We start from the raw sequence: 230,686 nt of genomic DNA on the forward strand, positions 1-230,686 counted from the left end.
GCTTTTCTGCTGCATTAAAAAATGAAGATGGCAGTTATATGGCAATGGCTGATAACGGTTTTGGTACTCAAGATAATTCAGCAGACTTTTTACTTCGTATTTATAAGTTAAAACCTGACTTCAAAACTAAAACCAAAGGTACAGGTCAAGTGACTGTACAAAGCTTTATTCAATTGCGTGATCCAAATAAATTAGTCCCATTTAATATTGTAAATGGTAATACCCCTGAGCGGTTACTAACGGGTGCTGATTTTGACCCCGAATCGATGCAACGTACTAGTGATGGCACTTATTGGATTGGGGATGAGTTTGGACCTTATTTACTTCATTTTTCAGCGAATGGCGTGTTATTAGATGCACCCATTCCTCTACCAAATCCATTAAATCCGACGCAAGAATTACGTTCTCCACAAAATCAGTTTAATAAAGCACAAATTAATTTTGTAGAACCTCTGGTTCAGCAAAGTGGTGGCTTTGAAGGAATGGCAATTTCGCCAGATGGGCAATATCTTTACACTCTTATAGAAAAGCCGATTAAATCCATTCGAGAAACGGAAAGACAGTTGCTGATTTCGCAATTCGATATTAAGAAAAAAGCCTATACAGGAAAATATTATTGGTTCCAGTTAGACAGCAAGGCAACCAATATTGGTGATTTCCAACTCTTTAATGATAAAGAAGGCATTATTATTGAGCGTGATGCGACTCAGAATAATTTAGGTGGATATAAAAAATTAATCCGTATTAAGCTGAATGAGTCAGGACAGCTAGTAAGCCGTGAAGATCTAGTCGACTTAAACAAAATTGCTAACCCAAATATGCTGTATGGCACAGCACGTGCAGGGGATATTGGTACAGGACAGGTTTTTGCTTTCCCATTTGAAACGATTGAAGATGTGATTATTGAAAATGGCACAACGCTCACGGTACTAAATGACAATAACTTCCCAGGCTCTTCAGGGCGTAATGCAAAACTGGCTGATGATAACGAGATTATTCAAATTCGTTTACCAAAAGCTTTGTTCTAATACCTATAAATAACTTGTGTTAAAACTACGGCGGATTTTATTTCGCCGTATTTATTCTGAGAATAAAAATATTGAATAAACTTTAATCAAATTAATTTTTATATTATTGTTTTCGTATGTTTTATAAACAAGGAAAATGAATGAAATTCATGTTAAAATGATCGGCTTTCATCTTTAGATGTCTCTCCTTCATCTGCTAGCCGAGATTCGCAAGCCATGTCTACCGCTTATACCATGCAAACTGCGCCAAAAGCGCTGTTTGATTACGACAAATATTGGGCGTCGTGTTTTGAACCAGCGCCATTTTTGCCGATGTCACGAGAAGAAATGGACCAACTCGGCTGGGATGCATGTGACTTTATTTTAGTCTGTGGCGATGCTTATATTGACCACCCATCATTTGTTTCGGGTGTGATTGGCCGTGTACTTGAAGCACAAGGTTTCCGTGTCGGTATTATTGCGCAGCCAGACTGGACCAATGTTGAAAGCTTCCGCGTTTTAGGTAAGCCAACGATTGCTTGGGGTGTGACCGCAGGTAATATGGACTCGATGATTAATCGTTACACGGCAGATCGTAAAATCCGTTCGGATGATGCATATTCTCCAAACAATGAACCAAACAAACGTCCTGACCGTGCAGCAACCGTATATTGCCAACGTTGTCGTGAAGCGTTCCCTGATGTACCAGTGTTATTAGGTGGTATTGAAGGTAGTTTACGTCGTATTGCGCACTATGATTATTGGTCAGATAAAGTCCGTCGTTCGATTTTGATGGACTCAAAAGCCGATTTGCTCATGTATGGTAATGGTGAGCGTGCCATTATTGATGTGATGCATCGTTTGGCTAAAGGTGAAAAAATCTACGAGATTACTGATGTTCGTGGTACAGCATTTATTATTAATAAACATAACAAAGCATCAAAAGCGAAGTTTGTTGAAGTTGCGAGTAATGATGTAGATACAGTTGGGCGTGTTGATCCAATTATTAACCCATATGTCATGACAGAAGATATTGATGGCTGTGAGGTTGAAAAAGAAAAAGGTAACTCTTTAGCTCAGTATCAAAACTTCCAAAAAGAGATTGTTGCCAATCCAATTGTGCATGAAGGCGATAAGCTAGACGACGACACTCAAATCGTACAATTAAAGCCAGCGCCATCAAAAGCAATTAAACACAAATTACCACCACGAGAGTTGGCAGTCATTCGCTTGCCTTCTTTTGAAGAAGTGGCGAATGACCAAGTGCTTTACGCGCATGCAAACCGTATTTTGCACCTTGAAACCAACCCTGGTAATGCCCGTGCTTTGGTGCAACGTCATGGTGAGCGTGATGTTTGGATTAACCCACCTCCAATTCCTCTAACGACTGAGGAAATGGATTATGTGTTTGATTTACCTTATGCACGTTTGCCACATCCTACTTATGGAGACGCTCGTTTCCCAGCATTTGATATGATCAAATTCTCGGTCAATATTATGCGTGGATGTTTTGGTGGCTGTACATTCTGTTCTATTACAGAACATGAAGGGCGTATTATTCAAAACCGTTCGGAAGATTCGATCTTACGTGAGATTGAAAAAATTCGTGATACGGCACCAAACTTCACCGGCATTATTTCAGATTTAGGTGGTCCAACGGCAAACATGTACCGTTTGCACTGTAAAGATCCAGAAATTGAAAAGAACTGTCGTAAACCTTCTTGTGTATATCCGGGCGTTTGTCAAAACTTACATACCGATCATGCGCCGTTAGTGCAGCTTTATCGTAAAGCACGTGCGATTAAAGGTGTGAAGAAGATTCTGATTGGTTCAGGTTTACGTTATGACCTTGCTGTACTCAACCCTGAATATGTCAAAGAACTGGTACAACACCACGTTGGTGGTTATTTAAAAATTGCGCCAGAGCATACAGAACAAGGCCCGTTATCTAAGATGATGAAACCGGGTATTGGTACGTATGATCGTTTCAAACAAATGTTTGATCGTTTCAGTAAAGAAGCTGGAAAAGAGCAATATTTAATTCCTTACTTTATTGCTGCACATCCGGGTACTTCAGATTATGACATGATGCACCTTGCAATTTGGTTGAAAAAGAATGGCTTCCGTGCCGATCAGGTACAGACTTTCTATCCTTCACCTATGGCAACGGCAACGACCATGTATTATTCGGGTAAAAACCCACTTGCTAAAGTCGCTCGCTATACTGAAAAAGTTGATATTGTAAAAGGTGAAAAACGTCGTCGTCTGCATAAAGCATTCTTGCGTTACCATGATCCAAACAACTGGCCATTACTTCGTGAAGCCCTAAAAGAAATGGGCCGCGCTGATTTAATTGGTAATTCAAAGCAGCATTTAATTCCGACGTATCAACCTAAAGGTACTGAAGGGGAATATAAATCTGCGCGTAAGAAAAACTCGTCTACGGCAGGTGATTCGGTTAAACGGAATAGCCAACAAACGAATAATCATTCAAATCAGAAACGTCCACAAAAGGGACAGGTTCTAACCCAACATACAGGTTTGCCTCCTCGTGAAACTGGCGAAAAAAGGCCGTTTAGTGGGAAAAGTAAACCAAAATCAAAAGCTCGTGGATAATGATAAAAAAGGCTCTTAAACAGAGCCTTTTTTGTTTCTGAAGAGCATGCTTAAAATCGTATAGTGAGATTTTTGGAATTTTTAACCTAAAAAATGTAATGAAAAATGATAAATTCTAAAAATCTGACGAGTTGCACTTGATTGTTGTTGATTCTATGATTATAAATAATGTGAGTATGGCTAAATTTAAGCCAAGCTTGATAACTACAAGTGAAATTACTAAGTGAACCTTTTAAAAAACGGCTGTGTCGTTATCAATTAAAACAAAGCGTGCTCTAGCAAAATCATTATAAAAAACTTAAAGGATTGGACCCATGTACTATTTAATTACGATTTTATTACTCTTTTTGACTGTCGTTATGGCGGCAAAAAGTCTCTCAAGAAAGCACCAACAAGACAGTGCTTTAAAACGCCGTGCTGTGTTAAGTAGTCATGAACAGGTGACATTAACTCGTTTACAAACAGTATTGCCAAAATTTACTGTATTAGCTCATGTTTCTTTTGATGCTTTATTAACAACTAAATATGCCCATACTCGCCGTAAATATCAAAATATGACGGCTGACTTTGTTGTGCTTGATCAAAATTATCAAGTTTTTGTTGTGGTTATGCTTGAGGAAAATGGTTTACGCCGTGCACATCAACAGTATGAACGTCGTTTACTCCAGTTAGCAGGCTACCGTGTATTACGCTATAGCAGCGTGCCTGACTATCATGATTTAAGAAGAGATTTATTGACACCTGAATCAGAGATGGCAACTTTGCACGCCACGCCTCAACTAGAAAGAATCTCGAATGCTTTTGTGAAGTCTTAGACGTTATAAGTAGATATTATCGCAATTTAATTTTTAGGACTCATTAAAGAAGATTTGAAAAAAATGCTGATATCAGAAATTTTTAAAGTATGAAAAAAGAGCAATATCGCTATAAATATTGCTCTTTTTTTGATTAAACTTAATAAGAATTAAGGAAGTACCGCAACAACGGTCATTTCTACAAGCACCTCAGGTGCATAAAGTTTAGATTCGACACAAGTACGAGCAGGTGGGTTGTCTTTACTAATCCATGCATCCCATACAGCATTCATGGCTGCATAGTCCGTTTCAATATCTTTTAGAAAAATCATTACAGAAAGAATATGACTTTTATCCGTGCCCGCTTCAGCAAGTAAACGATCAATATTATCTAAAGTCTGTTGAGTCTGTGCTGTAATGTCGACACTGGTATCATCAGCGAGTTGTCCTGCTAAATGCACCAAGTTACCTGAAATCGCAACTTCACAATATCTTGAAGTCACGTGTAAGCGTTTTACCGTCATAAAAATGCTCTAAAGTTCTTTATTGAATAGGTAAGATTTTATGAAGAGTTAATAGGTAGGCGCAAGCAAGCGTCAAAGAATTTCAGTAGTTTATTGTTGTGTTGTTAAGAATGGACATAGGCCCATGTACTGTAGGTGCCCTGTAATATTCGGATTTGGTCGTCACGCCAATCACAGGACGATATGCCGAAAGTAAAGGTTGCTTTGGCATGTTGCAAATACATGGGTAATGGATATGCGCTGATTAGATTACTTCAAACTTTGATCAAAAGGGAATTGTTTTTGTTTAAAACTTGTTCTTTTGAATAAAAAAGCATCAACTACAATAGAGTCAGCTGAAAGTCATCAGCTTTAGTCTGTAATTGGTAAACGCCAATACCAATAAGACGAAATTGAAAGTTGTCGGGAATATGCATCTCATTCAAAAGTAAGAATAAAACTTGAATCAGGTCTTGTTGAGAATGAATCGGATTTTTAAAACTTTTACTGTGCTGTAGAGTTTGAAAATTCTTGAGTTTGAGCTTAATACTTACACCACGCGCATTAAGTTGTTTTTTTTCTAGGATTTGCCAGACTTTTTCAACTAAACCATGCCAGTACGGCTGACATTGTGCCAATGTAAAATCACTATCAAAGGTGGTTTCTTTAGAAATTTGTTGACGAGCGCGTTCAGCTTGTACGGGGCGGTTATCGATACCTTGTGCATATAGATAAAGCTGTTGTCCATATTTACCAAAATGATGAACTAAAACAGCTTCTTCAATTTTTTGTAAATCACCTAGCGTATGTAATTCAAGTTGTTGCAGTTTTTCTTGGGTAACTTTGCCCACACCCGGAATTTTTTTTAAGGGTAAGTCTTGAATAAAACTAGCTACCTGAGAAGGTTTTATCACAAACAAGCCATTTGGCTTGTTCCAGTCAGAAGCAACTTTAGCCAAGAATTTATTTGGAGCTACACCGGCTGATGCAGTCAGCCCTGTTAGCCTAAAAATATCTTCCCGAATATGCATGGCAACTTCAGTCGCACTTGCGATTTGCTTTAAATTTTCAGTGACATCTAAGTAGGCTTCGTCTAAAGATAAAGGTTCAATAAGCAACGTATATTGCTGAAAAATACTATGAATCTGGGCTGAAACTGTACGATATTTTTCAAAGTTAGGTTCGATAATAACAACTTGAGGGCATAGTTTTCTTGCTTGGCTCATAGACATGGCAGAGCGTAAACCGAACTCCCGAGCAGGATAAGAAGCTGCTGCGATAACGGCCCGCGGATGATGTGATGAGATAACGACAGGAAGATGTTTTAAGTCAGGCCGCTCTCGTAATTCGACCGATGCATAAAAGGCATCCATATCGATATGAATGATTTTGCGCATATTATTGTGCTTTCACGATGCCTTGCTGCTGTAAAAATTGATGCCATTCTTTGACTGAACCCTCATAAACATTTAAGTCTACCGGCTTTGTCATGCCTTCAATTTTACCTTGATTACTATGTTGCCAAAAGAGCCATTTTCTCTTGTCTTTGAGTTCAGGTTTTCCTTCGTAGTCTCTGACCCACAGAGGTGTATTTGGGAAATTACCGATTAAGACAATGTGGTAAAAAGTTTTAGAAATATAAAAGATGGGTTGTTTGCCATAATGCTGTTTTAGGCGGTCATGCATGATACCTATTTCTTTAATTAATTGTTCCTTGGTATGGGTGTTAATGCAGCTACTGTCATATTCAAGATCGATTACAGGGGGAAGGGCATCGGTTTTATTTGGAACGGTTGCAATAAAATTTTCGGCTTGTGTTTTACCATCACGACATAAACGATAAAAATGATAAGCACCCACATGAAAACCACGCTCGCGTGCTTTGAGCCAATTTTCCTGAAATTTCTGGTCTCTAAAATCCCCACCTTCCGTTGCTTTTAAATAAACAAACTGAAACTTTTCAGGAGAGATTTTTTTCCAGTTAATATCGTCTTGATGATGAGATATATCAAAACCTTGAACTGGATAATCTTGAGCAAGTGCTTTTTGTTGATAGAACAGACCAAAGTAAGAGAGAACCCCCATAACACAAGCTAAAACAAGCCCGATTAGGGTGTTGTAGCGTGGTGCAGAAAAGGTTTTTGCCAGCTTGGTCATGCAAAACTCATTGTAAATATCATGTTTACATCATAGCGTGATTCAGGAGCGAGAAACCATGCTAAAAATGCAACAGCTTATACAGGCGTATTTTTTGGAATTTGCCAAAAAATAAGCGCAGTAATGACATTGATAGAGCCTAAACAGATTAAAGTAATATGGAAGGCGGTTGTGACATGAGCTGTGCCGTAATAATTGGTAAATACATTAATAAGTGTACCTGCTAGCGCAACCCCAATACTCATTGAAAGCATCATAATCATTGATAAAAAGCTGTTGCCGCTACTCGCATCTTGCTGGGGTAAATCTTTTAAGGTGAGTGTATTCATCCCTACAAACTGTAATGAGTTTAAGATGCCAAATAAGAAAAAGTGCAATGCTCTAAGCCAGCTTGGGGTATCCGCAGTCATCATTGCAAAAGATGCAATACATAGCCCGACCAATATGGTGTTAATTAAAAGAAAACGTCGATAACCCAGTCTCTGAATAATAGGTCTAACAATCGGTTTAGAAAAAAGTGACCCTAATACCAATGGAATCATCATTAAACCCGCAATAAAGGGTTCGAAACCAAAAGCGACTTGCAACATGAGTGGTAGAACAAAAGGTAAGGCATTCCCCCCAAAGCGGGCGAAGAAATTACCTAAAATACCAATCGCAAAAATTTTATTTTTAAACAATCGGCTACGGAATAATGCATTTTGATGAGTATGTGAATGATAAGCATACCAAAGTGTCGCGATTACGCCGATGACTAACAATGAAATGCTGAACCATTTTGAATATTGAGGTGATGCTAAATGTTCAATGCCTAAAGACCAACCAATCATGGCAACGACTAAGAGTACGAAACCAATCAAGTCAAATGTTTTAACGGTAGGTTCTTTTACATTTGGCATAACCTTTAAGGTCATTAAAATACCCAATATACCCATCGGGATATTAATAAGGAAAATCCAGTGCCAAGTTGCAACCTCGACTAACCAACCACCGAGTGTTGGGCCAGCCAAAGGCCCAAGTAGACCTGCCAGACTCATTAAGCTCATGGCAGCTAAAAATTGAGTACGGGGAATAATTTTTAAAAGTGATAAACGGCCAACGGGAAGTAGTAATGCGCCGCCAACACCCTGAATCACCCTGAAAAACAAAAGCTCATTAAGGCTTTGAGAGAGGCCACAACCTAAGGATGCAAGCGTAAAAATAATAATAGCTGACAAAAACGTATTTCTAACACCAAAACGATCGGCCAACCATCCACTTAAAGGAATACAAGTAGCTACAGATAAAACATAAGCGACCACTACACTATGCATATGTAGTGGATCTTCATTTAAATGATGTGCCATTGCAGGAATAGCAGTATTTACAATCGTTGTATCTAATGCCTGCATAAAAAAGCCAATGGAAACCAAAAGAACCAGTAGGCGATATTCAGGTTGTAAGGCTTGATGAGTCGGCGTGGCATTCATAACATTTGAAAATTAACGTTTTGGCCTAGTGTAAAACAAATTGCATTTAAAAAAAGTAAGACAATGTTGAGTACCCCTTTACTAAATCTAATTACTTTTGAAGGCAATGGTGAAAATAGTTAAAACAAAAAAAGCGGAAGAACCGCTTTTTAGGAGATTAAAGAGATTACACAACAAATCTTTTTGGCATTTTTAAGTTTTTAATGACGTTATAAATCTGATCAATTTCTTCACATACAATTAATTTAGCTCGGTGCTGAAGAGGAAGGAAGCCTTCTTGCACAGCATGGTCTAACTGAGCAATTAATGCATTATAAAAACCATTTACGTTATATAAAATCATAGGTTTCTGGTGCTGGTTGAGTTGTCCCCAAGTCGCAATTTCCAAAATTTCTTCGAATGTTCCTAAACCGCCAGGTAGTGCGATAAAGGCACTCGCGCGTTCTGCCATCATGGCTTTACGTTCATGCATCGTTTCTACGACATGTAACTCGGTAAGTCCTGCATGTGCCACTTCATAATCAAGCATAAATTCAGGAATGACACCTACAGCTTCTCCACCATTGGCAAGTACGCTTTCTGCAACTTGACCCATTAAACCAATGCTAGCACCGCCATAGACGAGGCCAAAACCTTGTTCAGCAATTCCGCTTGCTAGCTCAATTGCTTTTTCGCGATAAATCGGTTTATTTCCTGCTCGTGAACCACAATATAATGCAATAAGAGGTTGTGTTGTTTTTACAGCTGTTACTGGTGAATCATTTACTGCCATTGTTAATACGCTATTCATTGTTTTATTTTCACCTTATCACGTTCATATTTCTTGTCTACACTAAGCAAAAAATATGACAACTTTATAAGCAGTTTTATATGAAAGATTCATGTTTTGTATGGGTTTGGTGAATACCGATCATGAGTAAATAAAAATGATGAATTTATGTTAAATCTTGCCTATACTGAAAATTCGTTTAACAACATATGAACAAATATGGGTAGTGGTTGTAGTCGCTCCGTTTTAATTTCTTGTCTTAAAAAAACATTATTCCCCCTTTGTCTAGGCATGCCTGTTGCGTTGCCCAATAAAGATAAAACTCACCCAGCACAGGAGCAGGATCAATGATCTTTGAATGGATGTCTGATCCCTCTGCTTGGGTAGGCTTAGCTACATTAATTGTTCTTGAAATCGTACTGGGGATCGACAACCTCGTCTTTATTGCGATTTTGGCTGAAAAGTTGCCGCCAGAACAACGTACTAAGGCACGTATAGTGGGTTTAATACTCGCTTTGGGAATGCGTCTTATCCTCTTGGCTTCAATTGCTTGGGTCGTGACACTCACCCAACCACTTTTCCATATTTTTAGCCATCCATTTTCTGGTCGTGATTTGATTTTACTGTTCGGTGGTGTGTTCCTGTTATTTAAAGGCACTATGGAATTGCATGAGCGAATGGAAGGTAAACAGCTTCATAAAGAAGATAACCCCGTCCATGCTGCTTTCTGGATGGTAATTGTCCAGATTGTTGTGCTTGATGCCGTATTCTCACTAGACAGCGTGATTACTGCTGTGGGTATGGTCAAAGAACTGTCAATCATGATGGTTGCTGTTGTGATTGCTGTGGGTATCATGTTGTGGGCTTCAAGACCCCTCATGGACTTTGTGAATAAGCATCCAACCGTTGTTATTCTGTGTCTTGGCTTCTTAATGATGATTGGTTTCTCTTTGGTTGTGGAAGGTTTTGGTTTCCATATTCCGAAGGGTTATTTATACGCTGCGATTGGTTTCTCAATTTTAGTAGAAATGATCAATCAAACCATGCGTCACAATCAAGAAAAGTTAGTGACCACCACCGATTTACGTTATCGCACAGCATCTGCAGTTTTACGTATGTTAGGGAGTAAGAACAGTAGTTCTACTTCGGACTCTCAAGCGGCTGATAAAGAAGACGTTTTGGCAACCCAAGCTTTTGCTGACGAAGTTTTCGATGAAGAAAATGGTGCTTACCATAGTGTGCTTGTACAAGGCGTACTTGGATTATCTGAGCGTCCAGTAAAGTCGGTGATGACACCAAGACCTGAACTTGAATGGATTGACTTGGATGATGAACCGGAAGTATTAAAAGAACGTTTAATGTCGATGACACATTCACGTTTAATCGTTGCTCGTGGTGAGCTTGATAATATTGAAGGTATCGCGCTTACGCATAAAGTTTTAAATAACTTTATTGAAACGGGTGTTGTCGATTTTCAAAAGCACTTACGTGAACCAGTTATTGTGCATGAAAATGCTCAAGTGCTTATGGTGATGGAGCAGTTACGTCAGGCTCCTTTACAAATGGCGATTGTTTTAAATGAATATGGTTCAATCGAAGGTATTGCAACGCCAATTGATATTTTAGAAGCAATTGCGGGCGAGTTCCCTGATGAAGATGAACTTGATGCAGCAGCTGAAAGTTTAGAAGATGGCTCTTTAATACTTGAAGGTTCAACGGACATTCGCCATGTTTCGCTTTTACTTGGTCGTGATTTAGTTGATGAAAGTGAGCAATATTCTACTTTATCGGGTTATTTGTTATTCCATTTAGGACGTTTACCTGAAAATGGTGAAGCGGTTGAAGCTGATGGTTACCGCTTTGAAGTCGTGACGATGGAAGGGCATAAAATCGAGAAAGTTCATATTGTTTCTATCGAACAAGATGAATCGAAAGATTAAATTGCGTTCTAAGTTTAGAAACACCATAAAATAGCTCAACTTTGAGCTATTTTTTTATTTGAGAAATACTGAATGACACAACAAACCTGCCCATGTGGAAAGGGAAACTATGTAGATTGCTGTGAGCCTTTACATTTAGGCACAGTGAAGGCTCTATCTGCAGAACAGCTTATGCGCTCGCGTTATAGTGCTTTCGCATTGCAGCACATTGATTATATTGTTCAAACGACTGCTTTAGGTCAGCAAGCTGCGCTTGATAAAGAGGCAATTCGTGACTGGAGCAAACAAAATCAATGGCTCGGTTTAGAAGTTATACAAGCCAAAGAAAAGTTAGATAAGACCCATGCACAAGTGGAGTTTAAGGCTCATTATCATGATGGAAAAAGTGCTCAAATCCATCATGAAGTTTCACATTTTGTATATCACCAACAACAATGGTTTTTCCTTGATCCGACGGTCGATATGCAGGTCACGATGAAACAGCCTTGTATCTGCGGTTCAGGAAAAAAATTTAAACAATGCTGTGCACAATTCCTATAACTTTATCTTAAAATACGCGCACCGTTTGGCCTGAAGGAAAGGGCAATGTTACTCACCGTTATTTATATTATTGCGATTACTGCCGAAGCTATGACAGGGGCATTGTCTGCTGGGCGACGGAGTATGGACTGGTTTGGTGTGGTATTAATTGCCTGTGTGACAGCTTTGGGTGGTGGTTCAGTACGTGATGTATTGCTTGGGCACTATCCTTTAACTTGGGTAAAACATCCTGAATATTTGGTTTTAACGTGTTGTGCTGCCTTTGTTACCATCATCATTGCTAAATGGATGCGCCATTTACATAACATTTTCTTGGTGCTAGATGCTTTAGGTCTGATTGGATTTACCATTATTGGTTGTCAGATTGCCTTACAAATGGGCCATGGTTTTGTGGTCTCGGCTGTCGCTGGGGTTTTGACTGGAGTGTCTGGAGGAATTTTGCGTGACATTTTATGTAACGATGTCCCGTTTGTGTTCCGCCGTGAGCTTTACGCGAGTATTTCTTTTGTTGCGGTCATTTGTTATTGGGTCTGTCTGGACTTAGGGTTAAGTTTAGAACTTACCGTTATTTCAACCTTGGTATTTGGTTTTACGCTTCGTTTAATCGCCATTTATTTTGGTTTGGAAATGCCTAAATTTATATATAAAGATGATGACGCTGAATCGGCTTCTTCAACCGATGAACATTAAACATGCCGAACTTCATGTGGGCATGATATAACAATTAAATATTATATTGCTCACTTATTCTTTCCAGTAGAGTTACTCCTATGGATCTGGTTTCACGTATACAAAATCTTCCAATTGGCAAATTCCACTACACACTTTTGTGGGTAGTTGGATTAGGCTGGATGTTTGATGCGATGGATACCGGCATTATTGCTTTTATTATGACGACCCTTGTTAAAGACTGGTCATTAACACCCGTTGAAAGTGGCTGGATTGTCAGTATTGGTTTTGTGGGGATGGCAATCGGGGCAGTTTGTTCGGGCGCTCTAGCAGACCGTTTTGGCCGAAAAACTGTATTTGCGATGACGATGGCCATTTATAGTATTGCAACTGCTTTGTGTGCCTTTGCTCCAGATCTGAAGTGGCTATTAATTTTTCGGTTTATTGTTGGGCTGGGACTAGGTGGTCAACTACCTGTAGCGGTCACACTGGTCAGTGAATATGTACCTGCCCATGTACGTGGTCGTTTTATTGTACTGCTAGAAAGTTTTTGGGGGTTAGGCTGGTTAGTTGCTGCGCTCATTTCTTATTTTATTATTCCTAAGTTTGGTTGGCATATTGCCTTTTTAATGGGTGGTTTACCCCTAATTTATATTTTAGTCATTTGGAAAAAAATCCCTGAGTCAGTACCGTATTTGATTAACCGTGGTCGTATTGAAGAAGCACATGCATTAGTACAAAAACTTGAAGCTGAAGCTTGTGTTCAAATTGTTCAGCACATTGAAGTCGTGCCTGTGTCGATACGACAAAAAGTTTCATTTAAACAGCTTTGGAGTGGGCAGTTTGCACGCCGAAGTTTAATGCTCTGGCTTATCTGGTTCGGAATTGTCTATTCCTATTATGGTATTTTTACTTGGTTGCCAAGTTTATTAGTCAAACAAGGCTATGATGTTGTCAAATCATTTGAATATGTATTGCTTATGATTTTGGCACAGCTACCGGGCTATTTGGCAGCAGCATGGTTTGTTGAGCGTTTAGGCCGAAAAATTACACTTGCTGCATTTATCGGTTTTTGTGCCTTGTCTGCATATTTCTTTGGACAAGCCCACAGTGTAAATAGCATTATGTTTTGGGGTTGTCTCATGTCATTCTTTAATTTGGGTGCATGGGGCGTGTTATATACTTATACGCCGGAACAATATCCAGCCAATATTCGTGCCTTTGGTTCGGGCTGGGCATCGGCAATGGGGCGTATCGGTGGAATTGTTGCCCCAATGGTTGTGACACATATGATGGTCGCCAAAAATGGGTTTAATCACGTTTTTATGATGTTTACTGTTGTTTTACTTGCCGTGGCTTTAGTAATTTTGATATTAGGTGAAGAGACTCAAGGTAAAAGACTAGAGTCGATCGGGCTATAGTTTCTGCCTAACTTTATAGCAAGTGACTAAAAATATAGAGAGATAAGACATAATTTGACGCTCAGGTGACATAGTCCCTCTTGTGTCTGTACCATAGCCCACTTAGCATAATACACTCAAAATAACGACTGATTTGGAAGATAAGCTGACTATGACCAGCCTTGCGCATCATGCGACAGAAAACCGCTCTGTAGCCGAATTTACTGAACAGGCTTACTTGAATTATGCCATGTACGTCATTATGGATCGTGCATTGCCGCATATCAGTGATGGCTTAAAGCCTGTACAGCGCCGTATTGTCTATGCCATGAGTGAGTTAGGGCTAAAAAATAGTGGTAAGCCAAAAAAATCAGCGCGTACAGTGGGTGATGTACTCGGTAAATACCATCCACATGGTGACTCGGCGTGTTATGAAGCAATGGTATTAATGGCTCAGCCATTTAGTTACCGTTATCCTTTAATTGAAGGTCAAGGTAACTGGGGTTCACCTGACGATCCTAAGTCGTTTGCGGCGATGCGTTATACCGAAGCCAAACTGTCTGCTTATAGTGAATTATTGCTGAGTGAATTGGGTCAGGGCACTAGTGAATGGCAAGATAACTTTGATGGTTCGTTAAAAGAACCGATCACTTTGCCCGCGCGTGTACCTAATATTCTACTCAACGGCACAACCGGTATTGCGGTTGGTATGGCGACCGATATTCCACCGCATAATTTGCGTGAAGTTGTGAAGGGGACAATTGCTTTAATTCGTAACCCACAAACTTCAGATGAGAAATTAGCTGAATATATTCCGGCTCCGGATTTGCCAACCAAAGCTGAAATTATTACTCCACCAGAAGAGTTGTTGAAAATCCAGACTACTGGTCGTGGTAGTTACCGCATGCGAGCGGTGTATGCCGTTGAAAAACATGAAATCGTAATTACTGAGCTGCCATATCAGGTATCTGGTTCTAAAGTGATTACTCAAATTGCTGACCAAATGCAGGCTAAAAAGCTGCCTTTGGTGGTGGATATTCGTGATGAGTCAGATCATGAAAATCCAACACGACTCGTGATTGTACTGCGCTCTAACCGTATTGATGCGGAAGCGGTGATGAGTCACTTATTTGCGACCACCGATTTAGAATCAAGCTATCGTGTCAATTTAAATATGATTGGCGAAGATGGTCGCCCTCAAGTTAAATCGATTCGACGTATTTTGCTCGAATGGATCGAGATCCGTAAAAAAACGGTAACTCGCCGTTTACAGTACCATTTAAATCGTATTGAAAAGCGCTTGCATATTTTGGCAGGTCTTTTAATTGCTTATCTTGATATTGATACTGTCATTCGTATTATTCGTGAAGAAGATCAGCCTAAACCAGTGTTGATGGAACATTTCAATATTGATGAGATTCAAGCAGAAGCAATTTTAGAGCTTAAATTACGTCACTTAGCAAAACTTGAAGAAATGGAAATCCGTCATGAACAAGATGAGCTTGCTGCGAAAGCTGCCATTATTCGTGAACAATTGGAAAATCCCGAGTCTTTGAAAAATCTGATTATTGGTGAACTAAAAGAAGATGCCAAGAAGTTTGGTGATGAACGTCGTTCTCCAATCGTCGCACGTGCTGAAGCTGTTCAAATTAGAGAACAAGATTTAATGCCAGCTGAAACGGTGACCGTTGTGTTATCGGAAGCAGGTTGGATTCGTGCAGCAAAAGGTGCGGATGTTGATGCTGAGAACCTCAACTATAGAGCAGGGGATCAATATTTAAGTCATGCCGTAGGTAAAACCAATCAGCGAGTTTATTTCCTTGATGAAACAGGGCGTAGTTATGCCTTGCCAATCAGCAGTCTACCTTCAGCAAGAGGTTTGGGCGATCCACTCAGCTCTAAACTAGCTCCGGCAAGCGGTGTAGCGTTTATTCAGGTTTATTTAGATGATGATGAATCTGAACTGATTGCTGCAAGTACATCGGGTTATGGTTTTAAAACTCAAGTCAAACAACTAGATACCAATGCTAAAGCAGGTAAAACGTTCTTAACGGTGCCTGATAAGGCAAAAGCTTTACCACTCATCTCTGCAAAAAATATGACACATTTGGCTGTACTCAGCTCAGCAGGGCGTTTGTTAATTTTAGATTTGGCAGAACTACCGAATTTAAATAAAGGTAAAGGTAATAAGTTGATACAACTTGAGGCCAAAGAGCAAATTTTATCCATGACAACCCTGAACTTAGATGAAATAATTCAGGTGGTTGCAGGTCAACAGCATCTAAAACTAAAAGGTGATGATCTACAAAAATATATGGGTAAACGCGCTTCAAAAGGTCAGCTCTTACCACGTGGATATCAAAAAGCAAATAAACTGTTGATTCAGAGATAAAGCTAGCGTCTGGCAACATAAATACGCTATATATGGCAACATGTTCAAGCAATGAACGGAACTTGTTGGTATTGAATAATGATTAAAAGGGCAGCAATTTGGAGTACGTAATTTGTACTCCATACAAAAAATTTGGCAGGGTCAAATTGTCAAAACTTCTGTCTCATAATCTTGTTCGAAAGTGTCATGAATGTGCCAATAAGTTTTAAATATGTTCTGGCACCAAGAAGCTAAAGAATAGCTGGGGCATTGAATAACAGTTATTACTAAGGATTACGAATCGGAGATAATGGCATTATGGAAAAGATTTGGTTTGCAGAATACCAAAAGACAGGGATTCCAGAAACAGTAGCATTGCCTGCAGAAAATACCTCACTTGTTGATATTTTTGAGCGTAATTTCCAGAAATTTGGTTCTCGTGATGCCTTTATCTTTATGGATAAAGCCATGTCTTTTAACGAGTTAGAACTTGCAAGCCGTAAGTTCGCGACCTATTTGCAAAATTTGGGGTTAGCAAAAGGTACTCGCGTTGCAGTAATGATGCCAAACGTATTGCAATATCCTGTCGTGGCATTGGCAGTTTTCCGTGCAGGCTTGGTTTTAGTGAATGTTAACCCGCTATACACTGCGCGTGAGCTTGAGCATCAGTTAAATGACTCAGGTGCCGAAGTCCTCGTGATTATCGAGAACTTTGCGAGTGTTTATCAAAGCATTTTAGGTAAAACTCCAGTGAAACATGTGGTGGTTGCCTCTGTCGGAGATATGCTCGGTACACTTAAAGGTACTCTAGTAAACTTTGTTTTACGTAAAGTGCGTAAACAAATTCCGGCTTGGAATATTCCTGGGCACGTTAAATTTAACAGTGCTTTAAATAAAGAAAATCCAAGTAACTACAAACGTCCGTCTTTAACGTTAAGTGATACTGCTGTACTTCAATATACCGGCGGTACAACGGGTGTTTCAAAAGGTGCTGAGCTAACGCATCGTAATTTGGTAGCCAACCTTTTACAGTGTGATGGTATTTTCCAAAGCAAATTCGGTGCAAACGATGGTGCAAAAGGCGATCGTATCGTTTGTGCATTACCGCTTTACCATATTTTTGCGTTCATGGTTTGTGCGATGTACGGTATGTACAAAGGGCAAGCAAATATCTTGATTCCTAACCCACGTGATTTACCGGCCGTGATTAAGGAATTACGTAAATATCAACCTTCGTTCTTCCCGGCAGTAAATACATTATTTAATGCTTTAGTGAATAACGAAGAGTTTAGACAACTCGACCATAGCAATTTAAAAATGGCGATGGGCGGTGGTATGGCAGTTCTGCCTTCTACAGCAGAAGCTTGGAAGAAAATTACGGGCACAACCATTATTGAAGGTTATGGTCTATCGGAAACTTCTCCGGTAGCGACTGCTAACCCTCCAGCTTCTACTGAATTTAGTGGCACGATTGGTATTCCGTTACCTTTAACAGAAGTTGCTATTTTAGATGATGACGGTAAAGAAGTACCTTTAGGTGAGCAAGGTGAAATCTCAATTCGTGGTCCTCAGGTCATGAAAGGTTATTGGAACCGTCCAGATGAGACCGCTAAAGTGATGACAGCCGATGGCTTCTTCCGTACAGGTGACATTGGTGTAATGGATAGCCGTGGATATACAAAAATTGTAGACCGTAAAAAAGATATGATTTTGGTTTCTGGCTTTAATGTTTACCCAAGTGAAATCGAAGAAGTTATTGCTAAACATCCAAAAGTATTGGAAGTTGCTGCAATTGGTGTTCCAGATGAAAAATCAGGTGAAGTGCCAAAACTCTTTATTGTGAAAAAAGACCCAAGTCTAACGACTGAAGAAGTTTTGAGCTATGCTAAAGAGAACTTAACAGGCTATAAACGTCCTCGTTATGTTGAGTTTATGGATGAGTTACCAAAATCAAATGTAGGTAAAATTTTACGTAAAGACTTACGTAAACCTGCTTAATCATTGATGATAAAAAAGCGCCGTAGGGCGCTTTTTTATTTTACTGCTTTTTTAATAACCAGCGATCTACATAAGGGCGGCCAATACCGACCATACCAACGAACACTAACATTGTGCTGAGTTGAAGACGTAAGTGAGTTAAATCAAGCTGACCGTAACTGAGATAATTATCTGCAAGGCAATATAGGGTAATCACAATTAACCAGTGCCATAACGGCAATCTTTTGACACCAACAGCAATAAAGGCAATTGTTAAAATGATAAAGGTGCCAAGTGTAGATTGCCAATTTAAATTGGCACAAATTACACTCAGTAAAAAAGCGACGATGGGTAATACAATTTTAAATATAAGGTCTACCTGAAGCTGGTTCTTCTTTTGCTTTTCTAAGACCTCGAACAATTCTTTTTGATCAGGTTGTTGCATACATAGCCCTATAAATCAGTGGTGATTGCGATTGCATAAAATTTCAGGTAAAAACGATCAGTTATGATAGCATGATCAACAGTATTTTCAGTGATGGATGGCACTATGCACGGCATCAGCAGCATTATCTATATTATTTTAGTGGCATGTTTGCTGCCATACGCATTTACCGTAATTGCAAAATTTAAAGGTGGATTTCAGCCTGCCGATAATCAAAACCCTAGAGCTTTTTTTGCCGGACTCACTGGCATAGCTGCTCGCGCTAATGCTGTACAACAAAATAGCTTTGAAAGCCTACCTTTATTTTTAACAGCTATTTTAATGGCTGAATATATGGTGGTTCCTGAATACTTTATTTTAAGATTGGGCTGGGCCTATATTATTTTGCGCGTGATTTATGGCATTTGTTATTTAAGTAACTGGGCAACTTTACGCTCGATTGTCTGGTTTTTATCATTGTTATGCCCAATATTCTTATTGATCGTGACAATTAAGCTGACTTGAGTGTCATTCTGTCATCATTCATATCAACTTTCGCGTGTGCGCATTGTATAATCGGCATCATTTTGATGATATCCACGTTATAATCGAGTGGATTTTACATCTGACTTCATAACGAAAGAGTACTGATATGAGTTACAGCAATATCCCAGCAGGTAAAGATGCACCAAATGACATCTATGTCATCATTGAAATTCCTGCAAACGCAGCGCCAATTAAATATGAAATTGACAAAGATTCTGATGCATTGTTTGTAGACCGTTTCATGGGTACAGCAATGTTCTATCCAGCAAACTATGGTTATGTACCAAATACTTTGTCTGAAGATGGCGACCCATTAGACGTACTTGTTGTAACTCCATATCCTGTTGCTGCTGGTTCTGTAATTCGTTGCCGTCCAGTTGGTAAATTAAATATGGAAGATGACGGTGGTATCGACGCGAAATTAATCGCAGTTCCACACGAAAAATTATCTCCACTTTACAAAGACGTTAAGGAATATACAGATCTTCCTCAATTGTTAATTAGCCAAGTTGAGCATTTCTTTAAACACTATAAAGATTTAGAACCAGGAAAATGGGTAAAAATCAGCGGTTGGGAAGGTGCGGATGTTGCTAAAGCTGAAGTAGTAAAAGCAATCGAAGCTGCTAAAAAATAAGTTTTGATTTATAGGCCTAGAGTGTCTCAACTAGATATTCTAGGCTCAATAAAAAACCTACCTGTGTTACCAGAGGTAGGTTTTTTTATGCTTGATAGATTTGTGAATTAGAATAATTTCACAGGGATATCAAGGAAGATACGCCATTCGTTTGTGTCACCGATGTACGCATTAGATTGATACGCATCGCTTGCACGGTAGTAAGAGTTACGAATACGAAGGCTTGCATCTTTAGCAAAACCACTTTGAACCGTGTATTTTACTTGGTTGAAGAATTCGCGCTCTTGAGCATTGTCAGTTACATCACGAACTTTGATGTCCCAACCGTATACAAATGCAGTTGTCCAGTTCAAACCAGGTAATACACCTAACTTACCGAAATCAACGTTGTATTGAATTTGTGCAGATTTCTCGTGGTTACCGATGAAATCAGACATATAAGAGTTCGGTAAATAAATACTTTGGAAACCGTCAGCATTTTGACCATAGTCATAACCAACATTACCAGTGTTTTGTTGGTAAGCAACCATAACACTATGTGGGCCAGTGTTATAAGTTGTAGAAATTGCCCAAATATTATTGGTCTTTTCTTCGCCAGCGACACCAGTCTTACCATAGTTTGGTGCTACTGCTCCAGTTGCTGAGTAAGTAATAGCATCTTTATCAAACTTAGTGTGGTAGCCACTGAAGTCATAAGTTAATGAACTGTCATTTGTTAAAGGCTGTTTAAAGTTCACATTAGCATAATGACGTTCAAGTGTATTTTTGCTGTCTAAGCCATAGTAAGAGGCATTTAAGTTATCATCAAACTTATATTTACCGCCCCAAACGATTGCACGATCAAGACCTCTGCCGTTTACATCAGCATCGGTATTAATTTGGTTAGACATTTGGTCTTTCGTGAATTTACCAGCAACTAATTCAAGATTCTTGATTTCATGGCTTGTTAATAAAGTACCTGTAAAGTATTCAGGAACCATACGGCCAGTGTTACTTGCTAAAACTGGTAAATCGAGTACTTGAGTACCATAGCGTACAGTGGTATTTGAGAAACGAGCCTTAACGCTACCGCCACCACGACCCCAATGGTCATAAGCAGAACCATCATTGTGCTGAGGAATCATTTGGTTTCCGGCATTTTTATTTTCACCGATTTTAAATGAACCATCACCAACAACGCCTACACCGAAACCAATAATACCAGGGGTAAAGCCAGATTCAAGATTTACAATTGCCGATTGAGCAACTGAGCTAGTATCTTTCGCGCCTTGTTTTTTGTCGCGAGTTAGATAACCTGTACGGAAGAGAATAGAACCGTTCGCATCTTCAACAAATCCCTTTGCCTCACTTTGCTCGCTTGCCTGAGCTGAGGAAATTATTGCCGCAGAAATGAGAACTGCTAATGTAAGTTTTTGTGCATTTAGCATATTTAAAGAACCTCATAAAAACGATAAATCCTGTGCCTTGTTATAGTTCAGGGCCTAGAATTTCCATCAATTGTATAAGTAATCTATAAAAAAGATATATTTTTGTTCATTTTATTTTATATATGCTATGCAGGATTTGATTAATGTGCTAGGGATGTTTAGTCAAATTTATTTATAATAATTTATAGTTAATTTATTGTTTAAAATAAAAAAAGTAATTTATTTTTTAGTTGAATTTTCTCATTTTTTTTAGTGCTAAAAGCAAAAAATTAGTTGATTCTTGTGTTCATTTTTTACTCTTTTTTGTTTGATATGTTTACTTTTTAATCTCATTTTAAGCTGCTTTATTGAACGGTTTTGAATAAATTCATTATATATTGTTATCTTATAACATTTGTGCAACCAATGAATATTCAAAGAAAACCAACATGGTTTGATAAAAAGCACTAAATCTTACCGATCTATCTTAGTGCGACAAACTGCATGAATTTTGTGCAAATTAATTTTAAGTTCTATACAAGTCGGAAAAAGACCCAAAATAGTTCATAAATCAGAAACCAGGATAAATAATAAAAACTTATTAAAAGAAACGTTTTCTAATCTGCTCTTAAGACGCCTTGAGCGAACAAATTTACGAATTTTTTATCTCTTTACATAATCATGAAATAGAAACTTTATGTCCTGTTAACCAATACTACCGACCTCGGCTAACTTATTTCCGATAAGGTGTTGTTCATGTTTTTTATACGCTTGGTGTTGAAAATTTTATTTTTATTTGATTGTTTTTTATAAAAATTTATTTGTAAGAGATATTAATTTTTTTCATTGTAAAAATCTTTTTATTTCAAAATAAATGCACAGCCACGTTATGAGAGTGTGAATTGGCACAGCAATTGCTAAAGCTTAAATGACAAGATTTGTTTAATTCATATAAATCGTGCGTTCATTGTGGGGGAGATCAAAATGATGAAATTTGCACTTAAAGCAGCAACATTCGGTGTACTCGCGGCAGGTTCAACCATGGTTATGGCTGAAAATGCTCCATCTTTTTATGGAATCACGACAACGGGTAGTGTCGCTGCAACCACAGACTATCGCTTCCGCGGGGTTACACAATCTTCAAATAACCCCGCTATTCAAGGGGGTTTTACTTTTTCTCATAAGTCGGGTGCTTATTTATCACTTTGGGGTTCAAGTGTTGATTTTGGCGTAACAGGCAATTCAACAGAAACTGATGTCGCTTTGGGTTATACCAATACCCTAAAGTTATCCGATAAGCTTGCACCCACTTATGATGTAGGTGTAATTCATTATGGTTACATTGGTTCAGGCCATAGTTTTGACCGTAATGGTATTGGTTATGAGGGCAAAAACGGATTAGATTTTAATGAGGTTTACGGTAAGTTAACATTTGCTGATTCTTTATTTAAAGGCGACGCACTGAGTGTAGGTGTCAACTATTCAAATGACTACTGGGCTCACTCTAAACAGTTTTGGTATTTTAATGTCGGTTATTCGGCACCAATTGCAAATACCGGATTTACTGGTCTTGCATCAGTTGGCTATAACAAATTCAAAAACAAAGAGGCTTTAGCAGTAGTTGCTGGTGGCCCGGGTACAGATGACAGTTATATCGATTATAAAGTTGGTGTAAACCGTAGCATTTTGGGGGTTGTGGCTGAGCTAGATGTGGTCGGTACGGATGTGAGTACTTCTGGTATGACTGACGCTCAGAAAAAACCTTATGATGCTGGCTTAGTGTTTAGTTTAACTAAAACATTCTAAGTTTATGCTGTAAAAAAGCGGGCTATTTACCCGCTTTTTTAATTAGTTTTCTATTTTACAAAGCAGCTGTTTTAACTGATTAAGCTCAATATCCGTGGCTTTAGACAAAGGCTTACGCGGTAAACCAGCAGAAATACCTTGTAGCTGTAAACCTGCTTTAATGGTTTTTGGTAAACCACCATTTACGATAAAGCGTAGTAAAGGAAGTTGTTTATAAAATGACTTTTGTGCTTGGCTTAAATCAGCATTTTTCACATATTGAAATAGTTGTTGAGGTTGTAGGCCTAACAAGTTTGGTGCTGCTGTACACCAACCGCTAGCTCCTGCACATAAAGCTTCTAAAGCGAGTGGATTACAACCGTTATAAAACGGAAGTTCACCTTTTGATAGCTCATAAATTTTATGCATGCGTTGAATATCGCCGCTACTTTCTTTCACCATCGTGATATTTGCAATGTTGTTAAACATACGCACAATCAACTCTGGAGACATATCAACACCGCTGGTTGCAGGGTTGTTATACACCATAATTGGTAAAGTCGTCTCTTGAGCAATTGCTTGATAATATTCAAAAACCTCTTGGTCTGTGAGCTTCCAGTAAGATACAGGAATCACCATAAGTGCATCTGCACCATAGTTTTGCGCGATTTTCGCCTTTTTAATGGCTTGATCAGTGGTGAGTTCTGAAATTCCAATAATAACGGGCAAACGTTTATTAATACTTTCAATTGAAGTTTTAGCGACTAAACACCATTCATCCCACTCAAGATAAGCACTTTCGCCGGTACTGCCTAAAGGTGCAATCGCATCGCAGCCATTTTCAATAAGCAAATCGAGCATTTGTTTTAGAACAGGAAGGTTAATAGTGTTGTCATCAGAAAATGGCGTAACAGGGTAGCCAATAATGCCGTTTAGTTTCATGGTTGAAGTCTCTTTTTAAATACAGTCAGTGTGTTTTTTCAAAGCTTTACGCGCGTAATAAGCAAAATTCACTTTGTTGCGTTTATCGGTAGATACCCAATCATGAGCTTCAGTTGCTAAATCGTGGGGGATTGGTTGAATCTGTCCGGCAGACATGGCCAGTAGTTGCAGTTGAGCGGCACGTTCAATTAAAAGAGCTAAGTTGCACGCTTCTTCAATCGTTTTTCCTGTGACCAGTTGACCATGGTGAGACAACAAAACAGCGCGGTTTTTACCCAGAGCAGAGGAAATCAAAATACCTTCTTCATTACCTACCGGAACACCCGGCCAATGACCTACAAAAGAGCAGTCTTCATAGAGTGCACAGATATCCATTTGAGAAATCATGAGTGGAATTTGAAGCATGGAGAGAGCCGCTACATGGGTTGGATGCGTATGGATAATGCAGTTTACTTCCGGGTGTTCTTTATAAATCCACGTGTGAAAACGGTTGGCTGGGTTTGCCATTCCTTCTTGATGGATGGGTTCTAAATCTTGGTTCACTTCAAGTAAGTTTGAGGCCGTAATTTCATCGAACCCTAAACCGAAACGTTGGGTAATGAATGAATCTTTATTTGGGCTGCGGCAAGTAATTTGACCTGCTAAACCAGCATCATGGCCATGATCAAATAAAATACGGCAAGTCAGTGCAAGCTTTTGGCGGTCAGTTAAATCTGAGTCGCTAATCCACTTTTGCATGTCGTGCTGTGCGTGTTGCATGAGGTCTTGTTTGTTTACAGAAGCAGTCTTCATCTCTTCTCCAGTCCAGTTGACCAAATTAAGTAGGTGAAGGCAGAATAGAAAATAACTGGATGAATCAATATACCCAGTTTTTACAAGTTATATGGTCCAGATGGGGCGAATATGCTAAGACCTTGGCAAGTACATTTTCGTATCGATGAAAGAGAAGAAAAAACGGTTTTTTTAAAACTGACAAACTTGATTAGTCAGGAAATTTTAAGTGGACGTTTGGCACAAGGGACGATGTTGCCGGGGTCTCGTAGTCTGTCAAAAGAACTAGGCATTAATAGAAAAACAGTACAAGCAGTCTATGAAGAATTAGAAGCACAAGGATGGCTGGTAACTCATCCTAGAAAAGGAACATTTGTCGCTGATATTTTGCCTGAAAGTCCAATTGAGATAGAGCCAGCCTTTGAGCAAATAGAACAAGAGAAATCTCTTATTCAAAACACTGCTGTCTATCCACATAACGATGGTGTACCAGATCCAAGACTGATTCCCTATGAATTATTTTCAAGGGCTTATCGGCATGCATTGATTAAAATTACTCAAAACCAATATATGGGATATGGTGACCCGCGAGGTATGGTTGAGCTAAGACAAGCTTTACAACAAATGCTGTCGATGGAAAGGTTTATGAACGTTGCCGAAGATGAAATTTGTATTGTCCGAGGGAGCCAGATGGGAATTTTTCTAGCCTCTCGTGCATTACCAAATCGGCAAGGCGTGATTGTTGTTGAAGAGCTTTATTATCCATCTGCTTTTAAAGCATTTCAGTCAAATGGCTTTCAGGTGGTTTCTGTCAAATTAGATGAGCAAGGTATTGTTATTGAGGATCTTGAGCGAATTTTACAAGAACACTCGGTTGCTGCAATCTATACAACCCCACACCATCAATATCCTACAACTGTCACCATGACCATGTCTCGTCGTCTTCAACTTTTAGAACTTTCGAAGCAATGGGGTTTTTATATTATTGAAGATGACTATGACCATGAGTTTCACTATGACAGCCGACCTATGCCGCCCTTAGCAAGTTTGCCTCATTCTGAGTTGGTTATTCATGTTGGCTCATTATCAAAGGTCTTTGCACCCGGTATTCGCTTGGGGTACATCGTGGCATCTTCACCAATCATTCAGTCTATTACGGAAGATATTTTATTGATTGATCGGCAAGGCAATACTATTACTGAACTTGCTTTAGCAGATTTAATGCAACGTGGGGAAATTAAACGGCATATCCGTAAAATGAAAAAAATATATCAGCTACGCCGTGACCATGCCTTAGCTGAGTTTCACCGAATTTTTGCAGAGAGTGTTCAGATAAAACCGCCTGCGGGTGGAATGGCTTTATGGGTAAAATTCCAGAAATCATTTACTCCAGATCAGCTTATACAGTTAAAAGAATTGAACATTGATACAGAGCATAAGTTTAAACAGGGAGAGGGTACTAATCTTGGTATTCGTTTTGGTTTTGCAGCTTTATCAGAGAAAGAAATTACGGCTTTAATCGAGAAGCTAAATGAGATTCTTAATAAAGGAACAGTGGACGCATAATCCACTGTTTTATTTTAAGAAAGTTCACTCTAATTGATCGTGATACTTTTGAATTTCTGAGACAAAGCTAAGCAGAAAAGGTGTAACTTGTGACTTATATTCTTCAGTGTGTAGCATTTCAAAAATTTGTTCTGGAGATTTGCTAAGAAGAGAGAAGCGTAAGAATAAATCTTCAAAAAAATTGCTGCTCACTGTCGAAAGTACTCTTCTTAACGAAATTAGCATATCGTCACCACGGCTGGATGCATGAACTAGCACAATAGGCTTGTCTATGATTTCAGTGCGCGAAACCATCCAGTCAATTGCATTTTTAAGACCGCCGGGAATACAACGGACATATTCGGGACTTGAGATAATAATGCCATCTGAGACAGAAACAGATTTGATGAATGCTTCTACTACAGCAGGCGTTTTTTCTCCCTCATTATCTGGAGAAAAGATAGGCAGGCTATTAACTTGATCGAAAACTGAAAATTCAATGCTGGACGGTGCTATATCTTTCATCGCGTGTAATAGCGCTGTATTTGTAGATGCTTTTCTTGCACTACCTGAGATAGCCAAAATTTTCATAGCGTCCTCTTTGCCTTTTTATATAGGCAGTATCAATTTTTTAATTAACAACTTACATCAATATTAAAAAACAGCGGACTCACGATCCGCTGTTTTACCTTAAGAATGATTACCTCGATAGGAGAGAGCTTCTGTAAGGTGAGGACTTTGAATGACCTCACTTTGAGCTAAATCGGCAATAGTCCGTGCTACTCGTAAAACACGGTGATAAGCACGAGCAGATAGATTTAAACGTTGCTGAGCCATTTCGATCATTCGCTGTGACGTCTCATCTAGAACCGCAAATTGTTCTAATTGTTTCGGTGAAAGGGCTTGATTTAAACAATCTTGTCTTTGCATTTGCTGTTCATAAGCAGAAATCACGCGCTTTCGTACAGCCGTAGAATCTTCTGCTGGGGTTGGGTCTTGTAGTTCCTGAGCTTTTAAAGGAGGTACTTCAATATGTAAATCGATACGGTCAAGTAATGGCCCCGATATACGGTTTTGGTAGCGCTTAATACTCTCTGGTGAACACTGACAACGGCTGTCTTGATTAAACGCATAACCACATGGACAGGGGTTCATTGCAGCAATAAGTTGGAAGTTGGCAGGATAGGTAATTTGCCGTGCTGCACGAGAAATAATGATTTCTTTTGACTCAAGCGGCTGGCGTAAAACTTCTAATACTTTGCGATCAAACTCTGGCAGTTCATCTAAAAACAGTACACCTAAGTGAGATAAGGTAATTTCACCCGGTTTAGGATGAGAACCGCCCCCAACGAGTGCAATTGCTGATGCTGTATGATGAGGCGCACGAAATGGACGCTGTCCGAAAGTATGTGGCGTATTTGAAATAGAATAAATACTAGCAACTTCAAGAGTTTCTTGATTAGAAAGAGGTGGTAAAATTGAAGGAAGACGTGAAGCGAGTAAAGTCTTACCTGTACCCGGTGGTCCTTTAAAGAGCAGGGAATGCCCTCCAGCGGCAGCTATTTCTAGTGCGCGACGCGGGCGTAGCTGACCTTTAACATCTGCAAGGTCAAATTTATAAGGTATTTCATTTAAACGGGAATCTGGTTGTACATGAGCGAGCTTATGTGTACCTAAAAAGTGCTCGCAAACTTCCTTTAAATGACTCACCGGATAACACTCAAGATGTGGTAACTGGCTAATATCCTGACTATTATCACGTGGTAAAACGATTTTATGCTGAGCTTGCTGACAGGCCATTGCTAAAGTTAATGCACCTGAAATAGGCCTTACGTGTCCATCAAGTGCTAACTCCCCAATAAATTCAAAACCTTCTGTACAGTTTTCTGGAAGTTGACCTGAGGCAATTAATATTCCCAGAGCAATGGGTAAATCAAGACGTGAACCATCTTTGGGCAAATCTGCGGGTGCAAGATTGATGGTCAGCCGCTTCGTCGGAAACTGAAATCCACTATTAATAATGGCAGAGCGAACCCTGTCTTTACTTTCTTTTACAGCTGTTTCAGCTAGCCCTACAATGGTCAGAGAGGGTAAGCCTTGACTCACATGCACCTCTACTTCTATGAGAGGCGCATGTAAACCTAAAAGTCCCCGAGTATAAATTTTAGAAAAAGACATCTTATTGTTCCATTATGGTGCTTCATTTTTAATCGTTGTAAAGTATAAGTGCGCTACGTTGGTGCTTATTTTTTATTCTTTAAAGTTTCTTCTAATAGACTTACTTGTTTTTGTAGCTCTTCTAAACGTTGGTTGGCTAACTGAAGAGCTGTTTTTTGTCTTTCAATTTCTTGTTTAGAAACGAGATCTAATTTCTCGACAGTTTCATTTAATAATGCACGTAAATTTTTTTCTAAATCTTTTTTAGGCTCGTCAATTTGTTCCAAAATTGCCTGTAACAGAGTTTCTAGCATGAGATATCCAAAGTGTTGTATTAGCTTTACTTGTCATTTTAACACCGCTTGAACTTGGGATATAGGCTTGTTGGCTTTTACATATTGCATAACGATAAATTGAAATAAAAACAGGACTGCAAATTCATTTTATTTTTAGTAGCTCATCTACATCTTGATAACTAAATAGGTTATAAAGAAAGCTCATGCAAAAGATTCATCTCCTCCAACCTTTGAAATATTGGCATGAAAATTGAACATAAAACCTTACTGGTGAAAAGAAGCCGAAGGAAACAAACATGAAGCTTGTAACTGCAATTGTAAAACCGTTTAAATTGGATGATGTGCGTGAAGCACTCTCTGACATTGGTGTACAAGGGATTACCGTAACTGAAGTTAAAGGTTTTGGTCGTCAAAAAGGACACACAGAACTTTACCGCGGCGCGGAGTATGTAGTTGATTTCTTACCTAAAGTAAAAATCGAAATTGCGATTAGCGACGAAATGGTTGACGCAGTAATTGAGTCAATTACACGTGTGGCAAGCACAGGAAAAATCGGCGACGGTAAGATTTTTGTGACTAATCTGGAACAAGTCATCCGTATCCGTACGGGTGAAACAGGACCAGATGCTGTCTAAATTGGCACAAAGCTTGCTGAGCAATAAATAGCTCGCAAATGAGGTTGGGGGACACGAATGAAAAAAATGCTTATGGCGCTGAGTCTAACAGGCGCACTTTTGGGTGGTACTGCCGCTTGGGCAGAAGAGACTGTAACAACACCTGCATCTGCGGTTACAGCAACATCAACGACTGCAGCTCCTGCAACTGCAGCAGCACCAGCCGCCGCAGTAACTCCGGCAGCTCCGACACCAACACCAAAACTCGATACCGGCGATACGTCTTGGATTTTAGTTTCAACAGCTTTGGTTCTGTTGATGACGATTCCTGGCTTGGCATTGTTCTACGGCGGTATGGTCCGTAAGAAAAACGTCTTAAGTACCATGATGTTCAGCCTTTCTGCTGCAATTTTGGTAAGTTTAATTTGGGTGATTGCTGGTTATTCACTCGCGTTCTCTGGCACAGGTGCATACTTTGGTGACTTGTCTAAAGCAATGCTCAATGGCGTAGGCTTTAATGCACTAAGTGGAACAATCCCTGAAAGCTTATTTGTTATTTTCCAAATGACTTTTGCCATCATTACTGTCGCAATTTTGAGTGGTTCAATTGCTGACCGTATGAAATATTCAGCTTTTATGGCATTTATCACGATTTGGGTACTTGTCGTTTACGCACCAATTACTCACTGGGTGTGGGCAACAGATGGCTGGTTATTTAAAGCAGGTGCATTAGATTTTGCTGGTGGTACTGTTGTACATATCAACTCTGGTGTTGCAGGTTTAGTCGCAGCTTACATGCTTGGTAAACGTATTGGCCTTGGCCGTGAATCGATGGCACCGCATAACTTAACTTTAACTGTAATCGGTGCAAGCTTACTCTGGGTGGGTTGGTTCGGCTTTAACGGTGGTAGTGCTTTAGGCGCTGGTGCTCGTGCAAGTATGGCTATTTTAGTGACACAAGTTGCTGCCGCTGCTGCTGCGTTCTCTTGGTTAGTGGTAGAACGTATGATTCGTGGTAAAGCTTCGGTATTGGGCGGTGCATCTGGTGCTGTTGCCGGTTTGGTTGTGATTACTCCAGCTGCTGGTTTCGTCGGTGTAGGCGGAGCTTTAGTGATGGGCCTCATCGGTGGTGTAGTGTGTTTTTGGGGTATTACAGCACTTAAACGTTTACTTAAAGCAGATGATGCATTGGATGCGTTTGGTTTACATGCGGTAGGCGGTATTGTCGGCGCAATTTTAACTGGCGTGTTTTACAGCGATGAAATCATTAAGGCAGCCAGCGTAACTTTAGCACCAACATTTGCAGGCCAATTGTGGGTACAAGTTGAAGGTGTACTTGCAACTATGGTTTACAGTGGTATTGCAACCTTCATTATTCTTAAAGTGATTGATGTTGTGATTGGTCTGCGTGTTAATGCAGATGATGAACGCATGGGTCTGGATTTAAGCCAACATGGCGAACGTATTGAATAATTCGTAATATATCTACTGTATTAAAAACAGTCTTGCGCTGTGATCAAAGTGATGCTTTGATCTGGCTCAGGACTGTTTTTTTGTCTCATAGAATGCTGGTTCAGTAAGTGTAGAAATTTTGCTACACTAGGTCAAAGTAATTGATCCTATTAAGTCCGCTATGCATTGTCCATTTTGCAACGCCGCAGATAGTAAAGTCATCGATTCGCGCTTAGCTGCAGAAGGCTGTCAGATTCGTCGACGTCGTGAGTGTGTAAGTTGCGGTGAACGTTTTACCACTTTTGAAAGCTATGAAGTGGTGATGCCCCGTGTGATCAAATCGAATGGAAAGAATGAACCATTTGATGAGGCAAAACTGCGTCGTTCGCTCATGCATGCCTTACAAAAGCGTCCAGTCACCCAAGAGCAGATCGAGACGGTACTAAGCGATATCCAATTACAGATTCGCCGTTTAGGTGAGCGTGATGTCAAATCCAGAACAATTGGCGAAATTGTTATGCAATCTTTATTTGCACTTGACCATGTCGCTTATGTTCGTTTTGCTTCGGTTTATCAAGACTTTCAGGATGTTGAAGCATTTCGTCGTCAAATTGAGCAAATGCAACAACGTGAGCACTAAATATTTGAGATTTATATGTCTGAGTTGAAACAAGATCAGTATTGGATGCAGCAAGCCATTGAACTTGCCAAACGAGGACTCTATTCGACAAAACCAAATCCGAATGTCGGTTGTGTCATTGTCAAAGATAATCAAATTATTGGTAAAGGTTTTCACCCTAAAGCTGGTCAACCTCATGCTGAGGTTTTTGCCTTACGCGAGGCAGGTGAACAAGCACAAGGTGCAACAGCTTATGTCACGCTTGAACCATGTGCCCATTATGGCCGAACCCCTCCTTGTGCTGAGGCACTTGTAGCGGCACAGGTTAAAAAAGTTGTGGTGGCGTGTCCCGACCCAAATCCGCTCGTTGCTGGTAAAGGCGTTCAGATTTTAAAAAATGCGGGTATTGAAGTAGACATTGGTATTTGTGAAGATTTAGCAGCCAAACTTAATCAAGGCTTTTTAAAAGCAATGTCTACAGGCATGCCTTATGTACGGTTAAAAGTCGCTTCAAGTTTAGATGGGCGTACTGCCATGGCATCGGGTGAGTCTAAATGGATTACAGGTGCTGCTGCCCGTCAAGATGTACAACATTGGCGTGCGATTTCAGGCGCTGTGATTACAGGCATTGATACTGTGATTGCGGATGATTGCCAGCTTAATGTACGTTCACTCCATAATATTGATATTGAGACAGTCGCGCAGCCAAAACGAGTGATTCTCGATCGTCAGGGGCGTTTGCCACTTAACGCTAAAATTTTAGAAAATCCTGAAACGGTGATGGTCATGGGACCGTATCGTCAAGAACTTGCTGACTTAGGCGTGGTACAATTAGAAATTCAGCCTTTAAAAACGTTATTACAGTCCTTATCTAAGCAATACCAAATTTATGATGTGCTGATTGAGGCTGGTGCAACATTATCGAGCGCTTTTTTACAAGAAGGCTTGGTCGATGAAATGATCAGTTATGTCGCTCCGACTTTATTGGGGCAAAGTGCAAGAGCCATGTTCAACGCAGATTTTGAATATATGGCTCAGCAACTCCGTTTTAAACTTCTTGATGTAACGCAACTTGATCAAGATATACGCTTAAGGTTAATCCCTACGCAAGAGAAAGTATGAATTCAGAGCCATCGGTTTACCACAAACGTCGTCATGCAGCCCGTACGACAGACGAATATCTTTTCCACCAGCTTGTGCCGTATTTGGGTAACAAGCGCCGATTGCTCCATCTAATTTTAGAAGCCCTTGAAATTACAGGGACACTTAATAGCAAGAAAAAGAATCCACCAATTTTTGCCGATTTCTTTGCAGGCAGTGGCGTCGTATCTCGCTTAGCACGTCAAAATGGTTATCGTGTCATTGCGAATGACTGGGAACCTTATAGCCATGCTCTAAATCATGCGATTTTAGCTTGTGTGGATGCACCTGCTTTTAAAGAACTGGGTGGTTATCAAAAAGCCATTGATTATTTAAACAGGTTGCCTGAGGTTAAAGGTTGGGTAACACATAATCTTTGCCCACGTAATGATGATATCTACGACCCAACCCGTGACCGGTTGTTCTTTAAACGCCGTAATGGTATGCGTATCGATGCGATTCGCCAGCAAATCGCAACATGGCAGGCACAAGGTGCAATTAATGATGTAGAGATGAGTGCTTTACTTGCACCATTGCTCTATTCAGCTAGCTTTGTGAGCAATACAAGTGGCGTATTTAAAAGCTTTCACCAAGGGTGGGGCGGACGTACACAAACGGCTTTAGAGCGTATTGAATCATTACTTTGGTTAACACCGAGCCGTTTCTGTGAGATTGGTGATCGTAAACGTCCAGCCGCTGAAATGTGGTGTGTAGATTCACAGCATTTAGCAAATCAGATGAGTGGTTTTGAAGTAGATGTTGCCTATCTTGACCCACCATATAACCAGCATGCTTACAGTAGTAACTATCACGTTTTAAATGCATTAACTTTATGGGATCAGGTTGATTTACCTTCACCAGATACCAAAGGTTATAAGAGCGGTATTGATCGTGCGTGGCGTAAAGAGCGTCCAAGTCCATATAACTCTTCTAAACATGCAAAAGATGCGTATGAAAAATTACTTTCAACCATCAATGCGCGTTATATTCTGACCAGTTATTCGACCGACGGTAACATTGAGCCAAAAGACTTGCTCATGGCCAATCTGGAGCGAGGTAAGGTCACTTTACTCACTCAGGATGTTCCGCGTTATCGCGTAAGCAAACAACGTCAGTCAGAGCGCGCACGAGTGCTTGAGTTTATTGTGATTACAGATACTCATGCCAAACCGGGGCCGCCGTTACGTCAATTGTTAGGCCAGCTTTACCACTTTGCCGAGCTAGGTGGTGTAGATACTTCAGGTAATAGTACGCAGCTCGCACTTTGGTAAGCGCTGCAATTTTAGCAGTGTAAAAGATTTGGAGATTGAGCCATGTTTACAGGCATTATTGAAAGTTTAGGTAAAGTAGAAAGCCTGCAAAGTGTAGGCGGCGATGTACGTTTGCGTATTCAAACCGATTTGGATATGTCGGATGTACATTTGGGTGACTCAATTGCAACGAACGGGATTTGTCTCACTGTCATTGAGTGGGGGGATAACTGGTATGCAGCTGATGTTTCTCGTGAAAGTTTAAACCGCACGACTTTGGGCAACTGGAAAGTTGGTCAACGTGTTAATGTGGAAAAAGCCATGCTGCCGACAACGCGCTTTGGTGGGCACATTGTAAGTGGACACGTTGATGGCGTCGGCGAAATTACCGTAGTGCGTGAAGATGCTCGCTCAATCTATTACGAAGTTACAGCACCTGTAGAACTTGCTAAATATTTAGCTGAAAAAGGCTCTGTGACTGTAGATGGTATTAGTTTAACGCTTAACCATTTGCGCGGTAATATTTTAAGTTTGAACTTAATTCCTCACACAGCGGAACGTACCAATATTGGGACATGGCAAGTAGGCAGTAAGGTCAACCTTGAAGTTGATGTATTGGCGCGTTATATCGAACGTTTATTGCTAGGCGATAAAGCTGCCGAACAAAAAACCGAGTCAAATATCAGTATGGCTTTTTTAGCTGAAAATGGCTTTTTAAAATAAAATTTTGAAGTATTAAAATAAAAAAACCGGACAGATGTTCCGGTTTTTTTATTTTTTGAAAAATTAATGTTTGGTGAGCGTAACCGAATGTGTGCCGACCCAAGCTTTATGATGTTGGGTACGAGTAATCGTAAAGTCACCTTGTTCTGATGCTCGTGTAAGCAAGATCGAGAGTGAATTAAAGTCGTTATGACTCATATAAAGTTCTTGTGCTGAAAATGTCCATTGCTCGCCTTGATTAAGCTGCTTAATTTGCGTTGAAATCTGATGCGGAATGTCCATTTTTTAACCTCATTAATTTTCATAAATAATTATGCGCTATTCTAATAATTGTTTGAACTACAAGAATATTATGCATGACCATTTTGTGACAATTAAATGTCAATTTTATGACAGAGGAGGTTTTGAAAACTTTACTTTTCTATTTTTTCATCAGAAAACTTAGAATTCTTTAAAATGTATTCAATTTCTTCTTGAGCTGCCGAATTGAGCTTAGCTCGGAAAGCCGTTACAGACTGTTCAATTAAACTCTCAGCTTCAAGTTCTAAGCGAATACGTAAACTTTCAAGCTCAGATAAGATTTGATCATCGCTAATACTAAGTTTTACGCCAGAAGAGTAATTGACTGCTGGTGTCTCAGGATTTTTCTGATAACGCGCAGTTTGTTCAGCAACTTCTTGTTCTAATTGACTGCGGAAAGATTGTAGAGCTTCGGTCTGTTCACCAAACTTACGAACCTCGTCTGCTTGTAATTCAGCAGCATAGGCTGCTTCAACTGCGCGCTTATCGGCAAGAGATTTTTCTAAAGCAAGCTGACGGCGAATACGTGCTTGTTCGATTAGCTCTGCTTTTAAGTCAGCATAAGCCTGCTCAATGTTTTGTTGTGATTCTAACTGTGCTTTTTCGTCATTGAGCACCCAAAGTTGTATGGGTGTCTGAGGCTGTAATAAATCACAAATGCGTGCCAAATCCTGTTGATAGGCATGACGGACAGCTTCAGGCGCATTTAACCATCTTTTTTTAAAATCTTGCCCGACATTTAATGCCACCACAGTTCTCCTTTGCTCAACAGTGTCTACATTTTAGCGCGTTATAATTTAAAGGTTCGAGGTTCTATACCTAAACGACGATACATTTTAAATTTTTCTCGTCCAATTTGCTTGGCTGCTTCATTATTTTCAACAATTTCTATAATGTGGCTAAAATGATCGATTTGTTCAAGTGCATGATTGTTAAAATTAAATACTAACCAGCCTTGTTCAGAGGGTTGTCTAGCCGAAATACATACGGCTGCATCTGCCTGATCAATGCCATGCGTAATGAAACTGATTGGATCAAAGCTCCACAATTTTTCATCAAGTGTTTGTTGTAGCTGCACATCTGGGCAATACCACCAGATTTGTGGATGCTTTAACAAAATTTTTCGACATAAACGGCAAGCACTATCGACTTGCCGTTCTTCGCTGGTTTCAAACAGATAAAAGCTAACTTTAGCCATTCGCATTTACACGATTTGCCAAGAATTGCATAAGTAGCGGTACTGGACGACCAGTTGCGCCTTTTGCTGTGCCTGATAACCAAGCTGTGCCCGCAACGTCTAAGTGGGCCCAACGATAGTCACGTGTAAAACGCTCAAGGAAGCAAGCTGCTGTAATTGCGCCACCGTGCGGACCACCAATGTTTGCAATATCTGCAAATGGTGAATCAAGTAATTCTTGATAGTCATCAATGACTGGCATGCGCCATACACGGTCAAATGACTGCTCGCCTGCTTGTTGAAGTTCAGTTGCCAAAGCATCGTCAGGAGAGAATAAGCCACTAAGTACTTTACCCAATGCCACTACGCAAGCACCGGTGAGCGTTGCAATATCAATAACAACAGCCGGATTGAAGCGCTTGATATAAGTTAAAGTATCGCAAAGAACCAAACGGCCTTCGGCATCTGTATTTAAAATTTCAACAGTTTGTCCGCTCATGGTTGTAACAATATCACCCGGGCGTGTTGCTTTACCTGAAGGCATATTTTCTGCTGCTGCAATTGCACCCACTACATGGATTGGAAGTCGTGCTTCACATAGTGCGCGGATTGTTCCGAGTACAGATGCTGCACCGCACATATCGAACTTCATTTCATCCATACCAAGACCCGGTTTTAAAGAAATGCCGCCGGTATCAAACGTTACACCTTTACCTACAAGTACAACAGGTGCCTGTTCAAGCTTTGCTTGGTATTCGAGCGTAACAATACGACCCGGACGCTCAGATCCTTTGCTCACTGCAAGGAACGCATACATGCCTAAATCAGCCATTTGCTGTTCATCTAGGACTGTGACTTTAAGTAAGTCCGGGAATTCTGCAGCGAGAGCTAAGGCCTGTTCTGCCAAATATTCAGGGAAACAGATGTTACCTGGACGGTTGCCTAAGTCACGAGCAAAAGACTGGCCAGATTGTACAGCATGTATTAAAGCGAGTTGATTTTCATCAAGGCTGGTTTGTGAGCTAATTAAATCAACTTGTTGTAACACAAATTCATTTTTTTTCGATTTAAACTCATCATAACCATAAGCAGCTTGAGTTAAGCTTAGTGCAAATAAATAATGGTATTCGACAGGTAATGCAGCAATATCAATTGAGATATGCTTAAATTTATTTTGTGTCGATTTGATAATGGTTTGTGCCAATTTTGCTAACTTAACTGCTTGAAGTTCAGCTGCTTTTCCTAAACCAAGGACTTGGCTATGAGGTTGGATGTTAAGCTGACCAAATAATGGCAGTGTTTCATTGAAGTTCGCTTTAAATTGAGTTGCTGTAAGAATGTTTTCTAGGTTATTGATTTGATATGTATTGAGGTTGCTTTGAAGCTGTTCTGAATCAACTAAAATCCACAAAGATTCATTAGATGTTTGTTCAGGAAAAGTTGTATAAGTTTTAAATTTCATGGCTGCCGTGATTGCCTATAGAAAGTTATGATGGATTAAAACATTGAAACACTTTCAAGCATAGCGTTGCAATGTGCGGTTTTATATTTTTAACATTCGGGTAAACTAGCATTCGTCCCGATTAGCCTTTTGGAAGTATTAATTTGATTATTCGGCGTTATCTCGTCAAGCAAGTGGTCTCTACCTCAATGGTGGTCATTGCATTATTGACCTTAATCATGATGGGTGGTCGTCTGATCAAATACTTTGGTGTGGCGGCGCAGGGGCGCTTAGATGTCAGTATTTTATTTAGCATCGTTGGATACCGCTTACCTGAATTTTTAACTCTCATTTTACCACTAGGTCTTTTCATTGGTTTAATGTTGGTGTTCGGTCGTTTATATGTTGATCATGAAATGGCTGTATTAAATGGTAGTGGTGTAAGCCGTCATCAATTAGCACGCTTACTCATTCCCATGACGCTGGTTTATATGGTTTGTCAGTCTGTGCTTATGCTCTGGATGACACCATGGGGTCTTCGTGAATTTGAAAAATTAACGACCACCCAAGCAGTACGTACAGGTTTTGACTTGGTTCGACCACGAGAGTTTATTTCATCAGGGCCTTATACAATTTACGCAGGCTCACTTTCAGAAGACCGAAAAAACCTCAAAGATATTTTCTTTTATCAGCGGTCTACTAAAGAAGGTAAGCCGGATGTGATGATTTTGGCAAAAGAAGCGACACGTGTTGAAGTTGCAAATGATACCGCCAATGTGGTCGATCTGGTTCAAGGTCGTCGTTATGAAATTTATCCGGGGCAACCTAAATATACACAAGCAGAATTTCAGTCTTACCGTTTAAGACTTGAGAATGATAAAGACGTTAAGTTTGAAAGTAGTGAGGTAGAAGCACTTCCAACTTCAAAACTGTTGTCTAAAACAGATGATCCGATCATAAGAAGTGAACTAGGTTGGCGTTTATTTGGTCCGTTTACCATTATTGTTGCGCTAATGATGTCGGTTGCATTGTCTGAGGTGAGCCCACGACAAGGTCGTTATTATCGTCTTATTCCATCTATTTTTATTTTCGCGAGCCTGATTGTACTTATGATTGCGATTAAGACTCGTATTAGTAAAGGTGAACTGGATATTTGGGCTTATCCAGTGGCTTTATTGGTTTATGCAATTGCAGCTGCCTTATTTTCACGTAAACAGAAATTAGGGCCGAAAATCAAGAAACAGATCAAGCGAGTGAAATTATAATGTTAGCACGTCGAATAGTCGCCAAATATGTGACGAAAACCACTGCGCTCGCAATGTTTGGTACCACCATTGTTTTATCTGTTTTACAAATACTGTTTACCTATCTGGGTGAGTTAGGCCAGCTGAAACCTGACTATAGTGCATGGCAAGCTTTTATCTATGTGCTATGGGGTGCCCCTCGCTATCTGTATGAAATTTTACCTATCTCTGCCCTTATTGGCGCCGTGATTGGGTTAGGGGCTTTAGCCTCTAATAGTGAACTGATCGTGATGCGTTCAGTTGGTATTAGTTTGTGGCGTATTGTCGGCTGGGTTATGCGTTCAGCTTTGCTACTTATTGTTTTATCTTTTGCTTTAAGTGAGTGGGTTGTTCCTTATACAAATGAGCAAGCGCAAAGTATTAAAAGCCATCGCTCGGTTGCAGCTTTAGGTGAAGTTAAAGGCTATTGGTCACGAGAAGGCCAACGCTTTATCTATATTGACTACGCGAACTCGCAAGGGAGTTTAAAAGATATTCAGGTGGTAGATTTTGATAAAGACTACCATTTGCAGTCTTTAATTAATGCAGAGCAAGGGAAGTTTATCCAAAATGGTCAGTGGTCTTTACAAAAAGCCAGCCAGATGGACATTCTCACAGATGGTAACTCGATACAAAACAATCATGATCAACAATCTTTAGGATTGGCTTTACAACCTAAATATGTGCACATGGTGACTTTAGACCCTGAAGACTTGTCTCCAAGTCAGCTGATTAGTTTTATGCGTTATATGGATGAATATAGCCAAGTTCCTAAAACTTACCAGTTAGCTTTCTGGCAAAAAGTTGCTTCTCCATTTTCACTGATTACGCTTGTGTTGGTGGCATGTTCTTTTATTTTTGGTCCACTACGTCAACAGTCAATGGGTTTCAGATTGGTGATCGCACTCTTTATTGGTCTCGGGTTTTATTACTTGCAGGACTTCTTGGGTTACGCAAGTTTGGTATATGCACCTTCACCTGCTTGGTTTGTACTTGTACCTATTGGTTTAATGTTTGTTGCCGGAAGTTATTTACTTTACCGCGCTCGCTAGTTCAAAAGAATGAATGGCTTTCTCAATAATGGGTATTGGTGAAAGCCATAGGAAAAATTAGAGTCTTCACCGAAAATTCGGTAAGATATTGCGATGAAATTGTAGACAAAAGAGAAATTGATTATGACGGATGCAACTGCTGGCAAGATCCCTCACGTTCTGGTCATTATGGATGGTGTTGGACACCGTGAAGCAATTGAAGATAATGCTTTTCTTGCAGCAAAAACCCCGAATTTAACTGCAATGAAAGCAAAGCATCCAAATAGTCTCATTTCTGGTTCTGGTGAAGATGTAGGATTACCTGATGGACAAATGGGTAACTCTGAAGTTGGTCATATGAACCTCGGCGCTGGCCGTGTGTTATATCAAGATTTTACCCGTATTACTAAAGACATTCGTACTGGCGACTTTTTCAAACATGAAGTATTAATTGATGCTGTAGAAAAAGCCAAAGCTGCTGGTGGTGCAGTTCATATTATGGGCTTGCTCTCAGAAGGTGGTGTTCACTCACACGAAGACCACATTGTGGCGATGTGTGAGCTTGCATTAAAACGTGGTGCAAAAGTTTACCTTCATGCATTCCTTGATGGTCGTGATACTCCTCCACGTAGTGCTCAACGTTCATTAGAAAAATTAGATACTTTATTTGCCAAATATGAAGGCAAAGGCCGTATCGCAACGATGATTGGTCGCTATTTTGCAATGGACCGTGATAATCGTTGGGATCGTGTTGAGCAAGCTTACCGTTTATTAACTGAAGGTGAGGCTGCTCGCACTGCAAATACTGCTGTTGAAGGCTTAGAGCTTGCTTATGCAGCCAATGAAAATGATGAGTTTGTAAAAGCAACTCGTATTGGTGATATCGCTAAAGTTCAAGATGGCGATAGTGTTGTTTTCATGAACTTCCGTGCTGACCGTGCTCGTGAAATTACTCGTGCATTCGTTGAAAAAGACTTTGCTGGTTTTGAGCGTAAAGTTGTACCGAACCTGTCTAAATTTGTCATGTTAACGCGTTATCAGGCAAGTATTGATGCACCTGTGGCATATATGCCTGAAGAGCTTAAAAACTCGCTTGGGGAATATTTATCTTCTCTTGGTAAAACGCAATTACGTATTGCTGAAACTGAAAAGTATGCCCATGTGACTTTCTTCTTTAGTGGCGGCCGTGAAGATGAATACCCAGGTGAGAAGCGAATTCTAATTCCATCTCCAAATGTTGCGACATATGACTTAAAACCTGAAATGAGTGCTTATGAAGTAACTGATGAGTTAGTCAATGCAATTAACTCAGGCGAGTATGATTTACTTGTTGTGAACTATGCCAATGGTGATATGGTAGGCCATACAGGCGTGTTTGATGCTGCGGTTAAAGCAGTTGAAGCAGTAGATACGTGTTTAGGTCGTGTATACGAAGCAGTGATGGCGAAAAAAGGTCATATGCTCATTACTGCCGACCATGGTAACGTTGAGCAAATGCAGGACTACGAAAGTGGTCAAGTACATACTCAGCACACAACAGAGCTTGTGCCATTTATTTATATTGGCCCAACACAAGCGACAATTGCAGAAGGGGGCGTGCTTGCTGATGTTGCACCGACCATCCTTAACTTAATGCAGATTCCTGTACCTGCTGAAATGCAAGGTCGTAATCTGATTACATTATCTGCATAAGCGATAGGTGACTAAATGCTGCAACACAATATATATAAGGCTTTTTTTGTTAGCATATTGATGTGTTGCAGCCAGTTTGCTCTTGCTGCTCCTGTTGTAAAAGAAAAATTATCGCCTCTGCATCCTGATTCGCCAGAATCTGAGGAAAGTTATGCAGAAGTCCCGATTGAGTCTATTCAACAGTTTGTACAAATCTATGGAATCGTTCGCGATAACTATGTTGATGAAAAGCCAGACGATGCTTTATTTTTGCAGGCAATCAAAGGCTTGGTGAGTGGCCTTGATCGTTATTCACGTTATTTGTCAGCTGAAGAATACCGTCAACTCATTCAATATACCGAAGGTGATCTTGCTTCGGTTGATTTTGCCTTAAGTCCTGAAGCACATATTCATAAATGGATGATTCGTGATCTTAAAACAGGTTCAGACTCATATAAGTTAGGCTTAAGAAATGGGCAGACTGTTTTAAAGATTGATAATCAGGAACTTAAAAACCTAACCCAAGATCAAATATTTGGTTTGCTTTATGGGTCGATAGGATCAACGCTTCAAGTACAGACAGAAGAATCAAATAGTCCAATCAGTTTAGTGCGTAATAAAAAGATTGAAACCGATATCGAACCTGTCATGTTACATAATCAGGTGTTGGTATTAAAAATTCGAGTATTTCAGCAAGATACTGCCAATGAGATTAAACGTTTAATTGAAGAAAATAGTTCTTCACGTTTAAAAGCAGTATTAATTGATTTACGAAATAATCCCGGTGGATTGTTATCTGCTGCTGTTGAGTCAGCCGATTTATTTTTAAATCATGGCATTATTGTTTCTACAAAAAGTCGTTCAGAAGGCAACCAACAATTTCAGGCTTTACCCGGTAATGATTTTCAAAATATAAAAGTCGGTATTTTAATTAATCACAGATCTGCATCGGCAGCAGAAGTTTTTACTGCAGCAATGAAAGAGCATCAACGTGCATGGGTCATTGGTGAAAAAAGTTATGGAAAGGGTGTGGTACAGAAGCTTTTCCCTTTACCAAGTGGCGCGGCTCTACAAATGACGGTTTCACATTACTACACACCAAACGGCAATATGATTGAAGGGCAGGGTATTCAGCCTAACCAGACCTATCCCTTACCCCCAGAAATGAAAGAAGAAGTTTATTTAGATCGGGTTGCCGATCTACTTCTAAAAAAGAAATAAATTTTATACTTCCTGTTCGGTTTCAGTATCTAACCCAAATTTCTTCAAACGGTAGCGTAAAGAACGGAAAGTCATTCCTAGTTTTTTAGCTGCTAAGGTTCGATTCCAGTGGGTCATGTTGAGTGCATTGAGCAAAATATCTTTTTCAATATTCTCTAAATAGCGTTCTAGCCCTTCAGTTGGTAATTTTTTTACAGCCTGAGGCGCAGTTACAGCGTTTGGTATAGTTTCACATACCGATGATATGGAGTTAGAGATATTGGCTCTTAGCGGAGCTGGATGTAAATGAGGTATATCAATCTTGGCATCATCACTTAAGGTAATTGCCCGCTCAATCATATTTCTTAATTCGCGAACATTGCCCGGAAAGTGTTGCTGTAGCAGGTACGTTTCAGCTGCATCGGTTAATTGTTTGGGCGGCGTTGCCCATTCCATACAAATTTTTTGGATGAAGTGGTTTGCAAGTAAAAGAACATCTTCACCACGTTCGCGTAAAGGTGGCAATATCAGATCCATTACATGGATACGGAAGAATAGATCCTGACGGAATTTGCCTTGCCGAACCAGTAAATCCAAGTCTTGATGACTGGCACTGATCACACGAAAATCAACATCTATCTCTTGGTCAGAACCGACAGGACGAATCTTTTTTTCCTGTACTGCACGGAGCAGTTTGACTTGCATGCTCAAAGGTAATTCGGCAATTTCATCTAAAAATAAACTACCGCCGTGTGCGGATAAAATTAGGCCTTGTTTATCTTGAGTCGCGCCAGTAAAGCTTCCTTTTTTATGCCCAAACAATTCGCTTTCCATCAGTTCAGTTGGAATAGCACCACAGTTAATCGCGATAAAAGGTCCTTCACTACGATTACTAAGGCGATGAACCAGATTGGCAACGACTTCTTTACCAGTTCCGGATTCACCAGTAACAAATACCGGTGCTTGAGAGCGGGCAATTTTTTTAATCGCGATACGTAACTGTTGGATAGGCAGAGAACGACCAATTAATAATTTATTTTCTAATGCAGTTTCTACAAAATCATGATCGGTTTTTTGCCGATTGAGTGCCTTTTGCAGTAATTGATCTAAATGAACTTGATTGACGGGTTTATTTACAAAATCAAAAGCACCTGCTTTTAATGCTGCAATTGCAATATCCATATTGCCGTATGCAGTTAAAACTGCAATTGGGGTATTAGTGTAATTTTGAGAGACATGTTTGACTAAGTCTAATCCACTCCCATCGGGAAGGTTTAAATCGGTTAAGCATGCATCGTAATGAAACTGAGTAAAGAGTTGTTTGGCCTGTTCAACCCGATAAGCAAGATGTGTTTTAATCCCCATTCGTGCAAGTGTCATTTGCATTAAAAGGCACAAATCCTCTTCATCGTCTACAAGCAAAACCAGTGGTTGCTGTTCTGCCATTTCCCCAAAAACCTAATAAAAAAATCAATATATTATTGGGCATTCTATTCTGAAGCATGCCCCTTGTTTTTGCTCTACATAAGTGAGCTTTGCATGGTTTGCCTCACAGAAACTATGAGACAAATATAATCCTAAACCAGTTCCATTAATTTCGGTACTAAAAAATGGTTTAAATAATTGAGATATATCACGTTTTGAAACACCTTCACCGTAATCGATCACATCAATATAAATTTTATTTGTTTGTGAATGAATATTGATCATGACATCGGGTGAATCAGGTGCATTATGTCTTAAAGCATTTCGAACCAGATTGATCATGACTTGTCGTAATTGTTTTTCGTCAAATAAAAGTTTTAAAGAGTCATTAGAAATTTTGAGTTCGATACAATGTTTAACGTCAGATAAATCTTCTTCGAATAAGCTATTTATGAATTCACTTAATTCAATTTGGATGGGATGAGTTCTTTCGCTGCGGGCAAGTCCTAGAGTATCTTGAACAATACTATCGATACGCTTGGTTTGTTTACCAATCATATGGCGTAAAGTGTTTTGTTGCTCTTGATCGCTATCTTTAAGTAACTCATTTGCTTGTACAATTGCAGCAAGAGGATTACGAATTTCGTGAGCAATGCTTGCTGAGAGTTGTCCTAAGGCGGCAAGTTTGAGCTGCTGTGCTTGCTGATTAATTTGCTGGGCATCTTGTAAAATGAGCAGTGTTAATGCGTGTTGGGGCACCAATAGGTGTTGTACTTTAATATTGATAGAGTAGGCTGAAAGCTGAGATTCAAAAATAAATCGGTCACCTTCTTGTAAGTCACCCAACTTAAGAATTTCAAATAAATCTGCATGCCATTTAGCTAAAGGATATTTTTCATTGGCAAATTGCGGAGGAATACCAAGCAATGAACAGGCTGCCGGATTGCTTACCACAATGTCATAATTTTCATCTAAAACTAAATAGCCTTCTTCGATTTGTTCTAAAATATAACGATTGATATTTTGAAGTTGATAAAGTTCGATCGACTGATGGAAAGTGAGTGCTTCGAGTAGTTTAAAGCGCTGAACTGCAATTTGACCAATACCATGCACTACAAAAAATAAGAAGGCCAATAGGGCACTATTACCAATCGTATTGAGGTTGTTGTAGTCAAAAAAGCTACCAACAAATCGTTGGTAAATCACAGCAATCACAGCAAGTAATGTAATGAGCAAAGACATTCTTGCACTGAGCAAAATTGCCGAAGTAAAGATTGCAATTACATAAAGCAGGCTGATTTGTAAATTTGGTTCACCGACAGAAAAAGTTAGTAAACTCAAACAAATAATGTCGACAATAAAAAATAAAATAAGCTGCCGTGTCGCTTGAGTCGCAATAAATTTAAAGCATAGCAACTGAAGAAGGCTTAAGATTGAATAGCCGAGTAGAGTATAAAAATATAAAGAAGGTTGCTGCAAACTGTTATCGGTTTGAGCATTGGTTAAAACCAAAATAATATTCAGGCTAACCGCAATAATCAGACGATATAAACCATACCAGTTGCCCAAACGAAAAATCGTATGGGACAAGGATGAGTTTAAGGGAAATTGCATGTAAGTCTGATTACGGCTTGATCAGACCATAACGAATCGCAAGATGTGTTAGTTTTACATCACTATCAATACCTAACTTTTCAAAAATACGATAACGGTAAGTATTTACAGTTTTCACACTTACAAAAAGTTTATCGGCAATTTCTTGTGCGCTAATACAATTTACGACCATCATCGCAACTTGCATTTCCCGTTCCGATAAAGAATCAAAAGGGGACTGTTGAGTGTCAGATAAATAAGAGCTTGCCAGTTGCTCTGCAATATCAGCACTAAAATATTTACCACCTTGCATGACTTTATTAATTGCACGAACCATCTCGGCAATTGGTGCACCCTTGGTGATATAGCCTTTTGCTCCAGCTTTTAACAATAAAGACGGATAAGGCTCTTCTGCAAGGCCGCTCACAGCAATCACTTTAGTCTCTGGAGCTGTTTGTAGTAAACGACGAGTTGTTTCTACTCCACCGATGCCCGGCATATTGACATCAAGTAGTACGACTTGCGGATGTTGCTGGCGAACGATAGCAATTGCTTCCTCCCCAGATTCGGCTTGTCCAATTACCTCAACATCTGCATGATCTTCTAACATACGGCATATACCCGTACGTACCAGTTCATGGTCATCGACAACTAAAACTGTAATCAAGAAGACCTCCTTTCTTTCAAAAAACAAGTTTTTTGTTACATAAAGCAAAATAAGCTTGCAATGGAATGACAAAATTAGCAATCCTATTCTTCTATAGTGAGCGAATAGTTGTGCACAATTGTGCTGGTAAAGCTTTATACCTTATATCTCAAATGTAAGGCATAATGATAGTAAGCGCAAATGTGTGTCACCCTGAGTCGAGTATTGTGCCGTGAAAAATTCTAAAAAGTCTTTAATGCATGTGCTAAGCATGTCTATTTTGCTTAGTTTGAGTTCAACAAGCTTTGCAGAACTCGTCAATAACCCGTCTTCAGGGAGTACTGGTACTGCAAGTTTAAATTGGTCCGCAGCGGACGCTAGTCAGCTTTTAAATGATGAAGATGATGAGCCAACGCCGCAAGGTTCAACTTCTGTAACTACAACTTTGCGTGGCGGTAATGCGCCGAAAGTGATTACCTCTACACCTAGAGTTGCTCCAATCCGTGACACCGTGGGTTATAACGCCCAGCCAAATGTCAGTGCACGTGCTGCACTTGTGATGGATGCACAAACAGGTGAGGTTCTTTATAGTAAAAATACCAACGCATCGGTACCGATTGCGTCTATTACCAAATTGATGACAGCAGTTGTAACGGCAGATGCACGTTTAAACATGTCAGAAGAAATTACACTTGAGCAAATTGATTTTGCTGGTGCAAATGGTAAAAATTCAAGCTCAACCTTACGTGTTGGCGACAAGATGAACCGTGCAGAAGTTCTTCTGTTTGCTCTCATGAAGTCAGAAAATCCAGCAGCAGCAGCTTTGGCGCGTACCTATCCGGGTGGTCGTCCTGCATTCGTAGCAGCGATGAATGCTAAAGCACGCTCTTTGGGTATGAGTGCTACTCATTATTACGAATCAACTGGTTTAGACCCGCGTAATGTCTCTTCTGCGCGTGATTTAGGGATTTTGGCAAGTACTGCATCTCAATATGGTCTGATTCGTCAATTCTCAACTACACCGACTTATGACTTTAATTTAGGTTACCGTGTACTCAAGTCAAACAATACGAATGCTTTAGTGCGTAATGGTGGTTGGAATATCAACTTGTCTAAGACGGGTTATATTAATGAAGCGGGTCGCTGTGTTGTGATGCATACCACTGTAAATTCACGTCCAGCAGTCATTGTGTTGCTTGGGGAGCCAAGTACGCAGGCACGTAATAACGATGCGACGAATTTACTGGGTTGGTTAAGTAATTTACCAAAACGTATTTAATTTAAATATTCTAAAAAAGCGCTTCTATATAGGAAGCGTTTTTTATGGTCTTAAAAAAATACATAAAAAAACGGCTGTGTTACCACAGCCGTTTTTAGAAATTTAGATTTTACATATTAGATAAAATCGAATCTTTTACTTGGCTCATTGTTGCATCAATCGACAACATCACTGCATCAGCACATTGTTTGATTGCAGTATCAGGATCTTTCAAGCCATTACCAGTTACTGTACATACAATGACAGAACCTTCGGCAATCTTACCTGCTTTAATGTCACGGATTGCACCGCCAATAGAAGCAGCAGATGCTGGCTCAACAAATACACCTTCATACATAGAAAGTAAGCGTTGAGCTTCTAAAATTTCACTGTCTTGAAGTTCATCAAACCAGCCTTTAGAGTCACGTACTACTGCTTTTGCATGGTTCCAACTTTGTGGGTTACCAATACGGATTGCAGTTGCAACTGTTTCAGGGCTTTCAACTGGAGCACCACGTAAGAATGGAGCTGCGCCAGATGCTTGGTAACCTACCATTGTTGGTAAGCCTTCTGGTTTAGGGCCAGTGAATTGATCAGTAGAAGCATCGTATACAACTTGTTCAAACTGGTCAGCAGGTTGGTTTGCTACAGCTTCTGTATAACCCATCCAGTGAGCTGTGATGTTACCTGCGTTACCTACTGGCAAGCAGTGGTAGTCAGGTGCACGGCCTAAAGCTTCAACGATTTCATAAGCAATTGTCTTTTGACCTTGCAAACGGTAAGGGTTGATTGAGTTTACAATCGTTACAGGTGCTTGATCAGCTACTTCTTTTACAAGACGCATACCATCATCGAAGTTACCGCGGATTTGCATAGTGATCGCACCATACATCATGGCCTGAGCCATTTTACCCATCGCAATTTTGCCTTCTGGAATCAAAACAAATGCTTTGATACCAGCGCGAGCAGCGTATGCGGCAGCAGCAGCAGACGTGTTACCCGTAGATGCACAGATAATCGCTTTAGAGCCTTCTTCAACCGCTTTGGTTACAGCCATGGTCATACCACGGTCTTTAAATGAACCAGTCGGGTTTAAGCCCTCATATTTCACATAAATTTCTACATCTTTGCCAATAATACGTGGAATATTCTCAAGTTTAATGAGAGGGGTGTTGCCTTCACCCAAAGAGATAGCACGAGTAGTTGCCGAAACTGGCAAACGGTCACGATAACGATCTACAAGACCAGTATAACGATTGGCATTAGACATGATGGTGTTCCAATTATGAGGTGAAGCGGGAGAGGGAATCTTTCCCTCAACCTGATTAACTATCGAGCGATTCTAAACGAATTCTTACGATTTCGCCACGAATAGCAGGTAATGCTTGAATTTGCGCAAGAGCATCATCCATCTTTGATTCAACGATTGGATCGGTCAAAATCACGATTGGAATGAGATCTTTTAAGCGTGATTGTTGCATGATGGCATCAATACTGATTCCGGCACGGCTTAAGATGGTCGTCACATCTGCAAGTACACCAGTTTGATCTTCAGCATTTAAGCGGATGTAATAACCTGTGGTCATTTCTTCACGGCTTAAAATAGGTACATTTGTTAATGCTTCAAAAGCCAGTTGAGGAATAGTACCTGCGCCATCTTCTGTATAAGAGATGTCACGAACAATATCAATCACATCGGCAACAACTGCAGAAGCTGTTGGACCAGCACCAGCACCAGCACCATAATACAGCGTTGGACCTACTGCATTTGCCTGAACTAAGACAGCATTTTTAACGCCGTTTACATTGGCAATAAGCTGCTCATCTGGAATAAGGGTTGGATGAACACGTAGCTCAATACCTTTCTCAGCGCGACGGGCAATGCCTAAATGTTTAATACGGAAACCAAGTTCCTCAGCATATTTCACATCTTGTGCAGTAATTTTGCTGATACCTTCGGTATAGACTTTATCGAATTGCAAAGGAATACCAAAAGCACAAGACGCTAAAATTGTAAGCTTGTGTGCAGCATCAATACCTTCAACGTCAAACGTTGGATCTGCTTCTGCGTAACCGAGTTCTTGAGCTTCTTTTAATACATCATCAAATGCACGACCTTTCTCACGCATTTCAGTCAGAATAAAGTTACCTGTACCGTTAATAATACCTGCAAGCCATTCAATGTGGTTTGCTGCAAGGCCTTCACGAATCACTTTAATAATAGGAATACCGCCAGCTACTGCTGCTTCATAGGCAATTTGTACAGCATTATCTTCTGCTGCCTTAAATAACTCATTACCATGTTCAGCAAGTAAAGCTTTGTTTGCAGTAACGACTTGTTTACCGTGTTTGATCGCTTCCATAATGACTTCGTAAGCAGGGTGAATACCACCCATCACTTCAACAACCACATCAACATCGGGTTGGCAAACGATATCAAGTAAATCTGCGCTTTGTTTAATCCCTTCTAATTCGAGATCTGGACGAGGGCGACGTGTTCCAACGTGGGTAATTTGAATTTCTCGACCGGTGCGACGTTTAATTTCAGCGGCATTTTCTTGTAGTAGTTTAAGGGCTCCTCCACCTACGGTACCTAGACCGAGTATTGCCAGGCGAACTGGTTTCACGTCACACTCCATATCATCATTGAATCATTTAATTGAAGCTAGATCATAGCTAAAAAAAACGCCAGACTCTAGCGCTTTTAGTGCCTGTTCAATCAATTAGAGTGCGATGTTTGGAAAAGCAGAGTAGATCAGTCTTTAAACACTGGTGTGTAAATAACAATTTATTGAAAAAACAAAGCGCTGCAATAAGAGCAGCGCTTTGTTTATTAGATAACTGATGAACTATTCGTCAAAATTGAGAATATTATTTATCCAGACGTTTAACCAATTCATCCGGTGTTAAGTAACCACCAAGATATTCACCATCTACATTATAAATGGCAGGTGTACCATTCACACCCATGTTTAAACCAAGTTGGTATTGTTCACGCACTGGGTTTTTACATTGTGCAGGCGCAATAGCAATGCCTTGTACAGCTTGGTTAAATGCAGCTTTACGGTCCGCACTACACCAAACGGCTTCCATTGTTGGCATAAATTGCTCGCCACGTGGCCAAGCAATGTAACGAACCTCAATGCCTTTTTCATTAATCTCGGCTAAATGCTCATGTAATTTATGGCAATAAGGACAGCTTGCATCGGTAAACACATAAATCACATGTTTAGCTTTACCGCCTTTAGCTGGGTAAACAATCAGATCTTCATTTTTTAACGCAGCAAGGTGCTTTTTATTCTCAGAGGCTTGAAGATTATCACCGATATTGTGAAGCTCTTTGCCGCCTAAACGGATGACATCGCCTTGAATGAGATATTTACCATCACTGGTCGTATAAACCGAGGTCATACCTTCAAGGTTTACCCAATAAAGATTAGGAACTTCAGTTGGCTTAATATCTAAAATTTTGACATTGATGTTTGCATTCTTAAATTGTTTCTGCAAAGTTTCAATTAAACGCTGTTTAGCATTGCGTTCAATAATGGTTGAAGCTTCCCCTGTAGCAGGTGCGGTCGCCGTGAGCGCATCTTCTTTTTGTGGTTTGTTTTCTTTAGAACAAGCACTGAACAGCAGGCTGGAAGCCAAAGCACAGGCAAGAAAAATTTGAGATCGGGTAAAGGACATAGATAACCCTTATTTCATCAGTATTTATAGTCAGAAGCTGCTAAGCATAACAAAAAATCTAGCATGTATTGTTAAAACTTTCTTAACCTTTGTGAACGAAATCAAGTGATTGTTCGGTGTGTTTTAAATAATTCGTTTAAAAATTTTTAACCTCTAGGGTGATGTTTTTCATGTAATTGTTGCATTCTGACTTGTGCCACATGTGTATAGATTTGGGTCGTTGATAAGTCGCTATGTCCCAGTAACATTTGTACTACGCGTAAGTCTGCACCGTGATTGAGTAGATGAGTTGCAAAAGCATGGCGTAAGGTATGCGGTGAAAGTTCAGCCTGAATATTGGCCTGTAGAGCGTAACGTTTAATCGCATACCAAAAGTTTTGACGGCTCATAATTCCACCCTGTTGGGTTAAAAATAGATAATCAGTTGAACTTTTATAAAGCTGAGGACGTGCCTCATTTAAGTAACGCTCTACCCAGTCACAGGCATATTGACCTAAGGGAACTAAACGTTCTTTATTGCCTTTACCTGTAATACGTAAATAGCCTTGTTTTAAATTGATCAGTTCCAGGCGTAAGTTAATTAATTCAGAAACACGTAAACCGCAGGCATAAAGCACCTCAAACATTGCTCGGTCACGTAAGCCCAAGGCTGTTGTAATGTCCGGTGCTTGAATGAGTGCTTCTACATCTTCTTCGGATAAATCTTTGGGTAAGGCTCTACCAATTTTCGGTGAATGATGGGTCGCTACCGGGTTGTCGCTTCGTAATTTTTGTTCACGTAAAAATTTATAAAACTGGCGTAGGGCTGATAAACAGCGTGCGATTGAACGAGGACTTTTTCCTATTTTGGTGAGTTCAATTAGAACATCTGAAATGTCATCACTCGTCCAGTTTGGCAAACTATTTTTTTTATGCAGTTCACTACATTGAATCAGGTCAGATAAATAGGCATTGCGAGTATGTGGACTCACTGTTTGTGCAACTAAATAGTCGCGAAAACCTTGTAAAAAGCTCAAATGTTCAGGAATTTGAACAGGGCTTGGAATCCGCGGTTTTTTATTTATCATAAACAATGTCCTCTAAACCACTGTACTTTAAAAGAAACTTTAAGATTTGTCGATTAAAGTATAAGAGAATTGAAATTTAACCTTATTTGGTAATTATTCTCATTTATATGTATACTAGAAAAAAAGGTTTTAGGATCGGATGCGGTGCGTTTATCAGCGTTGAAAGTGAAGCAAGCGGCTACCATCACCAAAGTGGATCGGATAATACAAACGTCCGAGCAACAAGATTTGGTCGCAATTCGTTTGGAAAGTCTGGGTTTTGTACCAGGCACTCGAGTAGAAGTGATTACCAAAGGTATTTTTGGTGGCGATCCGATCTTAATCCAAATTGGCTTTACTCGTTTCGCTTTACGTAAGGAAGAAGCGGAAAAAATCGAGATTCAGTTAGAAGGAGTACCCGCATGAGTGATGCGCTACGTATTGCCCTTGTGGGAAACCCAAACTGCGGTAAAACTTCACTGTTTAACCATTTAACCGGAACAAGACAAAAAGTTGCTAACTATGCGGGTGTAACTGTAGAGCGTAAAGTTGGGCATTTTCAACTGCCTTCTGGACGTGCAGTTCGAGTACTCGATTTGCCAGGCACTTATAGTTTAAAGGCAACCAGCCCAGATGAAGAAATTACCCGCGATGTCTGCCAAGGCAAAATTGCCGAAGAAGGGCAGCAAGATGCATTTTTATGTATTGTCGATGCGACGAACTTAAAACTGCACTTAGGGTTGGTACTTGAAATCATTGAGTTAGGGCGCCCGATTCTGGTTGTGTTGAACATGATGGATGAAGCGCGTCGCCGCGGTATTCAGATCAATACACAAAAACTATCTGAGCGTTTAGGGGTGCCGGTTGTTGAAACGGTTGCCGTACGTAACTCAGGTATTGAAAACTTATTGCATGCGCTCGACCAAGAAAAATATACCGTGCCGCATACTGAACTCAGTGGTTTAAGTGGCGGGCATCATCAGAAAATCGAAATGATTTTTAAAGATGTCGTGAACTTTGTCGACCACGATGATAAGCGTACTGATTTTCTAGATCGAATTTTTTTACATCCTGTGCTGGGCTTACTTAGCTTAGCTGTCTTGATGTTTATTGTGTTTCAGGCGGTCTTTGCTTGGGCAGAACCTTTTAAAGCTGCAATTGAAGATGGTGTAATTCCATGGCTAGGTGAATGGTTAAATGGAGCTATTCATCAACCTGTACTACGAAGTTTAGTCGTAGATGGGGTTCTAGCAGGTGCAGGTACAGTACTGGCATTCTTGCCACAAATTTTGATTCTTTTCTTCTTTATTTTGGTCTTGGAAGAGTCAGGTTATTTACCACGTGCAGCATTCTTGCTTGATAAATTAATGTTTAAGGCAGGCTTGAGTGGTCGTTCTTTTATTCCATTATTGTCAAGTTTTGCTTGTGCGATTCCTGGGATTATGGCGACCCGAAGTATTAGTGACCCTCGTGACCGTTTTACCACGATCATGGTTGCGCCGCTAATGACATGTTCGGCTCGTTTACCAGTCTATGCTTTATTAATCGGTGCATTTATTCCAAGTCAAAGTGTTTTTGGAATATTTAACTTACAGGGTTTGGTGTTATTTGGCCTTTATATGGCAGGCATCTTAAGTGCCCTTTGTGTCGCTTTTGTGATGAAGTTTTTACGTAAAGACAAGTCACAGCATGCATTGTTAATGGAGTTACCAAGTTATCGTTTGCCGGACCCAAAAAGTATTGCTATTGGCTTAATGGAACGTGCAAAGATTTTCTTACGCCGTGTCGGTGGGATTATTGTTGCATTGACCATTATTCTTTGGTTCTTGTGTACGTTCCCACAAGCACCTGATGGTGCAACGCAACCAGCTATTGATTATAGCTTTGCGGGTATGGCAGGGCACTTCATTCAGCCTTTGTTTGCACCACTTGGCTTTAACTGGCAAATCGTGGTGGCATTGATTCCTGCGATGGCTGCTCGTGAAGTTGTGGTAGCTGCATTAGGTACCGTATATGCGTTATCTGGTGCAGATGATCATGCGGTTGCACAAGGGCTTGCTCATTTGATTAGTGCAGATGGTACAGGCTGGTCATTTGCTACAGGTCTGTCTTTATTGGTCTGGTTTATTTATGCACCACATTGTTTAGCAACCTTGGCAACGGTACGCCGTGAGACAGGTTCATGGAAGCATGTGGCAGTCATGACGGCTTATTTATTTGGTTTGGCTTATCTCATGTCATTTTTAACCTACCAGATTGCATCACGCATTTGGGGTTAATAGGAGGCGCTTATGTTTGATTACCTTATTGTTGCTGTATTGGTGTTGTGGAGTGCCATTGTTGTCTTTAAAAAGGTATTCCCTCAAACATCGACGTCAGTATTTTTTGCTTTATCAACTCAATGTCAACGGTTGGGCTGGCAGCGTTTGGCAACATGGCTGAAGCCTAAACAAGTTGCAGGTTGTGGCGGCAATTGTGGCTGTTCGACTGACGATGCGCCTGAGCAAAAGTCCGCTCCGATACAAACAGTGAAGTGGCGTTAATTTTTCTGTATAAAAAGCCATCGAATGATGGCTTTTTTACGCACTGACACAAAAAAAGTAGAATAAAAGTCAAACTGAAAAAGTATTCAAAACAGCAAAGTGCTAACATTTTTGCCATTCTGTCGATTGATAAATTGTGGGGCAAAAATGTTAATACAACGTGGTGGGTTAAAAGTTGTAGCAGGCTTGGGAATATCAGGTGTTTCTGCTGTAAATTTCCTGCATGAACAAGGCTACCAAGTTGCAGTAACAGACTCTCGTCCCACACCACCCGGTCACAATCAGATTCCTGCTGGCGTTAAAACCAGTTTTGGTCAGCTTGATCAAGAATTATTACTACAAGCAGAAGAAATTATTTTAAGCCCAGGCCTTGCACCACAATTACCAGAAATTCAGACTGCTATAGCAAAAGGTATTTCTGTGGTGGGTGATATTCAATTACTCCGCCGTGCAACCGATGTGCCGATTGTCGCGATTACGGGTTCAAATGCAAAAAGTACCGTAACCACTTTAATGGGCTTAATGGCGAAAGATGCCGGTAAGAAAGTCGCAGTTGGTGGCAACCTTGGACGACCAGCTCTAGATTTATTAAAAGATCAGCCAGAGTTATTGGTACTTGAGTTATCAAGCTTTCAGTTAGAAACGACATCGCACTTAAATGCTGAGGTTGCTGTCGTTCTTAACATGAGTGAAGATCACTTAGACCGTCATGGCAATATGTTGGGTTACCACCAAGCAAAGCATCGTATTTTCCAAGGTGCAAAAAAAGTTGTATTTAACCGTGATGATGCTTTAAGCCGTCCTCTTGTGCCTGATACAACCCCAATGCAAAGCTTTGGTTTAAATGCACCCGACTTAAATCAATATGGCGTTTTAAGAGAAGCTGACGGTACGCTTTGGCTTGCACGTGGTTTGCAACGCTTAATTAAAAGCTCAGATTTATATATTCAAGGTATGCACAACGTAGCCAATGCTTTAGCTTGTTTGGCATTAGGTGAAGCGATTGGTTTGCCAATCGAGTCAATGCTTGAAACATTAAAGCAGTTTAAAGGCTTAGAGCATCGCTGCGAGTATGTCAAAACCGTACATGACGTGCGTTATTATAATGACTCTAAAGGAACCAATGTGGGTGCCACACTTGCAGCAATTGATGGTTTAGGTGCTGCCATTGAAGTTAAAAAAGGTAAGGTTGCCCTAATTTTAGGTGGGCAGGGTAAAGGTCAAGACTTTGCTCCTTTACGTTCTTCTATCGAAAAATATGCCAAAGTTGTGGTATTGATTGGTGAAGATGCGCCTGTCATCGAACAAGCTATTCAAGGTGCAACTAAAATTTTACATGCAGCAACGCTTAAAGAAGCTGTAGAGTTGTGTCAACGTGAAACACAAGCTGAAGACGTGGTATTGCTATCACCGGCATGTGCAAGTTTTGATATGTTTAAAAGTTATAATGACCGTGGTCAGCAGTTTGTTGCCTGCGTCAATTCGTTGGTTTAAAGAAAATATGATTAGGAATGTAGTATGGCAGGCTTAGCTCAGACCACAATCCAGAAAATCAATCATTGGTATGAACGGATATTGCCTAAATGGCCAGCGGAAGTGACGCCACGTAATGTCTTGATTTTCTGTGTCGTTGCATTGTTATGTATCGGTTCGGTGATGGTGGCATCTGCTTCGATGCCTTATGCAGAGTATATGCATGAGAACCCGTTTCACTATGTCATCCGCCATGCGATTTCTATTGTCGCTGCGGCGGTGGTGGCATATTTAACATATCGGATATCACTCAATACATGGTTTAAAAATACGTTTCCGCTGTGGCTATTAACCATGATTCTGCTACTTGCTGCTTTGGCAGTAGGTTCAGAAGTCAATGGTTCTACACGCTGGATTAAAATCGGTGGCTTTACCTTGCAGCCAACAGAGGTTGCTAAGGTCATGATGGCAATTTTTACAGCAGATTATGTGGTACGCCGTGCAAAAGAAGTTCGTACTCACTGGAAAGGCTTGCTGCGTTTAAGTGGTGTGATGGCAATTACAGTCGGCTTGATTATTGCTGAGCCGGACTTGGGCGCTACCATCGTTATTGTCATGATGATGGTTGGGGTGTTCTTTTTAGCTGGTGCACCGCCAACACAGTTCTTGATCATGCTTGGTGCGATTGTCACGGGTATTGTGTTTTTAGTTCTATTTGAGCCTTATCGTTTCCAACGTCTAATTTCGTTTACTGACCCATGGGCAGATCCATTGGGCGTAGGTTATCAGTTATCAAATGCACTTATGGCATTTGGTCGTGGCGAATGGTTTGGAACTGGCTTAGGGCATAGTGTTCAAAAGTTATCTTATTTGCCAGAAGCGCATACTGACTTTATGTTGGCTGTGTTAGGTGAAGAGTTTGGTTTCTTCGGTATTTCAATCGTTATTGGTTTGTCTTTCTTAATGTTGGCATGTTGTATCAAGATTGGTCACCGTGCATTGAAACATCACTACCTTCGTGCGGGCTATTTGGCCTACGGTATTAGTATTATTTTCTTGCTTCAGATTTTGGTAAATGCGGGTATGAACATGGGCTTAATGCCAACCAAAGGTTTAACTCTGCCATTTATTAGTTATGGTGGTACGTCTTTAATGATGTGTGCTGCCATGATTAGCTTGATTTTAAAGATTGATGCGTCAACTCAAGAAGTGAACCCTGAAAGAGAAGAATCAAACTTCTAAATCATTTCAGTTGTTATAAAAAAGCCTGATTTAATATCGGGCTTTTTTTATAAATATGTTCCGCTGAGCTGTTGCTTATGAGGAATTAAATCTACATTCCACTGCGCTACAGCTTGCTTGAGCATGACTTCGGGGCGATCTAAATCAACGTTTGGTTGGCCTAAGGCTTGTATGGCTTGTTGTAATAATTGAGGAGCCTTAGTTAAATCGAGTGCTTGAGCAAGGTTTTGTTTAGAGAGCTTTTGCCCTTGGTCGTTCATGGCCAGAGGCAGATGCATATAGCTGAGTTTAGGGTAACCTAGGAGTTTCCCCAGCCAAATTTGACGTTCCGTGTTATCTAATAAGTCCGCGCCGCGAACAACGTGAGTAATGCCTTGTAGGTAGTCATCTACGACAACAGCAAGTTGGTAATTAATAATGCCGTCACGGCGTTTAAGAACAAAATCGCCAAGGTCGTGTTGTAGATTTGAACAATGGTGTCCTTGCAGACGGTCATCGAAACAAACTTGCTGATCTTGAACTTTTACTCGAATCGCTTGTCCTTGAAAATCGAGATGTAAATCACGGCAAATACCTGCATAGATTGCATTTGAACCCAGCATTTTACGAGTACACTGACACGCATAAACCAGATCCTCTTTTTTAAGCTGATCTAATACGCTTTCATAAATATCTAGGCGGTCTTTTTGAAAGATGATCTGGGCATCTGAGTCGAATTGAAAAGCTTCAAGTGATGCGAGTATATGGTCTTCACTACCCGGGTAAATGCGGGGAATGTCAGTGTCTTCAACACGAACGATCCATCTGCCTTGATGGGCTCGAGCATCACAATAACTGGCAACAGCAGTGATGAGTGAACCGAAATGTAAAGGGCCGGTTGGCGAGGGCGCAAACCGGCCTGAGTATGAAAAGCTAGGCTTTTCTTGAGTAGCTACCGCGGTCATATTAACCGTTATTTTGCTTCTCTTTAATTTCTGCCAAAGTTTTGCAGTCAATACATAACGTTGCAGTTGGACGCGCTTCTAAACGACGTAAACCGATTTCGATACCACATGTTTCACAGAAACCGTAGTCTTCGTTTTTAATCGCTTCCATAGATTGTTCGATTTTACGAATTAATTTACGTTCACGGTCACGTGTACGTAATTCAATTGCAAATTCTTCTTCTTGGGTAGCACGGTCGTTTACATCTGGCAATGCAGTTGATTCGTCTTGCATCGTATTTAAAGTACGATCAACTTCAGACATTAATTCAGCTTTCCATGCTTGCAGAATTTGTCGGAAATGCTCGAGCTGTCCTTCAGACATGTACTCTTCATTTTTCTTAGGTTGATAAGGTGCAATACCAAATAAACTTGCAGTTGTGCCTATGTCAGAAGTTTTAGGTTTCACTTTACGTGCACGTTTTGCAGAAGCTTTGTCACCTTCCACTACAACTTCTGTATGTTCATCCAAAACTTGGTTGTGGTTGTCATTCGCCATAATAGGGCATTCCTCATCATACACGTATTATCTATACGCAAAAAATATGGTGATATGCAAGTGTTTTTATAGAAAACCATCGATGGGATTTTCCCATCGGGTCGTCATCATATAGATTTTTCCTGCAAGATGATAGTCATTCTGTCCCGTAAATATTTTCAAAACGTGTTTACCCTAGTCACAATTATATATAAGCATATAAGAAATAGGGCTAATAGCCTGAAATATCAGTATTTATACGGTTTTTAAAATTTTCAAGTCGAAACACTTTTGTTTCAAAACTACCATCGTTATTCAGACGAATGTAACGATAACCCGGTGCATTTTGATCAAGGGCGAAATCATTACTAAACGGCTTAAATTGCACGCTTGTCGAGGGTGTAGAGAAAAACTCGATCCCTTGCCAAATATTAAGTGAGTCTTGATGCACATGTCCGCAGACTAAAGCCTTTACATTTTTAAATGGGCTTAACGTATCAAGAAGGACATTCGAGTTTTGAAGCTTATGATGATCAATCCATTTTGATTTCATGGCAAAAGGATGATGATGACAAGCCAGCAAAACTGGATGATCTGCAAACTGCTCAAGTAAATTCGCCAAATTTTCTAATTGTTCAGAAGAGAGATGGCCATCTATTTTTCCTTTTACAGCGCTATTGAGCATAATCACACGCCAGTTGCCTAAGCCTACCACCACAGGTTGTTGATGATTCTCGTTATGCAATGGAAAGTGGTCAACATTGTCATGATTGCCTAAGGTCTGGAAAAAAGGCAGACCTAGGTTTTGCATAAAGCTTATGTAACGCTTGTAAGTAATAGGCGTAGGTGCTTGTGCGAGGTCGCCAGTATGGATAATCGCATCGGCTTCCGGATGTTGCTTCAATATTTGCTGAATAATGGCATGGAAACTTTCTTCAGGATTCATCCCCACAAATTCTAATTGTGGATACTCCAATAAATGTGTATCGGTAATTTGTATGATGACATGATTTTTTTGTGAAAGTGTTGAGACTTGAAAAGTCACCGTCCTACCTCTTCGGATTTATTATCGTTTTGCTGTGTTGAGCCAGCCATTGTAATGCCATAATAACAGGGGCATTTCTTAAACGTCCGCTGTCGAGTAGTGTTTGAAGTTCACTATAACTAAACAAGTGTAGCTGAATATTTTCACCTTCATCATCTACCCCAAAAATACCACCTTTAGCTGGTAAATTAGTTTCGGCAACATACAGATGAAATAGTTCTGAACATGCACCTGCCGACGGGTAAAAACTAAATAGATGGTGTAAGTCCCGAACTTCACAACCTGATTCTTCAAGGCTTTCGCGTCTGATACAACTTTCGGGCGTTTCATTGCCATCTAATACACCAGCAATAATCTCGAGTTGCCATGGCGAATCAGAATCATCTAACGCACCTACACGGAACTGCTCAATCAGTGCGAATTGTTGTTTTTGATCGTTATAGAGTAGAACGCCGGCGGCTTCAGGCCGATGAACAAGTTCGCGCTGCAATATAGGAGTATATTCAGGTTGATTAAATAGACGATGTCGAAGGCTGACTTTTTCAACTTGAATAAAACCACGGAATAGAGATTCGCGTGATGTTACTTCGACATCTTTAGATGTATAACTTGGACGTTCAACAATACTCATGATTCGGTCAGGACGAAATCTATTTATTTCATCCTAACCGAGAATCATGGCTAGGCAAGTGTTTTTTTTGAATATTTACACTTTATGATACAGTTTTTGTCCTTGCTCTTGATAAACCTCTTTCATGGCTTTGAGGCCTTCTTCAACCTCTGAATCGCTATTGGTGAGATTGTTGGCATAGTCACGAACATTTTGGGTGATTTTCATTGAACAGAATTTTGGACCACACATTGAACAGAAGTGTGCAGATTTATGCGCTTCTTTTGGCAAAGTCTCATCATGCATGCTGCGTGCTGTATCTGGGTCTAAACTTAGGTTGAACTGGTCATCCCAGCGGAATTCAAAACGTGCTTTAGACAAGGCATTATCACGAACCTGTGCGCCCGGATGACCTTTAGCAAGATCAGCCGCATGAGCTGCAATCTTGTAAGTAATAATACCGTCTTTCACATCTTTCTTGTTTGGTAGACCCAAATGCTCTTTTGGTGTCACATAGCAAAGCATTGCTGTGCCGTACCAGCCAATCATGGCTGCACCAATCGCAGAAGTAATGTGGTCATAACCCGGAGCGATGTCTGTTGTTAATGGTCCAAGCGTATAGAAAGGTGCTTCTTTACACACTTCTAGCTGAAGGTCCATGTTTTCTTTAATCATGTGCATTGGTACGTGACCCGGACCTTCAATCATGACTTGAACATCATGTTCCCATGCACGGTGAGTAAGTTCGCCTAATGTTTTAAGTTCGCTGAACTGAGCTTCGTCATTTGCATCTTGCACACAACCCGGACGTAAGCCATCGCCTAAGCTAAATGAAACGTCGTAGGCTTTCATGATTTCACAGATTTCATCGAAATGAGTGTATAAGAAGTTTTCTTCATGATGTGCTAAACACCACTGCGCCATGATTGAACCACCACGAGACACAATACCTGTTAAACGGTTTGCTGTAAGTGGTACATAACGAAGTAATACACCTGCGTGGATCGTGAAGTAGTCAACACCTTGTTCAGCTTGTTCAATCAGTGTGTCTTTAAAGATTTCCCAAGTCAGGTCTTCTGCAACACCATCAACTTTTTCAAGTGCTTGATAGATCGGTACTGTGCCGATTGGAACAGGCGAGTTACGAATAATCCATTCACGTGTTTCATGAATGTTTTTACCTGTCGACAAGTCCATAATGGTGTCGGCACCCCAGCGGGTTGCCCAAGTCATTTTCGCAACTTCTTCATCAATTGAAGAACCAAGTGCTGAGTTACCAATATTGGCATTAATCTTAACCAAGAAATTACGACCAATAATCATTGGTTCAAGTTCTGGATGGTTAATGTTGGCAGGAATGATCGCACGACCTTCAGCCACTTCCTGGCGAACAAATTCAGGTGTAATTTCTTTTAAATTTTTCGCGCCAAAATTTTGACCTGGGTGCTGGCGCATATCCACGCCTTCGCGTTGGCGCTGATTTTCACGAATTGCAATATATTCCATCTCAGGTGTGATAATACCTTGCTTGGCATAATGCATTTGAGTGACATTTTTACCTGCTTTAGCACGGCGCGGGTTTTGAATATGCGCAAAACGAATGTCAGCGGTACGAATGTCTTTTAAACGTTCTTGACCAAACTTTGAGGTCAAACCTGACAGTACGTCAGTATCGTTACGTTCTTCAATCCATTTTTGGCGAACTGAAGGTAAGCCTTTGTTTAAATCGATTTGAACATTTGGGTCGGTATAAACACCTGAAGTGTCATATATCATAACAGGAGGGTTATGTTCGCCGCCAAGACCAGTTGGGGTGTCTGTTAAAGAAATTTCTCGCATTGGAACCTGAATATCAGGGCGAGAGCCTTCAATATAAACTTTTTTTGAAGCGGGTAAGATGCGGGTTAAATCTTTTGCATCTTGTTCATGTTGTGCTGAAATTTCAGCAGAAGAAAGATTCGTTAACTGGTTCATCACATGATCCTTATGAATAACATCAACGAATCAAGCACGACCAAAAACGATGGCGGATTTATCTTTAACTAGATAAATTGAGGGCTTTAAGTTTTCAGATGGCTTGATTCCTACGCAGGTCTTAACCTGATCAGGTTCAACGGTACTTGTGATCAAACTTGTGTTGTACAACACGGAATTTACACAATCTCAGCGAGCTATTACTCGCGCTCCGTCAAGCGATTTAGAGACTAACATGTTTTAGGTTGGCTGGCATTGTCAATTTGTATCTATACAAACTGCATCTATATGGCAGTCACGATAGACTTCAGTGTTCCATAGGGAGTCTAATTTTAATAGCTGCTCAAGTTGTTCATGAGTCATCTGATAATTTGATTTTTTATCGCCATTCTTATCAGTTAAAACTATTTTAAATTGCTTATTACATCCAGCTAAAAGTAGGGCGCTATACATACTCATCATTAGAACTTTTTTCATCATTGTATTTTTATCAAAGTGAATATTGCTCAAATTATAAAGTTTAAAAAGATTGCATCATTGTTAGAAATCTTTATTATTAGGTAGGTCGGTCTACTTAAATTAAAACTATGAATGATAAAACAGCAAGACAGAAAATTCTCGATGCCGCTTCAACTTTGTTTTATAACGATGGCATTACTGCAACTGGAATTAACTCTGTTACCGCTAAAGCAGATGTCGCTAAGATGTCGCTTTACAATAACTTTTCTTCAAAAGGCGAGCTTGTTGATGCTTACATTGCTGCGCGGCATCAAGAATGGCTTGATCTTTATCAAAAACGTTTAGAACAAACGAAATCAGCTACAGAAGCTATTTTGGCAGTATTTGATGCCTATCAAGACCATGCAGAGTTTGCTTATGAAAAGGGCTTTCGAGGATGTGGGCTATTAAATGCTGCAGCAGAGTTTCCGGCGAATAGTGCAGGACGAAGTGCTGTAAGACAGCATAAAGAAGAAGTCGAGGCTATTGTTGCTGAACATTTAAGAAAATTAATACCAGACTCCCAGCGCGTTAATTATGTGGCTACGCAGCTTTCCTTTCTTTTAGAAGGCTCTATGGCAAGAGCTGGTTTGGAGGGTAATAGTCGTCAACTCTTATTAGCAAAACAAATGGCAGAAGATCTTCTAAAGAGAGAATGCCCGCATGATTAGCCTCATTAAAAATAGTAGTTATGGCGGTACCATTGCGATTTTAGTTGCCTCGGTTTTATGGGGAACAACGGGTACTGCGGCGGCATTTGCACCAACACTTGGGCCATTGGCAATTGGTGCGGTGGCTATGGGGGGCGGTGGTCTTTTACAAGCCTTGGTTGCATCGCGGGCGATACGGGAAAACCGACAATTTATAAGGAAAAATCTTTCAATACTGCTTCTGGGTATTGTGGCAGTTGGTATTTATCCTTTGGCTTTTTATTCCTCGATGCATTATGCAGGGATTACGATTGGCACTGTGGTTTCAATTGGTTCAGCGCCACTGATTGCAGCTATTTTAGAGCGGTTCTTTGATCGCAAAACTTTGTCCACCATCTGGTTTCTAAGTTTTATTTGCGGGGTTATTGGCGTAAGCATGTTATCCATGGGTGAAAGTCATGCGATACAAGAAAGCACAAATGAATGGAATAAAATATTTGGTATCTTTTTAGGCCTTATCGCTGCTACAACCTACTCACTTTACTCCTGGGCGGCGAAAAGATTAATAGACAGAGGTGTCGCGGCTAAAGCTTCAATGGGCATGATTATGGGCGGCGGGGCAGTTATCTTGCTTCCAACCTTATTGGTTACAGGTGGAGGATTGTTGCAAAGTTCAACAAACTTACTTGTTGCTGGTTATATGATGCTGATTCCTATGTTCCTCGGTTATTTACTTTTTGGTTTTGGTCTAAAAACAGTAAATGCCAGCAAAGCGACGACCTTAACTTTATTTGAACCTTTAGTCGCTGCAATTTTTGCCATTGTGTTAGTAGGGGAGCATGTTTCATGGTTGGGTTGGATAGGCATGTTTTTGATTTTTATTTGTATTTTAATATTGTCAAAAACTAAGAACGCTTAAAAAACTAAAACTTTTAATGCCTTGAGTTTGATTCGAATTTTTCTTAGTCTTAAAGCCAAGTTTTATCGTTGATTTAAACAATGAAAATAAAATTAATGCTTGTGGCGGGTTTATGGAGTTTTTCCTCGTCGAGTTTTGCTCTAGATTTGGTTGAAACTTATGAGCGCGCGAAACAAAATGATCCGACATGGCAAGCGAATCAACAACAATTTGAAGCAGATCAGCTCAATTTAGGCTTGGCAACGGGTGCTTTACTACCCACTGTTACCTTGTCTGGAAAAATTAACCGTAATAGTCAAACAGTAAAACGTTCAAATTTTCCAGGCGTTGATCAAGAAGGGCTTTCTGATGCTTTGGTGAGTAATACATCGACCACCAAACAAGCAACTTTATCTGCTCGTCAGCCTCTTTTTCGTATGGATGCTTGGGAAGGTTATAAGCAAGTTAAAACTTCTATTGCTTTAAGTGAAATCACTTTAAAACTGCAAAAACAAGATCATGTTCTAAATGTCGCAGAAGCCTATTTTAATGTATTGCGCCAGCAAGCACTTACTGCTGCAAATTTACAAGAAGAAAAGGCTTTGCTCGAACAGCTCAATATGATGAATGCCAAACTCAAAGAAGGTTTAGTGGCACGTAGTGATGTAAGTGAAGCAAATGCTCAATATCAAAATGCCAGAGCAAATCGTATTGCGACCAATGTTCAGCTCCTTTTAGCACAAGAGCAATTATCTGAATATATTGGCCCTTATCAAGATAAGCTTGCTGTATTGAGAAGCGATTTTACCTTTCAAAAACCTTATCCAGCCCAGCTTGATGATTGGTTAAGCTTAGCCCAACAACAAAATTTAAAGATCTTGCAGGCACGCACACAAAAGCAATATGCCGAAGACCAACGCCGTGTGGAAAAGGCTGCACTTTATCCACAGGTAGATGCAGTTGCGAGTTATGGCTATACCAAACAAACCCCAGAAACGCTCATTTCGACTGATGGAAAGTTTGATCAGGTTGGGGTAGAGATGAACTGGAACTTATTTAATGGCGGGCAGACTCGAACTTCTATTAAAAAAGCCACTGTAGAGTTAAATAAAGCACAAGCTCAACTCGATGCGGCCATTCGCCGTGCCAATGTAGACGTAAAAAGTGCTTTTATGCAGGTAGATACAGACCGAGCCAAGCTTGAAGCAAGAAAAGCGGCAATGGATTCATCGGCACTTGTTTCACAAGCATCAAAAGCGAGTTATAACGAAGGGCTAAAAAGTATGGTCGATGTTTTATTAGCACAGCGTAATGCTTTTTCGGCAAAACAGGATTATCTTAATGCTCAATATGACTACTTATTAAATGTACTGCGTTTGAAAGCTGCCATAGGCCAATTAGGTGAAAAAGATCTGGTCGAATTAAACAGTTGGTTAACGTATCAGTAATAAAAACATGCTTTTATCTGAAATTTAATTTTGTCATAAAAATTTAATGATTGATGTGTTTTAATGCTCAATCATTTTATTCCTGCGCCATCATGTTGGAGGCTTCCCTTGAGTCCGAGTAATCCGGTGTTAAGCCATCATATTTCTTCTCAATTTAATGAAGATTTGCAAGATGTAAACACAAAGTTTATGACCATGGGTGGCTTGGTCGAACAGCAGGTTGCAAATGCAATTCATTCTTTACTTGATACAGATGCAAATTTAGCAATTGATGTTCAATTTAAAGATAACGCAGTGAATCAATACGAGCGTGATATTGATGAAGGCTTGACGCTCATTTTGGCGCGTCGTCATCCAGCGGCGATTGACTTGCGTATGGTTATTGCGATGAGTAAAGCCAATACTGACCTTGAGCGTATTGGTGATGAAGCTGCAAAAATTGCCCGTATTGCACAAAATCTCTGTGAAGAGGGCGGTTCACCTCGTGGTTACATGGAAACTCGCCATATTGGCAACCAAGTACGTGTCATGATTCATGATGCACTCGATGCTTTTGCGCGTTTAGATGCAGATCAAGCTTTACGTGTGCTTTTAGCTGATGCTGACATTGACCGCGAATATCAATCTGCAACGCGTACATTAATGACTTATATGATCGAAGATCCGCGTCATATTGCTCGTGTAATTAACGTCATGTGGGTTCTACGTTCTTTAGAGCGTATTGGTGACCACGCACGTAACATTGCAGAGCAAGTGATTTATATGGCGAAAGGCTTTGATGCTCGCCATACGAAAATTGAAGAAATTGAAGCCAAAGTCCACGAAAAGTGATATTAAGCTGAAATATTTAAAAGCCTTGTTTGAAACAAGGCTTTTTTATTTTTAAAAATAATAGATAAAAAAATGTCCCGAACTTTGGGGGGAAGTTCAGGACAGAAAATCAAGTGCATTAAGATAAAACACGACAGGGATCGTGTCTCACTTGCTATGACTTGATATTACGATTTCAACTCATTTATGTCATGTAGAGTCCTGTGCGCACTATGTAAGGCTTTATATGTTTGTGTAAGTTTCACGTAAAAAAAGGCAGGTCTATGTATATAAACCTGCCTTTTTACTGATAATCAGCTTAGAAAAAACGGTTATTCAGGCTTCCAACCCTCTGCTTTTTCAACGCTTTCATCATTATTGAAGAACTTCTCACGTTGCTCTTCAAGAAACTTTTTTGCTTCTGGCTCAAACACGTTTAAACGCTTTTCATTAATCAGCGTAGTTTGGTGCTGTAACCATTCTTGCCATGCTTGCTTAGAAACATTTTCAAAAAAATCTTGGCCTTTAGCACCAGGAAAAGGAGCAAAGTCTAGACCTTCCATTTCCTTTTGATATTTACGGCAAAATACTTGTCGACTCATGATTTATCCTTAAGCGTATAACTGTTCTAAACGTGTATGGGCACGAGCAATTGCAGCTTCAACCTGTTTTGGTGAAGTTCCGCCAATGTGATCACGTGCATTTACAGAAGCTTCGAGTGTTAAGGCTTTATCAAATACATCTGCTGTAATTAAGTCAGAGAATTGTTGTAATTGCTCAAGTGTTAACTCAGATAAATCTTTTTCTTCCGCAACACCTAATGCAACTGCTTTACCTACAATTTCATGAGCATCACGGAAAGCAACGCCTTTTTTCACTAAATAGTCAGCAAGGTCAGTTGCAGTTGAAAAACCACGAAGAGCAGCTTCACGCATAATCTCAATATTTGGAACCAATGCAGGAATCATGTCTGCAAATGCCATGAGTGAACCGCGAACCGTATCGATTGCATCAAATAAAGGTTCTTTATCTTCTTGGTTATCTTTGTTGTACGCCAACGGTTGACCTTTCATGAGCGTAAGTAAGCTAATTAAGTCACCAAATACACGGCCAGATTTACCACGAATCAGTTCTGGAACATCCGGGTTTTTCTTCTGTGGCATGATTGAAGAACCAGTACAGAAACGGTCAGGAATATTCACAAATTTGAACTGCGCAGATGTCCAAAGAATAAGTTCTTCTGACATACGTGATAAGTGCATCATGATCAGTGCAGCAGCGGCATTAAATTCGATAGCAAAGTCGCGGTCAGATACAGCATCAAGAGAGTTTTCAGATACAGCTTCAAAACCGAGTAACTCTGCTGTGTAAGCACGGTCAATCGGGTAAGTTGTACCAGCAAGAGCAGCTGAACCAAGTGGCATACGGTTAACACGCTTACGGCAGTCTTGAAGACGCTCAGTGTCACGTACTAGCATTTCAAACCATGCTAACAAATGATGACCGAAAGTTACCGGCTGAGCTGTTTGTAGGTGAGTAAAGCCCGGCATAATTGTATTTACATTTTTGGCAGCCAAGCCTAACAAGCCGTTTTGTAAACGTTTTAATAAACCTAAAATGTCATCAATTTCGTCACGTAGATATAGACGAATATCGGTTGCCACCTGATCATTACGGCTACGGCCAGTGTGAAGTTTTTTACCAGTAATGCCGATACGTTGAGTCAAACGTGATTCAATGTTCATGTGAACATCTTCAAGATCGATACGCCATTCAAAGTTTCCAGTTTCAATTTCTGCACGAATGGTGCTTAAACCTTCAATAATGTCGTCTCGTTCTGCTTCTGTCAGTACGCCAACTTTCGCAAGCATGGTAGCATGCGCAATTGAACCTGCGATGTCTTGCTTATAAAAACGTTGGTCAAACTGAACAGAGGCAGTAAATTCTGCTACAAAAGCGTCTGTCGCTTCAGAAAAACGACCACCCCACATACCTGAGGTTTGGTCTGGGGCTGCTGAATTAGGGGGATTTGAAGATGTGGTCATGGTGGCTCAGTAAAATAAAAAAGAGTATATCACTTGCCGAAGCTCAACAAACAAAGTTGTTTTCTACAGCATACCGAAATCAAAATTCCTCCTATTTTTTTACGAAAATTGATCGTTGGCAACACTTATTAGAATTAATTATCGCAAGTAATGTTTTGGCTCTAGTTTTAGCTTTGGCTGAAGCGCAGTCATGGCATGCATTAAGTGGGTCACGCCTTTTACAATATATGGTTTTTATTAACTGGGTGATTTTGTCTTTTTTTGCCTTAGTTGAGTATTTTCAGAATTTTTTTAGCCAGCTTCAGCAAAAATATGCATTGGCAATTGGCTTCATCATGCTACAAGCCATTGTTGTGGTGACCACCCTAATAACTAATTTTTTTCAATTTGGGGTTTTGAAAAGAACGACGGTTATAACAGGGGACTGGAGCATTTATTTTACCAATGTACCTTTATATTTAAGTTATGGGATATTGTTGGGGGCTTTCTGCTTGCGTTATTTATATGTCAGGGAGCAGTGGCTGCATCAACAATATGCGGAGTTAAATGCCCGTATTCAGGCAATGCAGGCACGAATTCACCCTCATTTTTTATTTAATAGCCTAAATAATGTCGTGAGTTTAATTGCTATCGATCCAGATAAAGCGGAAAGTATGTTAATTAGCTTGTCACGACTATTTAGGGCAAGTTTTCAAGAATTAAAGTTGGTGAGCTTGCACGAAGAAATTGAGCTCAGTAAACAATATTTAATGATTGAACAGATACGTTTAGGCGAGCGTTTAAAAGTTGACTGGAAAGTGGAACTGGAGCCTTTGCAATTAAAGCAGGTCACTATTCCTTTATTAACATTACAACCTTTGTTAGAAAATAGTATTTTTCATGGGGTAGAACCAATGATGGGTAAAGCAACCATTGGGGTATTGGTTGAAATATTGCAAAATCAGGTCAGTATAGTCATTACCAACCCTTATACAGACGATACAATAAAATCACGCAAAGGGCATGGAATCGCTCTTGAAAATGTTAAACAGCGCCTGAAGGCGTATTATGGGAACTCAGTTAGGTTCCAGGTGTATAAAGGTGAAGCTTTATATACCACTATTATGAGCTATCAATACCAATCAAAATAATAAGTCAGTCAGCGTTAACTATAAAAACATGGACCAAGTTAACAGTGACAAGGAGGATGAATGAAGGTGCTAATTTGTGATGACGAGCCGCTAGCAGTGGAGCGATTGTCACGTTTAGTTTCAAAGATGGGACATGAAGTTGTAGCAACAGCTCATCATGGACAAGACGCCTTGGAACAGGCACGGCTTCATCAACCGGATGTAATTTTACTTGATATCCAAATGCCGGGTATGAACGGTCTTGTCTGCGCTGAACAATTAAGTCAACTTAACCCTCGACCAGCTATTATCTTTTGCACGGCTTATGATCAGCACGCATTAGAGGCGTTTAAGTCACAGGCGCAAGCTTATCTTCTTAAACCAATTGATGCTCAAGAGCTTGAACAGGTTTTTAGTCAACTGACGCAGCTTACGCAAGCACAGCTAAATGCCTTGTCAAACCATGAGTTTTTACAGGACTTAAAAACCCAAAGACATCAGATTGCTGCCAAAACCTATCGTGGCGTTGAGCTGATCCCTGTTGAAAATATCTATTATTTTTTGGCAGATCAGAAATATGTGACGGTACGTCATAAAAATGGCAGTGTCTTAATTGATGAAACACTCAAAGAACTTGAAACTGAATTTGCAGATCAATTTATTCGTATACATCGTAATGCATTGGTCTCAATTGCTTATTTAGATGGTTTAGAGCTTGTGAGTTCAGGCCAGTATCAGGTTCGATTACGTGGTTTAGATGAAAGACTTTCCGTCAGTCGTCGTCATTTATCCAGTCTTAGAGAGCGGATACACCAGCTTTAACTTATTTCTGCGGGTGAGATTTTACTTGCAATTTTAAAGGATCAAGTTAAGTTTAGGGTGTATTGTTTGACCAGCCTATGCCTGAATTTATGAAAACCTTGAAAATTGCTACACGACAAAGCCCACTTGCTCTTTGGCAGGCAGAACACATTCGTGCCCGTTTACAGGAGCTTCACCCAGATTTAACCGTGGAGTTGGTCAAGTTTATCACGCAAGGCGATAAAATATTAGATACGCCTTTAGCAAAAATTGGGGGAAAAGGGCTGTTCGTTAAAGAATTAGAAGCAGCACTTTTAGATGGGCGTGCAGATCTTGCCGTACATTCAATGAAAGATGTTCCTATGGCTCTGCCAGAAGGCTTAACGTTAGCTGTAATTTGCGAGCGTGAAGATCCATTAGATGCTTTCGTTTCAAATCATTTTGAAAAATTTGCCGACTTACCGCAAGGTGCTAAAGTTGGTACATCAAGTTTACGTCGTAAATCACAAATTTTAAAACAACGTCCAGATCTACAAATTATTGATTTGCGCGGTAACGTTGGGACACGCTTATCTAAGCTAGATGATGGTCAATACGATGCGATTATTTTGGCAAGCGCGGGTTTGAAACGTTTAGGTTTGGCAGAGCGTATTCGTCATTGTATCGAGCCAAATGTAAGTTTGCCTGCTGTTGGACAGGGCGCTCTTGGTTTGGAATGTCGTGCAGATGACCAAGAAGTACTAGCTTTAATACAGCCTCTTTTACACCCAGAGACTGATGTGTGTGTACGTGCTGAACGAGCTTTTAATGCTTATCTTGAAGGGGGCTGTCAGGTTCCGATTGCGGGTTATGCAACATTACAAAACGGCAAAATTCATATTGAAGGTCGTGTAGGTAGTGTCGATGGCCAAACTTTATTGCATGCTGAACTGAGCGATGAAACTCACAATGCCCAGCAGTTAGGTGAAAACCTTGCTCGAAATTTACTTGATCAAGGCGCTGGCGAGCTATTAAAGGCTCTTTACTAAAGCCATGTTGTTTATTAATACCCGACCTGACTCACGTGCAGCTGAACTAACTCAAGCTTTGCAAAATAAGGGATATCAGGTCGAGTCTTTACCGCTTTTAGAACTGGTTGCTAAGCCTTTTTCAGATTCACTTCTTCAGCTCTACCAGCAGTTAAGAGGGGCACAAGCGATAGTTGTTGTGAGTCCCACTGCGGTTGATGTGGGCATGCAGTACTTAAAACAAAGTAGTTTAAAGTTAAGTGATTTGAAACATATTCAGTGGATTGCGGTTGGGAAAGCTACGGCGAATCGTCTTCATGAGTATGGAATTGACGCGCATGTTCCAGATGTAGAAACTTCCGAGGGTATGCTCAGTCTACCTATTCTCTATAATATGCAGCAGACGGGTAGCGTGGCTTTTTGGAGAGGGGAAGGGGGCCGTCAATTTATGATGGATACTTTGCAGCAGCAAGGAATTCAGATTTTAAATTTTGTCTTATATCATCGGCAGTGCCCAGAAGCTTCGTATTTAACATTCAAACATCTGACACAAAATTCAAATTATAATTTAGAAAAATGGCTGGTCCTAATTACCAGTGAGGCAAGCTGGAAATATTGGTTAGAGCTTTGTTTAAAAAATAATGTACAACCTGATTGTGTATATTTGGTTTTAGGACCACGTCTTTTTCAACTAGTTAAAAAATATTGCGATCAGCAACAGGCTCATTTTCACATTATTCAACTTGAAAATTTATCACCTTCGGGGATGATTCATCACATTCAGGCATTATAAGGATTCGTATGAGAAAACTTGTTTCTATCATCATTTTGCTGAGCATCGCTTGGTTGGCTAAGCTCAGTTACGATATGTGGCAAATTTCTCGTACTGTTCCAGAGCTTCAGCAAAGCTTACTCCAATCGGAACAACAATATGCCAATTTGAACGATCAATTGGTTGCCTTAAAAAGACAAATTCAGAACCAACCAAATAATGATACCGCAACAACTCATGTAATGAGTCCTGATGTCATTCATACCGGCATAGCGCCAACAGTATTAATCAAACAAAAATTAGATTTAATTCAGTTCGCAATTGATCAACAACAATTGATTTATGCAGTAGATCATTTAACTCAGTTACAACAGTCCTTATCACAATACGAAATTGCTCCAGCATTGCAACACAGCTTAAATCAGGCACTTGAACAAGACAAACAGGCAGTTCAACAATTTACTTTGGCTCAAAATCAGCGCCATCAACTGATTGACGAGTTACTGCAAAATATTGATAAAAATATTCAGCAAGAACTAGCTCGACCTAAACTTGAGATGGATCAATCTGAGGCCGTGTCATGGTGGAAAAAATGGTTCCGTATTGAAAAAGTGGAAACACCGTCTATTAATTTAATGAATCGCAGTGTGGTGCTTAAGGAAGCGCAATTAAGACTATTAATTGCTGAGCAGGCACTTAATCAAGGCAATATGTCTGAATATCAAAACGAACTGCAATCTGTCATACAGAAATTAAATGAAATGCCAGATGCGGACAGCCAACAGATGAAAAATCGTATTGCTAAAGTAGCTCACTTATCAATAGTACCTGTTCCTAAATTATCGACACTTGGGCTAATTGGCTCATAAGGAGGACATATGAAACATCTCCTATGGGTTTATTTGTTAATTAGCCTCATACTTTTTGCAGCCTTGGCTTTATTTAGTTATGGCTATGGAATGGGTTATGTCTATATCTACTGGCGTCAACTGCAATTGCAAACAAATGTATGGGGTTTAGTCCTTACATTTGTTGTGATGAGTTTTATTGCCCAAGTAATCTGGCTTTGGATTAAACGCTATTCTTCACGTGAGCAAAGAAAAAGAGAAAACATTTTTGAGTTTAAAAACCTTCATCCCTATGAACAGTTAGGGATTGTTTGGTTGTTAGAAGCTGCCGAAGATCAACGGGTATTTATCGAACGTGTTTTTACACAGTCGGGCCTCTTAAAAAATATTATTGATGCCAAGTTTCTGGTTTTAAGTGGAGACTATCAAAAAGCGTTAGATGCTTTAGATCATTCACCTCCAATGGCTTTTGAGTTGGCAGAATTACAGCGTATAGAAATATTTTTAGCTCAAAATGAAGCTGAGCGTGCATTAACCCATCTTGAGTTTTTATATCAGCATCAATTATCGCCGTGGCTTGAAGAAATCGAGACAGCATATCAACAACGATTAACTTCGCTCTGGGGACAGCTTGCTTTACAGCAACCTTGGGTCTACTTACGTTCAATGAAATATGGCTTATTGGACGCTGAGCACCGTGACCTATGGTTACAGCAATTACTGCAACAGTTTGATCAAGCCTCAGTTGATGATTTACACGCATTACAGCAGCGTTATCTGCATTTAGAGTCTGAAATTCAAACTAGGCCCTATAGTAGTAAATTACTATGGTTAAAACTTTTGGCTGGTATGCCAGAAATGAGCATTCAGCATGAAACATTAAGCTTGCATTTACTGAAAGAGCAGTTTGACCCAGAAGTGTTTTACTTATGGTTCCAGCAACAATTACTTAAGCAAGTACCAGACTACGCCGATGTTGAGGACAAGATTAATCAACTTGAAACTCAATATATGAATTTGCCGGTTTTAACATTTGCAAAATGGCATGTTTACATGGCAACTGATCGTCAAGCTGAAGCAGAAATATTATTAAGTTTATACCCTGATAATATTTTAATGAGTTATTTACGTATTAAATCAACCTTAAAAGAAGATGATGAGTTAATCAAACAGTTAAATCTAATCTTTGAAAATGATGCGAATTTTTTAAAATTTAAATTCTGAGGTAAAAATGAAAGAACTGTCTGTCTACCCTGTAATATACGAACAGAAAGTAGCATGGGGAGATATGGATGCTTTTGGCCATGTCAATAATGTACAGTATTATAGATATATTGAAAGCTCACGTATTTTATATATGGAAAATGTAAATATATTAACGCCAGATATATATACTGTTGTTGCTTCAAGTCAGTGCAAATATTTAAAACCCGTGTTTTATCCAGATGTACTGAAAGTAGGGGTTCGTGTGGAAGAGATACGCAATAGTGCATTCCGTATGGCTTATATATTGTGGAGTGAAAGCCAGCAGCAAACCGTTGCTACAGGTGAAGCGGTAATGGTTTGTGTAGATAAAATGACAGGGTTAAAATGTGAAATACCGAGTGAAGTAAAAAGTAAAATTATTGAATTAGAAAAATCAATTGGGCATGACTTAATACATTTAGCTTAAATAAATATTAAGAAAATATATTGCAATTATAATTGATAATGTAATTAAAAAGTAAATTTATAGGTTTATTCTGACGAACTTGGCTTTCAAACTATTGCTTATTGAATAGATTATAAATACTATTGGTTATGATTTAATGTTTTTAAATTTAGTCTGTATTATTTGAATTGTCAGTAAGACTGGAGTATTTATTAATGAAACCAGATATTAGTGAATTATCTGTTGAAGAGTTAAAACGCTTACAAGAAGAAGCGGAAGCTTTAATTGCAAGTAAAAAAGATCAAGCAATCGAAGATGCTTATAATCAAATTATCGAGATTGCTGAAAATGTAGGTTTTAGCGTTGAACAACTTCTTGAGTTTGGTGCTCAAAAACGCAAGAAAACTACACGTAAATCTGTAGAGCCTCGCTACCGTAACAAAAACAATTCTGAAGAGACTTGGACTGGTCGCGGTAAACAACCACGTTGGTTAGTTGCTGAAATTGAAAAAGGCGCAAAACTTGAAGATTTCTTAATCTAATTGTATTGCTACTTAAAAAGCCAAGCGATTTCGCTTGGCTTTTTTATTTTTAAAATAACTAGAAACTCATATTTGAAAAATGAAGTCTTCAATAAAGTGTTTAAATTCTTAAATAAATACATTGTTGAGACTAAATTTGCATTTAGTAAGATCAATCGTCAATTTTCATGATTTTGTCATACGTACAACTTATAGTCTTTAAGAAGACGCCAAGCCTGATTGCTTGGTTTTTTTATATGAAGTGAATTGGCGATGTTGAAAAAGTATGCATAATGTCAGACTAGAGAGGAACTCTCATATAAGGACGATAATTTGCATGTTGGTAAGGCTGAATGAAGAAAAAGTCTAAGCAATGGAAGTGGTGGTTTTTTGCCCTCATTGCATTTTTAATTTTTATTATTTTACAGATTCCGGCGACTTGGCTTATTTCTAAATTTTCAAAGAATAATCAAACTGTCCATAATGTAAGTGGCAATATCTGGCAAGGGCAAGCAGACTGGCATCGTGGTGCTTTGCGGGGAACTGTTCACTGGAAAACTAGACCTCTAGATTTATTTTTGTTACGACTGGCCGCAGATGTCGATATTCATAGTGGCAATACGCAATTATCGGGAGTCATGGCGTACGGTGTTGGACAAAAAGTAATTGTAAGAAATATGAATGGGCAAGTTGCTCCAGAAACATTGAAGCAGATTGTGAATTGGCAATGGCCTGTAAATAGCATTCAGCTTAAAGACATTCAATTTAATTATAAAAAAGAACAAGGTTTTTCAGCAGTTGATGGACAGTTGCATTGGGGCGGTGGGGCACTTGTTTATAGTATTGGCGATCGTCAAGATCGTATGAATATGCCATCTTTAAGTGGAAAGCTAGCCGACCAAAATGGACAGTTGCAAGTTGATATACGAGATCAGCGTAATCAGAAAATGGCGAATCTTTTACTTGATGCCAATATGATGCTCGATGTTCAGCTTACACAGCGCTTACTATTGAATGTGCCATCTTATGATGGAAAAGCTGGTTTAGACACTTTTGTCATTAGTTCTCGCCAACCGTTACTACAAGGTGGTCACTAATGAAAACGTGGATTGATAAATTACAGCAACTCCAATGGCAAAAATTAGATCGGCTCAGTGTAGTACTACTTGCCGTTTTAATTTTATGGTTGTGCTGGAAATTAGCTTCACTGTTTTGGTGGATTGTTGCACCTCCACAAATGATGCAGTTTGAGCGGGTAGAACTTGGCTCTCAGCAACCACAAATACCAAACATTAGTACTTTTTCACTTTTTAATGAACCTTCTGCCAATGCAGCTCAACAAACAGTGAATCTAGAATTACAGGGTGTCATGGTTGGTTATCCGAACCGATTTTCTTCTGCTGTCATTAAACTGGATAATACTGCTGATCGTTATCGAGTGGGTGAAACCATTGGTTCTACTTCTTACCAACTGGCAGAGGTTTATTGGGACCACGTAGTATTGCGTCAAGGAAATGGTAGTACCCGTGAACTTCAGTTTAAAGGTTTGCCAAATGGTTTGTATCAGCCTATGACGCCTACAACGGCACCTCAAGCTGCTGCTACACCATCTCAACCTTCGGCTCCTGTAAATACGACCCAAGAGGCGTTAGGACAAGCAATCCAGCAGATGCAAGGTAACCGAGAGCAATACCTCAAAGATATGGGGGTAAGTGGGAGTTCGAGTGAAGGTTATGAAGTTACAGAACGTACACCAACCGCGCTTAGAAATAAGCTAGGTTTAAGGCCTGGCGATCGAATTGTCTCTTTAAATGGTCAAACGGTTGGGCAAGGACAAACGGATGTGCAATTACTTGAACAAGCTCGCCGAGCAGGACAAGTAAAAATAGAAATAAAACGTGGTGATCAAGTGATGACCATACAACAAAATTTTTAGTGATAACACGTCACCATAAGAGTTAGGAAATATCGCGAGTTATGGCTTTATTGAATCATCAACGTCCACTTTGGGCACTACTTGCAGCAGCCCCATTGATTGCGACTGTGAGTAGCAGTGTCTATGCTCAAACATGGAAGATCAATTTACGTGATGCTGACTTAACTGCCTTTATTAATGAGGTTGCAGACATTACAGGTAAAAACTTCGCTGTAGATCCAAGAGTACGTGGTAATGTCACGGTTATTTCAAATAAACCATTAAATAAAGATGAAGTTTATGACCTGTTCCTTGGGGTCTTGAATGTAAATGGAGTTGTTGCGATTCCTTCTGGTAATACTATTAAGCTTGTGCCAGATAGCAATGTTAAAAATTCGGGAATTCCTTATGACTCTCGAAATAAAGTACGCGGTGATCAAATCGTTACTCGAGTTATTTGGCTTGAAAATACCAATCCAAATGATTTAATTCCGGCACTTCGTCCTTTAATGCCGCAATTTGCGCATATGGCTGCGATCGCAGGAACTAATGCGCTTATTGTTTCTGATCGAGCTACGAATATTTATCAACTTGAAAATATTATTCGTAACTTAGATGGAACCGGGCAAAATGATATTGAAGCCATTAACTTGCAATCGAGTCAGGCGGAAGAAATCATTACTCAGCTTGAGGCAATGAGTGCAACAGGGTCATCGAAAGATTTTAATGGCGCTCGTATTCGGATTATTGCTGATAATCGAACCAATCGTATTTTAATAAAAGGTGATCCGGGTACGCGTAAACGTATTCGCCATATGATTGAAATGCTGGATGTGCCTTCTGCTGACCGTTTAGGTGGCTTAAAAGTTTTCCGTTTAAAATACGCAAGCGCTAAAAGCTTGTCAGAAATTTTACAAGGGCTAGTGACTGGCCAGGCAGTATCTTCATCAAGTAACAATAAGAACTCATCTAATTCATCAAACTCGATGAATAATTTGGTTGGAAATAATCAAAATTCTAGTTCAAATACATCAGGTTCAAATGGAAGTTCGATTTCGACTCCATCTATTAACCTAAATGGTAATTCAAACAATAATAATCAGAACAATATCAGTAGCTTTAGCCAAAATGGTGTGAGCATTATTGCAGATAGTGCTCAAAACTCATTGGTCGTTAAAGCTGATCCCCAGTTAATGCGTGAAATTGAATCTGCAATTCAACAGCTTGATGTACGTCGTCAACAAGTGCTTATTGAGGCTGCAATTATTGAAGTTTCAGGAGACGATGCAGATCAACTGGGAATTCAATGGGCGCTAGGTGATTTATCGAGTGGGATTGGCTTACTTAGCTTTAGTAATGTAGGCGCTAGTTTATCTTCTATTGCTGCTGGTTATTTATCAAGTGGTGCTGCAGGAGCTGCTTCTGCTATTGCTAGTGGTGCGAATAAAGGTAATGGGGCAACTATGGCTTTGGGGAATTTTGAAAACTCCCGTAAAGCTTATGGTGCATTAATCCAAGCGCTAAAAGCGAATACCAAATCAAATTTACTCTCTACACCATCCATTGTAACGATGGACAATGAAGAAGCTTATATTGTTGTAGGTCAGAACGTTCCTTTTGTAACAGGATCGGTCACGACCAATAGTACGGGTATTAATCCTTATACAACTGTTGAACGAAAAGATGTTGGTGTGACATTAAAAGTTATTCCACATATCGGTGAAGGTGGTACTGTTCGTTTAGAAGTGGAGCAAGAAGTCTCTGCTGTTCAAGAAAGTCGCGGGCAAGCAGCTGACTTGGTGACAAGTAAACGAGCTATTAAAACAGCAGTTTTAGCCGAACATGGGCAGACTGTGGTGCTTGGTGGTTTGGTGTCGGATGACACGTCGCTTTCAAGACAAGGCATACCTGGATTAAGTAGCATTCCGTATGTGGGTAGATTATTTCGATCAGATAGCAGAAGTAATGTAAAACGTAACTTACTTGTCTTTATTCACCCAACGATTGTTGGTGATGCAAATGATGTACGTCGTTTGACTCAGCAGCGCTATAACCAGTTGTATAGCCTGCAATTAGCTATGGATAAGAACGGTAATTTTGCAAAACTACCTGAGCAGATTGATGATGTTTACAATCAAAAAATGACACCTCCGGGTATTACGTCTCAGCCAAAAATTTATCAACAAGTTCCTTCAGGCGGAAAAACGACGACAGTAATAACACCTGTAGCAGTAGAGCCAGCAGTCCAAAAGCAGACACTGCAATTGCCTGATCCAGAAGTGAATCGTACTAAAAATACAGTAACAACAACGACACTGCGTCCAAGCACAGCGCAGTAGTAGCATGTTATGATTGATAAAAAATGAATAGGACATACGCATGACTTGGAAACTACAAGCAATTACTGGCGAAATTACTGGCCAAGAAATTACTGTTGATCGTGATATGTTGGTAGGGCGCCATCAAGACGCTGATTTGTTGTTACAAGCTGCTGAAATTTCACGTCGCCATGCAGCATTGCTTTTAAAAGATCAAATGCTATGGGTACAAGACCTTAACTCATCAAATGGTACGTTTGTAAACGATATCCGTATTGAGCAAGAAAAACAGTTGCATGATGGGGATATTGTTCAGTTTGCTAGTTATAAATTTTCAGTTTTAGCACCTGCTCAAAAAAATACGGAATTACCCGAAATTGAGGCAGAACCGGTACAAGCTGCACCAACACAAGACTTAAGTGATCAAGGAATGCCAAGCCTTGCAGAGCGTGCTGCAGAAACAGAAGTTCGTCGCGATGGTATGCCGCAGAATGTTTCTATACCAAAGCCTGCACCTATTCCAGAGGGTGTAGATGTCAATGCAAAACAACCATCACCTGTTACTTTTGATGAGCCTGTTTCTCGTGTTGCTGAGGAAAAAGAACAGCAGAAGAATGCTTCAGTTGGTTTAATCACGATTATTATTTTAGTGATTTTAGCTGTATTAGCATGGTTATTCTTTAAATAATTCGTTGGTGCTTTTACAATCAAGGCATGCTAAACGCATGCCTTTTTAATTTTGAGTACAAGAAGATGTCTGTTGCACAACTAAATAAGCGCGATTTGATTTTATTTGATCTAGATGGAACATTGGTTGACTCTGCTGCTGATTTGTATCGGTCTATGAATTTAAGTTTAGAGGCGCTCAGTTGGCCGTTGGTAACAGAAGCCCAAATACGAGAATGGGTGGGTAAAGGAGCTTCAAAACTTTGTGAAAGTGTTCTGATACATATATTTGGAAAATTAGATGCTGAACAACATAAAGTCTTATTACAAAAATTTGTAGAAATATACGGTGCAGAACTTTGTGTAAACACCCAGATTTATCCGGGTGTGGCTGAGTTTCTGGGCTATTGTAAAAATTTGAACATACAGATGGCGTGTGTTACCAATAAGCCTGTAAAACTTGCTCAAGGCTTACTTGATGCTTTGGAACTTTCTTCTTATTTTCAGGTTGTATTGGGGGGAGATAGTCTACCAGAGAGAAAACCACATCCATTACCATTGTTGCATTGTATGCAAAGCTTAAAAATACCTGCTTCACAATCATTAATGATTGGTGACTCAAGTAATGATATTGAAGCTGCACGCCGTGCTGGAATTGATTGTATTGTGGTTAGCTATGGCTATAATCATGGAGAAAATATCTATGATAGCCAGCCTCAGCAAGTAGTTGATAGTTTGGCTGAGTTAATTGTCTAATGAGTGAAATGGAGATCAGCATGAATAAGCATATGGTTTTTCGATGGCGTGTCTAAATCGAATCTAGAAACAACACCCTTTTAAAATCGAAACCATATTTAGAGTAAATTCATGACTACATTAGCGCAATTTGAACAACTTAAGGCTTCTGGTTACAACACTATTCCAGTTTATCGCCAACGCTTAGCAGATACAGAAACCCCATTATCAGTTTTTGCCCGTTTTAAAGAGCAAACACAAGCTTATTTATTTGAGTCTGTTGAAGGTGGGGAAAACTGGGCGCGCTATTCTATGATTGGTTTAGGCGAATCGACAGTCTTTTCCTGCAATGCGGGTGTTTTATCAATACAACATGCTGATGGATCGATTACACAACAAGAATGTCTAGATCCATTTCAATATATTCGTGAATTTCAAAAACAATTTAAAGTACCTCCGGTTGAGCTTTTACCAAACTTGCCAAGCTTTACAGGTGGACTGGTAGGTTATTTGGGCTATGACGCAGTCCGTTATATCGAGCCACGTTTAAAGAATGTCCCTACAGCTGATCCAATTACGCTTCCAGATTTATGGTTAATGCTTTCAAAGACAGTCATTGTTTTTGACAACCTTAAAGATACGTTATTTTTAATTGTTCATGCAGATGTAGGGCAGGCCAATGCATATGAAGACGCTCAGCAAAAATTAGATCATTTAGAACAGTTGTTGGCTACACCTGTTAGCTTACAAGCGAAACCACATACACCGCCACATTTTGAGTCAATCACAGGTAAAGCGAAGTTTCTAGAAACGGTAGAAAGAGTTAAAGAATATATTCGTGCGGGCGATGTCATGCAGGTGGTTCCAGGACAGCGTATGGTTTCTGATTTTGACGGAGAAGCCTTGCAGGTTTATCGTGCATTACGCCATTTAAATCCTTCACCTTATCTATTCTTGGTGCAAGGACAGACCATTACAGATAAAAAACCATTTCATATTGTTGGCTCTTCACCAGAAATTTTATCTCGTTTAGAAAATGGTATTGCTACAGTACGTCCTTTAGCTGGAACCAGACCGCGGGGTAAAACTAAAGAAGAAGATATCGCATTAGAAAAAGATCTGCTTTCTGATGAAAAAGAGATTGCTGAACATTTAATGTTGATTGATCTAGGCCGTAATGATGTAGGCCGTGTATCTAAAATAGGTAAGGTTCAAGTAACTGATCAAATGGTGATCGAGCGTTACTCACATGTCATGCATATCGTTTCAAATGTACAAGGTGAGGTACGTGATGATATTGATGCACTTGACGTATTTAAAGCGACTTTCCCTGCTGGTACTTTATCTGGTGCACCAAAAATTCGTGCAATGGAAATTATTGATGAAGTGGAGCCTGTGAAAAGAGGTATCTTTGGCGGAGCGGTGGGTTATTTGGGATGGCATGGTGAAATGGATATGTCGATTGCAATCCGTACATGTGTTATCCGTGATAAAAAAGTGTATGTACAGGCTGGAGCGGGGTTAGTTGCGGACTCAAATCCGGAATCTGAATGGAATGAAACGCAAATAAAAGCTCGCGCAGTGATCAAAGCGGTTGAATTATCATCAAACGGATTGATTTTATGAGTTTTTAGCGGTTTTTTTAAAAAAACCGCTTGCATCGTTTGGAAGTTTTGCTAAACTGCACACCGTTCCGATACGAAACGTACGAAACACTAAGAAACGCCGGCATAGCTCAGTTGGTAGAGCAACTGACTTGTAATCAGTAGGTCCACAGTTCGAATCCGTGTGCCGGCACCATTTTAAAGTGTTAAGTTGAGTGAGTAAAGAACAGCACTGTAGATAAGTGCGATATTGGTGAGATTCCCGAGCGGCCAAAGGGGGCAGACTGTAACTCTGTTGCGAAAGCTTCGAAGGTTCGAATCCTTCTCTCACCACCATCCTAAACTTCGAATGAAGTGGTTATTACCAACGTTGCGGGAGTAGCTCAGTTGGTAGAGCGGCAGCCTTCCAAGCTGCATGTCGCGAGTTCGATCCTCGTCTCCCGCTCCATCGAAGGATAGTCGCTCTTATAGCTCAGTGGTAGAGCACTCCCTTGGTAAGGGAGAGGTCTCGAGTTCAAATCTCGATAAGAGCTCCAGATATTAAAGTTTGATGTGGATTACCACAAATTTTTCAAAAAGCAGGCTATATAGTCTGCTTTTCAAGTATTGGGTGTCTAGTTTTTTTTAGGTGATATGTCGATAAACTGAGTTAGCTCAGTGCCATTTGTAGGTGGTTCGACGTAAACGAGGAAGATCATCATGGCTAAAGCCAAGTTTGAACGTAATAAACCACACGTAAACGTGGGTACAATCGGTCACGTTGACCATGGTAAAACAACTTTAACTGCTGCGATTGCAACTATTTGTGCAAAAACTTACGGCGGTGAAGCGAAAGATTACTCACAAATCGACTCAGCACCTGAAGAAAAAGCACGTGGTATTACAATTAATACTTCACACGTAGAATACGATTCTCCAATTCGTCACTACGCACACGTTGACTGCCCGGGCCATGCCGATTACGTTAAAAACATGATCACTGGTGCTGCTCAGATGGACGGCGCGATCCTTGTATGTGCTGCGACTGATGGTCCAATGCCACAAACTCGTGAACACATCCTTCTTTCTCGCCAGGTTGGTGTACCTTACATCATCGTATTCTTAAACAAATGCGACCTTGTTGACGACGAAGAATTACTTGAATTAGTAGAAATGGAAGTTCGTGAACTTCTTTCTACTTATGACTTCCCGGGTGATGACACTCCAGTAATCCGTGGTTCAGCTCTTGCTGCTCTTAACGGTGATGCAGGTCCTTACGGTGAAGAATCAGTTCTTGCACTTGTAGCAGCACTTGACTCTTACATCCCAGAACCAGAACGTGCTATCGACAAAGCATTCTTAATGCCAATCGAAGACGTATTCTCAATTTCTGGTCGTGGTACTGTAGTAACAGGCCGTGTAGAATCAGGTATTGTTAAAGTTGGTGAAGAAGTAGAGATCGTTGGTATTAAAGATACAGTTAAAACAACTGTAACTGGCGTAGAAATGTTCCGTAAACTTCTTGACGAAGGTCGTGCTGGCGAGAACTGTGGTGTATTACTTCGTGGTACTAAGCGTGAAGACGTACAACGTGGTCAAGTACTTGCTAAACCAGGTACAATCAAGCCGCACACTAAATTCGACGCAGAAGTATACGTACTTTCTAAAGAAGAAGGTGGTCGTCACACTCCATTCTTAAATGGTTACCGTCCACAGTTCTACTTCCGTACAACTGACGTAACTGGTGCAATCCAGTTGAAAGAAGGCGTTGAAATGGTTATGCCAGGTGACAACGTTGAAATGTCAGTAGAATTAATCCACCCGATCGCAATGGACCCAGGTCTACGTTTTGCGATCCGTGAAGGTGGTCGTACTGTAGGTGCTGGTGTTGTTGCTAAAGTAACTGCATAAGCATAATATAGTGACGAATTACGTCTCAGGTTGAGGGCTTTGGCTCTCAATCTGCTTTATAGGTCAGTAGTTCAATTGGTAGAGCGTCGGTCTCCAAAACCGAATGTTGGGGGTTCGAGTCCCTCCTGACCTGCCATATTTTGAAATAAAAAGCTTGATGCTGGCTTAGTTGTTCATATAATAAGTCGCGAGTTCTACGACGAGTACAAAAATGTCGAATGATAAATCGCGTGACGCATTGAGCGACGCGCCAATTCCTCAAAGAAATAATTCCGCTGAAGTTGTTCGTTCTGGTTCGCCTTTAGATATTGTTCTATGGGTGATTGCAATTGCATTATTGCTCTCAGCTACTATGGTGAATCAGCATTTACCAGCGTATTGGGCCCCTGCAAATGATGTGTGGGTACGCGTTGGGGTAATTTTTGCTTGTATCGTTGTGGCTTTAGGTTTATTATACGCCACCCATCAAGGTAAAGGCTTCGTTCGTTTGCTGAAAGATGCACGAGTCGAATTGCGTCGAGTAACTTGGCCAACAAAACAAGAAACAGTCACTACATCGTGGCAGGTTCTATTGGTTGTAGTTGTTGCATCATTAGTTTTGTGGTGCTTTGACTATGGTTTGGGTTGGTTAATTAAGTTGATTATCGGGTAAAAGAGCTATGAAACGTTGGTACATTATTCATGCCTACTCTGGTTATGAAAAACAAGTGATGCGTTCACTTACAGAACGAATCCAGCGTAGCGCTGTTGCCGATAGCTTTGGTGATGTCCTAGTTCCTACCGAAGAAGTGGTAGAAATGAAGGATGGTAAGAAACGTAAATCTGAGCGTAAATTCTTTCCAGGTTATGTATTAGTCGAAATGGAAATGAATGATGATACTTGGCACATTGTTAAAGAATGTCCAAAAGTATTAGGTTTTATCGGTGGTACACCTGAAAAACCTGCGCCAATCACTCAACGTGAAGCAGATGCGATTCTTGCGCGTGTACGTAATACTGGTGAAGCACCACGTCCTAAGACGATGTTTGAACCAGGTGAAGAATTACTTGTTATTGACGGTCCATTCACAGACTTTAAAGGTGTGGTGGAAGAAGTTCAATACGAAAAGTCACGTTTAACGTTGACGATTAACGTGTTTAATCGACCAACTCAGGTTGAACTCGAATTTCGCCAAGTCGAAAAAACGATTTAATCTTAGCTGGTTGAAAAGCGCCCGATTTTATCGGGCATTGTTGTTGTAACAGTATTGTTACGTAGAAATTGGGGAGCCTAACGGCGTCTGTACCCAGAGGTATTTAAAATGGCTAAGAAGATTGACGGCTATATCAAGCTGCAAGTTCCAGCTGGTAAAGCAAATCCATCTCCACCAATTGGTCCTGCACTAGGTCAACGTGGTGTAAACATCATGGCATTCTGTAAAGAATTCAATGCTGCTACACAAAAAGTTGAACCAGGTCTTCCAATTCCTGTAGTGATTACTGTGTACAACGACAAGTCGTTCACATTCATCATGAAAACTCCTCCAGCTTCTATTCTTCTTAAGAAAGCTGCTGGTATCCAAAAGGGTTCATCTGTACCTAACAAAACTAAAGTTGGTAAGTTGACTCGTGCTCAATTAGAAGAAATTGCGACTACTAAAGAACCAGACTTAACTGGTGCTGATTTAGACGCACGTGTTCGTACCATCGCTGGTTCTGCACGTTCTATGGGCTTGGAAGTGGAGCTATAAGACATGGCAAAGTTAACTAAACGTCAAAAAGCCATTGCTGCTGCTGTTGAAGCAAACAAAGTTTACACTTTGGAAGAAGCAGTACAGGTTCTTAACAGCTTACCTGCTGCAAAGTTTAAAGAATCTTTAGACATCTCTGTAAACCTTGGCGTAGACCCACGTAAATCTGATCAGGTTGTTCGTGGTGCGACTACATTACCTGCAGGTACTGGTAAAACTGTACGTGTAGCTGTATTTGCTCAAGGCGCGCAAGCAGAAGCTGCGAAAGAAGCTGGTGCTGATGTTGTAGGTTTTGATGACCTTGCTGAAAGCATCCAAGGTGGAAACCTTGACTTTGATGTTGTAATCGCTGCTCCAGACGCTATGCGTGTTGTTGGTAAGCTCGGTACAATTCTTGGTCCACGTGGTTTAATGCCAAACCCTAAAGTTGGTACTGTAACTCCTGACGTAGCGAATGCTGTTAAAAACGCTAAATCTGGTCAGGCTCGTTACCGTGTAGACAAAGCGGGTATTATCCACGCTGCGATTGGTCAAGTTGGCTTTGAAGCTGCTGCGATCCGTCAAAACGTTGAAACTTTAGTTGCTGACTTGAAAAAGTTAAAACCTGCAACTTCTAAAGGTGTATACATCAAAAAGATCACTTTGAGCTCAACTATGGGTCCTGGTCTTGTTGTTGATGTAAACAACGTTTCTAACTAAGTTTTTAACTTGGTTCTGTAAAGAATTTTAAAGTCCTGATTGAGGATCAAGCATAAACAGAAATATATTTTTCTGTTTAGCTGAGATAAAGCTTTGCTTTATCTCTACTTATCAGGCGGACTTTGAATTGATGAATGAGAATTTATCAGCGTCAAAGACCTCAGGCGAGAAGGCGTTATTTTCGGATAGCGGCTTTTCTTAATAATCCAGCCTGCGTAGACGCGGTGGTGTGATTTGTTCCTCCTCCGCGTGTAAGTCGAAAGGCTTACGAATTGGGAGTGTGCCCATTGGGTGCATAAATCACCTTAGGAGGTTTTACAATGGCTCTTCTTATCGAAGACAAAAAACAGATCGTTTCAGAAGTAAGTGAAGTTGCTTCTAAAGCGTTTGCAGCCGTTGTTGCTGACTATCAAGGTTTAAGCGTAGAGCAATTAACAACACTTCGTGTTGAAGCTCGTAAGTTAGGTGTAACTACACGTATCGTACGTAACACTTTGGCTAAGCGCGCATTCCAAGGTACTCAATTTGATATCTTGAACGACAACCTTGTTGGTCCAACAATTCTAGGTTTTTCAACTTCTGAAGATGACATGGGTGCAGCTGCACGCTTGTTTGAAGAATTTGCAAAAACTAACAAAGCATTTGAATTAAAAGCTGCTGCATTTGACGGCAAAGTTTATCAAGGTGCTGATGTTAGCGTAATTGCTAATCTTCCAAACCAAGAGAAAGCGCTTACTATGCTTGCCTCTGTTCTTCAAGCTCCTATTTCGAAATTGGGTCGCCTCATTACAGCGCTCAAAGAGAAAAACGAGTCAGAAGCTGCTTAATCAATTTTACACATCATTCAATATCCATTTGGAGTTATTCTCATGGCTTTAACAAACGAAGAAATCTTAAACGCAGTTGCTGAAAAAACTGTTCTTGAACTTGTTGAATTAATTTCTGCTTTCGAAGAAAAATTCAACGTTTCAGCTGCAGCTGTTGCTGTTGCTGCTCCAGCTGGTGGCGCTGCTGCAGCTGCTGAAGAACAATCTGAATTCAACGTTGAGTTGACTTCTTTCGGTGCTAACAAAGTAGCTGTGATTAAAGCAGTTCGTGAAGCAACTGGCCTTGGTCTTAAAGAAGCTAAAGACCTAGTTGAAGGTGCTCCTCAAGTTCTTAAAGAAGGCGTTTCTAAAGAAGAAGGCGAAGAACTTAAGAAGAAACTTGAAGAAGCTGGTGCTACAGTTACACTTAAGTAATTGTAAAAGGAGTCGGTTTTTAAATCGGCTCCATAAAATGGCTGATGGCTCTTGGGTCATCAGCCTTTTTGCGTTACAATAATCGGCTCGATTTTTGTTTGTTCTGTACAATAATTGCTTTTTTTCAGAATAAATAAAGTAATTTCAAATGTTTACCAATATTTTTCTTTTTAAAAAATATTGTTAAGCGTTTTAATACCACTAAAAGTTGCAGCATTTGTAAACAGTGGTGGCCATATCGGCCTGTGTAATTCCTTCTGAGCCCGTTCTGCAGGCGGGCTTGGTTTACTTTCCGAGGACTCCAGATGGCATACTCATATACCGAAAAGAAACGGATCCGTAAGAATTTTGGTAAATTGCCCCAAGTAATGGAAGCACCGTACTTACTCTCGATTCAGGTCGATTCGTATAGAACGTTCTTGCAAGGTGGCAAATCTCCAAAAAACCGCGAAGATATCGGTCTCCAAGCCGCATTTCGTTCAGTTTTTCCTATAGAAAGTTATTCTGGCAATGCTGCTTTAGAATTTGTTGAGTATAGCCTTGGTAAGCCTGAGTTTGATGTGCGTGAATGTATTTTACGTGGTTCGACTTATGCGGCACCAATGCGCGTAAAAATTCGTTTGATTATTAAAGATCGCGAAACTAAATCTATTAAAGACGTACGTGAACAAGAAGTCTACATGGGTGAAATGCCACTTATGACAGACAATGGTACCTTTGTAATCAATGGTACTGAGCGTGTAATTGTATCTCAGTTACACCGTTCGCCAGGCGTATTCTTTGACCACGATAAAGGTAAGACTCACTCAAGTGGTAAAGTGTTGTACTCAGCACGTATCATTCCTTACCGTGGTTCATGGTTAGATTTCGAGTTCGACGCAAAAGATCTTGTTTACGTACGTATTGACCGTCGTCGTAAATTACTTGCTACTGTTGTGTTACGTGCACTAGGTTATAACAATGAACAAGTCTTGAATTTGTTCTATGAAAAAGTACCTGTGTATCTTGACATGGGCAGTTATCAAATTGACCTTGTTCCTGAGCGTTTACGTGGTGAAATGGCTCAATTTGATATTACTGACAATGAAGGTAAAGTCATTGTTGAGCAAGGTAAACGTATCAACGCGCGTCACGTACGTCAAATGGAAGCTTCAGGTTTAACTAAACTTTCAGTTCCTGATGAATACTTATATGAGCGTATTACTGCTGAAGATATTACTTTACGTGATGGTGAAGTAATTGCTGCAAATACCTTGTTAAGCCATGAAGTTATGGTGAAGTTAGCTGAAGGTGGTGTTAAACAATTTAACATCCTATTCACAAACGACATCGATCGTGGTTCTTTCGTTGCTGATACATTACGTGCAGATACAACAACGGGTCGTGAAGAAGCATTAGTAGAAATTTATAAAGTAATGCGTCCAGGCGAGCCGCCAACAAAAGAAGCCGCTGAAAACTTATTCAATAACTTATTCTTCTCTTCTGAGCGTTATGACTTATCTCCAGTAGGTCGTATGAAGTTCAACCGTCGTTTAGGTCGTCCTTACGAAGTTGGTACTGATCAGAAATCGCGTGAAGTTGAAGGTATTTTATCGCACGAAGATATTATCGATGTATTACGTACATTGGTTGAAATCCGTAACGGTAAAGGCGAAGTAGACGACATCGACCACTTAGGTAACCGTCGTGTACGTTCTGTTGGTGAAATGACAGAAAACCAATTCCGTGTTGGTTTAGTTCGTGTTGAGCGTGCTGTTAAAGAGCGTTTAAGCCAAGCAGAAACAGATAACTTGTCTCCACAAGATTTGATCAACGCAAAACCAGTTGCTGCTGCAATCAAAGAATTCTTTGGTTCAAGCCAGTTGTCTCAGTTCATGGACCAAAACAACCCATTATCTGAGATTACGCATAAACGTCGTGTATCTGCACTTGGTCCTGGTGGTTTAACGCGTGAGCGTGCAGGCTTCGAAGTACGTGACGTACATCAAACTCACTATGGTCGTGTTTGTCCAATTGAAACTCCTGAAGGTCCAAACATTGGTTTGATCAACTCGCTTTCTGTATATGCAAAAGCGAATGACTTCGGTTTCTTGGAAACACCTTACCGTAGAGTAGTAGATGGCCGTGTAACTGATGCAGTTGAATATTTATCTGCTATTGAAGAAGTAGGTACTGTTATTGCACAGGCCGATTCTGCTGTAGATAAAGATGGCAACTTAACAGAAGAGTTTGTTTCTGTTCGTCATCAAGGTGAATTCGTACGTATGCCACCTGAAAAAGTGACGCATATGGACGTTTCTGCACAGCAAGTTGTATCTGTTGCTGCATCACTTATTCCATTCCTTGAACACGATGACGCGAACCGTGCATTAATGGGTTCGAACATGCAACGTCAGGCTGTTCCTACTTTACGTGCTGACAAACCACTTGTCGGTACAGGTATGGAAGCGAACGTAGCACGTGACTCTGGTGTGTGTGTAATTGCAAACCGTGGTGGTGCAATTGAATTTGTAGATGCGTCTCGTATCGTTATTCGTGTAAACGAAGATGAAATGATCGCTGGTGAAGCTGGTGTAGATATCTACAACCTCATCAAATATACACGTTCAAACCAAAATACTTGTATTAACCAAAATGTTATCGTGAATTTGGGCGACAAAGTTGCTCGTGGTGACATCTTGGCAGACGGTCCGTCAACAGACATGGGTGAACTTGCGCTTGGTCAAAACATGCGTGTAGCGTTCATGACATGGAATGGTTATAACTACGAAGATTCGATCTTGTTATCTGAGCGTGTTCTTCAAGAAGACCGTTTAACTTCTATTCATATTCAAGAATTGTCATGTGTAGCACGTGATACTAAGTTAGGTGCAGAAGAAATTACTGCCGATATTCCTAACGTAGGTGAAGCCGCGCTTTCTAAACTTGATGAATCAGGTATTGTTTATATCGGTGCTGAAGTTACTGCTGGTGACATCCTTGTTGGTAAAGTAACGCCTAAAGGTGAAACTCAGTTAACTCCTGAAGAAAAATTGCTTCGCGCAATCTTTGGTGAAAAAGCTGCGGACGTTAAAGATTCATCTTTACGTGTGCCATCTGGTACTAAAGGTACAGTTATCGACGTTCAAGTCTTCACGCGTGATGGCTTAGAGAAAGATGACCGTGCATTAGCAATTGAAAAAGCACAGCTTGACTCTTACCGTAAAGACTTGAAAGAAGAATACAAAATCTTCGAAGAAGCGGCTCGTGAGCGTGTAATTCGCTTGCTTAAAGGCCAAGATTCTAACGGTGGTGGTTCAACTAAACGTGGTGATAAACTTTCTGAAGATTTATTGTCTGGTTTAGAGCTTGTTGATTTACTTGAAATTCAACCAGCAGATGAAGCAATCGCTGAGCGTTTAACTCAAATTCAAGTGTTCTTAAAAGAAAAGAGCGCAGAAATTGATGAGAAATTCGCTGAGAAGAAACGTAAGCTTGCAACAGGTGATGAGTTAACAACTGGCGTATTGAAAGTTGTTAAGGTTTACTTAGCTGTTAAACGTCGTATTCAGCCTGGTGATAAGATGGCTGGTCGTCACGGTAACAAGGGTGTTGTATCTAACATCTTGCCTGTTGAAGACATGCCACACGATGCTAACGGTGTGCCGGTAGATATCGTATTGAACCCGTTGGGTGTACCATCTCGTATGAACGTGGGTCAGATTCTTGAGACTCACTTAGGTATGGCAGCTAAAGGGCTAGGCGACAAAATCGAAAAAATGTTGAAAGAACAACGTACAGTTTTAGAACTACGTGAATTCTTAGACAAGATTTATAACAAAGTCGGTGGCGAGCAAGAAGATCTTGATAGCTTGACTGATGACGAAATCCTAGCACTTTCAGGCAACTTGCGTGCGGGTGTTCCTTTAGCTACTCCGGTATTTGATGGTGCTGAAGAAAGTCAAATTAAAGACTTGCTTGAGTTGGCTGATATTTCACGTACAGGTCAAACAGTATTGTTTGACGGACGTACAGGTGAACAGTTTGACCGTCCTGTAACTGTTGGTTACATGTACATGCTTAAGTTGAACCACTTGGTTGATGACAAAATGCATGCGCGTTCAACTGGTTCTTACTCGCTTGTTACACAACAACCGCTTGGTGGTAAAGCACAATTCGGTGGTCAGCGTTTCGGTGAGATGGAAGTATGGGCACTTGAAGCATACGGTGCAGCATATACACTCCAAGAAATGCTCACAGTGAAGTCGGATGACGTTGAAGGACGTACTCGCATCTATAAGAATATTGTAGATGGTAACCATTATATGGATCCGGGTATGCCTGAATCGTTCAACGTATTGACCAAAGAGATCCGTTCTTTAGGTATCAACATTGAACTGAAAAATGGTGACTAAGTCGTAAGACTCACGATTTTTTAGGAAAAAACAATATTTGTGACCCAGTCGGGTAAGCGAGGCTTCCCGACACACGGAGAAAAAAATTGAAAGACTTGCTCGATATCATGCGTAAGAAAACGGACTCAGATGGTCATGCACCAGTTGAGTTCGACCGTATCCGTATTGGTCTTGCGTCACCAGAAATGATTAAGTCATGGTCTCATGGTGAAGTTAAAAAGCCTGAGACAATTAACTATCGTACATTTAAACCAGAACGTGATGGTTTGTTCTGTGCCAAAATCTTTGGTCCAGTAAAAGATTACGAATGCTTGTGTGGTAAATACAAGCGTATGAAATACAAAGGCGTCATTTGTGAAAAATGTGGCGTTGAAGTAACTACAGCTAAAGTTCGTCGTGAACGTATGGGTCACATTGAACTTGCTTCACCAGTTGCGCATATCTGGTTCTTAAAATCGTTACCTAGCCGTATCGGTTTATTACTTGATATGACACTTCGTGATATCGAACGCGTATTGTATTTCGAATCATACGTTGTTACTGATCCTGGCATGACTCCATTTGAAAAGTATCAACTTCTTAATGATGAAGAATACTTTACTGCTTTAGAAGAGCACGGTGATGAGTTCGTTGCGAAAATGGGTGCGGAAGCTGTTCAAGACTTGTTAAAAGACATTGATCTTGAAGCTGAAATTTCACGTTTACGTGAAGAAATCCCTCAAACAACTTCTGAAACGAAGTTGAAAAAAGCGTCTAAACGCTTGAAATTGATGGAAGCATTCAAAGATTCGAACAACAAGCCAGAATGGATGGTAATGAATGTACTTCCAGTACTTCCACCAGATTTACGTCCATTAGTTCCACTTGAAGGTGGTCGTTTTGCTACTTCTGACTTGAACGATTTATATCGTCGAGTGATTAACCGTAACAACCGTTTGAAGCGTCTTCTTGACCTTGCAGCACCAGACATTATCGTACGTAACGAAAAACGTATGTTACAAGAGTCTGTAGATGCATTGCTTGATAACGGTCGTCGTGGTCGTGCAATCACTGGTTCTAACAAACGTCCATTAAAATCTTTGGCAGATATGATCAAAGGTAAACAAGGTCGTTTCCGTCAGAACTTGTTAGGTAAGCGTGTTGACTACTCTGGTCGTTCGGTAATTACTGTAGGTCCTACTTTACGTCTTCACCAATGTGGTCTTCCGAAGAAAATGGCACTTGAATTATTCAAACCATTTATTTTCGCGAAACTACAAGCTTCAGGTCAGGCAACAACCATTAAAGCTGCGAAGAAAATGGTTGAGCGCGAGACTCCGGAAGTTTGGGACGTTCTTGCATCTGTAATTCGTCAACATCCAGTCATGTTGAACCGTGCGCCAACACTTCACCGTTTAGGTCTTCAAGCATTTGAACCTATTCTTATTGAAGGTAAGGCAATCCGTCTTCACCCACTCGTTTGTGCTGCGTTCAACGCCGACTTCGACGGTGACCAAATGGCGGTACACGTTCCATTGACACTTGAAGCACAGTTAGAAGCTCGTGCATTGATGATGTCAACGAACAACATCTTGTCACCAGCAAACGGTGAGCCAATCATCGTTCCTTCTCAAGACGTTGTCTTGGGTCTTTACTACATCACTCGTGATGCAGTAAATGCTAAAGGTGAAGGTATGGTGTTTGCTGATACTCACGAAGTAAACCGTGCACTTGCAACTGGTCAAGTTGCGATTCATGCGCGTGTTAAAGTACGTGTGCATCAAACTGTTATCAATGAAAATGGTGAACGTGAACACCAAACTATTATTGTTGATACAACACCAGGTCGTTGCTTACTTTGGGAAGTTGTTCCACAAGGTTTAAGTTTTGACATGATCAACCTTGAGATGACTAAAAAGAACATCTCTAAGTTAATCAACTCTTGCTACCGTAAACTTGGTTTGAAAGATACTGTTATCTTCGCTGACCAGTTAATGTACTTGGGCTTCCGTCAAGCGACTCGTTCAGGTGTATCTGTAGGTATGGAAGACATGTTAATTCCACCTACTAAGCACACAATTATTGATAAAGCGGAAACAGAAGTTCGTGAAATCGAACAACAGTTCGAACAAGGTTTCGTAACTGCTGGTGAACGTTATAACAAAGTTGTCGATATCTGGGCGCGTACAAACGACCAAGTTGCGAAAGCGATGATGGATAACTTGTCTTACACTGTTGTTAAAAACAAACAAGGTGAAGACGAGAAGCAAAAATCATTCAACAGCATTTATATGATGTCTGACTCTGGTGCCCGTGGTAGTGCGGCGCAGATTCGTCAGCTTGCTGGTATGCGTGGTTTGATGGCAAAACCGGATGGCTCGATTATTGAGACTCCAATTAAAGCGAACTTCCGTGAAGGTTTAACAGTACTTCAGTACTTTATTTCGACACACGGTGCGCGTAAAGGTTTGGCCGATACAGCATTAAAAACTGCGAACTCTGGTTACTTGACTCGTCGTCTTGTAGACGTAGCGCAAGATTTAGTAATTACTGAGCCTGACTGTGGTACAGCGGGTGGTTTGGTGATGACTCCATTCATTCAAGGTGGTGATGTCATCGAGCCATTACGTGACCGCGTATTAGGTCGTGTAACTGCTGAAGATGTACGTCGTGCATCTGATGATGAAGTTGTATTACCTCGTGGTACGTTAATTGACGAGAAAATCGCAGCTCAGCTTGAAGAAGCAGGTGTCGATGAAGTTAAAGTACGTTCTGTAATCGCATGTGAATCTACATTCGGTGTATGTGCTCGTTGTTATGGTCGTGACCTTGCACGTGGTCACTTGGTGAACCCAGGTGAATCAGTAGGTGTAATGGCTGCACAATCAATTGGTGAGCCAGGTACACAGTTAACAATGCGTACGTTCCACGTTGGTGGTGCTGCAAGCCGAACTTCTGCTGCGAACAGTGTTCAAGTACGTAACAAAGGTACTGTACGTTTCCACAACGTGAAAACTGTACAACATGCGAAAGGCCATTTGGTTTCAGTTTCACGTTCAGGTGAAATTGGTATTGCCGATGAGTTAGGTCGTGAGCGTGAGCGTTATAAACTTCCTTACGGTGCAAGCATCTTGTTGAAAGATGGTGAAATCGTTGAGGCAGGTGGCATCGTAGCGACTTGGGATCCGCATACACATCCATTAGTAACAGAAGTTGCTGGTAAAGCGCGTTTCAGCCAAATTGCTGATGGCGTAACTGCAACATCGAAAACTGATGATGCAACTGGTATGACAACTGTTGAAATCTTGCCTGTAACAGCACGTCCTGCTTCTGGTAAAGATTTACGTCCAGCAATCGTATTAGATATGGCTGATGGCGGCGAACAGTTCTACTTCTTGCCACAAAACACAATCGTAACTGTCCGTGATGGCGAAACGATTGGTGTGGGTGACGTTATTGGTCGTGTACCACAAGAAACATCACGTACTCGTGATATTACCGGTGGTCTTCCGCGTGTTGCTGACTTGTTCGAAGCGCGTAAACCGAAAGAACATGCGATCTTGGCAGAAGTGTCTGGTATCGTAAGCTTCGGTAAAGAGACTAAAGGTAAGAACCGTTTAGTGATTACACCAGATGACGGTTCAGAAATTTACGAAGAATTGATTCCAAAATGGCGTCAAATCAACGTGTTTGAAGGTGAGCATGTGAACCGTGGTGAAACCATTTCTGATGGTCCACAAAACCCACATGACATCTTACGCTTGAAAGGTGAAGTTGCTTTAACTAACTACATCGTGAACGAAGTTCAAGACGTTTACCGTCTCCAAGGTGTAAAAATCAACGATAAGCACATTGAAGTTATCGTACGTCAAATGTTGCGTAAAGTTGATATCACTGATGGTGGCGATACAAGCTTTATCAAAGGTGAACAAGTGGATTACATCCGCGTTGTTCAAGAGAACCAAGCTGTCTTGGCTCAGAACAAGTTCCCAGCGAAGTTTGAACGTCAATTGATGGGTATTACGAAAGCATCGCTTTCTACTGATTCGTTCATCTCTGCTGCATCGTTCCAGGAAACAACTCGTGTGTTAACTGAAGCGGCTGTAACAGGTAAAGAAGATGACTTACGTGGCTTGAAAGAAAACGTTGTAGTGGGTCGCTTGATTCCAGCTGGTACTGGTCTTGCATACCACTTAGAGCGTCGTCGTCAAGAAGCGGAAGCAGCAGAACACGAGCTTCACAATGACTTCAGCGAAGTAGACCAAGCATTTAGCCAAGCTTTAAACTCAGAACAATTCTAAGTTTAAACTTGTATTAAAAAAGGCGCCTTAGGGCGTCTTTTTTGTTCAAATTAATAGCTTCAAAATTAACTAATTATCGTTTCTATAAGACTTTTACAAAATATTAATCGACTACAACAGTGTGTTAACACAAACTGAATAAATCCCACATAAAAGAAGCTTATGCTTGGACTAGAGCACACAGGAGTGAGTACGGTCATGAAAAAAACAATTGGTTTAGTGTCTACTTTAATGCTATCTGCATTCATGTTCACAGGCTGTCAAAATATGAGTCCATCTGATCAGCGTATTGGTGCTGCTGCATTAGGTGGCGCTGTGGGTGGTGGCTTGGGTAACCATGTAGGTGGTGGCCTAGGCGCTGGTGTCGGTGCGGCAGCAGGTGCTGGTGTAGGTGCAAATGCTAAGGGTAGCGATAGAAGTTCGACAACAGGCAGCGCTATTGGTGCGGGTATTGGTTCTGTTGTAGGTAAAGCAATTTTTGGTGGCGATACTGGCGCTGCAATTGGTGGTGCACTCGGTGGTGGTGCTGGTGCTGCAATCGAAGAAAAGAGATAACATCGAGTTAAATAAAAATAAGCGCCTTAGAGCGCTTATTTTTTATGGTTGAAATGCTTTTGCTTTTTTACGGCGGATATAAAGCGTCTTTTGCACTTCAGCAATTCTTACGCCTGATTCATCAAAGATATTGAGGTGGTATGTTCTAAGAACTGGCGCATAGTTTTCAGCAAGTTCTCGAATTTGTTCGATTTCTGCCAAATCCACTCGAATGTCGGCATAAACGGTACTTCTGCCAGGTGATAAAAAATTAATTTCAGCAGCTTTATCCCACACAATATATTTAGGTCCTAGATGATGCATAAGAATCATCATGTAAAAAGGATCTACCATTGAATAAAGACTACCACCAAAATGGGTTCCTACCAGATTTTGATTTTTCCAGCTGAGAGGCATTTTCACCCGAACATGGCATAGTTCTAAATTCATGATTTCAATATGAATTCCTGCGCCTCGGTAAGGCGGATAATAATTAAATAAGAATTTAGAAACTGAAGGAATGTTCTGAAGTTTTTTTAAAATAGCCATAATAGTCAATTTTTTTTATTGCAACACTGGTCATACTAGATAAGTATCATCTTTTTTATATTGATGGCAATGCTTTATCCGATTAACGACATGATCAATTGAAAAACAAAATAGGAAATGATTATGCAGCCAAAAATTTATACAGTAACAACAAGTGATCAACAAACGCTTTGCGCCAAAGCATGGGGCGATGAAAAAAATATCCCGTTAGTTTTAGTGCATGGTTATCCAGATAATCAGGAAGTATGGGAATCGGTTATTGAACATTTAATCAATGATTTTTATATCATTACTTATGATGTGCGTGGGGCGGGATTATCATCTATTCCTAAACGTATACGAGATTACCGCTTAGAGCGTTTATCTCTGGACTTGCAGGAAGTGGTGGATGAAGTAATTCCAAATCGTCAGTTCCATATGGCTGCACATGATTGGGGTTCAATTCAGTCTTGGGAATCTGCAACCGAGCCTAAATTTAAAGGGCGTTTATTATCATATACGACTATTTCTGGTCCATGTTTAGACCATGCCGCTCTTTTCTTAAGAGAGAAATTTAAAAGGGCTCCTGCACAAATCTTAAAAATATTAACAAAATCATGGTATATCGGTGCATTCCATTTACCATTAATTGCCCCAACGGTATGGTCGCTTTTTAGTCCAGAAAAGTGGGGAAAAATCTTAAATGAGTTAGAACGAAAAGAGAATTTACCTTTAAATAGTAATATTTCTTCAGATGGTAAATATGGCATTAATTTGTACCGTGCGAATTTTATTCCACGCTTAACAGCTCCTCGCCAGCGTTATGCGCAGTGCCCAGTCAAAGCTATTATTTTAAAATATGACACCTTTGTAAGCCCCGAATATATTACGGAAGCGATGCCAAAATGGGTTGAAAACTTTGAGTATGTTGAACTTGAGGCAAACCACTGGGCTATTTTGAGTCAGGCTGAAAAAGTTGCATCCCATATTCGACAGTTTATTGAATCGCAACGCTAGTAAGAGTCTGTTTAATATACAAAACTACGCATTCGGCGATATTTTCGGCTTCATAGATATGAATCTGATAGAATGTCGCCTTTTGTTTTGTTCTGAATTTGTTCATGAATGCTGTTGTTGTGGCGATTGCTGTGATGTTTTTATTATCACTAGCACGCGTTTCTGTCGTATTGACATTAGTGGTTTCTGCCGTTGTTGGTGGTCTTGTAGCGGGTTTAAGTCTTTCTCAAACTGTTGAAGCTTTTAATGCGGGTCTTGGTGATGGTGCAGAAGTTGCGCTCGCCTATGCCGTTTTAGGTGCATTTGCACTTGCTCTTTCTAAATCAGGTTTACCAGATTTACTTGCCCATAAGCTGATTGGTTTATTGGGAATGGAAGCAGGTAAAAGTCGTCAAACCAAAGTAAAGTACTTACTCTTAGGTATTTTACTCATTGCTGCTATTTTCTCTCAAAACCTCATTCCAGTTCATATTGCATTTATCCCTGTGCTTGTACCGCCACTATTACGTGTCATGAACCATTTAAAACTAGATCGCCGTGCGGCAGCTTGTGTTTTAACTTTAGGTCTGGTCGGAACATATATTTTTCTACCAGTTGGTTTTGGTGCAATTTTCCTTGAACAGATTTTGATGGGGAATATCAACAAAATTGGCGCTGCTTATGGCCTGCATGTAGAGCGTGGCATGATGCCAATCGGTATGGCAATTCCCGTGTTGGGAATGGTGTTAGGTACTCTGGTTGCTGTATTTATTAGTTACCGTAAGCCAAGAATTTATGCTGACCGTACTATCACACCAGTCACCACTATTGATTTAGATAAACCGCTACGTGCAACAGCGCAAGATGAAACAGCAGATCTAAAAGCAGATGCAGAAGAACTTAAATATGAAGGAGAGCAAGGCCCTATCATTGCTAAAAAAACGATGTTTATGGCTTTGCTAGCAATTGGTCTCACTCTAGTTGCACAGCTTTATTCTGGCTCAATGATTTTAGGTGGATTAGTCGGTTTTGCAGTGTTATCTACAGCTGGCATTTTTAAATGGCAAGATGCCGATGATGTCTTTGTACAAGGTATGCGTATGATGGCTCTTGTCGGATTTATTATGATTTCGGCTGCCGGTTTCGCTTCGGTAATGACTCATACCGGAGATATCAATCATCTGGTTAAGGGTGTAGTGGAAGTTATTGGAGATAATCGTGCGCTTGCGGCTTTCTTAATGCTTTGTATTGGGTTATTCGTCACGATTGGTATAGGTTCTTCTTTCTCAAGTGTTCCTGTCTTAGCTGTGATTTATGTGCCTTTATGCGTACAGTTTGGTTTTTCCCCATTAGCGACTATTGCACTCATTGGGACAGCAGCAGCTTTAGGAGATGCGGGTTCTCCAGCTTCTGATTCAACGCTAGGGCCTACAGCGGGTTTAGGTGTAGATGGGCAACATGACCATATTTGGGATACTGTTATTCCAACATTTATCCACTTTAATATTCCTTTACTCGTGTTTGGTTGGATTGCAGCCATGATTTTATAAATTTTATAATATATTAAATAATAACCTCCTTAATTATTATCTAAAGATAAGCATTAAGGAGGTTTTTTTGTGTTATAAATAGAATATGTATTTAAAATAAATTATATTAAAATACTCGGGATTTAAAGTGTATTAAAAAGGTTGGTTATATAAAACAATTCCGATTAATTTGGTTGGAATAAAAACCAATTAAAATGGTTGGTTAATATATAACTTTATTTAAAACAGATATTTAAAAATAAATATAAAATTAATTTTATAATGGGTGTTGCATCAATTTAAAATAAATGTTTATTATAAATATAAATAAGGTTGGAGCTATTAAAGTGTTCAAAAAAGCGTTGGTTATTGCATTAATGGGGATGTCTTCATTTACTTTTGCTGGTAATTGGCAAGTAAAATTTGGTGGTAGTGTTATTGCTCCATCTGACGACACAACAACTGCTTTAGGTGTAGTAAAAGCTGATCATGAATATGCATTTACACCATCAGTTGAATACTTTTTTGACCAATCGCCTTTTTCTGCTGAGTTATTATTAGCAACGCCAGTTAATCATGATGTTCTTTTAAATGGTGAAAAAGTAGCACGTATTAAACAGCTACCTCCAACAATTACTGCGAAGTATCATTTTAAAAACTCAACTCGTTTCACACCATATATTGGTGTGGGGGCTACAGCATTTATTCCTTGGGATGAGCAAGGCGTAGCTGAGAAAGTAAAAGAAGATTTTGGTGTAGCTGGGCAAGTTGGTTTTAATTTTCAACCTGCTGATGCTAAAAACTGGGGAGTATTTGTAGACGTTCGTTATATGGATATTAGTCCAGAAGTTACTTTAACAAATGGTGCTAAATTTGACTTAGATATTAATCCGTTTGTTTACACTTTAGGTTATAGCTATAAATTTTAAGCATAATAATAAATAGAAAAAATATAATAACAAACCTAGACTCAGGCGCCTCACATAGATTTTATGTGAGGTTTTTTATTTTATTGTTCTCACTAAAAAAAAGCATAAAACAGACAGTTTTATACACATTCTTTCAGCCATTATTTTTAAACTACTTTTTATACTTTTAAAGGAATAACACAATGAATAGAAAATTCGCCTTAAGCCTAGCTTTTTTGAGTGGTATGACTTTTACATATAGTGTACAAGCTGCCAGTTTTTCTTGTGATGCAGCAAAAACCAAGACTGAGCTGAGTATTTGTAAAAACCGTTCTTTAAATGATGCCGATGTCAAAATGGTGACTACATATCAAATTGTTTTACATGCATTACCAATGGGTGGTCGTGATAGTCAAAAAGATACGCAGCAGCAGTGGTTGAAAAAAAGAAATGCCTGTGCAGCTAACGTAAGTTGTATTTCTAAAGCTTATCAGCAACGACAACAGCAATTGGATTCTATCTTGCAAGATCGGGTATTAAGTCATGGCCCATTTTAATTAAAGTAAAATTTTTTAATATTCAGGATTGAAAAATTCTAGAAGTACTCCATTCATAAAGCATTCCAGAACAAACAAACTTCAAAATTTAAGGAGTGATTTATGAGTGAACAAGCATCACAAAATTATAGTTTCCAAGCAGAAGTAGCACAGCTTTTACATTTAGTGACGCATTCTCTCTATTCGAACCCTGAAATTTTCTTGCGCGAGCTTATCTCTAATGCATCAGATGCATGTGATAAGCTGCGTTTTGAAGGAATTAATCATCCTGAATATTATGAAAATGATCCGGACTTACATGTACGAGTTATTTTAAATAAAGAAGATAAAACCTTAACAATTTCTGATAACGGTATTGGTTTAAGTCAACAAGAAGCTATTGATAACTTAGGTACCATTGCAAAATCAGGTACTAAAGACTTTATGTCAAAATTGACAGGTGACCAGAAAGCGGATGCTCAGTTAATTGGGCAGTTTGGTGTTGGTTTCTACTCAGGTTTTATTGTTGCAGATAAAATTACCGTGGAATCACGCCGTGCGGGTCTAGATGCATCTGAAGGGGTGCGTTGGATTAGTGGCGGTACAGGTGAGTTTGAAGTTCAGCAAATTGATAAGGCTTCACGTGGAACCGATATTATTCTTCACTTACGTGATGACGCGCTAGATTATTTAGAGTCGTATAAAGTTAAGCAGATTGTTAATAAATACTCAGACCACATTAGCTTGCCAATTGAAATGCAAAAAGAAGTTTGGCAAGAAGAAGAGGTCGCTGAAGGTGAAGAGCCTAAAGGCGGTCAAATGGTCAAAACTGACGAGTGGGAAGCGATTAACTCTGCAAGTGCTTTATGGACACGTAACAAAAGCGAAGTGACTGAAGAGCAATATGTTGAGTTTTATAAAAACTTAACGCATGATTTTGAAGCGCCGCTGGTATGGGCACATAATCGTGTCGAAGGTAGTACTGAATATACCCAATTGCTTTATATCCCAAGTAAAGCACCACATGACATTTTTACCCGTGAAGCAAAAGCAGGGATTAAGCTCTATGTAAAACGCGTGTTCATTATGGACGATGCGGATAATCTCATTCCAAACTATTTACGCTTTGTTCAAGGTGTGGTGGATAGTGCAGATTTGCCGCTTAATGTGAGCCGTGAGTTGTTGCAAGAAAGCCGTGATGTCAAAACAATCCGTGAAGGTAATGCACGCCGTGTATTAACCGTACTTGATGGTTTGGCTAAATCAGAAGATGAAAAAGACCAAGAAAAATTCAAGACTTTCTATAGTGAGTTTGGCTCAGTACTTAAAGAGGGCTTGGGTGAAGACTTTGGTAACCGCGAACGTATTTTAAAATTATTACGTTATGCGACATCGACAAATGATGAAGTAACGACTTCTTTTGCTGACTATAAAGCACGCATGAAAGAAGGCCAAAAAGCCATCTACTATGTGACTGCTGATAGTTTAGCTGCGGCGAAGAACTCTCCACAGCTTGAGTTGTTCAAGAAAAAAGGCATTGAAGTATTGTTAATGGCAGAGCGTGTTGACGAGTGGGCAATGAATTTTGTCCAAGAGTTCGACGGTACGCCATTAAAGAATGTCTCTAAAGGTGCGGTTGATTTAGGTGACTTACAAGATGCTGAAGAGAAAAAGGCACTTGAACAAGCGGCTGAACAGTTTAAGCCTGTGGTTGAGAAGTTAAGCGACTCTTTGAAAGCGAAAGCTAAGGAAGTCCGTGTAACGACTCGTTTGGTAGATTCACCTGCGTGTTTAGTCACAAGTGAGGGTGAGTTGTCTCCTCAACTTATTCGTATGCTTAAACAAGCAGGGCAAGCAGTACCTGAGATCAAGCCAATTTTAGAAATTAACCCTGAACATCCGTTGGTGAAAAAACTTGAAGGTTCAGAACAGTTTGATGACTTGGCAAACGTGATTTTTGATCAGGCTGTGATTGCAGAAGGTGGTTTACCGGAAGATCCGGCAGCTTATGTAAAACGTATTAATAGCTTATTACTGAAATAAGTTAGCGTAAAAAAAGCCTCTGAACGATCAGGGGCTTTTTTGTGGATAAAGAAAGAGTTATCCATAACTTGATGATTTTTGGCTAAAAATTAGCTTCTAGATTCATTTGAACGCTCAGTTGATGCTTTGCGGCATCATCAATATGGTTAAAAAAATTAAGATCATTTTGCATAAAAATCCAATCTCGCCATATAGGTTGGCGCCATGAAATATAGGGCCCCCAACTGTTTACTTTAATGTCATTATTGGAATATACGCCACCGCTATAAACGCCATACGTCAAACTATTATCTTTTACAAACTCAAATTGTTGAAAAGTCCAATTGCCCCAGTTGTAATCTTCTTTTTCACTCTTGTTCACATTAAATTTATTGGCGAAAAGCGTGTTATCTTGCATTTTTTGGGTCAGGTTTAGTGTCGTTTCAGTATAGTTTCGACTGGTAGAGCCATAACGAAAAACCTGTTCGGTATCTAGGCTAAAGTTATGTCTTAAATTCCATTTTTTCTTTGCTAGAAATTGCACATAGACATCACTCTCGGAGTTTGAACCTAAATCAAGGTTATTCTCAAAAGGCATCCATGTCGAAATAGTATCCCAACCTGCACTCAGTGGATTACTCACTGTAATGTGAGAGGATGCAGCTTTCTTTTTTTTCTTACCAAAGGTTTTATAAGGATGCTTGGACTGGGTAGCTCGGCTCCACAATGTATCATTTCCAAATACGGCCATCAGGTCCTGAATAAGAGTAGGATCTGAATCGTGATTGGTTTCTACTTCACAACTTAAACGTGAAAAGGGTAGAGATGGCCTTTTTATTTTGACCAGTAGGGTCGAAGAATGGGGAGATCGTCTAGTAGAGCGCTGATGTTTTAAGAAAGTAGGTAAAAGCTGTGTATGAGGAATTAGAACCAGCATACCTAAACTATAAATACAAAGTAAGGCAGTAGATTTATATTCAAATGAAAAAGAAGAGAATTGATTCATTTTACTGAAGATCAGGAATCAAAAGTTAGCTCGATATTCTAAAAGAAAAAGCTTAAATTTTTATTTAAATGTTTATGATAATTTATCACCTTGAAGGAAGCCTCCAAGGTGACATTTAGGCGTTAGAAAAGTGCTTCTAAACGCAAGAAAGTGCTTACATAATGATTTCGATCTTCACGGTGGTCATTAAAGTAATTGAGATCGCCTTGGACAAAGAACCATTCACGAAATAAAGGTTGGCGCCATGACACAAATGGTCCCCAACTGTTTAAACGCAAGTCATTATTATTGTAGTAGCCCCCTGTGTAGATACCATAGTTAAAGCGGTTGTTCGCAAAGAAACTATGTTCGCGGAAAAGACGGTTTTCCCAAGTTAAATCATCATCTTGGTCATCGGCATAAGTTAAGCTGAACTGATTTGATAAAATCGGTTGATTCGGGCGCGCATGAGTAAGTTCAAGATTGGTACGTAAATAATTTTCGCTATGTATTCCATATCGGTAAATTTCTTCTGCATAAAACTTAAAATCATTACGCAGTTGCCAATTTCTAGACGCTTTTAAACGAACATAAACATCATCTCCTGAACGTATACCTAAGTCAGCATCAGTCTCAAAGGGCAGTTTTTTTGAAAAATTTGACCAACGTAACGCGATTGAACTATTGTCCTCGCGTGTGCGTTTAGCATCGATTTTTTTGTTTGAATCCTGATTCGGGTTCTGGTTGATATTGGCGATATTATTATTAAACTCGTTGTCTAACGAGTCATCACCAAAGACTAAGCTTAAGCGCTTCTCTAGTGTCGGAAGTTTAATTTTACCGCGAATTCTGGGCTTAATTTCAAAATTATCGTATTCATTCCAATAGTTATCGATCATGACCCGAATGGTTGCTGAAGCAGGCTTTTTGGGGTCAACTTCACCGAACCAGTTATCAATTTTTTCTGAGGTATGATCAGCCCAATTACGAATTTTCTTTTGCTTGCGATCAAACCAAGTCTGATCTTCGGTTTGCTCGGTGGGCGGAACAATAGGCTGATTGGACTGCTCTGGGAAAATGGTTGGGGTGGCATCAATCCATCTGGGAATTTGATCTAAAAGATTTTCATCTTTTTCTTCTTGGGTTTGCACTCCAGATGGCAAACCTGTGACTTGTTGAGTTGAAGAAGAATTTACTTCCGCATGAGTCATGCATACTGAGCCAAATCCCAGAGTTAAAAGTGCAAAAAGCTGTTGATATGGTGTTACCAGTAAATTTTTCATCTCTATCTTTATGTTTTGTTGTTATTGTCACTTTTGTTGATTTTTCTAATAAAATCAAGAGGACGACACAAAAGTTAAGTAAATTTAACTTTTCTTACATATTTGAAATAATTTAAAAAGTTTAAGCTATTAGCGAATATTTTTAAGCAAAAAAAATCCCCCTAAACAGGAGGATTTTTGATCAAGGAAACTTAAAATTCCGATCACTAAACACATAAAAAACAGAACATTACAGCGCGAATATTCTAAGCGGCAATCATAAACCCATTTTAAACAATTAGATAGTTCTTTTTTTAGAACGCTCTATTGCTAAAATGGTGATAAAACATACGATTTGGTCACACTTTATAATTAAGACTGCTTATGCGGTGGGATATCACATGTTTCGTCATTACAAACAGCTGCGTCATCTTGCTCGATTTCTTCAGCATTTGCTTTAAGCTTCGCTTGTTCTAAAACTTGTAAGAAAACTTCGCGAGGCTGTGCACCTGCAAGCGCGATTCTTTGATCAAATACAAAAAATGGTACGCCAGTTACATTGAGCTGCTCTTGCGCAATTTTTTCGTCATGGCGAACAAAGTCGGCCAATTCATTTGTATCGAGTACATATTCAACTTCGGCATTATCAAGGCCAATACGAGAAGCAATTTCTTCTACAACTTCACGCTCACCAATAGCTAAACCTTCAGTCATATACGCATGGAAAAAGGCTTCTTTTGCTTCGTTGCCTAAACCCTTACTTTGTGCAAGATGAATAATACGGTGAGCATTAAAACTATTGCCTGAATTGGCTTTTTGCCATTGGAAGTCAATACCTTCAGAGGCAGCCATGGCCGCAATGTTGCGTTCCATTTCTTCCATCTCTTCATAAGTACGACCATATTTTTTAGCCAAACGCTCAGTATTTGAAGTGTCATGGGTTGCTGGTGCATTCGGATCTAATTCGAAACTATGCCAGTGAATATCAAGCTCAATACCAGCTTCAGCAGCTACATGTTCAAGGCGTTTTTTGCCGATGTAACAAAAAGGACAAACTACATCAGACCAGACATCAACACGCATGGGAGAATCTCATAAATATAAATTACTCATCATAATAGGGACGATGGCTGAGGATTTAAAGCGTTGAATAGAGAATAGAGTGTTGCGTATTGTGAAATAAATGACATATAAAGAAGAATCAGCTCTATTTTATAACTATAAAGAGCAAAACTATAAGAATGGAAATAGGAGGTGTGTATGCGCCGAATTTTGATTGCAATTGCAAGTCTGGTATTGATTACGGCTATTGGTTTTTTTTCTTATCAACATATAAAACAGCAACAGGCTAAAGATAGCAGTCAAATGTTTGATGTGGTAATGACCGATAAAATGAATCAGCTTTATGAACAGGCTCAGGACTGGACTAAACCTGTACAACTTGATATTCATGATAAGCGGCTGGCAGGACACTATAAGCAAATTTCAGAGTTTCTTTTAAGCTACTGGGTTCAAAACGTAAACGCACGTAATGAATACCTAAGAAAACTAAAAGCAGCAAAATGGGATACCTTTTTAAATGTTGATCGTTTAGACCTCGATAAAAAACAAAAATATGCCGAAACAGAAAAGATGTTAGCTGATGTCCGTATAGCTTCAGATCAGTATCAAGCTGAATATGAAAAAATCCATAAAACCTTTTTAGCCAAAATTCAGGAACTATCTGTTGATGCAGATATGAGACAACTTCTTGAAATGAAACTGGGAACTCAGAAAAATGTTGATCAAGACCATACGATTTTTACGATTGAGCTGCAAATTTTAGATGACGCAGAAGAAATGTTTAAACTTCTAAAAAATTATTCATGGCAGAAGAAAGACCATATGATTCTTTTTCATGAAAATGCCCAAGTGAAAAAATTTAATGAGCTTTACCAAGATGTCTTAAAACTGAATGCCAAGATAGATAAAATCAAGAAAAATAATACAAAGGTTCTAGATGAGGAACTTTAGTGAAATCAAGCAATGATTTAACTGGTAAATCATTGCTTTTATTTGACAGAGACTGTTAGTCAAAAATCTTGTTTGCAGCTTGAAAAGGTAAGCTCACTACGTCTATGGCCACGGCAAATGGTAATAACACCAACTTTTCCAAAGGATTCATCCCATATTTTGATTTGTACTTTTCTTCTTTATTGGTATAAATCGTAACTTGGTAAGGCTTACTTAACGCTTGTAATGAGCTGAGATTGTTTGCTACTGGGTAAACCACACCTGCCAGTTTAATATCAAAACAGAAGCGTTGTGCCTGCATATGTTGATCACTTGAGGTTGAACATTCTTTCGCGCCATTTTCAATAAAAAACTCAAGGTCTTTTTTGCTTAAATCTTCTCTTAGTTTCACATAAGAAAGCGGCAGTGTGCCGGAGAAATGTCCATCATTTTTTTCAGAATAGAAATTAAGATCTCGGGTGATTTGAATATTTTTAGGATTAAGCTTGCTAATTAAGGTTACAAACTGAGTGCCACCTTGAGTCAGGATATAACTGTTCTTTTGCCCTGCAATCACAATGCTATCTTTCGGTAAATTCGCAATTGCTTGTGCGGGACGGCCAAAGGCAACCACATTATCTTCAACCAAGGTAACTTTGGTGGTACGTGTATAGGTTTTATTATCTTTGTTGATTAGGGTTTTAGTTGCACAGCCTGTTAAAGCTAAAGTCGTTAGTACAACTGAAAAAGACGTTGTTAATATTCGATTCATACTATTATTCCTAAGTTGTTGTTTTCACTGTACCATGATCTAAAAAGGATTTTAATAAATGATGTGAGCGCTGTAGTTTGTTTAACTGCTCAGCTACATGCATAAGTTCTGTTTGTAGCTTTTCTTGAACAATAGGGCAGAGCGTAAATACTCTTTCATCTAAATCAAAACATGGCAATAAAACCTGAATGTCTTTTAGGGTCATACCAGCTTCGTTTAGTATTTTAATTTTATTAATATTTTCAATGTCTTTTTGCGTATAGCTTCGATAGTTATTACTTGCGCGATGCGGTTTTATAAGCCCTAAACTTTCATAATAACGCAGCATACGCGGACTGACTTTTGTAAGCTCGGCGACTTTAGCTAGGTTCATAAAATAGGGGTTGACCTTAACAGTAGTGTCATAGTTTAGCATGTTTTTATACTTCAAAATGGTACTTGTTCAATGATCAGAAAACTCATTTTATTGGTGTTATTCGGATTGATGTCGTTTGTTGCCAATGCTAAAACACTTGAACTTCGGGAGAAGAACATGCGTCAAATATTTGTGCTCCATGGTTACTCTGCTTCTATAAATGATCACTGGTTTTTAGACTTAAAACATCAAATAGAAGACGAACATACATCTGTTACCTTAATCCCTTTTCCAGATTCTGAGCATCCCGATGTAGATGCATGGCAAAAGGTTTTAGATGAGCAGATTCCTCGCGTTAATGAAAATACCTACTTCGTTGCGCATAGTTTAGGTGTCATTACTTTACTGCACTTTTTGCAACGTCATGATTATCAAAATATGGGTGGAATGATTTTAGTATCTGGGTTTTCTGGGCCACTTGCAGACATTTCTCCACTCGATGCTTATATAACAAAAAGCAAAGTCGACACCAATTACTTTAAAGGTATAAAGAAAAAGCTAGTGTATTTGTCTGATAATGATGATTTGGTTCCACCAAAATTAACCATTCAATTGGCTAAGGATATAGATGCGCCGTACATTACAGTACCTAATGGCGGGCACTTTCTAGGTCGTGAAGGCTATACAACATTTCCTCAAGTCGTAAATTCTTTAGAAGAGATGTTAGAGCGCGACTAAAATTTATAAGTTAAATCGCACTCTATAAACTAGACGCTTTTGCCTAATTTATAGAGTGCTTTAATCAAGAAAAGAGACTCGATATTCGTCTCAAAAAATCGAACCTTATTTACCGTTTATCCGAGCTTTACTGAATCAAGATGCTGTTTGTTGTAGCCTGTTTATAGAAACCTTTATTTGAATCTTCATCTTTTAACTGAAATTAGATGAGTGATTGTGGGAGCACGTTATGAACTTTTTAAAACAATCAGCTTTGATCGCTGCATTTGCTTTTATGGGTTTACCAACTGTTCAGGCAGAAGAAGTAGCTACTTTACCCACTATTCGTGTTATGGCTGAATCTGAGCTACGTGACGAGGTGGGCTTTGTGCCGTTTCAAGAAGATAAGAAGGTACGTCAAGCACTACAACACCATGAATATAAAATACATAACGATATACAGAATGCTTTAGTCCCTGAAGGTATGACGGCTGTAAATTATCAGCCAGTTATGGCACAGCCAGATATGACTCAACTTTCACCATTTTTACAACAATATATTTTGGCAGTAGCAGGTGGAATCCAATCTTCCGATCCAACCAACGGTCTTTTTGAAATGTTAAAGCCGCTGAACATTAACCGAAATAATGTCGATGCTTATCGGAATGGAACAATGAAAGTGAATTTAGATGATCTGTTAAATTTACAAAAGCAGATTAAAAATGGTCTGCCGTAATTATTAAAATAAAAATCCCCGCATAGTGCGGGGATTTTCTTATCTTGATGTTAATTAAACACGTTCGATAATCGTTGCAATACCTTGACCAAGGCCGATACACATAGTCGCAAGACCAATTTGAGTATCTTGTTGTTCCATCACGTTTAACAACGTAGTGGTGATACGTGCACCAGAACAGCCTAGTGGGTGACCTAAAGCAATCGCACCACCATTTAAGTTAATGATGTCTTGCTTGTCATAAACGCCTAAGCCTTTCATTACTGATAAGCCTTGAGCAGCAAACGCTTCGTTTAATTCGATAGTTTGAATATCAGCCATCGTTAAACCAGCACGTTTAAGCGCTTTTTGAGTTGCTGGAACTGGCCCATAACCCATGATTGCTGCGTCACAACCTGCAACTGCCATAGAGCGAATCACAGCACGTGGTTTTAAACCTAATGCTTGAGCACGTTCAGCAGACATAAGCAACATTGCAGAAGCACCGTCAGAAAGAGCAGAAGAAGTTGCTGCTGTTACTGAACCACCTTTAGGATCAAACACAGGTTTTAATGCTTTGAACGCTTCAAGGTTTGCATCTGGACGGATTACTTCGTCGATGTCGCAAAGGATTTTAAAGCCATTTGCATCGTGGCCTTCAACACCAACGATTTCGTTTTTGAAACGACCTTCTTGCGTTGCAGCCCAAGCACGGCGATGAGATTCAACACCGAACGCATCTTGTTCTTCACGCGTAATGCCGTTCATGCGACCTAACATTTCAGCAGTTAAGCCCATCATGTTAGATGCTTTCGCATAGTGCTTAGAAGCTTCTGGGTTTAAGTCGATGCCGTGCATCATACCTACATGGCCCATGTGCTCTACACCACCAATAATGAAGATATCACCTTGGTTAGTCGCAATTTGTGCTGCCGCTGTGTGGATTGCCTGCATAGACGAACCACAAAGACGGTTCACTGTTTGACCAGCAACGGTTTTAGGCAAGTCAGCCAATAAACCGATGTTACGGCCAATGTTCATACCTTGTTCTAGAGTCTGGTTTACACAGCCCCAGATCAGGTCTTCAACTTCATTTACATCAAACTGGTTACGGGCAACGAGCGCGCGTACAAGTTCAGCAGATAAACTGTCGGCACGTACATTACGGAACATACCGTTTTTAGATTTGCCCATGGCAGAACGAACGCCATCAACAATCACAACGTCACGTGGATTTAAAGTAGCCATTCACGTCGCTCCTTAACCGTAGAATTTTTTGTTGTTAGCAGCCATGTCGCGCAACATTTGCGGCGCTTCATAAGCCTTACCTAAGTGTGCATATTTGTCGCAAAGCGCAACGTATTCAGCAACACCTGTTTGGTCGATGTAACGGCATGGGCCACCACGGAATGGAGGGAAACCTACACCCATGATCATTGCCATATCTGCTTCAGATGCAGTTGCTACAATCTTGTCTTCTAAGCAACGAACTGTTTCGTTACAGAAAGCAAGCATCATACGGTCAATGATTTCTTGGTTATCAAACTCGCGTTTTTCACCAGTAACGAACGGTGCAATCACTTCATACGCTGTTGGGTCAACAGTTTTTGCTTTCTTGCCTTTCTTGTCGAGTACGTATTTGTAGAAACCTACATCGTTCTTTTGACCAAGACGCTTCGCTTCATACATTGCTTCAATTGCGCCTTTATAGTCTGGCTTCATACGGTCTGGGAAACCTTCTGCCATGACTTCAGCACCATGTACACCTGTATCGATACCTACAACGTCGATCAGGTAAGCAGGACCCATTGGCCAACCAAACTTAGACATTACATTATCGATTTGCTGGAAATCTGCGCCGTCTTTTACAAGAAGGTCAAATGCACCGAAGTAAGGGAACAATACACGGTTAACCAAGAACCCTGGGCAGTCGTTTACAACGATTGGTGTTTTACCCATTTTTTGAGCAAGAACAACAGTAGTCGCAATCGCTTCTTCAGAAGTCTTTTCACCACGAATAACTTCTACAAGCGGCATCATGTGAACTGGGTTGAAGAAGTGCATACCAACGAAGTTTTCAGGACGTTGTAATGCTTTTGCTAAACGTGTAATTGAAATTGTAGAAGTGTTAGAAGCAATGATCGTGTTTTCACGAACATTTTTCTCAGTTTCTGCAAGTACGATTTCTTTAACTTTTGGATTTTCAGTTACTGCTTCGATCACGATATCAACTTCTTTAAACTCATCGTAGCTTAAAGTAGGACGGATACGAGCAAGCGTTTCACCCATTTGCGCAGGCTTCATTTTTTTGCGTTCAACTTGTTTAGTTAACAAGCTGTTTGCTTCTGACATACCTAATGCAAGTTGTGGGTTGCCAATATCCTTCATGATAATTGGTGTGCCTTTGCTTGCTGCTTGGTAAGCAATACCGCCACCCATAATACCAGCGCCAAGTACGGCTGCTTGGTTTACAGGGTGAGCGCCTTTTTCATGTTGTTTAGATGCTTTTTTCACAACTTGGTCATTGATGAATAAACCAATCAATGCACCAGCTTGTGGAGTGATAGCTGCTTTAGCAAAACCTTCAGCTTCAACTTTTAAAGCTTCATCACGTGCAAGGCTTGCACCCGCTTGTAATGAATCAAGTAATAATTTTGGAGCAGGGTATTGAGCAGGGTTTGCTTTAGCAAGTACAGCACCTTTTGCTGTGTTGAACGCCATCATTTGTTCAAGCGGGTTCAATTTTACAGCATCAAGTTTTTCTTGGCGTTTTGCTTTCCAGTTTAAACGACCAGAAATCGCTTGTTTAACCAAGTCAGTTGCAGCATCAAGTAATTTGTCCTCAGCGACAACCGCATCTACAGCACCATCTTTAAGTGCAGCAGCCGGTTTTTTAGGAACAGCCATCGCCATCCATTCAACTGCATTGTCGATACCAATCACGCGGCTTAGACGAACACTACCACCGAAACCAGGGTAAATACCGAGTTTGATTTCTGGTAAACCTACTTGTGCAGTTTCTGACATCACGCGATAGTCACAAACTAAACACATTTCAAAGCCACCACCTAAAGCCATGCCATTAATAGCAGCAACTTTCGGAAGATCTAAATCTTCAAAGCTATTGAAGATTTCGTGAACAGGCATAAGCCAGTCAACAATCGCTTTTTCGCCTTGTGCGAAGTTTTCACCAAATTCAGTAATGTCTGCACCAACGATAAATGTTGATTTGCCTGAGGTAACAACTAAGCCTTTAATATCGTTATTGGCTTTTACCGCAGCAATAGCAGCTTGGAAATCTTCAATTGTTGCACGGTTAAATTTATTGACCGACTCACCTTGTAAGTCAAAGCGGAATTCTGCAATTCCGTCCGCAAGCATTTGGACGGTAATGGCATTGCCAGCGTGGATCATGCCTGATCTCCTTAGTTTTGGAGGATTTCTAAGTTGATGTTATGAAGCGTGTGTACAGCTCCGGTACACATTTATGCTTCGCTAATCTTACGATAACTATATCTAAAAAGAAGCCAACAAGTTGTATCAAGCCGTGACGCAAGGGTCATCTTATTTTCTGTTAAATTAATACCAGTTAAATGCATAAAGGAAATCATACACATAGCGAAGGGCTAAAGGCTTTTGTTTTAATTTAAGTTTTTGTTGATAAAAGATTTAAACCGTTAATTTTTTATATAAAAAGAGAGGATTTAAGAAAGTTAATTTCTTGTCAAAAAAGTCAATTGTTTAGTAACACTGTTTAAAAAACTGGACGATGAGTTCACAAAATTTTAGTTACTTGTGATTGTAGAAAAATAAGTAATGTTTTTTATTTTTATAGACTTAATACTTCCCGATCGATTAGATCGTTTTTTACATTCGCTTTTTATAAGTCAATTTTGTTAAAATTTGCGCCAATTAAATAATCTTCCGGCTTTCATTGCCTTGGAAAATCAAGGTAAGGTTGCCCTAAACTTTTGAAAGAGTAGCAATATGATTAAGTGGATCATATTAGCGATTTTTGTGATATCGGCATTGTATATCCAATATCGCGGCAAAGTGCGTCACTCGTTTTATCGTCAATTTTTTGACCATTCAACCTTGCTCGCACCGATTAACTTTTTAATGTACATCTTTTCAAAGGTACCGAATCAGCCTTATATCGACACTCAACACTTTAAAGATTTACAAGTGTTGGATGAAAATTGGGAAATGATTCGAGATGAAGCGAAAGCTTTATATGACCAAGGTGGGATTAAAGCATCAAGTACCTATAATGACTTAGGTTTTAACTCGTTCTTTAAAACGGGTTGGAAACGGTTTTATCTTAAATGGTATGAGTCGAGTCATCCTTCGGCTGCTGAGCTTTGTCCAAAAACGACTGCATTACTCAAAACCTTGCCAACTATTAAAGCGGCAATGTTTACCGAGCTTGCCCCTGACAGCCGTTTGGTTAGACACCGTGACCCGTATGCAGGTTCACTTCGTTATCATTTAGGTTTAATTACTCCAAATGATGATCGTTGTTTTATTGATGTAGACGGTGAAAAATACTCTTGGCGTGATGGTCAAAGTGTTGTGTTTGATGAAACTTATATTCACTATGCTGAAAATAAGACTGATCAAAACCGTATCATTTTCTTTGCAGACGTTGAACGTCCGATGAAAGTCAAATGGATGGCGCGTTTCAATCACTGGTTTGGTCGTAATGTTATGACTGCTGCGAGTTCACCGAATGAAACAGGTGACCAAACAGGCGGTCTCAATAAAGCGTTTGGTTATGTTTATCAAATTCGTATTAAAGCCAAAGCATTAAAAGCGAAAAACCGTAAGCTATATTACTTCTTGAAATGGTTCCTCATGCTTGGGATTTTCTTCCTGATTTTTGTTCGACCTTATGTGTTTTAATTAAAGCACCTGAAATAAAAATTCTGCGTGATTGAACTAAGCCACACCTTCGAGTGTGGTTTTTTTGTGGGAAATTTTCTGTGAGGTCTCTGTGTCACAACAGACTTTAATCTTTTGCGCTGATTTAAAGTAAAACACCATTGCAACACAGAGATAAAGGAGCTAAGCCAAACGCTTAGCCCAGACTACTTTTGTCACATCGCTGCATGGTGCTCAAAAAAGTAGGGGCAAAGTCCTGTGGGAGAACAGGACTTTGCAAACTGACATGTTTAAGGGTCTGCATGAGCTTAGGGGAGTAGGCTTGTTTAAGACGCTGATAAATACAGTCACAACTGGTTTTGCTGTGCTCACCCGTTAGGCAAATTTTTTCAAACTCCTGCTGCGTGTGTAAATTGCAACCCGAAATGCCCAAGCGACCTAGAACTAAACTAAAAGTTAAAATAGATTTATAAGTTTTCATATTATTCTCATAATGATTTATATCTATGAGTGGAATAAAAATATAATGGGTTTAAATGATTAAAATAAAATTTAGGTAATAATTAATCCTCCTAAAAATATAGGAAAATAAAATAATTAAAATTTTAAAATAAAAATAATTTATAGATATAAAAAATAAGGCGTAAAACCAAATTTTAAATAAATAAAATAATTAAATGAGAGAGAAAATGAGTTTGAATAATGGCATGGCCAACTCCTTAAAAATGGAGTCCTACCACCAAATCACCGTCAATTGATTAGGGTGGTAGAACGAAAGGGGGTTAGCAGACTGGACTCGTAGAAACCAGCACGCGCGAGGCGTCCCCCTCCCGTCCTACCGCAAAGAAAAGGGGACGCAAGGGTCTAACGACTTATAGTAGAACTATAATCCGCTACGAGTTACGGTCTGCTAAAACCGTCTGGCAATGTAGGCCAGCAAGGAGATAATAATAGTTAAAATGAAAAGCGTCAATTATTAAAAAGGGTTTTTGTTTAAAATAAATGTGGTTTATTTTTTATTAAATTTTTTTATTTTAAATATTCTTTATGAAATATTTATAATGTTTAAAAATTCTAATTAATCTAAAATATTACATATAATAAAATTGATTAGATATATTTCTCTTTGTTATGATCCCGCCACTTCATGATAATAACAGGCTTAAAATGGCAACTCCCTATATAACGATAGGCTGCCCGACTACTGGTGGAGGGCAAGTAATTTCAGGGAACAGCATGTTCCTTATAGAAGGTATTGCAATTTCTTGTGTCGGTGATAAGGCGACATGTCCAACTCATAAAGTTACGGCTACGATCGTATCTGGCGACCCTCACATGAATATTTTGGGCAAACTGGCTGCGCGTGCTGGAGATAGTTTGTCTTGCGGCTGTAAGCTTTTACCAAAGCAAAGTTTAGTGGTTCAAGATAATGGGGGTGGTTCGACCTCTAACGCTATACCTACTAAGAATTTTCAACCTAGTCATATAAAAGAATTTGGACAAAAATTTTTGATTATTGATGAAACAACATCTGAGCCATTAGCTCATGTTAATTATGAAATTCATAAAAATGGTGAATTGTTTTCAAAAGGGGTTACTGATGAACAAGGATACACCCAGTTTATATCTGGCACTGAAAATGAAGAAATCGAATTAAAAATTGTTGTAGAGGATAAAAGTCATGAACACTGTTGTAAGCCTTAGAGCTAAATTACAGAGTAAGGATTTTATTGAAAAAAATCCAACTACTGTAACTGTAAATACACGTAGAAAATTGACAAGCGGAGAAATTACTCTTGCTAAGACGATGTTTAAAGAAGCAATAGACTACACTAAAGTTGAAATTATTCGTGGAGGTTTATTTTCAATTCCAACTATGAGTAAGAATGCTATGACCCCATTTGGTAGTATTCATTTACCAAATGAAGATTATGATAATGTTAAAGATTTCTCGCAGGATCGAAAAGCCACGAATAAAATATGGTTCATTCATGAAATGGCCCATGTGTGGCAGTATCAATTAGGATTAAATACAGCACTTCGAGGACTCGAAATAGGTGTGAGAGGTGGTTACAGTGATGCTAAAGCTTATGATTATGATCTAGCTAACGATGATCAAGGTAAAAAATTTAATCAGTTTAATTTTGAACAACAAGCTGAGATTATTAGTCACTACTTTGATGCTTATTATTTATCTATTCAAGGACATAATTACCCAGTCTTACACAATAAAAATGTTATGCAAAAAACTGCTTTAAAAGATGTTTTGAATGAGTTTCTGGTTAATCCATCTGATAAAAAATTGCTATCACAGAACTATGGAAGTCTCTATTACAATCATGAGCCCAAAAGGTATTGATGATGAATAAATATATATTATTAATCTTCTTAATGATGCCATTTTCTATCTTTGCAAACTCAAATCCATATAGAGGTGGTGAAGTAAATATAGAAATAAAAAATGAAACGCCATGCTTTTATATTAATGATATGGAGCAAAAGGGTATATTTAGTATTGTTTTATTAAATTTATCTAGAAATAGTAAAGATTATTGGAGTTATGACAGTTCTTTTGACAAGAGTTATCCAACAAAAAACAATTGTGTTGTTCTTAATGAAAAGAACTTTAATGGCTTTAAATCTTTAAAGGAGAATACTCCTTACAGTGTAACGTTGGGAGGAGTAAAAACAGCTTACAATAGGAATTTTTGTATTACACGCATATCTAAAAAGATTGTGATACAAGATTTTAGAGCAGCACAGTGTGTAGATCGAAAATCTAGTTTTTGGGATAATTTAAAAAATTACTTTCATAAGTGATCAAATTATTGATTAATAAAATCTTTTAAAATGGTGTGTTTGGTACAGCTACATCAGTGGCAAGACGTAAAATATGAAATAGTAGAGAGCACTATTTATTATTTTTATATAGCCACTAATATTATAGAAACATGCCATTTCATGAATATGTCGCACCATATGCAGGCAAATGTTGTGTTTTTCAGCGAAATGGTGGTAGATATTATAATTAAGACATGGAAAGGTGAGCCCTTAACGCTATAAGATATTTTTTATACTTTTAAAACGATGACTGCTGTTGTGGGACGTATTTATTTAAAATTTTAGGTGAATTTTATATTAATTATTGGGATGATAATGGGGTTGGTAAATATATACCTTTCTTGTACTTAATAAATTTAAAATTTGTGTGGAATATAAATGAATACGGTGATGAAACAAGCTTTAGTAATAGCTACATTCAGTGCAGCAGTAATATTAACTGGGTGTGGTAAATCTAAGCCAGAGCCAAAATCAAAAACAGACAAAGTTGAGGCAATTTCAGATTGGAGCTGTACGCACCCTGACAATTTAAATCAGATTCAAACCTCTTTGAAAAAAGAATATTTGAAGCAAATCGAGCGTAGTTTAAGACAAAGTCAATATCAGGTTGATGCGGATATACTTAATAAAATTAATCAAGGTTTAAAGTTTGAAATTAAAAATATTCGCACTTTACCATTAGAAGATGAAAGCCAAAAAAATACACAGTTAAGTTGTCAAAGCCAATTGGTCGTTTCATTGCCGAAAGGTTTACAACAGCGCGCAGAAAAAGCATATCTTGAAGCACAACAGCATGATAGTGATGAGGTATATACACTCAATGACTATTTTTCAGATAATGAATCACCTTTGACCCTTGAAAATGACCAATTGAAAGGAGAGTTTTTTTATAACATTACAAAAACAGATAAAGAGGGTTTGGTGTTCGACTTACCTAGTCAAAATACTGTCATAGATGGTGTGGTCTTTGTTGCAACTAAAGCTGTGCAATACGCGGCTTATGTGGAAGAAAATCAGCGTTATGAAAAAAGTCGTGTAGAAGATGATAAGCAATCTGCAGAAAACCTTGCTGCACAAACTGAATTGGCACAGAAAGCCATGGATGTCCGTAAAAAAGAGTTGGATACTGAAAAATCCAAGCAAGTCGAACGCTTAAATCAGACTTGGGATAAATTGAGTACTGAGAAAAAAACTCAATTTAAACAGGATCAATCAGACTGGTTTGAGAAACGTGATGTTGAGTGTAAGGTGCTTGCACAGAAAAGTGTTCATGACATTCCTGAAAAAGATTTAGAAACCTACCAAAAACAATCTGATTACTGGACTGCTGACATGCGTAAGCAAAACCAAGAGATGCAATATACACAGTGCTTTATTCAAAAAACTATAGAGCGAACAGTTTATTTAAATAATTTAAATTAATCTAAAACTGCTTATAAGTGCCTGGTCAATTGTATTTAAATAAATGTGATTGACCTATTGCGGCTAAGTACTCTGATTTTATAAGAGGAGGTCTTTGCCTCAATATTTCTAGAAAGATTAAAGCACCCGAAAGGGTGTTTTTTTATCAAATAAAAACGATAAATTCATTTTGTGACTCACTTCACAGTGCTGGCAATTTGTTACAACTATTAAAAGCCAACATATAATTTTGCTTCTACAATTGCTCAGTTTTTTCGAAGACTGGTTAGCGCAAGTAGGTTTTTACAATGGCTCATGCTCATCACGCAGCTCATGCATATGTTCAGCATATTAGATTGAGAAAAGAAGAAAGTGAAAGTTCTCAGGATGATCTAAAAACGAAGACAATGTTAAGCAAAGCATCTTCGGAGTCTAAAAAGCATCATCGATCAGCGTCTAAAAGACATAAATCGGACGATCAAAACATCGATTTACATAAGTTCTCAAGCAAACTTGAAAGTATGTCAGCAAGACATAGCAAAGAGAAATGCGCGAAAAATATTCGTATCGCTTTACAAGCCGCAGGCGCAGATGTATCTAAACATCCGGTAGCCGCATCTGACTGGGGGCATACTCTGGAAAAGAATGGCTATAAGAAAATTAAACCAGCGTTTAGTCGCCCTCAAGAAGGCGATATCTACATTATTGAGCGTACCAGTGGCCACACCTACGGGCATATTGCTGGTTATACAGGAAATGGCTGGTTCTCAGATTTCCGTCAAAAAACTTATGCCGTGTATAAAGAAAAAGACGTGAAGTATAGTTACTATCGCCTCGATTCTTAAGGTAGTACGACACACTTTGTCGGACTACTTTGTTATCGCTTTTCAAATTTAGGTTCAGGCACAGTAAAGCACTTGAAAAGTAAGGATGAAAACATCACATTAGGTATTCAGTATTAAGCCATGCATGCCAATAGTGAATCAAAACGCTCGTCCTCATATTGAAAAAATTTTAGCCCATATGACCCAGCTTCCAGGCGTTTATAAAATGCTCGGGAAAGATGGTGAATTGTTGTATGTCGGCAAAGCGAAAAACCTAAAAAATCGGGTGTCGAGTTATTTTGTTAAAACGATTGAGCATCCTAAAACTCAAGCTTTAGTTGCGCGAATTTATGATATTGAAACGCTCGTCACGCGTTCAGAAACGGAAGCGCTACTTTTAGAACAAAACTTAATTAAACAACATCGTCCGCCCTATAACATTATGTTGCGAGACGACAAGTCGTATGTCTATATCTTTGTGTCGGCCGATAAACCTTATCCACGAATAGCCAGTGGGCGTGGAAAGGGTAAACATCAAATTGGTAAATTCTTTGGGCCTTATCCAAGCGCTTATAGTGCGCGAGATACTTTACTGGTTTTACAAAAACTTTTTAATGTGCGCCAGTGTGAAAATAGTTACTTCTCACAGCGCAAACGTCCATGTTTGCAATATCAAATCAAGCGTTGTTCTGCGCCGTGTGTAGGTTTGGTCTCACCTGAAGATTATAAAGAAGATGTAAATAACAGTATTCGGTTCTTACAAGGTGACACGAAAGAACTGAATCAAGAGCTGATTGCAAAAATGGAGCAAGCAGCGGCAGAGCTTGAATTTGAAAAAGCAGTTTTTTATAGAGACAGATTATCTTTACTTCGTGAAGTACAAGCACAACAAGCTGTTTTTAAAGTGAAAGGTGAGGCTGATATTCTGGCGATTGCCTATCAGGCTGGCGTGACATGTGTACAGATTATGCATGTGCGTAATGGACGCATGCTCGGCGGAAAAAGTTATTTTCCCGATATGTTGGGTGATGACTTGGGTCAAATGCTAAGTGACTTTATGGCAAACTTTTACTTTCAGGTTGCCGATGAAGTACCAAACGAACTGATTGTAAATACAGCTTTGCCTGACCGTAAAGAGTTGGAAGAAGCGTTAGCACAACAGTTTGATAAAAAGGTTCAGATTAAGAGCAGTGTACGGGAAACACGTGCTGAATGGTTAGAGCTGGCTGAAATGAATGTTCAGCATGCGATTAAGGGGCAGCTAAGTAACCATTTAGAACTGAATGAACGTTTTCATCAGCTTGAGCAAGTGGTTGGACGCCCAGTCGATCGTATCGAATGTTTTGATATTAGTCATACCATGGGCGAAGCGCCAATCGCATCATGTGTGGTATTTGACCAAGGCGGCGCACGTAAACGCGATTACCGCCAGTTTGCCATTCAGGATATTACCGCTGGTGATGACTACGCTGCCATGCGACAGGCCTTAACTCGTCGTTATAAAAAGGCTATGCTGCCTGATTTGCTGCTCATTGACGGTGGTAAAGGTCAACTTCATATGGCAATGGAAGTAATGCAAGAGCTTGGTCTTGATGCTTTCATGATTGGTGTTTCAAAGGGTGAAGGGCGTAAACCGGGGCTGGAAACGCTTCATTTTACAGACGGCACAAAAATCCAGTTGCCTGAAGATAATAAGGCTCTACATTTGATTCAGCAGGTGCGTGATGAAGCTCACCGTTTTGCGATCACTAAACATCGTGCTAAGCGTGACAAACGCCGTAGCACTTCAGTTTTAGAGGCAATTCCGGGTCTAGGGCCAAAACGCCGCCGCGATTTATTGACACATTTTGGAGGTATTCAAGGCGTGTTAAAAGCATCGGAAAAAGAATTGACTGTGGTCCCGGGGCTAGGTGACGTCATGGCAAGAACGATTTATAAAATTCTACATGAGTAGACGGTGTCCAAAAAGTGACTGACAAAAGCGCTCGTTAATTAATAGCTGAATGATCATTCACATAACAGCCAAAATGATGAAAGATGGCACTTGGTCACGTATATGATTTAGGGAATTGAATGTCATTACTACAACTATTTGAAGATGTAAAACAACACGAAGAAATTGAAATTCCCGAAGGATGGTTACAGGGACGCACAGTGTTTGGAGGGCTTGTTGCCGGGTTGTTGATGCAAAAGGCATGTTCAAATATTCAAGATCCAGACAAGAGATTATTAAGTTGTAGTGTTACTTTTGTGGGGCCGGTACAGCAGGGTGCTGCTCGATTGACGATTGAGATTTTAAGAGAGGGGAAATCGGTCACTACGCTTGAAGCTCGGTTATGGCAAGATGGCGCAGTCCAAACCATTTTGGTTGCAAGTTTTGGGGTGTCTCGTACATCGAGTATTGATGTAAAACAAGAGCCAGTTGTTCCACTCTATGCACAGCCCGAAAATTTAAAGACGATACCTTTTTCGAAACATATGCCTGAATGCTTTCAGCATTTTGATGTCTGTTGGGCTGAGGGAAATTATCCGGTGACGGCAAGTGAACAACCAGACTTTGGGGGCTGGTCACGGTTCTCACCCCGGCAGTATGAAAATCGTCAAATGACAGTGCCTGATTTAGTTGTGCTTATGGATATTTGGCCGCCGGGTGTGTTGCCGATGTTTAAACAGGTAGCTCCTGCCAGTTCTTTGACGTGGCATATTACTTATGTGCATCCAATTCAGCACCAGTTATGTGATTGGTTTAAATATAAAGTTGTCACTGAGTATGCTGGTGAAGGTTATTCAACAGAATATGCCTATCTTTGGGATCAAAATGATCATTTAATTGCGATCTTGCGGCAAACTGTTACCGTATTTACCTAAGTAATCTACTTCCTCGATGTACATATTTCGTATAAAGTGACTGTTACAGATAGATACAATATTGAAGTATGTGTCTTTGTCTGTTAAAAGATGCGTGACGACTAAATTGGCGGTGTTTATGACCACAGGGCGAATCCTGAATATCCCAAATATCCTAACTTTGGCGCGTATAGCGCTTATTCCTGTATTTTTGGTGATTGCATATTGGCCGCCTGCAATAGGTATTGGTGAGCATGTAGGAAGTATGACTCGTCATATTATCTTGACTGCAATTTTTGTGCTGGCAGCCATAACCGATTGGTTCGATGGTTATTTAGCACGAACTTTAAATCAGACTTCAGCATTTGGCCGTTTCCTAGACCCAGTTGCAGATAAACTTATGGTGGCAGCCGCACTTATTGTATTAGTGCAGTGGAAACCTACCATTGCAATGGCTTTTGCAGCAATTGTAATTATTTCTCGAGAAATTACTGTTTCTGCTTTACGTGAGTGGATGGCAGAACTCGGCGCACGAACCAATGTGGCTGTGTCAACTGTAGGTAAATACAAAACAGCATTTCAAATGATTGCGATTAGTGTTTTTCTATTAAATTGGCAACCTTTAGAAATGCTGGCATATGCTTTGTTATATACCGCTGTTATTCTTACTTTGTGGTCAATGTTTATTTATTTAAAAGCAGCTTGGCCATATCTAAAGCAGCCATAAATCTAATTATGTTGATAAAAGCCTTTCCTCGATGAAAGGCTTTTTTATTGCAAAGTGCAAGAATCGGGTCGTCATCATGTCTTGGCTACTTTAAAGTAAGATTGAGTACTAAGGAGGTGACAGATGCAAATGCTTTCTTCTCGGCAATTTGCTGTGATTGCCACAATCATTGAATATTTATATGAACATCTAGACCAGCAGCCAAGTCTGGAAGATGTCGCTGTCTATATGAATTTAAGTCCGAGTTATATTCAACGGCAGTTTCAAGAATGGGTGGGTGTTAGCCCTAAAAAATTTGTGCAATATATGAGTTTGCAGCAGGCAAAATATTATTTGATGCAGCAACATAGTTTGTTGGACACTGCCTTAAATACTGGACTGTCAGGGACAGGTCGTTTACACGATTTGTTTATTCAACTTGAAGGTATGACCCCAGGTGAATATAAACAGCAAGGTGATGGCGTTATTCTTAATTACTCAGTTGAAACGAGCCCATTTGGTGACTTGTTGGTGGTGAGTAGTGACAAAGGAATTTGCTCTATTCGCTTTATCGATCATCGTGAGAATATTGAAGAAATCGTAAAACAACACTTTCCAAAAGCCCATTTAAAAAATAACTCACCAATTTGGCATCAACAAATTGCAGAGTGGTTTGAACAAGATTTTTCGGAACACTTACAACAAAAGCTTCCACTTAATCTTGCGGGGACTCCATTTCAGTTACAAGTATGGGAAGCGTTGCTGACGATTCCCGAAGGACAGTTACGAACCTATCAGGATATTGCCGAACAGATTGGCAAGCCAAAAGCAGTAAGAGCAGTGGCTACTGCAATTGGGCAAAACCCAATCGCGTATTTAATACCCTGTCATCGGGTCATTCGTGCAACGGGTATGGTCGGTGAATACCATTGGCAAAAAGGGCGTAAACTGGCATTGTTAGCTTGGGAGATGGCTAAGCAACAAGGTGAGATTGCATGACACTAGATTTATTTTCTCCGGAACCTTGTGCAAATCTGTTGCCGTATGAGGGCGAGGTGCAAGATTATGGCTGCATTTTAAGTGCTGAGGACGCTGAAAAATATTTTCACTATCTGTATAAGCATCTGGCATGGCGGCATGATGAAGCGAAGCTATACGGTCAGCATTTTATTACCCCACGAAAAGTCGCATGGTATGGGGATGAACATTATCGCTATAAATATTCTGGTGTATATCGTGATTCTTTGCCATGGGATAGAGCGCTTGCCAAGCTAAAACAACAGGTAGAAGAAATACTTTCAGAAAAATTTAATTCCTGTTTAGCAAATCTGTATGAAGATGGGACGCAAGGAATGGCTTGGCATAGTGATTCGGATGTATCTTTGGCAAAAACCACAACCATTGCTTCTTTAAGTTTCGGAGCTACCCGAAAATTTTCTTTTAGACATATTCAAACGAAAGAGAAAGTTGAACTCCTGTTACAACCGGGGCAGCTGATTGTGATGCGCGGTGAAACTCAGCAACATTGGCAACATCGATTAAATCGTTCAACAAAGATTTTACAACCGCGTATTAATCTAACTTTCCGTCAATTCAAGTTTTCATAAATTTTATAAAAATCGGGCAAGAAAAAAGCCCATGATGGCAACATGAGCTTATTCCTCTGAGGGAGAGCCTCCTATTGATGAGCTGCTGATAAAGAATCACCAATAGGCGCTAAAATCATAATATGAGAATATTAAGATATATTCAATGCTTTAAAGTGTAAGAAAACTTTAAATTATCAAAAATCTTGTTTTATATCTCGCCCTTTTCTGACAGTTCCATAAAGCGCTGCTCAATGAGCGTGGCATTTTCTTGCAGAATTTCGATGAGTTTTTCAATATTGAGAAAATCAAATCTGTTCTTTGATGCCACTAGCGTTAAGGCTAGAGGAACTTCTTTACTTGAAAAGCGAACGGGTACAGCAAGGCCTGAAACACTTGGGTCAATCTCACCTTGTGAGAAATAGAAGCCTTGTTTCTTTATTTTACGCATGCGTTGAATGAAACTTGGCTCATCTTCGGCAAAGCCAGATTGTTTTAATTCCTGATGAAAACGTTGATAGTAGTCATGGATGCGTTGTTTGCTTAAATGCGAAACCATCGTTTTTGGAGACGAACCAACATAAATAGGTCGTGGGCAGCCTCGGCCATATGACAGTAATTCGGTGTCTTTAAATATTTCATGATGTATGTCAATGCAATAATCATCATTTAAATAAGTGAGTAAACAGCAAAGTTCGGTACGCTCTACAATATTGCGCATAAATGGTGTGCTGATTTGGACTAGAGGGTCCGTTGTTCTAGATATATAGTCAAGAACTGCAATTTTTGAGCCTAAGGTATAATCGCCAGAAGTACCATTAATGCGTTTTAATAGGTCGGCTGATACGAGTTCTTTTAGATAACGGTAGCTAGTCGGTTTAGACAAGCCAAGTTCTTCGCAAATAATATCGACATTAATCACTGGACGTGAAACTGAAAATAGGTCCAGTACGGTTAAAATTTTGCCAAAACTTGAAATTGCCATAGTGTCTTGTTCGTATCCTTTAACAGCGAATCATCTTTGAGTTTTTATAACAGAAAAAAAGAAGGTTTGTCTCAATTCTAAAATAAATGCCTGATTTGAGTATTTTACTCTGACAAAGAGAAAACTTCTCTTAATCTATACATCATATACGATAATCAAAAAACATATCAAATTATCAAATAGAGATATTTTAGTTGACTAAATCGCTTTATTTTGAAAAAATTGCCAAACAAAATATCTAATCGAGAAATTGGTCGGTTCCAGATTGATTTCTTGATACCTCTTCTTTCCAGAGTTTGGTCGTTTAAATAGCGCCCAAATTAAAATCATCTCGGTACATCATACAGAGATGTGGAAAAATCATTGTATTGAAGGATGCTCTCATATTTCATTTGTTCATAAAGCAAATGACAAAGTCGTGTTGTCTTTTTAAAAGGCAATTGGGCACTGATGAGCATGCTCCTCAGTTCAAATCTGTATTTGAGATGAGTTCATGTTATTAAAGCAAATACTGGCGTTTCGCCCGAGTAAGCTTGATCTGATTTTTGCAATAAAGACATTTATTGCCGGTATGTTGGCATTATTTGTTTCATTTGAATTAGATCTGATTAACCCGATGTGGTCGATCGGTACAGTCCTGATTATTGCCAATCCTTATTCGGGCATGGTTTCTTCTAAGTGTGTCTATCGTGTGTTAGGGACAATAGGGGGAGCTATTGTTGCCTTAACCATAACACCTCATCTGATCAATACACCTTGGTTATTTACGGTGGTGTTATCACTCTGGGTTGGTTTTGCACTTTACGTGTCTTTACTTGATCGGACTCCTCGTAGTTATGCTTTTATGCTGGCGGGTTACTCGACAGCCATGATTGTCTTCAACTCGATTACTTATATTGATCAATACAATATTTTTGATATTGCTTTAGCTCGAGTCATAGAGATTTCGATTGGGGTAATTTCAAGTGCTGTGGTTTCTGCCACTATTCTTCCAATGCATATTGGTTCTGCGATTAAACAACGGGTAATCAAAACCCTCAAAGATACAGAGAATCTGTTTGCTAATTTATTAACTACAGATTTGCAGCAGAACAATACTCAGCTTTTGGCTGCTATTACACGTGATACCACAGATATTCATGCTTTGGCAGTCCACTTGAGTTATGAAAAGGGTGAGCTGCATGGCATGACCAAACCCTTGCAGGAAATGCTGCATCAAATCTCAATGGTGGTGGCCAATTTAGTCGCTTTATCTGAACGTATTAAGCAGCTTCAAGAACTTCAGTTTATCGAAACTCATGCAGAAAAACTGCAACGACTTTCAGCGCATGTTGTTCAATTTTTAGAACAAAAAGATCTGATTGTTGATGAAAATATTTTGCAGTTACCTGATGAGTTTGAAAGTGATTTTACAAGTTTGATGGAATCGGCTTCTACGCATCAGCAAGTTTTAGTAGCCGCAATGAAAATGGATGTACGTCATTTCATTAGCAATGTTTTAGCGGTTAAAGTTTTGTGGCAGCGAATTCAGCAAGGTAATAAAGAAATTCCTGACAACATTACCCCAATGACCACCAAATATCCGAGTTTACACCGTGACCATGGCGTAGCAATACGAGGTGGTATTAGTGCAGTCCTGATTACCTTTATTGTGACTGGGGTCTGGATTGTTTCAGGGTGGAAAGCTGGATTTATGATGGCACAAATGGGTGCAGTGACTGCCTGTATTTTAACGGCCTTAGATAACCCTGTTCCCGTTTTGCGTATTTTTATCTGGGGCAGTATTGCTTCAGCAGTTTTAGTCTTTGTTTATGCGTTTGGTATTTTCCCGCATGTCACAACTTTCTGGGAACTTGGACTGGTGTTGTTACCAATGTTTTTGTTCGCAGTGTCTATGATGGCCAACCAGATGCTTATGCCAGTAGGTATGGTTTTAGGTATTAACACCATGATGGGACTAAATTTGCATAATGCGTACAGTATGGATGCAGTGTCTTATCTTGATGGTTCTTTTGCCATGATTTTGGGTGTTTTAGTCTCTTTGATTGTCATTGACGTTGTTCGTGCCATGTCTCCAGATACAAGTGCAAGCCGTATTTTAGCGTTGCATTATCGTGCCATGCGACAAGCGATCTACCTGCCATATGGGCTTGATTTCAAAGTTCATCTACGCAGTATGCTAGATCGGATTGGGATTCTAAACAGCAAAATGGTGCAGTCTGACGAGATTAAAACCTCAATTCATCAAGCATTGATTGAGTCGAGTAGTATTGTTGATTTAAGCCGATTACAAGAGTTGGCAAGTCAGTTTCCTCAAACCTCTGAGCTCACTCAGCATATTGGTGATTTGCAACAAAATCTGGATGAACTGTTTAGAGCTAAAGAAAATGATGGAAGCGATACGACAGCTTTAGTCGAGCGAATTTATCGAGCGTTATTTGAATTAAAACAGCTTGCTTCAAATGTTGAAGATATGACTATGAGACAAAGACTACTCATTTCACTGAACAATATTGCTTATAGCATGTGTCATGTGTCATCAGACCAAATGAATGAAAACAGCGCCCTGAGAGGAGCCACAGCAAATGGGTGAGTTTAATGTTTACGGGATTTATGTGCCTTCTTTGCTCATCCAAGCCCTGTTGGCATATATATGTTTTCGAGGGTTAAGTCGGTTGACCAACAAGTTGATTGCACAAGGCTGGATTGCATTACCTAGTATTTTTAATTTGTGTTTTTACCTCTTATTGCTTTTGGTAATACATCAAATTTTTGTTGGGATCGGTGCGTAGAGATGATTGCGAAATTAAAGATTGAGTTAGGTGAGTGAAATGAATCAGGTGGATTTGAAAAAAGTCATCCGTCCAGTAATTTTGATTGTCGCATTAATGGTTGCTGTTTATACCATTGTGCATTTGTGGAATTACTATAATGCAGCGCCGTGGACACGCGATGGCCGAGTTCGTGGTGACGTTATTCAAGTATCTTCAGATGTAGCGGGTCTTGTCACAGAAGTATTGGTTCAAGATAACCAGACTGTGAAAAAAGGTCAGGTACTTTTTAAAATTGATGTCTCTCGCCGAGCTTTAGATGTAGAGCAAGCAAAGTCTGATTTGGCAAAAGCGAAAGCCGCATTTGCTCAAGCAGAAGCTGGTTTAGCTCAAGCAAAAGCAAACTTGATTAAATCGAGTACGAATATCCAGCTCGCTGAAAAAAATGCAAGCCGTTATTCAAACTTAATGGATGGTGCGATTTCTAAGCAAGAACAAGATCAAGTCTTTGCCACTCGTGACCAATCACATGCAGAGCATGAGCAGCTTCAAGCAGCGATTCAACAGGCACAAGCAACGGTTAAACAGCAACAAGCACTGATTGAAGCCGCAACAAGTAATTTACATTTAGCTGAACTCAATATGCACCGTGCAGCTGTTGTGGCACCAGCCGATGGAGCACTTTCTAACTTTGATTTACGTCCAGGTAATTATGTTCAAGTTGGTCAAGCCGTTGCAGCATTGTTAGATCGTAAACAACTTTATGTGGTGGGATATTTTGAAGAAACAAAATTAGACCGCATTCATATTGGCGATGAAGCAAGTGTGCAATTAATGGGTGACAGTCAGAAAATCAAAGGTCATGTTCAAGGTATTGCATCAGGTATTGAAGATCGTGAGCGTTCAAGTAGTTCTAAATTGCTTGCAAACGTAAACCCGACTTTTAGCTGGGTTCGTTTAGCGCAGCGCGTACCTGTAAAAATTGTATTAGACGAAGCACCAAAGAATCAGCTTGCATTTGTCTCTGGTCGTACCGCAACAGTACATATTATTGAAAAATAAAATCTTTAGTTTTTAAACGCAATAAAAAAGCATGTGTAAAACATGCTTTTTTATTTTATGGCGTTAAGCCGACGGGATTGCGATACCAGCTCTGGATGAGTAAAGCCGCTGCAAAACTATCTGCTGATAATTTCTTAGCGCGGCCTTGTTCTTGGTAGAAACCAAGTTCTTCTCTAGCTTCACGGGTAGTTAAACGCTCATCTACCATCCATGTTTCAATATTGGTTTGATGGCGTAAACGTCGCGCAAATTTACGTGCACGTGTAGAAAGTTCCGACTCGCTATCATCCATGTTTAATGGAAGACCAACAAGAAACATATCTGGTTGCCATTCTTTCACGATTTTTAACAGTTGATCCCAATTAGGAATCCCATCTTTCATCACAAATAACGGTAGGGGATTTGCACTTTCAATTGATGACTGACCTATAGCAATTCCCATTTTTTGAGTGCCAAAGTCAAAAGCCATAATTGATTTTGATTGTGTCGCAGTCATCAAGCATGTCCGATTTCAGAAGCCAGCCATGTACGATCTACACCAATTTTTTTATAAGCTGCATCCCAACGGTCGTCATAAGGCAAGTTAAAGATCAGATCCATATCTGCATCACAAATAAGCCAGTCACCACGAGCGATTTCGTCTTCTAACTGGTTTTTCCCCCAACTCGCATAACCTAGCGCAATTTGGTAGCGACCAACACCTTCATTATGGGCAATTGCATCAAGAATATCTTTACTGGTGGTAATACATACATTTTCACCCACCGCAATAGAAGAGTGCCATGTAGGTTGCCCAGTATGAAGAACGAATCCGGCTTCAGGACGTAAAGGACCGCCTTGTAAAACTTCATGAGGATTTACATTATCTGCTTCAATGTCTAAATCATTGAGGAGTTCTTTAATTTGGATACCAGCAGGGCGGTTGATAATAATACCTTGCGCACCTTCTTCGTCATGGCGGGCAAGATAAATTACAGTATTTGCAAAAAATTCATCTGCCAGTTCTGGCGGGGCAATTAAACAACGGTGAGTCATATATTGTTTGGTCACCTAAGCGGTTCTCCCTCAAAAAATGTCGCTATAGGGTCTCACGACCCTTTTATCTATATAGGTTCTTTTTATCAACATACAAGAGTTAATCGGATTTCGCCAATCTTTTTCTCTTATTTTCTTTATTAATTTGAAGAAGCCTGAAATTTAAGTTGGCGTAATTGTTTGGCGTGTTGCAAGGTTGTTTCATTAATTTCAACACCACCTGACATACGTGCTAACTCAAAAATAATTTGATTTTCATCGAGTTCAACAATAGTACTGCTGGCCGGATCTGTTTGTTGCTTTTTAACTAATAAATGTTGGTCAGATTGTGCAGCGACTTGTGCTTGGTGAGTAATACATAAAAGTTGTACGTGCTGGGCCAAGTCGGCAAGTAACCGTCCAACGACTTCAGCCGTACCGCCACTAATCCCGACATCAATTTCATCAAATACTAAAACTTCAGATTCAGTTTTTTCAGCATTCATGACTTGCATTACGAGTGCAATACGTGAAAGTTCACCACCCGAAGCGACGCGTGCTAATGGTTGTGGTGGAATACCTTTATTGGCAGTAAATAAAAGTTGAATAAAGCTTAAGCCTTCTGCACCTGGTTGCTCCAATGGCTCAAACTTAAACTCAAAGTGTGCCTCAGGTAGTGCCAAAGGTTTAACCTGTTCGGTGAGTTGTTTGGCAAGTGGGGCAGCAGCTTCACGACGAATATGGTCTAAATGCTGAGCTTTTTCTAAAAACTCCTCATGCGATTTTTCAACTTGCTCCGCCAGTGTTTCTGGGTCTTCAAGCTGATGTAATTGCTCAAGCTCATTTTGCCAAGTTTCATATTCTTGTTTGAGGGTCTCTGGTTGAGTCCGGTATTTACGGGCAAGACGATGGAAAACTTCAAGTTTGGAGTTCAGTTCTTCCATGCGTTCAGGGTCGAAGCTCTGACGGTCAATAAATTGACGTAAACTTGATGTTGCATCATCAATTTCACTTTGAGCATTCAATAGTGAATTATAAATTTCCGAAAGCTGTTCACTACGTCCTGCATGAGACTCTAGCCGACGAATGATCGATGACATTTCTTGGGTAATGTTCTGTTCAGCTTCATCAAGTGCATTCAAACTATAGCTACAGTCTTGCATGATATGTTCATGATGACTAAGGCGATCGAATTCTTGCTCGATCTCTTTGTAATCGGTTTGAATGACTTCTTCTAGCTCTTCGATTTGCAGTTCTAACGTCGCGATACGTTGCAAACGAGTAGCTTGGGCATCAAGAGCGGCCTGATGCTGACGAATATTACGCTGCCATGTGCTATAGGCTTCACGGACATCATTTGCTTCGACATAAAAATTGTTATAACGGTCTAACCAATGCTTTGGATAAGGCGGTTCAAGAAGTTGTTGCTGGCTATGCTGGCTATATAACTGAACCAATAAACGGCCTAATTCTTTGAGCTCAGATAGGCTGCTCGGACGACCATTGACCCATGCTTTACTACGGCCAGTTGCAAAAATAACACGACGTAAATGAATTTCCCCTGAGTCATCATCTAGTTCGTGTTCTTTTAACCATTGTGCTTCAGGACTATTATCCTGATAAGTAAAAACCGCAGTCACATCTGCTTTGTCCGAACCATAGCGGACATAATTTGTATCTGTACGTTCTCCTAAACAGGCAGAGAGTGCATCCAGTAATAATGATTTTCCTGCACCTGTTTCACCTGTTAGAACATTAAATCCTTGTTCTATATCAATGGCTAAATGATCGGCTAATGCAAAATTAATTAAAGTTAAATGTGTGAGCATAAACGCATCCAACGCGCCAAATTATGGGTTAAAGATAGAGAAGTTTTGAATTTGCTACAAGTGATCTATTATTCTAACTGAAATTATATAACAGCAAGATTGCGGATCTTTACAATGAAAAAAACATTAAGTTTACCGAAAGCACCAATAGGGATGATCAACCGCCATAAAAAAACCAATCCTGCTGAAATGAATAAAATTTTAAATCAGCATTTTAATGCATTTAAACAAGCTGCTGCACAGGGTGATTATCTCAAAGCTTATCAACATGTAAAAAAAGCGGTGAGTTTGGTTCCTCAGCACCCCGGAGCACTATCTGATTTAGCTTATACCGAGTTACGTTTACGCCGTTATGACGATGCTTATCAACATTATATACAAGCGATCAATGCAAGTGGTACTAACGTCCATACAAATCTATATGATGGATTAACAGAAGTTTGCCATCATTTAAATAAAAAAGAAGAAAAAATCAAATTTGGGCGTTTAGCCATTTCAACCAAAAAAGAACTCACAAAGAATGAGCCTACTTTATCAATCCCAGCCCATACACCCACGCCGTTTAGTCCAAATCCACAAGAAAATATTATTGCTTTTTCATTATTTGGGGCAAACCCGCGTTACTGTGAAACATCAATTTTAAATACCAAATTAGCAAAAGAAATATATCCAGAATGGACATGTCGGTTCTATGTAGATGATACGGTTCCTGAACTTGTGCAACAGCGATTACAAGCAAATGGTGCTCAAGTGGTACACGTCAGTGACTCACAAAAACAATTGTCAGGTCTATTCTGGCGCTTTTTAGTCATGGATGATCCCACAGTGAAGCGCTTTTTGATACGTGATGCTGACTCTATAGTGTCTTATCGTGAAAAAGCTGCTGTTGAGGCATGGCTTAAGAGTGATCAATGGTTTCATTTAATGCGAGATAGCTACTCTCATACTGAGCTTATTTTGGCAGGTATGTGGGGAGGTTGTTCAGGTATTTTTCATAATATTGAAGCACATATCAGAGATTATGTTGCCACTGAACGATATCCGGACAATCGAGTTATAGATCAGCATTACCTGCGTTATTGTATTTGGCCAACGTTAAAACAAAGTGTGCTTGTACATGATAGCCAGCAGTTTGATGAAAATAGTGTCGGTTTTCCGGCTTATGATTCAGCTTCAATGCAAAATGACCTAGACAATTTTCATGTTGGCATGGATCATGGCTCACCCGTGGTTACAATGCCAGTGACTCACCCAACGGCGAAGAAAGTTTGTTGGGTTTTACTCGATGAAAATCACGATGAAGTTTGCAAATATGATGCAATTGTGTCGAAGAGTCGAAATATTGAAGTAAATTTGCCCCACGCTTTCGCTAAAAAAATTCAGTTACAGCAGTGGAAATTACAAGTCTATCCGTATGAAAACTGATTGATTAGTTATTTAGGCACAATTAAACTACATTCATCATAATTTATATAAATGCGGCATTATCTGGAGAATGTGCATGAGTTCAACCCAATTTGATCATGTAACGGTCATCAAAAAATCAAATGTTTATTTTGGTGGAGCATGTATCAGCCATACCGTGCAATTTGAAGATGGAACAAAAAAAACACTAGGTGTTATTTTGCCGACTGAGCAGCCTTTAACATTTGAAACACATGTTCCTGAGCGTATGGAAATTATTTCAGGTGAGTGCCGCGTTACAATTGCGGACAGCAATGAAAGTGAGTTGTTCCGCGCTGGTCAATCATTTTATGTACCGGGCAATAGCGTTTTCAAAATCGAGACTGATGAAGTACTCGATTATGTTTGCCACTTAGAAGGCTAAGAAATTACTGTTTAAATCGGGTACACTATGCCCAAAGAAATCCTGTGAAGTTGGCTTTACAGGATTTTTATTTTTTTGCTCAAACGTTGTTAGAGGTCATGCATGGCAAAACCGGAATATTATTATGGCGTTCACTCAGTGGAGTCATTGTTAGAACTTGAGCCGGAGCGTGTGCTGACCCTGTTTACATTGAAAGGGCGGGATGATCAACGGTTACAAAAGATTTTACAATTAGCAGAACCTTTTGGAATCAGCGTACAAAAAGCAAGTCGTGAAAGTCTTGAGAAACTGGCTGGTTTGCCATTCCACCAAGGTGTGGTCGCAGCAGTACGTGCGCATCCGACCTTAAATGAAAAAGATCTAGATCAAATCTTGGCTGAAACTCCAGATGCTTTATTGCTTGCATTAGATCAGGTGACAGACCCACATAACTTAGGTGCTTGTATTCGTACTGCGGCCGCAATGGGTGTTCAGGCAGTGATTGTGCCTCGTGATCGTTCAGCGAGTTTAACTCCTACAGCGCGTAAAGTTGCAGCGGGTGGCGCCGAGAAAGTTAAGTTCATTCAAGTAACAAACTTAGCTCGTACATTAGCGCATCTGAAAGAAACCACTCATACACGTGTGATTGGCACCATGCTTGATGAAAGCGCATTACCAATTCAAAAATGTGATTTCTCTGGCCCAGTCGTGATCGTAATGGGAGCTGAAGATACCGGTTTGCGCCCAATTACACAGGCACAGTGTGACCATAAAGTTTATATTCCGATGTCTGGAAACTTGCAGAGTCTAAATGTAAGTGTGGCAACAGGTATGGCACTTTATGAAGCTTGCCGTCAGCGTTCTGAGGTATAATTGAGCTGCCTTTCTAGTATGTAAGCAGTCTTAATATGTCTCCCCGTAAGCAAGGTTATTTTTTTGTATTGGTGACCATGTGCATTTGGGGTGGGTTTACGCTTTTTGCCCGTTTAAATGCACAGTGGCACATCAGTGCTTGGGACATTGCCGCACTGCGCTTTGCTATAGCTTTCCTCATTTTAATGCCTATCTTAATTTATAAAAAAGATCTCGCTTTTTTATGGAGTAAGCATGCGGTTATTTTAGCGCTCATTGGCGGTGTCATCTATTGTCTGACCGTTTACACAGCTTTTCTTTATGCACCAGCTGCACATGCTGCAATATTTTTAAATGGCTGCATACCCATCTGTACCGCGATAGCTGCTTATATTTTATTTAGACAACCGTTTGATAAACACACATGGGCTAGTCTCGCCATCATGATCGCTGCTTTAGCACTCATGAGCGCTTTGATGCTACGTACAAGTACCTCTGCGTTTGGAATTGGAGACTTACTGCTTTTTATTAGCGCGATTTGGTGGGGCATCTTCACTGTATTACTTAAACAGTGGAAATTGTCTGCTTGGCACTCTATGGCCAGTGTGGCAATTTGGTCAGCAATCATTTACTTGCCTATCTATGTTTTATTTTTGCCTAAGCATTTCATAGAAGTAGATCCTGTACATTTGGCTGTACAGGGTATTTTTCATGGCGTATTTGTCGTGATTATTGCGACATTAACCTATGTTGCGGCTATTCAAAGACTAGGGGCTTTTAAAACCGGAAGTATTGTGACTCTGGCACCTTTTATTGCTGCTATTTTAGCGGTGCCTTTACTTGGTGAGTCATTAAGCCCATCAATTGTGGTGGGCTTGGTTGGCATGGGAGTGGGTGCTTTACAACCCTGGCGCTGGTTTAGACAAGACAGTTTGGAACAAAAGATTAAGCAGCAAAAGCAACAAAATTAGTTTGCACGTTTCAAATAGCTTTGATGTAAAGGTTCTAACTGCTGATATAAATGCTCAAGTAAACCATCATTAAACACTATGTCATTTGCAAGCTCACGTTTTCGATCACGTGGCATTTGTGCCGCTATAATTTTCTGGATTTGTTCTTGGTTTTGCCCATCGCGTTGACTTGCACGTTGAATTTGAGTTTGTTCACTCGCATCAACCAGTAGCGTGTGATTGACCAACTCATGTTGGTTGGTTTCAAAAAGTAATGGTGAAACTAAAATCACGTAGGGACTTTTGGGATTTTGTAGCTGTTGAATAATAGATTGGCGAATGGCTGGATGTGTAATTTTTTCAAGTGTTTGTCTTGCTTCCGGATTTTGGAAAATATATTCACGTAAGGCACGACGGTCCAAACATCCATCAGGTTGAAGGACCCAATCTCCAAAAGTTTGTTGTATCTGTTGAAGAGCGGGTTGGCCTTTTTCAACGACTTCACGAGCAACAATATCGGCATCGACGACTTGGATTCCTTGGGACTCAAACCATTGTGTTGCAGCAGATTTTCCACTGCCAATACCACCTGTGATTCCCAAAATAAACGCCATCTTAACCTCCCAAATAAATTTTCATAATCTGGTCACCCCATAAAAAGGCAACCCAACCAGCAATCGCAATATATGGTCCAAAAGCAAAAGGCTGATTTTCATTACGTAACTTTAATAAAATGATGCCAATAATTGCACCTAGTAAAGATGACAATAGCACAATTAACGGTAGCATCAATGGCCCCATCCATGCCCCTAAAGCTGCAAGTAACTTAAAGTCGCCGTAGCCCATACCTTCTTTGCCAGTAATCACTTTAAATAAGTAATACACAATCCAAAGACATAAAAAACCAATTAAATATCCCCAAATCGCTGAGCTAGGTGAGGTGTAAATATTAAAGGTGTTAATGCCTAAGCCGAGTGCAGCCAAAGGTAAGGTAAAGCGATCGGGTAATAACTGCGTATCGAAATCAATAAAGGTAAGGGCAATTAGTACCCAGGTAAGAACGAGTCCCCAAAGCATTTGTATAGTTGGGCCAAATACCATGACCACTACCAGTGAACATAGCATGGTAAGTAGTTCAACAGCTGGATAACGTATGCTAATCGGGTGCTGACATTGCCCGCACTTTCCTCTTAACACTAGCCAGCTTATGACAGGAATGTTTTGATACCAACGAATGGGGTGGTGGCACTCAGGACATGATGAAGCAGGCTTACTTAATGTCAGCTTTGCATGGTCAATAACAGGCTGCTCAGGGTTGAGTAGCATTTGGCATTCTTGCTGCCAGTCTTGTTCCATCATTTTTGGCGTGCGATAAATCACCACATTCAGGAAGCTACCAATACATAGGCTCACAAGTGCAACTGCAATATAGAGTGCAGTTAAGTTTTGAATAAAATAAGCAATAATTTCTTGCATTATACAACTGAGCCCATTTGGAAAATTGGAAGATACATCGCAATCACTAGACCGCCTACAAGCACCCCTAAAATTGCCATGATTAAAGGTTCCATCATTGCAGTTAAACCATCAACGGCATTATCAACTTCATTTTCATAATAGGTGGCAACTTTATCTAGCATGCTGTCTAAAGCACCAGATTCTTCACCAATTGCAACCATTTGTATAGCCATAGATGGAAAACGGTTAGATATACGCATGGCAAACTGAAGTTGTTGTCCTGTTGCAACATCTTCACGAATTTTCATAACGGCTTTCTCATAGATAACATTGTTGGTTGCGCCAGCAGTCGACTCAAGTGCATCAATGAGTGGAACACCTGCTGCAAATGTTGTAGCAAGTGTACGGCTATAACGAGCAATAATTGCTTTATAAACCAAGTCCCCAAAAATAGGTAATTTAAGCGTGAGTTTATCTAAACCATCACGAAACTTTTTACTGCGCTTTTTAGCTTCTAAAAAGGCAGCAATGATTGCACCAATCACAATAATCATAATGAACCAATATTCTTGCATCCACTTCGACATATTTACGACCATTTGCGTAAAGGCTGGTAGTTGTGCGCCGAAAGATGAAAAGAGATCTTGGAATACTGGAACTACTTTAACCATCAAAATGATGGTCACCACAATCGCTACCACAATAACCGTGGCAGGGTACTTCATGGCTTTCTTGATTTTCTGTTTTAACAATTCACTTTTTTCTTTGTAAATTGCAACGCGGTCCAGCATTGTTTCAAGTGCACCTGATTGTTCACCAGATTCTACAAGTGAACAAAATAGGTTATCGAAATGTTGATGATATTTTCTTAAAGCTGAGGCAAAAGTACTACCACCTTCGACTTCACCTTTAATGCCAAGTACCACCTCACGCATGGCTGGATTTTCCAAACCTTCGGCAACAATTTCAAAACCTTGTACGAGGGGTACACCCGCTTTCATCATGGTCGCAAGTTGTCGAGTAAAAATCGTAATATCAAGTGTTGATACTTTTTTCTTAAACAAACCTTCAAGAATATTTTTACGCTTTTCACGAATAGTTCGAACAGTGACACCTTGTTTGCGTAAGGTCACTTTAGCTAAAGCCATATTTTTAGCCGGAAGTTCTCCCTTAATTTTTACGCCCTTACGGTCAACCCCTTCATAAGCAAAAGTCGGCATCATTTGTGCCTTTTTGACAGCCATTAGATTATCCTTATTTTAAATAGTGTCTTATTCACTGGTTACACGGTTAATTTCCTGTAAGGAAGTCACACCTTGCATCACCTTTTTTAAACCTGAACGACGTAGATTATTAAACCCCAATTTTTCAGAGGCAGCCGCGATTTCTAGAGCGTTGCCATCTTCCATAATAATCTTGGAAATTTCAGGAGTAACTTTCATTACCTCATAAATACCCACACGACCTTTATAGCCTTCACGACATTCAGGACAGCCAACAGGTTGAAAAACCCGAAAGTCTGGATGTGTTAAGTCTTGTTCGGTAAAGCCCATTTCTAATAGACTTTGTTTAGGAATATCAGCCGGTATCTTACATTGAGAACAAAGACGACGTGCTAAACGCTGTGCAATAACCAAGTTGACTGATGTTGCAATATTGAAAGACGGAACCCCCATATTACGTAGGCGTGTCAAGGTTTCTGGAGCACTGTTCGTATGCAGTGTTGACATGACCATGTGACCCGTTTGCGCAGCCTTAATTGCGATTTCTGCTGTTTCTAAGTCACGAATCTCACCCACCATAATAATGTCGGGGTCTTGACGTAAAAAAGATTTAAGTGCGGCAGCAAAAGTAAGGCCAACTTTTGGGTTCACGTTAACCTGATTAATACCTTCTAAGTTAATTTCTACCGGATCTTCGGCAGTAGAAATATTGGAACTTTCAGTATTTAAAATATTCAAGCCCGTATATAAAGATACGGTTTTACCGGAACCTGTGGGTCCAGTAATTAAAAGCATGCCTTGTGGCTTATCTAAAGCCTCCATAAACAAAGCTTTTTGTTCTTCTTCATAGCCCAAGGCATCAATACCCAGCATTGCACTAGATGGATCAAGAATACGTAGAACTAACTTTTCACCAAATAAAGTAGGGAGTGAGTTCACACGAAAATCAATGGCCTTGGTTTTTGATAGCTTAAGCTTGATACGACCATCTTGTGGAACACGTTTTTCAGAAATGTCCATTTGAGACATGACTTTTAAACGCGAAGCCAAGCGGTTTGCCAGTTGTAAAGGGGGATTAGCAATTTGACGTAATACCCCATCGACACGATAACGTACCCGATAAGACTTTTCATACGGTTCAAAATGTAAATCCGAAGCACCCATACGAATGGCATCAATCAATAACTTATTAATATATTTTACGATCGGTGCTTCATCGCCTTGTGGCGTTTCTTCTTCATCTTCTTGAGTGGTAGGACCATCAAGACTGACGTCGAGATCAAACTCTTCATCACTAAATTCAAAGCCGCTTTCTTCTGCAAAATGCTGACCTAAAACTTTTTCAAGTTTATGGTACTCAACAATGACAGGTTCAACGAGCAATTTACTGTTAAAACGGATTGCATCAATCGCTTCAATATTACTTGGATTGCTCGTCGCGACATATAGAATTTGCCCTCTTTGAATCAGGGGCAAAACTCGATGCTTTAAAACCAGTTTTTGATCGACCAAATCTTTGGGAATCTGAGAAGTGTCATAAACATCCAGATCGAAATATGGTTCGGCGAACTCAGCAGAAATTGTTTCAGCCAATAAAGAAGGGGAGAGATGAACCTCTTCAATTAAATATGCGACTATATCCTGCTTAGCTCTTTTTGCTGCATCTAATGCAGTTTGCATGGTCGCTGCCGACACATGCTTTTCTTCGACTAAACGTCGAAAAAACCCCGTAAATTTTGGAGATGTTTGTAATGCTGACATCTGCCTGCCTATGCTAATGTGTTTATAATTGGTATAGGAAAAATTATACTTTTGTTATGTAAAAATACTACCTTAGAAAGTGTTGCTCTAGTCCTAATCAGCTTATTAAAGCTTGAACTAGTCGAAGTTTTTATAGATTAATTTTTAAAATGTTCAACTTGGAACGCTATAAAGTTTTTTCTTAATTTCAAACACTAGAAAAGATATCAGTATTCCCATTAAAGAAAAGTATCTGAAATTTGTATAAATGCGTGTAGAATGTGCTGCATTTTTGATGAAAGGTGAGCAGTATGTCGGGTACGACAATTACGCCTTGGGTAGTTGGCAACTGGAAAATGAACCCAGTGCGTGCTAACGCCAACCAACTTATAGAAGAATTTAAACAATTATTGCAACAAAACCAAATTGCAGATGAAAGCTGCCATGTGGGCGTTGCTCCTGTTTCTATTGCACTGACAACAGTACAGGCACAGTTACAGGATGCTGCAAGAACAGTATATACAGTTGCACAAGACGTATCTCGTGTTGCAGGTACGGGTGCTTATACTGGCGAAGTCAGTGCAGAATTATTAAAAGACAGCCAGATTGATTTTGTACTGGTTGGGCACTCTGAACGTCGTGATATTTTTGGCGATAACGTTGAAATTTTGAAGGCGAAACTCCAAAATGCATTAAATGCAGGCTTAACTGTCATTTATTGTGTTGGCGAAAGTCTTGATCAGCGCGAACAGGGCCAAGCAGAGCAGGTTGTTTTACAACAAATTTGTGATATTGCTCCTGTAGTAACGGCAGAACAATGGCAAAAACAAATTGTCATTGCTTATGAACCAATTTGGGCTATTGGTACAGGTAAAACAGCTTCGCCACAAGATGCTCAAGCGATGCATGCTAAAATTCGTGAAGGTTTATGCCAGCTCACACCAGCAGGTTCAGGCATTGCTATTTTATATGGCGGTAGTGTAAAAGCTGAAAATGCTGTTGAGTTAGCTGCGTGCCCAGATATTAATGGTGCGTTGGTGGGTGGTGCTTCATTAAATGCAGCATCTTTTTATCAGATTGTACAAGCCTTCGCGCAAAGCAAATAACGAGGATAGGGTATGCACTCTTTTGTACTTGTTGTACATATTATTTTAGCGGTACTGATGATTGCATTGATTTTAGTGCAACATGGTAAAGGCGCAGATGCCGGAGCTTCATTTGGTGGTGGCGGTGCAGCAACTGTATTTGGTGCATCTGGTTCAGGTAATTTCCTTACCCGCCTTACAGCTGTTTTAACAGCATTGTTTTTTGTGACTAGTTTGACTTTGGCTGTTTTTGCAAAAAAACAGACAACTGAAGCATATAGTTTGAAAACTGTACAAACTACAGCACCAGTTCAAACGACATCGCCTGAAACTTCACCAAATGCACCAAAATCGAGTCAATAATTCGAAATAGGGCTTTCCTTTTGCAGTTGGAAGGACTAGAATGCGTCCCACAAGCTGCGGTGGTGGTGGAATTGGTAGACACGCTACCTTGAGGTGGTAGTGCCTTCGGGCGTGGGGGTTCAAGTCCCCCCTTCCGCACCAACTTTGAACCAGAAAGTTGAGTGCAAGCAGTTTTTTGATGCGGGATGGAGCAGTCTGGTAGCTCGTCGGGCTCATAACCCGAAGGTCGTTGGTTCAAATCCAGCTCCCGCTACCAATTTGATTAAGGTGCAACTTAATCAAGCGAATATTGGATAAGTTTACATTGACTTTTTTCGATATTTGTATATAATTTTGCACGTTGATGCGGGATGGAGCAGTCTGGTAGCTCGTCGGGCTCATAACCCGAAGGTCGTTGGTTCAAATCCAGCTCCCGCTACCAAGTTTCTTAAAAGAGGCTCACAGACAGGTGGGCCTTTTTGCACAGTGGACTATTGTTTTCTGTGCTACATAGGGGCGATTAACGCCCTTTTTTATTGGTTATCGTATCGCTATCGTGTAGTGTCGACATCAATTGGTCAAATAGTCATGCTTCACTATAGTAGGTCTGTGTCGGTTAAAACAACCGATTGAATCGCACGAGAATGACGAGAGTAAATGAAATTATCAAATAAATCCCAAGCATTGTATGACATGATTGCTCCAGCGGTGCAAGCATGTGGTGTTGACCTGTGGGGAATTGAATTCCTTCCACAAGGTAAACGTTCATTATTGCGTATTTATATCGATAGACCAGTTGATGAAAATGCTGAGCCAGTGATTAATGAAGATGGTGAAGTAGAGCTAGGTCGTGGCATTGGTGTACAAGATTGTGTCCGTGTTACACAACAAGTCGGCGCAATGTTGGATGTTCATGATCCGATTTCAGGTGAGTACTCATTAGAAGTTTCTTCACCAGGTTGGGATCGTCCATTTTTTCAACTCGAACAGTTGCAAGGCTACATTGGTCAGCAGGTTGCTTTGCGTTTAATTGCAGCAGTAGAAAATCGTCGTAAATTTCAAGCAAAACTCCTTGCTGTAGACCTTGAAAAAGAAGAGATTCAGGTTGAAGTTGAAGGAAAGCATGTGCTTGATATCGACAGCAACAATATCGATAAAGCAAACTTGATCTATCAAGATTAAATTTATTTAAATTATATAAGAAATCGGTAGGTGACTTATGGGCCGCGAAATTCTTACCGTTGTAGAAACGGTTAGTAATGAAAAAGGTGTTAGTCGTGAAGCGATCTTCGAGGCTTTAGAACAAGCTCTAGTTGCTGCAACGAAGAAAAGATTTTACGAAGGTACACATGCTGAAGAAGCTCAGCTTCGTGTAGAGATTGATCGTAAAACTGGTGATTACCGTACATTCCGTCAATGGACTGTTGTGGCAGATGAAGATCATGAAATGCCAGCTTGCCAAGATGCGATCTCTGATGTTGATCCATCTAAATGGTCAATTGGTGACGTGCGTGAACTCGAAGTAGAATCTATTGAGTTTGGCCGTATCGCTGCGCAAATTGCGAAACAAGTGATTGTACAAAAAATTCGTGAAGCTGAGCGTGCTTTAGTTGCTGATGCCTACGAGTCGAAAGTCGGTGAGTTGATTTACGGTGAAGTGAAAAAACAAACCAAAGATGGCTTTATTATTGACTTAGGTGATAACGCAGAAGCTTATCTTGCTCGCGAAGAAATGATTCCTAAAGAAATTCTTCGTCCAAAACAACGTGTAAACGCTATTTTATATAATGTTAACCGTGAAGGTCGTGGCGCTCAGTTGTTGTTATCACGCGCTAAGCCTGAAATGTTAATTGCTTTAATGAAAAAAGAAATTCCTGAAATTTCTGAAGAAATTATTGAAATTAAAGCAGCGGCACGTCAACCGGGTGTTCGTGCTAAAATTGCAGTGAAAACAAATGATCACCGTATTGACCCTGTAGGTGCATGTATTGGTATGCGTGGTACACGTATCCAAGCTGTACAGCAAGAGTTAAATGGTGAACGTATTGATGTAGTGGTTTGGTCTGATGATCCAGCTCAATACATTGCAAGTGCATTAGAACCAGCTGATGTTTCAGGCATCGTGCTTGATGAAGATGCAAGAAGTGCCGACATTATTTTTGCAACCAGCGATCAATTGGCTCGTGCGATTGGCTCTCAAGGTCAAAACGTTCGCTTAGCTTCTGATTTAACTGGCTACAAACTCGACATGATGCTTGAAGAAGAGTATCGTGCTCGTCAGCAAAATGAAGCTCAGCAATATCTCGACATGTTTGTATCACGTTTAGATATCGAAGAAGATTTAGCAATGGCATTGGTAGAAATGGGCTTCACTTCTTTAGAAGAGATTGCTTATGTTCCTGCTGAAACTTTTGACGAAATTGAGCTTGATGCTGAATTGGTTGAGTTATTGCAAAGTCGTGCAAAAGAAGCAGCTCTTACTGATGCTTTGAAACAGCAAGAAAATATTCAAGAACCGAGCGCAGACCTTCTCACTATGGAAGGCATGACTTCTGAGATCGCTTACTCGCTTGCCGCTCGCGGTATTATTACCGTTGATGATTTGGCAGATCAGGCTACTGACGATATCTCTGATATTGAAGGTCTTGGTCATGAAAAAGCAGGTCAATTGATCATGAAAGCTCGCGAATCATGGTTTAACTAGGAGATGAAATATGACGGACAAGTCGATTAAAGAGTTAGCTCTCAGTGTAGGACGTCCTGTTGAGAAGCTCCTAGAACAGGCTCGTGAAGCAGGTTTGCCTCAACGTACAGCAGACGACATTATTACCACTGAACAACAGGACACTTTAGTCAATCATTTGAAGAAAGTGCATGGTCAGGAAAGTGGTAACACAGGAAAAATTGCGTTGAAACGTAAAACAACCAGTACCGCTAAAGTTGCAAGTACTTCAGGTAAAGCAAAAACAATTAACGTAGAAGTACGTAAAAAACAGGTTTTTGCTAAGCCAAACCCAGAACAAATTGCAGCAGAAGCTAAAGCACGCGCAGAAGCAGACGCTAAAACACGTGCAGATCAACAAGCGCGTGAAACTGCAGAGCAAAAAGCGCGTCTTCAAACAGAGCAAAAAGCAAAAGCAACTTTAGATGCAATGCGTGCTGCTCATCAACAAGATAGCGCTGCACAGTCAGCTCCTAAAGCTGCTGTTGTAGTGAAAAAACGTGGTGGTGGTACAGTAAAACCTGCACCAAAACCAGCAGAAACATTAGAGCAAAAGAAAGCGCGTGAAGCACAAACAGCTCAGTTAAAAGCAACTGAAGAAGCTGCGCGTCGTAAAGCGGCTGAAGAAGCTCAGCAACGTACACTTGAACAAATGCGCAAAATGGCGTCTAAGTATTCAAATGACGATGCTACTACCACAATTCGTGTGATTGATGATTCTCCACTAGCGTCTGGTCTTGTTGGCCAAGCTTATGAAGATTCATTTAAGCAAGAAGACCGTGAAATTAAACGCGGTGGCGCAACTACTAACCCACGTGCGGGTAAGAAAGGTGGTCGTCGTGGTCAAGAAGAGCAAAGCTTTGTTAACCATAACAAACGTGGTTTAAAATCAAGCCAAGCAAACAAACATGGTTTTGAAAAGCCAGTTAAAAAGCAAGTTTATGATGTAGAAATCGGTTCAAGTATTGTTGTTGCCGATCTTGCTCAGAAAATGGCGATTAAAGTACGTGAAGTTATCAAAACACTTATGAAAATGGGTGAGTTGGTTAATCAAGATCAAGCGATTGATCAAGATACAGCAGCACTTGTTGTAGAAGAAATGGGCCACAACCCAGTTTTAGTTTCTGATACACAAGCGGAAGATAACTTGCTTGAAGCGGCTGAAGAAGCACGTGGTGAGCAAACAACTCGTCCGCCAGTAGTTACCATTATGGGTCACGTTGACCATGGTAAAACATCATTGCTTGACCGTATCCGTCGTTCGAAAGTGGCGGCTGGTGAAGCAGGTGGTATTACCCAGCATATTGGTGCATATCACGTTGAAACAGACAAAGGAATTATTACATTCCTTGATACACCAGGACATGCAGCATTTACTTCAATGCGTGCGCGTGGTGCTAAAGCAACGGATATCGTTGTATTGGTTGTTGCAGCAGATGACGGTGTAATGCCACAAACTGCAGAAGCAATTGACCATGCACGTGCAGCAGGTACTCCAATTATTGTTGCAATCAACAAAATGGATAAAGAATCTGCTGATCCAGACCGTGTGTTAAATGAATTAACAACGAAACAAATCGTTCCAGAAGAATGGGGCGGTGATGTTCCGATTGCTAAAGTTTCTGCACACAGCGGACAAGGTATTGATGAACTCCTTGATTTAATTCTTATTCAATCAGAATTGATGGAATTAAAAGCATCTGCTGAAGGTGCTGCGCAAGGTGTTGTTATTGAAGCACGTGTTGATAAAGGCCGTGGTGCAGTAACTTCTATTCTTGTTCAAAACGGTACATTAAATATTGGTGACCTTGTTCTTGCAGGTTCATCGTATGGCCGTGTTCGTGCAATGTCTGATGAAAACGGTAAGCCGATTAAATCAGCAGGACCATCTATTCCAGTAGAAATTTTGGGTCTACCAGAAGCTCCAATGGCTGGTGATGAAGTTCTTGTTGTAAATGACGAGAAGAAAGCACGTGAAGTTGCCGATGCTCGTGCTGACCGTGAGCGTCAAAAACGTATTGATCGTCAAAGCGCAATGCGTCTTGAAAACATCATGTCGTCAATGGGTAAAAAAGATGTTCCTACAGTGAACGTTGTTTTAAAAACAGACGTACGTGGTACTTTAGAAGCATTGAATGCAGCTTTATATGAACTATCTACTGATGAAGTAAAAGTTCGTGTAATTAGTTCTGGTGTTGGTGCGATTACTGAGTCTGACGTAATTCTTGCTGAATCTTCAGAAGCTGTATTGTTAGGCTTTAACGTTCGTGCAGATACTACTGCTCGTCAACGTAGTGACCAAGACGGTATCGATATTCGTTACTACAGCATCATCTATGAGTTGATTGATGATGTGAAAGATGCGATGAGTGGTAAACTTGCTCCTGAACATCGTGAAACAATCTTGGGTGTTGCTGAAGTACGTGAAGTATTCCACTCAAGTAAGTTTGGTGCAGCAGCAGGCTGTATGGTGCTTGAAGGTACATTGCATCGTAATAAACCGATTCGCGTATTACGTGATGACGTGGTTGTATTCCAAGGTGAGCTTGAGTCTCTTCGTCGCTATAAAGACGTGGTTGAAGAAGTTCGTGCCGGTATGGAATGTGGTCTTGCGGTGAAAGGTTATAAAGACATCAAAGTAAACGATAAGATCGAAGTCTATGATGTTCAATTGATTAAACGGAGTCTTTAATGGCGGGTAGCCAACGCTTAAAGCGCATGGCGGATTCAGTGCAACGTGAGTTGTCTGAGCTGATCCGTCAGGAGCTTAAAGATCCTCGCTTAGGTGGTCTAGTGACCATCTCTGCGGTGAAAGTCAGTGCAGATATGGGTTATGCTGAAGTTTATGTCACTGTTATGGGACGTGAGCTTGGCGATGAACAAAGTGAAGTCGCGAATAAAGAAACTTTAGAAGTGTTAAATAAAGCTTCTGGTTTCTTGCGTCATGAACTAAGTCGCCGTATCAAGACTCGTATTACGCCTCGCTTACGTTTCCATTACGATAAAACGAATGCATATGGTAACTATATGTTCGGTCTAATCGAAAAAGCGGTACAAGATTTACCGGAACGTAAGACAGATGACGAAGAGTAAGTAGAACTCAAAATAAAAAAGCCACCTCGGGGTGGCTTTTTTATTGGCTCAATTTTTATTCTTTAGGAGGTTCCATAGGTGGCTTGTTTTGTGAAAAGCGTTGACCAATTTTGTAACGATCCCAAGGGAGTGGGCGTTCGATTGCCTCAGGTACTTCACCACTGAGTGAGCGTAAACGTAGATGTAGCGCTGCTTGCGCAATTAAATTGGCTGAAACAGGAGCGGTAATGAAAGCTAAAAGCGTAATCAGTAACTCAGCAAAACCAAAGCGACCTTGAAAGGCAAAAAAGATCATTGAAGCGATTAAAAAGCTACCTAGACCTAACGTACTTGATTTGGTGGGTGCATGTAAACGCATGAATAAATCGGGTAGGCGTACCATTCCGATCGATCCAACCAACATAAAGAACGCACCAAAAACCAGAAAGATCGAAACAATAATTTCCATTGTAAATTGCATTTTGACCTCCCTTTAATCGATCACATGACCAGTTGTGAAATAACGTGCTAAAGCAGCTGTTGAAACAAACCCTAACATGGCAACCAATAAAGCTCCCTCAAATAAAGAAGTGGTTGTCCAGTAAATACCTAACACAATAATCAGACAGGTTGCATTTAAAAAGAGGGTATCAAGCGCTAAAAGACGATCTACAATTGATGGGCCCATCACCATTCGAAACAAGCAAAGTAGCATAGAGATAGTGATTGCAATCAAACTAATGCCAAGAGCATAAGGTAGGATAGTCATATGTTGTCCTCCGATTTGCTTTTAACATCAAAAATTTCCATGAGAGGGGCCTCATAGCGTTGTTTGATGTCTTGCACATCACTTTCAGTATTTTCTGTGCTAAGTGAGTGCACCAAGATGTCACCACGCTCTTGATCAATACCAGCAGACACCGTGCCAGGCGTAGTGGTAATGATCATTGCCAGTAATGAATTGACTTGTTCATGCTCAGTTTCTAATGGAACACGGTACCATTTGGGATGTAATTTTTTAGGTGAACCTAATACCAGTTTAGCAACCCGAAAATTGGAAACAATAATGTCCCACAGTACAACAAAACACAGTTTTACTGCGGGTTTCCAATGGATATGTGGTGTTCGGGTAATAAAAGGTCGCACTAAACGTGGAATCACAAGACCCAAGATTACCGCCATAAGTAGGTCACTTGCATCGAGGCTATGCGAAAGCATTAACCAGAAGATAATAATTAAAAAAGAAACAAATGGATGTGGGAACCAACGTTCAAGCAATTTAGATAGCTGCATTGTTATGGCTCCATAGGTTTCAGTTGACTTTCATCAGCAATAGTCGGCGTTAGCATTTTTTCTTGCTGCTCAATTTGGCGGTGCTTATATTCAGAAATATGTTCACCGTTGAAAGTATCTTTTGAAATAATGTCAGGAACAAGATACGCATTATGATCTTCCACTTCTCCACCATATTTTGTTTCTGGTAAATAAGTTGGGTCATAAGGCTGCACACTAATAACTTCGCTATTTCGATCAGTTTTAAGAATAGACTGCTGATAGAGCTCATGATTTTGAATTTGCTGCGCGGTGCTCGTGGTGTACTGGAGTACCGGTGAAGCAAACACTACATAAGCAACTAACCCCGCAAGCAGGATATAAATCGCTTGGTCATTACGCGCTGGTGCTCGTTCAGGTAAGGCACGATAAATAATATAAGCTGGATTTATTGGATCTTCTTCGGGCGCTGACGCACGCCAGAATAGAATAAAGCCGACACGTGTTAACGCAATAATACTTAATAGGCTGACCACAAGCACAATACCAATCACCCAGCCTTGATATGCAGTTTCAACAGTCGCTTGTAAAATAAATACTTTCCCAAAGAAACCACTAAAAGGTGGTAAACCTGCAAGCATCATGGCAATCAGGAAATAGGTCAGCATGGCTGCTTTTTGTTGTTTAATTCTTGGGGCGATTTTTAAATGATCTTTAATAGCGCCTCGTTGTGACGTCATCCAGCCACAGAACAGGTAAAATGCTGCACCAACTATTGTACTGTGTACTAAATAGAATAAGGCACCTGACCACGCTTGTGTATTTGACATTGCAATTGCAGTCAATAACGTACCAATTGAGGAAAGGATCATGAAGCCAACAAAACGTCTAAGGCGATCTGCTCCAATTGCCCCAATCACACCATATAAAGAAGTCACTAAACCAATTGGAAGTAACCAGCCTTTAAAGATTTCTTGACTAAGCACATCATTAAATACAGTTCCATTGACACGTAAAATGGCATACACACCCACTTTGGTCATAATGGTAAAAATTGCTGCGACTGGCGTACTTGCAACGGCGTAGGTTTTTGGTAGCCAAAAGCCAACTGGTAACATCGCTGCCTTAATGCCAAATACGACAAATAAGAGTAAGGCACCAGCGACTGCTAATTTGTGTTGATCTGCATCTAAAGCAGGTAAAAGGCGTGAAACGTCAGCCATATTTAAACTGCCTACACTGCCATAAATCATACCCAGACCAATTAAGAAGAGGGCAGAGGCAAGTAGGTTAATAATCACATAGTGTACGCCAAGCTGAAATCGTGGTTTTCCTTGTCCATGTAGCAGTAGGACATACGATGCCATGAGCAAGATTTCAAAGAAAACGAATAAGTTAAATAAGTCGCCTGTCAGAAATGCTCCACATAACCCCATTAATAGAAAATGGAATATTGCGTGAAAATAACGTCCGCGAGTATCCCAATTTTCACTCGCATACCATAAAACTGGAACAGCTAATGCATAGGTTAAAACCAGCATAAAAGCGGAAAGTCGGTCTAATACCAGCACAATACCAAAAGGTGCAGACCATTCACTGAGCTGATAAACCGTAATCTGGCCAGTATTTGCAACAATAAGGTAACTCACAGCCGTGATTAAACCTGCAATTGCTGAAACCAGACTAATACCGCGGCGCCAAGGTTGTCGCCAATCTTCTTTTAATGCTCCAGCTCCCGGATTACCTAAAAGTAATAAGATAAAACCCGTAAAGGCTGGAATGAGGATGCTAAAAATGGGTGTATTTGTTTGCCAAAAAGATAAAAAATCAAACATCACGGCTCATCCTCACGTGGGTCGTATGTTGGAGAAACATCTTCTTTAGCATCAACATGATCACTACCTGACTCATAACGGCTGCGTAATGCCAATTGAACAATAAAGGCTGTAGTCGCGAAACCGATCACGATTGCTGTTAAAACAAGTGCTTGTGGAAGTGGATCAGTAATATTAGTCGTTTCGGTTAAGATGGCTGGTGAGTTGACTTGCAAACGCCCCATCGCAAACAAAAATAAGTTAACTGCATAACCCAGCACGGCCAATCCAAGTACAACAGGGAAGGTACGCGCACGTAAAATCAGATAAATGCCTGTAGCAGCAAGTAGCCCAATAGCAGAGGCGAGTAAGAATTCTAAACTGATCATGATGATTCCTCCCCATGAAGTACAGGGCCAGACATACTTGAGTGGCGGGAGTCCCCTAATACAGAGATGAGTAGCATGGTGGCTCCCACGACTGTGATATATACACCCAAGTCAAAACTTGCTGCCGAAGCCAAATGTAGTTTGCCTAAAACAGGTAATTCGACATAAACATGTGCACTGGTCAGAAATGGACGTGCCCAGAACCATGCTGCAATCCCTGTAAGACCTGCAATCGTTAATCCTGAACCAATCCAGACTTCATAAAGTCGACCAGATTGTGCCTTTAACATGTATTCAGTTTGATCTTGTCCTAAGGCAATGTACTGAATAATCAGGGCCATTGAGGTAATCAGACCTGCAATGAAGCCACCGCCCGGATAATTGTGTCCGCGCATAAAGATATAGACACTCACCACAAGTGCTAAAGGCAACACCCACGAAGCTGTAATACGGAACATCAGTGGAGACGGATTGAAGCGGTAGGTGAGGCCTTGAGTCATGGTGGTACCATGTACTCGCATGCCATCCATTAAGCAGAGTGCACCAATTGCAGCAATTCCTAGTACAGTGATTTCACCGAAGGTATCGAAGCCACGGAAGTCAACCAAAATCACATTTACAATGTTTGAGCCACCACCAAGAGGCAATGCTTGCTGAGCAAAGAACCATGAAATTGAATTGTGATCACGAGTTAAAATGAGCCATGCAATCCAGCCAATACCTAAGCCACCAATAATTGCTAGTGCGGCATCTCTTAAACGTCTAGAGCGACTAGATTCATAAGGGGTAAGCTGTGGCAGTAAAGATAAGCTCATCAACAAAAGTACGGTAGTAACTACATCTACTGTAATTTGTGTTAGTGCTAAGTCAGGTGCCGACATAGTGACAAAGACCATAGTAACGACAAGGCCAATTGCACCGCTAATAAGGACTGCCTTGATGCGTTCATGGTGAAACCAAAGCATCATCCAGCAACCTGAAAATAATGTCAGCCAAAGAACAACCGCAATCCATGGTGCATGAGTGAGTTCACGTGTACCTGTGGTGAGACCTTGGTTGAGTAAAGGCATCGTGACCATAATGACGCTAAAAGCAATCATTAAGAACAAGTAGCTTTGTAATGAGCCGTTCTCGGTTTTTTGTTTGATTTTACGGCTCGTTAATAGTAAATGCTTTAAAAACAAATCAAATAAAATGCGACCTTGTAAGCGCCCCAGTCTTGGGTCAAGGTCAATCTTACGAATCATGCCATCTTTTGCTAAAGCAAAGTAGAAAAGCGTACCGCCAACCAAAGCAATAATACTCATGACTAATGGCGCATTAAAACCGTGCCAGATTGCAAGATGAGTTCCTGCAAAATCAGGCTGCATAAGACTTGCACGTGTCACACTGTTGACTAAAGGTTCAACCAATAGAGAAGGGAGAATACCCACTAAAATACACAGTGTCGCAAGTAGTATGGCTGGTGCACGCATGCCTAGAGGTGGTTCATGTGCATTTTTATTTGGAACTTGTTTACCTACAGGGCCATCAAAAAATACGCCGTGTACTAAACGAATTGAATAACTGACCGCAAAAATACCTGCGAGGGTTGCAATAATACTTGCAAAGATAACTGTTGAACCTGAAAGATTTGCCAATAGCTCGGTAAAGAACATTTCTTTAGAAATAAAGCCGTTGGTCAGTGGAACACCCGCCATTGATGCTGCGGTAATCATAGTGAGCGTTGCAGTAAAAGGTAATAACTGCCAGACCCCGCTTAGTTTTCTAAGATCACGTGTCCCTGTTTCATGATCGATAATACCGGCAATCATAAACAGTGCAGCTTTAAAGGTAGCGTGGTTAATAATATGGAAAATTGCAGCAGCTACAGCTAGAGGTGAACCAATACCTAATAAGCAGACAATTAGACCCAAATGACTAATTGTAGAGTAAGCCAATAACCCTTTTAAATCTTCTTTAAAAATCGCAAAGCAAGCGGCCATACATAGGGTAAACAAGCCTACGAAGGTAACAATATTGTGATAAAGCGCAGCACCAATAAAAATTGGAAGTAAGCGGGCAAGTAAAAAAATCCCGGCTTTTACCATGGTTGCAGAGTGTAAATAGGCTGACACCGGAGTAGGTGCTGCCATTGCATTGGGTAACCAAAAATGAAACGGAAACTGAGCACTTTTAGTAAAAGCACCAAGTAAAATAAGCAAAAGCATCGGGATGAAAAGATGATGACTTTGAATAAGATCTTTCATGCCCACAATGGCATTAATTTCGTAAGTACCAGTGATTTGCCCCAATAAGACAAATCCACCTAGCATGGCAAGTCCACCCATTCCTGTAATGGTAAGTGCCATACGCGAACCGCGTTGAGCTGCTTCGTAGTGACTCCAATAACCCACCAATAAAAATGATGAAATACTGGTAAGTTCCCAAAACACCAATAAAATAATTAAATTATTAGAAAGAGAAATACCCAGCATTGCTGCCATAAACAGCATGAGTAATAAATAGAGTTTACTTAATGAATTTTTAGGGCCTAAATAATAATAGGCATAAATATAAATGAGTGTACCGATACCGGTAATAAGAAGAGAAAATAATAAACCAAGGGCATCAAGTCTAAAGCTCAGATTAATACCTAATTGTGGTAACCAATCCCAACTTTGTTGAATGCTTGCACCACCAAGCACAGTTTTAGCTTGAGTCAGTAATAAACCAAAACTGGTTAAACTGACTCCGATCGCCCCTAAAGCCGTTACTCCACGTGAAAACCGTTGAAGCAATGAAACAAGGGTGGTGCCTAATATTAACGGTAATAAGATAATTATCGGTAGCACACTCGTATCCATATATAATTTAGACCGAAGCCTAAAGGTGAAATTTTCATTTCAGAATAGATAGGAATTCAAAGAGATTTCCAAAGCTTATATTCTGAAAACCCGACCAAAATAGAAAAGTAAAGCGAGAAACAAGTTATATTGCACAACTTGAATAATAAAAACGCAAAATGAAATTTATTGTACACTAAAAAATCATTAAAAATCTGATGTTATTACATGCGGTAACAACATCTAGTGATTTTTCAGCTCAAAAATCAGATTTCATCGTATATTTAGCGAATTCGGTTTTATTATAGAAATTGAGCTAAATGGATCATAAATTTTAAAGAGATGAGGTTTCTTCCGAGGTATCTCCTGCATGAATCATACGCAATAATTCATTTTTTTGTTGTTCATTTAGGTTTTGGATTTGTTGGTACAAATTGTCTATTTGAGCTGTTGTTGGTTCGCTATCAAGCGAAAGAGTATCTAGATGTGGCGCTGAAACTTCATCTCGTTGCAGTAAGGTATAAAGATGTTCTAGCTGCTGCTGAGTTGTATTTAAATCAAGCTGGTTAATTTTGCCATGCTCTAGTTTTAGGCATTGATAAGCGGCAGCATGTTCAAGTAACTCTTCACGGCTTCCTGTCACAATAATTTGTAAGCGTGGAAACGCCTGATGCAGACGATTTAAAATTTCTGAACAATGTAAAGCATCTAGCTGTGAGTCGATCTGGTCAATCAACAAAATGCCTTCACCTTCAAGACAGGGGTCTAAGCTCAATGGGTTGAGTAAACAAAGTCTGCGTACAACATCACCTACCAGTGTAATCCATGTTTTTGTGGTTGTAGAAAGTTGCTGAAATGCTAAAGCTTCATCTTTGTAATGCGCCATGAGTTGAAGCCGTGGGTGATATTGCAGATAGAGGTCTTCTAGCTCTGGAAAAATGATTTTTAATGCTGACTTTAAGGCATATAAGTTGGGTGAAGGAAGCTGCTTAGGTTGTCCTGCCAACTCGATTTGAAGTTGATGTAAAAGCTCTTCCTGATTTTGTGGGTTCGATTGTTGTGAAATAATTTTTTGTACAACATGAGCAGCTTGTGCATTTTCAATATCGCTAATTTCACGTAACCATTCAAAAAAGCGAGTGAAGGTTGTAAATGGGATTAAGCTAATGTCATAGGCAGAAATAGGCTGAGTAATACCTGGAAGGTTTTTATTCAGCAAATTTATATCATTAATAAAACGCTCAGATGGGTAATAGGCGAGTAGGGGAAGACCTTGAAGAGGGTCTTTTCTTGTAACTTGATGGTAAAGAGTAACCGTCTGTTCGAGTTGTTGAGTTTCGACCTGACTAATACCTATGCCACTTGCATTTAAAGTTTTAAAAAGTTTCCAGCTACAAATAGATGAATCTATTTGCTGTGCAGAGGTTGTTTCAGGTAATTGTCCGAATTCTGGGGGAATTTGAATGCTGACTTCTATTTTAGCCTGCAAACGAGAATGGGTAATGTCTTGATCAGGCAAGACAATGCCTGGAGTGCGAATATCTTTTAGGCGTGCAGGAAACCATGTTAAAGCATGGTAAATATGCTTAAGTAGCATACTTTTGCCAGTTGCCTGCTCACCTAAAATTAAAGTAATTGGTTGTTTATCATATTGAAACTGGATCTTTAGGTCATGAAACAGAGCAACATGTTTAAATTGGATAGATTCAAGTTTCATAGGCTCACCTAATTATGAGCGCTTCAACCAACCGACTTACGAAGACTTAAAGGCGCCCTTACTTTTAGTTGTTGTATCAGATCATAAAGATGATGAATATTTAGACTTACTTTAGCACGAGTACAAGCCACGTAAAGTAATCTTAATTCTTCATCTGTAATCTTGTGTTCTAAGCCATTAATTTTAAATTGATAGTCATCTTCAATATGAACGCGGTTCCACTCGAGTCCTTTTGCTTTATGGGCAGTCGAGATGACATAGTCAGCTTGCTCAAGAGGAGTGATTTTAGCAAGTGCTTTTTTTAAAGGTTCAGTGCCGTGGTCATCGACCAATTTCACTAAAGGTTTGATGTCACTTCCTTCATTGGTTTCACAGTATTCATGCACATCGTGCCATGAATTAAACCATGCCAGCTCAGGAACGTCAGTGACGCGTTTTCCTTGTTTGAGAAAACTTGCCGCATCGACGAAACGGTTTAGTTTTTGGTGATCTGCCTGCAAACTTACTTTATCGCCATGCACTAAACCAGCCAATAAAAGCTCCATTGCCCGAGCATTGGTACGACACAAAATCGCATCACGCATTTTGGTATGTGGTTTATTGACTACACTTGATTTTTGGTTCGGATTGCCAAGTAGAGGAACTGTCTCATTTAAACCACCTAGCAAAGCATTAGCGACATCGGCAATCGCCTCTCCAAAACGGAAAGAAGTGGTTAAACGAGACTCTGGCAAAGGTAGTTGTTGCATGGCATTTACTGCACCACGCCATGCGTAAATTTGCTGATGTGCATCACCGACATAAATAACTTGCGTACTTTTCTGGCGAAGTAAAATACCCAGCATTAAAGGGTCAGCATCTTGTGCTTCATCAAATAAGACATAATCGGCTGGAATGTTAGGTTCAGACAATGCCCAAAGCTTGAGGTAAATATCGTGACCAATTCCAGCTTGGTGGTTTGGGTCGATAGACTCTAACCAGCGACGTTCTACTGAAGGGTAAAGGTGAGTCTGTAGTTCGGTAATATCGTCGGGATGTAACCAGTTAGGTGCCTGAATATGTCGAGGAGCAGGATATTGCGAGCTGGTCGAACAAAAATAGCTCACAGCATTGGCCACAAGGCTTGCAAGGCGACTTGGCATCAAAACATATTTTTCATAACGGCCGCCCATCATACGGCGCAAGGTAATCGGCTCTAGTCGATATTCTTTTGCAATAAAGCTTGGGCTCAAGCGAGGCAGACGTAATTTATCAGTCACACCTCGTGGCACGCTACGAAACGCAAGCGAGTGAAATGTACGGCAGTCTACATTACGATGAAATTTGTTTTGTGCTTCGCCTGCAATGGCTTTGTTAAATGCCAAGTACATACCGCGCCGTTCAGGCATGGCGTCACTAATCATTTGTAATGTAGTAGTTTTACCTGTACCCGCATAGGCAATCACTTTAAATGATTGCCCAAGACGTGCATTATCTATGGCAATGGCTTGCTCATAGGTAGCTTTAGGTTTTTCGATATTCGACACTGAGTGATTTTAAACCTTGTTGCGGTTAGCTTTTTCAACTAAACCAGATAAACCCTGACGACGAGCTAATTCGTCAATAATAAGTTGTGGATTAAGATCGAAATAACCCAACATGACAATGCTATGGAACCACAAATCGGCAGTTTCATAAATTAAGTCATTTAAATTGCTTTCTGTATTTTGAGCAGCGTAGTCTTTCGCAGCAATAATAGTTTCTACACTTTCTTCGCCGACTTTTTCTAAGATTTTATTGATGCCTTTCTTGTAGAGGCTTGCAACATATGAAGTATCCGCTTCTGCCTGCTTACGCTCTTGCATTAACTGCCCTAAGTGAGCAAGTACATCCACTTGTTCAGTGGTATGAGCATGATCGTGGCTTTCAGTTTTGGCTTTGTCACCGTAAATTGCAGTAGGATCTTTTAATTGTGCGTCTACAATTTCCCAGCCCTGTGGGGTAAGTTTACGGTAGAAACAAGACTCACGACCTGTATGGCATGCAATACCGCCGTGTTGTTCAACCTGTAATACAATCACGTCGCCATCGCAGTCTAGGCGAATTTCATAAACCGTTTGGAAATGGCCTGATTCTTCACCTTTGTGCCAAAGTTTTTGGCGAGAGCGAGAGAAGTAAACAGCCTGATTTTTTTCTGCTGTGAGTGCAAGTGACTCACGGTTCATCCACGCCACCATCAAAATACGTCCGGTTTGATGATGTTGAGCAATGGCAGGGATAAGACCATTGGAATCAAATTTAACTTCATCTAACCAGTTTGACATGAGTGGAAATCCATTGAGTGGAAAAGAGCTAGTGTAGCGCTTGTGCTTGGGGTTGGCTATGCTTGTTGTATAAAAAATCGGTTACATGATTTGTGTATAAGATCGATATGAGTAAATTGTAATTTAAGAGTTGTTTAAATTAATTTTGATCTATGAAGTCATCGCTATTATAAAATTATCTCAGCATATTGTATAACTTAGGAAAATAAATTTTGGACAAAATAGAAAATTTTGTTTGTCGAGTATGTGGGCTGATACAAGATGAAGAGCCGTGGGGTGAAAATGGAGACACTCCAAACTTTGCTATTTGTGCTTGTTGTGGCGCTGAATTTGGATATCAAGATTGTACTAAAGAGTCCGTAAAAGCACACCGTAAGAGATGGTTGGAGGCAGGTGCTAATTGGTGGGCATTAAAAGAGAAACCCAAAGATTGGGATATTGAAAAGCAATTACAAAATATCCCTGTAAACTTTAAATGACTTATAACTTTATGTTGTTTGAAATCTCAATCAAATTTTGATCTGGATCTCGAATATAAACTGAAAGAATAGGGTGCATTGCGCCAGTACGTTCAACGGGGCCTTCTTCAATTGTAATATTTAACTGATTAAGGTGTGTAACCACTTCTGAAATAGGAGTATCTGAAATAAAACACAGGTCGGCAGATCCTGGCGTCGGTTGTAATGCCTTAGGTTCAAATTCTTTGCCTTGTTGGTGTAAATTTATTTTTTGATTTCCAAACTGTAGAGCCTTTCTATCACCTTTAAAAGTAACGACTTCAAATCCCAACACGGTTTGGTAAAAATTACAGGTATTCTCAATACTGGCAACAGTTAAAACTAAATGATCAAGATGGCTAATTTTCATGTGCTACTCACAAGTATTTAATAGAGTTAATAATCAGATAGAGATTCATTTTTTAAATGAAATGCACTGCTTCCTTTAGGTAATTGAGCTACTCGCTCATAATCGAGTTGTTGGAATGGTCCTGTTTTTAAGCCTGAAATCGTGATTGCCATTTCTTTTCGAAAATAAGGAATTTGATACATCCAAGGAAAAACTAGATCTCTTAAACCTCCAGCCCACCAATGATCAGATTGATAAAGTGGTGTCAATAAACGACTAAGGAATTGATAAAACTGGGTGGATGAGCGGCGAAGCTGGTGGTAGTGCTGCCAGAGTAGGGGCCAATCAATATTTTGGTTTTTATTGGCTTGTTGCAATGATTGAGAAAAAGCCCAAGCATCCAATAATGCCATGTTTGCACCTTGTCCTAACTGTGGACTCATGGCATGGGCTGCATCGCCAATAACACCAATTCGACCTTGCCCAAATTGAGTCATGACTACATCACGGTAGTTTGCAGATAGCCATTTAGGTTGAGTTTGAGTGTCATATAAAATCTCTTTTAGCCACTGTGCAATTTTGGGCCAACGCTCAGAGACTTGTTTTAACCAAGTTTGTTTAGCTTGCTCATCTTGCAAAAAGCTTTGTAATTGTGGAGTAGGTAAGCTCCAAAAGATACTCGAAAGGCGCTGTTGCGGCTCTGTTGGAATCGCTCCTGTAGGAAGAATTCCCATCATAATTTTCGAGCGATCATAAAATTGATGCAGAATTTGAGAATCGAGGACTTGGCACTCAGGCACGATACTCCAAGCAGCACCCCAAGGGTAGGCTTGGTCAACCTTTACCCATGCTTTGGGTCTTAACTGGCTACGAGCGCCATTGGCAATAAGTACGGCATCAAAACAAGCATCAAACTTTTGGTTTTGATGATTTCCGAATAACCGGACTTCATCGTTATATTCTTCAAAGCTTTCAATAGAGTGGTTCATGCGCCAAGTAATCTGGTGTGAATACTCGCTAAGCTTTTGTGTGAGAACATGGCATAACGTAGCTCGGTGTATACCTAGCCCATAGAGATTTGTTGATGCTTCATGATAATGACTGTTAACTAAAAGACGCTTGTCCGGAAGTTGTCCTTCTAAGCCTGTGACTTTCGCACCTAAGGTTAAAGCGTTGTCGAGCACACCTAAATGCTCAAATACAGCTAAACCCGCGGGTTGTAGTAATAAGCCGGCACCTACCGGAGATAACTCATCAACTTGTTCAAAAATAGTTACTTTATTACCTTCTCGGGCGAGCAAAATTGCGGTGGCTAAACCTGCTGTACCTGCACCGATAATGGCAAAATGAGGTGTTTTCATTGTTTGTTCTTTTCAAGCATTTATGCATGCTAATTTAGCAATGAACAAATAATTGATCTATATTTTTTGAAATTAAAGTGCGCCTATAAAAAATCCCTTGCGAGGGCAAGGGATTTAGAATTTATTTCAATATACGCCAAAGCGCTAATAAGCTACTCAGCACAATTAAAATAATAGAAACAAACCAAGGGCTAATAATTGCAATGGTCAGTAAAATCAGCATGGTACTGCCAAACATCCAGCTACGGCGCTGTTGATGTTCCATTTGCAAACGAAGTTGCTGAATTTCACGTAGCTGACGGTCTTGCCATGCAGATTGATTTTTTAAGCCATTTAAACTGTCAATAATTAAGCTTGGAAAATCCTGAGCACCTAAAAGCAGGTCAGGTAATTGCTGGCCCAACTCTTTTACATTTTTGACTGGATTCATGTTGGACTTAACCCATTCCGTCAAAATAGGTTTTGCCAATTTCCAGATGTCGAGCTGTGGGTAAAGGTCGGTGCCTAAGCCTTCTACATGCACTAAAGTTTTGAGTAGCAGCATGAGTTGTGGCGGAATTTCTAAATGGAAGCGACGAGCAATATCCATGACTTGAATCAAGATACCAGCAAAATCCAGTTGGTCCATTGGTTTAGATACCATTGGCCCAACAGTACGGCGCATTTCACGTGCCAGCGCATCTTGGTCGGTACCCGGTGGAATCCACCCAGCTTGATGCACAATTTGAATAAGCTGCATAAAGTTGCTGTTCATCACAGCAAGCAACATGCGGGCAACCGTCATTTGGTCGTGTTTAGATAACTCACCCATAATCGCGCAGTCCAGTGCAATAAAGCGTGGATTGCTTGGGTTAATGGTTTCTACAAAGACATTGCCGGGGTGCATGTCGGCATGGAAAAAGTTATCGCGGAATACTTGCGTAAAGAAAATGGTCAATCCTTTTTCTGCAAGCTGTGCGCGGTCCATGCCTAAACGGTCAAAGGTTGCTGTATCAGAAATAGGAACACCGGTAATGCGCTCAGCCACCATGACATCTTTGGTGTCCATGTATACTTCTGGCACATACATCATGGTTGAGCCAGTGAAGTAATGGCGCATACGACGAGTGTTATCTGCTTCAATACTCAAGTCCAGCTCATTTAAAATGATCTGGCGATAGTCTTGAATAATTTCAGTGAGATGCAGCGCACGAGCAGCTTCAAGGCGGCTTTCTAACGTGTTGCCTAGCCATGCCAAAATTTCAAAGTCTTGTAAAATTTGGCTACGAATGTCCGGACGAGTGACTTTAACAACAACTTCACGGCCATCATGTAATGCTGCTGTATGTACTTGTGCAATTGAAGCAGCAGCTAATGGCTGGTCATCAAAACGGGCAAAGAGGGTGTTTACGTCTGCTTTTAAAGAATCTTGAATACGTTGTTTGGCAACATTGCTATCAAACGGTTTGACTTGATCTTGAAGTAAAACCAATTGAGCGAGTATTTCAGGTGGAATAAGGTCACGTCGAGTAGACAATAACTGCCCAAGCTTAATCGCAAGTGGCCCCATATCTTCCAAAGCTTCTTTAAGTTTTAATGGGTTTTTGCGTTCACGACTCGACCATGCTGCCGGATGCATCTTAATAATATTTAATGCATGCTTGGCTTTAACCGGTAATTCATCCGCAGGGAACAACGTATCGAGTCTATAGTGCGCTGCAATACGCCAAAGTTCGAGTAAACGTGAAACGTGCGGAATCATATACAGTCTTACCTAGTCTTGAGTGGGTTGTAGTTGTGTGTTGAGCTGCTGTAGCTTAGCTTCTAGACGGTCAATGTCTTGATTAAGCTTACGCGTAGCTTGATTTAAATCGTCCATTTCCCAACGTGGGGCAAATAAACCACTGTCTTCTTTTAATGCATCTTCAGCAAAAAATAGATGGCTTTGCACGGAGCGTTTTAAATGCTTTGGTGCAAGTTGAATTTTGCCAATTTCATGAGCGAGTTGAGGACCAACCCATTTTGATAAATGTGCAGCTAAATCAGGTTCAGCTTGCAGCATAATTTTTTGAATATCTTGTAATAGATGATAATCGCCCTGTAGAGGAATATTACCAATCTGGTCTGGATCGCTCACCAATAGTTTGATGAGTTCAACGACGTCTTTGACATGCAAAGTTGCAGTTGCTTCAGAAATTTTAAATTGTGGATCAAAGGGGCGTTGTTCAAAAATAGAAGGGTTTTCACTGTGCCCTGTTGCAGTAGGTTCAAGACGTACTTTTTCTTGGTCAAAGAATACATCGACAGAAAGTTGCGGGCTATCAATGACAACACGCAACATTTTGCCCTGTAACTGATTGAGCTGAATGCGAGTTAATGCATCCAGATCGATCAGATGATGAATGATACGTTCGACTGCACCAAGTGCCAAAATCGACCACATATCGTTATCCCTTACAGTTTGAAGCCACGGTGAACGGCAACAATACCAGCAGTTAAGTTGTGATAGTCACAGTTCTGGAAGCCTGCATTTTCCATCATACCTTTTAAAGTACGTTGGTCTGGATGCATACGAATTGATTCAGCCAAATACTTATAACTTTCTGAATCATTGGCAACCAATTTACCCATAATCGGTAAAGCAGTGAATGAGTAAAGGTCATAAAGTTTTGAGAATGGCTCAAATACAGGTTTAGAAAACTCAAGAATCAGTAAACGGCCACCTGGCTTAAGTACACGGAACATAGAAGCAAGTGCTGCATCTTTATCTGTCACGTTACGTAAACCAAAGCTAATCGTTACAAGGTCAAAGCTGTTGTCTGCAAAAGGCTCTAATGTTTCTGCATTGGCAAGAACAAAGTCGACATTGGTACAGCCTGCATCAATTAGACGGTCACGACCAACATTGAGCATAGACTCGTTAATGTCTGAAAGTACCACATGACCTTGTGGACCAACTTCACGGCTAAATACTTTTGCCAAGTCGCCTGTACCGCCAGCAATATCTAACACGTGTTGACCGCGGCGTACACCTGACATGTTAATCGCAAAGCGTTTCCATAGACGGTGAATACCAAATGACATTAAGTCATTCATCAGGTCATATTTGCTTGCAACCGAGTGGAAAACTTCAGCAACTTTTTGTGCTTTATCTTCAGTTTTAACTGTTGAGAAACCAAAGTGAGTTGTTTCACCAACGTTGCCAGTGTTGCCTGCGCCACGAGGTAAATTGTATTTCGGTACAGAACTATTAACCGGAGTATCTGTTAAAGCCTGTTGTAAAGATTGTTGTTGCCCTTGAGGAGTACCTTGCGGTAAAGGTGAGCTTAGGAATGGGCTAACTTTGTCTGAACTTTGTGCCTGCTCAGTTGGAGATGTTGGCTTTTGGTTTTCGTTAGACATATTGTCTCTCCTAGACTCAAACTCAAGTGAAACGGAATAAGTTCTGCATGATGACAGATTTTGTCTATTTTTACAGGCATCATCATGCAAATATAATGGATAAAATCTCAACTTCGTAAGGTTGAGTTTTTTCTCTGTGCCGACCTTATCACACTCTAAACGGATTCGGATGTCCTGAATGTACTTTTTCAACAATCTGACGTTCTTTTTCCGTAAAAGTCTTAATAAAGGCTTCTGCCGATTTTAATGGTTTCATTGCGCTAAAACCATCTTGAATAAAATCATACATCAATTCAAAGTGATATTTTTGAGCAATACCTTTACACATTTTAAACGCAGTAAACATCATAAATGAACGCATATATTTATCCAGCGCCAATCCTAAATCGTCAAGAAGGGCAAGTTGCTGATAACGAGCTTCTGCCTGATCGAGTTTGAGTAAAGTCAAACGCATAATTTCATCGGTGAGTACGGTATCTGCTGGATAGTCTTCAAGAAGTTGCATTGCAACTTGTTCATCAAGTCGAGTGGCAAGCACGGCAAGGCTTACTGACTTAGTTCCAGTTTTAATGGCATTGTCAGGCAATACTTTTTCAGCTTTATGTGCGTAGTTTAATAAGCGTTCAATTTGTGCTGCAAGACCATCAAACTCTGGGCCACCATATAAACGGTTTAAAAAATATGCAGACATGAGCTTATGCTCTGGCAAATTAAAAAATTCGTGATGTGTATCCTTCATCCGTTCTTTTAGCCAGATTTGTACATCTTGCAAACGTTGGGCAAGTACAGGATTGTCGTGATAATTAAATTTTTTATATTGTTGTAAAAGATCATCAAAAGCAGCGAGTTTAGACATGTAAGGCTCTAATATTGGGCTATTTACAAAAAATCATAAGAGGCATTGTAACCTTGTACTATGGCGAGTAGATGTAAAAAAATGATTTATGCGTCAATTTTTAAGTGAAATTGTATTGCAATGACATAATTTGTATAGCAATTCATCATTTAAGCGCATAAGTTAAATAACATCGAAATTAAACAATAAAAGATTAGAGCAGTGGACCATGAGTGAACAACAGCCAAAATTTGAAATTCGAGATAAAGAACAGCTTTCGGTCGATTTGATTGAAGCACAATATGCTTTAAAAGACAGTCGGGGCAAAAAAAATGCCAAAAGTACACTCATTTTAATGAGCGGAATTGAACTGGCTGGAAAAGGTGAGGCTGTTAAGCAGCTTCGAGAGTGGCTAGATCCAAGATATTTACGGGTAAAAGCCGATGCTCCGCGTGTGCTAAACGATACAGAAGCTTTTTGGCAGTCATATTCAGAGTTTATTCCAACTGAAGGTCAAATTGTGGTGATGTTTGGCAATTGGTATAGCGACTTGTTAGTTACCGCGACACATGTGTCAGAGCCTTTGGATGAGGCACGTTTTGATGCATATGTGGAAAATATGCGTTCATTTGAACAAGACCTAAAAAATAACTATGTGGATGTGATTAAAGTTTGGTTCGATCTTTCGTGGAAGTCGCTGCAAAAACGCTTAGATAAAATTGACCCATCTGAACAGCATTGGCATAAACTTCATGGCTTAGACTGGCGTAATAAAAAACAATACGACACCTTGCAAAAGCTACGCCGCCGTTTTACCGATGATTGGTACATTATTGATGGCGAAGATGAAGCTCAGCGTGATCAATTTTTTGCTCAGTACCTTTTGCAACACATGCGTGAATTGCCTGAACATAAAACTGAAGTCAAAGGCAAATGGCAGCAGGCAAAAATTCCAGAGAGTTTATTAAAACCTGCTCAGGAAAAGCTTGATAAAGCTGAATATAAAAAAGAGCTTGATAAACTCAGTAAAAAAATTGCCGATACCATGCGGTTTGATAAACGAAATTTTGTGATTGCTTTTGAAGGAATGGATGCTTCGGGCAAAGGCGGTGCCATTAAACGAATTGTGAAAAACTTAGACCCACGTGAATATGATATTCATTGTATTGGTGCTCCCGAACGCTTTGAAGCAAGACATCCGTACTTGTGGCGTTTTTGGAATCGTATTAATGAAGCCGAAAAAATTACGATTTTTGACCGTACCTGGTATGGCCGAGTGTTGGTAGAACGTGTTGAAGATTTCGCCTCGCCTTTAGAGTGGCAGAGGGCATATGATGAAATTAATCGCTTTGAAAAAGATTTATTTGATAGTGAAACGATTGTCGTAAAAATTTGGTTAGCGATTAGTAAAGATGAGCAAGAACAGCGTTTTAAAGCTCGAGAAGAGACTCCACATAAACGCTTTAAAATCACTGCGGAAGATTGGCGTAACCGTGATAAGTGGGATGATTATTTAAAGGCCGCGGCCGATATGTTTGAACGAACCAGTACCGAATATGCGCCTTGGCATATTGTGGCAACTGACGATAAATATACGGCGCGTTTAGAAGTGTTAAAAGCGATTTTAAAACAGTTAAAGGCAGACTAAGGTCTCCTTTAACTGTTTAAATATTATTGAGTCGTTGTTTGTGCAAGTTGATCACTGATTGATGGGGATTCTATAGCAAGAGTTTGTCGATTACGAAATACAATAAGCGTTGCAATCAAACTAATAATTGCGGCAAACATTAACCAGAAAGCAGGCATACTTTTGCTGCCAGATTCTTGTACAAGATAGGTGGCAATCATAGGTGTTAAACCACCAAATATAGAAGTGGCAAGACTATACGCTACAGAAAAACCAGCAATTCTTACAGAGCTTGGCATCATTTCAGTGAGGGAAACAACCAATGCTCCGTTATAAAAACTATAGAGCAGAGATAGCCAAAGTAAAGAAATTAACATATGTCCCAAACTAATGTTTTGAGTCAGCCAGCTTAATAGAGGATATGCACTTATAAAAATTAAAACGGTTGTGGTGATTAATAATGGTTTTCGACCAATTTTATCTGATAAATAACCGCCTATAGGTAATAAAATAAAATTACTTGCCCCCACCATCACCGTTGCAAGTAAGCTTTCCGTACTTGTTAAATGTAGGACTTCTTTTCCATAGGTTGGGGTATAAACTGTAATGAAATAGAACATGGTTGTGGTTGTTGCAACCATACACATTCCAACGATTACAATTTTCCAGTTCGCTGCAAGCGTTGACATAATTTGTCTAGTGGTTGGATGCTCTTTTCGAGAGGCAAAAGCTTCGGTTTCGGCCAAAGATTTACGTAACCAGAATATAAATGGGATAATTGCACAGCCGACAAAAAATGGAATACGCCAAGCCCAAGCATCAACTTGACCTTTCGTAAAGGCTATACTGACTAAATAACCTAATGTGGCAGCAAAAACTACAGCGACTTGTTGGCTAGCAGATTGCCAACTGGTAATAAACCCACGGTTATGTGGTTCAGCAATTTCAGATAAATAAACCGAAACACCCCCTAACTCAACACCAGCCGAGAAACCTTGAGCTAGACGACCAAAAAATATTAAAACAGTGGCTGCAAAGCCGATCGTGGCATATCCGGGTGTTAGTGCAATTAACAGTGAGCCAAATGCCATAATACTTAAGGTGACCATTAAGCCTTTGCGGCGACCAATTCGATCGACGTATGGACCTAAGACTAGTGCGCCAATTGGTCGCATCAAAAAGCTGACGGCAAATACCAAAAAAGTTTTCATTAGCGCAGCATAGCTGCTATCAGAATGGAAAAAAGTTTCACCTATCGCTTTTGCATATAGACCGAAGAGAAAAAAGTCATATTGCTCTAGGAAGTTACCACTGGTCACATTAAAAATGGCCCGTAAACGGGATGTCGGTTGTCCATATTCCACAATGAATCTCCGTATTTCATTTGGCATTGTTAGCTGAATAATAGACTTTTAAACTTGAGTAAAACTTAAAAAAATAAGTGAATATTAAAATTTTTAATCTATCTTTTGTTTTATTGTGTAAATTTTAAACCAAAAAATAAGGCACAGTGATGTGCCTTAAAAATTACGCTAGGATTTATCAACTCTCAAGTACTGTTGAGTTACGCCCTTTTTGTTGAATGCGCTTAGCAAGGTTGTAGCTGTCATTTAAATGAGTTTGGGCTATTTTTTTCATCATAAAATAGCCTAAACTTGCTGCTACAATTTGTCCACCTAGCGGTATAAATTTGGTTACTTGTTTAGTGACGATTTTTCCAAAGAAACCATTAAAAGTTTTTTTAACGGTAGTCCGAGCAACGACAAAGCCCGAAAATTGAAAGCCTCTTTTACGCAACTCATCCCAATGAATTGTTTTTGTTTTTGGATCATAAACACTGACGTGTTCAGGCGCTAAACCAAAGCGGGAGTTGATATCGGGGATCAGCTGCGACAAAATTCCCAAATCTACGACCACGTCAAAAAAAGGAATAGGTACAATTGCTGCACCAGCAGAGACGTAGGCTCTTTTCTGAATGAGCTCGTGGCACTCATCGCGAATTTGTTCCAGATTTAGGCTAGGATCAATATGGTCAGGAATGTTATCAATTTTCATAATGTTTACCTGTAATGGGTTCCTTAAGGGTGCCTTCCAACCACAAGGCAAGTGACACCTAAAGTTAGATTATGCTGTGTTTAAACCAACGTGACATAGTCAGATTCAGTTGTATAGTAATGAATGTTTATGATTTTGTGCATAAATTATGCGAGTAGGATATGAAATAAATGGGCATCCATGTTATTCAAAGTCAACGTATTGATGTGTTGTTGCAGGGCGTACTGGCATCTACGTCCCAGCCTTCTACGCATCCATTACAGGTTTTGAAAGCCCAGCATTTTATTGTGCCAAGCCCTGCGGTTGAGCAGTGGCTGATACAAAAACTTGCAGAACAACAAGGCATGAGTGCCAATTACCAGTTTCATCAACGGGTTCGTGGTTTTCAGTGGTATGCCTATCAACAAGTCCTCACCTCGCATAAAGAACAAGTGCGTAAAGCCAATATTCCACGCCTGATTTTTAAATGGCGTGTACATCAAGCCTTACAAGAATTTATTCAGCCTGACGTGATGGATATAGATAATTCACATCCATTGCATTCTATTGTTCAGCGTATTTATGACAGTGCTGATCGACTAGAACAAGGTATTGAAAAACAGCTAAAAAAACAAAAAATGTTGTATTGGGTTGCCGAGCAGGTTGCTGATTTATTTAGTAACTACATGGTCTATCGGGGACAGTGCGAACGTGGTTGTGAAAACACCTGTACCTGTCCAAATAACTGGTTAGCAGCGTGGGGACAAGACCGAGCGCTGGATATTGAAAAATATATTGCGCAGAAAGATAAAGAAATTTCCGCATTTACTTTGCAGCAAACACAAGAATTAGAGCGTTGGCAGCGCTGGTTATGGCAGCAGCATTTTCATGATGACTTTATGCAAATGCGGCAAATTGACGAGTTGTTTTGGCAAGAATTAGACCATCCTGAGCGCCAGAAGAAAGCATTATCTCGTTTGCCAGAGCAAATTGTCATTTTTACTTTACTGGATTTGCCACCTAGCCAGCTTCAGTTTTTGCGCCGTTTAGGGCAATACATTGATGTGTTGATTTTGCACTATAACCCTTCACAAGAATATTGGGCCGATAGCGTCGATCCCCTGTGGAAACAACGTTATGACCTTGGAGTGAAAGAGCGTTTTATTGCAAAAAATCCTCAAGCAACCGATGCTGAGATTACCGATTTCTTTAATAAATTTACGCTTAACTTTAATGCTGAAGCACGTGAGTCCAGACATCCACTTTTAACTAGGCTGGGTAAACAAGCCCGCGACCATTTCTCCTTACTTTCAAACTTGTCTACCGGCGAAGAAGGGAAATGGGTCGATGCTTTTGTCGATGATTTTCCTGAAAGTTTACTGGGTAAAGTTCAGTCAGATATTTTGCATTTGGTAGAACCAGAGCCTAAGCAATATGAACTTCCCCCAACCGATGACTCAATTCAGATTCATGTTTGCCATTCAACATTGCGTCAACTTGAAGTATTAAAAGAGCAATTGATTGGTTGGTTGGCGAAACCACATGAGCAGCCGCGTCGTCCAAATGATATTTTGGTTTTAGTGCCTAATTTGGCAGAAGTAGAACCTTTAATCCGCAGTGTTTTCCCTGCTACGCCAACCGAGCAAGGCGTACATTTGCCTGTCAAAATTGCAGGGATTGCTTCACTCGATGCACTCAATGCATGGCGTGCCGTGATTGGGCGTATTAACCTTATGCAAGGGCGATTTAGCTTTGATGATTTTGCTGACTGGTTAAGCTTGCATGCAACCCAACAGTGTTATTCACTTGAATATGCTCAAGTAGAACGGATTTTGGCATTACTGGCCGATGCCGGATTTAAACGTGGGCTTGATGCAGAGCACCTGAAACGTAGCTTATGTGACGGTGATGAAGATTATCGCTATAGCTTTAAATTTGCTTTAGAACGGTTAGCGCTCGGCATTGCAATTCCCGAACATGCTACATTTAATCAGGTACTCAGTTACGCTAAGGTTCAACCGAGCGATTTTGAGCTCATTGGTACACTCATTCAGATTTATCAAGATTTAAATGTGCGCCGTGACTGGCTCATTATGCACGAGCAAAGAAAAGTTCATACGGTAGAATACTGGCTGCAGGTATTGTCGCAAGATATTGCCGAGTTTGAACAAGCTGGTGTTGCTGCTTTAAAAACTGCTCGGGAAATTGTGAAAAAACAAGAGCGTATGTTGACGCTTGCAAGTTACTATGCCGAGACAGAAACAGGCACTCTACGTAAAATCACTTTGCCTTTACCTTATATTCTGGATGAGATTCAGCGAACTTTAGAAAACCAGACAGCTCAAGCTGAACCAACTGGACAGATTACCTTTGCCCAAATTGGACAAATTCGCCCCTTACCTTATCGCTTAATAGTGATGTTGAATCTGGATGCAGGGCAGTTTCCCAACCGTGATACGCATGTACCATTTGATTTGATGGATGCCTTACGTCAACAACTCGGTGATCGTTCCCGTCTTGAGGATGACCAAGGTGCTTTCTTAGATGCCTTACTTTTAGCTCAAGAAAATCTATGGCTGTTTTATAACGGTTTTGATGTCAATGACGGTGAAGTGAGAGATCCTTCAAGTATTCTTCAAGAGTTCCGTGAGCACCTTGCTCTTATTGTAAAACCAGCGCCAGATGCACCTGAACGCGAAGTCATTGAAGGCATTGAAATTCCGTCTCAATTAAAGCAACTCTATCATTTACATTATTTACAGCCGTTTGACCCTAAAGGTTTCATGGCGGATAACAGCTATATTCGCTATCAAGATCATTGGTTTAACGTGGCGATGCAAATTCAACAAGCATCCGGTGTTCTTAAGCCTTGGGCGAATACATCTTATCCTTTAGAAATACCTGACATGCTGGTTTTAGACAGCCATCAGTGGATACAAGATGTGACTTTCCCTGCACGCCTCTATTTAAAAACTTTGGGTGTCGAAAACTTGGGGAGTGTGGGTGAGTTAGATCAAAATGAACCTTTACTTTTAGATGGTTTAGGCCGTTATACCATTCGACATTTTTTACAGCAAAACGAACAGCAGGCACAGCCAGAGGCTCTACTTGATCAGTTACCTGTAGGCAAAGTTCAATACAGCGCTTGGCAGCAGGGCATTTTCGAACAGGAATGTCTGCTTGAGCGTCTTCATCACTATGCACCAGCCGTGACACAAACCACGCAGCGAGTTTGGCGAATTGCCAAACAGCTACATATGAATATTACAGTGCCAAAATCTGAAACTCAGGATTGGGTTAGTATGGAAGCATCAAGTGCTCGGGCCAAAAGACGTGCAAAAGTCTGGTTAGAGTATCTGCTTTGGTTGGCCTATTTAAATGAGGGAAATGCGTGCACGGAAAAACGCCGTATTGTGGTTTTTAGTGATCAGACCGTGATTTGTAAAGGCATTAGCTCAGAGCAGGCTCGGCAGTATTTGCAGCCGTGGTTTAAAATCTGGCGTTATGCCCAGCAGCAGCCACTCGTGCTACCAGCAGCTTTAATGTTAAAGCCTCTAGAAAAAGCTAAGGCATATCAATGGGACACAATAAATCAGACAGAAAAAGTAAAACTGGACGAGAAGAGCTATGCCGAGCTGTTAAAATACTGGAATGAAACTGGGTCATTTACCTCTATCGATATGACTCAAAATGAAGCGTGTAAGTTGCATAAGGACTGGCGTTTCATTTTGCAAGAACAAGATGCTCAAGCATTGCTTCAGCATGCTTGTGATGAGTTTGCCTATGACCTGTATCATCCGGTTTTTCAATTTCAACATTCGGAGTAAGGCATGAACTCAAGAGTACAGGTGTCTTATCAACCTATTATTGATATTGAATTTAGTGGATTACATTTAATTGAAGCTTCGGCGGGCACAGGAAAAACCTATACCCTGTCGAGTCTAATGGTTCGTATTTTTCTTGAGAAATATCTACCCCGCCAAGTTATTGCGACTACTTTTACCCGTGCTGCTGCTGCTGAGTTAAAAAGTCGAATTCGTGCGCGTTTGGTCGAAACCTACCGCTATTTAAATGCTAAGCGGAGCTTGACCGAAAAAGAGATCCTTTTGCAGGCTGAGCAAGAATCTGACTTATTACTCCAACATGTTCTCAAGCATTTTGCGACACGTATAGCTTATGCCTGCGAGCGTTTAAAGCTGGTCATCGACCAGCTCGATGAGTTGTTTGTTGGAACACTCGATAGCTTTAGCCAAAAGCTGTTACGCGAGTTTGCTTTTGAAAGCGGCAAAATTGAACGTGCTCAAATTACTGATGATGCCAAAACTTATAGCCGCCAACTCATTCATGATGTTTTACGTGAATGGATACAATCTCAGCCTCAAACCGTGATTGATGCGTTGTATCTGGCAGGTGAGTTAAAGAGTGTCGATAGTTTTGTCAAACTGGTTGAAGACTCACTGAATTTTAGTTCGGCTCATTTTAAGCTTCCCGAAAAGCCTACCATTCAGTTTGAACAACTTGTACAGCTCAAACAGCTAGCAACAGAAATTGATATTAGCCTTTTAGAGCCGTATTACTTGCTTGATGGCGAGCACTATAAACATGTAAGCGGCACGATATTTCGTAATGGCGCATTTAATAAATTATTTAGTGAGTGCTTACCAGAGCTTTTACGAGTTCTCACTCAAAGCGACAGCATTTTAGTTTTTGATGGATCTTTAGCAGCACAGCGTGAACTTGTTTTTAAGTTTTTAGGCCAGCTTGCCGATCAGAAAGTTTTTAAAAAATGTCCCGCTGAAATTTCGGATGGATTCTATCAGCATCCCTGTATTCAGCAGCTTCAAAAGCTGTTTGGTGCATTGAAAAACTATGCTGAACAGTTCGACCAGCTTCATATTTATTTAAAAGCCTATTTATGTGTAGAAGTAAAAAAACGTCTGCCGCAGGTTTTACAAAATAAGGGCGAGACTACTTTTTCTCAGCAAATTCGCACTTTATCAGAAGCGCTAAAAGGCGAGCAGGGCCAGCGTTTTGCAGTATTTGTTCAGGCCCGATATCCCTTAATTTTAGTCGATGAATTTCAAGATACTAACCAAGACCAAGACGATATGCTGGCCAGCATTTGGCGCCATCCAGAGCGTTACCAAAAGGGTTGCATGATTATGGTGGGTGACCGTAAACAGGCAATTTACGGTTTCCGTGGTGGAGATATGCTTACCTTCTTAAATGCTTATAAAGACATTCAAGCAAAGCATGGTCGTGAATATAAATTAATACACAACCACCGTTCCGTTGCCGATTTGGTTGAAGTGGTGGACGCGTTATTTCAAAGGCAAATCGACTTTGGTGAACAGGTTCAATATGACCCAATTCGGGCAGGTACACGGCCTCATCCAGTTTTAGTCGATCAAGACCAGCCTAACCCGCATCCTTTACGCTGGCTTATGCTAAAAGACAAAGAAACAGAAGCGCAGCAAGTTGCATGGAAGATCCGTGATTTGCTTAACCAGTCGCATGCTGGAGCATTATTTTTTCAAAAAGATGCTCAAAGCCAAGTTTTAAATGAAGACGATATTGCGGTTTTGTCTCGTAATCATGATGGTCTAGATAAAGTTCAGTTTGAGTTAGAGCGATTGGGAATACGTGTTAACCGTCCATCAAAACGAAGTGTTTTTGATTGCTCAATTGCCCAAGATGTGGGGGCCTTACTCACTGCGATTCTTCATCCTTACGATGAGGCAAAAGTAAAACGAGCTTTAATTAGCCGTCTATTTGCAATGGACCTGAAACAGCTACTGCAACTTGAGCAAACTGCTGAAGGTTTAAGCCAGTTTATGACAAGCTTTGACGTTATTCGTGAGTTATGGTCGGCTCAAGGCTTTTTAGTGGCTTGGCAACAATGCTTAAACCAGTTTGGTATTTGGAAAAATTTAGTTGCTGCTCAGAGTAAAGACAATGAGCGAGTTGTGGTGAATTTGCGTCATTTGACTGAAATTTTGAGTCAACATAGCGAAAAATATCAAGGTGCACAAAATCTTTATCACTGGTATCTCAAGCAACTACAGTCACCGCTTGATCGTGAATGGGAATTAGAGCGGAAACTATCGAGTGAAGCTGGCGTGCAGCTCATGACCATACACCAGTCAAAAGGACTGGAGTTTAAAATTGTCTTTTTGCTTGGGGCCGACAAGCCATTTCGAGAAAATAACAAGACACTTAACTTCTCGACGCAAGATATAACAGTTCCAGAATCGGCTCAAACCGTAACACAACGAGTCGTTGCGATTGCCGATAAAACATATTTAAATGAAACTGAGCTCAAGCAGCATGAAGAACGAGCTTTAGCTGAACAAAACCGCCTTTGGTATGTGGCTTTAACCCGTGCGAGTCATCGTGTTTATGCGCTCTTACAAGATACAGATGGTAAGTCTGTTTCAGGCTTGGCATTTTGGAAAAATAGGGCAGAACCATTTCAGCACCGTTGTTGTTCTGATGAAATGATTTTGGAGCAACTTCCTGCTGCCATGCATTTAACTAAACAGCTCAATATTGTTGAAATACAGGCACAACATTTTCCAGATCAGCGCTTCTATTCGAGAGGCAAAACCAGTTTTAGTTATCTGGCACAGCACTTAAGACATAAAGTAGGTACCGATTTACTCGCGAACCAGAGCAATGAAACTGTTTTAGCCGAAGATGAACTCGATCAAGTTATTTCTGTTGAAACGACAAAGGCTCAGCCACTGAGCTGGATTAAAAGTAATTTTCCTAGAGGTACACTTGCGGGTAATTTTTTACATGAAATTTTTGAACATATTGATTTTCAATGTTCAGATGACTGGGTGAGTGAAATACGCCGTCGTTTTAAAAATGATTACAGTAGCTTGTGGCAAGATCTATTCACTAAGTATCAAGAAAGTTTTCCGGAAGAACAAGAAGCCGAATATGTGCTTTATCAAGCTGTATCCCAATGGTTACAAGAAATTTTGGACACGCCGTTATATCAAGGTTTTCGCTTAAATCAGTTACAGTCAGAGCACTATTTATCAGAATGTCCTTTTTATTTGGCACTCTCAGATCGAGTATTAGCAATGAAACGTATTCAGCAGCTTTTTGCTGAATATGGAATGGAAATGCCGGAATTATTAGAGGCTCGCTCTGCGCGGTACTTAAATGGTTCGATAGACTTGGTTTACTTTGATGGGCAGCGTTATCACATTGCTGATTATAAAAGTAATTATTTAGGTGAAGATCTTGCTGATTATAGTGTGCAAAGTATTGCACAAAGCATGTCTCTAGCCAGTTATTGGCTTCAGGCAGGCCTGTATTTGGTTGCGTTACATCGTTATTTAAAAGTCAAAATGCACAATTATGATATCGAGCGACACTTAGGTGGAGCGACGTATCTTTATTTGCGTGGTATGAATGGAGAGGTCGAGCAAGGTTACTATTATTGGCAGCCAAGTACAGAATTTGTTCTAAGACTTGATGCTATTTTGGGGTACTTTGCTGAGGATAAAATTGCATAAAAAATGCTGATAAATGATCTAATTTTAGAATTAACAAATACTTGGGGTGTGGATAAGCCTGTCTATAACCATGTGGACAAGCGTGTGGAAAACTAGGTGGATAAGTGTGTGGACAATCTAAACAGCCCTGAACAAAGCGATTTAAGCTGGTTAACGACTTGGAGTACCTTTCTAAATCAAGCTCCGTTTACTGCACAGAAACAAACGCCAGAAGCGGCTAGTTTTTTACAGCAGCTTATTGAAGCAAGTTTGCAGGGTGACAGTTGTATTGAGATTAGCCCAGAGCAAATCGAAGCACTTGGTCAACTGGTTATATCGGCTGAACAAGCGATATCTCAGGTTGCACCTTGTGTCCACGACGGGCAGGGGTTGGCATTATACCGATATTGGAATCTAGAGCAACGCCTAGCTGAACAAATTCGTCGATTAAAGCAACAACCAATTCAGCCCATTTCTTGTGAAGGATATTTGGAGCTACTAACAGACCCGCATCAGCAAGCTGCACTACAAATGGTGACTCAGCAGAGCTTGAGTATTATTACAGGTGGGCCAGGTACGGGGAAAACCTATACGCTTGCACGTATTATTGCGGTGCTGAGCCAAGCAATTCCTAATATTCGTGTGGCCATGGCAGCTCCGACGGGTAAAGCTGCACAGCGTATGCAAGAAGCCTTACAAAACTCGTTTAATGACCCCAAACTTCTTGAGTCGGGATTGGTGAGTGATGAATTAAGAAACCAAAGCACCCAGACTATTCATCGATTATTAGGAATGGGGCATAGCCAAACACCACGGTTTCATCAAAAACAACCTTTGCCTTACGATGTCATTGTGGTGGATGAAGCTTCTATGCTGGATTTAAATCTGGCAACGTTGTTATTTGAAGCAGTTCCTGAGTCTTGCCGAATTATTTTATTAGGTGATGCCAACCAGCTTGCTTCTGTAGATGTCGGAGCTGTACTTGCCGATTTACAGCAAATTGATGCTTTGTCTGAAAACCGTGTTCACCTTCAAACCAGCCGCCGTTTTGCAGAAGATGCATTAATTGGACAAGTGGCACGATTTATTCAAATGCAAACTGGTCAAATGGATCATGAGCAAGTTTTGCAGCAATTTGAAGTCGATATTGTTCAGGTTTCAGAGCTGCGTTCAATACCTTTACAAACTGATATGCCCGATGTGGTTCAGCTTGAGTATTTACCTGAAGATTCACCTATAGCATTAGAGCCTTACTATCAAAAATTAATGGTGGGCTTTCAAGGCTATGTGCACAGCCTAAAAAATTATTTACAAAATGATCGCTCACTTGAGGACATTGAAAAGATAGTAAAAGCATTTGATGACTATCGTATTTTGACAGCTGTACGTCATGGACCATTTGGCTTGCAGCAACTTAATCAATATGCAGAGCGCTGGTTACAACAGCAGCTAGGTATCGTGACTTTAGGTGGATGGTATATCGGCCGTCCAGTCATGATGACTTATAACGATTACCAGCTTGGTATTTCAAATGGTGACATTGGTTTATGTTTTGAACACAGAACCCAACCGGAACAGTTTGAAGTTTATTTTCCAAGTTTAAATAAGTGGGTTGCTGCAAATCGGTTGCCTAAAAGTATTCAAAGTGCATTTGCTTTAACCATTCACAAATCGCAAGGTTCTGAATTTACACATACTGCTGTTGTGCTTGATCAGGCAGCAAAGAATTTGTTAAGCCAAGAGCTGATTTATACCGCGATTACACGGGCAAAAAAAGTAGTGAGCCTTTTGGTTCATCAAGATGCGTTATTACAATCTTTTACAGTTCGGACTACCAGGAGAAGTGGTTTAGTTGAAAAAGTTAATCGCTTAGTTCGTTAAGACAAACTTAATATTTTCGCCTTTGTAAGAAAAAGCTTACAGGGATTCGAGATATTTGCTGCTAGAGAACAGCCTAGGTTTTTGAGATTATAAACGCACAACGAGCTTGGCAAGGAATGTCGGGCAAAATCGCACAATAATAACAACTTAAGTCGAGAGACTGCGAACTTACAATGATGTAGGTGTATAAAGAGGAAACTTACAGCCGCTAAGCCTTGTAGTTTTGGGAGAGACTACAGGGCTTTTTTATATTTAGAGTTTTTAACGCCTCCAAAAACGCTAAACAAATATTCATTTATCTGACTTTATTTGATGCTCAAATTATCAATATTCTAAGCCACTCATATTAATATATTTATTTATAATATGATTCTTAAATAAGCATTTTTCGCGTGAATTGTTAAGTTAAATGTTATACAGAACCGTACGTTATTTAGCTGTTGCAGATAAACGCTAAATATTAGACAGACCTGTACGTTTTCGCTTACATGATGATAAGAAAAATACTACTTTTCTTCATAATTAGATATGACAAAATACATCACATAAGGAAATAGAAATAAAAACAACGGAAGTGAATAAAACAAGAAGAAAGATGCAGAAAGCATCTCACATATAACAAGAAAAACAGAGATAAACACGATAAACAAGAACTACAGCGCCAAAAACCCAAGCAGAAATGCTTGGGTTTTTTATTTCTTCGATTGATTGCTTTTATCTATACCAAATCTGTTTCATGTGAGTCACTACCAAATAGTGAGCGGCGTTGGTCTCTAGGAATTCGAGGACATTGGCTAGAAATTTGATAGAGCAAATTTGCTAGGGCAGGTAGGTGAGTGCCTACTACAGATTTTCCAGTGGTTAATAATGAAACGCTAATATCGCGTTCTGGGTCGGCCCAGCATAAAATATTAGAAAAACCGAGATGACCAAAAGCTTGTCCTGTCATTGGGCCAAATAAACCCACTGGATTGCTGCCTAACATGGGTCCCAACGCATAACGCATGGGTATTAATAATGTTCGGTCAATATTTACACCTGTAGTGGGAAGCGTTGCTCTAAAAATTGTTTTCTCACTTAAAATTTGTTTGCCTTGGTAGCTTCCACCACTTAAAAGCATTTCAAAGAAGCGTCCTGCCTGTTCGGCACTGGTATAAATGTTGCCGGCAGGGCAGATGGTATCCATAAAGCGGCTATCATTGGTGACATCAACCGCGAGTTGTAAGCCGCCACCAAGTACATGATTGAGGTAATGGTCTGTACCTAAACGTGGATGTAAACCCGTTGCACAATTGAGAGCAGCTTCAGCACGATATTCCGGTCTAAGCCCATAGTTAAAATAAGGCATGTCCATCGGTTTCTCGATTGTCTCATGCATAAATTTGCGTAGGTCTTGTCCGGTCACCCGTTCTATGATTTCGCCCAAAATATAACCCGCGGTGACTGCATGATAGGCAAGATGATTACCTGCTGGAGAAACGGGTCTTGCGGCATATAAACGTTTTAAAATTTCATCTTTATCAAAAAGCAGCTCTGGTGTGACATCTCCATCAACATAAGGAATACCGCCACGATGTGATAATAGATGAAAGATCGTTGCACGGCGCTTACCGTTCACTCCATATTCAGGAATATAATAACTAACGGGGTCAAGTAAATTGATTTCGCCTTGCTCATCTAAAAGATGAATTAACATGGCAGTTATCATTTTTGATGCTGAAAATAAGCAAACGGGTGTGTCTGGTGTTGCAATGAGTGCATCTTTTTCTAGACCTGCCGGAGAGTTGCCTTGAGCATAGCCAATGCTTCGGTTTAATAAAATTTTGCCTTGTCTGCGTAGACAGAAAGTAATGAGCGGATAGTTCCCAGTTTTATATAACGACTCAATACTTTTCCAGATTTTTTGAACCTGATGTTTATTCATTCCACCCAATTCAGCGGGCACTTCATCTTTATGGTGAATGACTGATCCAAGATCGTCCGGTACCGGACAGGTGTTGGTCGAAAATATTTTCACACGTCCCTCGCGCTTCTTTCTTTTTATTGAAGGCCAAGTGTGCAGGGTTCGGACGCTGATGTCAGTGTCTAAAATGACAGGTAACTGAAAACAATTTTGCAATCCATATATAGATACCTTAAAATAGGCAACTTGCTGTAGTGATGCACGGCAGTCAGTTGCGCTCAACTGATTCATATCATTTATTTTTTTAAGCATCTCGGAGAAATCGAATGGCTTTAACTAATGCAGACCGCGCAGAGATCATTGCTAAATTTGCTCGCGCTGAAAACGACACTGGTTCACCAGAAGTACAAGTAGCTTTATTGACTGCTCAAATCAATGATTTGCAAGGTCACTTTAAAGCTCACAAACACGACCACCATAGCCGTCGCGGTTTGATCCGTATGGTTAACCAACGTCGTAAATTACTTGACTACTTAAATGGTAAAGACCACGAGCGTTACACTGCTTTGATCGGTGCTTTAGGTCTACGTCGTTAATTCGATTTTGCTTTGTTTTCGGTTTATCGCATGTTGTTATGCTTTGTTTCTGAAAAGAAAGTTTCGCCTAATCTACCGTTAGGCGATTTATAGAAGGGGCGCTTGTGCGCTCCTTCTTTGCGTTTAATATTATTTAAATTTTTTGGTCTAGTGTGATGGCTTCTAAGCTTTGTCATTTATCTACCAATAGTTGTAGTCTGAATGCCAAACCTTAGGGGTCTCACTAGAATAAAATCAGGAAAATACAATACATGTCAATGTTTAACATCGTTCGTAAAGAATTCCAATTCGGTCAGCATCAAGTCGTTTTAGAAACGGGTCGCGTTGCTCGTCAGGCAAACACAGTTTTAATTACTATGGGTGGCGTAACTGTTTTGGTTGCAGTTGTTGCTCAACCTAAAGCAAAAGCGGGTCAAGACTTTTTCCCGTTAACAGTTAACTATCAAGAAAAACAATATGCAGCTGGTCGTATCCCTGGTGGTTACGGTAAGCGTGAAGGCCGTGCTTCTGAAGCTGAAACTTTAATCTCACGTCTTATTGACCGCCCAATTCGTCCGTTGTTCCCAGAAGGTTACTTCAACGAAATTCAGGTAACAGCAACTGTTGTTTCTTCTGACAAAACTATGGATGCCGACATTGCAGCAATGCTTGGTACATCAGCAGCATTGTCTATTGCTGGTACTCCTTTCCGTGGTCCAATTGGTGGTGCACGTGTTGGTTTAATTAATGGTGAATATGTTTTAAACCCGAATTTTGAACAACTTGCTCAGTCTGACCTTGACCTTGTGGTTGCTGGTACAGAGTCTGCTGTATTAATGGTTGAGTCTGAAGCGAAAGAACTTTCAGAAGACCAAATGCTTGGCGCTGTGCTTTTCGGTCATGACGAAATGCAAATCGCGATTCAAGCAATTAAAGAATTTGCTGCCGCTGCTGGTGCAGTTGAGTCAACTTGGGTTGCTCCAACTAAAAATGAAGCACTTCTTGAGCAATTAAAAGCAGCTTTCGAAGCTAAAATTTCTGAAGCATATACGATTGCGGTTAAACAAGACCGTTATGCAGCACTTGATGCACTTTATGCAGAAGCTGTAGCTCAGTTCGTTCCTGAAAATGACGAAACTGGTATTGCTGACGAAGTAAACGAATTATTTGAAGACCTTAAATACCGTACAGTACGTGACAACATCTTGTCAGGTAAGCCACGTATTGATGGTCGTGATACTAAAACTGTTCGTGGTATCGACGTACAAGTTGGCGTATTAGACCGCGCTCACGGTTCTGCATTATTTACACGTGGTGAAACTCAAGCGTTGGTAACAACAACTTTGGGTAATACTCGTGATGCACTTATGGTTGATACATTGTCAGGTACTAAAACTGACAACTTCATGTTGCACTATAACTTCCCTGCATACTCTGTAGGTGAAACAGGTCGTGAATCTGGTCCTAAGCGTCGTGAAATTGGTCATGGTCGTTTAGCACGTCGTGGTGTTCAAGCAGTTCTTCCTGCAGCTGACCGCTTCCCGTATGTGATTCGTATTGTATCTGACATTACTGAATCTAACGGTTCATCTTCAATGGCTTCTGTATGTGGTGCATCATTATCACTTATGGATGCAGGTGTTCCACTTAAAGCGCCAGTTGCAGGTATCGCAATGGGCTTAGTGAAAGAAGGCGAGCGTTTTGCTGTACTTTCTGACATCTTAGGTGACGAAGACCACCTTGGCGACATGGACTTTAAAGTAGCAGGTTCTGCAAATGGTATTACTGCACTTCAAATGGACATCAAGATCGAAGGTATTACTGAAGAAATTATGGAAGTTGCATTAAACCAAGCATTTGCTGGTCGTATGCACATCCTTAATGAAATGAACAAAGTAATTTCACGCGCTCGTCCTGAAATTTCAATGCATGCTCCAACATTCGAAGTAATTACAATTAATCCGGATAAAATCCGTGATGTAATTGGTAAAGGTGGTGCAACAATCCGTCAAATTACTGAAGAAACTAAAGCTGCAATTGATATTGAAGATAACGGTACAGTTCGCGTATTTGGTGAAACTAAAGCTGCTGCTAAAGCTGCTATTGCAAAAATCCAAGCGATTACTGCTGAAGTTGAACCAGGTAAAATCTATGACGGTAAAGTTATCCGTATCGTAGAATTTGGTGCGTTCGTAAACATTATGCCAGGTACTGATGGTCTTCTTCACATTTCGCAAATCTCTAATGAGCGTATTGCGAACGTAACTGATGTTCTTAAAGAAGGTCAGGAAGTTAAAGTACAAGTTGCTGATGTTGACAACCGTGGTCGTATCAAATTGACTATGAAAGATATTGAGCAAGCATAATTGCTTAACTCACTAAAAAAGTCCGCTTGATGCGGGCTTTTTTTATGGCATGATGCAAGTAACACACAAATAGATCGACGTGGTATGCAGGTTTATTATTTTTATCGTCATCAAAACGATGGCTATGTTTTTTTGAGCCGAGAAAAGCACACTGAACATGTTCTAGAGTTCTTCTGGGTTGATAGTGTGAGGTCTGATGTTGTTAACCATAATGAAGAATGGCAACAAAAAATTCAGCAGCTTACTGATATAGCTATTAATGAATTTCATATGCGAGATATTGCCAATATCGAGCATCCTTGCGCTTTTGATACGCTTGAAGAATATGACTTGCTGATTTTTAAAAAGCTAGTTACCCCAGATGATGAAATTAAAAATGGGGAATCACATGAGAGTGTATTTGGCTTAGCAACCACGCCTATTAGTTTTATTTTTACGCCTAAAGTTCTGATTAGCGTACGGGAGCAGGGCAATAAGTCGATTGAAAATTATATTCAGCGTCTTGAAAATATTTTATGTCGAACTCTAGAAGAACAAAACAAAACCCGTAAGCTGCCTAACTCACCTGTAGATTTGTGTCTACGCCTACTGAATAGCATGGTGGATGGTTATCTTGATATTCGTTCACCTTTAACCAGAAGGGTTGAGCATTGGCAACAACAACTATTACAAGGTAATCGCCGTTTTAAACAATGGCATCAACTGTTTCATGAAAACATGGCTTTTCAGCAGGTCGAAAATCTATGTGAAGAGCAGATCGAAACCTTGCAAGAGTTTCGAGATGAAATTGTAGAAAACTATCATCATGTTATTGGTGAACGAACACATAGTTCGCAAGATCTTTTGTTGGTTCGTTTGAATGATTTAATGAGTCATGTTGAACGTATTCAAAAACATACTTTACGTTTACGTAGTGCTATTCAGTCAGCCATAGATTTGCATTTCTCAGCCATTTCAAACCAAACCAATGAGAATATGCGTATTCTTGCCATTATTACTGCTGTATTTGCACCGCTTACACTTTTAACGGGTATTTATGGAATGAACTTTGAGTTTATTCCAGGGCTTAAATCGCCAGTCGGTTTCTGGATTATGCTTGGTGTCATGTTGCTCAGTACGGTTTTATTGCTGTATTACTTCTATCGACAGCATTTGGTCGGGCGTGGTGAAAAAAGTGTTATCGATTTATTGGCGCAGCAGCATCGTGAAGAACGGATGAATTTGTTTTGGTTTTTGGAATATGAACCGATTAAGCAGACTGTGAAGGAATTAGAGAAAATTACTCGATTAAAATAAATTTTTATTTCTGCACGACGGAGTCTTCTCATTAATATATCAAATAGTTATAGCTAATTCGTTACTTTGGTTTTGCCCAAAGTAACCAAAGGCATTTGTCATCCTTAGAACCTGTTCACTACCAGCATTTAACTAATTTTATTGCAAAAACAATACTATTTAGATAATAGGCAGGCCAAGGATGACTTTTAGCTCAAGCTATACCTCGGAAAATATCATTTAAAAAAAACTTAATGAAAATGCTTCAACTGTTTTCTAAGTTGCTGTACTTCATCAATCAAGTCTAACATCACCGCAACAGCTGCCAAACTCGCATCAAAGTCACGTTGCAAACGATAAGCTTTACGAGCACGGATAACGTCTTCACCCATAAACTGATGTTTTTCAGGTGTACTTTCAATCACTAAAATATCGTACTCAATAAGCTCTAGAATCCAGTCCGGGCTTTGACCACAGGCTTGGGCAAATTGTTGTAAGTCAAATGTAGATTGTTCATCAACGACTTCAGCACTAAAGGTGTGGCCGTCACATACAATTTCTCGATAATGGATGGTTGTCATGATCTTGCTCCCTAATGAGATGAACGAGGTTCGAATGAAGCAAAGGCTTCAGCCAATTGCTGATACGCTTCTTTTTCTTTTTCAGAATGCGCAGGTGGGAATACAATATTTAAAATTAAATAAAGATGGCCTGGCGTTTTATTTGGTATCCCTTTGTCTTTTAAACGTAGCTGTTGTCCTTGTTTTGCATTTTTAGGTAAATTGACATGTAATGACCCCGCAGGTGTTTTTACTTCAATGCCTTGACCTAATGCAGCCTCCCAAGGTGCTACATCTGCAGTTAAATATACATCACTGCCTTCGACATGAACACGATCGGTATCTTTATATTGAATCTCTATATAAAGATCGCCATTGGCACCGCCATTGATACCACTTTGTCCCTGTCCGCTTAGGCGAATTTGTTGGCCTTCCTTCATACCTTTCGGTATTTTTACCTGTAAAGTTTTACGTTGTACCTCAGGCTCACCATAAACATTCACAGTTGGAATTTGTAAGGTAATCTGTTGCGTTGAACCATGGTAGGCAATATCTAGGTCAACCTCTATGCTGGCATGTTGATCTTCTCCGCGATAACTACGTTGTTGTCTTTGATATTGTTGTTGACCACCACCGCCAAATCCTGCACCAAAGCGACCAAATAAGTCTTCAAAACCGCTAAAGTCAGCTTCACCACCTGTAGAACCTTGACGATAAAAGCGTGCACCATCGAATCCGCCTTGAGCCGCTCCTTGACCAAAGCCATTAAAGCTTTGTGGATGGTCTAACATTTGGTCATATTCAGCTTTTTTTTCTGCATTGCTTAACGTGTCATAGGCAATGTTAATCGCCTGCATTTTTTCTTCTGCATCTTTTTCTTTGCTGATATCGGGGTGATATTTACGAGCTAATTTCCGATATGCTTTTTTAATCTCATCAGCAGAGGCTTCTCGTGTAACCCCTAATTCTTCATAATAATTTTTGGCCATAATGTTTTATCACGATGGTGTTGTTTATTTCATTATGAAACAATTTTTAAGGCTTTCAACAAGCTAGATTGTATAAGAGTTGTTCTCTTACACAATAGGGAAGTATGGTGAAAAGAGACATAGGTCGGTTAGAGCTATGCCTCGAACTTTTTACATGAAAGTCTGATATAAACCGTATAGGGCAATAAGTAAAAGTAATAGACCGCATACACCTAATATTTTAGGATATAAGTGGCTGTTAGAAAGGCGGCGGAAAAATACATAAACCAAAGATAGGGTTAAAAAATCTAAAACAATCCATGTCAGGGTAAGCAAGGTCAAACTGAAATTAAGATTCGGTGAAATTGAGACAAATTGAGGAAAAAAGGCTGAAAAGAAAATAATATCTTTAGGGTTTGAAATACCAACGAGAAAGCCTTTTTTAAAACCACCATTTTGAGACGAAATTGTTTTTATTGCTTCAGGATGAGGTGCTTGAATGACTTCTTTTAAAATGCTCAAACCTAAATAACCAATATAGAGACAGCCTAAAACCCGAATAATATTTAAATAGCTTTCATTAATACCGAGTACGCCTTTAAGTACGAGTACTGAAATAAAAATTAAAACCAGTGAGGCAAGGTTAGTACCAAAAATGGTTTCCAGTGCTTTTTTATAGCCACCTTTAAGTCCGGCACTTGCTACCAAAATCATGACTGGACCAGGGGTCGCAATCATAATAATGACACTGAAAATAAAGAGAAAATAATCAAAATAATTCATGGAATATAAGCGTCTTATTTATTGGATTACAAAGTAAGCTCATATTAACTGATTTAAAATAAGAAGCTGAAAATTATCATCACAAACGATAGATAAATAAAAAGGCGGTTTGACCGCCTTTTTATAAAATGAGGAATTAACTCAAATGTTCACCAAATAAACCCAGTGCTTCTTCAGCAGTGAATTCATAACGAGTGTTACAGAACTGACAATCCATTTGAATTGGGTTTTGCGCTTCCAATGTTTCATGAACAGCATCTACACCAATTTGAATGAGCGCTTTAGCACAACGTTCTTTAGAACAAGTACAACCAAATTTTAAGTGTTCAACTTCTGGTAAGCGTACTTCTTCTTCGTTATAGAGACGATACAGAATCTCATTTGCTGAAAGCTCTGTTAGCTCTTCAGACTTAAGCGTTTCAGTCAGCATAGTCAAACGTGGCCATAAGTCTTCATCAACCAGTTTTTGCTCTTCTTCATCATGACGAGGTAATAACTGAATGAGTAAACCACCAGAACGTTTAGCTGTACTTGCCAATACAATACGAGTTGGGATTTGTGCAGAAAGGTCATAATACTGCATTAAACAACCTGCTAAATTGGTTTGGTCAAGAGGGACAATCCCTTGATAACGCTCACCATGCTCAGGTTCGATGTTAATAAATAAAATTGGATTAACCAAAGCGCCAAGGACTGTACTGCTGTCAGTTGCTTCAACAAAGCGAGGATCTGTTTCGTAGTCTGCTAAAGCACGAACTTCACCTAAATGGTTACATTCAGCCATGGCCCATTTGAAAGAGCCGGAAGCCTGGATTTGCAAGCTGATACGGCCTTTGATTTTTAATGTACTCGCAAGTAATGCGGTCGCGCTCAACATCTCGCCTAGCAGAATTTTAACTGCAGGCATGTAATCGCGTTGAGCTAAAATAGTTTGTAATGCTTCTTCTAGATGAACTACTTCACCACGAACAGGAAAGTCCTCTATATAAAAGCGTTGGCGTAAATCAGACATAATATTCTCCAGGGCCCTAAGCAGATTATAACAACTTCGGTTTAATCAAGCTTAGGGAATGCAGTGAAGCTGCAAGCAGGACAACGGTAACTTTTGTACCGATTGTCGCAATCATTTAGGCAATGTGAATAAGTCCTTAATATAGCCATTTTGCGAAATCTCAAGTTATTCTTCGTGATCTCGTGTAATGTCGATACGATTTGGTTGTAAATGACGCTTTAAGTCCACGTCATGTCTTGATGTTGCTTGTTGTGCGTCGCTTTCAAATAGATGTTCAAGTTCAGCTAAAGCATTGCGATGAGTTTCAAAAACCTTTTGTTCATCGGTATAAATGCTTTGCTGTTGTATGAGTAGTTTTTCATCATAATCTCGAAAGATTTCGATATTGTTATAAGCTTGTTCATCAGAAATACCGAGTTCACGTAAAGCTCGATAAGCCATACCTAACGATGATAAGTAAGTTTCACGCCAAATATGTTCAACACCTAAATCTCTTAATAGATGTACATGGTGGCGGTCACGTGCACGAGCTAACAATTTTAAGTTTGGATAGTTCAATCTAAGATGACGTGCAACATTCATAGAGTCTTCGACATCATCGATAGCTAAAATAAATACTTTGGCTTTTTCAATACCTGCTGAACGAAGTAAGTCAGGCTGAGTAACATCACCATAATAGAGTTTACCGCCGTATCGACGAACAAAGTCAACTTGATGAAGGTTGTTGTCGATGGCAGTAAAACCTAAGTGTTGCAAGCGGGCAATACGTGCAATAATTTGTCCAAAGCGACCAAAACCGGCAATGATAATCGGGTTTTCTTGCTGAGGAATTTCATCGTATTCAGGTGGACGTTCTTTATGAAAAAGTGGAATGATCTTACAGGTCATAAACCAATACAGTAATGGGGTAAGTACCATTGATAAGGTCACAATAAGCGTAACAGGCTCTAATAAAGCGTCCGTTAAAATCTTTTCGCTTTTAGCAAGACTCAAAATGACAAAAGCAAATTCACCACCTTGAGCTAAACATGTTCCAAGTAGCAGGCTATTATTCCAGCTGTACTTTTTATAGCGGGCAATGGCAGTCAAGATAAGGGTTTTTATCACCAACAGGCCGACTGCTCCACCAATAATGAGCCAAGGCATTTCAATGAGCAATGATAGTTGCGTGGTCATGCCGACAGTCATAAAGAACAAGCCCAGCAATAGTCCTTTAAACGGCGCAATACTTGCTTCAACTTCATGGCGGAATTCTGAGTCAGCTAAAAGTACACCAGTGAGGAAAGCACCTAATGTGGTACTAATACCCAAAGTATCCATGAGTAATACAACAGCAAGAATAATAAATAACCCTACTGCTGTAATCAGCTCGGTTGCACCGCTTTTCGCCACAAAACGGAAAAATGGACGCATGACGTAGCGGCTAAACAAAAACAGGCCAGTAAATGTGGCAATAATCGCTGCAAAATAAGCGACGCCGTGATGGGTCGATTCTGTTCCAGCCAACAGTGGAATGACTGCCAATAAAGGAATGGCTGCAATATCTTGGAACAGCAAAATTGAAAAAGATTGCTGACCATAGGTGGTATTAAGCTGTTGTTTTTCAGTGAGTAGTTGCAGAACAAAGGCAGTTGAAGATAACGCAAGTGCAAAGCCAATCACAAAGCTGACAGAAAGCTGCTGTTTAAAGAGTAATAGCATGATCAGCATAAGTACGCCACCGCTAATGAGGACTTGCAGACTTCCCATTACAAAAATGGAGTCACGCATTTCCCATAAACGTTGTGGACGTAATTCTAGCCCAATCAGAAACATCAGTAAGATCACCCCAAACTCAGCCAATTCCATAATGGCTTCGGGGTCATGGGCAATATTTAAAACACTCGGGCCAAGAAGTATGCCCGTAAATAAATAACCTAAAACTGTTGCAATCCCTAAGCGTTTACCCAAAGGGACTAAAATTAGAGAAGCTCCAAGAAAAATTGTTGCTTGCAGTAGGAATGACATTCATTACCCCGAATGTATTGATCTTTTTAAGTGTAAAGCCAAAAAGACTTCTTCACACTATGATATTCAAATCATCTAACTAAATTCTTGTGGGTCAACATCAATTGATAGTCTAAGTTGATGTTGTCTTGGTGCATGGACCAATTGAGCCCACCATTGTCTTAAGTAAAAATGTAGACGAGCACGGTCGGCAGATAAAATCACCATGTGGGCACGGTAGCGTCCAGCTTTACGTTCCATTGGCGCTGGAATCGGTCCCCAGATATCAACAATATCACCTGCAATTTGACGTAGTTGCTCGGCAGCTTCATTTAAAAATTGTAAGGTATAGTCACGATCTTTTGACTCAGCACGTATAAGTACGGCATAGCGATACGGCGGAAGCAATGCAACTTTACGTTCAGCCAACGTTTGTTTGGCAACAGCCCGATAATCTTTTTCAATGAGTGTGGTGAGTAAAGGGTGATCGGGTCTTAAAGTTTGCAAATAAACATGGCCTTTGTGTTCTCCACGACCTGCACGGCCAGCCACTTGTACAATGAGTTGAGCAGTACGCTCAGGTGCTCGAATATCAACACTCAGTAAACCTGCATCAATATCTAAAATAGCAACTAAAGTCACATGCGGAAAATGGTGACCCTTTGCCAACATTTGAGTACCGAGCAAAATTGTGGGTTTGTTTTGATGAATACGATCATAAATTTTTTGCCAACTGCCCACACGACTTGTACTGTCACGATCGACCCGAATCACATCATGATCCGGGAATAATTCTTGTAAGTGTTCTTCAACTTTGGCTGTTCCTGCACCTAAAGTTTTTAAACTCTTTTGCTGACACTCAGGACAGTGATCGGGTAGGCGATGAACCGTGCCGCAGTGGTGACAATGTAAATAAGAATAAGGCTGAGTATGCAACGTAAAATGCGCATCACAATGTGGGCAATTTGCTTGCCATCCACAGCTTTCACAAACCAGTACAGGTGCATAACCGCGTCGGTTTAAAAAGATTAAAACCTGTTCTTTTCTTGCTAGGGTATTTTTAATTTGCTCAATTAAAGGCTGGCTAATTCCATGCTGTTTTTTGACAATTTTAAGATCGATCAAATGCATTTTAGGTAAAAGCGCGTGGCCTGCACGCTGGTTAAGTTGCAGTGAAGTTAACTTACCAGTTTCCACCAAGTGATAGCTGTCGATGCTTGGAGTCGCTGAACCCAAAATAACAGGGCAGCTTTGTAAGTGGCCTCGGTACAGTGCGACATCACGTGCATGATAACGGAAGCCTTCCTGCTGTTTATAAGACAGATCATGTTCTTCATCTAAAATGATGAGGCCCAAACGTGGCAGCGGTGTATAAATGGCTGAACGAGTGCCTAAAATAATAGAGGCTTTACCAGTTTGTGCCTGTTGCCATGCTTGGAGGCGTTTAGAGTCATTTAAGCCCGAATGCAATAAAGCAATATCGCAGTTAAAACGAGACTTAAAGCGCGAAATAGTTTGAGGGGTTAAACCAATTTCAGGTACTAGTACTAGTACTTGCTTACCTTGCTTTAATACTTCATGCATGATGTGCAGATAAACTTCAGTTTTACCACTTCCAGTTAAGCCATCTAGTAAAAATGCTTGGTATTGATGCTGTGCATTAATGACGTGCTGAGTTGCCTTCTTCTGATCATCATTTAGCGTAAGTGGCATTTGAGCCAATTGCACAGGTGCTGGGCTAAAATCATGAGGCTCAAGTGTACAGTCTATGAGTCCTTTCTTTTGCAGCGCTTTAAGCGTAGCCGTTTCTACACCACTTAAATTAAGAATATTTTCTGTAGTGCCCGCAGGATGCAATTTTAAAATCTGATAAGCATCTTGTTGCTTAATGGAACGCTTTAACAGGGCTTCTACATTGTCACAAGGAATGATTTTCCATAAATGAAACAATACATCCATTGGTTTACCCTGACGCAATAACGCGGGTAGGGCCGTTTGCATGACCTCACCAATTGGAAATTGGTAATATTGTGCTGACCATGTCAATAAACTTAAAACTTGTTCATCTAAAATAGGTTCATCATCTAAAAGTTCAGAAATGGCTTTAAGCTGAAAGTTGCCTGTAAATGATTCTTGTGGGTCAACTTTTTCAGTAATGATACCAATCAGGTTTTGCCGTCCAAATGAAATAGCGACGCGTGAACCTACCTGAGCTCGTTCATATTGTGCTTTGGTGAGTGTATAGTCAAAAGTGTCGTACAGATGCACAGGTACGGCAACACGCACACGATAAACAATAGAATCAGGTTTTGGCGTTATGGTCATAGAGGCTCATTTCGTCAATTTTAAAAAACGGCGTAGCGTCGTGAAGAGGACTTGGGTATTCTACACAGGCTATAGAATGAATATGAATGATTGCGTAGCATAGATGCAACAGCAGCGACTATTATTTTTGGAAAATTAGAACATTATCATGCCTGCATATCAATTTACTGCTATTGATGCTTCAGGGAAGCAGCAAAAGGGGGTGCTTGAAGGAGATTCAGCACGTCAGATTCGCCAACAATTACGCGATAAAGCATGGACCCCTATTAGCGTTGATCCTGTTGAACAAAAAGATAAACATCAAAGCCAAGGATTGTTCCAAAAAAAGTTTAGCGCTTATGACTTGGCACTTATGACCAGACAACTGTCAGTTTTGGTCGCAGCAGCAATTCCATTAGAAGAAGCCTTACGCGCCGTGAGCAAGCAAAGTGAAAAAGCGCATGTGCAAAATTTATTACTTTCAGTCCGCTCAAGAGTATTGGAAGGACATTCATTGGCGCAAGGCATGCAACAATCAGGACGATTCCCTGACCTTTATATTGCAACGGTTGCCGCAGGTGAGCGCTCGGGACATCTAGATCTGATTTTAGATCAGTTGTCTGATTACACCGAAAACCGTTTTGCCATGCAAAAGAAAGTACAAGGTGCCATGATTTACCCCATCATTTTAATGCTGATGTCATTTGGTATTGTGATGGGTTTAATGACTTATGTTGTACCCGAGATTGTAAAAACTTTCGATCAAAGCAAAGATGCATTGCCGTGGATTACCGTTGCTTTAATGAAAGCCAGTGATTTTATTCGCCATGCATGGGTGTTTATTATCCTTTTTGCAGTTGTAGGTATTGTGGCATTTGTTCGTTTTCTCAAAACAACCGCCGGACATTATGCTTTTGATCGCTTAACACTCAAATTGCCATTATTCGGTAAACTATCACGTGGTATTAATTCTGCACGTTTTGCCAGTACCTTATCTATTTTGACTCGTTCAGGTGTACCGTTAGTCGACGCTTTAAAAATTGGAGCGGCAGTTACCAATAACTGGGTCATACGCGATTCAATTGCTCATGCTGCTGAACGCGTCACAGAAGGTGGAAGCTTGGGGACACAACTAGAGCGTAGTGGTTATTTCCCACCAATGATGGTACAAATGATTCGAAGTGGAGAGGCATCTGGTGAGCTTGACCGGATGTTAGAACGTGCTTCGACCATGCAAGACCGTGAGGTTACGACATTTATTTCAACCTTATTGGCATTACTTGAACCGCTAATGCTAGTTTTAATGGCAAGCATTGTACTGGTTATTGTAATTGCGGTTATGCTGCCAATCGTAAATATGAACAATATGATTTAATAACTTTGATATCAGAGATAATGATGAAGATGGTCATGAAAAAAAATGAGCACGTTAGGGATGCTCAACAAACCTCAAACGTAGCTTTGGAAAATGCACAATCGTGCCACTCTGAGCATAGCTCTCCATCAGATGTTTGTTCCCCAAGTACAGCTTTCGGACTTGCGGCACGTTCGAGCGGTGTTCGAATGAAACGTGCTTCAGGTTTTACCCTTATTGAGGTCATGGTTGTTATTGTAATTTTAGGCGTGTTGGCTGCGTTGATCGTGCCGAATGTCATGGGCCGTAGTGAAAAAGCTAAAATCGATACGACTCAAATTACCTTGAAAGGTGTAGCAGGAGCTCTAGATCAATACAAGCTCGATAACGGCCATTTCCCAACTATGCAAGAAGGTGGTTTAGATGCACTTATTAACCAGCCAGCTACAGCAAAAAACTGGATGCCAGGTGGTTATGTGAAAGGTGGTTACCCTAAAGACAGTTGGAAAAATGACATCCAATATGTTGTACCTGGAAAAGATGGTCGTCCTTTTGATCTATATTCATTTGGTGCCGATGGTAAAGAAGGTGGTGAAGGTAACGACGCCGATATTTACTATCAACCTTAATTAAAATGTAGAGAGATTATCAGTTCGTTAAAAAATAAAATAATAATGCGAATTGATAATCTTTCTTAATCACAAAAATATAATAAGCTCTTGAAATTAAAATAATAAAGTTAATATCTGGATTTGAGATTTAAAATAAGAATTATTCCCATATTTAATAGTTACAAGAAAGTTAAAATATGTGAAAAAATAAGCTATATATTTAAATAAAAGATTTGCATAATAAATAAAAAGCACTTTATTTAATGAATAGGAGAGATTAAATGAAAGCATTTCTCGTACTTGATGAGCTGAACCAGTTTCATTGGGCGATGCTTAAATCTGTCCTATTGATTTTGGCATTATTACCTATTGCTGAAGTTTCTTTAAAACTATGGCTAAGTACAGAAGGAAGTAGCCAAATTGTGATTGGCTTCTTTACACTCAGTATTGTGAGTGCATGGTTAATGGTGAGCTTCTTTACTGCATTAAAAGCAAGCGTCTGGCAGGCTAAACAAATATCTTCTAAATATGAACACTTGCTCTTTAAAGCTTATCGCTATGTACCCATGGTCTTTTTATCGAGTTTAGTTGCCTATTTATCTTTGGAGCTATCTATCGCTTTTTAATGATATTTCAAAACCAAATTTTTAGATAAAACGTAGACTCAAGATCTACGTTTTAATTTTTTAAACAGGGTGTACCAAAAGTGCAGTGATTTTACGAACAATAGGTAACACTAATAGTAGCGTTGGAAAAGCAATCAGCCAAGAAATTGCCCATGCAGACATCCATACATTTATAGAAAATTCTTCTAATCCTAAACTTCGTAAAGTACTGACCATGGAAACTACAAAAGTCATAATGATGGATAGCAGAAAAGGTAAAACTATAGCTGAATAGCGACTTGGAAGTTTCTTAAAATTATAGAAAGTTTTTGGGTTTTCCATTTAGACTCCGTAAACCAACAAACGCCCGTGCCATTCAAAATAAAAATATTTTGAACAAATAGCTCCAAGCCTTGTTGGAGGTATGTTGGAACGTTGATTGACGTAAACGTTTACGGCTTTTGAATCAGCGGACTTAATTTAACATGAAATTTTCAAACAAAACATTAATAATTTATTTTTTAATATTATATGTTTTTGATTTGAAAATTTAAAAATATGAGAAATACAAAGTGGAACAGATCGAGTGGAATGATTTTTTAAAAGTAGAACTTCGCGTTGGCAAAATTATTCAAGCTGAGGTTTTTGAAAAAGCGCGTAAACCTGCCTATATTTTGCATGTAGATTTTGGTGAAGAATTGGGTGTACGTAAATCGAGTGCTCAGATTACTAAACTCTATCAGCCACAAGATTTGATTGGTAAGTTAGTGGTTGCGGTAGTAAATTTCCCTAAGAAACAAATCGGGCCTATTCAGTCAGAATGTTTAGTGACAGGGTTTCATAATGCAGATGGCGACATTGCACTTTGCATCCCAGAGTTTGAAGTTCCTCTGGGTACAAAGCTATTGTAATTTAGCGACGTGATTTAAAAGACACGTCAACTTTACGTGGACGATAAACCCAACCTAAGACCAGCAGTAATACTGCAAATCCTAAAATTGGATAATCACCTAAACGGTTATAGAGAGTTTGACCTTGCATGGCCGGTAAATCACCTCTCAAGACAAACTCTTTATCAATAGGTGCCTGTTCAGTGATATGACCATTTTGATCGATAAACGCTGTTACACCAGTATTGGTTGCACGAATAAACCAGCGTCCATTTTCTTTCGCGCGCATTTGCACCATTTGTAAATGTTGCCATGGGCCAGCTGTTCCAGTGAACCAAGCATCATTAGATACCGTCACTAAGAAATCGCTATCTTCTGCATTACGTCGTGTCAGGTTTGGATACGCCACTTCATAGCAAATTGCAGCTGCAAGCGCATGTCCTTTAATCATGAGTGGTTTCTGGTTGCTTTCACCACGTGAAAAACCGCTCATGCTAATGTCGTTTTGCATAGCAGGTAGTACCCAAGCGAGTAAACCTGAAAGTGGAATATATTCACCAAACGGAACAAGACGCTGCTTTTTATAAAGACCACTTGCATCGCTGCCAGAAGCCATAATGCTGTTGTAGTACAACGGGCTGCCAGCTTGATGTGATTTCTCAACATCCCAGTAAGGAATACCAGTTACCCATGCCGTATGGCTCTTTTTAGCTTGTGCATCCATTGCATCCAAAAACGGTTCAATATCGGTTTGGAAAAGTGGAATGGATGATTCAGGCCATACTATGAGGTCTCGGCCCCATTCGGACTGCGTTAAGCCTGCATAAATTTCTAATGTTCTGACTTGGTATTCAGTCAGCCATTTTAAATCTTGGGGAATATTGCCTTGAATCAGAGAAACGCTAAGCGGTTTAGCAGCCTTAGGTTGTACAAACTGGATAAAGGATGCTCCCCATGCGCCTAAAACTAATAGGGCAGCAGGGATAACCCAGAAAATACGCTTACGTAGAACTTCTACTAAAGCACATGCTAATACAATAACTACGAAGGAAATTGCATAAATACCAAATAATGGCGCATAACCATCAAGTAAACGTTCGGTAAAAGCATAACCTACAAATAGCCATGGGAAACCTGTAAATACCCAAGTTTTAGCCCACTCGAAAATTATCCAGAGTGGTGCAAAAGTCAGTGGTGTTTCAGGGAAGAAACGTCGATAAACCCAGGTCTGAAATGCTGTAAATAAGCCCATCACAAGAGCCATCACAGCAATCATACATACACTTAGAAAAGCATTGGTGTCGCCGTAGACATGGATAGAGGTATAGAGCCAGAAAGCGCCTACAGACCATAAACCAAAGCCATAACTCCAGCCAAGTGCAAAAGCTTGTTTAGCTGAGCGTTTATGCAATGTGGCATAAAGTAGGGCAGGAGACAAAATTGCCAACCACCACCAATAATAAGGTGCCAGTGCAAAACTGAACACGGCACCTGAAAATAAAGCAATGAGCAAGGGAAAAATAAAAGGAAGCTGTTTTTGTTGTTGCGAAGAATCTAACAGCTTTTCAAAGTATGCTCTCATTGACGTACAGCTCGAATCAGATGAATAGTGCGGGCATCTGCTTCAACAATCGTAAATAACCATTTTCCAAGCTCAACAGTCTGACCTTGTAAATCACTGACTAAACCAATTTCTTGAAGCAATAAACCGCCGACAGTTTCTACTTCATCGTCAGAAAAATCAGCATCTAAAACAGTGTTGAAATGTTCAATTGGTGTAAGTGCTTGCACCATCCAAGCATTCGCTACAGTGTGATCGTTATCAGGAACAATATACTGTGCATCTTCATCAGCAGTATCGTGTTCATCTTCAATCTCACCAACAATCTCTTCAAGAATATCTTCAAGCGTGACAATACCTGCTGTTGAACCATATTCATCAATTACAATGGCAATATGGGTCTGGGTATGTTTGAGCATACGAAGAACTTGATCTGAGCGCGCACTTTCAGGCACAAATAGTGGCTGGCGCATAAGAGAGCGAATATCTACTTTGGTATTCGGTTCAGTCAAAAATGGAAGTAAATCTTTTGCCAGCAAAATACCGACAACATTATCAGGTTGGTCAGCTGAGAAAACTGGAAAACGTGAGTGAGCAGACTCAACCAATATATGAAGAATATCGAGTAACTGATCATCTTCTTGCATACTGATCATTGCTGTTCGTGGTGTCATGACTTCACGAATTTTGGTAGCTGGAAGGTCAAGAACGCCTTCAAGCATGGCAACAGTATCAGGTTCTAAAAAACGACGTGAATTTTGGACTAGTTTTAATAATTCATCTCGGGTTTCGGGCGCTGTACCTAACCACTTTCGTAAGCCTCGCATTCCCCACGACGGACTCGGTTCCTCTTGCATGATCTTTCCTAAAGACTCAATGTATCAAATGAATACACTGATCATACCGAAGAAAAGGCCCTTATGCATCTATAAAACAAAGTAAAAGACAAAACACATATTGTTATGTAAACACCAGTTACAGTTCATAAGTCAGTGATCGGTTTATGCTAAAATGTGAAAATTCTATTTGTTCGAGTTTGTTATGTCAGAACAACCCATTTCACCTACTGTACAACTTAATACGCGTGGTTTACGTTGTCCGGAACCTGTCATGATGTTGCATCAGGCCATCCGTAAATCTAAATCTGGAGACGTGGTTGAGGTCTTCGCAACAGACAATTCGACCTCATGGGATATTCCTAAATTTTGTATGCATTTAGGTCATGAATTGCTTTTGCAAGAAGAACGTTTAGATGAAAATGGTCATAAAGAATTTCATTACTTGGTGAAAAAGGGCTAAAGCCAATGTCTTAAGCTTTAGCTCCATATTGTTGAATCTAATAAAAACTAAAACAATCAATCCATCTCATTTTCAGGACATAAAAATGAAAAGTACTCCTCTATGCTTGGGATTTACTATTTGTGCTTTGTTCAGTTCAATCGCATGCGCAAAAACCTGTGAAATTCCTGTGCAAACTATGAATGTCGCAGGTCTAAGTGTTGGACAAAGTATTCGTGAGTTTCAAAAGCTTCACCCTACAGTGAAACAAGTGGTATTAGGGGGAGATAGTTACCATTTAGAGTTTGCCGATGAGGTTGATCCTCAGATCAAAAAAACAGGCGTGACTTGGGTTGATCACATTGCTTATGATTTGGATACTCAAGTGATCACTTCATTCAGTTTGAGTTTTCTTGATGGTCCTATGGCAAGTTATGAGACGGATTTAGATCTTTTTAAAGACAGAATTCTCAAAAAATTTAAGGTTCCCCAAAAAGGCTGGGTACAAAAGAACAATAAATATATCTATCAATGTGATGATTACCGAATTGAGATTCATCAGGACTATGGTGCTGCACATACAGCTATTGGACCAACAGTTATGGTCTTTAGTAAAAAATCGAAGATATTCTAATAAAAAAATTCCCCTCATTTGAGGGGAATTTTTATAAGGAATTACATATTTGGATATGAGACACGGCTAGCAAAGCAACGCTTTGCCGTGTCGCAAGGAATTACATATTAGGGTAATTCGGACCACCGCCGCCTTCAGGCGTTACCCATGTGATGTTTTGAGATGGGTCTTTAATGTCACAAGTCTTACAGTGAACACAGTTGGCTGCGTTAATCTGGAAGCGTTTAGAGCCATCATCATTTTCCATGATTTCATAAACACCAGCAGGGCAGTAGCGCTGTGCAGGCTCATCCCATTTTGGTAAGTTCACATTCACTGGAATTGAAGGATCAGTAAGCTTCAAGTGAGCTGGCTGGTTTTCTTCATGTACAGTGTTAGAAATAAATACAGAAGATAAACGGTCAAATGTTAATTTGCCATCTGGTTTTGGATAGTTTGGCTTGAAGCTTGTTGCATCAACAGTTTTCAATACAGCAAAGTCTTGCTTCAAGTCATGTAAAGTGAATGGCACTTTAAAGACATTTTGGTCGATAAAGTTAAATGCACCACCAATCCATTGACCAAATTTATGCATGGCTGGGCCAAAGTTACGAGAGTTATAAAGCTCTTCTTTTAACCAGCTGTTATTAAATTTGTCGGTATATGAAGTCAGTTCTTTAACGAATAAATCTTCACCTTCAGTTACACGTGCAATCGCAAGGTCACCACCTTTTGCTACACCAGCGGCAATCGCTTCGAATACAGCTTCACCACATAACATGCCTGATTTCATGGCCGTGTGTGAACCTTTGATTTTTGCAAAGTTTAAGAAACCTGCATCATCACCAATTAAGCAACCGCCTGGGAAAGTTAATTTAGGCAATGAGTTGAAGCCACCTTTCACTACAGCACGTGCGCCGTAAGAAATACGCTTACCACCTTCTAAATACTGTTTAATCAGTGGGTGAGTTTTCCAGCGCTGCATTTCCATGAATGGATACATATGTGGATTTTCATAAGATAAGTCCACAATCATACCCAAAGTCACTTGGTTGTTTTCAGCGTGATATAACCACCAACCACCCGAAGAACCAGTTTCAGCCAAAGGCCAACCAGCACCGTGCATGACTAAGCCCGGCTTATGTTTTGCTGGGTCGATTTCCCAAAGTTCTTTAATCCCGATACCGTAGTGCTGAGGATCTGCATCTTTATCGAGGTTGTATTTTGCAATGAGGCGTTTACCTAAGTGACCACGGCAACCTTCAGCAAAGAGGGTGTATTTAGCATGAAGCTCATAACCCGGAGTAAAGTTATGCGTTGGTTCGCCGTCTTTACCAATACCCATGTCGCCAGTTTGAATACCTTTTACAGTACCGTCTTCATGGTAAAGCACTTCAGATGCAGCAAAGCCAGGGAAGATAGAAACTTCTAATTCTTCAGCTTTTTGACCTAACCAGCGAACCACGTTACCTAGTGAGATAACATAGTTACCATCGTTATGCATGGTTTTAGGAACCATCCAGTGTGGTGCTTCTTTAGAAGTGGTTTCTGAAAGTAAGAAGAATGTCTTGTCTTCAGTAACAGGTACGTTAAGAGGCGCGCCTTCATCTTTCCAGTTCGGGAAAAGTTCATTAATAGCACGCGGTTCAAGTACAGCACCAGATAAGATATGCGCACCTACTTCAGAGCCTTTTTCAACTACACAAACTGAAAGATCGGGTAAGTTATTCTCAATCGCTAATTGACGGATCTTAATCGCAGCAGATAGACCTGCAGGTCCTGCACCTACGATGACAACGTCAAACTCCATCGATTCGCGTTCGATGTGTTCCATGTAGGACTCCTCAATACTTAAAGGTGGCAACCGTAATGTCAGATCATCCGGTGCTGCCGTGAGTTTTAATCCATAGGCGCAAATATGCTATTGTGCCTTTTATCGTTTTGGCTAGTATAGTTTTAAACCATGATCTAGCCAATTGGCTGAGTCGTCATATTTTCTCGTCAGCAAGGCATAAACTATGGTAAATCAAAATAATTCCCCATCGGATATGGGAAAAATACCGTTATCTGATGATAAAAACTTAATGAACATTGCACAATACTTAAAAGATGTACAGCAAAGTCACAAAAGGTCAATCCCACCTTTAGAGCAATGGCATCCAAAGCATTGCGGTAAAATGGATTTAACGGTTAAAGCCAATGGAGAATGGTGGCACGAAGGTCAATTAATCAAGCGCCAAGCTCTATTGGATCTGTTTACCAAAGTCCTATGGAAAGAAGAGGGTAAATTCTACCTGAAAACACCTGTAGAACAAATTGAAATCGAAGTTGAAGATGAACCTTTATTAGTCAGTCAGGTGGATCAGGTCGAAATATCAGGTGATCAGTTTTTACAACTGACCACGACCAATCAGGATGTGATTTTAGTTGATGCAGAACACCCTATTTTTATGCGGGAATATGCAGGAGAGTTACGTCCTTATGTGCATGTCCGATTTGGTATTAATGCGCTGATTCAACGTCAAGCTTTCTATCACCTCGTGAACTATGGAACACTGACCGAAAATGATAAGGGCGAAACCATTTTGCAGTTAAAAAGTGGTAATTTGCACTTGCAATTAGGCACTTGAGGTTTAAGCTTTATAGAGTGAAATTTTGCGACACTCTAGTACTCCCATGACAGCCATACAGCCTTTATTTACCGAATTAGAATCTATGCCTAAAGCATCTGCAGATGCTCCGATTGGTATTTTTGATTCGGGAATTGGAGGAATGTCGGTTGCAGCGGAAATTGCCAGATATTTGCCAAACGAACGTATTGTCTATTATGCCGATACGGCCTATGTACCTTACGGCCCTCGTTCTGATGACGAAATCAGAGAACTCACAGCGCGAGCTGTTGATTGGCTATACCGTCAAGGCTGTAAAATTGCGGTGGTAGCATGTAACACTGCCTCAGCATTTAGTCTTGACCATTTACGCGAACATTATGGCGAGCACTTTCCAATTGTTGGTTTGGTTCCGGCATTAAAACCTGCTGTATTACAAACCCGTTCTAAAGTGGTTGCAGTATTGGCAACACCTGCTACTTTTCGTGGGCAACTGATTAAAGATGTAGTAGAAAAATTTGCTGTTCCGGCAGGTGTTAAAGTCATGACTTTAACCAATCTAGAACTTGTTCCTTGTGTTGAAGCAGGGCAGCAAATGGGTGAGGCATGTTTAAATGCATTAAGAGAAGTTTTACAGCCTGCTGCCGAGCAAGGTGCTGACTATTTGGTACTCGGTTGTACGCATTATCCGTTTTTAAATGAAGCGATTCATCATCTTTTTGATAACCAATTCACACTGGTTGATTCGGGGTTAGCAGTTGCCCGACAAACAGCCCGTATTTTAATAAAAAATGAGTTATTATGTGACCAAATACGTCAGAATGTTGCACGTATCGAATGCTATGTCAGTGGTAATAATGCCGATGCATTGCAACCTGTACTACAGAATATGATTCCACAAGAATTGACATGGGCGCTACACAATCTGAGTTGAGCTCTATTGTAGGCATTCAGAAGACAGCGTTTTTATCTTTATTTTTTTATTTGGGGCGGTTCATAATCTTGGCTTATTTAGGTCAGATAGAGATTATGGGGCGATAAGGGTATTGCTATGCTCGATACACGCTATCAGATTTTTATTTCAACGTCCGGTCGCGAGATGCAACCTGAACGTATGGTTCTTTCCCAAACCTTAGTCAGTATGGGGTTTTTTGCTTGGGGACTAGAATATAGAAACCCTCTAACAACAACACTCGCCCGCCGGCAAATTGATGAGTCTGATTATGTCATTTTGCTGTTAGGCAGCCAGTATGGCGAACAATCAATTTCAGGCTCTAGCTATTTTTCTTTAGAGTATGAATATGCTTTAAGTCGAGCTAAACCAATAGTTGTATTTATGCATGAACAGCCTGAAAGCCGTGATATGCATTTACAAGAGACTCATCCGCAGCTTAAAGAGAAATTTTTAGCATTTCGAAAGAAATTATTACATGATGCTGACCATGTTTTTTACTTCAAAAGTCCACGAGATTTAGAGTTAGCTGTCCGTTTAAATATGCCCTTAATAGTGGAACAGCATGTGGGGCAAGGTTGGGTGCCAGCACGCCAAGCGCATCAGTTAGAAGATGAAATTAATCTTTTAAAAAGTAAAGTTTTACAATTAGAGCATCAACTGGCAGAGACATCTACTCAAGCAAATGAAGTGACCCCACAAGATATTTTTGCGTTTGAATATCAGATTCAAGCTTTTCAGGATGGCAACTTTAAAGAGCTTAAACGACAAAGAAAAATGACTTGGTCTCAACTGTTAAGTATCTTGGCTAAACATTTTGAGACAGCAATGCCAGAAGAGAGTTTTAGTACGTGTTTAAATGAATATTTAAATCAGGCTGGCTTAGAAGATGCCCGTGAGGTCCTACCACGAGCACATGCGGTAGCTGGTGCGCAGATTAATCATAAAGCGCTGTTCCAAATCAAGAAGCAAATGCAATCACAAGGCTGGATTGTTCCAACAAAGACAGAGCAGCACAATTTGTGGAAAGTAACGACAAAAGCTCAAAAGATCTTGCTCAGTTATAAATGGAATCATCGAGGGATTCGATTAAAAGCTTAGGGCGATTCAATTTATATATAATGATGAAAGCTGTTACATTAGAGTCATAAGATGAACTGAAAGGCATTTACGCATGTCGTTTGAACAAAAACCGAAAGTTACTGTCATTTTAGCGAATTTGGGCACACCGGATGAGGCAACTGTTCCAGCGGTGCGTCGTTTTTTAAAGCAGTTTTTATCTGATTCACGTGTGATTGAAATACCAAAATTCATCTGGTGGATCATTTTAAATCTATTTGTTTTGCCTTTTCGCCCAAAAAGAGTGGCACATGCATATGCATCGGTTTGGTCTAAAGATTCACCAATGCGTGAAATTGTATTAGAGCAAACCAAACGTGTGCAGGCTTATTTACAGCGTGAAAATAAACAGTTTGATTTAACTGTAGTACCTGCAATGACTTATGGTAATCCGGGTATTGATGCAGTTTTAGAAAAGCTGGCAGCTCATCCGCAAGAGCATGTCATTTTATTGCCTTTATTTCCTCAATATTCTGCGACATCGACAGCGCCGTTATATGACGCATTTGCCAAATGGATTCCTACTCAGCGAAATTTGCCGGGTTTGACGATTATTAAAGACTATTATCAGCACCCAATGTTTATACAAGCTTTGGCAGAGAGCGTCTTAGCTTATCAAGCACAGCATGGTAAACCTGAAAAACTGCTGATGTCTTTTCATGGTATTCCACAGCCTTATGCAGACAAAGGCGACCCTTATGCAGACCGTTGTCGCATCACCGCAAAGTTAGTCGCTGAAGCTTTACATTTAAAAGATGATGAATGGGCAATTAGCTTCCAATCGCGATTTGGAAAACAAGAATGGGTGAAACCTTATACTGATCAGCTTTTACAAGATTGGGCACAGCAGGGTGTTAAGTCTGTTCAGGTCTTAAGCCCAGCTTTTTCTGCTGATTGTTTAGAAACGCTTGAAGAATTAGCGATTCAAAATGCTGAGCTATTTCAGCAAGCAGGTGGCGGAAGCTATGCTTATATTCCCGCTTTAAATAGTGATCAGGCTCATATTGATTTGCTTGCAGGTTTAGTTCAGGCTAATCTTGATGCCCTTACCCATACCTTAGCCCACCGTTAATTGTGTTTTAGCCAGAGGTTCTTATGCTGCAAGTCAAAATCGTTCCAGTTACTGCTTTTGCCCAAAATTGTTCTATTGTTTGGGACAGCGAAACAAAAGAAGCAGTTTTGATTGATGCAGGTGGTGATGCTGCTGTTTTGAAAAAAGAAGTAGAAGGCTTAGGTTTAAAGGTTAAAGCTCTCTGGTTGACTCATGGGCATTTAGATCACGCAGGGGCGGTAGGTGAACTTGCACAAGAATGGAGTGTTCCTGTTGTTGGTCCACATAAAGAAGATCAGTTCTGGCTAGATATGATTCAGGAAGTCTCAGCACGTTATGGCTTCCCAATTCCACAGCCTGTAAAAGTCGACCAATGGCTTGAAGGCGGTGAAGTGCTAAAACTAGGTGAAGATGAGTTTGAAGTACGTTTTGCCCCAGGACATACCCCAGGGCATGTTATGTTCTATAACAAAAACCATGGCTTACTCTGGACTGGCGATGTCCTGTTTAAAGGCTCGATTGGAAGAACTGACTTTCCTCGTGGTAACCATGAGCAGCTTATTGAGTCGATTCAGCGTGAATGCTTTAGTTTGCCAGATAAAACCCAGTTTATTTCAGGTCATGGTCCCATGAGTACTATTGGCTATGAGAAACAGTTTAATCCGTTTGTCGCAGGCAAGGCGGGTTAATCCTCATAATCATCTTCATGTTGACTACCCTTGTTTTGCTGAGGAGCATCTTGGGTAGGCAGTCTATATTCATCATTAGCCCAAGCGCCTAAATCAATGAGTTTACAACGTTCAGAACAAAATGGACGAAATTCATTGCCTTCCCAAACACTTGGTTCACCACAACGTGGGCAGGGAAATGTACGTGGCATAAAGCGATATCCTCAAAGTGACGAGAAATAGATTAGGCAAAAGTCAGGTGACTTGTTAGACTTATGCCGATTTTATTTAGTTTGATGTGATTATGCCGATTCGTCAATTTCAAGCACAACGTATGCAAGCGCCTCGTGATTTTACCCCAATTGAAAATACCCCGATTTGTGTAGAAATTGGTGCGGGCAAGGGTAAACATGCTTTGCTATTTAGTGGGCAGCATCCCCAACACACGTTGTATGCAATTGAACGAACCCGAGAAAAATTTTTAGCAATGCAAAAACAGCATGGTTTGGAACCAAGAGATAATTTGGTACCTGTACATGCCGATGCTTTGCCTTGGGTGGTACACGCTTTGCACCCTGCTCAAGTAGAGCATTTCTTTATTCTCTATCCAAATCCAGAACCGCATAATCCTGCACAGCGCTGGTTGAACATGCCATTTTTTGAGTTCTTGTTATCACGTCTGAAAACAGGTGGAACTATTACATTGGCAAGTAATATTCCTGAATATATTGATGAAGCAGAACAGCAGTTGATTGATGTGTGGAAGCTGCCTTACCAAAAAGAAAAAATTCCACAAACCTCTGCACGCACTCATTTTGAAATTAAATATTTAGAACGTGGCGAGCTTTGCCAGCAGCTTGTGATCACTAAACCTGAAGGTTACAGCACACGTTTTGATGAGTTTGCGCCATTACAAGGTCAAGTGCATGGCGAATAAGCGGGTTGCCATTATTGGTGCAGGTCCGGCTGGTTTAATGGCAGCAGAGGTACTGAGCCAGTATGCTTATGATATTGATGTGTATGAGCAAAAACCGTCGGCTGCTCGTAAGTTTCTCATGGCTGGTAAAACAGGCTTAAATATCTCACATGCTGAACCCTTGGCCCAGTTTATTGAGCGCTATGACCATACGAACTGGCTCAAACCATGGGTAGAACAGTGGGATGCAGTCTGGATTCAAAACTGGATGAAAAGTCTTGGGATTGAATCGTATGTGGGGAGTTCTGGTCGCATTTTTCCTGTTGAAATGAAAGCAGCACCTTTACTTCGCGCTTGGTTAAAACGTTTGACAGAACAGCAGGTTAAATTCTTTTATCGACATCGTTGTATTAATTTGCAAGGTACAACGGTGACGCTAGAAAACCAAAATAATCAAAGCACTGAAACTTTTACCCAGCAATATGATGCTGTCGTATTGGCTTGTGGGGCTGTATCTTGGTCTCAATTGGGCAGTGATGGTGCTTGGCAGCAATGGATAGATCAATCCACTATCGAACCTTTTCAACCAAGTAATGCAGGGGTATTGCACACTTGGTCAGCTTTTATGGAAAGCTGCTTTGGTGAACCTTTAAAACGTGTCCATGCATGGGTTGAGCCTAGCCAAGTTACTCATGGTGATATTGTGATTACTCACTATGGTTTAGAAAGTGGTGTCATTTATAAACTTGGACGTGCTTTACGAGAGCGATTAAAACAAGGGAAAAGCTTAAATCTATTTTTAGATTTATTGCCTGATGTCGAACTTACGCAGTTAGTTAAAAAATTGCAGGCTAGCAAAAAACAATCGCTCACCAATATCTGGCGTAAAGCAGGCTTAGATACGGCCAAAATTAGCTTAATTAGAGAAGTTGTTGATAAAGCGCTATGGAACCAACCAGAAGCTATGGCTCAGCAAATTAAAGTACTACAAATCAAGTTAGATGGCTTTAGACCTATCGAAGAAGCGATTAGCTGTGCTGGTGGCGTTAAGCAAGATGCATTAAATGAAAGTTTGGAATTGAAACAAACCTCAGGTGTTTTTTGCTGTGGCGAAATGCTGGATTGGGATGCTCCTACAGGCGGATATTTGCTTACAGCATGTTTTGCTACCGGACGAGCAGCTGGTGAAGGCGTGCATTCATTCTTAGAAAAATAACAGCGAATTCAGTGCTATTTTTGATATGTGAAAAGTGTTATTTTTGAGCAATCAATAATAATAGGATTTACGAGAACATGTCTCAAGCATCACCAGTTTATCAAGGAAGTTGTTTATGTCAGGGTATTCGCTATGAAATTAAAGGCAATATCGGAGATATTATTCAGTGTCACTGTCAACGATGCCGAAAATCCAATGGAACAGCATTTGCCACGAATGCTCCTGTTAAAAGTACAGATTTTAAAATTACTCAAGGTGAAGGCCTCGTTAAAAAATTTGCGGTGAACGGTGTGTACCGTTGGTTTTGTAGTGAATGTGGTTCACCGCTTATTAGCTCGCGTGATGCCCAGCCTGAACTATACCGTGTAAGAATTGGGACACTCGATACCCCATTAGACCAAAAACCGACAATGCATATTTTTGCCGCTTCAAAAGCAGAGTGGGAATGCATTCATGATGATTTACCGCAATACGATGAACGTCCATAATTTAAAAAGTATATTTCAATCAAATTTTAAATGATCTAATATACTTAAAACGGGGAGATGGCATTCCTCCCTTGAAAAACCGCCGTATTGGCTAATGATGCCTACGTTACCCTCATGTATTTATATCGCTGGGTACGTAGGTTATTGCGTACTCTGCTTATTTTTTGGAGTACGCCATGTCACGTTTCCCATCATTCTTATTTGCTCTTTTAGCATCTTACTAAAGGGGTGGTTCTATGTATTATCCTTTACTTTCAATTGCCGTAGGTTCAGTACTAGGGGCGTGGTTGCGTTGGTTTTTAGGCTTAAAACTCAACCCGATTTATCCGCAAATTCCACTTGGTACCGTTGCTGTTAATTTAGTAGGCGGTTTTATTATTGGTTTTGCGATGGCCTATTTTGCTCATAGTGATTTAAGTCCGAACTATAAGCTTTTTGTGATTACGGGTTTTTGTGGTGCTTTAACTACTTTTTCAACATTCTCAATTGAGATTGTGACTTTATTGCAAAGTGGTAAGTTGGGAATGGCGATGTTGGCAATTTCTATTCATTTAATTGGGTCGTTAATTTTTACATGTTTGGGGTTGGCGACTTATTATTGGGTAGCGGGCAACTGATTATTAAGTTGTTTAAGAATAGAGATATATTTCACGGCCTCGGTTTTAAGATATTTTCCAGCACCGGTTGTATAGGCATACCTTACTTTTGAAAGATCAAAAGTAAGCAAAAATCTTTTGTTTCGCTGATGCTACATCCATGTAGCACAGCAAAACAGCGGCATCCATGCCGCTTTTCACGATAGTAAATGACGAATCAAAAACATCTGATTTATTTTGGGATTTGATACGCGTTAAAGTCATCAACAGCCTGACTGAAATTAGCTATATCTAGTTTTTGCAATATATTGGATAAGTGTAAACAGAGAACAGGTTCTGTTGATCTTGCGCTGCTTTAGTCGCAGCTCAGGTTTTGCCTACTTTTCCCAAAAGAAAAGTAGGTCGAGCCGAAGGCTAGTCTAGATATAGAACGTCACTGAAAAACTCTGTTGTGATGATCTTCTAATTTAAGACATTACTTACTAGTACTTATTATTTTTCAGTTAAAGCCTGACCTTCAAACTTCACACCATCCCAACCATTTTGCATAAACTGACGAATATTTTGATGATCAGTTCCTTCAGGTGTAGCCAATACAGATGCATAGTGCTCTGCAAATAAACTTAAAGTTTGTGCTTGGTCTAAACCTTGTAACTTAGCAAAAGAGAAAACTTTCGCACTGCCTTGATTTTCAGTCGCAGCGTTATGCTGTGTGCCATTTTGAAAAGCTGTTGGAGTATGTTGGTAGCGTGCTTCAATATGAGCTAAAACATCTGAAAATTTTGCTGTGCCTGCTTGTAATTGGGCAAGTAACTCTTGTGCCATAATCTTAAACTTCCTATCAAATGAGGCTTAAGCATAGCATCGAATACAGGCTTTGAAAGCTTGGTCGCTATAAAAAATGATGGGATATTGGGAAAGTTGAGAATTTTTTTTAGACAAGTTGTGGATAAGTTTTCTTTTATACACAGTTCAGAAAAGTCTGAAAAATGCACATAAAAAAAGAAGCCTAAGTGGAGGAGATGAGTCTTAGGCTTCCAATGATTTTAGTGTATTGGTCAAAACTTAACGCAAGATTAACTCTTACGACTGAAGCGACCGAAGCGTTTATTAAAGCTTGCAACGCGACCTTCATTACTTGCTTGACGTACTTCACCTGTATAGAAAGGATGTGATGCACTTGAAATATCAAGAGTTACGTAAGGATAGACTTGTCCTTGATACTCCTTGGTTTGTTTCGTTTGAATAGTACTACCAATTAAGAAGTACACATCTGCATTGGTGTCATGAAATAACACTTGTTGATAAGCAGGATGAATATCTTTACGCATGAGAGATTGTCCTAAATTATTTTTGATTAAGGAAATGTTATAACATAACAATTGATAAGTCAATGTAGCCCCAAAAAGGCAACATTGATTAGTTCATTGAGTTAATTAGCAGGAGGAACAAGTTCTTCAAATAAATCGTTTAGGTTGTCATGTACTTTTAAGTGAATCAGGTTCCAGTAGTGCCCTGAAATGGTTCTATTGACCATTAATGTATCTGGTGAAGGCTTAAAGACATCCCAGTACTTCAATGATTTTTTCACGAGTAGCATGCCATCATGATGTGATGAGTTTTCGGCAAAATCGTAAGTGGTTGTAAGAGGGCGTAATAAAATTTCGATCCAGAGTTTATAAAGATCGCTCGGGAATTTGCCTTTTTCTACAAGAGCATGTAACTCGAGTAGTTCTGTTTCAATGAGCTCGATATTTTCATGACGGGCTGCATTTACCAATCGTTTAAAGTTATAAACGATTTCATTGGAAAGGGTTTTAACACTGCCATAGTCATAAATAATGACACTACCATCTTGGCGGAAGGCAAAATTACCTGGGTGAGGGTCACAGTGAAAACGTTTTAAAAAGAACATTTCCTGACCTAAAGCGCGTATAAGGCGGCGCCCAATCGTATTTCGAATCTCAACGGGCCAAGCGCTGGCTGTTTCAATGCTGTCACCTTGTTCAAGGCTCAATGTCAAAATACGTCTTGAAGAGTAATCTTTATAAACGCTCGGAATAATAATTTTGTCATCTAACTTGCTATGAAAAGTTTTAAAGACTTCAAGATTTTGAGCCTCAATTTCATAGTTAAGCTCGGCTGACAGACTATCTTGAATCTCTGCAAAAAGCTGATCTTGCAACTTTTTATCAATTTTGAGTACTCCCATTAAACGAAGTGCTAAACGAACTTGTTTTAAGTCACTCTCGCAGGCTTCATCAACACCGGGATATTGAACCTTCACCACCACTTGTTCGCCATTTGGCAAAACAGCTTTGTGAACTTGTCCAATTGATGCAGCGGCAAAAGGCTCGCGATCAAAAGATTTAAATGCAGCATCGAGAGGCTTTCCAAGCTCACGTTCAACTTGTTGCTGAATAGCGGCAAAAGGCATGGCTGGAGCTTGGCGTTGTAGTTTTGATATCGCTTTAGCAACTTCTGGCGGGAAGATATCTTTATATTGCGATGCAATTTGCCCGACTTTCATCACAGCACCTTTCATTTCACCTAAGGTGTCAGCAATCTGTAGGCCGATGTCTTGAAACAATTTAGTTTTTGCAGCTAGTTTCTGTTCTTCATCCGCAGTCAAGTTTCGAATCGAGTTAGAAACGGTTTTTGTTGCAATGCTCGCGGTCATTCCTGCAAGTTTCATAAATCGTTTGCCAGGTGAACTTGCATTCTTTGCCATATCTTCGATACCTCGTTGACTACAACATAATATTGTCTAGTTTTGATCATAGGTGACAAAACTTAAAAAGCCTATATGAAATTGTTTAGCGCATGTAAGAAAATTTTCGAAAAACAAAACGTTATTTTTAAAGTAAAAAAAGTGAAAAGCTTTTTAAAATTCATTTCATAAACAAAGCTTTAATATCTATAAGGTCGCTGTTTTTTTAGTGCTAAGGTGAAGGGCATGTTAGATAAAAAATAGAGACAATAAAAGTTATGACCAGTTTAAATTCGTCCTATGGGCGCTCTCAAGCCGTTCCTTTATCTGTGTTTGAACAAGCGAAAGACGCACATATTATTCGCTCTGATGAGGAAGCAATTGAAGTTGCTAAGCAACTTGCCCAAGTGTTTGCACAAGAAGCATCTGAGCGAGATCGCGAGCGTCGATTGCCTTTAGATGAAATTCAACAGTTCTCACAAAGCGGTCTCTGGGCAATTACAGTACCTAAGCAATTTGGCGGTGTAGAAGTTAAATATCGAACTTTGGCGGAAGTGATTAAAATAATTGCGAGTGTTGATCCATCTCTAGCTCAGTTGCCTCAAAACCACTTGGCCTTTATTGAGCATTTAAGACTAGATGCGAAACCTGAACAGCAACAGTTCTTCTTTAACTTAGTCTTGAGAGGGGTTCGTTTTGGTAATGCCTTCTCAGAAAAGCATAGCAAAACGGTGGCTGACCTCACTACCACATTAAAAAAGACCGAGCACGGTTATGAAATTAATGGGAAGAAATTCTTTGCAACGGGTGCCTTGCTCGCGCATTGGATTCCAATTGTTGCTGTAAATGAACAAGGGCAACCTTATGCTGCACTTGTGCCACGTGAAACATCTGGGGTCAATATTATTAATGACTGGTCTGGTTTTGGACAACGTACCACAGCGAGTGGCACGGTAGAGTTAAATCAGGTTCCAGTACGTGAAGAATATCTAGTTCCGATTTACCAAGCATTTGAGCGCCCAACACCAGCAGGTGCTATTTCTCAGTTTATTCAGGCTGCTGTCGATGCCGGTATTGCACGTGGTGCAATTGAAGAAACGATTCAATATGTCAAAAATCATAGCCGTGCATGGGTCGATTCAGGTTTAGAAAAGGCCAGTGATGACCCGTATACAATCGCAAATATAGGTGATCTGAAAATTAAATTGCGCGCAGCAGAAGCTGTATTGGATTTGGCTGGAGATGCAATTGATCAGGCCATTGCAGATACCACCGAAGAGCATATAAACCAAGCCACACTACTGGTTGCTGAGGCAAAAGTACTCACCACAGAAATTGCTATTTTGGCAGCTAATAAACTCTTTGAGTTGTCGGGTACGCGTTCTACTTTATCTGAACTCAACCTAGACCGTCATTGGCGCAATGCCCGTACCCATACCTTGCATGACCCTGTGCGCTGGAAGTATCACATTGTCGGTAACTATTACCTCAATGGTATTCAGCCACCTCGTCATGCATGGAGCTAAATTGAAGAAAAGACAAGATTAGGAGAATAACGATGACAACAGGTCAAATTGAATTAGAAGAACTATCGGTAGGCGCGGATTATGAAAAGCTCGCAAACAGATTCCGTCCCATTTTTGAAAAAATTGCGCAAGGTGCTGTTGAGCGAGAAAAAGAGCGAATCTTACCTTTTGAACCGATTCAGTGGTTAAAAGAAGCTAAGTTGGGTGCTGTACGAGTACCCCGTAAATATGGTGGCGATGGGGTATCTTTACCTCAACTGTTCCAGCTTTTAGCAGAGTTAGCAGAAGCTGACTCCAATATTGTGCAAGCTTTACGAGGTCATTTTGCATTTGTTGAAGACCGCTTGGTTGCTCATAAAGAGCACTCACAAGAGGTCTGGTTTCAACGCTTTGTCCAAGGCGATTTAGTCGGAAATGCATGGACAGAAGTTGGAAATGTACAGATTGGTGATGTGGTTACACGAGTTACTAAAGACGCTTCGGGTAACTTGGTGGTAAATGGTGAAAAGTACTATTCAACCGGAAGTATTTTTGCAGACTGGATTGATTTATTTGCTTACGATGAAGTAAATGACCGTCATGTGATTGCTGCTATTTACCGCCATGAAACAGGTGTGAGCATAATTGATGATTGGGATGGTTTTGGTCAAAAGACAACGGGCAGTGGTACTTTAAAAGTACATCAGGTGCATTTGCCCGCTTCACATCTCATTCCATTTGATCAACGTTTTAAGTATCAAACCGCTTTTTATCAGGTGGTGCACCTTGCAACATTAACGGGTATTGCACGTGCAGCCGTCGAGACGTTTAGTCAAGAAATCCGTGAACGTAAACGTATTTTTAGTCATGGTAATGGTGATTTGGTTCGCCACGATCCACAAGTTTTACAAGTAGTAGGTAAGGCATCAGCTCAAGCTTATGCAAGTGAAGCAATTACCTTAAAAACCGCTGAGGCATTGCAAAAAGCTTATGAAAGTCATTTTGCCGAGTCTGAAGTGAAAGAGCATCAGTTTAATGTCGATGCCGAGCTTGAGTCGGCACAAGGGCAGGTGGTAATTTCTAACCTAGTGCTCGATTTAACCAGTCAGTTGTTTAATGCCTTAGGGGCATCGGCAAGTAGCCAAGTGAAACAACTTGACCGGTTCTGGCGTAATGCTCGGACGGTGTCTTCACATAATCCACTTATTTACAAAGAAAAGGTTATTGGAGATTGGGAAGTGAACAGAACAGATTTACCATTTGTTTGGCAAATTGGAGCAAGCCCGCGGGTAAAGACTGCATAAAATAAAAAAGCCGATATTTCATCGGCTTTTTTATTAGGTTTGACTTAATCGTTTGGTGTTTAAATAGAGCCGCGAGAGCAATAAAACACAGGCAATACTTAAGCCAATAATTAAACCGAGCCATACACCAGCTACGCCCCAGTGGGTATAACGTGCCAAATAAAGACCGATTGGAAAAGCAATCACCCAATATGCCATAAGCGTAATCCACATTGGTGCTTGGGTGTCTTGCATGCCTCTTAAACAGCCGGCAGCACTGACCTGTAGAGCATCCATTAACTGATAACCCATAGCAAACCAGAGTAAATACATCGCAACAGGAAAAACGTTTATATCTTGAGTATAAACCGAGACAATTTGTTCACGGCCTAATGCAATAAAGGACATGGTCAATAAAGCAAAAAATATTGCTGTGCTCAAACCAATCTTTTGCACTTGATACATAGAAGCCCAGTTCTTTTCACCATAATATGTTCCCACGCGAATGGTTAAGGCAATTGCTAGTGAAAGTGGAATCATAAACAGCACAGAGGTAACTGAAATAGCCACTTGGTGTGCAGCAATAAATACTTCGCCCAGTGGGCTAAGGACCAAGGCACCTGTACTGAAAATACTCACTTCAAAGAACACAGCTAAACCGATTGGTAGACCAAGCTGTAAAATTCTTTTAACCCAAGTCAGGTTAATTTTATCGAATCGACTAAAAATAGACGTGTTTCGATAAGCCGAAGCTTTATAAATATAGCCTGCTAATGTGAGTAGCATCAGCCATTGTAAAATAGAGGTTGCAAAGCCACAGCCTGCGCTACCCAAAGCAGGTATTGGACCTAAGCCATGCATAAAGATCATGTTCAGAGGAATTAAGACGACTAAGGCCAATAAGCTAATCGCGGTTACAGGGCGAGGGTGACCTAAAGCCTCTGAATAGCCACGTAGAGCTGCATACATAGTTACAGCAGGCATACCTAACCCAATGGCATGCAAGAACAAGCTTGCTTTAGGACGTAAGCTCTCTGGCACACCGAACACGTGTAAGAAAAATGGCATAAGCTGCAAAATGAGCATAGCCATGATGCCTAGAATTAGGGCAACCCATAAGGACTGCCGAACAATGACAGGAATTTGTTCTGTATTTCTAGCGCCTTTTGCCTCGGCAACTAAAGGTGTAGTGGCAATCATGATCCCACTAAACAGCAGCATAATGGGAACCCATAAGCCTACACCTACCGCAATAGCAGCTAAATCGGTTGCAGATAAATGCCCAGCCATAATGGTATCAATTAATCCGAACCCTGCTTGAGCAAACTGCGTAATTAAAATAGGTAGCATTAAATGGAAGAGTTGTTTTAATTCAGACCGAAACGACGTGACATTCGACACAAAAGATACTCTTTATAAATATAAAAATGAAACTAGCGCTGTAAGGTGAGTAATACACCAGCAAAGATGATCACTCCGCCAAGAAACCGTTGCCATGTAACAGGGGTTTTGTCGGTACCTAACCAGCCAAAATGATCAAGCAACATAGAAATGACTAATTGCCCAAAAACGACTAGCCCTGTAAAGGTTAAAAAACCAAGCTTAGGTGCAGTATAAATGCTCATGCTAATTGCATAAACCCCAAGGAATCCTCCGGTCCAAAGAAGCCAAGGAATATTAGATATTTCACTTAAAGTGGGTTTCTCGGCACTTTGGACGAACACCATAATGGCTAATACAATAGTACCGATGAAAAATGATAATAATGCCGCTTGCAAAGGTGAGTGTAATTGCTCGCGAAGCTGAGCATTGATTGCGGTTTGAAAAGCCATGGCAACACCGATTCCCATAGCGAGCGGTAAGATCAGGAAAAGTTGACTAGAGAATTTCATCATTTTTATCAATATTTAAGATTGTTTAAATTCAGTCTAAAGCAATTAAGGTATGTTTTCATAAGACCATTGATGCAGTCATGTTAAAATAGAAATATTGTGTAAATTGGACATTGTTCCTTGGCTGTATTAAACCCTGCTTCTATTCCGTTATCTTTATATATCCACATGCCTTGGTGCGTGCGTAAATGTCCATATTGTGACTTTAACTCGCATGCTGTACCTGATGGTGCGCTTTCAGCAGAGCTTGAGCAAACTTATTTAAAAGCGTTGGTGGCTGACTTTGAAACTCAAGTTGAGATGGCACAGGGGCGTTCAATTCACAGTGTGTTCATTGGTGGTGGAACACCTTCACTCATTTCTGCTAAAGGTTATGCTTGGTTGTTTGAACAGCTTAAGTCACGACTTAACTTTGAAGATGACTGTGAAATTACCTTAGAGGCCAATCCGGGTACATTAGAACATGATCCGTTTGCAGGCTATTTAGAAGCGGGTATTAATCGTTTATCGATTGGTGTGCAGACTTTTAATACTGATCACTTGCAAAAGCTAGGTCGTATTCATTCAGCAAACAATGCTATGGATGCAATAGAACAGGCAAGACAAGCAGGCTTTAAACGAGTTAATGTCGATTTAATGCATGGTCTGCCTGAGCAAACTTTAGAGCAAGCGCTTTATGATTTAAAGGTCGCTGTAGAGCAGGGGGCGACACATATCAGTTGGTATCAACTCACCATTGAGCCAAACACGGTATTCTTCCGTACTCAACCTGTTTTACCTCAAGATGAAGTGTTAGAGGACATTCAAGAGCAAGGTGAAGCCTATCTAAAAGCAAATGGCTTTGTAAACTATGAAGTGTCGGCTTGGCGCAAAGAGCAGCCTTCTGCCCATAATTTAAATTACTGGGAGTTTGGCGATTATCTTGCAATTGGTGCAGGGGCACATGGCAAAGTGACACAACCAGATGGCGTATACCGTTTCCAAAAGACTCGTTTGCCAAAAGATTACTTAGCTAAGGTCCCAGCCGAGCATTTGCAAATGAAAAAAATTGAGGCAGATGCGCTACCTTTTGAATTTATGATGAATGCTTTGCGTTTAAATAATGGGGTAAAAGCTGAGCTATATGAGCAGCGTACAGGTGCAAGTTTAGAGGGTTTAAATGAGGTGCTCACTTCACTACGTTCGAGAAAGTTATTGGTAGAAGACAGCTCTCGTTTAGCTTGTACAGAGCAGGGGCATATTTTCTTAAACTCGGTACTAGAAGAGTTTTTATAATCAAATAGTCATAAAGCAAAAGCCGCACAATGAGATGCGGCTTTTTTTGATTTTAGCGTGTGGTATAGCCGCCATTTGCAAAAATAGTTTGGCCTGTAATCCACCAACCATCGGTCACCAGAAAGCGAACTAGAGGTTCGATGTCTTCAATTTTAGTAAGCCCCCCTAAAGCTGACGCTGATTTATGGTAAGCCACTGCTTCAGCAGATTCCTGTCCATAGAAAAACGGTGTATCCATAGGGCCAGGGGCAACAGCTGTCACAGAAATTTGACGATCACCAAATTCTTTGGATGCAGCGCGTGTGTAATGCTCAACAGGAGCCTTTAAACCCTCATAGGTTGAATAGAGGCCCGTGTAGGCTGCCAAAAGAGAAGTCACGATTGAACAGATTTTTCCGCCGTCATTTAAATGACGACCAGCCGATTGAATAAAGAAATAGGCAATTTTTGAGTTGATATCGCTCATGCTATCAAACTCTTGTTCTGTGGTATCTAAAAACGATTTCTTTAAAACCTTTCCAACCGTATTAATGGCAATATCAACTCCACCAAAATGTTGTGTGGTATCTACAAAAAGCTTTTCGATGTTATCAATATGAGTTAGGTCTGCTTGAATTAGAATAGCATCTGCACCCAATGCTTTTACATCTGCAAGCGTCTGTTCTGCATCTGCCTGAGTTTCAACACTGTTGTAATGAATCGCAAGCTTTGCACCTTGTTCTGCAAACTTACGGCTAATGAGTCCACCTAAGTTTTTTGCACCGCCTGTAATCAATACAACTTTATCTTTAAGGCTATGAGTTGCCATGATGTTATTCCTATGATGACTTGTTTTAATGTGTTTTTAGTCTAGATTGGCGGTAATTTTTGATCAATTATGCTAGTTTGGTTTAACTATTCAGAAAATACGAACAATAAAAATGGATCGTTTGCAGCAATTTTTTATTTTTACGGAAGTCGCTAAACGACAAAGCTTTAGTGAAGTTGCAAATCAGCTAGATTTGCCACGCTCTACAGTGACTAGTGCTATTCAACAGCTTGAAACTCACTATGGAGTACGTTTATTTCATCGCACTACGCGTAAAGTAAGCCTGACGCAAGATGGGCACAGAATATTGCCAGAATGCCAAAACCTGTTATTTGATTATGAACAGTTAGAGCAACTCATTCAGACGCAAAAGCAGCATTATCGTGGCACATTAAAAATTTCAATGCCGACTCGTATTGCACATCAAGTGATTATTCCTGAGTTACCCGATTTTTATAGCCGTTATCCAGATATTTACTTACAGCTCACGAGTTCCGATGACCTTACAGATCTTATTGAAAAGGGAATTGACTGTGTGGTTCGGGTTGGGCAGTTAGATAATAGTAGTTTAATCGCGAAGTTTGTTGGTAACTTGATTATGGTGAACTGTGCAAGTCCCCATTATTTAGAACAATACGGTATTCCTGAACAATTAGAAGATTTATCTCACCACAAACTCATTAACTACGCAGGAGCCGTAGGGGAAAAGCAGGGCGTATTTGTATATTCGGGTGGAACCGTGATGATGGATAGTGCTTTGAGTGTAAATAATACCGAGGCCTATAGTGCTGCAGCTTGTGCAGGTTTGGGGATTATTCAAGTACCTTACTATGATGTTCAAGATAAAATTGAGCAAGGTATTTTAGTTGAAGTGTTGAGTGCTTATAGTGCGCCGTCACTTCCACTTAATATTTTATATCCGAACCGGAGTTATATTCCCAAGCGACTTGAAGTTTTTATGAATTGGGTAGGGGAAATTTTAAATCGCAAATGCATCGTCATCTTTTAGTCATAAAAGCAAAATAAGATGACAATAAAAAAGCCTCTCGAAGGGAGAGGCTTTTTAGAATTTGGTGGGTCGTCCGCGACTCGAACGCGGGACCAACGGATTAAAAGTCCGCTGCTCTACCAACTGAGCTAACGACCCAAATAGGTCAAAACAAATAAGTGGTGGGTCGTCCGCGACTCGAACGCGGGACCAACGGATTAAAAGTCCGCTGCTCTACCAACTGAGCTAACGACCCTGAGCGAGGTTTAAGTAAAACAATGTTTTACTTGAATGTGTGAGAAGATCTATGATTTTCTTTAGCATTCAAACTCGAACTGACTCAGAGAGAAGTAATACTTCTAAACACTGTATCGTTTTGATGTCGCGTATTTTAGCAAGTTATTCAACTAACACAAGAGGAAATTTCAAAACATTTGCATGATTGCCTATAAAAAGCACGATTTCCTCTTGTTTAGCTAAAAAATAAACTAAAAACGGTATTTATATGCCTGAATGTTGTCAAAAATTTCAGTCGTGATGTCGCAATAACTGTTTGCACCAGGCAATAAAGCGAGTAAACGTTCAGAAGTTTTGTTCGGATTAAACGCATCTTCCTTCAATTTATTCTTCTGATATTTAAATGTACCTGTTGTTTCGACCTTTTTTTGCACACGCAAAAACACAGGTACAGCATAAGCAGGTAAACATTTCTTAAATACAGTGACCATTTCGGTTAAATCTGCATCATTTAACTCTTCGTTATCGGCCAGTGTGATGGCTGCCATACCAGCACGGCCGTTGGTATTTGGAATTTCTACACCATAAACGACAGCTTCAGCAATTTTTTCATATTCACACACCATGTTTTCCACTTCGGTAGTGGATACGTTTTCACCTTTCCAGCGGAAGGTATCGCCTAAGCGGTCAACAAACTGAGCATGACGGAAACCGATATCACGGACTAAATCACCTGTGTTGAAATAAGAGTCGCCTTTTTTGAAAACATCTTTCCAGATCACTGATTTGTTCTTTTCAGGGTCGGTATAGCCATCAAATGGAGAGCGGCTAGTAATTTTTCCAACTAACAGACCAACTTCACCTGCTTTTACTTTTTGACACCAGCCATTTTTATCGCGTATTGGTTCGTTTTTCTCTTTATCAAATTGAACGATGGCATATGGAGTAGGAGAGAAGCCAACCGTGTTGTCAAAGTTGAAAATATTGCTAAATCCAACGTTACCTTCACTTGATGCATAAAGCTCAAGGACTTCTTTAACACCGAAACGTTGTTTGAACTTGTCCCAAATATTTGGACGCATACCGTTACCAATCATTTTGGTAACACGGTGATTGCGGTCAAGCTCGGTAACAGGAGCATCCATTAGGTAACGACAAAGTTCCCCGACATAACCAATCGCAGAAGCATTAAATTTTTGAACATCTTTCCAGAATGCACTGGTCGAATATTTACGTCGAATCGCAAGTGTCGCACTTCCAGCAATGACACCACACCAGCAAACCACCACACCTGTTGCGTGGTAAAGCGGTAGGGTCACATACATAACATCATCCGGTCCCAAATTTAAGATATGACCATAAGTGCCGTATGCGAGTGTCCAGCGACTATGCTTGAAAATAACAGCCTTTGGTAAACCGGTTGTACCTGATGTGTAGATATAGAACAAACCATCATTCCCAGTGACAGAGCGAGTCGTCGATGGGTTAAATTTGGGGAATTGATCAATTTGGTCAGCCAGATTTGCATAACCTTGAGGCGCTGTACCCGATTTTTGACGTGTAGCTTGATCTGCGAACCAATGAAAACGGTCTTTAGGAACATTTAAATCTTGACGAATTTCATCAATAGCAGTTCTAACTTCTTCGCCCGCGATGACGGCAATTGGTTTTACTAAATTGATGCTATGAGCGAGAACTTTACCCACTTGAGATGTATTCACAAGTGCAATCGTGACACCAATTTTGGCTAGACCAACAATTGTTGCGATTAGCTCAGAGCGGTTTTCAATCATTACAGCAATGACATCCCCCTTACGCGCTCCGAGAGAAAGATAATAATGGGAAATCTGGTTAGCCCATTCATTTAAAGCTTCATAAGAGTAACTTTGATCTTCAAATAATAAGGCAGTGCCTTTCGGATTTCTTTTAACAGCTTTTTCAAAAGCAATACCCAACCCCGTTGGAGTATGTGATGTTCTTAAATAAGCCTGTTTAAGACCATTTAGGATATGGGGTACTTTGGGAATGAAGCTAGGAAGTCTTGTGGCAACATCACCAAGCGTAATGATATCGGTCTGTGTTGTCTGGCTCATATCAATCCTATTTATTTTTCGATCAATCCAAAAAAGGTTGTGTGGGCAAAAGTCCATTAGTTTGCATGGTTCATCATGCTTTTAAAACTTTTCTTCTAGTGCAATCAACCTAATTGGTTAAAAATAACAAAAAAAACCTAGTCATCGAAATGACTAGGTTTGTTTAAATTAGCTGCAATTGAGCAAATTGCTTACTCAGCTACAGGATTGGCTTTTTTAGGTGGACGACCACGAGGGCGACGAGGGCGACTCGGTTTATCCTTGTCAGCTTTTGCGTCTTCTGACTCGGCCTCAGCGGTTGCTTCAACCGGTGCTGCTGTATCTTCAACTGCTGCTTTTGCTTTATTTGCAGCTTTTGATGGAGCAGGTGCCTTTGCTACAGGAGCTTGAGCTACAGTTTCTGTAGTTTTTTCTTCTACAGGTTCTGGAGACGCTTCAGGTTGTGTTGCTTCAGTTGACTGATTAAGTTCAAGCGGTTGCTGTTCTGGTGCAACAGGAGCTTGAGTTTCAGTAGGCTCAGCAACAGTTTCTTCAGCTACAGGAGCAGCAGGAGTAACTTCTTCCGCAGGAGCAGAATGTTGTTGTTTCACTTGCTCAAAAGCTTGTTCCGCAGCTAGTTTTGCCAAACGACGGCGCTCACGCGGATCATTTGCAACACGTGGAGTTGGAGCTTGCGATGGAGTAAGTGGAAGTACGGGTGCTGGTTCTGCTTCTTCAGCTGGTTTACGGCTTGGAAGTTCTGCATCACGAGTTACCGGTTTTTTCTCTTCTGTTTCAGAAGTTACTTCAACCACCAAAGTACTAGCGTACTGCTCTGCAAACTTCTGCAATGCACGATTAAACGTTGGTACTAAACCAAATTGTTCAATTAGTACCGTGCAGTCTTCGCCATAAACGTGACGAATCAAGCTACCAATCGTGTATTGTGCCAAAGTCGGAATTTGCGATGGCGTAACAGAAGGAGCCGCAGCTTTAGCTTGTTTAGCCCCACGTTGCTGGCGACGACGCATACGAGGGTCATTGCTAGCACGTTGGATTTGTTGTGGCTGAGTAGCCTCTTCAGTTGGCTGAACAACTTCTTTAACTTCAGCAGCAACAGCTTTCTCTTCTACAACAGGTGCAGGAGTTGGCTCTTGAGCGACTTCAGCAGGTGCAGCTTCAACACGTTCAACTTGCTTTTCACCTGTTAGCGCAACAATTTCGCTTTGTCCTTGATCAACATTGATAATTAAAGCTGTGTTCATGACGTCATGCTTAGGTGCATCGATCACATCAACTTTAATTTGTTTCTCATCAACAACAACTGGTGCCGGCGTATTTTGATTTTCATTTAATACGCTTGGATCGCGGTGGCGATTTGGACGGTTTGGACGTTGTTGATTGTTACGATCACGACGTGGCACAGCGTTTTCAGGTTGTTGTACATCATTATTTTGATGTTGCTGATCTTGCTGTTGTTGACGTTTTTGCTGACGTTTTAACTCACGTTGCTCTTGGCGTGACAATTGAACCACTTCTTCATGAACTTGGTGCTGATGCTGTTGTTGTTCATGTGGTTGGTGATGTTGTTCACGTTGCTCTTTATGCTTACGCTTTTTGTTGTTCTGACGTTGTTGTTGAGATTTATCATCTTTTTCAACATGTTCACGAACTTCTTGTTTCACAGGTGATTGTGAAATGTAAGCATTGTTTGTTTGAACTGGTGCAACTTCAGCAACTGCTGGCGCTACAACTTGTCCAAACTGACCACGACTTACTGCGCCGGTATTGATCATTTGCTCAATTGCAGCAGCTGCATTTTGTGCTGAACGAGATTGATCAACTGTTTGCGCTTGTTTTTGAACAAATAAATTTTCTAACCATGCACAAGGGCTTGCCGATTTTTGAGCAGAAGGCTGTTGTGCTACTGGTTGATTTGCATGGCTTGCTTTTTTCTGAGCAGGGGCATTATTTGAAGCTGGAGCTGCTGCATGTGCATGCCCATGATCTGCTTCTTCTAAATGCCATTCAGAAGACTCATAACCTAACTCTTTTTCACTAGAACGAGTTGCTTCAGTACGTTCATAGCTAGATGGTGCAAAGCCATCTGGGTTATAAGCGATTTCGTAATGTGGAGTTTCTAAGTGTGGATGAGGTAATACAGTCACACGTACACCAGAAGTCTGTTCTAAATACACCAGACTATGGCGTTTTTCATTGAGCAAGAATGCTGCAATTTCAACAGGAACCTCAACTTGAACTTCACCATGACGTTCACGAAGTGCAATTTCTTCCACTTTACGCATGATTGAAAGAGAAAGCGAACGTAGGTCGCGAACCATACCTGTACCATGACAGCGAGGGCACACATAACCTGTTGCTTCTTCAAGCGATGGACGTAAGCGCTGACGGCTCATTTCCATTAAACCAAAACGAGACAATTGACCGAACTGGATACGGGCACGATCGCTTTGTGTTGCTTCACGAAGTTTTGCTTCAACCATACGTTGGTTGCGTTCTTTAGTCATATCGATGAAGTCGATTACAACTAGACCACCAATGTCACGAAGACGAAGTTGGCGAGCAATTTCTTCTGCTGCTTCTAAGTTGGTATTAAGCGCAGTTTCTTCAACATCATGTCCGCGAGTTGATTTCGCAGAGTTGATGTCGATTGAAACTAAAGCTTCAGTCTGGTCAATTACGATTGAACCACCAGAAGGAAGTTTTACTTCACGCTCATAAGCAGTTTGAATTTGGCTCTCAATACCAAAATGAGCAAACAACGGCTCGTTTAAAGTATAAGTTTTTAATTTGTCTAATTGACGTGGCATGACTGCTTTAACAAAGTTATATGCTTCGTTATAAGCCTGTTCGCTATCAATTAAGATTTCCGCAACGTCATCACGTAAGTAATCACGAATCGCACGTGTTACAACGCCAGCTTCTTGATGAACAAGCATCGGAGAAGGACCTGAGCTTGCTGTACTTTGAATTTGTGTCCAAAGGTCAAGCAAGTGTTGTAAATCGAGCTGTAATTCTTCTTGCGTGCGGCCAATACCAGCGGTACGTACAATCACGCTCATGCCGCGAGGTACATTTAAAGACGCTAAAATTTCTTTTAACTCTTCACGTACTGAACCTGAAATTTGACGGCTAATACCACCACCTTTCGGGTTGTTTGGCATGAGAACTAAATAGCGACCTGCAAGAGAAATAAAAGTAGAGAGTGCTGCACCTTTATTGCCACGCTCTTCTTTTTCAACCTGAACTAAAAGCTCAGTACCTTCAGTGATAAGTTCACGAATGTTTGAAGTCTGACGTGGGTCTGCTTGGAAATAGCTATTCGCAATTTCACGCATAGACAAGAAGCCTTGACGACCTGCGCCGTATTCAACAAAAACAGCTTCTAAAGAAGGTTCTACGCGGGTGACATGGCCTTTATAGATATTGGATTTTTTCTGTTCTCGGGTACGATTTTCTAAATCAAAATCGTAAAGACGATTACCAGTGATAAGTGCAACGCGAACTTCTTCGGCGTGAGTTGCATTAATCAACATACGTTTCATGGGTGTGACACCTAATAGTGACTCACACAAACAAACCAAACAAACTTAAAGGTTCTGAACGAACATCGAACATGACGGATCATTTCCCAGATCTCAAAATACTTGTGGTCTGAGTCATCTGTTACCGGCTACATTTAGCCTTAGCTTCGATTCTCGTCTGTGATGTAGGCAATACTGCTTCAACCTTTAAATCGGAATTCCTTTTTGCTTCACTGGCGGGTGAGCGGTGCATTGGTTAATGACTTTCACTGTCATTGGCCGCAAAGTGACTTCTTTATTGGAAGTTTGATACGGAATGCTCATCGTATCGGTGCTTTCGGCAGCTCCAATGCATCAACGCTTTAGCCTGAAGGCAACATTAAGGAGCGATTTGTCTGATGTGTATCAGTTTACGTTCCATAACCAACTAGAGTTGGTAACATATTTTTTTGAACAAACTGAATTAAACGCAACAGTTTGTCATTTTGCCGATATAATAAGCCTTCGGCGTCGGCATAATTCTTTAGGACCAATCCGAGCTGGTGATGAAAGCATCATTTTGATTGAGGTTTCAATCAGGGAAATTTCCCTTTAGATGTTCACTTACGGCGGTATCCGTGCGCTGACTATATCAAACCTTGCAGCATCTGCCTATGGGCTAAGCTTAGATTTCTTGTGAAAAAACTAAGCTAATCGGTCATTTATTAATCAAATTTCGTAAAATTTCAGGTTTAAATATTAGTATGAATTCTACACAGCAATGGCAAAGTGTCACTTGGTTTGAGGTGGATGAGCATCAAGCAGGACAACGAATCGATAATTTCCTGTTTTCGCGTTTAAAGGGTGTGCCAAAGAGTCGAATTTATCGTTTGATTCGTGAAGGTCAGGTTCGCGTGAATAAAAAACGTATTAAAGCCGAGACCAAGCTTGAAATTGGAGATCAGATTCGCGTTGCGCCTATTCGCTATGAACAAAAAGATGAAACTGCTGTTCCTGTAAGTGATGGTGTGGCTCAAAGTTTATTAAGCCGCGTAGTCTATGAAGATGAAGGCCTGTTAGTTGTAAATAAGCCATCTGGTATTGCTGTACATGGTGGTAGCGGTGTTGCGTACGGTTTGATCGAGGCTTTACGTGCAGCGACAGGTAAAAAATATTTAGAACTCATTCACCGCATTGACCGTGACACTTCTGGTCTTGTCATGATTAGCAAAAAACGTAGCACTTTAAAGTTGCTGCAAGATATGCTGCGCGAGCACAAAATTCGTAAGACTTATGCAGCAATTGTAAAAGGTCAGGTGAGCCTTGATAAACAACTCATTGATGCGCCTTTATTTCGTTACGAGTTACCAAATGGTGAGCGTCGTGTACGTGTATCTAAAGAAGGTAAGCCAAGTAAAACTGAATGGGTGGTCGTAGAGCGTTTTAAAAATGCCACATTGGTTCATGCTTCACCTTTGTCAGGGCGTACTCATCAAATTCGTGTACATGGTTTAAGTATTGGACATCCATTGGTTGGGGATGATAAATATGGCCACAACACGGTATATGCAGGGCCTGAAGCGCGTCGTCTGTGTTTACATGCAATGCGTTTGGATATTCCGGGTTATCCCCCAATTGAAGCGCCTTTACCAGAAGATATGACCCAGTTGTTAAAGGCTTTGAGAGTAGCAAAATGAGTCTGAAAACCGAATTAGTAATTTTTGACTGGGATGGCACTTTATATAATTCTGTTGGTCAGATTGTTGCCAGCTTACAGCATGCAGCAGAACAGCATGAATTAACGCTCACTGATGAAGCTGCAAAAAGTATTATTGGTTTAGGTCTGCCGGAAGTAATGCAAACCTTATTTCCTGAACATCCTGAGCTACATGAGTCGATTTTAAAAGCATATGGCGATCACTATATTACGAACTCGATAAGTGATGTATGGTTCGATGGCGTTGCTGAACTATTACATGATTTAAAATCTCAAGGTTTAAAACTTGCCGTAGCAACCGGTAAAAACCGCCGTGGGTTAGATCGAGTGATTGCAAAAACACAGAGTACTCATTTGTTTGATGTTACTCGAGCTGCCAATGAAACCCGTTCAAAACCAGATCCGCTCATGTTGCAAGAAATATTAGCTGTCACTGGAGTAAGCGTTGAGCGAGCAGTAATGATCGGTGATAGTAGCTATGATCTTGAGATGGCCCAGCGTTTAGGTATGCCACGTATTGGTGTTGGCTATGGTGTGCATTCGATCGAAGTTTTACAACAGTTCCAGCCTTTAACTATTGCAAAAGATGTACCTGAGCTACACAGCTTTTTAAGAGAATATACGAAGTTATCTACTGTAGATGTAGCTTAATCTAGAAGTATATAAGAAGGGGGATAATTCCCCCTTCTTTGAATTTGAAAACAATAAGAAGAGAGAAATGAGCCGGTCTATTCGTTTATTAAATCTATTGCAGCAACTTCGTGAGGCACGCTATCCAATTACTGCCCAAGTCTTGGCTGAGCGTATGGGAATTAGTGTTCGTAGTATTTACCGCGATATTGATAGTCTACGTGCCCAAGGTGTGAGAATTGATGCATCGGCGGGTTTAGGCTTTCAGCTTAAAGAAGACATTGTATTGCCCCCCATGACGCTCAATGAAAATGAAGTTGAAGCTATTTTTTTGGCGTTATATTGGTTGAAGAGTGTGCCCGATCAATCTTTACAATCGGCTTCTACATCGATTTTAGCTAAATTGAATTCTGTCTTGCCTGAACATCGCCAATATTTATTACAGCAGACAACCCTAAGAGCGTTTAACACATGGCTGCCTGTGGATGAAAAGCGAGTCGAACAAATACGTTTAGCCATTCGGCAGCAAGTCAAAATTTCGATGCATTATCATGATGAACAACAGCGAAGTAGTGTTCGAATCTTATGGCCTTTTGCCTTGGGATATTTTAATGACAAAATTGTATTGGCGGCATGGTGTGAATTAAGACAGGACTTTCGACACTTTAGAATGGATCGTATTCAACATTTAAGTTTAACCCAAGAATTATACCCATCATTTAAACAACAACTGTTTCAAAAGTGGTGGGCACAAGAATCGCAGACTACTGACAAAAACTGACAAAAGATATTTGTAGACTAGGAACCACGATAAACAAGGAGCCATAAAAATGAGCCTTAAACTTTATACTAACAAAGAATCGCGTGGGGTAGTTATCGACTGGCTGTTAGTCGAGCTTGGTGTTGAATGTGAACAGATTGAAGTCGCATACCGAACCGAGATGAAATCACCAGAATATTTAAAGCTTAATCCTTTTGGAAAAGTACCTGTATTGGTAGACGGCGATGTCGTTATTTATGAGTTAGGGGCAATTTGTGCATATCTAGCGGATAAGTATAGTGATAAAGGTTTAGCACCTGCATTGGATGATCCAAAACGTGGTCTTTACTATCGTTGGCTGTTTATGATGGCTGGCCCTTGGGAAGCAGCTGGTGTTGATAAAGCTCTAGGAATAGAAGTATCACCTGAGCAAAAAATGTTTGTGGGCTATGGCGATTACAACGATGTTTACCAAGCCTTAGTTCAGGGGGTAAGTGAAGCAAAGCCTTATTTATGTGGTGAACAATTTACCGCAGCAGATGTAAGTGTAGGTGCGATGCTGCTATGGCAATTAAAAATGAATAAGATTGAGTCACACCCTGCAATCACACGTTATGTTGAAACGATTAAACAACGTGAAGGATTAAAACAAAGCAGTATGGGCTCATTGTTGTAAATTTATGCCGCTTCGAGCCACCCTTTTGGGTGGCTTTTGTTTTCTATATAAAAAATTTTAGTTGCTAATAAAGCTCGCAGCAACGTTAATACAAATCGCTAAAATGGTGGTGTTAAAACCAAATGCCAATACGAAATGAAATAAGTTAAGTAAACGCATATGTCTAGTGGTAACCGATACATCTGCTGTTTGTGCCGATGTACCAATAATATAGCTAAAATATAAGAAGTCAGGATAAGTGGGACGTTTGGTTCCCGGGAACTCTAGTCCGCCGTTCTCTTCATTTCTGGATAAAGCCATATAAAAGTCATGTGCATAGTGCAATGCGAAAACGGTATGCATAAAAAGCCATGCTGAAACAATAGTGAGTAAAGCTAAAGCAACATGTCCTAATTTTGCATAATGCTCAGAAGGAAGCTGAGACAACTGTACTAAAATAGCAACCAGACACATCGAAATTGCAAGTAAAACAATAAGCATGATGACCCATTTGCTTTCATCTTGTTTTTTTGCTTGTTGCTGCATTTGTGAGTGATCAGCATTTTTCATCAGTTTAAAAATATTGAATAAATATAAACTGACAGAACCATTCCAGCTCGCTAACAAAATAGTGGACCATTTCCATGAGGTATACATTGTTAGTAAACTTGCGGCAATAACTCCGATAAACAAAGCAATAAAGAAGTGAGGGCGGTTTCGTACGCTACGACCTAAATGCTGTAATAGTGCTACCATTTACTCAACGCTCCTTATGCTATGGTAAATATATTTTTTACTGTTTGGTTAATTTAACATTAAGTTTTATATGTGTTTTATACTTTAGATTATATTTTTTGTTTTTAAAATAATTTTTTAGATTATCTGAAATATAAAAACTTAACGTGATTTAATGAATTGATAAAAGTATAAAATAAATTTTAAACGCATTTATTTTATACTTCCTAAACCATTTATTATTTAATTATAAAGATAATTTATTTGATGATATTTAATCTAAATTTTTATCGAGATGAAATACTTTATTCAATTGATCTATAAATCTTTTAACACCTACAGATTGTGTATTTTTACGATAATTGACAAATAAATCTAGAGACGGTAATTCAACATCTAAAGGACGAACAACTGTATTAGAAACTCCTAAAGGGGCCACATAGGCTGGCAAAATAGTACAACCTAGCCCTGAACCGGTAGAGTTAATATTGAGTAAAATACTATCGGCCTTTTGAACAATATTGAAGTCAATATCATGAGTCTTAGTGAACTCTAAAATAGTATTGTGTAGGGTGTTAGATTGCTCTACAGCAGGAATAATAAAATCAATACCATTTAAAGCTTTTACGGGAATACGTTCGTATTTAGCGAGAGGGTGATTTCTTGGAAGTAAGAAAATTAAAGGTTCGGTTAAAACAAATTGGCTTTGAATTTCATCAGTTTCGGTGTTGTCACGTGTGAACGTGATGTCGAGTTCACCTCTTTTCAAGGCTTTGAGTTGCTCTGTATTGTTTAAACTTGATAATTCAATGGTAAGGTCAGGGTGTTGTAAGCGCAGATTC

At 40.1% G+C, this 230,686-nt stretch carries 207 protein-coding genes, 10 tRNA genes, 2 pseudogenes and 2 riboswitches (2 of these 221 running past the window's edge); of the genes and pseudogenes, 131 read left to right on the forward strand and 88 right to left on the reverse strand.

Annotated features, from left to right (window positions below; genetic code table 11):
• From ABLB96_RS03645 to ABLB96_RS03655, 3 genes are all read left to right on the forward strand, one after another.
• On the forward strand, positions 1-1,028 hold the 3' portion of the coding sequence (locus tag ABLB96_RS03645; RefSeq protein ID WP_348896928.1) for an esterase-like activity of phytase family protein. 232 nt of this gene lie to the left of the window's left edge; 1,028 of the gene's 1,260 nt are visible here — the last part of the coding sequence; the start codon falls outside the window, past its left edge; the stop codon is at positions 1,026-1,028.
• Between the two features lie 216 nt (positions 1,029-1,244).
• Entirely contained in the window at positions 1,245-3,623 is a 2,379-nt protein-coding gene (locus tag ABLB96_RS03650) for a YgiQ family radical SAM protein (RefSeq protein ID WP_348896929.1), read from the forward strand.
• Between the two features lie 314 nt (positions 3,624-3,937).
• Positions 3,938-4,438, forward strand: coding sequence for a DUF2726 domain-containing protein (locus ABLB96_RS03655; RefSeq protein WP_348896930.1), 501 nt, complete (start codon positions 3,938-3,940; stop codon positions 4,436-4,438).
• A 149-nt stretch (positions 4,439-4,587) separates the two neighbouring features.
• Here ABLB96_RS03655 and ABLB96_RS03660 read toward each other — a convergent pair whose 3' ends face one another.
• Positions 4,588-4,941 (reverse strand): RidA family protein, encoded by a 354-nt coding sequence (locus tag ABLB96_RS03660; RefSeq protein ID WP_348896931.1) that lies wholly within the window; start codon positions 4,939-4,941, stop codon positions 4,588-4,590.
• 199 nt (positions 4,942-5,140) lie between these two features.
• Here ABLB96_RS03660 and ABLB96_RS03665 point away from each other — a divergent pair.
• A pseudogene (locus ABLB96_RS03665) lies at positions 5,141-5,203 on the forward strand (hypothetical protein); the annotation flags it as partial.
• A gap of 58 nt (positions 5,204-5,261) precedes the next feature.
• On the opposite strand, the gene dinB reads toward ABLB96_RS03665, so the two are convergent.
• The 4 genes from dinB to ABLB96_RS03685 form a co-directional block, all read right to left on the reverse strand.
• Complete coding sequence (gene dinB / locus ABLB96_RS03670; RefSeq protein ID WP_348896932.1) at positions 5,262-6,317, reverse strand: DNA polymerase IV; 1,056 nt, start codon at positions 6,315-6,317, stop codon at positions 5,262-5,264.
• 1 nt (position 6,318) lies between these two features.
• Positions 6,319-7,077: a GH25 family lysozyme gene (locus ABLB96_RS03675; protein WP_348896933.1), complete on the reverse strand. Its 759-nt coding sequence runs from the start codon at positions 7,075-7,077 to the stop codon at positions 6,319-6,321.
• 77 nt (positions 7,078-7,154) lie between these two features.
• Entirely contained in the window at positions 7,155-8,546 is a 1,392-nt protein-coding gene (mdtD, locus tag ABLB96_RS03680; RefSeq protein WP_348896934.1) for a multidrug transporter subunit MdtD, read from the reverse strand.
• Positions 8,547-8,712: 166 nt separating this feature from the next.
• On the reverse strand, positions 8,713-9,336 hold the full coding sequence (locus ABLB96_RS03685; protein ID WP_348896935.1) for a TIGR00730 family Rossman fold protein: 624 nt from the start codon (positions 9,334-9,336) through the stop codon (positions 8,713-8,715).
• A 326-nt stretch (positions 9,337-9,662) separates the two neighbouring features.
• Here ABLB96_RS03685 and ABLB96_RS03690 point away from each other — a divergent pair, with 326 nt between their 5' ends.
• From ABLB96_RS03690 to ABLB96_RS03715, 6 genes are all read left to right on the forward strand, one after another.
• Positions 9,663-11,255 (forward strand): TerC family protein, encoded by a 1,593-nt coding sequence (locus ABLB96_RS03690; protein ID WP_348896936.1) that lies wholly within the window; start codon positions 9,663-9,665, stop codon positions 11,253-11,255.
• A 72-nt stretch (positions 11,256-11,327) separates the two neighbouring features.
• Complete coding sequence (locus tag ABLB96_RS03695; RefSeq protein ID WP_348896937.1) at positions 11,328-11,795, forward strand: YchJ family protein; 468 nt, start codon at positions 11,328-11,330, stop codon at positions 11,793-11,795.
• Between the two features lie 45 nt (positions 11,796-11,840).
• On the forward strand, positions 11,841-12,485 hold the full coding sequence (locus ABLB96_RS03700; protein ID WP_002048969.1) for a trimeric intracellular cation channel family protein: 645 nt from the start codon (positions 11,841-11,843) through the stop codon (positions 12,483-12,485).
• An 80-nt stretch (positions 12,486-12,565) separates the two neighbouring features.
• A complete protein-coding gene (locus ABLB96_RS03705; RefSeq protein ID WP_348896938.1) occupies positions 12,566-13,885 on the forward strand; it encodes an MFS transporter in 1,320 nt (439 codons plus the stop codon).
• Positions 13,886-14,036: 151 nt separating this feature from the next.
• Positions 14,037-16,256: a DNA topoisomerase IV subunit A gene (gene parC, locus ABLB96_RS03710; protein WP_348896939.1), complete on the forward strand. Its 2,220-nt coding sequence runs from the start codon at positions 14,037-14,039 to the stop codon at positions 16,254-16,256.
• Between the two features lie 297 nt (positions 16,257-16,553).
• Positions 16,554-18,233, forward strand: a complete 1,680-nt coding sequence (locus ABLB96_RS03715) for a long-chain-fatty-acid--CoA ligase (RefSeq protein WP_348896940.1) — start codon at positions 16,554-16,556, stop codon at positions 18,231-18,233.
• A 40-nt stretch (positions 18,234-18,273) separates the two neighbouring features.
• On the opposite strand, the gene ABLB96_RS03720 is transcribed toward ABLB96_RS03715, so the two are convergent.
• On the reverse strand, positions 18,274-18,657 hold the full coding sequence (locus tag ABLB96_RS03720) for a hypothetical protein (protein WP_348896941.1): 384 nt from the start codon (positions 18,655-18,657) through the stop codon (positions 18,274-18,276).
• A gap of 105 nt (positions 18,658-18,762) precedes the next feature.
• Here ABLB96_RS03720 and ABLB96_RS03725 point away from each other — a divergent pair, with 105 nt between their 5' ends.
• Positions 18,763-19,161, forward strand: a complete 399-nt coding sequence (locus ABLB96_RS03725; protein ID WP_199968482.1) for an MAPEG family protein — start codon at positions 18,763-18,765, stop codon at positions 19,159-19,161.
• Positions 19,162-19,288: 127 nt separating this feature from the next.
• Complete coding sequence (ppa, locus tag ABLB96_RS03730) at positions 19,289-19,816, forward strand: inorganic diphosphatase (RefSeq protein ID WP_348896942.1); 528 nt, start codon at positions 19,289-19,291, stop codon at positions 19,814-19,816.
• 107 nt (positions 19,817-19,923) lie between these two features.
• Here the strand turns inward: ppa and ABLB96_RS03735 are convergent, their stop codons facing one another.
• Positions 19,924-21,243 carry an OprD family outer membrane porin gene (locus tag ABLB96_RS03735; RefSeq protein ID WP_348896943.1) on the reverse strand — a complete coding sequence of 440 codons (1,320 nt, stop codon included), beginning with the start codon at positions 21,241-21,243 and terminating at the stop codon, positions 19,924-19,926.
• A 963-nt stretch (positions 21,244-22,206) separates the two neighbouring features.
• Here ABLB96_RS03735 and ABLB96_RS03740 point away from each other — a divergent pair.
• A complete protein-coding gene (locus ABLB96_RS03740) occupies positions 22,207-23,028 on the forward strand; it encodes a TorF family putative porin (protein WP_348896944.1) in 822 nt (273 codons plus the stop codon).
• A 42-nt stretch (positions 23,029-23,070) separates the two neighbouring features.
• On the opposite strand, the gene ABLB96_RS03745 is transcribed toward ABLB96_RS03740, so the two are convergent.
• Together ABLB96_RS03745 and ABLB96_RS03750 are read right to left on the reverse strand one after the other, a co-directional pair.
• Positions 23,071-23,949: a dihydrodipicolinate synthase family protein gene (locus ABLB96_RS03745; RefSeq protein ID WP_348896945.1), complete on the reverse strand. Its 879-nt coding sequence runs from the start codon at positions 23,947-23,949 to the stop codon at positions 23,071-23,073.
• 15 nt (positions 23,950-23,964) lie between these two features.
• A complete protein-coding gene (locus tag ABLB96_RS03750; protein ID WP_348896946.1) occupies positions 23,965-24,741 on the reverse strand; it encodes an aldolase in 777 nt (258 codons plus the stop codon).
• A gap of 111 nt (positions 24,742-24,852) precedes the next feature.
• On the opposite strand from ABLB96_RS03750, the gene ABLB96_RS03755 reads away from it, so the two are divergent.
• Complete coding sequence (locus tag ABLB96_RS03755; protein ID WP_348896947.1) at positions 24,853-26,286, forward strand: PLP-dependent aminotransferase family protein; 1,434 nt, start codon at positions 24,853-24,855, stop codon at positions 26,284-26,286.
• 24 nt (positions 26,287-26,310) lie between these two features.
• Here ABLB96_RS03755 and ABLB96_RS03760 read toward each other — a convergent pair whose 3' ends face one another.
• The 3 genes from ABLB96_RS03760 to ABLB96_RS03770 all read right to left on the reverse strand — a co-directional run bounded on the left by ABLB96_RS03760 (position 26,311) and on the right by ABLB96_RS03770 (position 28,736).
• The gene (locus tag ABLB96_RS03760) at positions 26,311-26,856 is read right to left on the reverse strand and encodes an NADPH-dependent FMN reductase (RefSeq protein WP_348896948.1); all 546 of its coding nucleotides are present in this window, start codon (positions 26,854-26,856) and stop codon (positions 26,311-26,313) included.
• 99 nt (positions 26,857-26,955) lie between these two features.
• Positions 26,956-28,443, reverse strand: a complete 1,488-nt coding sequence (locus tag ABLB96_RS03765) for a YifB family Mg chelatase-like AAA ATPase (RefSeq protein WP_348896949.1) — start codon at positions 28,441-28,443, stop codon at positions 26,956-26,958.
• Positions 28,444-28,508: 65 nt separating this feature from the next.
• The gene (locus tag ABLB96_RS03770) at positions 28,509-28,736 is read right to left on the reverse strand and encodes an accessory factor UbiK family protein (RefSeq protein ID WP_348896950.1); all 228 of its coding nucleotides are present in this window, start codon (positions 28,734-28,736) and stop codon (positions 28,509-28,511) included.
• 278 nt (positions 28,737-29,014) lie between these two features.
• On the opposite strand from ABLB96_RS03770, the gene glnK reads away from it, so the two are divergent.
• From glnK to ABLB96_RS03800, 6 genes are all read left to right on the forward strand, one after another.
• Complete coding sequence (glnK, locus tag ABLB96_RS03775; RefSeq protein ID WP_000780326.1) at positions 29,015-29,353, forward strand: P-II family nitrogen regulator; 339 nt, start codon at positions 29,015-29,017, stop codon at positions 29,351-29,353.
• 57 nt (positions 29,354-29,410) lie between these two features.
• Entirely contained in the window at positions 29,411-30,805 is a 1,395-nt protein-coding gene (locus ABLB96_RS03780) for an ammonium transporter (protein WP_348896951.1), read from the forward strand.
• Positions 30,806-30,965: 160 nt separating this feature from the next.
• Complete coding sequence (nrdR, locus tag ABLB96_RS03785) at positions 30,966-31,424, forward strand: transcriptional regulator NrdR (RefSeq protein ID WP_000543541.1); 459 nt, start codon at positions 30,966-30,968, stop codon at positions 31,422-31,424.
• Positions 31,425-31,439: 15 nt separating this feature from the next.
• Positions 31,440-32,525: a bifunctional diaminohydroxyphosphoribosylaminopyrimidine deaminase/5-amino-6-(5-phosphoribosylamino)uracil reductase RibD gene (gene ribD / locus ABLB96_RS03790; RefSeq protein WP_348896952.1), complete on the forward strand. Its 1,086-nt coding sequence runs from the start codon at positions 31,440-31,442 to the stop codon at positions 32,523-32,525.
• Positions 32,522-33,814, forward strand: a complete 1,293-nt coding sequence (locus ABLB96_RS03795; RefSeq protein ID WP_348896953.1) for a DNA adenine methylase — start codon at positions 32,522-32,524, stop codon at positions 33,812-33,814. Before ribD ends, ABLB96_RS03795 begins: the two co-directional genes overlap by 4 nt.
• Before the next feature lie 42 nt (positions 33,815-33,856).
• Positions 33,857-34,516, forward strand: coding sequence for a riboflavin synthase (locus tag ABLB96_RS03800; protein ID WP_348896954.1), 660 nt, complete (start codon positions 33,857-33,859; stop codon positions 34,514-34,516).
• Between the two features lie 63 nt (positions 34,517-34,579).
• Here the strand turns inward: ABLB96_RS03800 and ABLB96_RS03805 are convergent, their stop codons facing one another.
• From ABLB96_RS03805 to ABLB96_RS03820, 4 genes are all read right to left on the reverse strand, one after another.
• Positions 34,580-34,798 carry a hypothetical protein gene (locus tag ABLB96_RS03805; protein WP_348896955.1) on the reverse strand — a complete coding sequence of 73 codons (219 nt, stop codon included), beginning with the start codon at positions 34,796-34,798 and terminating at the stop codon, positions 34,580-34,582.
• 131 nt (positions 34,799-34,929) lie between these two features.
• A complete protein-coding gene (locus tag ABLB96_RS03810; RefSeq protein ID WP_348896956.1) occupies positions 34,930-35,568 on the reverse strand; it encodes a hypothetical protein in 639 nt (212 codons plus the stop codon).
• A 38-nt stretch (positions 35,569-35,606) separates the two neighbouring features.
• Positions 35,607-36,014 (reverse strand): DNA polymerase III subunit chi, encoded by a 408-nt coding sequence (locus ABLB96_RS03815; protein ID WP_348896957.1) that lies wholly within the window; start codon positions 36,012-36,014, stop codon positions 35,607-35,609.
• A complete protein-coding gene (locus ABLB96_RS03820; RefSeq protein WP_348896958.1) occupies positions 36,007-37,455 on the reverse strand; it encodes a leucyl aminopeptidase in 1,449 nt (482 codons plus the stop codon). Before ABLB96_RS03820 ends, ABLB96_RS03815 begins: the two co-directional genes overlap by 8 nt.
• A gap of 143 nt (positions 37,456-37,598) precedes the next feature.
• Here ABLB96_RS03820 and lptF point away from each other — a divergent pair, with 143 nt between their 5' ends.
• The 4 genes from lptF to ABLB96_RS03840 all read left to right on the forward strand — a co-directional run bounded on the left by lptF (position 37,599) and on the right by ABLB96_RS03840 (position 42,640).
• Complete coding sequence (gene lptF, locus ABLB96_RS03825) at positions 37,599-38,699, forward strand: LPS export ABC transporter permease LptF (RefSeq protein WP_348896959.1); 1,101 nt, start codon at positions 37,599-37,601, stop codon at positions 38,697-38,699.
• Entirely contained in the window at positions 38,699-39,769 is a 1,071-nt protein-coding gene (lptG, locus tag ABLB96_RS03830; RefSeq protein ID WP_348896960.1) for an LPS export ABC transporter permease LptG, read from the forward strand. The genes lptF and lptG overlap by 1 nt, the downstream gene beginning before the upstream one ends.
• A 123-nt stretch (positions 39,770-39,892) precedes the next feature.
• Complete coding sequence (gpmI, locus tag ABLB96_RS03835; protein ID WP_348896961.1) at positions 39,893-41,440, forward strand: 2,3-bisphosphoglycerate-independent phosphoglycerate mutase; 1,548 nt, start codon at positions 39,893-39,895, stop codon at positions 41,438-41,440.
• A gap of 15 nt (positions 41,441-41,455) precedes the next feature.
• Positions 41,456-42,640: a S41 family peptidase gene (locus ABLB96_RS03840; RefSeq protein WP_348896962.1), complete on the forward strand. Its 1,185-nt coding sequence runs from the start codon at positions 41,456-41,458 to the stop codon at positions 42,638-42,640.
• Positions 42,641-42,643: 3 nt separating this feature from the next.
• Here the strand turns inward: ABLB96_RS03840 and ABLB96_RS03845 are convergent, their stop codons facing one another.
• Genes ABLB96_RS03845 through ABLB96_RS03855 form a run of 3 tightly spaced genes read right to left on the reverse strand, consistent with a single transcriptional unit; the run spans position 42,644 to position 46,304 of the window.
• Entirely contained in the window at positions 42,644-44,065 is a 1,422-nt protein-coding gene (locus tag ABLB96_RS03845) for a sigma-54 dependent transcriptional regulator (RefSeq protein WP_348896963.1), read from the reverse strand.
• A 24-nt stretch (positions 44,066-44,089) separates the two neighbouring features.
• Positions 44,090-45,658 carry a PAS domain-containing sensor histidine kinase gene (locus ABLB96_RS03850; protein ID WP_348896964.1) on the reverse strand — a complete coding sequence of 523 codons (1,569 nt, stop codon included), beginning with the start codon at positions 45,656-45,658 and terminating at the stop codon, positions 44,090-44,092.
• Positions 45,659-45,668: 10 nt separating this feature from the next.
• On the reverse strand, positions 45,669-46,304 hold the full coding sequence (locus ABLB96_RS03855; protein ID WP_000633799.1) for a response regulator: 636 nt from the start codon (positions 46,302-46,304) through the stop codon (positions 45,669-45,671).
• Positions 46,305-46,515: 211 nt separating this feature from the next.
• Here ABLB96_RS03855 and pbpG point away from each other — a divergent pair, with 211 nt between their 5' ends.
• Positions 46,516-47,562 carry a D-alanyl-D-alanine endopeptidase PBP7/8 gene (gene pbpG, locus ABLB96_RS03860; protein ID WP_348896965.1) on the forward strand — a complete coding sequence of 349 codons (1,047 nt, stop codon included), beginning with the start codon at positions 46,516-46,518 and terminating at the stop codon, positions 47,560-47,562.
• A gap of 109 nt (positions 47,563-47,671) precedes the next feature.
• Here the strand turns inward: pbpG and thrC are convergent, their stop codons facing one another.
• The 4 genes from thrC to xerD form a co-directional block, all read right to left on the reverse strand.
• Complete coding sequence (thrC, locus tag ABLB96_RS03865; RefSeq protein ID WP_111855727.1) at positions 47,672-48,811, reverse strand: threonine synthase; 1,140 nt, start codon at positions 48,809-48,811, stop codon at positions 47,672-47,674.
• A gap of 55 nt (positions 48,812-48,866) precedes the next feature.
• The gene (locus tag ABLB96_RS03870) at positions 48,867-50,168 is read right to left on the reverse strand and encodes a homoserine dehydrogenase (protein ID WP_348896966.1); all 1,302 of its coding nucleotides are present in this window, start codon (positions 50,166-50,168) and stop codon (positions 48,867-48,869) included.
• 244 nt (positions 50,169-50,412) lie between these two features.
• On the reverse strand, positions 50,413-51,228 hold the full coding sequence (locus ABLB96_RS03875; protein WP_348896967.1) for a DsbC family protein: 816 nt from the start codon (positions 51,226-51,228) through the stop codon (positions 50,413-50,415).
• Positions 51,229-51,374: 146 nt separating this feature from the next.
• Positions 51,375-52,295, reverse strand: a complete 921-nt coding sequence (xerD, locus tag ABLB96_RS03880) for a site-specific tyrosine recombinase XerD (protein ID WP_348896968.1) — start codon at positions 52,293-52,295, stop codon at positions 51,375-51,377.
• Positions 52,296-52,439: 144 nt separating this feature from the next.
• On the opposite strand from xerD, the gene ABLB96_RS03885 reads away from it, so the two are divergent.
• The 5 genes from ABLB96_RS03885 (at position 52,440) to ftsW (ending at position 57,532) form a co-directional block, all read left to right on the forward strand.
• Positions 52,440-52,700: a FeoA family protein gene (locus ABLB96_RS03885; protein ID WP_348896969.1), complete on the forward strand. Its 261-nt coding sequence runs from the start codon at positions 52,440-52,442 to the stop codon at positions 52,698-52,700.
• Positions 52,697-54,553 carry a ferrous iron transporter B gene (locus ABLB96_RS03890; RefSeq protein ID WP_348896970.1) on the forward strand — a complete coding sequence of 619 codons (1,857 nt, stop codon included), beginning with the start codon at positions 52,697-52,699 and terminating at the stop codon, positions 54,551-54,553. Before ABLB96_RS03885 ends, ABLB96_RS03890 begins: the two co-directional genes overlap by 4 nt.
• A 12-nt stretch (positions 54,554-54,565) precedes the next feature.
• Positions 54,566-54,817 (forward strand): DUF6587 family protein, encoded by a 252-nt coding sequence (locus ABLB96_RS03895; protein WP_348896971.1) that lies wholly within the window; start codon positions 54,566-54,568, stop codon positions 54,815-54,817.
• Between the two features lie 147 nt (positions 54,818-54,964).
• Positions 54,965-56,311, forward strand: a complete 1,347-nt coding sequence (murD, locus tag ABLB96_RS03900; RefSeq protein WP_348896972.1) for a UDP-N-acetylmuramoyl-L-alanine--D-glutamate ligase — start codon at positions 54,965-54,967, stop codon at positions 56,309-56,311.
• Positions 56,312-56,335: 24 nt separating this feature from the next.
• A complete protein-coding gene (ftsW, locus tag ABLB96_RS03905) occupies positions 56,336-57,532 on the forward strand; it encodes a putative lipid II flippase FtsW (RefSeq protein WP_348896973.1) in 1,197 nt (398 codons plus the stop codon).
• Positions 57,533-57,579: 47 nt separating this feature from the next.
• On the opposite strand, the gene gluQRS is transcribed toward ftsW, so the two are convergent.
• The 5 genes from gluQRS to thiC all read right to left on the reverse strand — a co-directional run bounded on the left by gluQRS (position 57,580) and on the right by thiC (position 62,622).
• On the reverse strand, positions 57,580-58,476 hold the full coding sequence (gluQRS, locus tag ABLB96_RS03910) for a tRNA glutamyl-Q(34) synthetase GluQRS (RefSeq protein WP_348896974.1): 897 nt from the start codon (positions 58,474-58,476) through the stop codon (positions 57,580-57,582).
• Between the two features lies 1 nt (position 58,477).
• Positions 58,478-59,014 carry an RNA polymerase-binding protein DksA gene (dksA, locus tag ABLB96_RS03915; RefSeq protein ID WP_002121205.1) on the reverse strand — a complete coding sequence of 179 codons (537 nt, stop codon included), beginning with the start codon at positions 59,012-59,014 and terminating at the stop codon, positions 58,478-58,480.
• A 211-nt stretch (positions 59,015-59,225) separates the two neighbouring features.
• The gene (gene cpdA, locus ABLB96_RS03920; protein ID WP_348896975.1) at positions 59,226-60,038 is read right to left on the reverse strand and encodes a 3',5'-cyclic-AMP phosphodiesterase; all 813 of its coding nucleotides are present in this window, start codon (positions 60,036-60,038) and stop codon (positions 59,226-59,228) included.
• A gap of 4 nt (positions 60,039-60,042) precedes the next feature.
• A complete protein-coding gene (locus ABLB96_RS03925) occupies positions 60,043-60,669 on the reverse strand; it encodes an NUDIX domain-containing protein (protein ID WP_348896976.1) in 627 nt (208 codons plus the stop codon).
• Between the two features lie 75 nt (positions 60,670-60,744).
• Positions 60,745-62,622 (reverse strand): phosphomethylpyrimidine synthase ThiC, encoded by a 1,878-nt coding sequence (thiC, locus tag ABLB96_RS03930; RefSeq protein WP_348896977.1) that lies wholly within the window; start codon positions 62,620-62,622, stop codon positions 60,745-60,747.
• A gap of 90 nt (positions 62,623-62,712) precedes the next feature.
• Positions 62,713-62,846: riboswitch (TPP riboswitch) on the reverse strand.
• A 363-nt stretch (positions 62,847-63,209) separates the two neighbouring features.
• Here thiC and ABLB96_RS03935 point away from each other — a divergent pair.
• From ABLB96_RS03935 to phoU, 4 genes are all read left to right on the forward strand, one after another.
• Positions 63,210-63,791: a TetR/AcrR family transcriptional regulator gene (locus tag ABLB96_RS03935; protein WP_348896978.1), complete on the forward strand. Its 582-nt coding sequence runs from the start codon at positions 63,210-63,212 to the stop codon at positions 63,789-63,791.
• Positions 63,784-64,689, forward strand: a complete 906-nt coding sequence (locus ABLB96_RS03940; RefSeq protein ID WP_348896979.1) for an EamA family transporter — start codon at positions 63,784-63,786, stop codon at positions 64,687-64,689. Before ABLB96_RS03935 ends, ABLB96_RS03940 begins: the two co-directional genes overlap by 8 nt.
• A gap of 95 nt (positions 64,690-64,784) precedes the next feature.
• Positions 64,785-66,116, forward strand: coding sequence for a TolC family outer membrane protein (locus tag ABLB96_RS03945; protein WP_348896993.1), 1,332 nt, complete (start codon positions 64,785-64,787; stop codon positions 66,114-66,116).
• A gap of 108 nt (positions 66,117-66,224) precedes the next feature.
• On the forward strand, positions 66,225-66,947 hold the full coding sequence (phoU, locus tag ABLB96_RS03950; protein WP_000075183.1) for a phosphate signaling complex protein PhoU: 723 nt from the start codon (positions 66,225-66,227) through the stop codon (positions 66,945-66,947).
• Positions 66,948-67,258: 311 nt separating this feature from the next.
• Here the strand turns inward: phoU and ABLB96_RS03955 are convergent, their stop codons facing one another.
• A complete protein-coding gene (locus tag ABLB96_RS03955; protein ID WP_000089995.1) occupies positions 67,259-67,528 on the reverse strand; it encodes an oxidative damage protection protein in 270 nt (89 codons plus the stop codon).
• A gap of 9 nt (positions 67,529-67,537) precedes the next feature.
• Positions 67,538-68,971, reverse strand: coding sequence for an argininosuccinate lyase (gene argH / locus ABLB96_RS03960; protein ID WP_348896980.1), 1,434 nt, complete (start codon positions 68,969-68,971; stop codon positions 67,538-67,540).
• On the opposite strand from argH, the gene ABLB96_RS03965 reads away from it, so the two are divergent.
• The 29 genes from ABLB96_RS03965 (at position 68,962) to ABLB96_RS04105 (ending at position 97,707) form a co-directional block, all read left to right on the forward strand.
• Complete coding sequence (locus tag ABLB96_RS03965) at positions 68,962-70,101, forward strand: histidine kinase (RefSeq protein ID WP_348896981.1); 1,140 nt, start codon at positions 68,962-68,964, stop codon at positions 70,099-70,101. The genes argH and ABLB96_RS03965 overlap by 10 nt on opposite strands.
• A 60-nt stretch (positions 70,102-70,161) precedes the next feature.
• Positions 70,162-70,902, forward strand: a complete 741-nt coding sequence (locus ABLB96_RS03970; protein WP_348896982.1) for a LytTR family DNA-binding domain-containing protein — start codon at positions 70,162-70,164, stop codon at positions 70,900-70,902.
• Positions 70,903-70,991: 89 nt separating this feature from the next.
• Positions 70,992-71,909 carry a hydroxymethylbilane synthase gene (gene hemC / locus ABLB96_RS03975; RefSeq protein ID WP_348896994.1) on the forward strand — a complete coding sequence of 306 codons (918 nt, stop codon included), beginning with the start codon at positions 70,992-70,994 and terminating at the stop codon, positions 71,907-71,909.
• Positions 71,910-71,913: 4 nt separating this feature from the next.
• The gene (locus ABLB96_RS03980; RefSeq protein WP_348896983.1) at positions 71,914-72,681 is read left to right on the forward strand and encodes a uroporphyrinogen-III synthase; all 768 of its coding nucleotides are present in this window, start codon (positions 71,914-71,916) and stop codon (positions 72,679-72,681) included.
• An 8-nt stretch (positions 72,682-72,689) separates the two neighbouring features.
• Positions 72,690-73,529, forward strand: a complete 840-nt coding sequence (locus ABLB96_RS03985; RefSeq protein WP_348896984.1) for a hypothetical protein — start codon at positions 72,690-72,692, stop codon at positions 73,527-73,529.
• Between the two features lie 9 nt (positions 73,530-73,538).
• Positions 73,539-74,732 carry a heme biosynthesis protein HemY gene (locus ABLB96_RS03990; protein WP_348896985.1) on the forward strand — a complete coding sequence of 398 codons (1,194 nt, stop codon included), beginning with the start codon at positions 73,539-73,541 and terminating at the stop codon, positions 74,730-74,732.
• A 7-nt stretch (positions 74,733-74,739) separates the two neighbouring features.
• Positions 74,740-75,180 carry a thioesterase family protein gene (locus ABLB96_RS03995; protein ID WP_348896986.1) on the forward strand — a complete coding sequence of 147 codons (441 nt, stop codon included), beginning with the start codon at positions 74,740-74,742 and terminating at the stop codon, positions 75,178-75,180.
• Positions 75,181-75,374: 194 nt separating this feature from the next.
• Positions 75,375-75,701: an H-NS family nucleoid-associated regulatory protein gene (locus ABLB96_RS04000; protein WP_002053185.1), complete on the forward strand. Its 327-nt coding sequence runs from the start codon at positions 75,375-75,377 to the stop codon at positions 75,699-75,701.
• 332 nt (positions 75,702-76,033) lie between these two features.
• Positions 76,034-76,777 (forward strand): type II secretion system protein N, encoded by a 744-nt coding sequence (gene gspN / locus ABLB96_RS04005; protein WP_348896987.1) that lies wholly within the window; start codon positions 76,034-76,036, stop codon positions 76,775-76,777.
• Positions 76,777-77,616, forward strand: coding sequence for a type II secretion system protein N (locus tag ABLB96_RS04010; RefSeq protein ID WP_348896988.1), 840 nt, complete (start codon positions 76,777-76,779; stop codon positions 77,614-77,616). The genes gspN and ABLB96_RS04010 overlap by 1 nt, the downstream gene beginning before the upstream one ends.
• A gap of 41 nt (positions 77,617-77,657) precedes the next feature.
• Positions 77,658-79,934 carry a type II secretion system secretin GspD gene (gene gspD / locus ABLB96_RS04015; protein ID WP_348896989.1) on the forward strand — a complete coding sequence of 759 codons (2,277 nt, stop codon included), beginning with the start codon at positions 77,658-77,660 and terminating at the stop codon, positions 79,932-79,934.
• A 40-nt stretch (positions 79,935-79,974) separates the two neighbouring features.
• The gene (locus ABLB96_RS04020) at positions 79,975-80,601 is read left to right on the forward strand and encodes an FHA domain-containing protein (protein ID WP_348896990.1); all 627 of its coding nucleotides are present in this window, start codon (positions 79,975-79,977) and stop codon (positions 80,599-80,601) included.
• Between the two features lie 65 nt (positions 80,602-80,666).
• Positions 80,667-81,335 (forward strand): phosphoglycolate phosphatase, encoded by a 669-nt coding sequence (locus ABLB96_RS04025; RefSeq protein ID WP_348896991.1) that lies wholly within the window; start codon positions 80,667-80,669, stop codon positions 81,333-81,335.
• A 111-nt stretch (positions 81,336-81,446) separates the two neighbouring features.
• Positions 81,447-82,940 carry an anthranilate synthase component I gene (gene trpE, locus ABLB96_RS04030; RefSeq protein ID WP_348896992.1) on the forward strand — a complete coding sequence of 498 codons (1,494 nt, stop codon included), beginning with the start codon at positions 81,447-81,449 and terminating at the stop codon, positions 82,938-82,940.
• Between the two features lie 98 nt (positions 82,941-83,038).
• Positions 83,039-83,114: transfer RNA gene (locus tag ABLB96_RS04035), tRNA-Thr, on the forward strand.
• Positions 83,115-83,170: 56 nt separating this feature from the next.
• Positions 83,171-83,254, forward strand: a tRNA-Tyr gene (locus ABLB96_RS04040).
• A 36-nt stretch (positions 83,255-83,290) separates the two neighbouring features.
• A tRNA-Gly gene (locus ABLB96_RS04045) sits at positions 83,291-83,366 on the forward strand.
• Between the two features lie 13 nt (positions 83,367-83,379).
• Positions 83,380-83,454, forward strand: a tRNA-Thr gene (locus tag ABLB96_RS04050).
• A 163-nt stretch (positions 83,455-83,617) separates the two neighbouring features.
• Entirely contained in the window at positions 83,618-84,808 is a 1,191-nt protein-coding gene (gene tuf, locus ABLB96_RS04055) for an elongation factor Tu (protein ID WP_369029906.1), read from the forward strand.
• A 60-nt stretch (positions 84,809-84,868) separates the two neighbouring features.
• Positions 84,869-84,944, forward strand: a tRNA-Trp gene (locus tag ABLB96_RS04060).
• A 75-nt stretch (positions 84,945-85,019) separates the two neighbouring features.
• Complete coding sequence (gene secE / locus ABLB96_RS04065; RefSeq protein WP_000063880.1) at positions 85,020-85,460, forward strand: preprotein translocase subunit SecE; 441 nt, start codon at positions 85,020-85,022, stop codon at positions 85,458-85,460.
• Between the two features lie 7 nt (positions 85,461-85,467).
• Positions 85,468-86,001 (forward strand): transcription termination/antitermination protein NusG, encoded by a 534-nt coding sequence (nusG, locus tag ABLB96_RS04070; RefSeq protein WP_348898410.1) that lies wholly within the window; start codon positions 85,468-85,470, stop codon positions 85,999-86,001.
• Between the two features lie 108 nt (positions 86,002-86,109).
• Positions 86,110-86,538, forward strand: a complete 429-nt coding sequence (gene rplK / locus ABLB96_RS04075; RefSeq protein ID WP_001074682.1) for a 50S ribosomal protein L11 — start codon at positions 86,110-86,112, stop codon at positions 86,536-86,538.
• Between the two features lie 3 nt (positions 86,539-86,541).
• A complete protein-coding gene (gene rplA / locus ABLB96_RS04080) occupies positions 86,542-87,237 on the forward strand; it encodes a 50S ribosomal protein L1 (RefSeq protein WP_348898411.1) in 696 nt (231 codons plus the stop codon).
• Between the two features lie 320 nt (positions 87,238-87,557).
• Positions 87,558-88,064, forward strand: a complete 507-nt coding sequence (gene rplJ / locus ABLB96_RS04085) for a 50S ribosomal protein L10 (RefSeq protein WP_002157004.1) — start codon at positions 87,558-87,560, stop codon at positions 88,062-88,064.
• A gap of 42 nt (positions 88,065-88,106) precedes the next feature.
• Entirely contained in the window at positions 88,107-88,478 is a 372-nt protein-coding gene (rplL, locus tag ABLB96_RS04090; protein ID WP_001229360.1) for a 50S ribosomal protein L7/L12, read from the forward strand.
• 305 nt (positions 88,479-88,783) lie between these two features.
• Entirely contained in the window at positions 88,784-92,872 is a 4,089-nt protein-coding gene (gene rpoB, locus ABLB96_RS04095; protein WP_348898412.1) for a DNA-directed RNA polymerase subunit beta, read from the forward strand.
• Positions 92,873-92,958: 86 nt separating this feature from the next.
• Positions 92,959-97,152 (forward strand): DNA-directed RNA polymerase subunit beta', encoded by a 4,194-nt coding sequence (gene rpoC, locus ABLB96_RS04100; RefSeq protein ID WP_348898413.1) that lies wholly within the window; start codon positions 92,959-92,961, stop codon positions 97,150-97,152.
• Between the two features lie 198 nt (positions 97,153-97,350).
• On the forward strand, positions 97,351-97,707 hold the full coding sequence (locus ABLB96_RS04105) for a DNA transfer protein p32 (protein ID WP_348898414.1): 357 nt from the start codon (positions 97,351-97,353) through the stop codon (positions 97,705-97,707).
• Between the two features lie 42 nt (positions 97,708-97,749).
• Here the strand turns inward: ABLB96_RS04105 and ABLB96_RS04110 are convergent, their stop codons facing one another.
• On the reverse strand, positions 97,750-98,235 hold the full coding sequence (locus tag ABLB96_RS04110; RefSeq protein ID WP_348898415.1) for a DUF4442 domain-containing protein: 486 nt from the start codon (positions 98,233-98,235) through the stop codon (positions 97,750-97,752).
• 117 nt (positions 98,236-98,352) lie between these two features.
• Here ABLB96_RS04110 and ABLB96_RS04115 point away from each other — a divergent pair, with 117 nt between their 5' ends.
• The 5 genes from ABLB96_RS04115 to htpG all read left to right on the forward strand — a co-directional run bounded on the left by ABLB96_RS04115 (position 98,353) and on the right by htpG (position 104,226).
• Positions 98,353-99,231, forward strand: coding sequence for an alpha/beta fold hydrolase (locus tag ABLB96_RS04115; protein WP_348898416.1), 879 nt, complete (start codon positions 98,353-98,355; stop codon positions 99,229-99,231).
• A gap of 104 nt (positions 99,232-99,335) precedes the next feature.
• Positions 99,336-100,760 (forward strand): Na+/H+ antiporter NhaC family protein, encoded by a 1,425-nt coding sequence (locus ABLB96_RS04120; RefSeq protein ID WP_348898417.1) that lies wholly within the window; start codon positions 99,336-99,338, stop codon positions 100,758-100,760.
• 326 nt (positions 100,761-101,086) lie between these two features.
• Entirely contained in the window at positions 101,087-101,668 is a 582-nt protein-coding gene (locus ABLB96_RS04125; RefSeq protein WP_348898434.1) for an OmpW family outer membrane protein, read from the forward strand.
• A 182-nt stretch (positions 101,669-101,850) separates the two neighbouring features.
• Positions 101,851-102,204 carry a lysozyme inhibitor LprI family protein gene (locus tag ABLB96_RS04130; RefSeq protein WP_348898435.1) on the forward strand — a complete coding sequence of 118 codons (354 nt, stop codon included), beginning with the start codon at positions 101,851-101,853 and terminating at the stop codon, positions 102,202-102,204.
• Positions 102,205-102,306: 102 nt separating this feature from the next.
• The gene (gene htpG, locus ABLB96_RS04135; protein WP_348898436.1) at positions 102,307-104,226 is read left to right on the forward strand and encodes a molecular chaperone HtpG; all 1,920 of its coding nucleotides are present in this window, start codon (positions 102,307-102,309) and stop codon (positions 104,224-104,226) included.
• Between the two features lie 82 nt (positions 104,227-104,308).
• Here htpG and ABLB96_RS04140 read toward each other — a convergent pair whose 3' ends face one another.
• The 3 genes from ABLB96_RS04140 to ABLB96_RS04150 form a co-directional block, all read right to left on the reverse strand.
• Positions 104,309-105,211 (reverse strand): selenocysteine synthase, encoded by a 903-nt coding sequence (locus tag ABLB96_RS04140; protein ID WP_348898437.1) that lies wholly within the window; start codon positions 105,209-105,211, stop codon positions 104,309-104,311.
• 122 nt (positions 105,212-105,333) lie between these two features.
• Complete coding sequence (locus ABLB96_RS04145; RefSeq protein WP_348898438.1) at positions 105,334-106,473, reverse strand: hypothetical protein; 1,140 nt, start codon at positions 106,471-106,473, stop codon at positions 105,334-105,336.
• A 351-nt stretch (positions 106,474-106,824) separates the two neighbouring features.
• A complete protein-coding gene (locus tag ABLB96_RS04150; protein ID WP_348898439.1) occupies positions 106,825-107,535 on the reverse strand; it encodes a DsbA family oxidoreductase in 711 nt (236 codons plus the stop codon).
• 177 nt (positions 107,536-107,712) lie between these two features.
• On the opposite strand from ABLB96_RS04150, the gene ABLB96_RS04155 reads away from it, so the two are divergent.
• Entirely contained in the window at positions 107,713-108,465 is a 753-nt protein-coding gene (locus ABLB96_RS04155) for a hypothetical protein (RefSeq protein ID WP_348898440.1), read from the forward strand.
• A 55-nt stretch (positions 108,466-108,520) separates the two neighbouring features.
• Here ABLB96_RS04155 and ABLB96_RS04160 read toward each other — a convergent pair whose 3' ends face one another.
• Positions 108,521-109,216, reverse strand: coding sequence for a hypothetical protein (locus ABLB96_RS04160; RefSeq protein WP_348898441.1), 696 nt, complete (start codon positions 109,214-109,216; stop codon positions 108,521-108,523).
• Positions 109,217-109,226: 10 nt separating this feature from the next.
• Positions 109,227-109,589: a MerR family transcriptional regulator gene (locus tag ABLB96_RS04165; RefSeq protein ID WP_348898447.1), complete on the reverse strand. Its 363-nt coding sequence runs from the start codon at positions 109,587-109,589 to the stop codon at positions 109,227-109,229.
• 72 nt (positions 109,590-109,661) lie between these two features.
• On the opposite strand from ABLB96_RS04165, the gene ABLB96_RS04170 reads away from it, so the two are divergent.
• Together ABLB96_RS04170 and ABLB96_RS04175 are read left to right on the forward strand one after the other, a co-directional pair.
• The gene (locus tag ABLB96_RS04170) at positions 109,662-110,309 is read left to right on the forward strand and encodes an alpha/beta hydrolase (protein ID WP_348898442.1); all 648 of its coding nucleotides are present in this window, start codon (positions 109,662-109,664) and stop codon (positions 110,307-110,309) included.
• Between the two features lie 229 nt (positions 110,310-110,538).
• Positions 110,539-111,024: a hypothetical protein gene (locus ABLB96_RS04175; RefSeq protein WP_348898443.1), complete on the forward strand. Its 486-nt coding sequence runs from the start codon at positions 110,539-110,541 to the stop codon at positions 111,022-111,024.
• Between the two features lie 54 nt (positions 111,025-111,078).
• Here the strand turns inward: ABLB96_RS04175 and fadA are convergent, their stop codons facing one another.
• Together fadA and fadB are read right to left on the reverse strand one after the other, a co-directional pair.
• Positions 111,079-112,251, reverse strand: coding sequence for an acetyl-CoA C-acyltransferase FadA (fadA, locus tag ABLB96_RS04180; protein WP_019456791.1), 1,173 nt, complete (start codon positions 112,249-112,251; stop codon positions 111,079-111,081).
• Between the two features lie 12 nt (positions 112,252-112,263).
• Positions 112,264-114,417, reverse strand: coding sequence for a fatty acid oxidation complex subunit alpha FadB (gene fadB, locus ABLB96_RS04185; RefSeq protein WP_348898444.1), 2,154 nt, complete (start codon positions 114,415-114,417; stop codon positions 112,264-112,266).
• A 573-nt stretch (positions 114,418-114,990) separates the two neighbouring features.
• Between fadB and lpxO the strand changes: the two genes are divergently transcribed.
• On the forward strand, positions 114,991-115,905 hold the full coding sequence (gene lpxO / locus ABLB96_RS04190; RefSeq protein ID WP_348898445.1) for a lipid A hydroxylase LpxO: 915 nt from the start codon (positions 114,991-114,993) through the stop codon (positions 115,903-115,905).
• A gap of 175 nt (positions 115,906-116,080) precedes the next feature.
• On the opposite strand, the gene ABLB96_RS04195 is transcribed toward lpxO, so the two are convergent.
• Complete coding sequence (locus tag ABLB96_RS04195; protein WP_348898446.1) at positions 116,081-116,365, reverse strand: hypothetical protein; 285 nt, start codon at positions 116,363-116,365, stop codon at positions 116,081-116,083.
• 686 nt (positions 116,366-117,051) lie between these two features.
• On the opposite strand from ABLB96_RS04195, the gene ABLB96_RS04200 reads away from it, so the two are divergent.
• From ABLB96_RS04200 to ABLB96_RS04250, 11 genes and pseudogenes are all read left to right on the forward strand, one after another.
• On the forward strand, positions 117,052-117,588 hold the full coding sequence (locus ABLB96_RS04200) for a PAAR domain-containing protein (RefSeq protein WP_348896305.1): 537 nt from the start codon (positions 117,052-117,054) through the stop codon (positions 117,586-117,588).
• Complete coding sequence (locus ABLB96_RS04205) at positions 117,566-118,243, forward strand: zinc protease (RefSeq protein ID WP_348896304.1); 678 nt, start codon at positions 117,566-117,568, stop codon at positions 118,241-118,243. Before ABLB96_RS04200 ends, ABLB96_RS04205 begins: the two co-directional genes overlap by 23 nt.
• A 2-nt stretch (positions 118,244-118,245) precedes the next feature.
• Complete coding sequence (locus ABLB96_RS04210) at positions 118,246-118,704, forward strand: NF045616 family extracytoplasmic (lipo)protein (protein ID WP_348896303.1); 459 nt, start codon at positions 118,246-118,248, stop codon at positions 118,702-118,704.
• Positions 118,705-119,003: 299 nt separating this feature from the next.
• Positions 119,004-119,107: pseudogene (locus ABLB96_RS04215) on the forward strand (hypothetical protein).
• Complete coding sequence (locus ABLB96_RS04220; protein ID WP_348896302.1) at positions 119,104-120,147, forward strand: DUF1311 domain-containing protein; 1,044 nt, start codon at positions 119,104-119,106, stop codon at positions 120,145-120,147. Before ABLB96_RS04215 ends, ABLB96_RS04220 begins: the two are co-directional and overlap by 4 nt.
• 287 nt (positions 120,148-120,434) lie before the next feature.
• Entirely contained in the window at positions 120,435-120,971 is a 537-nt protein-coding gene (locus tag ABLB96_RS04225) for a CHAP domain-containing protein (RefSeq protein ID WP_348896301.1), read from the forward strand.
• A gap of 133 nt (positions 120,972-121,104) precedes the next feature.
• Positions 121,105-122,904: an excinuclease ABC subunit UvrC gene (gene uvrC / locus ABLB96_RS04230; RefSeq protein ID WP_348896309.1), complete on the forward strand. Its 1,800-nt coding sequence runs from the start codon at positions 121,105-121,107 to the stop codon at positions 122,902-122,904.
• Between the two features lie 119 nt (positions 122,905-123,023).
• A complete protein-coding gene (locus tag ABLB96_RS04235; protein WP_348896300.1) occupies positions 123,024-123,818 on the forward strand; it encodes a thioesterase family protein in 795 nt (264 codons plus the stop codon).
• 118 nt (positions 123,819-123,936) lie between these two features.
• On the forward strand, positions 123,937-124,524 hold the full coding sequence (gene pgsA / locus ABLB96_RS04240; protein WP_309454670.1) for a CDP-diacylglycerol--glycerol-3-phosphate 3-phosphatidyltransferase: 588 nt from the start codon (positions 123,937-123,939) through the stop codon (positions 124,522-124,524).
• A 123-nt stretch (positions 124,525-124,647) separates the two neighbouring features.
• Entirely contained in the window at positions 124,648-125,502 is an 855-nt protein-coding gene (locus ABLB96_RS04245; protein ID WP_348896299.1) for a methylated-DNA--[protein]-cysteine S-methyltransferase, read from the forward strand.
• Positions 125,499-126,110 carry an alpha-ketoglutarate-dependent dioxygenase AlkB gene (locus ABLB96_RS04250; protein WP_348896298.1) on the forward strand — a complete coding sequence of 204 codons (612 nt, stop codon included), beginning with the start codon at positions 125,499-125,501 and terminating at the stop codon, positions 126,108-126,110. Before ABLB96_RS04245 ends, ABLB96_RS04250 begins: the two co-directional genes overlap by 4 nt.
• A gap of 190 nt (positions 126,111-126,300) precedes the next feature.
• On the opposite strand, the gene ABLB96_RS04255 is transcribed toward ABLB96_RS04250, so the two are convergent.
• On the reverse strand, positions 126,301-127,074 hold the full coding sequence (locus ABLB96_RS04255) for an IclR family transcriptional regulator C-terminal domain-containing protein (RefSeq protein ID WP_348896297.1): 774 nt from the start codon (positions 127,072-127,074) through the stop codon (positions 126,301-126,303).
• 493 nt (positions 127,075-127,567) lie between these two features.
• On the opposite strand from ABLB96_RS04255, the gene ABLB96_RS04260 reads away from it, so the two are divergent.
• The 3 genes from ABLB96_RS04260 to ABLB96_RS04270 are packed head-to-tail and all read left to right on the forward strand — an operon-like array spanning position 127,568 to position 130,907.
• Positions 127,568-129,667 (forward strand): FUSC family protein, encoded by a 2,100-nt coding sequence (locus ABLB96_RS04260; protein ID WP_348896296.1) that lies wholly within the window; start codon positions 127,568-127,570, stop codon positions 129,665-129,667.
• Entirely contained in the window at positions 129,660-129,866 is a 207-nt protein-coding gene (locus ABLB96_RS04265; RefSeq protein WP_348896295.1) for a DUF1656 domain-containing protein, read from the forward strand. Before ABLB96_RS04260 ends, ABLB96_RS04265 begins: the two co-directional genes overlap by 8 nt.
• A gap of 39 nt (positions 129,867-129,905) precedes the next feature.
• Entirely contained in the window at positions 129,906-130,907 is a 1,002-nt protein-coding gene (locus ABLB96_RS04270) for an HlyD family secretion protein (RefSeq protein ID WP_348896294.1), read from the forward strand.
• A gap of 55 nt (positions 130,908-130,962) precedes the next feature.
• Here ABLB96_RS04270 and ruvX read toward each other — a convergent pair whose 3' ends face one another.
• The 3 genes from ruvX to recN all read right to left on the reverse strand — a co-directional run bounded on the left by ruvX (position 130,963) and on the right by recN (position 133,750).
• Positions 130,963-131,403, reverse strand: a complete 441-nt coding sequence (gene ruvX / locus ABLB96_RS04275; RefSeq protein WP_348896293.1) for a Holliday junction resolvase RuvX — start codon at positions 131,401-131,403, stop codon at positions 130,963-130,965.
• Positions 131,403-131,957: a YqgE/AlgH family protein gene (locus tag ABLB96_RS04280; RefSeq protein ID WP_348896292.1), complete on the reverse strand. Its 555-nt coding sequence runs from the start codon at positions 131,955-131,957 to the stop codon at positions 131,403-131,405. The genes ruvX and ABLB96_RS04280 overlap by 1 nt, the downstream gene beginning before the upstream one ends.
• A 125-nt stretch (positions 131,958-132,082) precedes the next feature.
• The gene (gene recN / locus ABLB96_RS04285) at positions 132,083-133,750 is read right to left on the reverse strand and encodes a DNA repair protein RecN (protein WP_348896291.1); all 1,668 of its coding nucleotides are present in this window, start codon (positions 133,748-133,750) and stop codon (positions 132,083-132,085) included.
• 114 nt (positions 133,751-133,864) lie between these two features.
• Between recN and ABLB96_RS04290 the strand changes: the two genes are divergently transcribed.
• From ABLB96_RS04290 to ABLB96_RS04305, 4 genes are all read left to right on the forward strand, one after another.
• On the forward strand, positions 133,865-135,175 hold the full coding sequence (locus tag ABLB96_RS04290) for a tetratricopeptide repeat protein (protein WP_348896290.1): 1,311 nt from the start codon (positions 133,865-133,867) through the stop codon (positions 135,173-135,175).
• A gap of 76 nt (positions 135,176-135,251) precedes the next feature.
• Entirely contained in the window at positions 135,252-135,578 is a 327-nt protein-coding gene (locus tag ABLB96_RS04295; RefSeq protein WP_348896289.1) for a pyrimidine/purine nucleoside phosphorylase, read from the forward strand.
• Between the two features lie 102 nt (positions 135,579-135,680).
• Positions 135,681-136,430: a 23S rRNA (guanosine(2251)-2'-O)-methyltransferase RlmB gene (gene rlmB, locus ABLB96_RS04300; RefSeq protein ID WP_348896288.1), complete on the forward strand. Its 750-nt coding sequence runs from the start codon at positions 135,681-135,683 to the stop codon at positions 136,428-136,430.
• A gap of 35 nt (positions 136,431-136,465) precedes the next feature.
• Positions 136,466-137,380, forward strand: coding sequence for a DMT family transporter (locus ABLB96_RS04305; protein WP_348896287.1), 915 nt, complete (start codon positions 136,466-136,468; stop codon positions 137,378-137,380).
• On the opposite strand, the gene coaE is transcribed toward ABLB96_RS04305, so the two are convergent.
• The 4 genes from coaE to pilB are packed head-to-tail and all read right to left on the reverse strand — an operon-like array spanning position 137,377 to position 141,801.
• Positions 137,377-137,973, reverse strand: a complete 597-nt coding sequence (gene coaE, locus ABLB96_RS04310) for a dephospho-CoA kinase (protein ID WP_348896286.1) — start codon at positions 137,971-137,973, stop codon at positions 137,377-137,379. The genes ABLB96_RS04305 and coaE overlap by 4 nt on opposite strands.
• Position 137,974: 1 nt before the next feature.
• Positions 137,975-138,835, reverse strand: coding sequence for an A24 family peptidase (locus ABLB96_RS04315; RefSeq protein ID WP_348896285.1), 861 nt, complete (start codon positions 138,833-138,835; stop codon positions 137,975-137,977).
• On the reverse strand, positions 138,835-140,061 hold the full coding sequence (locus tag ABLB96_RS04320; RefSeq protein WP_348896283.1) for a type II secretion system F family protein: 1,227 nt from the start codon (positions 140,059-140,061) through the stop codon (positions 138,835-138,837). Before ABLB96_RS04320 ends, ABLB96_RS04315 begins: the two co-directional genes overlap by 1 nt.
• A 27-nt stretch (positions 140,062-140,088) precedes the next feature.
• Entirely contained in the window at positions 140,089-141,801 is a 1,713-nt protein-coding gene (gene pilB, locus ABLB96_RS04325) for a type IV-A pilus assembly ATPase PilB (RefSeq protein WP_348896282.1), read from the reverse strand.
• 290 nt (positions 141,802-142,091) lie between these two features.
• Here pilB and tpiA point away from each other — a divergent pair, with 290 nt between their 5' ends.
• From tpiA to ABLB96_RS04370, 9 genes are all read left to right on the forward strand, one after another.
• Positions 142,092-142,886 (forward strand): triose-phosphate isomerase, encoded by a 795-nt coding sequence (tpiA, locus tag ABLB96_RS04330; protein ID WP_348896280.1) that lies wholly within the window; start codon positions 142,092-142,094, stop codon positions 142,884-142,886.
• A 12-nt stretch (positions 142,887-142,898) separates the two neighbouring features.
• Positions 142,899-143,228, forward strand: a complete 330-nt coding sequence (secG, locus tag ABLB96_RS04335) for a preprotein translocase subunit SecG (RefSeq protein ID WP_348896279.1) — start codon at positions 142,899-142,901, stop codon at positions 143,226-143,228.
• Between the two features lie 56 nt (positions 143,229-143,284).
• Positions 143,285-143,369 (forward strand) — tRNA-Leu (locus ABLB96_RS04340).
• 38 nt (positions 143,370-143,407) lie between these two features.
• Positions 143,408-143,484: transfer RNA gene (locus tag ABLB96_RS04345), tRNA-Met, on the forward strand.
• Positions 143,485-143,572: 88 nt separating this feature from the next.
• Positions 143,573-143,649, forward strand: a tRNA-Met gene (locus ABLB96_RS04350).
• 215 nt (positions 143,650-143,864) lie between these two features.
• The gene (gene rimP / locus ABLB96_RS04355) at positions 143,865-144,389 is read left to right on the forward strand and encodes a ribosome maturation factor RimP (protein ID WP_348896278.1); all 525 of its coding nucleotides are present in this window, start codon (positions 143,865-143,867) and stop codon (positions 144,387-144,389) included.
• A 37-nt stretch (positions 144,390-144,426) separates the two neighbouring features.
• The gene (gene nusA / locus ABLB96_RS04360) at positions 144,427-145,911 is read left to right on the forward strand and encodes a transcription termination factor NusA (protein WP_263612804.1); all 1,485 of its coding nucleotides are present in this window, start codon (positions 144,427-144,429) and stop codon (positions 145,909-145,911) included.
• Positions 145,912-145,921: 10 nt separating this feature from the next.
• Positions 145,922-148,621, forward strand: coding sequence for a translation initiation factor IF-2 (infB, locus tag ABLB96_RS04365; RefSeq protein ID WP_348896277.1), 2,700 nt, complete (start codon positions 145,922-145,924; stop codon positions 148,619-148,621).
• The gene (locus ABLB96_RS04370; protein WP_309454692.1) at positions 148,621-149,022 is read left to right on the forward strand and encodes a ribosome-binding factor A; all 402 of its coding nucleotides are present in this window, start codon (positions 148,621-148,623) and stop codon (positions 149,020-149,022) included. Before infB ends, ABLB96_RS04370 begins: the two co-directional genes overlap by 1 nt.
• 55 nt (positions 149,023-149,077) lie before the next feature.
• Here ABLB96_RS04370 and ABLB96_RS04375 read toward each other — a convergent pair whose 3' ends face one another.
• The 9 genes from ABLB96_RS04375 to hisIE all read right to left on the reverse strand — a co-directional run bounded on the left by ABLB96_RS04375 (position 149,078) and on the right by hisIE (position 159,321).
• Positions 149,078-149,482 carry a Na+/H+ antiporter subunit G gene (locus ABLB96_RS04375; RefSeq protein ID WP_069031498.1) on the reverse strand — a complete coding sequence of 135 codons (405 nt, stop codon included), beginning with the start codon at positions 149,480-149,482 and terminating at the stop codon, positions 149,078-149,080.
• A 12-nt stretch (positions 149,483-149,494) separates the two neighbouring features.
• Positions 149,495-149,770, reverse strand: a complete 276-nt coding sequence (locus ABLB96_RS04380) for a monovalent cation/H+ antiporter subunit F (protein WP_000154076.1) — start codon at positions 149,768-149,770, stop codon at positions 149,495-149,497.
• Positions 149,767-150,294 carry a Na+/H+ antiporter subunit E gene (locus ABLB96_RS04385; RefSeq protein ID WP_348896274.1) on the reverse strand — a complete coding sequence of 176 codons (528 nt, stop codon included), beginning with the start codon at positions 150,292-150,294 and terminating at the stop codon, positions 149,767-149,769. The genes ABLB96_RS04380 and ABLB96_RS04385 overlap by 4 nt, the downstream gene beginning before the upstream one ends.
• A 2-nt stretch (positions 150,295-150,296) precedes the next feature.
• Positions 150,297-152,108, reverse strand: coding sequence for a monovalent cation/H+ antiporter subunit D (locus ABLB96_RS04390; protein ID WP_348896273.1), 1,812 nt, complete (start codon positions 152,106-152,108; stop codon positions 150,297-150,299).
• Complete coding sequence (locus tag ABLB96_RS04395; protein WP_309454697.1) at positions 152,108-152,476, reverse strand: Na+/H+ antiporter subunit C; 369 nt, start codon at positions 152,474-152,476, stop codon at positions 152,108-152,110. Before ABLB96_RS04395 ends, ABLB96_RS04390 begins: the two co-directional genes overlap by 1 nt.
• Positions 152,473-155,322: a monovalent cation/H+ antiporter subunit A gene (locus tag ABLB96_RS04400; protein WP_348896272.1), complete on the reverse strand. Its 2,850-nt coding sequence runs from the start codon at positions 155,320-155,322 to the stop codon at positions 152,473-152,475. Before ABLB96_RS04400 ends, ABLB96_RS04395 begins: the two co-directional genes overlap by 4 nt.
• A 313-nt stretch (positions 155,323-155,635) precedes the next feature.
• Entirely contained in the window at positions 155,636-157,018 is a 1,383-nt protein-coding gene (locus tag ABLB96_RS04405) for an AAA family ATPase (RefSeq protein WP_348896271.1), read from the reverse strand.
• Positions 157,019-157,041: 23 nt separating this feature from the next.
• Positions 157,042-158,544 carry a UvrD-helicase domain-containing protein gene (locus tag ABLB96_RS04410; protein WP_348896270.1) on the reverse strand — a complete coding sequence of 501 codons (1,503 nt, stop codon included), beginning with the start codon at positions 158,542-158,544 and terminating at the stop codon, positions 157,042-157,044.
• Positions 158,545-158,553: 9 nt separating this feature from the next.
• Entirely contained in the window at positions 158,554-159,321 is a 768-nt protein-coding gene (hisIE, locus tag ABLB96_RS04415; protein WP_061874454.1) for a bifunctional phosphoribosyl-AMP cyclohydrolase/phosphoribosyl-ATP diphosphatase HisIE, read from the reverse strand.
• 212 nt (positions 159,322-159,533) lie between these two features.
• On the opposite strand from hisIE, the gene ABLB96_RS04420 reads away from it, so the two are divergent.
• Entirely contained in the window at positions 159,534-159,800 is a 267-nt protein-coding gene (locus ABLB96_RS04420) for a hypothetical protein (RefSeq protein WP_348896269.1), read from the forward strand.
• Position 159,801: 1 nt separating this feature from the next.
• Here ABLB96_RS04420 and ABLB96_RS04425 read toward each other — a convergent pair whose 3' ends face one another.
• The 6 genes from ABLB96_RS04425 to ABLB96_RS04450 form a co-directional block, all read right to left on the reverse strand.
• Positions 159,802-160,188, reverse strand: coding sequence for a VOC family protein (locus ABLB96_RS04425; RefSeq protein ID WP_348896267.1), 387 nt, complete (start codon positions 160,186-160,188; stop codon positions 159,802-159,804).
• A 26-nt stretch (positions 160,189-160,214) separates the two neighbouring features.
• Complete coding sequence (locus tag ABLB96_RS04430; RefSeq protein WP_348896265.1) at positions 160,215-161,528, reverse strand: NAD(P)/FAD-dependent oxidoreductase; 1,314 nt, start codon at positions 161,526-161,528, stop codon at positions 160,215-160,217.
• Positions 161,529-161,649: 121 nt separating this feature from the next.
• Complete coding sequence (locus tag ABLB96_RS04435; RefSeq protein ID WP_348896264.1) at positions 161,650-163,269, reverse strand: AarF/UbiB family protein; 1,620 nt, start codon at positions 163,267-163,269, stop codon at positions 161,650-161,652.
• Between the two features lie 12 nt (positions 163,270-163,281).
• Positions 163,282-163,950 carry a hypothetical protein gene (locus ABLB96_RS04440; RefSeq protein WP_348896263.1) on the reverse strand — a complete coding sequence of 223 codons (669 nt, stop codon included), beginning with the start codon at positions 163,948-163,950 and terminating at the stop codon, positions 163,282-163,284.
• 11 nt (positions 163,951-163,961) lie between these two features.
• Positions 163,962-164,909 (reverse strand): bifunctional demethylmenaquinone methyltransferase/2-methoxy-6-polyprenyl-1,4-benzoquinol methylase UbiE, encoded by a 948-nt coding sequence (gene ubiE / locus ABLB96_RS04445; RefSeq protein WP_348896262.1) that lies wholly within the window; start codon positions 164,907-164,909, stop codon positions 163,962-163,964.
• Between the two features lie 148 nt (positions 164,910-165,057).
• Positions 165,058-165,765: a hypothetical protein gene (locus tag ABLB96_RS04450; protein ID WP_348896261.1), complete on the reverse strand. Its 708-nt coding sequence runs from the start codon at positions 165,763-165,765 to the stop codon at positions 165,058-165,060.
• Positions 165,766-165,973: 208 nt separating this feature from the next.
• Between ABLB96_RS04450 and ABLB96_RS04455 the strand changes: the two genes are divergently transcribed.
• Positions 165,974-167,392, forward strand: a complete 1,419-nt coding sequence (locus tag ABLB96_RS04455; protein ID WP_348896260.1) for a phosphate--AMP phosphotransferase — start codon at positions 165,974-165,976, stop codon at positions 167,390-167,392.
• Between the two features lie 23 nt (positions 167,393-167,415).
• Here the strand turns inward: ABLB96_RS04455 and ABLB96_RS04460 are convergent, their stop codons facing one another.
• Both ABLB96_RS04460 and ABLB96_RS04465 read right to left on the reverse strand, forming a co-directional pair.
• Positions 167,416-168,735 (reverse strand): MFS transporter, encoded by a 1,320-nt coding sequence (locus ABLB96_RS04460; protein ID WP_348896259.1) that lies wholly within the window; start codon positions 168,733-168,735, stop codon positions 167,416-167,418.
• A 178-nt stretch (positions 168,736-168,913) separates the two neighbouring features.
• Positions 168,914-169,426, reverse strand: a complete 513-nt coding sequence (locus tag ABLB96_RS04465) for a hypothetical protein (RefSeq protein ID WP_348896258.1) — start codon at positions 169,424-169,426, stop codon at positions 168,914-168,916.
• Between the two features lie 170 nt (positions 169,427-169,596).
• Here ABLB96_RS04465 and ABLB96_RS04470 point away from each other — a divergent pair, with 170 nt between their 5' ends.
• From ABLB96_RS04470 to recD, 3 genes are all read left to right on the forward strand, one after another.
• On the forward strand, positions 169,597-173,232 hold the full coding sequence (locus tag ABLB96_RS04470; RefSeq protein WP_348896257.1) for an exodeoxyribonuclease V subunit gamma: 3,636 nt from the start codon (positions 169,597-169,599) through the stop codon (positions 173,230-173,232).
• A gap of 3 nt (positions 173,233-173,235) precedes the next feature.
• Positions 173,236-176,934, forward strand: coding sequence for a UvrD-helicase domain-containing protein (locus ABLB96_RS04475; RefSeq protein ID WP_348896256.1), 3,699 nt, complete (start codon positions 173,236-173,238; stop codon positions 176,932-176,934).
• Positions 176,935-177,042: 108 nt separating this feature from the next.
• Positions 177,043-178,794: an exodeoxyribonuclease V subunit alpha gene (gene recD / locus ABLB96_RS04480; RefSeq protein WP_348896255.1), complete on the forward strand. Its 1,752-nt coding sequence runs from the start codon at positions 177,043-177,045 to the stop codon at positions 178,792-178,794.
• A gap of 718 nt (positions 178,795-179,512) precedes the next feature.
• Here the strand turns inward: recD and ABLB96_RS04485 are convergent.
• On the reverse strand, positions 179,513-180,811 hold the full coding sequence (locus tag ABLB96_RS04485; protein WP_348896308.1) for a serine hydrolase domain-containing protein: 1,299 nt from the start codon (positions 180,809-180,811) through the stop codon (positions 179,513-179,515).
• 212 nt (positions 180,812-181,023) lie between these two features.
• Here ABLB96_RS04485 and rpsO point away from each other — a divergent pair, with 212 nt between their 5' ends.
• The 3 genes from rpsO (at position 181,024) to ABLB96_RS04500 (ending at position 184,934) form a co-directional block, all read left to right on the forward strand.
• Positions 181,024-181,293 carry a 30S ribosomal protein S15 gene (rpsO, locus tag ABLB96_RS04490; RefSeq protein ID WP_001229357.1) on the forward strand — a complete coding sequence of 90 codons (270 nt, stop codon included), beginning with the start codon at positions 181,024-181,026 and terminating at the stop codon, positions 181,291-181,293.
• A gap of 257 nt (positions 181,294-181,550) precedes the next feature.
• Positions 181,551-183,638 (forward strand): polyribonucleotide nucleotidyltransferase, encoded by a 2,088-nt coding sequence (pnp, locus tag ABLB96_RS04495; RefSeq protein WP_171220364.1) that lies wholly within the window; start codon positions 181,551-181,553, stop codon positions 183,636-183,638.
• An 84-nt stretch (positions 183,639-183,722) separates the two neighbouring features.
• Positions 183,723-184,934, forward strand: a complete 1,212-nt coding sequence (locus ABLB96_RS04500) for a magnesium transporter CorA family protein (RefSeq protein WP_348896254.1) — start codon at positions 183,723-183,725, stop codon at positions 184,932-184,934.
• A gap of 230 nt (positions 184,935-185,164) precedes the next feature.
• Here the strand turns inward: ABLB96_RS04500 and ABLB96_RS04505 are convergent, their stop codons facing one another.
• The 6 genes from ABLB96_RS04505 to ABLB96_RS04530 all read right to left on the reverse strand — a co-directional run bounded on the left by ABLB96_RS04505 (position 185,165) and on the right by ABLB96_RS04530 (position 192,547).
• The gene (locus tag ABLB96_RS04505) at positions 185,165-185,494 is read right to left on the reverse strand and encodes a chaperone modulator CbpM (protein ID WP_068935766.1); all 330 of its coding nucleotides are present in this window, start codon (positions 185,492-185,494) and stop codon (positions 185,165-185,167) included.
• An 11-nt stretch (positions 185,495-185,505) separates the two neighbouring features.
• A complete protein-coding gene (locus ABLB96_RS04510; protein ID WP_348896253.1) occupies positions 185,506-186,462 on the reverse strand; it encodes a DnaJ C-terminal domain-containing protein in 957 nt (318 codons plus the stop codon).
• 150 nt (positions 186,463-186,612) lie between these two features.
• On the reverse strand, positions 186,613-187,224 hold the full coding sequence (locus ABLB96_RS04515; RefSeq protein WP_309456567.1) for a LysE family translocator: 612 nt from the start codon (positions 187,222-187,224) through the stop codon (positions 186,613-186,615).
• 136 nt (positions 187,225-187,360) lie between these two features.
• A complete protein-coding gene (locus ABLB96_RS04520) occupies positions 187,361-188,236 on the reverse strand; it encodes an Hsp33 family molecular chaperone HslO (RefSeq protein WP_069370680.1) in 876 nt (291 codons plus the stop codon).
• Positions 188,237-188,401: 165 nt separating this feature from the next.
• Complete coding sequence (locus ABLB96_RS04525) at positions 188,402-190,243, reverse strand: monovalent cation:proton antiporter-2 (CPA2) family protein (RefSeq protein ID WP_348896252.1); 1,842 nt, start codon at positions 190,241-190,243, stop codon at positions 188,402-188,404.
• Positions 190,244-190,318: 75 nt separating this feature from the next.
• Positions 190,319-192,547, reverse strand: coding sequence for a primosomal protein N' (locus ABLB96_RS04530; protein WP_348896251.1), 2,229 nt, complete (start codon positions 192,545-192,547; stop codon positions 190,319-190,321).
• Positions 192,548-192,695: 148 nt separating this feature from the next.
• Between ABLB96_RS04530 and gspF the strand changes: the two genes are divergently transcribed.
• From gspF to ABLB96_RS04545, 3 genes are all read left to right on the forward strand, one after another.
• A complete protein-coding gene (gspF, locus tag ABLB96_RS04535; RefSeq protein ID WP_348896250.1) occupies positions 192,696-193,901 on the forward strand; it encodes a type II secretion system inner membrane protein GspF in 1,206 nt (401 codons plus the stop codon).
• 23 nt (positions 193,902-193,924) lie between these two features.
• The gene (gspG, locus tag ABLB96_RS04540) at positions 193,925-194,509 is read left to right on the forward strand and encodes a type II secretion system major pseudopilin GspG (RefSeq protein ID WP_348896306.1); all 585 of its coding nucleotides are present in this window, start codon (positions 193,925-193,927) and stop codon (positions 194,507-194,509) included.
• Between the two features lie 263 nt (positions 194,510-194,772).
• Positions 194,773-195,117, forward strand: a complete 345-nt coding sequence (locus tag ABLB96_RS04545) for a hypothetical protein (RefSeq protein WP_348896248.1) — start codon at positions 194,773-194,775, stop codon at positions 195,115-195,117.
• Between the two features lie 60 nt (positions 195,118-195,177).
• Here ABLB96_RS04545 and ABLB96_RS04550 read toward each other — a convergent pair whose 3' ends face one another.
• Entirely contained in the window at positions 195,178-195,438 is a 261-nt protein-coding gene (locus ABLB96_RS04550; RefSeq protein WP_348896246.1) for a DUF2798 domain-containing protein, read from the reverse strand.
• Positions 195,439-195,668: 230 nt separating this feature from the next.
• On the opposite strand from ABLB96_RS04550, the gene ABLB96_RS04555 reads away from it, so the two are divergent.
• Positions 195,669-196,007 carry a tRNA-binding protein gene (locus ABLB96_RS04555; RefSeq protein ID WP_348896245.1) on the forward strand — a complete coding sequence of 113 codons (339 nt, stop codon included), beginning with the start codon at positions 195,669-195,671 and terminating at the stop codon, positions 196,005-196,007.
• Position 196,008: 1 nt separating this feature from the next.
• Here ABLB96_RS04555 and lnt read toward each other — a convergent pair whose 3' ends face one another.
• Positions 196,009-197,568, reverse strand: a complete 1,560-nt coding sequence (gene lnt, locus ABLB96_RS04560; RefSeq protein ID WP_348896244.1) for an apolipoprotein N-acyltransferase — start codon at positions 197,566-197,568, stop codon at positions 196,009-196,011.
• Positions 197,565-198,404 carry a CBS domain-containing protein gene (locus tag ABLB96_RS04565; RefSeq protein ID WP_348896243.1) on the reverse strand — a complete coding sequence of 280 codons (840 nt, stop codon included), beginning with the start codon at positions 198,402-198,404 and terminating at the stop codon, positions 197,565-197,567. Before ABLB96_RS04565 ends, lnt begins: the two co-directional genes overlap by 4 nt.
• Positions 198,405-198,588: 184 nt before the next feature.
• Here ABLB96_RS04565 and tusA point away from each other — a divergent pair, with 184 nt between their 5' ends.
• Positions 198,589-198,846, forward strand: a complete 258-nt coding sequence (gene tusA / locus ABLB96_RS04570) for a sulfurtransferase TusA (protein WP_002053527.1) — start codon at positions 198,589-198,591, stop codon at positions 198,844-198,846.
• Between the two features lie 85 nt (positions 198,847-198,931).
• Complete coding sequence (locus ABLB96_RS04575; protein WP_348896242.1) at positions 198,932-199,459, forward strand: hypothetical protein; 528 nt, start codon at positions 198,932-198,934, stop codon at positions 199,457-199,459.
• A 100-nt stretch (positions 199,460-199,559) separates the two neighbouring features.
• Here the strand turns inward: ABLB96_RS04575 and ABLB96_RS04580 are convergent, their stop codons facing one another.
• The gene (locus ABLB96_RS04580; protein ID WP_348896241.1) at positions 199,560-201,272 is read right to left on the reverse strand and encodes an electron transfer flavoprotein-ubiquinone oxidoreductase; all 1,713 of its coding nucleotides are present in this window, start codon (positions 201,270-201,272) and stop codon (positions 199,560-199,562) included.
• A gap of 184 nt (positions 201,273-201,456) precedes the next feature.
• Between ABLB96_RS04580 and ABLB96_RS04585 the strand changes: the two genes are divergently transcribed.
• The 5 genes from ABLB96_RS04585 to ABLB96_RS04605 all read left to right on the forward strand — a co-directional run bounded on the left by ABLB96_RS04585 (position 201,457) and on the right by ABLB96_RS04605 (position 205,858).
• Complete coding sequence (locus ABLB96_RS04585) at positions 201,457-202,068, forward strand: DUF1285 domain-containing protein (protein ID WP_348896240.1); 612 nt, start codon at positions 201,457-201,459, stop codon at positions 202,066-202,068.
• Positions 202,069-202,114: 46 nt separating this feature from the next.
• Complete coding sequence (gene murI / locus ABLB96_RS04590) at positions 202,115-202,981, forward strand: glutamate racemase (RefSeq protein WP_348896239.1); 867 nt, start codon at positions 202,115-202,117, stop codon at positions 202,979-202,981.
• Between the two features lie 117 nt (positions 202,982-203,098).
• Positions 203,099-204,100: a DUF4062 domain-containing protein gene (locus tag ABLB96_RS04595; RefSeq protein WP_348896238.1), complete on the forward strand. Its 1,002-nt coding sequence runs from the start codon at positions 203,099-203,101 to the stop codon at positions 204,098-204,100.
• A gap of 73 nt (positions 204,101-204,173) precedes the next feature.
• The gene (gene hemH / locus ABLB96_RS04600; RefSeq protein ID WP_348896237.1) at positions 204,174-205,190 is read left to right on the forward strand and encodes a ferrochelatase; all 1,017 of its coding nucleotides are present in this window, start codon (positions 204,174-204,176) and stop codon (positions 205,188-205,190) included.
• Positions 205,191-205,213: 23 nt separating this feature from the next.
• On the forward strand, positions 205,214-205,858 hold the full coding sequence (locus tag ABLB96_RS04605) for an MBL fold metallo-hydrolase (RefSeq protein ID WP_348896236.1): 645 nt from the start codon (positions 205,214-205,216) through the stop codon (positions 205,856-205,858).
• On the opposite strand, the gene ABLB96_RS04610 is transcribed toward ABLB96_RS04605, so the two are convergent.
• Positions 205,855-206,049 carry a DNA gyrase inhibitor YacG gene (locus ABLB96_RS04610; RefSeq protein WP_004698974.1) on the reverse strand — a complete coding sequence of 65 codons (195 nt, stop codon included), beginning with the start codon at positions 206,047-206,049 and terminating at the stop codon, positions 205,855-205,857. The two genes, ABLB96_RS04605 and ABLB96_RS04610, sit on opposite strands and share 4 nt — an antisense overlap.
• Positions 206,050-206,135: 86 nt before the next feature.
• Here ABLB96_RS04610 and ABLB96_RS04615 point away from each other — a divergent pair, with 86 nt between their 5' ends.
• The 5 genes from ABLB96_RS04615 (at position 206,136) to ABLB96_RS04635 (ending at position 209,348) form a co-directional block, all read left to right on the forward strand.
• A complete protein-coding gene (locus ABLB96_RS04615) occupies positions 206,136-206,774 on the forward strand; it encodes an SAM-dependent methyltransferase (RefSeq protein WP_348896235.1) in 639 nt (212 codons plus the stop codon).
• Entirely contained in the window at positions 206,764-207,969 is a 1,206-nt protein-coding gene (locus ABLB96_RS04620) for a TIGR03862 family flavoprotein (RefSeq protein WP_348896234.1), read from the forward strand. Before ABLB96_RS04615 ends, ABLB96_RS04620 begins: the two co-directional genes overlap by 11 nt.
• A 77-nt stretch (positions 207,970-208,046) precedes the next feature.
• Positions 208,047-208,457, forward strand: a complete 411-nt coding sequence (locus tag ABLB96_RS04625) for a GFA family protein (RefSeq protein WP_348896233.1) — start codon at positions 208,047-208,049, stop codon at positions 208,455-208,457.
• 44 nt (positions 208,458-208,501) lie between these two features.
• Positions 208,502-208,568, forward strand: a riboswitch (Fluoride riboswitch).
• Between the two features lie 125 nt (positions 208,569-208,693).
• Entirely contained in the window at positions 208,694-209,074 is a 381-nt protein-coding gene (gene crcB, locus ABLB96_RS04630; protein ID WP_348896232.1) for a fluoride efflux transporter CrcB, read from the forward strand.
• A 166-nt stretch (positions 209,075-209,240) separates the two neighbouring features.
• The gene (locus ABLB96_RS04635; protein ID WP_348896231.1) at positions 209,241-209,348 is read left to right on the forward strand and encodes a hypothetical protein; all 108 of its coding nucleotides are present in this window, start codon (positions 209,241-209,243) and stop codon (positions 209,346-209,348) included.
• 197 nt (positions 209,349-209,545) lie between these two features.
• Here ABLB96_RS04635 and ABLB96_RS04640 read toward each other — a convergent pair whose 3' ends face one another.
• The 3 genes from ABLB96_RS04640 to ABLB96_RS04650 form a co-directional block, all read right to left on the reverse strand.
• Positions 209,546-209,878, reverse strand: coding sequence for a HopJ type III effector protein (locus ABLB96_RS04640; protein WP_032054311.1), 333 nt, complete (start codon positions 209,876-209,878; stop codon positions 209,546-209,548).
• Positions 209,879-210,129: 251 nt separating this feature from the next.
• Positions 210,130-210,384 (reverse strand): type B 50S ribosomal protein L31, encoded by a 255-nt coding sequence (locus tag ABLB96_RS04645; RefSeq protein ID WP_049063840.1) that lies wholly within the window; start codon positions 210,382-210,384, stop codon positions 210,130-210,132.
• A 101-nt stretch (positions 210,385-210,485) separates the two neighbouring features.
• On the reverse strand, positions 210,486-211,784 hold the full coding sequence (locus ABLB96_RS04650) for an AarF/ABC1/UbiB kinase family protein (RefSeq protein ID WP_348896230.1): 1,299 nt from the start codon (positions 211,782-211,784) through the stop codon (positions 210,486-210,488).
• 257 nt (positions 211,785-212,041) lie between these two features.
• Here ABLB96_RS04650 and ABLB96_RS04655 point away from each other — a divergent pair, with 257 nt between their 5' ends.
• Both ABLB96_RS04655 and ABLB96_RS04660 read left to right on the forward strand, forming a co-directional pair.
• On the forward strand, positions 212,042-213,289 hold the full coding sequence (locus ABLB96_RS04655) for an SfnB family sulfur acquisition oxidoreductase (RefSeq protein ID WP_348896229.1): 1,248 nt from the start codon (positions 212,042-212,044) through the stop codon (positions 213,287-213,289).
• Between the two features lie 32 nt (positions 213,290-213,321).
• Positions 213,322-214,572 carry an acyl-CoA dehydrogenase family protein gene (locus ABLB96_RS04660; protein ID WP_348896228.1) on the forward strand — a complete coding sequence of 417 codons (1,251 nt, stop codon included), beginning with the start codon at positions 213,322-213,324 and terminating at the stop codon, positions 214,570-214,572.
• A gap of 33 nt (positions 214,573-214,605) precedes the next feature.
• On the opposite strand, the gene abeM is transcribed toward ABLB96_RS04660, so the two are convergent.
• On the reverse strand, positions 214,606-215,952 hold the full coding sequence (gene abeM, locus ABLB96_RS04665) for a multidrug efflux MATE transporter AbeM (protein ID WP_348896227.1): 1,347 nt from the start codon (positions 215,950-215,952) through the stop codon (positions 214,606-214,608).
• A 32-nt stretch (positions 215,953-215,984) separates the two neighbouring features.
• The gene (locus ABLB96_RS04670; RefSeq protein WP_348896226.1) at positions 215,985-216,446 is read right to left on the reverse strand and encodes a DMT family transporter; all 462 of its coding nucleotides are present in this window, start codon (positions 216,444-216,446) and stop codon (positions 215,985-215,987) included.
• A gap of 117 nt (positions 216,447-216,563) precedes the next feature.
• On the opposite strand from ABLB96_RS04670, the gene hemW reads away from it, so the two are divergent.
• The gene (gene hemW, locus ABLB96_RS04675; RefSeq protein WP_348896225.1) at positions 216,564-217,718 is read left to right on the forward strand and encodes a radical SAM family heme chaperone HemW; all 1,155 of its coding nucleotides are present in this window, start codon (positions 216,564-216,566) and stop codon (positions 217,716-217,718) included.
• A 52-nt stretch (positions 217,719-217,770) separates the two neighbouring features.
• Here the strand turns inward: hemW and ABLB96_RS04680 are convergent, their stop codons facing one another.
• Positions 217,771-218,526, reverse strand: a complete 756-nt coding sequence (locus tag ABLB96_RS04680; RefSeq protein ID WP_348896224.1) for an SDR family oxidoreductase — start codon at positions 218,524-218,526, stop codon at positions 217,771-217,773.
• A gap of 112 nt (positions 218,527-218,638) precedes the next feature.
• On the opposite strand from ABLB96_RS04680, the gene ABLB96_RS04685 reads away from it, so the two are divergent.
• Positions 218,639-219,535 (forward strand): LysR family transcriptional regulator, encoded by an 897-nt coding sequence (locus tag ABLB96_RS04685; RefSeq protein WP_348896223.1) that lies wholly within the window; start codon positions 218,639-218,641, stop codon positions 219,533-219,535.
• A gap of 62 nt (positions 219,536-219,597) precedes the next feature.
• On the opposite strand, the gene ABLB96_RS04690 is transcribed toward ABLB96_RS04685, so the two are convergent.
• From ABLB96_RS04690 to ABLB96_RS04705, 4 genes are all read right to left on the reverse strand, one after another.
• Positions 219,598-219,673: transfer RNA gene (locus ABLB96_RS04690), tRNA-Lys, on the reverse strand.
• A 21-nt stretch (positions 219,674-219,694) separates the two neighbouring features.
• Positions 219,695-219,770, reverse strand: a tRNA-Lys gene (locus ABLB96_RS04695).
• 232 nt (positions 219,771-220,002) lie between these two features.
• Entirely contained in the window at positions 220,003-221,844 is a 1,842-nt protein-coding gene (locus tag ABLB96_RS04700; protein ID WP_348896222.1) for a long-chain-acyl-CoA synthetase, read from the reverse strand.
• A gap of 191 nt (positions 221,845-222,035) precedes the next feature.
• Positions 222,036-225,389 carry an Rne/Rng family ribonuclease gene (locus tag ABLB96_RS04705; RefSeq protein WP_348896221.1) on the reverse strand — a complete coding sequence of 1,118 codons (3,354 nt, stop codon included), beginning with the start codon at positions 225,387-225,389 and terminating at the stop codon, positions 222,036-222,038.
• 722 nt (positions 225,390-226,111) lie between these two features.
• Here ABLB96_RS04705 and ABLB96_RS04710 point away from each other — a divergent pair.
• The 4 genes from ABLB96_RS04710 to ABLB96_RS04725 all read left to right on the forward strand — a co-directional run bounded on the left by ABLB96_RS04710 (position 226,112) and on the right by ABLB96_RS04725 (position 229,130).
• Positions 226,112-227,044, forward strand: coding sequence for an RluA family pseudouridine synthase (locus ABLB96_RS04710; protein ID WP_348896220.1), 933 nt, complete (start codon positions 226,112-226,114; stop codon positions 227,042-227,044).
• Positions 227,041-227,715, forward strand: coding sequence for an HAD-IA family hydrolase (locus tag ABLB96_RS04715; protein WP_348896219.1), 675 nt, complete (start codon positions 227,041-227,043; stop codon positions 227,713-227,715). Before ABLB96_RS04710 ends, ABLB96_RS04715 begins: the two co-directional genes overlap by 4 nt.
• A gap of 67 nt (positions 227,716-227,782) precedes the next feature.
• On the forward strand, positions 227,783-228,475 hold the full coding sequence (locus ABLB96_RS04720) for a YafY family protein (protein WP_348896218.1): 693 nt from the start codon (positions 227,783-227,785) through the stop codon (positions 228,473-228,475).
• Positions 228,476-228,524: 49 nt separating this feature from the next.
• Entirely contained in the window at positions 228,525-229,130 is a 606-nt protein-coding gene (locus ABLB96_RS04725) for a glutathione S-transferase family protein (RefSeq protein ID WP_348896217.1), read from the forward strand.
• A gap of 57 nt (positions 229,131-229,187) precedes the next feature.
• Here ABLB96_RS04725 and ABLB96_RS04730 read toward each other — a convergent pair whose 3' ends face one another.
• Together ABLB96_RS04730 and hcaR are read right to left on the reverse strand one after the other, a co-directional pair.
• Positions 229,188-229,865 (reverse strand): DUF1345 domain-containing protein, encoded by a 678-nt coding sequence (locus ABLB96_RS04730; RefSeq protein WP_348896216.1) that lies wholly within the window; start codon positions 229,863-229,865, stop codon positions 229,188-229,190.
• 253 nt (positions 229,866-230,118) lie between these two features.
• Positions 230,119-230,686, reverse strand: partial view of a DNA-binding transcriptional regulator HcaR gene (hcaR, locus tag ABLB96_RS04735; RefSeq protein WP_348898560.1) — the 3' portion only. The gene runs 332 nt beyond the window's last position; 568 of the gene's 900 nt are visible here — the last part of the coding sequence; its start codon lies off the right edge, out of view; the stop codon is at positions 230,119-230,121.

The sequence above is a fragment of the Acinetobacter sp. XH1741 genome, assembly GCF_041021895.1.
Lineage (GTDB): Bacteria > Pseudomonadota > Gammaproteobacteria > Pseudomonadales > Moraxellaceae > Acinetobacter.

What these genes read in the sequence shown, in the direction of transcription:
- ABLB96_RS03650 (WP_348896929.1), top strand. Translation starts at nt 1,245, where the DNA reads ATGTCTACCGCTTATACCATGCAAACTGCGCCAAAAGCGCTGTTTGAT.
- ABLB96_RS03655 (WP_348896930.1), top strand. Translation starts at nt 3,938, where the DNA reads ATGTACTATTTAATTACGATTTTATTACTCTTTTTGACTGTCGTTATG.
- ABLB96_RS03660 (WP_348896931.1), bottom strand. Translation starts at nt 4,941, where the DNA reads ATGACGGTAAAACGCTTACACGTGACTTCAAGATATTGTGAAGTTGCG.
- dinB (WP_348896932.1), bottom strand. Translation starts at nt 6,317, where the DNA reads ATGCGCAAAATCATTCATATCGATATGGATGCCTTTTATGCATCGGTC.
- ABLB96_RS03675 (WP_348896933.1), bottom strand. Translation starts at nt 7,077, where the DNA reads ATGACCAAGCTGGCAAAAACCTTTTCTGCACCACGCTACAACACCCTA.
- mdtD (WP_348896934.1), bottom strand. Translation starts at nt 8,546, where the DNA reads ATGAATGCCACGCCGACTCATCAAGCCTTACAACCTGAATATCGCCTA.
- ABLB96_RS03685 (WP_348896935.1), bottom strand. Translation starts at nt 9,336, where the DNA reads ATGAATAGCGTATTAACAATGGCAGTAAATGATTCACCAGTAACAGCT.
- ABLB96_RS03690 (WP_348896936.1), top strand. Translation starts at nt 9,663, where the DNA reads ATGATCTTTGAATGGATGTCTGATCCCTCTGCTTGGGTAGGCTTAGCT.
- ABLB96_RS03695 (WP_348896937.1), top strand. Translation starts at nt 11,328, where the DNA reads ATGACACAACAAACCTGCCCATGTGGAAAGGGAAACTATGTAGATTGC.
- ABLB96_RS03700 (WP_002048969.1), top strand. Translation starts at nt 11,841, where the DNA reads ATGTTACTCACCGTTATTTATATTATTGCGATTACTGCCGAAGCTATG.
- ABLB96_RS03705 (WP_348896938.1), top strand. Translation starts at nt 12,566, where the DNA reads ATGGATCTGGTTTCACGTATACAAAATCTTCCAATTGGCAAATTCCAC.
- parC (WP_348896939.1), top strand. Translation starts at nt 14,037, where the DNA reads ATGACCAGCCTTGCGCATCATGCGACAGAAAACCGCTCTGTAGCCGAA.
- ABLB96_RS03715 (WP_348896940.1), top strand. Translation starts at nt 16,554, where the DNA reads ATGGAAAAGATTTGGTTTGCAGAATACCAAAAGACAGGGATTCCAGAA.
- ABLB96_RS03720 (WP_348896941.1), bottom strand. Translation starts at nt 18,657, where the DNA reads ATGCAACAACCTGATCAAAAAGAATTGTTCGAGGTCTTAGAAAAGCAA.
- ABLB96_RS03725 (WP_199968482.1), top strand. Translation starts at nt 18,763, where the DNA reads ATGCACGGCATCAGCAGCATTATCTATATTATTTTAGTGGCATGTTTG.
- ppa (WP_348896942.1), top strand. Translation starts at nt 19,289, where the DNA reads ATGAGTTACAGCAATATCCCAGCAGGTAAAGATGCACCAAATGACATC.
- ABLB96_RS03735 (WP_348896943.1), bottom strand. Translation starts at nt 21,243, where the DNA reads ATGCTAAATGCACAAAAACTTACATTAGCAGTTCTCATTTCTGCGGCA.
- ABLB96_RS03740 (WP_348896944.1), top strand. Translation starts at nt 22,207, where the DNA reads ATGATGAAATTTGCACTTAAAGCAGCAACATTCGGTGTACTCGCGGCA.
- ABLB96_RS03745 (WP_348896945.1), bottom strand. Translation starts at nt 23,949, where the DNA reads ATGAAACTAAACGGCATTATTGGCTACCCTGTTACGCCATTTTCTGAT.
- ABLB96_RS03750 (WP_348896946.1), bottom strand. Translation starts at nt 24,741, where the DNA reads ATGAAGACTGCTTCTGTAAACAAACAAGACCTCATGCAACACGCACAG.
- ABLB96_RS03755 (WP_348896947.1), top strand. Translation starts at nt 24,853, where the DNA reads ATGCTAAGACCTTGGCAAGTACATTTTCGTATCGATGAAAGAGAAGAA.
- ABLB96_RS03760 (WP_348896948.1), bottom strand. Translation starts at nt 26,856, where the DNA reads ATGAAAATTTTGGCTATCTCAGGTAGTGCAAGAAAAGCATCTACAAAT.
- ABLB96_RS03765 (WP_348896949.1), bottom strand. Translation starts at nt 28,443, where the DNA reads ATGTCTTTTTCTAAAATTTATACTCGGGGACTTTTAGGTTTACATGCG.
- ABLB96_RS03770 (WP_348896950.1), bottom strand. Translation starts at nt 28,736, where the DNA reads ATGCTAGAAACTCTGTTACAGGCAATTTTGGAACAAATTGACGAGCCT.
- glnK (WP_000780326.1), top strand. Translation starts at nt 29,015, where the DNA reads ATGAAGCTTGTAACTGCAATTGTAAAACCGTTTAAATTGGATGATGTG.
- ABLB96_RS03780 (WP_348896951.1), top strand. Translation starts at nt 29,411, where the DNA reads ATGAAAAAAATGCTTATGGCGCTGAGTCTAACAGGCGCACTTTTGGGT.
- nrdR (WP_000543541.1), top strand. Translation starts at nt 30,966, where the DNA reads ATGCATTGTCCATTTTGCAACGCCGCAGATAGTAAAGTCATCGATTCG.
- ribD (WP_348896952.1), top strand. Translation starts at nt 31,440, where the DNA reads ATGTCTGAGTTGAAACAAGATCAGTATTGGATGCAGCAAGCCATTGAA.
- ABLB96_RS03795 (WP_348896953.1), top strand. Translation starts at nt 32,522, where the DNA reads ATGAATTCAGAGCCATCGGTTTACCACAAACGTCGTCATGCAGCCCGT.
- ABLB96_RS03800 (WP_348896954.1), top strand. Translation starts at nt 33,857, where the DNA reads ATGTTTACAGGCATTATTGAAAGTTTAGGTAAAGTAGAAAGCCTGCAA.
- ABLB96_RS03805 (WP_348896955.1), bottom strand. Translation starts at nt 34,798, where the DNA reads ATGGACATTCCGCATCAGATTTCAACGCAAATTAAGCAGCTTAATCAA.
- ABLB96_RS03815 (WP_348896957.1), bottom strand. Translation starts at nt 36,014, where the DNA reads ATGGCTAAAGTTAGCTTTTATCTGTTTGAAACCAGCGAAGAACGGCAA.
- ABLB96_RS03820 (WP_348896958.1), bottom strand. Translation starts at nt 37,455, where the DNA reads ATGAAATTTAAAACTTATACAACTTTTCCTGAACAAACATCTAATGAA.
- lptG (WP_348896960.1), top strand. Translation starts at nt 38,699, where the DNA reads ATGTTAGCACGTCGAATAGTCGCCAAATATGTGACGAAAACCACTGCG.
- gpmI (WP_348896961.1), top strand. Translation starts at nt 39,893, where the DNA reads ATGACGGATGCAACTGCTGGCAAGATCCCTCACGTTCTGGTCATTATG.
- ABLB96_RS03840 (WP_348896962.1), top strand. Translation starts at nt 41,456, where the DNA reads ATGCTGCAACACAATATATATAAGGCTTTTTTTGTTAGCATATTGATG.
- ABLB96_RS03845 (WP_348896963.1), bottom strand. Translation starts at nt 44,065, where the DNA reads ATGGCAGAACAGCAACCACTGGTTTTGCTTGTAGACGATGAAGAGGAT.
- ABLB96_RS03850 (WP_348896964.1), bottom strand. Translation starts at nt 45,658, where the DNA reads ATGCAATTTCCCTTAAACTCATCCTTGTCCCATACGATTTTTCGTTTG.
- thrC (WP_111855727.1), bottom strand. Translation starts at nt 48,811, where the DNA reads ATGTCTAATGCCAATCGTTATACTGGTCTTGTAGATCGTTATCGTGAC.
- ABLB96_RS03875 (WP_348896967.1), bottom strand. Translation starts at nt 51,228, where the DNA reads ATGTCCTTTACCCGATCTCAAATTTTTCTTGCCTGTGCTTTGGCTTCC.
- xerD (WP_348896968.1), bottom strand. Translation starts at nt 52,295, where the DNA reads ATGATAAATAAAAAACCGCGGATTCCAAGCCCTGTTCAAATTCCTGAA.
- ABLB96_RS03890 (WP_348896970.1), top strand. Translation starts at nt 52,697, where the DNA reads ATGAGTGATGCGCTACGTATTGCCCTTGTGGGAAACCCAAACTGCGGT.
- ABLB96_RS03895 (WP_348896971.1), top strand. Translation starts at nt 54,566, where the DNA reads ATGTTTGATTACCTTATTGTTGCTGTATTGGTGTTGTGGAGTGCCATT.
- murD (WP_348896972.1), top strand. Translation starts at nt 54,965, where the DNA reads ATGTTAATACAACGTGGTGGGTTAAAAGTTGTAGCAGGCTTGGGAATA.
- ftsW (WP_348896973.1), top strand. Translation starts at nt 56,336, where the DNA reads ATGGCAGGCTTAGCTCAGACCACAATCCAGAAAATCAATCATTGGTAT.
- gluQRS (WP_348896974.1), bottom strand. Translation starts at nt 58,476, where the DNA reads ATGACCGCGGTAGCTACTCAAGAAAAGCCTAGCTTTTCATACTCAGGC.
- dksA (WP_002121205.1), bottom strand. Translation starts at nt 59,014, where the DNA reads ATGGCGAATGACAACCACAACCAAGTTTTGGATGAACATACAGAAGTT.
- ABLB96_RS03925 (WP_348896976.1), bottom strand. Translation starts at nt 60,669, where the DNA reads ATGAGTATTGTTGAACGTCCAAGTTATACATCTAAAGATGTCGAAGTA.
- thiC (WP_348896977.1), bottom strand. Translation starts at nt 62,622, where the DNA reads ATGAACCAGTTAACGAATCTTTCTTCTGCTGAAATTTCAGCACAACAT.
- ABLB96_RS03935 (WP_348896978.1), top strand. Translation starts at nt 63,210, where the DNA reads ATGAATGATAAAACAGCAAGACAGAAAATTCTCGATGCCGCTTCAACT.
- ABLB96_RS03940 (WP_348896979.1), top strand. Translation starts at nt 63,784, where the DNA reads ATGATTAGCCTCATTAAAAATAGTAGTTATGGCGGTACCATTGCGATT.
- ABLB96_RS03945 (WP_348896993.1), top strand. Translation starts at nt 64,785, where the DNA reads ATGCTTGTGGCGGGTTTATGGAGTTTTTCCTCGTCGAGTTTTGCTCTA.
- ABLB96_RS03955 (WP_000089995.1), bottom strand. Translation starts at nt 67,528, where the DNA reads ATGAGTCGACAAGTATTTTGCCGTAAATATCAAAAGGAAATGGAAGGT.
- ABLB96_RS03965 (WP_348896981.1), top strand. Translation starts at nt 68,962, where the DNA reads ATGTGGTCATGGTGGCTCAGTAAAATAAAAAAGAGTATATCACTTGCC.
- argH (WP_348896980.1), bottom strand. Translation starts at nt 68,971, where the DNA reads ATGACCACATCTTCAAATCCCCCTAATTCAGCAGCCCCAGACCAAACC.
- ABLB96_RS03970 (WP_348896982.1), top strand. Translation starts at nt 70,162, where the DNA reads ATGAAGGTGCTAATTTGTGATGACGAGCCGCTAGCAGTGGAGCGATTG.
- hemC (WP_348896994.1), top strand. Translation starts at nt 70,992, where the DNA reads ATGAAAACCTTGAAAATTGCTACACGACAAAGCCCACTTGCTCTTTGG.
- ABLB96_RS03980 (WP_348896983.1), top strand. Translation starts at nt 71,914, where the DNA reads ATGTTGTTTATTAATACCCGACCTGACTCACGTGCAGCTGAACTAACT.
- ABLB96_RS03985 (WP_348896984.1), top strand. Translation starts at nt 72,690, where the DNA reads ATGAGAAAACTTGTTTCTATCATCATTTTGCTGAGCATCGCTTGGTTG.
- ABLB96_RS03990 (WP_348896985.1), top strand. Translation starts at nt 73,539, where the DNA reads ATGAAACATCTCCTATGGGTTTATTTGTTAATTAGCCTCATACTTTTT.
- ABLB96_RS03995 (WP_348896986.1), top strand. Translation starts at nt 74,740, where the DNA reads ATGAAAGAACTGTCTGTCTACCCTGTAATATACGAACAGAAAGTAGCA.
- ABLB96_RS04000 (WP_002053185.1), top strand. Translation starts at nt 75,375, where the DNA reads ATGAAACCAGATATTAGTGAATTATCTGTTGAAGAGTTAAAACGCTTA.
- gspN (WP_348896987.1), top strand. Translation starts at nt 76,034, where the DNA reads ATGAAGAAAAAGTCTAAGCAATGGAAGTGGTGGTTTTTTGCCCTCATT.
- ABLB96_RS04010 (WP_348896988.1), top strand. Translation starts at nt 76,777, where the DNA reads ATGAAAACGTGGATTGATAAATTACAGCAACTCCAATGGCAAAAATTA.
- gspD (WP_348896989.1), top strand. Translation starts at nt 77,658, where the DNA reads ATGGCTTTATTGAATCATCAACGTCCACTTTGGGCACTACTTGCAGCA.
- ABLB96_RS04020 (WP_348896990.1), top strand. Translation starts at nt 79,975, where the DNA reads ATGACTTGGAAACTACAAGCAATTACTGGCGAAATTACTGGCCAAGAA.
- ABLB96_RS04025 (WP_348896991.1), top strand. Translation starts at nt 80,667, where the DNA reads ATGTCTGTTGCACAACTAAATAAGCGCGATTTGATTTTATTTGATCTA.
- trpE (WP_348896992.1), top strand. Translation starts at nt 81,447, where the DNA reads ATGACTACATTAGCGCAATTTGAACAACTTAAGGCTTCTGGTTACAAC.
- tuf (WP_369029906.1), top strand. Translation starts at nt 83,618, where the DNA reads ATGGCTAAAGCCAAGTTTGAACGTAATAAACCACACGTAAACGTGGGT.
- secE (WP_000063880.1), top strand. Translation starts at nt 85,020, where the DNA reads ATGTCGAATGATAAATCGCGTGACGCATTGAGCGACGCGCCAATTCCT.
- nusG (WP_348898410.1), top strand. Translation starts at nt 85,468, where the DNA reads ATGAAACGTTGGTACATTATTCATGCCTACTCTGGTTATGAAAAACAA.
- rplK (WP_001074682.1), top strand. Translation starts at nt 86,110, where the DNA reads ATGGCTAAGAAGATTGACGGCTATATCAAGCTGCAAGTTCCAGCTGGT.
- rplA (WP_348898411.1), top strand. Translation starts at nt 86,542, where the DNA reads ATGGCAAAGTTAACTAAACGTCAAAAAGCCATTGCTGCTGCTGTTGAA.
- rplJ (WP_002157004.1), top strand. Translation starts at nt 87,558, where the DNA reads ATGGCTCTTCTTATCGAAGACAAAAAACAGATCGTTTCAGAAGTAAGT.
- rplL (WP_001229360.1), top strand. Translation starts at nt 88,107, where the DNA reads ATGGCTTTAACAAACGAAGAAATCTTAAACGCAGTTGCTGAAAAAACT.
- rpoB (WP_348898412.1), top strand. Translation starts at nt 88,784, where the DNA reads ATGGCATACTCATATACCGAAAAGAAACGGATCCGTAAGAATTTTGGT.
- ABLB96_RS04105 (WP_348898414.1), top strand. Translation starts at nt 97,351, where the DNA reads ATGAAAAAAACAATTGGTTTAGTGTCTACTTTAATGCTATCTGCATTC.
- ABLB96_RS04110 (WP_348898415.1), bottom strand. Translation starts at nt 98,235, where the DNA reads ATGGCTATTTTAAAAAAACTTCAGAACATTCCTTCAGTTTCTAAATTC.
- ABLB96_RS04115 (WP_348898416.1), top strand. Translation starts at nt 98,353, where the DNA reads ATGATTATGCAGCCAAAAATTTATACAGTAACAACAAGTGATCAACAA.
- ABLB96_RS04120 (WP_348898417.1), top strand. Translation starts at nt 99,336, where the DNA reads ATGAATGCTGTTGTTGTGGCGATTGCTGTGATGTTTTTATTATCACTA.
- ABLB96_RS04130 (WP_348898435.1), top strand. Translation starts at nt 101,851, where the DNA reads ATGAATAGAAAATTCGCCTTAAGCCTAGCTTTTTTGAGTGGTATGACT.
- htpG (WP_348898436.1), top strand. Translation starts at nt 102,307, where the DNA reads ATGAGTGAACAAGCATCACAAAATTATAGTTTCCAAGCAGAAGTAGCA.
- ABLB96_RS04140 (WP_348898437.1), bottom strand. Translation starts at nt 105,211, where the DNA reads ATGAATCAATTCTCTTCTTTTTCATTTGAATATAAATCTACTGCCTTA.
- ABLB96_RS04145 (WP_348898438.1), bottom strand. Translation starts at nt 106,473, where the DNA reads ATGAAAAATTTACTGGTAACACCATATCAACAGCTTTTTGCACTTTTA.
- ABLB96_RS04150 (WP_348898439.1), bottom strand. Translation starts at nt 107,535, where the DNA reads ATGCGTGTTGATGTCTGGTCTGATGTAGTTTGTCCTTTTTGTTACATC.
- ABLB96_RS04155 (WP_348898440.1), top strand. Translation starts at nt 107,713, where the DNA reads ATGCGCCGAATTTTGATTGCAATTGCAAGTCTGGTATTGATTACGGCT.
- ABLB96_RS04160 (WP_348898441.1), bottom strand. Translation starts at nt 109,216, where the DNA reads ATGAATCGAATATTAACAACGTCTTTTTCAGTTGTACTAACGACTTTA.
- ABLB96_RS04165 (WP_348898447.1), bottom strand. Translation starts at nt 109,589, where the DNA reads ATGAACCTAGCTAAAGTCGCCGAGCTTACAAAAGTCAGTCCGCGTATG.
- ABLB96_RS04170 (WP_348898442.1), top strand. Translation starts at nt 109,662, where the DNA reads ATGATCAGAAAACTCATTTTATTGGTGTTATTCGGATTGATGTCGTTT.
- ABLB96_RS04175 (WP_348898443.1), top strand. Translation starts at nt 110,539, where the DNA reads ATGAACTTTTTAAAACAATCAGCTTTGATCGCTGCATTTGCTTTTATG.
- fadA (WP_019456791.1), bottom strand. Translation starts at nt 112,251, where the DNA reads ATGGCTACTTTAAATCCACGTGACGTTGTGATTGTTGATGGCGTTCGT.
- fadB (WP_348898444.1), bottom strand. Translation starts at nt 114,417, where the DNA reads ATGATCCACGCTGGCAATGCCATTACCGTCCAAATGCTTGCGGACGGA.
- lpxO (WP_348898445.1), top strand. Translation starts at nt 114,991, where the DNA reads ATGATTAAGTGGATCATATTAGCGATTTTTGTGATATCGGCATTGTAT.
- ABLB96_RS04195 (WP_348898446.1), bottom strand. Translation starts at nt 116,365, where the DNA reads ATGAAAACTTATAAATCTATTTTAACTTTTAGTTTAGTTCTAGGTCGC.
- ABLB96_RS04200 (WP_348896305.1), top strand. Translation starts at nt 117,052, where the DNA reads ATGGCAACTCCCTATATAACGATAGGCTGCCCGACTACTGGTGGAGGG.
- ABLB96_RS04205 (WP_348896304.1), top strand. Translation starts at nt 117,566, where the DNA reads ATGAACACTGTTGTAAGCCTTAGAGCTAAATTACAGAGTAAGGATTTT.
- ABLB96_RS04210 (WP_348896303.1), top strand. Translation starts at nt 118,246, where the DNA reads ATGAATAAATATATATTATTAATCTTCTTAATGATGCCATTTTCTATC.
- ABLB96_RS04220 (WP_348896302.1), top strand. Translation starts at nt 119,104, where the DNA reads ATGAATACGGTGATGAAACAAGCTTTAGTAATAGCTACATTCAGTGCA.
- ABLB96_RS04225 (WP_348896301.1), top strand. Translation starts at nt 120,435, where the DNA reads ATGGCTCATGCTCATCACGCAGCTCATGCATATGTTCAGCATATTAGA.
- ABLB96_RS04235 (WP_348896300.1), top strand. Translation starts at nt 123,024, where the DNA reads ATGTCATTACTACAACTATTTGAAGATGTAAAACAACACGAAGAAATT.
- pgsA (WP_309454670.1), top strand. Translation starts at nt 123,937, where the DNA reads ATGACCACAGGGCGAATCCTGAATATCCCAAATATCCTAACTTTGGCG.
- ABLB96_RS04245 (WP_348896299.1), top strand. Translation starts at nt 124,648, where the DNA reads ATGCAAATGCTTTCTTCTCGGCAATTTGCTGTGATTGCCACAATCATT.
- ABLB96_RS04250 (WP_348896298.1), top strand. Translation starts at nt 125,499, where the DNA reads ATGACACTAGATTTATTTTCTCCGGAACCTTGTGCAAATCTGTTGCCG.
- ABLB96_RS04255 (WP_348896297.1), bottom strand. Translation starts at nt 127,074, where the DNA reads ATGGCAATTTCAAGTTTTGGCAAAATTTTAACCGTACTGGACCTATTT.
- ABLB96_RS04260 (WP_348896296.1), top strand. Translation starts at nt 127,568, where the DNA reads ATGTTATTAAAGCAAATACTGGCGTTTCGCCCGAGTAAGCTTGATCTG.
- ABLB96_RS04265 (WP_348896295.1), top strand. Translation starts at nt 129,660, where the DNA reads ATGGGTGAGTTTAATGTTTACGGGATTTATGTGCCTTCTTTGCTCATC.
- ABLB96_RS04270 (WP_348896294.1), top strand. Translation starts at nt 129,906, where the DNA reads ATGAATCAGGTGGATTTGAAAAAAGTCATCCGTCCAGTAATTTTGATT.
- ruvX (WP_348896293.1), bottom strand. Translation starts at nt 131,403, where the DNA reads ATGACTGCGACACAATCAAAATCAATTATGGCTTTTGACTTTGGCACT.
- recN (WP_348896291.1), bottom strand. Translation starts at nt 133,750, where the DNA reads ATGCTCACACATTTAACTTTAATTAATTTTGCATTAGCCGATCATTTA.
- ABLB96_RS04290 (WP_348896290.1), top strand. Translation starts at nt 133,865, where the DNA reads ATGAAAAAAACATTAAGTTTACCGAAAGCACCAATAGGGATGATCAAC.
- ABLB96_RS04295 (WP_348896289.1), top strand. Translation starts at nt 135,252, where the DNA reads ATGAGTTCAACCCAATTTGATCATGTAACGGTCATCAAAAAATCAAAT.
- rlmB (WP_348896288.1), top strand. Translation starts at nt 135,681, where the DNA reads ATGGCAAAACCGGAATATTATTATGGCGTTCACTCAGTGGAGTCATTG.
- ABLB96_RS04305 (WP_348896287.1), top strand. Translation starts at nt 136,466, where the DNA reads ATGTCTCCCCGTAAGCAAGGTTATTTTTTTGTATTGGTGACCATGTGC.
- coaE (WP_348896286.1), bottom strand. Translation starts at nt 137,973, where the DNA reads ATGGCGTTTATTTTGGGAATCACAGGTGGTATTGGCAGTGGAAAATCT.
- ABLB96_RS04315 (WP_348896285.1), bottom strand. Translation starts at nt 138,835, where the DNA reads ATGCAAGAAATTATTGCTTATTTTATTCAAAACTTAACTGCACTCTAT.
- ABLB96_RS04320 (WP_348896283.1), bottom strand. Translation starts at nt 140,061, where the DNA reads ATGGCTGTCAAAAAGGCACAAATGATGCCGACTTTTGCTTATGAAGGG.
- pilB (WP_348896282.1), bottom strand. Translation starts at nt 141,801, where the DNA reads ATGTCAGCATTACAAACATCTCCAAAATTTACGGGGTTTTTTCGACGT.
- tpiA (WP_348896280.1), top strand. Translation starts at nt 142,092, where the DNA reads ATGTCGGGTACGACAATTACGCCTTGGGTAGTTGGCAACTGGAAAATG.
- secG (WP_348896279.1), top strand. Translation starts at nt 142,899, where the DNA reads ATGCACTCTTTTGTACTTGTTGTACATATTATTTTAGCGGTACTGATG.
- rimP (WP_348896278.1), top strand. Translation starts at nt 143,865, where the DNA reads ATGAAATTATCAAATAAATCCCAAGCATTGTATGACATGATTGCTCCA.
- nusA (WP_263612804.1), top strand. Translation starts at nt 144,427, where the DNA reads ATGGGCCGCGAAATTCTTACCGTTGTAGAAACGGTTAGTAATGAAAAA.
- infB (WP_348896277.1), top strand. Translation starts at nt 145,922, where the DNA reads ATGACGGACAAGTCGATTAAAGAGTTAGCTCTCAGTGTAGGACGTCCT.
- ABLB96_RS04370 (WP_309454692.1), top strand. Translation starts at nt 148,621, where the DNA reads ATGGCGGGTAGCCAACGCTTAAAGCGCATGGCGGATTCAGTGCAACGT.
- ABLB96_RS04375 (WP_069031498.1), bottom strand. Translation starts at nt 149,482, where the DNA reads ATGCAATTTACAATGGAAATTATTGTTTCGATCTTTCTGGTTTTTGGT.
- ABLB96_RS04380 (WP_000154076.1), bottom strand. Translation starts at nt 149,770, where the DNA reads ATGACTATCCTACCTTATGCTCTTGGCATTAGTTTGATTGCAATCACT.
- ABLB96_RS04385 (WP_348896274.1), bottom strand. Translation starts at nt 150,294, where the DNA reads ATGCAGCTATCTAAATTGCTTGAACGTTGGTTCCCACATCCATTTGTT.
- ABLB96_RS04390 (WP_348896273.1), bottom strand. Translation starts at nt 152,108, where the DNA reads ATGTTTGATTTTTTATCTTTTTGGCAAACAAATACACCCATTTTTAGC.
- ABLB96_RS04395 (WP_309454697.1), bottom strand. Translation starts at nt 152,476, where the DNA reads ATGATCAGTTTAGAATTCTTACTCGCCTCTGCTATTGGGCTACTTGCT.
- ABLB96_RS04400 (WP_348896272.1), bottom strand. Translation starts at nt 155,322, where the DNA reads ATGGATACGAGTGTGCTACCGATAATTATCTTATTACCGTTAATATTA.
- ABLB96_RS04405 (WP_348896271.1), bottom strand. Translation starts at nt 157,018, where the DNA reads ATGAAACTTGAATCTATCCAATTTAAACATGTTGCTCTGTTTCATGAC.
- hisIE (WP_061874454.1), bottom strand. Translation starts at nt 159,321, where the DNA reads ATGTCAAACTGGTTAGATGAAGTTAAATTTGATTCCAATGGTCTTATC.
- ABLB96_RS04425 (WP_348896267.1), bottom strand. Translation starts at nt 160,188, where the DNA reads ATGAAAATTAGCCATCTTGATCATTTAGTTTTAACTGTTGCCAGTATT.
- ABLB96_RS04430 (WP_348896265.1), bottom strand. Translation starts at nt 161,528, where the DNA reads ATGAAAACACCTCATTTTGCCATTATCGGTGCAGGTACAGCAGGTTTA.
- ABLB96_RS04435 (WP_348896264.1), bottom strand. Translation starts at nt 163,269, where the DNA reads ATGATTCCGCACGTTTCACGTTTACTCGAACTTTGGCGTATTGCAGCG.
- ABLB96_RS04440 (WP_348896263.1), bottom strand. Translation starts at nt 163,950, where the DNA reads ATGTGGTCGATTTTGGCACTTGGTGCAGTCGAACGTATCATTCATCAT.
- ubiE (WP_348896262.1), bottom strand. Translation starts at nt 164,909, where the DNA reads ATGTCTAACGAAAACCAAAAGCCAACATCTCCAACTGAGCAGGCACAA.
- ABLB96_RS04450 (WP_348896261.1), bottom strand. Translation starts at nt 165,765, where the DNA reads ATGTCTAAACTCGCTGCTTTTGATGATCTTTTACAACAATATAAAAAA.
- ABLB96_RS04455 (WP_348896260.1), top strand. Translation starts at nt 165,974, where the DNA reads ATGAGTGAACAACAGCCAAAATTTGAAATTCGAGATAAAGAACAGCTT.
- ABLB96_RS04465 (WP_348896258.1), bottom strand. Translation starts at nt 169,426, where the DNA reads ATGAAAATTGATAACATTCCTGACCATATTGATCCTAGCCTAAATCTG.
- ABLB96_RS04470 (WP_348896257.1), top strand. Translation starts at nt 169,597, where the DNA reads ATGGGCATCCATGTTATTCAAAGTCAACGTATTGATGTGTTGTTGCAG.
- ABLB96_RS04475 (WP_348896256.1), top strand. Translation starts at nt 173,236, where the DNA reads ATGAACTCAAGAGTACAGGTGTCTTATCAACCTATTATTGATATTGAA.
- rpsO (WP_001229357.1), top strand. Translation starts at nt 181,024, where the DNA reads ATGGCTTTAACTAATGCAGACCGCGCAGAGATCATTGCTAAATTTGCT.
- pnp (WP_171220364.1), top strand. Translation starts at nt 181,551, where the DNA reads ATGTTTAACATCGTTCGTAAAGAATTCCAATTCGGTCAGCATCAAGTC.
- ABLB96_RS04500 (WP_348896254.1), top strand. Translation starts at nt 183,723, where the DNA reads ATGCAGGTTTATTATTTTTATCGTCATCAAAACGATGGCTATGTTTTT.
- ABLB96_RS04505 (WP_068935766.1), bottom strand. Translation starts at nt 185,494, where the DNA reads ATGACAACCATCCATTATCGAGAAATTGTATGTGACGGCCACACCTTT.
- ABLB96_RS04510 (WP_348896253.1), bottom strand. Translation starts at nt 186,462, where the DNA reads ATGGCCAAAAATTATTATGAAGAATTAGGGGTTACACGAGAAGCCTCT.
- ABLB96_RS04515 (WP_309456567.1), bottom strand. Translation starts at nt 187,224, where the DNA reads ATGAATTATTTTGATTATTTTCTCTTTATTTTCAGTGTCATTATTATG.
- ABLB96_RS04520 (WP_069370680.1), bottom strand. Translation starts at nt 188,236, where the DNA reads ATGTCTGATTTACGCCAACGCTTTTATATAGAGGACTTTCCTGTTCGT.
- ABLB96_RS04525 (WP_348896252.1), bottom strand. Translation starts at nt 190,243, where the DNA reads ATGTCATTCCTACTGCAAGCAACAATTTTTCTTGGAGCTTCTCTAATT.
- ABLB96_RS04530 (WP_348896251.1), bottom strand. Translation starts at nt 192,547, where the DNA reads ATGACCATAACGCCAAAACCTGATTCTATTGTTTATCGTGTGCGTGTT.
- gspF (WP_348896250.1), top strand. Translation starts at nt 192,696, where the DNA reads ATGCCTGCATATCAATTTACTGCTATTGATGCTTCAGGGAAGCAGCAA.
- gspG (WP_348896306.1), top strand. Translation starts at nt 193,925, where the DNA reads ATGAAGATGGTCATGAAAAAAAATGAGCACGTTAGGGATGCTCAACAA.
- ABLB96_RS04545 (WP_348896248.1), top strand. Translation starts at nt 194,773, where the DNA reads ATGAAAGCATTTCTCGTACTTGATGAGCTGAACCAGTTTCATTGGGCG.
- ABLB96_RS04550 (WP_348896246.1), bottom strand. Translation starts at nt 195,438, where the DNA reads ATGGAAAACCCAAAAACTTTCTATAATTTTAAGAAACTTCCAAGTCGC.
- lnt (WP_348896244.1), bottom strand. Translation starts at nt 197,568, where the DNA reads ATGAGAGCATACTTTGAAAAGCTGTTAGATTCTTCGCAACAACAAAAA.
- ABLB96_RS04565 (WP_348896243.1), bottom strand. Translation starts at nt 198,404, where the DNA reads ATGCAAGAGGAACCGAGTCCGTCGTGGGGAATGCGAGGCTTACGAAAG.
- tusA (WP_002053527.1), top strand. Translation starts at nt 198,589, where the DNA reads ATGTCAGAACAACCCATTTCACCTACTGTACAACTTAATACGCGTGGT.
- ABLB96_RS04575 (WP_348896242.1), top strand. Translation starts at nt 198,932, where the DNA reads ATGAAAAGTACTCCTCTATGCTTGGGATTTACTATTTGTGCTTTGTTC.
- ABLB96_RS04580 (WP_348896241.1), bottom strand. Translation starts at nt 201,272, where the DNA reads ATGGAACACATCGAACGCGAATCGATGGAGTTTGACGTTGTCATCGTA.
- ABLB96_RS04585 (WP_348896240.1), top strand. Translation starts at nt 201,457, where the DNA reads ATGGTAAATCAAAATAATTCCCCATCGGATATGGGAAAAATACCGTTA.
- murI (WP_348896239.1), top strand. Translation starts at nt 202,115, where the DNA reads ATGACAGCCATACAGCCTTTATTTACCGAATTAGAATCTATGCCTAAA.
- ABLB96_RS04595 (WP_348896238.1), top strand. Translation starts at nt 203,099, where the DNA reads ATGCTCGATACACGCTATCAGATTTTTATTTCAACGTCCGGTCGCGAG.
- hemH (WP_348896237.1), top strand. Translation starts at nt 204,174, where the DNA reads ATGTCGTTTGAACAAAAACCGAAAGTTACTGTCATTTTAGCGAATTTG.
- ABLB96_RS04605 (WP_348896236.1), top strand. Translation starts at nt 205,214, where the DNA reads ATGCTGCAAGTCAAAATCGTTCCAGTTACTGCTTTTGCCCAAAATTGT.
- ABLB96_RS04610 (WP_004698974.1), bottom strand. Translation starts at nt 206,049, where the DNA reads ATGCCACGTACATTTCCCTGCCCACGTTGTGGTGAACCAAGTGTTTGG.
- ABLB96_RS04620 (WP_348896234.1), top strand. Translation starts at nt 206,764, where the DNA reads ATGGCGAATAAGCGGGTTGCCATTATTGGTGCAGGTCCGGCTGGTTTA.
- ABLB96_RS04625 (WP_348896233.1), top strand. Translation starts at nt 208,047, where the DNA reads ATGTCTCAAGCATCACCAGTTTATCAAGGAAGTTGTTTATGTCAGGGT.
- crcB (WP_348896232.1), top strand. Translation starts at nt 208,694, where the DNA reads ATGTATTATCCTTTACTTTCAATTGCCGTAGGTTCAGTACTAGGGGCG.
- ABLB96_RS04635 (WP_348896231.1), top strand. Translation starts at nt 209,241, where the DNA reads ATGCCGCTTTTCACGATAGTAAATGACGAATCAAAAACATCTGATTTA.
- ABLB96_RS04640 (WP_032054311.1), bottom strand. Translation starts at nt 209,878, where the DNA reads ATGGCACAAGAGTTACTTGCCCAATTACAAGCAGGCACAGCAAAATTT.
- ABLB96_RS04645 (WP_049063840.1), bottom strand. Translation starts at nt 210,384, where the DNA reads ATGCGTAAAGATATTCATCCTGCTTATCAACAAGTGTTATTTCATGAC.
- ABLB96_RS04650 (WP_348896230.1), bottom strand. Translation starts at nt 211,784, where the DNA reads ATGGCAAAGAATGCAAGTTCACCTGGCAAACGATTTATGAAACTTGCA.
- ABLB96_RS04655 (WP_348896229.1), top strand. Translation starts at nt 212,042, where the DNA reads ATGACCAGTTTAAATTCGTCCTATGGGCGCTCTCAAGCCGTTCCTTTA.
- ABLB96_RS04660 (WP_348896228.1), top strand. Translation starts at nt 213,322, where the DNA reads ATGACAACAGGTCAAATTGAATTAGAAGAACTATCGGTAGGCGCGGAT.
- ABLB96_RS04670 (WP_348896226.1), bottom strand. Translation starts at nt 216,446, where the DNA reads ATGATGAAATTCTCTAGTCAACTTTTCCTGATCTTACCGCTCGCTATG.
- ABLB96_RS04680 (WP_348896224.1), bottom strand. Translation starts at nt 218,526, where the DNA reads ATGGCAACTCATAGCCTTAAAGATAAAGTTGTATTGATTACAGGCGGT.
- ABLB96_RS04685 (WP_348896223.1), top strand. Translation starts at nt 218,639, where the DNA reads ATGGATCGTTTGCAGCAATTTTTTATTTTTACGGAAGTCGCTAAACGA.
- ABLB96_RS04700 (WP_348896222.1), bottom strand. Translation starts at nt 221,844, where the DNA reads ATGAGCCAGACAACACAGACCGATATCATTACGCTTGGTGATGTTGCC.
- ABLB96_RS04705 (WP_348896221.1), bottom strand. Translation starts at nt 225,389, where the DNA reads ATGAAACGTATGTTGATTAATGCAACTCACGCCGAAGAAGTTCGCGTT.
- ABLB96_RS04710 (WP_348896220.1), top strand. Translation starts at nt 226,112, where the DNA reads ATGAATTCTACACAGCAATGGCAAAGTGTCACTTGGTTTGAGGTGGAT.
- ABLB96_RS04715 (WP_348896219.1), top strand. Translation starts at nt 227,041, where the DNA reads ATGAGTCTGAAAACCGAATTAGTAATTTTTGACTGGGATGGCACTTTA.
- ABLB96_RS04720 (WP_348896218.1), top strand. Translation starts at nt 227,783, where the DNA reads ATGAGCCGGTCTATTCGTTTATTAAATCTATTGCAGCAACTTCGTGAG.
- ABLB96_RS04725 (WP_348896217.1), top strand. Translation starts at nt 228,525, where the DNA reads ATGAGCCTTAAACTTTATACTAACAAAGAATCGCGTGGGGTAGTTATC.
- ABLB96_RS04730 (WP_348896216.1), bottom strand. Translation starts at nt 229,865, where the DNA reads ATGGTAGCACTATTACAGCATTTAGGTCGTAGCGTACGAAACCGCCCT.